The 226,974-nt window shown below is 72.6% G+C and carries 207 protein-coding genes, 2 tRNA genes, 1 pseudogene and 1 riboswitch (2 of these 211 running past the window's edge); of the genes and pseudogenes, 100 read left to right on the top strand and 110 right to left on the bottom strand.

Annotated features, from left to right (window positions below):
- Positions 1–1,131 carry the final stretch of a S41 family peptidase gene (locus EV284_RS27305; protein WP_130338735.1) on the top strand. The gene continues 2,142 nt to the left of window position 1, outside the view, so the window shows 1,131 of its 3,273 coding nt (coding positions 2,143–3,273); its start codon lies off the left edge, out of view; the stop codon is at positions 1,129–1,131.
- A 133-nt stretch (positions 1,132–1,264) separates the two neighbouring features.
- Complete coding sequence (gene helR / locus EV284_RS27310; RefSeq protein WP_130339314.1) at positions 1,265–3,436, top strand: RNA polymerase recycling motor ATPase HelR; 2,172 nt, start codon at positions 1,265–1,267, stop codon at positions 3,434–3,436.
- 68 nt (positions 3,437–3,504) lie between these two features.
- Here the strand turns inward: helR and EV284_RS27315 are convergent, their stop codons facing one another.
- The 4 genes from EV284_RS27315 to EV284_RS27330 form a co-directional block, all read right to left on the bottom strand.
- On the bottom strand, positions 3,505–3,711 hold the full coding sequence (locus EV284_RS27315) for a hypothetical protein (RefSeq protein ID WP_130338737.1): 207 nt from the start codon (positions 3,709–3,711) through the stop codon (positions 3,505–3,507).
- Positions 3,712–3,797: 86 nt separating this feature from the next.
- On the bottom strand, positions 3,798–4,682 hold the full coding sequence (locus tag EV284_RS27320) for an SDR family oxidoreductase (RefSeq protein WP_130338739.1): 885 nt from the start codon (positions 4,680–4,682) through the stop codon (positions 3,798–3,800).
- The gene (locus tag EV284_RS27325) at positions 4,679–5,566 is read right to left on the bottom strand and encodes an alpha/beta hydrolase (protein ID WP_130338741.1); all 888 of its coding nucleotides are present in this window, start codon (positions 5,564–5,566) and stop codon (positions 4,679–4,681) included. Before EV284_RS27325 ends, EV284_RS27320 begins: the two co-directional genes overlap by 4 nt.
- Positions 5,563–7,077 (bottom strand): NAD(P)/FAD-dependent oxidoreductase, encoded by a 1,515-nt coding sequence (locus EV284_RS27330; protein WP_130338743.1) that lies wholly within the window; start codon positions 7,075–7,077, stop codon positions 5,563–5,565. The genes EV284_RS27325 and EV284_RS27330 overlap by 4 nt, the downstream gene beginning before the upstream one ends.
- Before the next feature lie 184 nt (positions 7,078–7,261).
- Here EV284_RS27330 and EV284_RS27335 point away from each other — a divergent pair, with 184 nt between their 5' ends.
- On the top strand, positions 7,262–7,882 hold the full coding sequence (locus EV284_RS27335) for a MerR family transcriptional regulator (RefSeq protein ID WP_130339316.1): 621 nt from the start codon (positions 7,262–7,264) through the stop codon (positions 7,880–7,882).
- On the opposite strand, the gene EV284_RS27340 is transcribed toward EV284_RS27335, so the two are convergent.
- Complete coding sequence (locus EV284_RS27340; protein WP_165425662.1) at positions 7,879–8,682, bottom strand: exodeoxyribonuclease III; 804 nt, start codon at positions 8,680–8,682, stop codon at positions 7,879–7,881. The two genes, EV284_RS27335 and EV284_RS27340, sit on opposite strands and share 4 nt — an antisense overlap.
- 68 nt (positions 8,683–8,750) lie before the next feature.
- Here EV284_RS27340 and EV284_RS27345 point away from each other — a divergent pair, with 68 nt between their 5' ends.
- On the top strand, positions 8,751–9,248 hold the full coding sequence (locus EV284_RS27345) for a GNAT family N-acetyltransferase (RefSeq protein WP_130338747.1): 498 nt from the start codon (positions 8,751–8,753) through the stop codon (positions 9,246–9,248).
- 17 nt (positions 9,249–9,265) lie between these two features.
- The gene (locus EV284_RS27350) at positions 9,266–9,760 is read left to right on the top strand and encodes a tetratricopeptide repeat protein (protein WP_130338749.1); all 495 of its coding nucleotides are present in this window, start codon (positions 9,266–9,268) and stop codon (positions 9,758–9,760) included.
- Positions 9,761–9,859: 99 nt separating this feature from the next.
- Here the strand turns inward: EV284_RS27350 and EV284_RS27355 are convergent.
- The 7 genes from EV284_RS27355 to galU all read right to left on the bottom strand — a co-directional run bounded on the left by EV284_RS27355 (position 9,860) and on the right by galU (position 15,406).
- Positions 9,860–9,933: transfer RNA gene (locus EV284_RS27355), tRNA-Ala, on the bottom strand.
- A gap of 70 nt (positions 9,934–10,003) precedes the next feature.
- A complete protein-coding gene (gene glpR / locus EV284_RS27360; RefSeq protein WP_130338751.1) occupies positions 10,004–11,209 on the bottom strand; it encodes a gephyrin-like molybdotransferase receptor GlpR in 1,206 nt (401 codons plus the stop codon).
- Between the two features lie 183 nt (positions 11,210–11,392).
- Positions 11,393–12,025: a GNAT family protein gene (locus tag EV284_RS27365; RefSeq protein ID WP_130338753.1), complete on the bottom strand. Its 633-nt coding sequence runs from the start codon at positions 12,023–12,025 to the stop codon at positions 11,393–11,395.
- Between the two features lie 17 nt (positions 12,026–12,042).
- Positions 12,043–12,570 (bottom strand): MogA/MoaB family molybdenum cofactor biosynthesis protein, encoded by a 528-nt coding sequence (locus EV284_RS27370; protein ID WP_130338755.1) that lies wholly within the window; start codon positions 12,568–12,570, stop codon positions 12,043–12,045.
- Entirely contained in the window at positions 12,567–13,046 is a 480-nt protein-coding gene (moaC, locus tag EV284_RS27375) for a cyclic pyranopterin monophosphate synthase MoaC (RefSeq protein WP_030814523.1), read from the bottom strand. The genes EV284_RS27370 and moaC overlap by 4 nt, the downstream gene beginning before the upstream one ends.
- A 135-nt stretch (positions 13,047–13,181) precedes the next feature.
- Positions 13,182–14,498: a gephyrin-like molybdotransferase Glp gene (gene glp, locus EV284_RS27380; RefSeq protein WP_130338757.1), complete on the bottom strand. Its 1,317-nt coding sequence runs from the start codon at positions 14,496–14,498 to the stop codon at positions 13,182–13,184.
- Positions 14,495–15,406, bottom strand: coding sequence for a UTP--glucose-1-phosphate uridylyltransferase GalU (gene galU, locus EV284_RS27385; protein ID WP_130338759.1), 912 nt, complete (start codon positions 15,404–15,406; stop codon positions 14,495–14,497). Before galU ends, glp begins: the two co-directional genes overlap by 4 nt.
- Before the next feature lie 94 nt (positions 15,407–15,500).
- Here galU and EV284_RS27390 point away from each other — a divergent pair, with 94 nt between their 5' ends.
- Entirely contained in the window at positions 15,501–16,121 is a 621-nt protein-coding gene (locus EV284_RS27390; protein ID WP_130338761.1) for a 5-formyltetrahydrofolate cyclo-ligase, read from the top strand.
- A 72-nt stretch (positions 16,122–16,193) separates the two neighbouring features.
- Here EV284_RS27390 and EV284_RS27395 read toward each other — a convergent pair whose 3' ends face one another.
- Positions 16,194–19,007 (bottom strand): penicillin acylase family protein, encoded by a 2,814-nt coding sequence (locus EV284_RS27395; RefSeq protein ID WP_130338763.1) that lies wholly within the window; start codon positions 19,005–19,007, stop codon positions 16,194–16,196.
- A gap of 233 nt (positions 19,008–19,240) precedes the next feature.
- Here EV284_RS27395 and EV284_RS27400 point away from each other — a divergent pair, with 233 nt between their 5' ends.
- From EV284_RS27400 to mscL, 6 genes are all read left to right on the top strand, one after another.
- Positions 19,241–20,782 carry a potassium/proton antiporter gene (locus tag EV284_RS27400; protein WP_130338765.1) on the top strand — a complete coding sequence of 514 codons (1,542 nt, stop codon included), beginning with the start codon at positions 19,241–19,243 and terminating at the stop codon, positions 20,780–20,782.
- 222 nt (positions 20,783–21,004) lie between these two features.
- The gene (locus EV284_RS27405; protein ID WP_130338767.1) at positions 21,005–22,291 is read left to right on the top strand and encodes an MFS transporter; all 1,287 of its coding nucleotides are present in this window, start codon (positions 21,005–21,007) and stop codon (positions 22,289–22,291) included.
- A 67-nt stretch (positions 22,292–22,358) separates the two neighbouring features.
- Entirely contained in the window at positions 22,359–22,673 is a 315-nt protein-coding gene (locus EV284_RS27410) for an FmdB family zinc ribbon protein (RefSeq protein WP_130338770.1), read from the top strand.
- A gap of 109 nt (positions 22,674–22,782) precedes the next feature.
- Entirely contained in the window at positions 22,783–23,616 is an 834-nt protein-coding gene (locus EV284_RS27415; RefSeq protein ID WP_130338772.1) for an S-methyl-5'-thioadenosine phosphorylase, read from the top strand.
- A gap of 143 nt (positions 23,617–23,759) precedes the next feature.
- Positions 23,760–24,353, top strand: coding sequence for an RcpC/CpaB family pilus assembly protein (locus tag EV284_RS27420; protein WP_130338774.1), 594 nt, complete (start codon positions 23,760–23,762; stop codon positions 24,351–24,353).
- A gap of 141 nt (positions 24,354–24,494) precedes the next feature.
- Complete coding sequence (gene mscL, locus EV284_RS27425) at positions 24,495–25,016, top strand: large conductance mechanosensitive channel protein MscL (protein ID WP_130338776.1); 522 nt, start codon at positions 24,495–24,497, stop codon at positions 25,014–25,016.
- Between the two features lie 22 nt (positions 25,017–25,038).
- Here mscL and EV284_RS32850 read toward each other — a convergent pair whose 3' ends face one another.
- Positions 25,039–25,215 carry a hypothetical protein gene (locus EV284_RS32850; protein ID WP_086695572.1) on the bottom strand — a complete coding sequence of 59 codons (177 nt, stop codon included), beginning with the start codon at positions 25,213–25,215 and terminating at the stop codon, positions 25,039–25,041.
- A 73-nt stretch (positions 25,216–25,288) separates the two neighbouring features.
- Between EV284_RS32850 and EV284_RS27430 the strand changes: the two genes are divergently transcribed.
- On the top strand, positions 25,289–25,909 hold the full coding sequence (locus EV284_RS27430) for a flavin reductase family protein (RefSeq protein ID WP_130338778.1): 621 nt from the start codon (positions 25,289–25,291) through the stop codon (positions 25,907–25,909).
- A gap of 209 nt (positions 25,910–26,118) precedes the next feature.
- Positions 26,119–26,865, top strand: a complete 747-nt coding sequence (locus EV284_RS27435) for a DUF6227 family protein (protein WP_130338780.1) — start codon at positions 26,119–26,121, stop codon at positions 26,863–26,865.
- 76 nt (positions 26,866–26,941) lie between these two features.
- On the opposite strand, the gene EV284_RS27440 is transcribed toward EV284_RS27435, so the two are convergent.
- The 4 genes from EV284_RS27440 to EV284_RS27455 all read right to left on the bottom strand — a co-directional run bounded on the left by EV284_RS27440 (position 26,942) and on the right by EV284_RS27455 (position 32,510).
- The gene (locus tag EV284_RS27440; RefSeq protein WP_130338782.1) at positions 26,942–29,026 is read right to left on the bottom strand and encodes a fructose-specific PTS transporter subunit EIIC; all 2,085 of its coding nucleotides are present in this window, start codon (positions 29,024–29,026) and stop codon (positions 26,942–26,944) included.
- A 130-nt stretch (positions 29,027–29,156) separates the two neighbouring features.
- Entirely contained in the window at positions 29,157–30,104 is a 948-nt protein-coding gene (pfkB, locus tag EV284_RS27445; protein WP_130338784.1) for a 1-phosphofructokinase, read from the bottom strand.
- The gene (locus EV284_RS27450) at positions 30,101–30,862 is read right to left on the bottom strand and encodes a DeoR/GlpR family DNA-binding transcription regulator (protein WP_130338786.1); all 762 of its coding nucleotides are present in this window, start codon (positions 30,860–30,862) and stop codon (positions 30,101–30,103) included. The genes pfkB and EV284_RS27450 overlap by 4 nt, the downstream gene beginning before the upstream one ends.
- 157 nt (positions 30,863–31,019) lie before the next feature.
- On the bottom strand, positions 31,020–32,510 hold the full coding sequence (locus tag EV284_RS27455) for an MFS transporter (RefSeq protein ID WP_130338788.1): 1,491 nt from the start codon (positions 32,508–32,510) through the stop codon (positions 31,020–31,022).
- A 63-nt stretch (positions 32,511–32,573) separates the two neighbouring features.
- Between EV284_RS27455 and EV284_RS27460 the strand changes: the two genes are divergently transcribed.
- Entirely contained in the window at positions 32,574–33,542 is a 969-nt protein-coding gene (locus tag EV284_RS27460) for a YafY family protein (RefSeq protein WP_130338790.1), read from the top strand.
- On the opposite strand, the gene EV284_RS27465 is transcribed toward EV284_RS27460, so the two are convergent.
- Both EV284_RS27465 and EV284_RS27470 read right to left on the bottom strand, forming a co-directional pair.
- On the bottom strand, positions 33,533–34,171 hold the full coding sequence (locus EV284_RS27465) for a TetR family transcriptional regulator (RefSeq protein WP_130339318.1): 639 nt from the start codon (positions 34,169–34,171) through the stop codon (positions 33,533–33,535). The two genes, EV284_RS27460 and EV284_RS27465, sit on opposite strands and share 10 nt — an antisense overlap.
- A gap of 495 nt (positions 34,172–34,666) precedes the next feature.
- Positions 34,667–35,695 carry a sigma-70 family RNA polymerase sigma factor gene (locus tag EV284_RS27470; RefSeq protein ID WP_130338792.1) on the bottom strand — a complete coding sequence of 343 codons (1,029 nt, stop codon included), beginning with the start codon at positions 35,693–35,695 and terminating at the stop codon, positions 34,667–34,669.
- A gap of 191 nt (positions 35,696–35,886) precedes the next feature.
- Between EV284_RS27470 and EV284_RS27475 the strand changes: the two genes are divergently transcribed.
- Entirely contained in the window at positions 35,887–36,414 is a 528-nt protein-coding gene (locus tag EV284_RS27475) for a GNAT family N-acetyltransferase (protein WP_130338794.1), read from the top strand.
- A 15-nt stretch (positions 36,415–36,429) separates the two neighbouring features.
- On the opposite strand, the gene EV284_RS27480 is transcribed toward EV284_RS27475, so the two are convergent.
- Positions 36,430–37,218: a class III extradiol ring-cleavage dioxygenase gene (locus EV284_RS27480; protein WP_130338796.1), complete on the bottom strand. Its 789-nt coding sequence runs from the start codon at positions 37,216–37,218 to the stop codon at positions 36,430–36,432.
- Between the two features lie 114 nt (positions 37,219–37,332).
- On the opposite strand from EV284_RS27480, the gene EV284_RS27485 reads away from it, so the two are divergent.
- Positions 37,333–37,854: a MarR family transcriptional regulator gene (locus EV284_RS27485; protein ID WP_130338798.1), complete on the top strand. Its 522-nt coding sequence runs from the start codon at positions 37,333–37,335 to the stop codon at positions 37,852–37,854.
- 18 nt (positions 37,855–37,872) lie between these two features.
- Here EV284_RS27485 and EV284_RS27490 read toward each other — a convergent pair whose 3' ends face one another.
- Positions 37,873–39,411, bottom strand: a complete 1,539-nt coding sequence (locus tag EV284_RS27490) for an MFS transporter (protein ID WP_130338800.1) — start codon at positions 39,409–39,411, stop codon at positions 37,873–37,875.
- Between the two features lie 196 nt (positions 39,412–39,607).
- Positions 39,608–40,252, bottom strand: coding sequence for a TetR/AcrR family transcriptional regulator (locus EV284_RS27495; RefSeq protein WP_130339320.1), 645 nt, complete (start codon positions 40,250–40,252; stop codon positions 39,608–39,610).
- 346 nt (positions 40,253–40,598) lie between these two features.
- Between EV284_RS27495 and EV284_RS27500 the strand changes: the two genes are divergently transcribed.
- Positions 40,599–41,945: a M6 family metalloprotease domain-containing protein gene (locus EV284_RS27500; protein WP_130338802.1), complete on the top strand. Its 1,347-nt coding sequence runs from the start codon at positions 40,599–40,601 to the stop codon at positions 41,943–41,945.
- A gap of 97 nt (positions 41,946–42,042) precedes the next feature.
- A tRNA-Arg gene (locus tag EV284_RS27505) sits at positions 42,043–42,115 on the top strand.
- 65 nt (positions 42,116–42,180) lie between these two features.
- Here the strand turns inward: EV284_RS27505 and EV284_RS27510 are convergent.
- Positions 42,181–42,543, bottom strand: a complete 363-nt coding sequence (locus EV284_RS27510; RefSeq protein WP_130338804.1) for an amphi-Trp domain-containing protein — start codon at positions 42,541–42,543, stop codon at positions 42,181–42,183.
- A gap of 219 nt (positions 42,544–42,762) precedes the next feature.
- Here EV284_RS27510 and EV284_RS27515 point away from each other — a divergent pair, with 219 nt between their 5' ends.
- Together EV284_RS27515 and EV284_RS27520 are read left to right on the top strand one after the other, a co-directional pair.
- Positions 42,763–43,089, top strand: a complete 327-nt coding sequence (locus EV284_RS27515) for a carboxymuconolactone decarboxylase family protein (RefSeq protein WP_130338806.1) — start codon at positions 42,763–42,765, stop codon at positions 43,087–43,089.
- Between the two features lie 266 nt (positions 43,090–43,355).
- Positions 43,356–43,772, top strand: coding sequence for a hypothetical protein (locus tag EV284_RS27520; RefSeq protein WP_130338808.1), 417 nt, complete (start codon positions 43,356–43,358; stop codon positions 43,770–43,772).
- A 20-nt stretch (positions 43,773–43,792) separates the two neighbouring features.
- Here the strand turns inward: EV284_RS27520 and EV284_RS27525 are convergent, their stop codons facing one another.
- The 3 genes from EV284_RS27525 to EV284_RS27535 all read right to left on the bottom strand — a co-directional run bounded on the left by EV284_RS27525 (position 43,793) and on the right by EV284_RS27535 (position 46,439).
- A complete protein-coding gene (locus tag EV284_RS27525) occupies positions 43,793–44,749 on the bottom strand; it encodes a bile acid:sodium symporter family protein (RefSeq protein ID WP_242625842.1) in 957 nt (318 codons plus the stop codon).
- Positions 44,750–44,879: 130 nt separating this feature from the next.
- Positions 44,880–45,236, bottom strand: a complete 357-nt coding sequence (locus tag EV284_RS27530; protein ID WP_130338810.1) for a TraR/DksA C4-type zinc finger protein — start codon at positions 45,234–45,236, stop codon at positions 44,880–44,882.
- A 9-nt stretch (positions 45,237–45,245) separates the two neighbouring features.
- Positions 45,246–46,439 (bottom strand): MFS transporter, encoded by a 1,194-nt coding sequence (locus EV284_RS27535; protein ID WP_130338812.1) that lies wholly within the window; start codon positions 46,437–46,439, stop codon positions 45,246–45,248.
- A 69-nt stretch (positions 46,440–46,508) separates the two neighbouring features.
- Here EV284_RS27535 and EV284_RS27540 point away from each other — a divergent pair, with 69 nt between their 5' ends.
- Both EV284_RS27540 and EV284_RS27545 read left to right on the top strand, forming a co-directional pair.
- Positions 46,509–47,483 carry a helix-turn-helix domain-containing protein gene (locus EV284_RS27540; RefSeq protein WP_130338814.1) on the top strand — a complete coding sequence of 325 codons (975 nt, stop codon included), beginning with the start codon at positions 46,509–46,511 and terminating at the stop codon, positions 47,481–47,483.
- Positions 47,484–47,493: 10 nt separating this feature from the next.
- Positions 47,494–48,000 (top strand): glutathione peroxidase, encoded by a 507-nt coding sequence (locus tag EV284_RS27545; RefSeq protein ID WP_130338816.1) that lies wholly within the window; start codon positions 47,494–47,496, stop codon positions 47,998–48,000.
- 122 nt (positions 48,001–48,122) lie between these two features.
- Here EV284_RS27545 and EV284_RS27550 read toward each other — a convergent pair whose 3' ends face one another.
- The 3 genes from EV284_RS27550 to EV284_RS27560 form a co-directional block, all read right to left on the bottom strand.
- Positions 48,123–48,314 (bottom strand): DUF397 domain-containing protein, encoded by a 192-nt coding sequence (locus EV284_RS27550; RefSeq protein WP_030804896.1) that lies wholly within the window; start codon positions 48,312–48,314, stop codon positions 48,123–48,125.
- A gap of 210 nt (positions 48,315–48,524) precedes the next feature.
- Positions 48,525–49,382 (bottom strand): helix-turn-helix transcriptional regulator, encoded by an 858-nt coding sequence (locus tag EV284_RS27555; RefSeq protein WP_130338818.1) that lies wholly within the window; start codon positions 49,380–49,382, stop codon positions 48,525–48,527.
- Positions 49,383–49,636: 254 nt separating this feature from the next.
- Positions 49,637–50,392, bottom strand: coding sequence for a GPP34 family phosphoprotein (locus tag EV284_RS27560; RefSeq protein ID WP_130338820.1), 756 nt, complete (start codon positions 50,390–50,392; stop codon positions 49,637–49,639).
- Between the two features lie 196 nt (positions 50,393–50,588).
- Between EV284_RS27560 and EV284_RS27565 the strand changes: the two genes are divergently transcribed.
- From EV284_RS27565 to EV284_RS27575, 3 genes are all read left to right on the top strand, one after another.
- Positions 50,589–53,219 (top strand): D-alanyl-D-alanine carboxypeptidase, encoded by a 2,631-nt coding sequence (locus EV284_RS27565; protein ID WP_130338822.1) that lies wholly within the window; start codon positions 50,589–50,591, stop codon positions 53,217–53,219.
- Positions 53,220–53,396: 177 nt separating this feature from the next.
- The gene (locus EV284_RS27570) at positions 53,397–55,379 is read left to right on the top strand and encodes an MFS transporter (RefSeq protein WP_242625843.1); all 1,983 of its coding nucleotides are present in this window, start codon (positions 53,397–53,399) and stop codon (positions 55,377–55,379) included.
- Between the two features lie 157 nt (positions 55,380–55,536).
- Positions 55,537–57,105, top strand: coding sequence for a sodium:solute symporter family protein (locus tag EV284_RS27575; RefSeq protein ID WP_130338824.1), 1,569 nt, complete (start codon positions 55,537–55,539; stop codon positions 57,103–57,105).
- Positions 57,106–57,155: 50 nt separating this feature from the next.
- Here the strand turns inward: EV284_RS27575 and EV284_RS27580 are convergent, their stop codons facing one another.
- Both EV284_RS27580 and EV284_RS27585 read right to left on the bottom strand, forming a co-directional pair.
- Entirely contained in the window at positions 57,156–58,271 is a 1,116-nt protein-coding gene (locus tag EV284_RS27580; RefSeq protein ID WP_130338826.1) for an ADP-ribosylglycohydrolase family protein, read from the bottom strand.
- 37 nt (positions 58,272–58,308) lie between these two features.
- On the bottom strand, positions 58,309–58,776 hold the full coding sequence (locus tag EV284_RS27585) for an ATP-binding protein (RefSeq protein ID WP_242625844.1): 468 nt from the start codon (positions 58,774–58,776) through the stop codon (positions 58,309–58,311).
- A 114-nt stretch (positions 58,777–58,890) separates the two neighbouring features.
- On the opposite strand from EV284_RS27585, the gene EV284_RS27590 reads away from it, so the two are divergent.
- The 5 genes from EV284_RS27590 (at position 58,891) to EV284_RS27610 (ending at position 62,264) form a co-directional block, all read left to right on the top strand.
- The gene (locus EV284_RS27590) at positions 58,891–59,703 is read left to right on the top strand and encodes a helix-turn-helix transcriptional regulator (RefSeq protein WP_130338828.1); all 813 of its coding nucleotides are present in this window, start codon (positions 58,891–58,893) and stop codon (positions 59,701–59,703) included.
- Positions 59,691–59,888 (top strand): DUF397 domain-containing protein, encoded by a 198-nt coding sequence (locus EV284_RS27595; protein WP_130338830.1) that lies wholly within the window; start codon positions 59,691–59,693, stop codon positions 59,886–59,888. Before EV284_RS27590 ends, EV284_RS27595 begins: the two co-directional genes overlap by 13 nt.
- 47 nt (positions 59,889–59,935) lie before the next feature.
- Positions 59,936–60,457: a DUF2165 domain-containing protein gene (locus EV284_RS27600; protein WP_130339324.1), complete on the top strand. Its 522-nt coding sequence runs from the start codon at positions 59,936–59,938 to the stop codon at positions 60,455–60,457.
- Between the two features lie 167 nt (positions 60,458–60,624).
- Positions 60,625–61,230, top strand: coding sequence for an RNA polymerase sigma factor (locus EV284_RS27605; protein ID WP_130339326.1), 606 nt, complete (start codon positions 60,625–60,627; stop codon positions 61,228–61,230).
- Positions 61,227–62,264: a CU044_5270 family protein gene (locus EV284_RS27610; RefSeq protein WP_130338832.1), complete on the top strand. Its 1,038-nt coding sequence runs from the start codon at positions 61,227–61,229 to the stop codon at positions 62,262–62,264. Before EV284_RS27605 ends, EV284_RS27610 begins: the two co-directional genes overlap by 4 nt.
- A gap of 60 nt (positions 62,265–62,324) precedes the next feature.
- Here the strand turns inward: EV284_RS27610 and EV284_RS27615 are convergent, their stop codons facing one another.
- Complete coding sequence (locus tag EV284_RS27615; RefSeq protein WP_130338834.1) at positions 62,325–62,891, bottom strand: hypothetical protein; 567 nt, start codon at positions 62,889–62,891, stop codon at positions 62,325–62,327.
- Between the two features lie 60 nt (positions 62,892–62,951).
- On the bottom strand, positions 62,952–65,537 hold the full coding sequence (locus EV284_RS27620; RefSeq protein ID WP_130338837.1) for a bifunctional FO biosynthesis protein CofGH: 2,586 nt from the start codon (positions 65,535–65,537) through the stop codon (positions 62,952–62,954).
- Positions 65,538–65,709: 172 nt separating this feature from the next.
- On the opposite strand from EV284_RS27620, the gene EV284_RS27625 reads away from it, so the two are divergent.
- From EV284_RS27625 to EV284_RS27650, 6 genes are all read left to right on the top strand, one after another.
- Entirely contained in the window at positions 65,710–66,213 is a 504-nt protein-coding gene (locus EV284_RS27625) for a toxin-antitoxin system HicB family antitoxin (protein WP_130338839.1), read from the top strand.
- A gap of 88 nt (positions 66,214–66,301) precedes the next feature.
- Positions 66,302–67,144 carry a DUF4097 family beta strand repeat-containing protein gene (locus tag EV284_RS27630; RefSeq protein WP_130338841.1) on the top strand — a complete coding sequence of 281 codons (843 nt, stop codon included), beginning with the start codon at positions 66,302–66,304 and terminating at the stop codon, positions 67,142–67,144.
- Between the two features lie 44 nt (positions 67,145–67,188).
- On the top strand, positions 67,189–68,208 hold the full coding sequence (locus tag EV284_RS27635) for an ATP-binding cassette domain-containing protein (protein ID WP_130338843.1): 1,020 nt from the start codon (positions 67,189–67,191) through the stop codon (positions 68,206–68,208).
- Positions 68,205–68,987 carry an ABC transporter permease gene (locus EV284_RS27640; protein WP_130338845.1) on the top strand — a complete coding sequence of 261 codons (783 nt, stop codon included), beginning with the start codon at positions 68,205–68,207 and terminating at the stop codon, positions 68,985–68,987. The genes EV284_RS27635 and EV284_RS27640 overlap by 4 nt, the downstream gene beginning before the upstream one ends.
- Before the next feature lie 129 nt (positions 68,988–69,116).
- Positions 69,117–72,056: a BTAD domain-containing putative transcriptional regulator gene (locus EV284_RS27645; RefSeq protein WP_130338847.1), complete on the top strand. Its 2,940-nt coding sequence runs from the start codon at positions 69,117–69,119 to the stop codon at positions 72,054–72,056.
- Positions 72,057–72,279: 223 nt separating this feature from the next.
- Positions 72,280–72,471: a hypothetical protein gene (locus tag EV284_RS27650; protein WP_130338849.1), complete on the top strand. Its 192-nt coding sequence runs from the start codon at positions 72,280–72,282 to the stop codon at positions 72,469–72,471.
- Positions 72,472–72,594: 123 nt separating this feature from the next.
- Here the strand turns inward: EV284_RS27650 and EV284_RS27655 are convergent, their stop codons facing one another.
- Complete coding sequence (locus EV284_RS27655; protein WP_130338851.1) at positions 72,595–74,949, bottom strand: PQQ-binding-like beta-propeller repeat protein; 2,355 nt, start codon at positions 74,947–74,949, stop codon at positions 72,595–72,597.
- A gap of 193 nt (positions 74,950–75,142) precedes the next feature.
- Positions 75,143–75,871, bottom strand: a complete 729-nt coding sequence (locus EV284_RS27665; RefSeq protein ID WP_130338855.1) for a VOC family protein — start codon at positions 75,869–75,871, stop codon at positions 75,143–75,145.
- Positions 75,872–75,994: 123 nt separating this feature from the next.
- Between EV284_RS27665 and EV284_RS27670 the strand changes: the two genes are divergently transcribed.
- On the top strand, positions 75,995–76,642 hold the full coding sequence (locus EV284_RS27670; RefSeq protein ID WP_207229152.1) for a TetR family transcriptional regulator: 648 nt from the start codon (positions 75,995–75,997) through the stop codon (positions 76,640–76,642).
- A 102-nt stretch (positions 76,643–76,744) separates the two neighbouring features.
- Positions 76,745–77,413 (top strand): pyridoxal 5'-phosphate synthase, encoded by a 669-nt coding sequence (locus EV284_RS27675; RefSeq protein ID WP_130338857.1) that lies wholly within the window; start codon positions 76,745–76,747, stop codon positions 77,411–77,413.
- 6 nt (positions 77,414–77,419) lie between these two features.
- Here the strand turns inward: EV284_RS27675 and EV284_RS27680 are convergent, their stop codons facing one another.
- Positions 77,420–78,286: a GNAT family N-acetyltransferase gene (locus EV284_RS27680; protein ID WP_130338859.1), complete on the bottom strand. Its 867-nt coding sequence runs from the start codon at positions 78,284–78,286 to the stop codon at positions 77,420–77,422.
- A gap of 166 nt (positions 78,287–78,452) precedes the next feature.
- On the opposite strand from EV284_RS27680, the gene EV284_RS27685 reads away from it, so the two are divergent.
- Positions 78,453–79,631 carry an NAD(P)/FAD-dependent oxidoreductase gene (locus EV284_RS27685; protein WP_130338861.1) on the top strand — a complete coding sequence of 393 codons (1,179 nt, stop codon included), beginning with the start codon at positions 78,453–78,455 and terminating at the stop codon, positions 79,629–79,631.
- A gap of 9 nt (positions 79,632–79,640) precedes the next feature.
- On the opposite strand, the gene EV284_RS27690 is transcribed toward EV284_RS27685, so the two are convergent.
- Positions 79,641–80,936 carry an MFS transporter gene (locus EV284_RS27690; RefSeq protein ID WP_130338863.1) on the bottom strand — a complete coding sequence of 432 codons (1,296 nt, stop codon included), beginning with the start codon at positions 80,934–80,936 and terminating at the stop codon, positions 79,641–79,643.
- A gap of 71 nt (positions 80,937–81,007) precedes the next feature.
- Here EV284_RS27690 and EV284_RS27695 point away from each other — a divergent pair, with 71 nt between their 5' ends.
- Entirely contained in the window at positions 81,008–82,027 is a 1,020-nt protein-coding gene (locus tag EV284_RS27695; protein ID WP_130338865.1) for a helix-turn-helix domain-containing protein, read from the top strand.
- A gap of 256 nt (positions 82,028–82,283) precedes the next feature.
- Here the strand turns inward: EV284_RS27695 and EV284_RS27700 are convergent, their stop codons facing one another.
- Complete coding sequence (locus EV284_RS27700; RefSeq protein WP_130339330.1) at positions 82,284–82,778, bottom strand: ATP-binding protein; 495 nt, start codon at positions 82,776–82,778, stop codon at positions 82,284–82,286.
- Between the two features lie 500 nt (positions 82,779–83,278).
- Positions 83,279–83,659, bottom strand: a complete 381-nt coding sequence (locus EV284_RS27710) for an STAS domain-containing protein (RefSeq protein ID WP_130338867.1) — start codon at positions 83,657–83,659, stop codon at positions 83,279–83,281.
- 338 nt (positions 83,660–83,997) lie between these two features.
- Between EV284_RS27710 and EV284_RS27715 the strand changes: the two genes are divergently transcribed.
- Complete coding sequence (locus tag EV284_RS27715) at positions 83,998–84,570, top strand: sigma factor (protein WP_130338869.1); 573 nt, start codon at positions 83,998–84,000, stop codon at positions 84,568–84,570.
- Positions 84,567–85,757, top strand: coding sequence for a maleylpyruvate isomerase N-terminal domain-containing protein (locus tag EV284_RS27720; protein ID WP_130338871.1), 1,191 nt, complete (start codon positions 84,567–84,569; stop codon positions 85,755–85,757). Before EV284_RS27715 ends, EV284_RS27720 begins: the two co-directional genes overlap by 4 nt.
- A gap of 98 nt (positions 85,758–85,855) precedes the next feature.
- Here EV284_RS27720 and purU read toward each other — a convergent pair whose 3' ends face one another.
- Together purU and EV284_RS27730 are read right to left on the bottom strand one after the other, a co-directional pair.
- Positions 85,856–86,749, bottom strand: a complete 894-nt coding sequence (gene purU / locus EV284_RS27725; RefSeq protein WP_130338873.1) for a formyltetrahydrofolate deformylase — start codon at positions 86,747–86,749, stop codon at positions 85,856–85,858.
- A gap of 70 nt (positions 86,750–86,819) precedes the next feature.
- Positions 86,820–87,320 (bottom strand): hypothetical protein, encoded by a 501-nt coding sequence (locus tag EV284_RS27730; RefSeq protein ID WP_130338875.1) that lies wholly within the window; start codon positions 87,318–87,320, stop codon positions 86,820–86,822.
- Between the two features lie 117 nt (positions 87,321–87,437).
- Between EV284_RS27730 and EV284_RS27740 the strand changes: the two genes are divergently transcribed.
- Positions 87,438–88,757 (top strand): ABC transporter substrate-binding protein, encoded by a 1,320-nt coding sequence (locus EV284_RS27740; RefSeq protein ID WP_165425664.1) that lies wholly within the window; start codon positions 87,438–87,440, stop codon positions 88,755–88,757.
- A gap of 15 nt (positions 88,758–88,772) precedes the next feature.
- Here the strand turns inward: EV284_RS27740 and EV284_RS27745 are convergent, their stop codons facing one another.
- Both EV284_RS27745 and EV284_RS27750 read right to left on the bottom strand, forming a co-directional pair.
- Positions 88,773–90,260, bottom strand: a complete 1,488-nt coding sequence (locus EV284_RS27745; protein WP_130338879.1) for a hypothetical protein — start codon at positions 90,258–90,260, stop codon at positions 88,773–88,775.
- A gap of 127 nt (positions 90,261–90,387) precedes the next feature.
- Positions 90,388–91,773, bottom strand: a complete 1,386-nt coding sequence (locus EV284_RS27750; RefSeq protein WP_130338881.1) for a transcriptional regulator — start codon at positions 91,771–91,773, stop codon at positions 90,388–90,390.
- A 282-nt stretch (positions 91,774–92,055) separates the two neighbouring features.
- On the opposite strand from EV284_RS27750, the gene EV284_RS27755 reads away from it, so the two are divergent.
- From EV284_RS27755 to EV284_RS27765, 3 genes are all read left to right on the top strand, one after another.
- A complete protein-coding gene (locus EV284_RS27755) occupies positions 92,056–92,709 on the top strand; it encodes a bifunctional DNA primase/polymerase (RefSeq protein ID WP_130338883.1) in 654 nt (217 codons plus the stop codon).
- Positions 92,710–92,798: 89 nt separating this feature from the next.
- On the top strand, positions 92,799–93,575 hold the full coding sequence (locus EV284_RS27760) for an ABC transporter ATP-binding protein (protein ID WP_130338885.1): 777 nt from the start codon (positions 92,799–92,801) through the stop codon (positions 93,573–93,575).
- Positions 93,572–95,170, top strand: coding sequence for a transporter (locus EV284_RS27765; protein ID WP_130338887.1), 1,599 nt, complete (start codon positions 93,572–93,574; stop codon positions 95,168–95,170). Before EV284_RS27760 ends, EV284_RS27765 begins: the two co-directional genes overlap by 4 nt.
- Positions 95,171–95,243: 73 nt before the next feature.
- Here EV284_RS27765 and EV284_RS27770 read toward each other — a convergent pair whose 3' ends face one another.
- Positions 95,244–96,104, bottom strand: a complete 861-nt coding sequence (locus tag EV284_RS27770; protein WP_130338889.1) for an alpha/beta hydrolase — start codon at positions 96,102–96,104, stop codon at positions 95,244–95,246.
- Positions 96,105–96,428: 324 nt separating this feature from the next.
- Entirely contained in the window at positions 96,429–97,121 is a 693-nt protein-coding gene (locus EV284_RS27775) for a metal-dependent transcriptional regulator (RefSeq protein WP_086689846.1), read from the bottom strand.
- Between the two features lie 214 nt (positions 97,122–97,335).
- Here EV284_RS27775 and EV284_RS27780 point away from each other — a divergent pair, with 214 nt between their 5' ends.
- Entirely contained in the window at positions 97,336–98,091 is a 756-nt protein-coding gene (locus tag EV284_RS27780) for an SIS domain-containing protein (RefSeq protein ID WP_130338891.1), read from the top strand.
- 28 nt (positions 98,092–98,119) lie between these two features.
- On the opposite strand, the gene EV284_RS27785 is transcribed toward EV284_RS27780, so the two are convergent.
- Together EV284_RS27785 and pdxH are read right to left on the bottom strand one after the other, a co-directional pair.
- Positions 98,120–99,484, bottom strand: coding sequence for a PAS domain-containing protein (locus EV284_RS27785; RefSeq protein WP_130338893.1), 1,365 nt, complete (start codon positions 99,482–99,484; stop codon positions 98,120–98,122).
- A gap of 387 nt (positions 99,485–99,871) precedes the next feature.
- Positions 99,872–100,582 (bottom strand): pyridoxamine 5'-phosphate oxidase, encoded by a 711-nt coding sequence (pdxH, locus tag EV284_RS27790; protein WP_207229153.1) that lies wholly within the window; start codon positions 100,580–100,582, stop codon positions 99,872–99,874.
- 151 nt (positions 100,583–100,733) lie between these two features.
- Between pdxH and EV284_RS27795 the strand changes: the two genes are divergently transcribed.
- A complete protein-coding gene (locus tag EV284_RS27795) occupies positions 100,734–101,834 on the top strand; it encodes a citrate synthase 2 (RefSeq protein WP_130338897.1) in 1,101 nt (366 codons plus the stop codon).
- 77 nt (positions 101,835–101,911) lie between these two features.
- On the opposite strand, the gene EV284_RS27800 is transcribed toward EV284_RS27795, so the two are convergent.
- The 12 genes from EV284_RS27800 to EV284_RS27860 all read right to left on the bottom strand — a co-directional run bounded on the left by EV284_RS27800 (position 101,912) and on the right by EV284_RS27860 (position 119,207).
- Positions 101,912–102,940 (bottom strand): 2-oxoglutarate and iron-dependent oxygenase domain-containing protein, encoded by a 1,029-nt coding sequence (locus tag EV284_RS27800; RefSeq protein WP_130338899.1) that lies wholly within the window; start codon positions 102,938–102,940, stop codon positions 101,912–101,914.
- A 224-nt stretch (positions 102,941–103,164) separates the two neighbouring features.
- A complete protein-coding gene (locus tag EV284_RS27805) occupies positions 103,165–103,779 on the bottom strand; it encodes a TetR/AcrR family transcriptional regulator (protein ID WP_130338901.1) in 615 nt (204 codons plus the stop codon).
- The gene (locus EV284_RS27810; protein WP_130338903.1) at positions 103,767–104,501 is read right to left on the bottom strand and encodes an enoyl-CoA hydratase family protein; all 735 of its coding nucleotides are present in this window, start codon (positions 104,499–104,501) and stop codon (positions 103,767–103,769) included. The genes EV284_RS27805 and EV284_RS27810 overlap by 13 nt, the downstream gene beginning before the upstream one ends.
- A complete protein-coding gene (locus tag EV284_RS27815; protein WP_130338905.1) occupies positions 104,498–106,060 on the bottom strand; it encodes a 4-coumarate--CoA ligase family protein in 1,563 nt (520 codons plus the stop codon). The genes EV284_RS27810 and EV284_RS27815 overlap by 4 nt, the downstream gene beginning before the upstream one ends.
- 184 nt (positions 106,061–106,244) lie before the next feature.
- Positions 106,245–107,405, bottom strand: coding sequence for an acyl-CoA dehydrogenase family protein (locus EV284_RS27825; protein ID WP_130338907.1), 1,161 nt, complete (start codon positions 107,403–107,405; stop codon positions 106,245–106,247).
- 81 nt (positions 107,406–107,486) lie between these two features.
- Complete coding sequence (locus tag EV284_RS27830) at positions 107,487–109,334, bottom strand: biotin carboxylase N-terminal domain-containing protein (protein ID WP_130338909.1); 1,848 nt, start codon at positions 109,332–109,334, stop codon at positions 107,487–107,489.
- 5 nt (positions 109,335–109,339) lie between these two features.
- Positions 109,340–110,938: a carboxyl transferase domain-containing protein gene (locus EV284_RS27835; protein ID WP_130338911.1), complete on the bottom strand. Its 1,599-nt coding sequence runs from the start codon at positions 110,936–110,938 to the stop codon at positions 109,340–109,342.
- 121 nt (positions 110,939–111,059) lie between these two features.
- Complete coding sequence (locus tag EV284_RS27840; RefSeq protein WP_130338913.1) at positions 111,060–112,742, bottom strand: acyclic terpene utilization AtuA family protein; 1,683 nt, start codon at positions 112,740–112,742, stop codon at positions 111,060–111,062.
- Positions 112,739–113,611, bottom strand: coding sequence for a TIGR03084 family metal-binding protein (locus EV284_RS27845; RefSeq protein WP_130338915.1), 873 nt, complete (start codon positions 113,609–113,611; stop codon positions 112,739–112,741). Before EV284_RS27845 ends, EV284_RS27840 begins: the two co-directional genes overlap by 4 nt.
- A gap of 349 nt (positions 113,612–113,960) precedes the next feature.
- Positions 113,961–114,884, bottom strand: coding sequence for an EamA family transporter (locus EV284_RS27850; protein WP_130338917.1), 924 nt, complete (start codon positions 114,882–114,884; stop codon positions 113,961–113,963).
- Between the two features lie 158 nt (positions 114,885–115,042).
- The gene (locus EV284_RS27855; protein WP_130338919.1) at positions 115,043–116,164 is read right to left on the bottom strand and encodes a peptidoglycan bridge formation glycyltransferase FemA/FemB family protein; all 1,122 of its coding nucleotides are present in this window, start codon (positions 116,162–116,164) and stop codon (positions 115,043–115,045) included.
- Between the two features lie 151 nt (positions 116,165–116,315).
- The gene (locus tag EV284_RS27860) at positions 116,316–119,207 is read right to left on the bottom strand and encodes an FAD-binding and (Fe-S)-binding domain-containing protein (protein ID WP_242625863.1); all 2,892 of its coding nucleotides are present in this window, start codon (positions 119,205–119,207) and stop codon (positions 116,316–116,318) included.
- 203 nt (positions 119,208–119,410) lie between these two features.
- On the opposite strand from EV284_RS27860, the gene serC reads away from it, so the two are divergent.
- Positions 119,411–120,529 carry a phosphoserine transaminase gene (gene serC, locus EV284_RS27865; protein WP_130338923.1) on the top strand — a complete coding sequence of 373 codons (1,119 nt, stop codon included), beginning with the start codon at positions 119,411–119,413 and terminating at the stop codon, positions 120,527–120,529.
- A gap of 79 nt (positions 120,530–120,608) precedes the next feature.
- Here serC and EV284_RS27870 read toward each other — a convergent pair whose 3' ends face one another.
- A complete protein-coding gene (locus EV284_RS27870; RefSeq protein WP_130338925.1) occupies positions 120,609–121,577 on the bottom strand; it encodes a WD40 repeat domain-containing protein in 969 nt (322 codons plus the stop codon).
- A 99-nt stretch (positions 121,578–121,676) separates the two neighbouring features.
- Here EV284_RS27870 and EV284_RS27875 point away from each other — a divergent pair, with 99 nt between their 5' ends.
- The 3 genes from EV284_RS27875 (at position 121,677) to EV284_RS27885 (ending at position 124,066) form a co-directional block, all read left to right on the top strand.
- Positions 121,677–122,351: a GDSL-type esterase/lipase family protein gene (locus tag EV284_RS27875; RefSeq protein WP_130338927.1), complete on the top strand. Its 675-nt coding sequence runs from the start codon at positions 121,677–121,679 to the stop codon at positions 122,349–122,351.
- Positions 122,352–122,447: 96 nt separating this feature from the next.
- Positions 122,448–123,026: a Uma2 family endonuclease gene (locus EV284_RS27880; RefSeq protein WP_130338929.1), complete on the top strand. Its 579-nt coding sequence runs from the start codon at positions 122,448–122,450 to the stop codon at positions 123,024–123,026.
- A 47-nt stretch (positions 123,027–123,073) separates the two neighbouring features.
- On the top strand, positions 123,074–124,066 hold the full coding sequence (locus tag EV284_RS27885; protein ID WP_130338931.1) for an aldo/keto reductase: 993 nt from the start codon (positions 123,074–123,076) through the stop codon (positions 124,064–124,066).
- 157 nt (positions 124,067–124,223) lie between these two features.
- Here EV284_RS27885 and thpR read toward each other — a convergent pair whose 3' ends face one another.
- Positions 124,224–124,796 carry an RNA 2',3'-cyclic phosphodiesterase gene (gene thpR / locus EV284_RS27890; RefSeq protein ID WP_130338933.1) on the bottom strand — a complete coding sequence of 191 codons (573 nt, stop codon included), beginning with the start codon at positions 124,794–124,796 and terminating at the stop codon, positions 124,224–124,226.
- A 35-nt stretch (positions 124,797–124,831) separates the two neighbouring features.
- Here thpR and EV284_RS27895 point away from each other — a divergent pair, with 35 nt between their 5' ends.
- Positions 124,832–125,611, top strand: coding sequence for an inositol monophosphatase family protein (locus tag EV284_RS27895; protein ID WP_130338935.1), 780 nt, complete (start codon positions 124,832–124,834; stop codon positions 125,609–125,611).
- A gap of 8 nt (positions 125,612–125,619) precedes the next feature.
- On the opposite strand, the gene EV284_RS27900 is transcribed toward EV284_RS27895, so the two are convergent.
- Both EV284_RS27900 and EV284_RS27905 read right to left on the bottom strand, forming a co-directional pair.
- A complete protein-coding gene (locus tag EV284_RS27900) occupies positions 125,620–126,960 on the bottom strand; it encodes an MFS transporter (RefSeq protein WP_347402209.1) in 1,341 nt (446 codons plus the stop codon).
- 28 nt (positions 126,961–126,988) lie between these two features.
- Positions 126,989–127,426, bottom strand: coding sequence for a MarR family transcriptional regulator (locus tag EV284_RS27905; protein ID WP_030804715.1), 438 nt, complete (start codon positions 127,424–127,426; stop codon positions 126,989–126,991).
- Positions 127,427–127,546: 120 nt separating this feature from the next.
- On the opposite strand from EV284_RS27905, the gene EV284_RS27910 reads away from it, so the two are divergent.
- The gene (locus EV284_RS27910) at positions 127,547–127,762 is read left to right on the top strand and encodes a ribbon-helix-helix protein, CopG family (RefSeq protein WP_242625845.1); all 216 of its coding nucleotides are present in this window, start codon (positions 127,547–127,549) and stop codon (positions 127,760–127,762) included.
- 39 nt (positions 127,763–127,801) lie between these two features.
- On the opposite strand, the gene EV284_RS27915 is transcribed toward EV284_RS27910, so the two are convergent.
- Positions 127,802–129,253, bottom strand: a complete 1,452-nt coding sequence (locus EV284_RS27915; protein ID WP_130338939.1) for an NCS2 family permease — start codon at positions 129,251–129,253, stop codon at positions 127,802–127,804.
- Between the two features lie 192 nt (positions 129,254–129,445).
- On the opposite strand from EV284_RS27915, the gene EV284_RS27920 reads away from it, so the two are divergent.
- The 3 genes from EV284_RS27920 to EV284_RS27930 all read left to right on the top strand — a co-directional run bounded on the left by EV284_RS27920 (position 129,446) and on the right by EV284_RS27930 (position 134,751).
- Positions 129,446–129,715 (top strand): DUF2530 domain-containing protein, encoded by a 270-nt coding sequence (locus EV284_RS27920; protein WP_130338941.1) that lies wholly within the window; start codon positions 129,446–129,448, stop codon positions 129,713–129,715.
- A gap of 192 nt (positions 129,716–129,907) precedes the next feature.
- A complete protein-coding gene (locus EV284_RS27925) occupies positions 129,908–132,223 on the top strand; it encodes a GH92 family glycosyl hydrolase (RefSeq protein WP_130338943.1) in 2,316 nt (771 codons plus the stop codon).
- Positions 132,224–132,348: 125 nt separating this feature from the next.
- The gene (locus EV284_RS27930; RefSeq protein WP_130338945.1) at positions 132,349–134,751 is read left to right on the top strand and encodes an HAD-IC family P-type ATPase; all 2,403 of its coding nucleotides are present in this window, start codon (positions 132,349–132,351) and stop codon (positions 134,749–134,751) included.
- A 3-nt stretch (positions 134,752–134,754) separates the two neighbouring features.
- On the opposite strand, the gene EV284_RS27935 is transcribed toward EV284_RS27930, so the two are convergent.
- The 4 genes from EV284_RS27935 to EV284_RS27950 form a co-directional block, all read right to left on the bottom strand.
- Positions 134,755–135,585 carry a hypothetical protein gene (locus tag EV284_RS27935; RefSeq protein ID WP_130338947.1) on the bottom strand — a complete coding sequence of 277 codons (831 nt, stop codon included), beginning with the start codon at positions 135,583–135,585 and terminating at the stop codon, positions 134,755–134,757.
- A gap of 206 nt (positions 135,586–135,791) precedes the next feature.
- Positions 135,792–136,679, bottom strand: a complete 888-nt coding sequence (locus tag EV284_RS27940; RefSeq protein ID WP_130338949.1) for a calcium-binding protein — start codon at positions 136,677–136,679, stop codon at positions 135,792–135,794.
- A 153-nt stretch (positions 136,680–136,832) separates the two neighbouring features.
- Complete coding sequence (locus EV284_RS27945; protein WP_130338951.1) at positions 136,833–139,964, bottom strand: molecular chaperone Hsp90; 3,132 nt, start codon at positions 139,962–139,964, stop codon at positions 136,833–136,835.
- Between the two features lie 83 nt (positions 139,965–140,047).
- Positions 140,048–140,974 (bottom strand): DUF3027 domain-containing protein, encoded by a 927-nt coding sequence (locus tag EV284_RS27950; RefSeq protein ID WP_130338953.1) that lies wholly within the window; start codon positions 140,972–140,974, stop codon positions 140,048–140,050.
- 281 nt (positions 140,975–141,255) lie between these two features.
- Between EV284_RS27950 and EV284_RS27955 the strand changes: the two genes are divergently transcribed.
- The 4 genes from EV284_RS27955 (at position 141,256) to EV284_RS27970 (ending at position 144,779) form a co-directional block, all read left to right on the top strand.
- On the top strand, positions 141,256–142,656 hold the full coding sequence (locus EV284_RS27955) for an MFS transporter (RefSeq protein ID WP_130338955.1): 1,401 nt from the start codon (positions 141,256–141,258) through the stop codon (positions 142,654–142,656).
- A 62-nt stretch (positions 142,657–142,718) separates the two neighbouring features.
- Positions 142,719–143,204 (top strand): DUF2771 domain-containing protein, encoded by a 486-nt coding sequence (locus tag EV284_RS27960; protein WP_130338957.1) that lies wholly within the window; start codon positions 142,719–142,721, stop codon positions 143,202–143,204.
- A gap of 17 nt (positions 143,205–143,221) precedes the next feature.
- A complete protein-coding gene (locus tag EV284_RS27965; RefSeq protein ID WP_130338959.1) occupies positions 143,222–143,941 on the top strand; it encodes a futalosine hydrolase in 720 nt (239 codons plus the stop codon).
- Positions 143,931–144,779 (top strand): 1,4-dihydroxy-6-naphthoate synthase, encoded by an 849-nt coding sequence (locus EV284_RS27970; protein WP_130338961.1) that lies wholly within the window; start codon positions 143,931–143,933, stop codon positions 144,777–144,779. Before EV284_RS27965 ends, EV284_RS27970 begins: the two co-directional genes overlap by 11 nt.
- A gap of 9 nt (positions 144,780–144,788) precedes the next feature.
- Here the strand turns inward: EV284_RS27970 and EV284_RS33615 are convergent, their stop codons facing one another.
- Positions 144,789–145,172 carry a cold-shock protein gene (locus EV284_RS33615; protein ID WP_130338963.1) on the bottom strand — a complete coding sequence of 128 codons (384 nt, stop codon included), beginning with the start codon at positions 145,170–145,172 and terminating at the stop codon, positions 144,789–144,791.
- Positions 145,173–145,334: 162 nt separating this feature from the next.
- Between EV284_RS33615 and EV284_RS27980 the strand changes: the two genes are divergently transcribed.
- On the top strand, positions 145,335–145,586 hold the full coding sequence (locus tag EV284_RS27980; protein ID WP_130338965.1) for a hypothetical protein: 252 nt from the start codon (positions 145,335–145,337) through the stop codon (positions 145,584–145,586).
- 110 nt (positions 145,587–145,696) lie between these two features.
- Here the strand turns inward: EV284_RS27980 and EV284_RS27985 are convergent, their stop codons facing one another.
- Positions 145,697–146,347: a haloacid dehalogenase-like hydrolase gene (locus tag EV284_RS27985; protein ID WP_130338967.1), complete on the bottom strand. Its 651-nt coding sequence runs from the start codon at positions 146,345–146,347 to the stop codon at positions 145,697–145,699.
- A 40-nt stretch (positions 146,348–146,387) separates the two neighbouring features.
- On the bottom strand, positions 146,388–147,371 hold the full coding sequence (locus tag EV284_RS27990) for a hypothetical protein (protein ID WP_130338969.1): 984 nt from the start codon (positions 147,369–147,371) through the stop codon (positions 146,388–146,390).
- A 137-nt stretch (positions 147,372–147,508) separates the two neighbouring features.
- Here EV284_RS27990 and EV284_RS27995 point away from each other — a divergent pair, with 137 nt between their 5' ends.
- Together EV284_RS27995 and EV284_RS28000 are read left to right on the top strand one after the other, a co-directional pair.
- Complete coding sequence (locus tag EV284_RS27995) at positions 147,509–149,968, top strand: helicase C-terminal domain-containing protein (protein WP_130338971.1); 2,460 nt, start codon at positions 147,509–147,511, stop codon at positions 149,966–149,968.
- Between the two features lie 83 nt (positions 149,969–150,051).
- On the top strand, positions 150,052–151,707 hold the full coding sequence (locus tag EV284_RS28000; protein WP_130338973.1) for a DNA repair helicase XPB: 1,656 nt from the start codon (positions 150,052–150,054) through the stop codon (positions 151,705–151,707).
- Positions 151,708–151,714: 7 nt separating this feature from the next.
- Here the strand turns inward: EV284_RS28000 and EV284_RS28005 are convergent, their stop codons facing one another.
- Both EV284_RS28005 and EV284_RS28010 read right to left on the bottom strand, forming a co-directional pair.
- Positions 151,715–151,921 (bottom strand): hypothetical protein, encoded by a 207-nt coding sequence (locus EV284_RS28005; RefSeq protein WP_130338975.1) that lies wholly within the window; start codon positions 151,919–151,921, stop codon positions 151,715–151,717.
- 130 nt (positions 151,922–152,051) lie between these two features.
- On the bottom strand, positions 152,052–153,320 hold the full coding sequence (locus EV284_RS28010; protein WP_130338977.1) for a hypothetical protein: 1,269 nt from the start codon (positions 153,318–153,320) through the stop codon (positions 152,052–152,054).
- A 250-nt stretch (positions 153,321–153,570) separates the two neighbouring features.
- Here EV284_RS28010 and EV284_RS28015 point away from each other — a divergent pair, with 250 nt between their 5' ends.
- Positions 153,571–155,706 carry a UvrD-helicase domain-containing protein gene (locus tag EV284_RS28015; protein WP_130338979.1) on the top strand — a complete coding sequence of 712 codons (2,136 nt, stop codon included), beginning with the start codon at positions 153,571–153,573 and terminating at the stop codon, positions 155,704–155,706.
- 21 nt (positions 155,707–155,727) lie between these two features.
- On the opposite strand, the gene EV284_RS28020 is transcribed toward EV284_RS28015, so the two are convergent.
- Positions 155,728–156,375: a DUF5701 family protein gene (locus EV284_RS28020; RefSeq protein ID WP_130338981.1), complete on the bottom strand. Its 648-nt coding sequence runs from the start codon at positions 156,373–156,375 to the stop codon at positions 155,728–155,730.
- Positions 156,376–156,452: 77 nt separating this feature from the next.
- Entirely contained in the window at positions 156,453–157,145 is a 693-nt protein-coding gene (locus tag EV284_RS28025) for a copper homeostasis protein CutC (RefSeq protein WP_130338984.1), read from the bottom strand.
- 82 nt (positions 157,146–157,227) lie between these two features.
- On the opposite strand from EV284_RS28025, the gene EV284_RS28030 reads away from it, so the two are divergent.
- Together EV284_RS28030 and EV284_RS28035 are read left to right on the top strand one after the other, a co-directional pair.
- The gene (locus tag EV284_RS28030; RefSeq protein WP_130338986.1) at positions 157,228–157,881 is read left to right on the top strand and encodes an HD domain-containing protein; all 654 of its coding nucleotides are present in this window, start codon (positions 157,228–157,230) and stop codon (positions 157,879–157,881) included.
- A gap of 28 nt (positions 157,882–157,909) precedes the next feature.
- Positions 157,910–159,013 (top strand): GNAT family N-acetyltransferase, encoded by a 1,104-nt coding sequence (locus EV284_RS28035; RefSeq protein ID WP_242625846.1) that lies wholly within the window; start codon positions 157,910–157,912, stop codon positions 159,011–159,013.
- A gap of 58 nt (positions 159,014–159,071) precedes the next feature.
- Here the strand turns inward: EV284_RS28035 and EV284_RS28040 are convergent, their stop codons facing one another.
- Together EV284_RS28040 and EV284_RS28045 are read right to left on the bottom strand one after the other, a co-directional pair.
- Entirely contained in the window at positions 159,072–159,332 is a 261-nt protein-coding gene (locus EV284_RS28040; protein ID WP_130338988.1) for a DUF4031 domain-containing protein, read from the bottom strand.
- Positions 159,333–159,345: 13 nt separating this feature from the next.
- Positions 159,346–159,741, bottom strand: coding sequence for a hypothetical protein (locus tag EV284_RS28045; RefSeq protein WP_130338990.1), 396 nt, complete (start codon positions 159,739–159,741; stop codon positions 159,346–159,348).
- Positions 159,742–159,796: 55 nt separating this feature from the next.
- Here EV284_RS28045 and EV284_RS28050 point away from each other — a divergent pair, with 55 nt between their 5' ends.
- From EV284_RS28050 to EV284_RS28065, 4 genes are all read left to right on the top strand, one after another.
- Positions 159,797–160,702, top strand: a complete 906-nt coding sequence (locus EV284_RS28050; RefSeq protein ID WP_130338992.1) for a MurR/RpiR family transcriptional regulator — start codon at positions 159,797–159,799, stop codon at positions 160,700–160,702.
- A 62-nt stretch (positions 160,703–160,764) separates the two neighbouring features.
- On the top strand, positions 160,765–161,691 hold the full coding sequence (gene murQ / locus EV284_RS28055; RefSeq protein WP_130338994.1) for an N-acetylmuramic acid 6-phosphate etherase: 927 nt from the start codon (positions 160,765–160,767) through the stop codon (positions 161,689–161,691).
- Positions 161,692–161,754: 63 nt separating this feature from the next.
- Positions 161,755–163,191: a PTS transporter subunit EIIC gene (locus EV284_RS28060; RefSeq protein WP_130338996.1), complete on the top strand. Its 1,437-nt coding sequence runs from the start codon at positions 161,755–161,757 to the stop codon at positions 163,189–163,191.
- Positions 163,192–163,221: 30 nt separating this feature from the next.
- Positions 163,222–163,443, top strand: a complete 222-nt coding sequence (locus tag EV284_RS28065; protein WP_130338998.1) for a hypothetical protein — start codon at positions 163,222–163,224, stop codon at positions 163,441–163,443.
- Here EV284_RS28065 and EV284_RS28070 read toward each other — a convergent pair.
- Complete coding sequence (locus tag EV284_RS28070) at positions 163,440–163,826, bottom strand: VOC family protein (RefSeq protein WP_130339000.1); 387 nt, start codon at positions 163,824–163,826, stop codon at positions 163,440–163,442. The two genes, EV284_RS28065 and EV284_RS28070, sit on opposite strands and share 4 nt — an antisense overlap.
- 89 nt (positions 163,827–163,915) lie before the next feature.
- Here EV284_RS28070 and EV284_RS28075 point away from each other — a divergent pair, with 89 nt between their 5' ends.
- Both EV284_RS28075 and EV284_RS28080 read left to right on the top strand, forming a co-directional pair.
- Complete coding sequence (locus EV284_RS28075; protein WP_130339002.1) at positions 163,916–164,485, top strand: hypothetical protein; 570 nt, start codon at positions 163,916–163,918, stop codon at positions 164,483–164,485.
- Between the two features lie 14 nt (positions 164,486–164,499).
- Positions 164,500–164,943, top strand: coding sequence for a VOC family protein (locus EV284_RS28080; RefSeq protein ID WP_242625847.1), 444 nt, complete (start codon positions 164,500–164,502; stop codon positions 164,941–164,943).
- A gap of 53 nt (positions 164,944–164,996) precedes the next feature.
- On the opposite strand, the gene EV284_RS28085 is transcribed toward EV284_RS28080, so the two are convergent.
- The 3 genes from EV284_RS28085 to EV284_RS28095 form a co-directional block, all read right to left on the bottom strand.
- Positions 164,997–166,124 (bottom strand): NADH:flavin oxidoreductase, encoded by a 1,128-nt coding sequence (locus EV284_RS28085; RefSeq protein ID WP_130339004.1) that lies wholly within the window; start codon positions 166,122–166,124, stop codon positions 164,997–164,999.
- Between the two features lie 146 nt (positions 166,125–166,270).
- Positions 166,271–166,504: a hypothetical protein gene (locus EV284_RS28090; protein WP_130339006.1), complete on the bottom strand. Its 234-nt coding sequence runs from the start codon at positions 166,502–166,504 to the stop codon at positions 166,271–166,273.
- A complete protein-coding gene (locus EV284_RS28095; RefSeq protein ID WP_130339008.1) occupies positions 166,497–166,694 on the bottom strand; it encodes a hypothetical protein in 198 nt (65 codons plus the stop codon). The genes EV284_RS28090 and EV284_RS28095 overlap by 8 nt, the downstream gene beginning before the upstream one ends.
- Positions 166,695–166,804: 110 nt before the next feature.
- Here EV284_RS28095 and EV284_RS28100 point away from each other — a divergent pair, with 110 nt between their 5' ends.
- From EV284_RS28100 to EV284_RS28115, 4 genes are all read left to right on the top strand, one after another.
- Complete coding sequence (locus tag EV284_RS28100) at positions 166,805–167,644, top strand: helix-turn-helix transcriptional regulator (RefSeq protein ID WP_130339009.1); 840 nt, start codon at positions 166,805–166,807, stop codon at positions 167,642–167,644.
- Complete coding sequence (locus EV284_RS28105) at positions 167,628–167,834, top strand: DUF397 domain-containing protein (RefSeq protein ID WP_130339011.1); 207 nt, start codon at positions 167,628–167,630, stop codon at positions 167,832–167,834. Before EV284_RS28100 ends, EV284_RS28105 begins: the two co-directional genes overlap by 17 nt.
- Before the next feature lie 281 nt (positions 167,835–168,115).
- A complete protein-coding gene (locus EV284_RS28110; RefSeq protein WP_130339338.1) occupies positions 168,116–168,922 on the top strand; it encodes a hypothetical protein in 807 nt (268 codons plus the stop codon).
- 57 nt (positions 168,923–168,979) lie between these two features.
- Positions 168,980–169,708 carry a hypothetical protein gene (locus EV284_RS28115; RefSeq protein ID WP_130339013.1) on the top strand — a complete coding sequence of 243 codons (729 nt, stop codon included), beginning with the start codon at positions 168,980–168,982 and terminating at the stop codon, positions 169,706–169,708.
- Positions 169,709–169,721: 13 nt separating this feature from the next.
- Here the strand turns inward: EV284_RS28115 and EV284_RS28120 are convergent, their stop codons facing one another.
- The 7 genes from EV284_RS28120 to thrC form a co-directional block, all read right to left on the bottom strand.
- On the bottom strand, positions 169,722–170,762 hold the full coding sequence (locus tag EV284_RS28120) for a LacI family DNA-binding transcriptional regulator (RefSeq protein ID WP_130339015.1): 1,041 nt from the start codon (positions 170,760–170,762) through the stop codon (positions 169,722–169,724).
- 27 nt (positions 170,763–170,789) lie between these two features.
- Positions 170,790–172,526, bottom strand: a complete 1,737-nt coding sequence (locus tag EV284_RS28125) for a discoidin domain-containing protein (protein WP_130339017.1) — start codon at positions 172,524–172,526, stop codon at positions 170,790–170,792.
- 87 nt (positions 172,527–172,613) lie between these two features.
- The gene (locus tag EV284_RS28130; RefSeq protein WP_130339019.1) at positions 172,614–173,681 is read right to left on the bottom strand and encodes a DUF1996 domain-containing protein; all 1,068 of its coding nucleotides are present in this window, start codon (positions 173,679–173,681) and stop codon (positions 172,614–172,616) included.
- A gap of 270 nt (positions 173,682–173,951) precedes the next feature.
- Positions 173,952–175,574, bottom strand: coding sequence for a chaperonin GroEL (groL, locus tag EV284_RS28135; RefSeq protein WP_130339021.1), 1,623 nt, complete (start codon positions 175,572–175,574; stop codon positions 173,952–173,954).
- 275 nt (positions 175,575–175,849) lie between these two features.
- The gene (locus tag EV284_RS28140) at positions 175,850–176,053 is read right to left on the bottom strand and encodes a cold-shock protein (RefSeq protein WP_009189266.1); all 204 of its coding nucleotides are present in this window, start codon (positions 176,051–176,053) and stop codon (positions 175,850–175,852) included.
- 419 nt (positions 176,054–176,472) lie between these two features.
- Positions 176,473–176,748, bottom strand: a complete 276-nt coding sequence (locus EV284_RS28145) for a MoaD/ThiS family protein (RefSeq protein ID WP_130339023.1) — start codon at positions 176,746–176,748, stop codon at positions 176,473–176,475.
- A complete protein-coding gene (gene thrC / locus EV284_RS28150; protein ID WP_130339025.1) occupies positions 176,745–178,019 on the bottom strand; it encodes a threonine synthase in 1,275 nt (424 codons plus the stop codon). The genes EV284_RS28145 and thrC overlap by 4 nt, the downstream gene beginning before the upstream one ends.
- Before the next feature lie 17 nt (positions 178,020–178,036).
- Positions 178,037–178,194: riboswitch (SAM riboswitch) on the bottom strand.
- A 136-nt stretch (positions 178,195–178,330) separates the two neighbouring features.
- Here thrC and EV284_RS28155 point away from each other — a divergent pair.
- Positions 178,331–179,275 (top strand): glucosyl-3-phosphoglycerate synthase, encoded by a 945-nt coding sequence (locus EV284_RS28155; RefSeq protein ID WP_130339027.1) that lies wholly within the window; start codon positions 178,331–178,333, stop codon positions 179,273–179,275.
- 73 nt (positions 179,276–179,348) lie between these two features.
- Positions 179,349–180,764, top strand: a complete 1,416-nt coding sequence (locus EV284_RS28160) for a trehalose-6-phosphate synthase (RefSeq protein ID WP_207229156.1) — start codon at positions 179,349–179,351, stop codon at positions 180,762–180,764.
- Here EV284_RS28160 and otsB read toward each other — a convergent pair whose 3' ends face one another.
- From otsB to EV284_RS28175, 3 genes are read right to left on the bottom strand one after another with little or no spacing between them, the layout of a single operon-like run.
- Positions 180,765–181,625 (bottom strand): trehalose-phosphatase, encoded by an 861-nt coding sequence (gene otsB / locus EV284_RS28165; protein WP_130339029.1) that lies wholly within the window; start codon positions 181,623–181,625, stop codon positions 180,765–180,767.
- A 49-nt stretch (positions 181,626–181,674) separates the two neighbouring features.
- Positions 181,675–181,899 carry a DUF3263 domain-containing protein gene (locus EV284_RS28170; RefSeq protein ID WP_130339031.1) on the bottom strand — a complete coding sequence of 75 codons (225 nt, stop codon included), beginning with the start codon at positions 181,897–181,899 and terminating at the stop codon, positions 181,675–181,677.
- A gap of 35 nt (positions 181,900–181,934) precedes the next feature.
- Entirely contained in the window at positions 181,935–183,185 is a 1,251-nt protein-coding gene (locus EV284_RS28175) for an extracellular solute-binding protein (RefSeq protein ID WP_130339033.1), read from the bottom strand.
- Positions 183,186–183,323: 138 nt separating this feature from the next.
- On the opposite strand from EV284_RS28175, the gene EV284_RS28180 reads away from it, so the two are divergent.
- The 3 genes from EV284_RS28180 to EV284_RS28190 all read left to right on the top strand — a co-directional run bounded on the left by EV284_RS28180 (position 183,324) and on the right by EV284_RS28190 (position 186,470).
- A complete protein-coding gene (locus tag EV284_RS28180; protein WP_130339035.1) occupies positions 183,324–184,268 on the top strand; it encodes an ROK family protein in 945 nt (314 codons plus the stop codon).
- On the top strand, positions 184,268–185,422 hold the full coding sequence (nagA, locus tag EV284_RS28185; protein WP_130339037.1) for an N-acetylglucosamine-6-phosphate deacetylase: 1,155 nt from the start codon (positions 184,268–184,270) through the stop codon (positions 185,420–185,422). The genes EV284_RS28180 and nagA overlap by 1 nt, the downstream gene beginning before the upstream one ends.
- A 118-nt stretch (positions 185,423–185,540) precedes the next feature.
- On the top strand, positions 185,541–186,470 hold the full coding sequence (locus EV284_RS28190; RefSeq protein WP_130339039.1) for a 1-phosphofructokinase family hexose kinase: 930 nt from the start codon (positions 185,541–185,543) through the stop codon (positions 186,468–186,470).
- A 13-nt stretch (positions 186,471–186,483) separates the two neighbouring features.
- Here EV284_RS28190 and EV284_RS28195 read toward each other — a convergent pair whose 3' ends face one another.
- Positions 186,484–187,404, bottom strand: a complete 921-nt coding sequence (locus EV284_RS28195) for a CBM35 domain-containing protein (protein ID WP_130339041.1) — start codon at positions 187,402–187,404, stop codon at positions 186,484–186,486.
- 153 nt (positions 187,405–187,557) lie between these two features.
- Positions 187,558–189,210, bottom strand: a complete 1,653-nt coding sequence (gene cdgB / locus EV284_RS28200) for a diguanylate cyclase CdgB (protein ID WP_130339043.1) — start codon at positions 189,208–189,210, stop codon at positions 187,558–187,560.
- Positions 189,211–189,515: 305 nt separating this feature from the next.
- Here cdgB and EV284_RS28205 point away from each other — a divergent pair, with 305 nt between their 5' ends.
- Complete coding sequence (locus EV284_RS28205; protein ID WP_242625848.1) at positions 189,516–190,088, top strand: flavin reductase family protein; 573 nt, start codon at positions 189,516–189,518, stop codon at positions 190,086–190,088.
- Between the two features lie 85 nt (positions 190,089–190,173).
- Positions 190,174–190,638, top strand: coding sequence for a GNAT family N-acetyltransferase (locus tag EV284_RS28210; protein WP_130339045.1), 465 nt, complete (start codon positions 190,174–190,176; stop codon positions 190,636–190,638).
- A 182-nt stretch (positions 190,639–190,820) separates the two neighbouring features.
- Here EV284_RS28210 and arfB read toward each other — a convergent pair whose 3' ends face one another.
- Positions 190,821–191,249: an alternative ribosome rescue aminoacyl-tRNA hydrolase ArfB gene (arfB, locus tag EV284_RS28220; RefSeq protein WP_130339047.1), complete on the bottom strand. Its 429-nt coding sequence runs from the start codon at positions 191,247–191,249 to the stop codon at positions 190,821–190,823.
- 184 nt (positions 191,250–191,433) lie between these two features.
- On the opposite strand from arfB, the gene EV284_RS28225 reads away from it, so the two are divergent.
- The 3 genes from EV284_RS28225 to EV284_RS28235 all read left to right on the top strand — a co-directional run bounded on the left by EV284_RS28225 (position 191,434) and on the right by EV284_RS28235 (position 193,594).
- On the top strand, positions 191,434–192,009 hold the full coding sequence (locus EV284_RS28225) for a TerD family protein (RefSeq protein ID WP_030804536.1): 576 nt from the start codon (positions 191,434–191,436) through the stop codon (positions 192,007–192,009).
- Positions 192,010–192,139: 130 nt separating this feature from the next.
- Complete coding sequence (locus EV284_RS28230; protein WP_130339050.1) at positions 192,140–193,069, top strand: bifunctional GNAT family N-acetyltransferase/NUDIX hydrolase; 930 nt, start codon at positions 192,140–192,142, stop codon at positions 193,067–193,069.
- A 24-nt stretch (positions 193,070–193,093) separates the two neighbouring features.
- Entirely contained in the window at positions 193,094–193,594 is a 501-nt protein-coding gene (locus tag EV284_RS28235; RefSeq protein ID WP_030804532.1) for a hypothetical protein, read from the top strand.
- A gap of 6 nt (positions 193,595–193,600) precedes the next feature.
- Here the strand turns inward: EV284_RS28235 and EV284_RS28240 are convergent, their stop codons facing one another.
- Positions 193,601–194,290: a pentapeptide repeat-containing protein gene (locus EV284_RS28240; RefSeq protein ID WP_207229157.1), complete on the bottom strand. Its 690-nt coding sequence runs from the start codon at positions 194,288–194,290 to the stop codon at positions 193,601–193,603.
- A gap of 132 nt (positions 194,291–194,422) precedes the next feature.
- Between EV284_RS28240 and EV284_RS28245 the strand changes: the two genes are divergently transcribed.
- The gene (locus tag EV284_RS28245; RefSeq protein WP_130339052.1) at positions 194,423–195,940 is read left to right on the top strand and encodes an MFS transporter; all 1,518 of its coding nucleotides are present in this window, start codon (positions 194,423–194,425) and stop codon (positions 195,938–195,940) included.
- Here EV284_RS28245 and EV284_RS28250 read toward each other — a convergent pair.
- Entirely contained in the window at positions 195,929–196,411 is a 483-nt protein-coding gene (locus EV284_RS28250; RefSeq protein ID WP_130339054.1) for a GNAT family N-acetyltransferase, read from the bottom strand. The two genes, EV284_RS28245 and EV284_RS28250, sit on opposite strands and share 12 nt — an antisense overlap.
- A 14-nt stretch (positions 196,412–196,425) precedes the next feature.
- Complete coding sequence (locus EV284_RS28255; protein ID WP_130339347.1) at positions 196,426–197,103, bottom strand: rhomboid-like protein; 678 nt, start codon at positions 197,101–197,103, stop codon at positions 196,426–196,428.
- Positions 197,104–197,232: 129 nt separating this feature from the next.
- Here EV284_RS28255 and EV284_RS28260 point away from each other — a divergent pair, with 129 nt between their 5' ends.
- Together EV284_RS28260 and EV284_RS28265 are read left to right on the top strand one after the other, a co-directional pair.
- On the top strand, positions 197,233–198,300 hold the full coding sequence (locus tag EV284_RS28260) for a right-handed parallel beta-helix repeat-containing protein (RefSeq protein WP_130339056.1): 1,068 nt from the start codon (positions 197,233–197,235) through the stop codon (positions 198,298–198,300).
- Positions 198,301–198,359: 59 nt separating this feature from the next.
- Positions 198,360–199,385, top strand: a complete 1,026-nt coding sequence (locus EV284_RS28265; RefSeq protein ID WP_130339058.1) for a methyltransferase — start codon at positions 198,360–198,362, stop codon at positions 199,383–199,385.
- A gap of 87 nt (positions 199,386–199,472) precedes the next feature.
- Here EV284_RS28265 and EV284_RS28270 read toward each other — a convergent pair whose 3' ends face one another.
- From EV284_RS28270 to EV284_RS28300, 7 genes are read right to left on the bottom strand one after another with little or no spacing between them, the layout of a single operon-like run.
- Positions 199,473–199,796, bottom strand: a complete 324-nt coding sequence (locus EV284_RS28270; protein WP_030804500.1) for a TcmI family type II polyketide cyclase — start codon at positions 199,794–199,796, stop codon at positions 199,473–199,475.
- Between the two features lie 29 nt (positions 199,797–199,825).
- On the bottom strand, positions 199,826–200,302 hold the full coding sequence (locus EV284_RS28275) for an SRPBCC family protein (protein WP_086695002.1): 477 nt from the start codon (positions 200,300–200,302) through the stop codon (positions 199,826–199,828).
- Between the two features lies 1 nt (position 200,303).
- Positions 200,304–200,561: a phosphopantetheine-binding protein gene (locus tag EV284_RS28280; protein ID WP_130339060.1), complete on the bottom strand. Its 258-nt coding sequence runs from the start codon at positions 200,559–200,561 to the stop codon at positions 200,304–200,306.
- A gap of 24 nt (positions 200,562–200,585) precedes the next feature.
- The gene (locus tag EV284_RS28285) at positions 200,586–201,824 is read right to left on the bottom strand and encodes a ketosynthase chain-length factor (protein ID WP_130339062.1); all 1,239 of its coding nucleotides are present in this window, start codon (positions 201,822–201,824) and stop codon (positions 200,586–200,588) included.
- A gap of 7 nt (positions 201,825–201,831) precedes the next feature.
- On the bottom strand, positions 201,832–203,091 hold the full coding sequence (locus EV284_RS28290) for a beta-ketoacyl-[acyl-carrier-protein] synthase family protein (RefSeq protein ID WP_130339064.1): 1,260 nt from the start codon (positions 203,089–203,091) through the stop codon (positions 201,832–201,834).
- Positions 203,088–203,549, bottom strand: a complete 462-nt coding sequence (locus EV284_RS28295; RefSeq protein WP_229918926.1) for a cupin domain-containing protein — start codon at positions 203,547–203,549, stop codon at positions 203,088–203,090. The genes EV284_RS28290 and EV284_RS28295 overlap by 4 nt, the downstream gene beginning before the upstream one ends.
- A gap of 58 nt (positions 203,550–203,607) precedes the next feature.
- Complete coding sequence (locus EV284_RS28300; RefSeq protein ID WP_130339066.1) at positions 203,608–204,693, bottom strand: SchA/CurD-like domain-containing protein; 1,086 nt, start codon at positions 204,691–204,693, stop codon at positions 203,608–203,610.
- A gap of 200 nt (positions 204,694–204,893) precedes the next feature.
- On the opposite strand from EV284_RS28300, the gene EV284_RS28305 reads away from it, so the two are divergent.
- Positions 204,894–206,534, top strand: a complete 1,641-nt coding sequence (locus EV284_RS28305) for an FAD-dependent monooxygenase (protein ID WP_130339068.1) — start codon at positions 204,894–204,896, stop codon at positions 206,532–206,534.
- Between the two features lie 92 nt (positions 206,535–206,626).
- Here the strand turns inward: EV284_RS28305 and EV284_RS28310 are convergent, their stop codons facing one another.
- Entirely contained in the window at positions 206,627–207,733 is a 1,107-nt protein-coding gene (locus EV284_RS28310; protein ID WP_130339070.1) for a PP2C family protein-serine/threonine phosphatase, read from the bottom strand.
- Positions 207,734–208,186: 453 nt separating this feature from the next.
- Between EV284_RS28310 and EV284_RS33715 the strand changes: the two are divergent.
- Positions 208,187–208,368, top strand: a pseudogene (locus tag EV284_RS33715) (Tn3 family transposase); the annotation flags it as partial.
- A 418-nt stretch (positions 208,369–208,786) separates the two neighbouring features.
- Here EV284_RS33715 and EV284_RS28315 read toward each other — a convergent pair.
- The gene (locus tag EV284_RS28315) at positions 208,787–209,389 is read right to left on the bottom strand and encodes a Tat pathway signal protein (protein ID WP_130339072.1); all 603 of its coding nucleotides are present in this window, start codon (positions 209,387–209,389) and stop codon (positions 208,787–208,789) included.
- Positions 209,390–209,553: 164 nt separating this feature from the next.
- Here EV284_RS28315 and EV284_RS28320 point away from each other — a divergent pair, with 164 nt between their 5' ends.
- Complete coding sequence (locus tag EV284_RS28320; RefSeq protein ID WP_130339074.1) at positions 209,554–210,759, top strand: hypothetical protein; 1,206 nt, start codon at positions 209,554–209,556, stop codon at positions 210,757–210,759.
- Between the two features lie 104 nt (positions 210,760–210,863).
- Here the strand turns inward: EV284_RS28320 and EV284_RS28325 are convergent, their stop codons facing one another.
- A complete protein-coding gene (locus tag EV284_RS28325; protein WP_207229158.1) occupies positions 210,864–211,712 on the bottom strand; it encodes an SDR family oxidoreductase in 849 nt (282 codons plus the stop codon).
- A 390-nt stretch (positions 211,713–212,102) separates the two neighbouring features.
- Between EV284_RS28325 and EV284_RS28330 the strand changes: the two genes are divergently transcribed.
- The 6 genes from EV284_RS28330 (at position 212,103) to EV284_RS28355 (ending at position 225,812) form a co-directional block, all read left to right on the top strand.
- Positions 212,103–212,654, top strand: coding sequence for an EF-hand domain-containing protein (locus EV284_RS28330; RefSeq protein WP_130339078.1), 552 nt, complete (start codon positions 212,103–212,105; stop codon positions 212,652–212,654).
- A 334-nt stretch (positions 212,655–212,988) separates the two neighbouring features.
- The gene (locus EV284_RS28335) at positions 212,989–213,813 is read left to right on the top strand and encodes a methyltransferase domain-containing protein (protein WP_130339080.1); all 825 of its coding nucleotides are present in this window, start codon (positions 212,989–212,991) and stop codon (positions 213,811–213,813) included.
- Positions 213,814–213,897: 84 nt separating this feature from the next.
- Positions 213,898–215,160: a cytochrome P450 gene (locus tag EV284_RS28340; protein ID WP_130339082.1), complete on the top strand. Its 1,263-nt coding sequence runs from the start codon at positions 213,898–213,900 to the stop codon at positions 215,158–215,160.
- 29 nt (positions 215,161–215,189) lie between these two features.
- On the top strand, positions 215,190–222,359 hold the full coding sequence (locus EV284_RS28345; protein ID WP_130339084.1) for a non-ribosomal peptide synthetase: 7,170 nt from the start codon (positions 215,190–215,192) through the stop codon (positions 222,357–222,359).
- A gap of 22 nt (positions 222,360–222,381) precedes the next feature.
- Positions 222,382–224,907 carry an FAD-dependent monooxygenase gene (locus tag EV284_RS28350; RefSeq protein WP_242625849.1) on the top strand — a complete coding sequence of 842 codons (2,526 nt, stop codon included), beginning with the start codon at positions 222,382–222,384 and terminating at the stop codon, positions 224,905–224,907.
- Between the two features lie 74 nt (positions 224,908–224,981).
- Entirely contained in the window at positions 224,982–225,812 is an 831-nt protein-coding gene (locus EV284_RS28355) for a methyltransferase (RefSeq protein ID WP_165425665.1), read from the top strand.
- 12 nt (positions 225,813–225,824) lie between these two features.
- Here EV284_RS28355 and EV284_RS28360 read toward each other — a convergent pair whose 3' ends face one another.
- Both EV284_RS28360 and EV284_RS28365 read right to left on the bottom strand, forming a co-directional pair.
- Entirely contained in the window at positions 225,825–226,103 is a 279-nt protein-coding gene (locus EV284_RS28360) for an acyl carrier protein (RefSeq protein WP_130339090.1), read from the bottom strand.
- Positions 226,104–226,132: 29 nt separating this feature from the next.
- Positions 226,133–226,974, bottom strand: partial view of a beta-ketoacyl-ACP synthase 3 gene (locus EV284_RS28365; RefSeq protein ID WP_278045872.1) — the 3' portion only. The gene runs 139 nt beyond the window's last position; only the last 842 of its 981 coding nucleotides appear in the window; the start codon falls outside the window, past its right edge; the stop codon is at positions 226,133–226,135.

The raw sequence follows: 226,974 nt of genomic DNA on the forward strand, positions 1-226,974 counted from the left end.
CAGTACCGCCCGCTGGTCGAACGGGTCGCCTCCCCCGACGAGTTCGCCGACCTGATGCGCGAGGTCCTCGGCGAACTGGGCACGTCGCACGCCTACGTCACCCCGGCCCGGCGCAACGAGGGCCCGCCGCACTACCAGCGCCGGCAGGGTCTGCTCGGCGCCAACTTCGTCTGCCGGGACGGTGCCTGGGTGGTCGCCCGCATTCTCGACGGCGACTCCTCCGACTCCCGGGCACGCTCCCCGCTGGCCGGTACCGGCATCCGCGCGGGCTCCGTGCTGACCCATGTCAACGGGCGCCCGGTGGACCCGGTGACCGGGCCGTATCCGCTGCTCGCGGGGTCCGGCGGCACCACCGTGGACCTCACCTTCACCCCGCCGCCGGGCGAACCGGGCCCCGCCCGCCGGGTGGCCGTGGTCCCGCTGCTCGACGACCGGTCGCTGCGCTACCAGGACTGGGTGGCCAAACGCCGCGAGGTGGTACGGGAGTTGAGCGGCGGCAAGTGCGGCTATCTGCACATCCCCGACATGGGCGGGTCCGGCTGGGCCCAGTTCAACCGGGATCTGCGGCTGGAGGTCTCCCGGCCCGCGCTGATCGTGGACGTGCGCGGCAACGCGGGCGGGAACATCAGCGAGCTGGTGATGGAGAAGCTGACCCGGACCATCCTCGGCTGGGACCTCACCCGTGACGCCCAGCCGGTGTCGTACGCCTCCAACGCCCCGCGCGGGCCGGTCGTGGCGCTGGCGGACGAGGCGACGTCCTCCGACGGTGACATGATCACCGCCGCGATCAAGCTGCTGGGGCTCGGCCCGGTGGTCGGGCAGCGCACCTGGGGCGGGGTCGTCGGCATGACCGGCCGGCACCGGCTGGGGGACGGCACGGTGATCACGGTGCCGATGAACGCGGCCTGGTTCGAGGAGTACGGCTGGTCCGTGGAGAACCGGGGCGTCGCCCCCGACCTGGAGGCGCTGCGCACCCCGCTGGACTGGGCGGAGGGCCGCTACGCACAGCTCGACGACGCGGTGCGGCTGGCGCTGGAGATGCTGGAGACGACCCCGGCCGCGGTGCCGCCCGACTACAGCGACGTACCGGACCGCTCGCGGCCGAAGCTGCCGCCGCGCGAAAAGGGGTGAGAGGGCAAAAAAGAGGGCGGGACCTCCCGCCATGAACAACGTATAGCGCAGGGGGGGCCTTGCGGCAAGGCCCCCCTCATGCCGCAGAATCGCTCGCCGAGCCCAGAACCTGCGGAAATGAGTGATCCACTACATGTGTGCGCTGCTGTCCGAGCGTGAGCCCGCGCCGGAGTCCCGCGCGTTCGACCTCCCCGACCGGCTCGCCGCCAAGGCCGACCCGGCACTGATCGCCGCCGACGAGCGGCACTTCGCGGACATCGCCGCGAGCCTGGACGAGACCGTCGCCGAGCTGTCCGCGAGCCTGGACGCCCTGCGCCGGGCGCCCGGCGGGGCCGGCCGGGAGGTGCTGGAGCGCGACCTGGAGATCCACCGGCTGACGGCCCGGCTGCGCGCCCTGCGCCGCTTCGGCCTCGACCTCTGCCTCGGCCACATCGTGCACGACGGCGACCCCGAGCCGGTCTACATCGGCCGGCTCGGCCTCACCGACAGCACCGGCCGCCGGCTGCTGATCGACTGGCGCTCCCCGGCCGCCGAACCGTTCTTCGCCGCGACGCACGCCCATCCGATGGGCCTGACGAGCCGCCGCCGCTACCGCTGGAAGCGCGGCCGGATCAGCGACTACTGGGACGAGGTGTTCACCGCCGACGGCCTGGAGCACCACGCGGCGCTGGACGACCAGTCCGCGTTCATCGCGACCCTCGGCACCAACCGCTCGGAGCGGATGCGGGACGTGCTCGCCACCATCCAGGCCGACCAGGACGCCATCATCCGCGCCTCCTCGCGCGGCGCCCTGGTGGTGGACGGCGGCCCCGGCACCGGCAAGACCGTCGTCGCCCTGCACCGCTCCGCCTACCTGCTCCACTCCGACCCGCGCCTCGGACACCGCCGGGGCGGCGTGCTGTTCGTCGGCCCGCACCAGCCCTACCTCAACTACGTCGCCGACGTGCTGCCGAGCCTGGGCGAGGAGGGGGTCCAGACCTGCACCGTGCGGGACCTGGTCGCAGAGGGCGCGACGGCGGGCGTCGAGGCGGACCCGGAGGTGGCCCGGCTGAAGTCCTCGGCGGACCTGGTGAAGGGCATCGAGAAGGCGGTGCGCTTCTACGAGACGCCGCCGACCGAGCCCCTGACGGTCTCCACCCCCTGGGCCGAGCTGCGCCTGACCGCGGCCGACTGGGCCGAGGCGTTCGAGGCGGCGGAGACGGGCGTCCCGCACAACGAGGCCCGCGACCTGATCTGGGAGGCGCTCGTCACGATCCTTTACGACCAGCTCGACAAGGAGGTCCCGCCTGCGCTCTTCCGCCGGGCGCTGGCCTCCGACGGCGAGCTGACCGGCACCCTGCGCCGCTCCTGGCCCCTGCTGGAGGCGGCCGACCTGGTCGGCGACCTGTGGACGGTCCCGGCGTACCTGCGGATGTGCGCCCCCTGGCTCTCCCCCGACGAGGTGCGCCTGCTGCGCCGCGCCGACCCGCAGGCGTGGACGGTGTCCGACCTGCCCCTGCTGGACGCGGCCCGGCAGCGGCTCGGGGACCCTGAGACCTCGCGGAAGAAGCGCCGCCAGGCCGCCGCGGTCGCCGTGGAGCGGGAGCGGATGGCCGCCGTCATCGACAGCGTGATCGCGGCCGACCCGGACGGCGAGGGCGCGGTGACGATGCTGCACGGGCAGGACCTCAAGGACAGCCTGGTGGACGAGGGCGCGCTGCCCGCCATCGAGGCGGACGCGCTGGCCGGGCCGTTCGCGCACATCGTGGTGGACGAGGCCCAGGAACTGACCGACGCCGAGTGGCAGATGCTGCTCCTGCGCTGCCCGTCCCGGAGCTTCACCATCGTGGGCGACCGCGCCCAGGCCCGGCACGGCTTCAGCGAGTCGTGGGAGGAGCGGCTCACCCGGGCCGGCCTCGGCCGGGTGAAGGTGGCCTCGCTGAGCATCAACTACCGCACCCCGGAAGAGGTGATGACGGAGGCGGAGCCGGTGATCCGCGCCGCCCTCCCGGACGCCAACGTGCCGGTCTCGGTCCGGGCGAGCGGCATCCCGGTCACCTACGGCCCGGTGTCCGACCTGGACGCGGTGCTGCGCGACTGGCTGGCGGAGAACGCGGAGGGCACCGCCTGCGTCATCGGTGATCCCGCGTTCGAGGAGCGCCCCCGCGTCCGCTCGCTCACCCCGGAGCTGGCGAAGGGGCTGGAGTTCGACCTGGTCGTACTGGTGGAGCCGGACGCCTTCGGCGAGGGCGTCGAGGGTGCGGTGGACCGGTATGTGGCGATGACCCGCGCCACCCAGCGGCTCGTCGTGCTCAGCGGTACCTAGTCACGCGCCGGGCGGGGCACCCGGACGTGCCGGGCGCCCCGCCGTGGCTTTCGCCGGATCTGCCGCGTTTAGGCGGTGTGGTCCGGGTCGAAGCGGTCCTCCACGTCCCGCATGCCGCTCTCGGCGCGGTCACGCTGGGGCTGGTGGGCACGCTCCTGGTGGTCGCGGCCCTGCGGGCCGCGCTGGCCGGCCTTCTCGCGGGCCTGGCCGGCCTTCTCCTTGGCCTGGTCCTGCATCTTGCGGGACTTCTCCTGGAACTGGTCCTTCATACCCATGTGGGTTCACATCCCTGGTGAGAACGGTTGCGGCCCCGGTGGGGCCTCGACCAGATTCACACGGGCGAACACCCTCCGCATGTCGATCAGTTACGCTGCGTAGCGCGGGCCGCCTCGTCGGCCGCGCCGCCCGCGCCCACGAGCCCCGACCGCATCCCGGTCAGCCGGTCCGCGTACCTGCGCATCTCGCGCTGGCCGACGGTGCCGATGAGGGCCGGGAGGTAGCCGCGCATGCCCTGCATCCCGCGCAGCCACCACTGTCCGTACACGTGGGGCGACCGGCGCTCGATGCCGTCCACCAGCCGGTCGACGGCCGGGCCGAGCGGGTAGGTCTTGTTCGACGGCCAGGGCAGCCGCTGCCGCAACTCCCGCATCACGTCGTCCTGGTCGGCGCCGCGCACCATGTCGGTGTCGGTCCAGGACAGGTAGGCGACGCCCACCCGCACGCCCAGGTAGCCGACTTCGCCGCGCAGGCTGTGCGCGTACGCCTCCACGCCCGACTTGGAGGCGCAGTACGCCGTCATCATCGGCGCCGGGGTAATCGCGGCGAGGGAGGCGATCTGGAGCAGGTAGCCGCGGCTCTCGGTGAGCACCGGCAGGAAGGCGCGGGCGGTGACGGCCGAGCCGATGAGGTTGACCTCGATCACCCGCCGCCAGGCCACCGGGTCGGAGTCGGCGAACGGACCACCGTTCGCCACACCGGCGTTGGCCACCACGATGTCGACCTTGCCGAACCGCTCCTTCACCTCGGCGGCGACCCGGCCCATCGCCTCGTGGTCGGTGACATCGGCGTACCAGTACGCGCTCTCGCCGTACAGCCGCTCGGAGACGGCCTTCAGCTCGTCCTCCTCCAGGCCGACGAGCGCCACCTTGGCGCCCCGCGCGGAGAGTTTGCGGGCCAGCAGCTCGCCGACGCCGCGTGCCGCACCGGTGACGACGGCCACCTGTCCCTCGAGACCGACCTTGCTCATGCGCCCTCCTCCAAGCTGACGGGGATGCTCCCCGTGACGTACGTGGTGACGAGTTCCCGTATCCGCCCGGTCACCGCTTCCGGCGCCTCCACCGGGGTCATGTGCCCGATGCCGAACAGCTCAGTGAACCCGGCGCAGTTGGGCAGTTCCGCCACGAGCATGCGGGCGTGCGACGACGGGGTGAGCCGGTCGGCGGTGCCGTGCAGCACGACGGTGGGCACGGTCAACTGCCGTACGCCGTGGTCGAGATCGAGCCGGTCCAGCACCCCGCCCCAGGCGTGCCGGGCGTTGCGCGGACAGGCGTGCACGATCCGGGCACAGGTGTCGACCAGGTGCGGGGCCGAACCGGGGCCCATGGTCGCGTACTTGAGGATCTTCTTCGCCAGTGGCGTGACCGGGCCGAGCGGCAGGGACGAGCCGAGGATGCGCCCGGTGAGCCAGGTGCGGACGCGTCCGGCGGGCAGCGGCACCACGCGCGCCTCGGCGGTGAGCCGTCCGCTGCCGGTGCTGCACAGCAGCGCGGCGGCCGCGTGCTCCCGGAAGCGGGGGCGGCCCGAGGCGGACATGATCGTCATGCCGCCCATGGAGTGGCCGACGATCAGGGCGCGCTCACCGGGCGCCAGGGTGGCCGCGAGCACCGCTTCGAGGTCGTCGGCGAGCGCGTCGGTGGAACAGACGGGGCTGTACGGGCTCAGGCCGTGCCCGCGCTGGTCGTAGGCGATGACCCGGTGGTCGCGGGCCAGCTCCTCGATCTGCGCGGCCCAGAAGGCGGTGGAGCAGGTCCAGCCGTGGGAGAGGACGACCGGGGGCGCGTCCTCGGGGCCGTGCACCTCCACGTGCAGGCGGGCGCCGTTGGTGGAGGCGACTTCCAGGGTGCGGCTCATGCGGTGGCCTCGCTCGGGACGGCGGTCGGCTTCGTCTGCGCGGGCTTGCGCAGCACCTCGTACTCGGTGAGGTCCACCCGGCGGGTGGCCTGGCGGAACTCGCTGGTGGTGCCGGGCCAGACCGTGGTGTTGCGGCCGGCCGCGTCCAGGTACCAGCTCGTGCAGCCGCCGGTGTTCCAGACGGTGCGCTTCATCCGCTCCTGCACCCGCCGGTTCCAGCGGTCGACGGCGGCCGGGCGGGCGTCCAGCGCGGTGCGCCCGCCGAGGGTGTCGAGCTGGCGCAGGTAGTCCGCCAGGTAGTTGAGCTGGGACTCGATCATCAGGATCATCGAGGAGTTGCCCAGGCCGGTGTTGGGCCCGATCACGCTCAGCCAGTTCGGGAACCCGGCCGCCGAACCGCCGCGCAGCGCCTCCATCCCGCCCTTCCACGCCTCGGCGAGCGTGACGCCCCCGACACCGACCACGCGCTCGGCGATGGGCATGTCGGTGACGTGGAAGCCGGTGCCGAAGATGATCGCGTCGACCTCGGTCTCGGTGCCGTCGGCGGCGACCACGGTCGAGCCCCGGACCTCGGTGACCCCGCTGGCGACCACGTCCACGTTGGGCTGGGCGAGCGCCGGGTAGTACGCGCTGGACAGCAGGATGCGCTTGCAGCCGATGCGGTAGTCGGGGGTGAGCTTGGCACGCAGGGCCGGGTCCTTGATGGCGCGGGCCATGTTGCGCTTGGCGAGCTGCTCGACCAGGCCGAGTTCGTCGGGGTGCTTGGTGAACGCCTGCACCTGGAGTTCGCGGATGCCCCAGAGCAGCCCGCGCCGCAGCCGGGCGGTGAAGGGCAGCGCCCGGTGCAGCCTGCGCTCGGCGGTGCCGATGGCCCGGTCCATGCGGGGCATCACCCAGGGCGGGGTGCGCTGGAAGACGGTGAGCTGTGCGACCTCGGGCTGGATCGAGGGGACGATCTGGATCGCGGAGGCGCCGGTGCCGACCATGGCGACGCGCTTGCCGCGCAGGTCGAAGTCGTGGTCCCAGCGGGCGGAGTGGAACACCCGGCCGGGGAAGGAGTCCAACCCGGGGATCTCGGGGATCTTCGGGTCGGACAGCGGGCCGGTGGCGGAGACCACCACGTCGGCGGTGAGCGAGCCGCTCGCGGTCTCGATGTGCCAGCGCAGCTCGTCCTCGTCCCAGGTCATCAGCTTGACCTCGGAGTCGAAGCGCACGTGCGGGCGGAGCCCGAAGTCGTCGGCGACGCGCTCCAGATAGGCCCGGATGTGCTCCTGCCCGGAGAAGGTGCGCGGCCAGTCGGCGTTGGGGGCGAAGGAGAAGGAGTAGAGGTGCGACGGCACGTCGCAGGCACAGCCCGGATAGCTGTTGTCCCGCCAGGTCCCGCCGACGCTGCCGGCCCGCTCCAGGACGACGAAGTCGGTGATCCCCTCCCGGCGCAGCCGCACGGCGGCCCCCAGCCCGCCGAACCCGGACCCGATCACCGCCACCCGTACATGCTCGTGCTCGGCCATCCCGACGCCTCCACGCATCCTCGGACTTTGCCAGTGAACACTGGCGCAATGGGACTGTAGAACAGCTCCGTACTGAGCGGTAGGGGGCGCGGAAAGGAAAGTTACCGCCGGTACGCCATAGGCTGCGGGCGTGGCAGAAGACGGCGGACACAGCGACGGGCAGGCCGGCGGGCGCGAGTACCGCATGGAGGAGCTGGCGCGCCTCGCCGGGATCACCGTGCGCACCCTGCGGTTCTACCGCGAGCGCAGACTGATCCCGCCGCCCCGCCGCGAGGGCCGTATCGCCTGGTACGACGACCACCACCTGGCCCGGCTGCGCACCATCGCGGCGCTGCTGGAGCGCGGGCACACGCTGAACGGCATAGCCGAGCTGGCCGAGGCGCTGGACAACGGCCGGGACGTGGCCGACCTGCTGGGGGTCGCCCCGCCCACCGAGGAGGAGCCGGTCCGGCTGACCCCGGAGGAGCTGGCGGCCCGCTTCGAGGGCGAGGTCACCCCGGAGAACCTGGCGGCCGCGATGACCCTCGGCTATGTCGGCACCGACGGCGACGAGATCGTGCACATCAGCCGGCGCCTGCTGGACGTCTCGTCGGCGCTGGTCCGGGAGGGCATCCCGCTGGCCGAGGTCCTCACGGCAGCCGCCCGGGTCCGCGAGCACGCCGACGCCCTCGCGGCCCTCTTCGCCGACGTGATCGGCCGCCACGCCCCGGAGGACTCCCTCCAGCGCCTGCGCCCGCTGGCCCGCAGCGTGGTGGAGGCGGAACTGTCGCTGGCCATGGACCGGCGGCTGAGCAAGCTCGACTAACGCTCGTACACCACCGTGACCGGCGCGTGGTCGGACCAGCGCTCGGCGTGGGTGGCGGCGCGCTCGACCCAGCCCTTGACCGCCTTCGCGGCGAGGCCGGGGGTGGCCATGTGGTAGTCGATGCGCCAGCCGGAGTCGTTGTCGAAGGCGCGGCCCCGGTAGGACCACCAGCTGTAGGGGCCCTCGACTTCGGGGTGCAGGGCGCGCACGACGTCCACGTACCCGCCGTCCCCGGGGGCGAGCACCCGGCTCAGCCACTCCCGCTCCTCGGGCAGGAAGCCGGAGTTCTTGACATTGCCGCGCCAGTTCCTGAGGTCGGCCTGCTGGTGGGCGATGTTCCAGTCGCCGCAGACCAGGACCTCGCGGCCGTCGGCGGCGGCCCGCTCGCGCAGTTCCTTGAGGTGGGCGGAGAACTCGCCCATGAAGCGGACCTTCTCCTCCTGCCGCTCGGTGCCGACCTCGCCCGAGGGCAGGTACAGCGAGGCGACGGTCACACCGGGCAGGTCGGCCTCGACATAGCGGCCCGAGCCGTCGAACTCCGCCGAGCCGAAGCCGACCCGGACGCGGTCGGGCTCACGGCGCGTGTACAGGGAGACGCCGGCGCGGCCCTTGGCGGCGGCGGGCGCGTGCACCACGTGCCAGCCGTCGGGCCGGCGCACGTGCTCCGGGAGCTGGTGCGGCTCGGCACGCACCTCCTGCAGGCAGACCACGTCCGCGGCGGTCCGCTCCAGCCACTCCACGAAGCCCTTCTTGGCGGCGGCCCGCAGTCCGTTCACATTCACCGAGGTCACAGTCAGCACCAGGGCACGATACCGGCACACTGGTGGAGACCGACGCCCACACTCCGCATAGAAGTACGATACTCAGCATGAATATACGCCGCGTCCGCTTCGACCACCCCGACGCCGTGAAGCTCAATGACGAGGTCCAGGCCGAGTACCACGTGCGCTACGGCGACGGCGGCGACGCCACCTCGCTCGACCCGGCCGACTTCGCCCCGCCCAGAGGCGTGTACCTGATCGCGTACGACGCGGAGGACCGCCCGGTCGCCACCGGCGGGTGGCGCAGCCAGGACCTGAACGGGGAGGGCAACCAGGACGGCGACGCGGAACTCAAGCGCATGTTCGTCATCGAGCAGATGCGCGGCCACGGCCTGGCCCGCCGCATCCTCGCCGAACTGGAGGCGGACGCCCGCGCGGCCGGCCGCACCCGCATGGTCCTGGAGACCGGCACCGAACAGCCCGAGGCCATCGCCCTCTACACCTCCAGCGGCTACACCCCGTGCGCCAAGTTCGGCTACTACCGCCATCACGACAACAGCCTTTGCTACGCGAAGCCGCTCGGAGGGCCCGCCGACACCGAGTGACGCGTCACGATGGGGCCATGGAGATCACACCGGAGTGGGAACAGCGGTGCGCGGCCCTGTGGGACGCCTTCGACGAGACGGAGGCGGATGAATTCCGCCGCCGTATGGCCGCGTTGACCGGAGAGCTGCCCGCCGGCGACCCCGTGGCCGCCTACGAACTCGCCTCCGCCCACGACGCGACCGACCTCGGAGAGGACGCCGTCCCCCTCTACCGCCGGGCCCTGGACACCGGCCTCCCCGAGGACCGCCGCCGCCAGGCCGTCATCCAGCTGGCCAGCACCCTGCGCGCCCTCGGCCAACCGGAGGCGGCCGCCGACCTGTTGCTCGGGGAGCGGGCCCACACCTCGGACCCCCTGGACGACGCCGTCACCGCGTTCCTCGCCCTGACCCTCATCGACCTGGGCCGCGAACGCGAGGCCGCCGCCCTCGCCCTGGGCGCCCTCGCACCCCATCTGCCGGCCTACCGGATCTCCGTGGCGCGGTACGCGGACGCGGTGACCGAACCCGCCTGACGGGCGGAAAGACCCCGGAAACGACGAGACCCCGTCCGATCAGAAGATCGGACGGGGTCTCGTGAACTCTTCCCGAGAAGACTCGGTCGGAGCGTTACGTGGACCTGAGGGGATTTGAACCCCTGGCCCCCTCGATGCGAACGAGGTGCGCTACCGGACTGCGCCACAGGCCCTTGCAACGAGTGAAACTCTAGCATCCCGATCGGCGTGCTCGGAAATCCGCTCCGGGACTGGTCAGAGGGGTCACTCGTTGGCGGCGCGCGGCCGGTCGCCGTCCTCGTACTGGTCGAAGAGCGGGGTGCGGCCCCGCTCGCGGGAGCGGCGGGCGGAGGCGCTGCGCCGGGCGTCGCCCCGCGCGTCCTCCGGGCGCTCCTCGGCCGGTGCCGGATCGGCCACCGGGGCCTCGGGGCGCTGGTCCGGGGTGACGGCGCTGGAGCGGGCCGAGCTCCAGGTGCCGGGAGCACCCAGGTCCACGTCGGCGGTGGCACGCGGGGCGACCGGCGCGGTCACGTACGTGGGCAGCGGCACCGGCACCGGGTCCCAGCTCTCGCCGTGTCCGGGGCGGCGCTGCCGCTCGCGCTGCTGGTCGACCCATTCGGCGTGGTCGGTCTGCTCCACCAGGGCGCGCCGGTCGGCGGCGAGGGCGGCGGACAGAGCGGGGTCGGTGTGCGGCCCCGTTCCCTCCTCCGGCTCGTCGGCGACGACGGCCGCCTCGGCGGCCGCGCGGCGGCGCGGCTGGCCGGCGCGTTCACGCAGCCGGGCGGCCGCGTCCTCGGCGCTCCTGCGGTCCATCTGGAAGGCGAACCGGCGCCGTTCCTGCCGTCGCAGATAGCCGATGTACGCGCTGAGCAGCACAGCCGGCACCGCGGGCACCCACAGGAGGGCCAGGCCCCCCACCGCGGCGGCGATGGCGCCGACGGTGAAGGCGAGGAACAGCAGCACGGTGGTGCGCCGTCTGCGGGCGAGCACCTTCGTGCGCTGGGCGCGCGCCGCGGCCGCCTGCGCCGAGGGCGTGCGCCGGGCGGGGACGTGTTCGGGTTCGGGCGCCTGGGCGTGGCGGGACGGATACGCCTGCGCGGAGGGCGACTTGGGGGCCGCGGGGGCCACCTGGTCGCGCGGGGCTTCCGCCCGCACCTGCCGCTCGGGCTCGGTGTCCGCCCGGACCTGACGGCGCGTCGGAGGCACGGCGAAGTCCCGGACGTCCACCGGGTCGGTGGCGACGTCCGGGTCACCGGCGTCCGGCTCCCCCTCCTGGGTGGAGCGCGCCCGCAGGTCCTTGGCGTACCGGCGCTCCATTCCCGCCCTTCCGGACAGCAGCCGGATGGCGGTGCTGAAGCGTTCCGTCGGACGGGCCTCGTTCAGCTCGTCCTGCCTACGGAGCCACATCGGCACCAAGTAGGCGGCCCAGGCCCCGACAATGACTGCGTAGATGAGGCCGCTGCTGCTCACGACTCACACGGTAGAGGGGTTTGCTCGGGGCCATCCGCCAATTGAGCCGGTGTGTCGCACGATCTGGCTGATATTTCCAGCTTTTTTTGCGACCGATGCGATCAGCGGACCGTCGAAGGGGGGAATTGAATGCCCGGAGACGGTAACGAGATGGTCGCCCCGGGCATTAATTCGAACAGATATTCAATTTCCGGTGCTGTTCGCATTCCCCGGCTGTCCGGGCCGCGCCGCGCGCGTGCGCCGCCAGCGGTCGACCAGGCCGCCGGGGACCTCCTCGGCGGTGAGCGCGTAGACCATGTGGTCCCGCCAGGCGCCGTCGATGTGCAGATAGCGCGGCCGCAGACCCTCCTCGCGGAAGCCGAGCTTCTCCACCACGCGCCGGCTGGGCCTGTTCTCTGGGCGGATGCAGACCTCCAGGCGGTGCAGCCCGACCGCGCGGAAGCAGTGGTCGGACACGAGCGCGACGGCCGTGGGCATCACCCCGCGCCCGGCGACCGACTGGTCCACCCAGTAGCCGATGTGCCCGGAGCACATGGAACCCCAGGTGATCCCGGCGACCGTGAGCTGGCCCACCAGGCGCCCCTGGTACTCGATGACGAACGGCAGCATCCGGCCCGCCGTCGCCTCGGAGCGCAGATGCCGGATCATCTGGCGGTAGGTGGGCCGGTGCGCGATCGGCCCGGCCTGGGTGGGCGGCGGGATGGTCGCCTCCCAGGGGCGCAGCCAGTCCCGGTTGCGCCGGTTGACCTCGCGCCAGGCGCGCTGGTCGCGCACCCTTATCGGCCGCAGGACGACATCGCCGTCCACCAGCACCACGGGCCAGGATCTGCCGGTCAGCTCGCACCCCCGGCGCCCGCGTGGCCCGGTGCGTCGGGCCGGGGGTGGTCACCGCCGCGGATCTGGTCGACGGCGTGCCGCAGCAGCGGCTCCAGCACGGCGAGTCCGTCGCGCACCCCGCCGCTCGAACCGGGCAGGTTCACGATCAGCGTGCCGCCCGCGACCCCGGCCAGGCCCCGCGAGAGCGCGGCGGTGGGCACCTTCTCGCGCCCGTACGCCCGGATCGCCTCGGCGATGCCCGGTACCTCGTGGTCGAGGACCGCGCGGGTGGCCTCGGGGGTGCGGTCGGTGGGCGAGATGCCGGTGCCGCCGGTCGTGACGACCGCGTCGTATCCGGCGGCCACGGCCGCGCGCAGGGCGGCCTCGACCGGGTCGCCGTCCGGGACCACCTGCGGGCCGTCCACGGTGAAGCCGAGGCGGGTGAGGCCCTCGGCGACGGCGGGGCCGCCCTTGTCGGCGTAGACCCCGGCGGAGGCGCGGTTGGAGGCGGTGACGACCAGCGCGCGGTACGCGGTGCCGGTCACGCCCGGCTCCAGTGACCGGACTTGCCGCCCGTCTTCTCCTCCACCCGCACGTCGGTGATGACGGCGCCCTTGTCGACCGCCTTCACCATGTCGACCACGGTGAGCGCGGCGACCGAGACGGCGGTGAGGGCCTCCATCTCCACGCCGGTGCGGTCGGTGGTCTTCACGGTGGCCAGGATCTCCACGCCCTCGTCCGTGACGGCGAGGTCCAGCGTCACACCGGAGACCGACAGCGGGTGGCAGAGCGGGATCAGGTCCGGGGTGCGCTTGGCGCCCATGATGCCCGCGATCCGGGCGGTGGCCAGGGCATCGCCCTTGGGCACCCCCTCACCGCGCAGCAGCTCGACCACGCGCGGGGACACGAGCACCCGGCCACTGGCACGGGCGGTGCGCGCGGTCACTTCCTTCCCGGATACGTCGACCATGCGGGCCGCGCCCGCCTCGTCGATGTGCGTCAGTCGGTCGTGCGTACTCATGGTGTGCGGTGCTTCCCGTTCGCGGCCCGCCGGCGCGGGCGATGCGCGGGCCTCCTGTGCGCGCCACGGTACCGCCAAGTCGCCTCGGACACCGGCCCGGGACCCTCTCACCGCCCCGGGCGGGGCGGTGGGAGGTCAGCCGAGCAGGACGACCTCGACCTCGGTGCCGTCCTCGGCCTCCGTCACGTCCTCGGGGAGCACGATCAGCGCGTTGGCGTGGGCCAGCGCGGCGATCAGATGGGAGCCGCTGCCCCCCACGGGGGTGACCTCGCCGTCCGCGTGGTTGCCGCGCAGGAACTGGCGGCGGCCCTCGGGCGAGCGCAGCGGCCCGTCCACCGCGAGGGTGGCCCGGACGCGCGGCCGGTGGACGTCCGGAAGACCCATCAGGGCGCGGATGGCGGGGCGTACGAACAGCTCGAAGGAGACGTACGACGACACCGGGTTGCCGGGCAGGGCCAGCAGCGGGGTGTGGTCGGGGCCCACCGCGCCGAAGCCCTGGGGCTTGCCGGGCTGCATGGCGAGCTTGCGGAAGTCGACTCCGCCGCCCTCCTCCTCGCCGACCTCGGTGAGCGCCTCCTTGACCACGTCGTACGCGCCGACGCTGACCCCGCCGGTGGTGACCAGCAGGTCGGCGCGGACCAGCTGGTCCTCGATGGTGGAGCGCAGCACGTCCGCGTCGTCCGCGACCGCGCCGACCCGGTAGGCGATGGCGCCCGCGTCCCGGGCGGCGGCGGTGAGGGCGAAGCTGTTGGAGTCGAAGATCTGGCCGTGCTCCAACGGCTCGCCCGGCTGGACGAGTTCACTGCCGGTGGACATCACGACGACACGCGGGCGCGGCCGCACCCGGACCGTGCCCCGGCCGATCGCGGCGAGCAGCGCGATCTGGGACGGCCCGAGGACCGTGCCCGCGGCGAGTGCCCGGTCACCGGCGCGTACGTCGCTGCCGCTGGGCCGGACATGGGCCCCCGTCCCGGCGGGCCGGAAGACCCGGACCTGGCCCTCGGCGCCCTCGGGCGCCTGGGCGCGGGCGCGCATCCCGCTCGCCGGGCCGCCGCCGAGCCCGGCGTCCGTCCACTCGACGGGGACGACGGCCTCGGCGCCGGGCGGCAGCGGGGCGCCGGTCATGATGCGCGCGGCCTGGCCGGGGCCGACCTGGACCGGGGCGGCGTCGCCGGCGGCGACGTCGCCGACCACGTCCAGGACCGCCGGGTACTCCTCGCTCGCACCGGTCACGTCCGTGACCCGTACCGCGTAACCGTCCATGGAGCTGTTGTCGAAGGGCGGCAGGGACACCGGCACCATGACGTCGTCGACCAGCGCACAGCCCTGCGCGTCGGGGAGCTGGAGCTCGATGGGGTCGAGCGGGCGGACGGTGCTGAGAATGTCCTCCAGGTGCTCGTCCACCGACCACACGTGGTCCGGTCCGACGGGACGGTTCGCGGCGGTGCTCAACGTTCCTGCATCTCCTCGGCGACGAAACTGCGCAGCCAGGTCCTGAAGTCCGGGCCCAGGTCCTCACGTTCGCACGCGAGACGGACAATGGCACGCAGGTAGTCGGCGCGGTCGCCGGTGTCATAGCGGCGGCCCTTGAAGACGACGCCGTGCACCGGACCGCCGACCTTCTCGTCCTCCGCGAGCTGCTGGAGGGCGTCGGTGAGCTGGATCTCGCCGCCCCGGCCGGGCTCGGTCTTGCGCAGTATGCCGAAGATGTGCGGGTCGAGGACGTAGCGGCCGATGATGGCGTAGTTGGACGGGGCGTCCGCCGGGTCGGGCTTCTCGACCAGGCCGGTGATCTTGACTACGTCGCCCTCGCCGGTGGCCTCCACGGCGGCACAGCCGTAGAGGTGGATCTGCTCGGGGGCGACCTCCATCAGCGCGATCACGCTGCCCCCGTGCTGCTCCTGGACATCGATCATGCGCTGGAGGAGCGGGTCGCGGGGGTCGATCAGGTCGTCGCCGAGGAGGACCGCGAAGGGCTCGTGCCCGACGTGCGGGGCGGCGCAGAGCACGGCGTGGCCGAGACCCCTCGGGTCGCCCTGGCGGACGTAGTGCATGGTGGCCAGGTCGCTGGACTCCTGGACCCTGGCGAGGCGGTCGGCGTCGCCCTTCTTGTCGAGCGCGGACTCCAGCTCGTAGTTGCGGTCGAAGTGGTCTTCCAGGGGGCGCTTGTTGCGTCCGGTGACCATCAGCACGTCCTCAAGGCCGGCCGACACCGCTTCCTCGACGACGTACTGGATCGCCGGCTTGTCCACGACCGGCAGCATCTCCTTGGGGGTGGCCTTCGTGGCGGGCAGGAAACGGGTGCCGAGCCCGGCTGCCGGAATGACAGCCTTGCTGATCCTGGGGTGCGACTGAGTCATGCGCGCCACTCTAACCGGTGTCCTTTGCGGTGAATCCCCTGCTCCGCTTAGGTGAAGGTGATAGGGGGAGAACGACAGAAAGCCGAGCCGATCCGTGAAATACGACCACCCTTCCGCCGCCCCCGACAAGCGGGAGCTCCGTCGCGAACTCCTGGCCGCCAGAAGGGAATTGGGGCAGGAGGAACGGTCGGAATCGGGAACCGCCCTCGCCGCGCACGCCCTCCTGCTCCCCGAGCTCGCCGAGGCGCGCACGGTCGCCGCGTACGTCTCCGTGGGCACCGAGCCCGGTACCGCCGAGCTGCTGGAGGCGCTGCGCCGAAGAGGCACCCACGTGCTCCTGCCCGTACTGCTCCCCGACGACGATCTCGACTGGGGCCCGTACACCGGACCCGGCTCGCTGGCGGTGGTGCGGTACGGCGGGCGGATGGAGCTGGCCGAGCCCACCGGGCCGCGCCTCGGGCCCGACGCGGTGACGGAGGCGGACGTGGTGCTGCTGCCGGGCCTCGCGGTGGACGGGCGCGGGATGCGGCTGGGGCGGGGCGGGGGGTCGTACGACCGGGTGCTCGCGCGCCTGGAGCGCGCGGGCGCGCGCCCGGCGCTCGTGGTGCTGCTGTACGGCACGGAGGTGGTGGCCCGGGTGCCCGCCGAGGCGCACGACCGCCCGGTGCACGCCGTGGTGACCCCGGGCGGGGTACGCCGGTTCGCGCGCCCCTGAGCGCCCCCGGTACGCGAGAAGGCCCGCCACGCGCGCGTGGAGGGCCTTCTGGCGGTTGCCGCGGTCAGCGGCTCACGGCCGCAGGTTCAGCGTGTCCTTCGTGCTGCCGTCGACCGACTCGGCCGAGAAGGACCAGGGCAGCAGATCGCCGTCGGCCCACTTGTCGGTCTGGTCGGTGTAGTGGGCGTTGAAGGCGTGCCCGGAGGCGCCGCTGAGGTTGATCCAGCGGGACTTGTCGAGGTCGGCCAGGTTGACGACCATGCGCATCGACGGCACCCACACCACCCCGTAGCCCCCGGCGGCGTTCCAGCCGGTGGCGTTGACGGTGGCCTCGCCCCCGCTGAGCTTCCAGGGGCCCCGGTTGAGCGCGTACTGGAGCAGCTCCGGGCCCTGGAGTCCGAGGGTCTGGTTCTTCAGGAACAGCCGGTGCAGCCGGCCCCAGCTCCAGGTGTCGATGTCCTTGCCGAGCTTGGCGGTCAGCTCCCAGCGGGCGTCGATCATGGCGCGGGTGAACAGCTCGTCGCGGTTCTGCGCGGCCGGGCGGTTGCCCGACTTGGGCGCCTGCCACCACGGGCTGTCCGGCTTGTCCATGAGCGTGCGCACGACCTCGAACCAGCGGTCGCCGCCGTCCGGCTGCGCCTGGTCGGCGTCCCGCTGACCGCACTCGCGGACCTTGGTCCGGTCGTCCAGCGGGCCGGTGCTGCCCGCGCGCTCCACCCACAGGCACTGGTTCTTGGCGCGCAGCTCCTTGGGGAGCTTGTCGCCGAAGCCGAGCTTGAGGATGTTGCGCCACACGGCGTTGAAGTAGGCGGCCGCGGCCGAGTCGGCGTCCTGGGTGTAGTCCCAGCCCTCCAGCAGCTTCTGCGCCTTGCGGACCTCGGGGTCGTCCAGGTCCAGCTTCAGCAGCTTGGGCACCAGCAGCTTGGCGATCTCGCTGCTGTTGTCGAGCTGCATCTGGCGCATGTCGTCGGTGGAGACCTTGCCGCCGTCCCTGATCTTGGACTCGATCAGGTCGGCGATGCGCTGGCTGCGGGTGCCGTAACCCCAGTCGGTGGTGAGGGTGTACGGGTACTTGTCCTTGTCCACCACGGCCTGGTTGGCGGTGACGATGTAGCCGCGCTTCGGGTTGTACTCGTACGGCAGCTCGTCCTGGCCGAGGAAGCCGGTCCAGCGGTACTTGGAGTCCCAGCCCGGCGCCGGCACCGAGCCGTCGTCGCCCGTGGCGCGGGTGGGGATCTTGCCGGGCAGGGTGTAGCCGATGTTCTCGGAGTCGGCGTAGATCAGGTTCTGGGACGGCACGTCGAAGAGCGCGGCGGCCTTGCGGAAGCCGGTCCAGTCGGACGCCTTGTCCATGGCGAACACGGCGTCCATCGAGGTGCCGGGGTCGAGCGCGGTCCAGCGCAGCGCGATGCCGTAGCCGTCGCCGCGGTCGGGGGCGGCGGTGTCGACGCCGGCCTTGCGGCCGACCTCCACCAGCTCGTCGTCGCGGTCGGAGAGGAGCGGCATGCCGTCGGCGGTCTGGCGTACGACGATCTTCTTGGACGCGCCCCCGGCGACCTTGATGGTCTCCTCGCGGGTGCGGAAGGGGCGGACCTTGCCGTCGGAGAGGTAGCCGTCGCCGGAGATCTTCTCCAGGTAGAGGTCGCTGACGTCGACTCCGGAGTTGGTCATGCCCCAGGCGATGCTGCCGTTGTGGCCGATGACCACGCCGGGCATGCCCGCGAAGGTGTAGCCCGCCACGTCGTACTGGCACTTGCTGGAGACGTTCCGGCAGTGCAGGCCCATCTGGTACCAGACCGAGGGCAGCGACGCGGAGAGGTGCGGGTCGTTGGCGAGCAGCGGCTTGCCGGTGATGGTGTGCGCGCCGGAGACGACCCAGGAGTTGGAGCCGATGCCCTGGCCGTTGACGCCGACGGCGGTGGGGAGGTCGTCGAGGACCTTGGTGAGGCCGGTGAGCTGGCCGGTGAGGCCGGTACCCGTGCCGGTGCCGGTGCCGGTGCCACCGGCGGTGCCGGTCGTGCCCTGGGTGCCGGTGCCGGTGCCGCCGGTCGTGCCCGTCGCGCCCTGGGTGCCCGTGCTGGTCCCCGACGGGGCGCCGGCCTGTTGGAAGGTCTTGCCCAGCGCGCTGTACTGGCCCTCGCGCACGATCGGCTTGTTCCGGTCGTAGGGGTAGTCCGGGTACAGCTCGCGGATCTGCTGCGGGGTCAGGCGGCTGGTCATCAGAGCGCGGTCGGTCTCGTCGCGCATGTTGCCGCGCAGGTCCCAGGCCATCGCCTTCAGCCACGCGACGGAGTCGACCGGGGTCCACTCGGCGGGCGTGTAGTCGTTGGTGAACCCCAGGGCCGCGTACTCCAGGGAGATGTCCTGGCCGTCCTTGCCCTTGAGGTAGGCGTTGACCCCCTTGGCGTACGCCTGGAGGTACTTCTTCGCGGAGGCCGACAGCTTGGTGTCGTACTCCTGCTTCGCCACCCGGTCCCAGCCCAGGGTGCGCAGGAACGCGTCGTTCTTGACCTGGCTCCTGCCGAACATCTCCGACAGGCGGCCGGAGGTGAGATGGCGGCGCACGTCCATCTCGTAGAACCGGTCCTGCGCCTGCACGTAGCCCTGGGCCATGAACAGGTCGGCGTCGGAGGAGGCGTAGATCTGCGGGATGCCGTAGCCGTCGCGCTTGACGTCGACGGGGCCGGAGAGGCCCTCGAGCGTGACCGATCCCTTGGTCTGCGGGAAGGAGGCACGCACCGTGCTGATGGACCAGAACGCCCCGAAGGCTATGCCTCCGATGAGGGCCAGGACCAGCAGAATCACGACAAGTCGGGCTTTGCGCCCCTTCTTCCTGCCGGACGTGCCGGGCTTGTCACCCGATGTGGCGGTGGTGTTGGGGGGCATCGCTGTCCTTGCTGTCCTCACGCGAGCGGCAGGCGGGGCTGTGACTTTGAATGAGCGCTGGAGCAACCATAGGCGCAGGCCCCGGAACCACTTGACGCGGAGTCGGGAAGGAGCGCGCACGGGCGTTCGATCTTGCCAAGCCGAGCGTCAAGGAAGCGTCAAGAGTTAGGTAAGGTAACGAAGTAGTCGGGTGCGGTCCGCCGCCCCTCGGTGTCTTGTGTACGCGAGCCCACGTGCGCCCCCGCGCGGGCCAAAGAAGGGATGCGCCGCTGACTGTCCACCACCTCAACCAGCTCCTGTTCGCCTGCTCGCTGGTCCTCCTGGTCGCGGTCGCGGCCGTGCGGATCTCCTCGCGCAGCGGGCTCCCCAGCCTGCTCGTCTACCTCGGGATCGGCGTCCTCATGGGCTCCGACGGCGTGGGGAACATCCACTTCGACAACGCAGAACTGACCCAGGTCATCGGGTACGCGGCCCTGGTCGTGATCCTGGCCGAGGGCGGTCTCGGCACGAAGTGGAAGGAAGTGCGGCCGGCCCTGCCGTCCGCCTCCGTGCTGGCGACGGTGGGCGTCGCGGTGAGCGTCGGCGCGACGGCCGCGGGCGCGCACTATCTGGTCGGTCTGGAATGGCGGCAGGCGTTCATCATCGGCGCGGTGGTGTCCTCGACGGACGCGGCGGCCGTCTTCTCCGTCCTGCGCAAGATCCCGCTGCCCTCGCGGGTGACGGGCACGCTGGAGGCGGAGTCCGGCTTCAACGACGCCCCGGTGGTCATCCTGGTCGTCGCCTTCTGCCAGGCCGGTCCGGTGGAGCACTGGTACGTCCTGCTGGCCGAGATCGTGCTGGAGCTGGCCATCGGCGCCGCCCTGGGTCTCGCGGTGGGCTTCCTCGGCTCCTGGGGGCTCAAGCACGTCGCCCTGCCGGCCTCCGGTCTCTACCCGATCGCCGTGATGGCCATCGCCGTCACCGCGTACGCGGCCGGCGCGCTGGCCCACGGCAGTGGCTTCCTCGCCGTCTATCTGGCCTCCATGGTGCTGGGCAACGCCAAGCTGCCGCACTGGCCGGCCACGCGCGGCTTCGCGGAAGGACTCGGCTGGATCGCGCAGATCGGCATGTTCGTCCTGCTCGGCCTGCTGGTGACCCCGCACGAGCTGGGCGACGACGTGGTGCCCGCGCTGATCATCGGACTGGTGCTGACCATGGCGGCCCGGCCGCTGAGCGTGGTGCTGAGCCTGACCCCCTTCCGGGTGCCGTGGCAGGAGCAGGCGCTGATGTCCTGGGCGGGGCTGCGTGGCGCGGTGCCCATCATCCTGGCGACCATCCCCATGGTGAGCGGGGTCGAGGGCAGCCGCCGGCTGTTCAACATCGTCTTCGTGCTGGTCGTCGTCTACACCCTGGTCCAGGGGCCGACCCTGCCCTGGCTGGCCCGCAAGCTGCGGCTCGGCGAGGAGGGCGAGGCGTCCGACCTCGGCATCGAGTCGGCGCCGCTGGAGCGGCTGCGCGGCCATCTGCTCTCGCTCACCATCCCGGACGACTCCCGGATGAACGGCGTGGAGGTGGGCGAGCTGCGGCTGCCGCCGGGCGCCGCCGTCACGCTGGTCGTCCGGGACGGCAAGTCCTTCGTGCCCTCCCCCACGACCGTCCTGCGGCGCGGGGACGAACTGCTGGTGGTCGCCACCGACCCGGTCCGCGACCAGGCCGAACGCCGGCTGCGCGCGGTCGCCCAGGGCGGCAAGCTGGCCGACTGGCTGGGCACCGGCGGCACGGAGCACCGGCACTGAGGGTGCTGGTTCTCACAGGTTCGGGCGGCGGGGGGCGCCTGTACGATCAGGGCATCTGATCGAACCAACTCTGTCCGATTCGTCTGACGCAGAGCTGGCGCGACCGTATGGCGGCCGGACCTCAGCAGTTCCACCGGTATCTACCGCAGTTCCGCGCGCAAGAGGACGGCTCTCGGTGCCCCCCGCACGGGCGCGCTACCAGGCGGAAGAGAGGCACGGGCCGTGGCATCCACGGTCACCACCGAGCGGCCGGCGCGTCCGGGCTACGGGCAACTGCTGCGCACCAAGGGCGCGTGGACCTTCCTGGTCCCCGGCTTCGCGGCACGTCAGCCGTTCGCCATGCTCACCATCTCCATCGTGCTGCTGGTGCGGCACACCACCGGCTCGTACGGCGTGGCCGGTGCCGCCGCGGCCGTCACCGGGGTCTCCATGGCCCTCTTCGCTCCGTACAGCGGCCGCCTGGCGGACCGGTACGGCCAGCGGGCCGTACTGATGCCCGGTGTCGTCCTGCACACGGCCGCGGGGCTCACCCTGACCGCCCTCGCGCTGGCGCACGCCCCCCTGTGGGCACTGTTCGCGGCGGCGGTGCCGACCGGTGCCTCGGTGCCGCAGGTCGGCCCGATGGTCCGGGCCCGCTGGGGCACGCGGCTGAAGGGCTCGCCGCTGATGAGCACGGCGGCGGCCTTCGAGTCGGTCACCGACGAGCTGACCTTCGTCGTCGGCCCCCTGCTGGCGACCGCGCTGTGCACGGCCCTCACCCCTTCGGCGGGACTGGTCACGGAGGCCGCGCTGACCCTGGTCGGCGGCCTGCTGTTCGCCGCCCAGCGGGGTACGCAGCCGCCGGTGCCGCCGCGCGGTGAGGAGACGGCGGACGCCGGGCACGCGCGCGTGTCCGCCCTCCGGGTGCCCGGCGTACGGGTGCTGATCGTGACGTTCCTCGGCATCGGCGCGGTCTTCGGCGGGATGCAGGTCTCGCTGGCCGCGTTCACCGAGTCCATCGGCAGGCCCGGTCTGAACGGCGTCCTCTACGGCGTCTTCGCCGCCGGGAACATGCTCTCCGGGGTGGTCTGCGGCGCGGTCGCCTGGAAGTCGTCGCCCCGGCGCCGGCTCATGGCCGGGTACGCGGCGCTCGCGCTGGCCACCTCCGCGCTGTGGACGGTGCACTCGGTGCCGCTGCTGGCCGGGCTGGGCCTGCTGGTCGGCATGTGCATCGCCCCCTCGCTGATCACGGGGTACACCCTGGTGGAGGACCTGGTGCCGGTGGGCGCCCGGACGGAGGCGTTCACCTGGCTGACGGGCGCGGTGGCGCTGGGCCAGGCGGCCGCCGTGACGGTGGCGGGACAATGGGAGGACCGGCTGTGGGACGGCGCCGGGTTCCTGGTCCCGATGGCCGGGACCGTACCGGCGCTGGCGACGATCGTCGCCCTGCGTTCCCTGCTGGTGGCGCGGGCCCGGAACCGTACCGTGGCGCGTGGCGTCGGTCACCGCGAGCCGGTCACGGTGGACTGATCCACGGGAATGCGTCACTATGGAGCATCGTTAGCACTCATTGAGTGAGAGTGCCAGGAGGAAGACAGTGCCGACCTACCAGTACCAGTGCAAGGACTGCGGAGAAGGCCTCGAAGCGGTGCAGAAGTTCACCGACGACGCCCTGACCGAGTGCCCGAGCTGCGGTGGCCCCTTGAAGAAGGTGTTCTCCGCCGTCGGCATTGTCTTCAAGGGCTCCGGCTTCTACCGCAACGATTCGCGCGGTGCGTCGTCGACCAGCAGCCCGGCCGCGAAGTCGTCTTCGTCGTCCTCGGACGCGAAGTCCTCGTCCTCGTCGTCGTCCGCCTCGTCGTCTTCGTCGTCGTCTTCTTCGACGTCGTCCTCGGCCGGCTCCGCCGCCTGAGAACCCCGCCTTTCGAAGACCCTGCCGTCATCCGACGGCGGGGTCTTCGGCACGGGTGCGCGCGGGTGGTCCTGGTGGCCCGTTTCGGGGGCCCGTTAGGGTGCTGGGCATGGCGAACGCAGAGATCGGCGTAATCGGCGGGTCGGGCTTCTACTCGTTCCTGGACGACGTGACCGAGGTACAGGTGGACACCCCTTACGGGGCGCCCTCCGACTCCGTCTTCGTGGGCGAGGTCGCGGGCCGCCGGGTGGCCTTCCTGCCCCGGCACGGACGCGGGCACCACCTTCCGCCGCACCGCATCAACTACCGGGCCAACCTGTGGGCGCTGCGTTCGCTGGGCGTCCGGCAGGTCCTCGGGCCGTGCGCGGTGGGCGGACTGCGGCCGGAGTACGGGCCGGGCACGCTGCTGGTGCCGGACCAGATGGTCGACCGCACCAAGACGCGCCAGCAGACCTTTTTCGACGGCCTCCCCCTGCCGGACGGCACGGTGCCCAACGTGGTGCACGTGTCGCTGGCCGACCCCTACTGCCCGACCGGGCGGAGTGTGGCGCTGAAGGCGGCCCGTGGGCGGGACTGGACCCCGGTCGACGGCGGCACGCTGGTCGTGGTGGAGGGGCCGCGCTTCTCCACCCGCGCCGAGTCGCTGTGGCATCAGGCGCAGGGGTGGTCGGTGGTCGGGATGACCGGGCATCCGGAGGCGGCTCTCGCCCGTGAGCTGGAGCTCTGCTACACCTCGCTGACCCTGGTCACCGATCTCGACGCGGGCGCGGAGACCGGTGACGGGGTGTCCCACGACGAGGTGCTGCGGGTGTTCTCGGCGAACGTGGACCGGCTGCGGGGGGTGCTGTTCGACGCGGTGGCGGGGTTGCCGGCCACCGGCGAGCGGGACTGTCTGTGCGTGGGGGCGCTCGGGGGGATGGAGCCGGGCATCTCGTTGCCGTAGGGCTCCCGGGGTGGGGCTCCCTCCTCGTTCGGGTGACGGAGTTCTCCACAACCGGTGGGTGGTCCACGGGCTCCGGCGGGATTTCGCGGGGCGGGTCATCGTGGGGATCGCAGAGCGTTCCCTCGTCACAGGTGGTGATCCAGATGTCCGTGAACCCGAACACCGTCCCCGCTCCCGCCCTCCCGGTGCCACGCCCGCTCGGGACCGATGCCCCGGCGACCCGTGAGGTCCCCTTCTTCCCACCCCTGCGGGTGCGGGGCGGGGGCCCAGGGGCGGGGCGGCTGGCGCGGCACCGGGGCCGGGCGGTCGCCGCGGGGCTGGCGGTGACGGCGGCCGCGCTGGTCGCGGCCGGCCCTCGCTCCCCGGGCGGCGGCACTCCCTCCGCCGAGCGGCCCCGAGGACATCCGGCCGCCGATCCGGTGCGGGGGCACGCCCCGGGCGAGCTGGTGCGGGCGCCGGTCCGCATCGCCGACGCGGCCGCGGTGCGGCTGCTGCGTCCCGGTGACCGGGTGGACGTGGTCGCGGCGGAGGAGCGCTCGGCGTCGGCGGGGGGCGGGCCGGCGCGGGTGCTGGCGCGCGGGGCCCGGGTGGTCCGGCTGCCGGAGCCGCTGGAGCGCGTGCCGGGTGAGGGAAGCGTCACTGAGGGGGCGCTGGTCGTCCTGGCGGTTCCCCGGGCCACGGCGGCTCGGCTGGTGGGGGCGAACCCCATGGCCAGGCTGGCGGTGACGCTGTGGTGAGCCTTGTCGGTCGCATCTGTGGAAGCGCGCGGTCAAGTCGCTCGATCGAGCGACGGGATTGGACAGGGTGGCCGCACCGTGACGTAGGTTGCGGAGCGCTCTGTTCCCCAGCCTGTGTACACGACGAGGAGACTCACCGCGGTGAACGCGAAGAAGGAAGCGGCGAGCATTCTGGACGGCTTCAAAGCCTTCCTGATGCGTGGCAACGTCATCGACCTGGCGGTCGCCGTGGTCATCGGTGCCGCCTTCACCAGCATCGTGAACTCGGTGGTGAAGGGGGTCATCAACCCGCTGGTCGGGGCAATCGGCACGAAGAACCTGGATCACTACACCTACTGCCTGAAGGACCCCTGCAAGCCGGGGGCGGACGGCAGCGCCGAGGGCGGCGTGCAGATCCTCTGGGGCTCGGTGGCCGGTGCCGCGCTGAACTTCGTGATCACCGCCGCGGTGGTGTACTTCCTGATGGTGCTGCCGATGTCGAAGTACCTGGCCCGGCAGGAGGCCCGCAAGCAGGCCCGCACGGGCAAGACGGAGCCGGAGCCGATCCCCGTGACCGAGCTGGAGGTCCTCCAGGACATCCGCGACCTGCTGGTCGCCCAGCGCACCGGCACCGTGGACGGCGTGGTCAGGCAGCAGCGCCCGGCCGGGCCGGACGGGCGTTAGCCCTCCGTACCGTTCAGAGCGTTCAGAGGTGGTGGGGCGGCTTCTCGTCGAGGAAGCGCCTGAGGTCGGCGGCGCTGTCGCCGGCCGGACGCTCGCCCCACCCCCGGTCGGTGTCGTCCGAGGACTGCTGGTTCAGCGGGTCGTCGAAGACGAGCGCGGCCTTCGGGTCGCGCGGCTCGGGTGCGGGGGCGTCACTCATGCCTCCAGAGTACGGTCCGCCACCCGGAACACTTCGGCGCCCGCCGAACGGACCCGTTCCTAGGCTCGCACCCATGAGCAGTCACACGGCGATCGAGCCGAGCATCCTCTACTTCGGCACCCCCGTGGTGCTGCTGTCCACGGAGAACGAGGACGGCACCTTCAACCTCGCCCCCATGTCCTCGGCGTGGGCGCTGGGCCGCACGGTCGTCCTCGGCCTGGGCCGCGACGGCCAGACCGCCCGCAACCTCCTCGCCCGCCCCGACCTGGTCATCAATCTCCCCGCCCCGCACCAGTGGCCGGCGGTGGAGCGCCTGGCCCCCCTCACCGGCCGCGACCCGGTCCCGCCGACGAAGGCGGCCGGCTGCCGCTTCGAACCGGCCAAGTTCGCCGCGGCGGGCCTCGGCGAGGAGCCCTCCCACACCGTCCGCCCGCCCCGCGCGGCCGAGTGCCCCCTCCACCTGGAGGCCCGCGCCGAACGCGTCCGCCCCGACCTCTCCGGCGACTGCGTCATCGTCGAGTCGACGGTCCTGAAAGTCCACGCGGCCCCCGAGCTGCTGATCCCCGGCACCCAGCACATAGACCCCGCGGCCTGGAGCCCGCTGATCTACAACTTCCGCCACTACTTCGGCCTGGGCCCGGAACTGGGCAGTTCCTACCGCACGGAGACGCCGCGCGCGGCCGGTGTCGGCTGAGGGGGGCGTGCCGGGGGGAGGTAGGGGAGGAAGAGGCGCAAGGGGACGGAAATGCCTTGGCGCGCACGGGATTTCGGTCGCCGATCGGGAACTCTTCGGCCGTGCCCGGCGTTTACTCCAGTACGTTTCTCGGTTCCCGGACACGATGTCCGACCGAGGGGCTACGGTATGCACCCACCAGGTGACATGCAGCGACGCCGGGAGACACCTTGAGCGTTCCGTACGAGACGGCGGAGTACGAGTCCGCCCAGTCGCCCGAGTCTCCGGAGGAGCACCTCGCGCGACTCCTCGGCCGTGCCCTGAACTCGTTCGAGCTGCCCGACGAGGTGCTGAGAGAGCTGGACTGCGCGCTGGCGCACGACAGTTCGCTGCACTCAGCGCACCACAGCGCGGGCCTGCACCGCGAGACGTACCGGCACACCTGGCTGCTCGCGGACGGCTCGGCGGTCACCCTCTGGGAGCTGGCGCACAACACCGCGCCGGGCGCGGAGGCCCAGCACGAGGTGTACCTCGACGAGGAGGAGCTGCACACCGCCACGGCACGCCTGGCCCTGCCGTACGACACCTCGGACTTCGAGCTGCCGGTGCTGACCGAGCTGGGTGCCGTGCCCGAGCCCCGGCACGCGTACGTGGCGGACAACTCCCCCGACCACGCCCGCAGGCTGCTGCGCCGGGCGGAGAACCCGGACCGTCCCGGCGACGAGCTGGCGGCGCTGCTGGCCACGGCGGAGGCGCACGAGATCACCCAGGCGTTCGGCCGTCCCGGCCGGACCGCGCGGGCCGGGGTGAGCTTCGCGCTGTACGAGCACGCGTTCCTGCTGCGGGACGGCCGGGAGGTCTCCCTATGGGAGGTCGAGCACACCGCGACCCCCGACGGCCGTCACATGTGCGAGGTGTACACCACGCCGGAGGCGGCACGCGAGGCCATGGAGCACCGCGCGGCCCGGCACGGCTGACGCCCCGCCCACGCACCGCGTCCCCCCGGCGGGTTCGCCGAGGGGACGCGACCGTGGGGACGGGACCGGGGGGTGCTCAGGCGGCGACCGGCTGCTCGCTCCCCTTCTCCCCCGCCGCCGCCCCTTCCGCCGAACCGGCGGCCGGGGTGCCCTGGGCCGGCTTGCGCATGCCCTTGAGGACGACCACCAGGGCGGTGCTGACGCAGACGCCCGCGGCGATGGCGAGGAGGTAGAGGAACGGGTTGCCGATCAGCGGGACCACGAAGACGCCGCCGTGCGGAGCCCGCAGCGTGGCCCCGAACATCATCGACAGCGCGCCGGTGACCGCGCCGCCCGCCATCGCGGACGGGATGACCCGCAGCGGGTCGGCCGCGGCGAAGGGGATGGCGCCCTCGGTGATGAAGGAGGCGCCCAGCACCCAGGCGGCCTTGCCGTTCTCTCGCTCGGCCGGGGTGAAGAGCCTGCCGCGCACGGTGGTGGCCAGGGCCATCGCCAGCGGCGGGACCATACCGGCGGCCATCACCGCGGCCATGATCTTCATCGCCGAGTCACTGGGGGCGGCGACGGCGATCCCGGCGGTGGCGAAGGTGTAGGCCACCTTGTTGACCGGGCCGCCCAGGTCGAAGCACATCATCAGGCCGAGGAGGGCGCCGAGCAGGACGGCGTTGGTGCCGGTGAGGCCGCTGAGCCAGTCGGTCATGCCCTTCTGGGCGGCGGCGATGGGCTTGCCGATCACCACGAACATCAGGAAGCCGACGACCGCCGAGGAGATCAGCGGGATCACCACCACCGGCATGATGCCGCGCATGGCCGCCGGGATGTTCACCCGCTGGATCGCCAGCACCACACCACCGGCGATCAGACCGGCCGCGAGGCCGCCGAGGAAGCCCGCGTTGATGCTGAGCGAGATCGCGCCGCCGACGAAGCCGGGGACGAGGCCGGGCCGGTCGGCCATGCCGTAGGCGATGTACCCGGCGAGCACCGGGATCAGGAAGTTGAACGCCATGCCGCCGATCTGGAACAGCAGCGCGCCCCAGCTGTCGGACTGGGTCCACACGAAGTGGTCCATGACGGAGGGCGCCTTGTTCACCGTCCAGCCACCGATGGCGAAGCCCAGGGCGATGAGCAGACCGCCCGCCGCGACGAAGGGGACCATGTAACTGACACCGGACATCAGCCACTTGCGCAGCTTGGTGCCGTAGCCCTCGGTGGAGTCGCCCGCGCGGTCCACGGGGGTGGCGGCCGCACCGGCGGGGGCGGTCCTCTCGCCGCGCTCCGCCTTGGCGCGGACCTCGGCGATGAGTTCGGCGGGGCGGTTGATGCCCGCCTTCACGCCGACGTCCACCGTGGGCTTGCCCGCGAAGCGGTCCTTCTCGCGCACCGGCACGTCGTGGGCGAGGACCACGCCGTCCGCCGCCGCGATCACCGCCGGGTCTAGCCGGGTGAACCCCGCCGAGCCCTGCGTCTCGACGGCCACCTCGACGCCCGCCTCCCGGCCGGCGTTCTCCAGCGACTCGGCGGCCATGTACGTGTGGGCGATGCCGGTGGGGCAGGAGGTGACGGCGACGATGCGGAACGGGCGCTCGCCCGAAGGCTCCGGTGTCTCCGGGGCAGTACTGCCCGCCGCGGCGCCGGCGGAGGCCGCCGCCGGCGCCGTGGCGGTGTCCTTGTCGGCCCCCGCGCCGGAGGCGGCCGCACCCTCGGCAGCGTCGGCCGGAGTCACGTCCCCCCGTACCAGCGACGCCGCGGTCTCCGCGTCGGAGACCGCCCGCAGCGCGTCCGTGAACTCGGCGTTCATGAGCTGCCGGGCCAGCGAGGAGAGGATCGTGAGGTGGGCGTCGTCCGCCCCGGCCGGGGCCGCGATCAGGAAGATCAGGTCGGCCGGACCGTCCGCCGCGCCGAAGTCGATCCCGGCCGGGCTGCGCCCGAAGGCGAGCGTCGGCTCGGTGACGTGCTCGCTGCGGCAGTGCGGGATGCCGATGCCGCCGTCGAGACCGGTCGGCATCTGGGCCTCGCGGGCGGCCACGTCGGCGAGGAAACCCTCCAGGTCGGTCACCCGCCCCTTGGCCACCATGCGCTCGGCGAGGGCACGCGCCGCCGCTTCCTTGCTCTCGGCGGACAGGTCGAGGTCGACCAGGTCCGCGGTGATCATCTCGCTCATCGCGGGCTCCTTTGCTCGCGTATCGCCCTGCTGTGTGGGGTGGGCGCACCGTGGATGGGGACGTGGGGGTGGGGACAAGTGGGCGGTCGGTACGGGCCGTTCACGACACCGGCTCTCATGACGCCGGCTCTCATGACACCGGCTCCGTCAGCACCAGGTCGAGCGGCACGTCCGAGGTGACCGTGACCGAGGCGGGGTCCAGATCGGCGGGCGTCGGCATCACGCTGCCCGGCAACCTCACCGCCGCAGCCCCGTGGGCCACGGCGGAGGCGAGGGCCTCAGGCCCGCTCCCCCCGGCGATCAGGAACCCGGCGAGCGAGGAGTCCCCCGCGCCGACATTGCTGCGGACGGCGGCCACGCGGGCGGTGCCGAACCAGGCGCCCTCGCCGTTCACCAGCAGCTGCCCGTCGGCGCCCAGGCTGGCCAGCACCGCGCGGGCGCCCATCGCCCGCAGTTCCTCGGCCGCCTTGACCGCGTCGCCCACGGTGGACAGCCGGCGGCCGACGGCGGCGGACAGCTCCTCGGCGTTGGGCTTGACCACGTCGGGCCGGGCCCGCAGCGCCTGGAGCAGGGCCGGTCCCGAGGTGTCCAGGGCGATACGGACGCCGCCGGAGTGGGCGCGGGCGACGACATCGGCGTACCAGGACGGGGCGAGGCCCAGCGGGAGGCTGCCGCAGCAGGCGATCCAGTCGGCGTCGGCCGAGTGTGTGCGCACGGCGCCGAGGAGCGACTCCTCCTCGGCCGGGGTCAGCTCCGGACCCGGCGCGTTGATCTTCGTCAGGACGCCGTCCGCCTCCGCGAGCGCGATGTTGGACCGGGTGGCCCCGGCGACCGGCACGGGTGCGACGTCGATGCCCTGGGCGTCGAGCAGCTCGGCGATGAGAGCGCCCGGGGCACCGCCCAGGGGCAGGACGGCGAGGGTGCGCCGGCCGGCTGCGGCGACCGCGCGGGAGACGTTGACGCCCTTGCCGCCAGGGTCCATGCGCTCGCCGGAGGCGCGGATGACCTCGCCGCGCTCCAGGACGGGGACCTCGTAGGTGCGGTCCAGGGACGGGTTGGGGGTGACGGTGAGGATCATGCGCGTACCACTTCCGTGCCGCCGCGCTCGATGACGGCCGCGTCTTCGGGGCTGAGCCCGCTGTCGGTGATCAGCAGGTCCACGTCGCCCAGGTCGCCGAAGCGGGCGAAGTGCTCCTGGCCGTACTTGGCGGAGTCCGCGAGCAGGACGACCCGGCGGGCGGCGGCCACGGCCGCGCGCTTGACGGCGGCCTCGGCGAGGTCGGGGGTGGTCAGACCGTGCTCGGCGGAGAAGCCGTTGGCGGCGACGAAGGCGACGTCGGCCCGGATCTCGCCGTACGCCCGCAGGGCCCAGGCGTCGACGGCGGCGCGGGTGCGGTTGCGGACCCGGCCGCCGACCAGGTGGAGCTGGAGCCCGGGGTGGTCGGCGAGGCGGGCGGCGATCGGCAGGCTGTGGGTGACGGCGGTGAGCGTCGCCTCCAGCGGGATCGCGGCGGCCAGCCGGGCCACGGTGGTGCCCGCGTCGAGGATCACCGTGCCGTCGACGGGGAGCTCGGCGAGGGCCGCCTTGGCGATGCGGTCCTTCTCGTCGGCGGCGGTGGACTCACGCTCGCTGAGGTCGGGCTCGAAGTCGAGGCGGCCGGCCGGGATGGCACCGCCGTGCACCCGGCGGACCAGGCCCGCCCGGTCGAGGGCCTTCAGGTCACGGCGGATGGTCTCCGCCGTCACCTGGAACACCTCGGCCAGCGACAGCACGTCCACCCGGCCGCCGTCACGGGCGAGCCGGAGGATCTCCTGCTGACGCTCCGGTGCGTACATGTCCGCCTGCCTCCGAGCCTCGGCCACCGTCCCGACTCATGCCCGAACGTGTGGTTTCACTGCGAGGCTACGCCCGAGTTTCCGGAAAGTAAACGGGTTCGGGCTCCATTCGGACATGAACGGAACTCCGGCAGGCGGACCCGGACACGCTCAGCGCTCAGGCCTCCACCAGCTCCCGCTCCTCGGCGGGCTCGCTCACACCCTCCACCTGCTGCGCGGGCCGCTTCGGCAGCGCCGACATCAGCAGGAAGATCACGCCCATGACCCCGGCCACCCACCACAGCGCGTGCTGGAAGGCGCCCACGAAGGCCGGACCGACCTGCGCCGGGGTGAGCCGGTCGGCGATCCGCCCGAAGAAGACGACGGACACCAGGCCGAGCCCGAGCGCGTTGCCCATCTGCTGCACGGTGTTGATCAGGCCGGAGGCCGATCCGGCGTGCTCGCGCGGCACCTCGGAGAGCACCGCGTCGGTCAGCGGGGCCACGATCAGGCCCATGCCGGCGCCCATCACCACCAGCGGGAGCGCCATCTGCCAGGAGGCGATGGCGAGGCCGTACCGGTCGGACTCCCAGATGTAGAGGAGCACGCCGAGTCCCATCGTCAGGGCGCCGGCCTGGAGCACCTTGCGCCCGAAGCGCGGCACGAGGAACTGCACGGACAGCGCGGCCGCCGTCGACACCGCGAGCGAGAAGGGCACCCCGGTGAGCCCGGCGCGCAGCACGCCCCAGCCGAGTCCGATCTGCATGTACAGCGTCCAGACCAGGAAGAAGACGCCGAGCGCGACCCCGAACACGGTCTGTACGGCGATCCCGGCGGCGAAGCTGCGCACCCGGAACAGGGACAGCTCGACCAGCGGGGAGCCGTCGCGGGCCGCCTTGCGCCGCTCGTAGGCGACCAGTGCGGCGAAGACCGGGAGCGAGCCCGCCATCAGCAGGTGGCCCCAGAGCGGCCAGCCCAGCTCGCGGCCCCGGGTGAGGGGGTAGAGCAGCATCAGCAGGCCCAGGGTGACCAGGGCGACGCCGACGAGGTCCAGCTTGAGGGCGCGGGGTGCGCGGGACTCGGTGATGAAGCGGCGGCCGAGCAGCACGGCGGCGATGCCGACGGGCAGGTTGATCAGGAAGATGGGCCGCCACTCGAGGCCGAACAGGTTCCACTCGGTCAGCAGGGCGCCGAGCAGCGGGCCGGAGACCGCGCCGAGGCCGACGACGGCGCCGAACAGCCCGAAGACCTTGCCGCGTTCGTGGGCGGGGAAGGTGGCGTGCACGATGGAGAGGACCTGCGGGACCATCATCGCGGCCATGCCGCCCTGCAGGATGCGGGCCGTGACCAGCATCGCCGGGTCGACCGCGAAGCCGCACAGCGCCGAGGCGAGCGTGAAGCCGCCGACCCCGAGCAGGAACAGCCGCCTGCGGCCGTGGATGTCACCGAGGCGCCCGCCGGTGATCAGACCGGCCGCGAACGCCAGGGCGTACCCCGCGGTGATCCACTGGATCTGGCTGAACGAGGCGCCCTCGTCCCGCTGGATGGAGGGGATGGCTATGTTCACGATCGTCACGTCGACGAGGTCCATGAAGGCCGCGGTCATCACGATGGCGAGCGCGATCCAGCGGCGCCGGTCCGCGCCGGAGGTCTGTTCCGTTGAGGTCATGTACGCCACGCTAGTGACCCAGTAGGACAGGACGTGTCCTAGATGTGCGGCATGCTCACCCACATGACGACGGACACCCCGGCCCGGCTGCTGACGCTCCTGTCCCTCCTCCAGACCCCGCGCGAATGGCCCGGCGGCGAGCTGGCCGGCCGGCTCGGGGTCTCCCGCCGTACGGTCCGGCGCGACATCGACCGGCTGCGCGAGCTGGGCTATCCGGTACAGGCCACGAAGGGCGCGGAGGGCGGGTACCGGCTGGTCGCGGGCAAGGCGATGCCGCCGCTGGTGCTGGACGACGAGGAGGCCGTCGCCATCGCCGTCGGTCTGCGGGCGGGGGCCGGGCACGCGGTGGAGGGGGTGGACGAGGCGTCGGTGCGGGCGCTGGCCAAGCTGGAGCAGGTGCTCCCGGCCCGGCTGCGCCGCCAGGTGGCCACCCTTCAGGCCGCGACCACCCCGCTGACCAGCGGAGACGGCCCGACCATCGCACCGGAGACGCTGACCGTGATGGCGTCCACGATCGCCGGCCGCGAACGGCTCCGCTTCGCCTACCGCGCCGGGGACGGCAGCGAGTCGCGCCGGCTGACCGAGCCGTACCGGCTGGTGTCCACCGGGCGGCGCTGGTACCTCGTCGCCTTCGACCTCGACCGCGAGGACTGGCGCACCTTCCGGGTGGACCGGGTCGGCGACCCGTTCGCCACCGGCGCCCGCTTCACCCCGCGTGAACTGCCCTCCGGCGACGCGGCGGAATACCTGCGCCGCTCGATCCAGCGGCGCAACGAGACCTATGAGTTCACCGTCCGCTTCGCGGCCCCCGCCGACCGGATCGCGGCCCGCGTCCCCCACTGGTTCGGGGCCCCCGAACCGGACGGCCCGGACCACTGCCTCCTGCACGGAACCACCGGCGACCCGGTGGAGTGGCTGGCGGTCCGGCTGGCGATGACGGGGCACGAGTTCACGGTGCGGAGTCCGGACGTACTGGCCGAGACGGTGAGGGAGTTGGGGGCGCGGCTGCTCCGCGCCGTCCCTCAGCCCTGAGGCGCTTCCCAGGCGAAGTCGCCCAGGGCCACCAGGTTGCCCAGGGCCAGGGCGGCCGGGCCCGCCGGGCCGGTGGGCGGGGCCTCAGTGAGGGCCCAGGTCTCCACGGCGACCCGCACGGCCGCGCCCGCCACGGCCGCGGCGAAGCGGAGGTGGGGGGTGGCGGCCTCGGCAACGTTGTCGGCGTCGTCCTCGGCGGGCTTCAGCCGCGCGGCCAGCGCCTCCGCGAGTTCCGTCTCCGACGCCTGGCAGACCTCCGCCCAGACCTTGCCCAGGGCCGGGCTGGTGTGGGCCATCCGGATCAGGGTGCGGGCCCACTCCCAGGCCGACGCGGAGACGCCGACACCGGGGGCGAGGGTGCGGTCGACGGCGTGCCGGAGGGCCTCGGGGAGGGTGAGGTGGGCCGGGGCCGCGCGGACGGACTCGGTCCAGAGCTGGGCGCCGGCCGCGTACAGCGGGGCCACCGCCTCTTCCTTGGAGGCGAAGTAGCGGTAGAACGTGCGCGGTGCGATGCCCGCCGCGTGCGCGATGTCCTCGGCGCGGGTGGCCCGCAGGCCCTGGCGGACGAAGAGGGTCGCGGCGGCGCGGGCGATCTCCGTACGGGTCTCGGCCTTGCGGCGCTCGGTCAGGGAGACCGCCGGAGAGGCCGGGTACGAACGCCTTCGGGCGGTGGTGCCGGTGTTGCCGGTGTTACGGGTGGTACGGGGGGTGCTCACCTCGGCAGGCTATGCCCCTGTGGCAGAATCTGCCATTCGGCGGGTCACCCCGTGGTTCAGGTGCGGGGTGGCCCGCTTTTCCGTGCCCGCGGCCCGGTGCGCGGCCGGAGACCGCGCGGGCGCGAAAAAGCCGGGCTCCGGCGCCGGGGGGGGTGGCGCCGGAGCCCGGCCGGGAAGTCCCGACGCCGGGGGGGATGACGTCGGAACTGGTCCGTGGGCCCGCCCCGGAGGGCGGGCCTTACGTGGCGGTGGGGACGCCGCGCGGTACTCGGTGGGAGTGCGGTCCCTGGAGCCTGGACTCCGGTGTCCGCATGGGTTGTTCCCGCGCCCGGAGGCGTTGAAGCGACGGGACCGCGCCATGTTGGCACCGCATTCCGCCACCGCGCCGCGCACCCACCCCCCGGGGTCCTACGCCGCCGCGTCGAACCCCGTGTCGTGGGCGAGCTTCTTCAGCTCCAGCAGGGCGTGCTTCTCTATCTGCCGGATGCGCTCGCGGGTCAGTCCGTGCTCCTTGCCGACCTCGGTGAGGGTGCGCTCACGGCCGTCCTCGATGCCGTACCGCATCTTGATGATGGAGGCGGTGCGCTCGTCCAGGCGGCCGATCAGGTCGTCCAGCTCCTCGCGGCGCAGCAGGCTGAGCACCGACTGCTCGGGCGAGACCGCGGAGGTGTCCTCCAGCAGGTCGCCGAACTGGGTCTCACCCTCGTCGTCAACCGCCATGTTCAGCGAGACCGGGTCACGGGACCAGTCGAGCACGTCGATGACGCGCTCCGGCGTGGACCCCAGCTCGGCGGCGATCTCCGCGGGCTCCGGGTCGCGGCCGTGCTCCCGGTTGAACTCGCGCTGCACCCGGCGGATGCGGCCGAGCTCCTCCACCAGGTGGACGGGGAGCCGGATGGTGCGGGACTGGTCGGCGATCGAGCGGGTGATGGCCTGGCGGATCCACCAGGTCGCGTACGTGGAGAACTTGAAGCCCTTGCGGTAGTCGAACTTCTCGACCGCGCGCACCAGGCCCGCGTTCCCCTCCTGGATCAGGTCGAGCAGGGGCAGGCCGCTGCGCGGGTAGCGCCGGGCCACGGCCACGACCAGGCGGAGGTTGGAGCGGATGAAGACGTCCTTGGCCCGCTCGCCCGCCTCGAACAGCTCCTCGAGCTCCTCGCGGGACGCCTCGGCGCCGGTCTCCTCCTGGCCGTCGAGGACCTGGCGCGCGAACACGCCCGCCTCGATCGTCTGGGACAGCTCGACTTCCTTGGCGGCGTCGAGCAGGGGCGTACGCGCGATCTCGTCGAGGTACATGCCGACCAGGTCGCGGTCGGCGATCTCGCCGCCGCGCACGCGGACGCTGCTTGCCGAGTTGGCCGTCTGTCCCCCAGAGCCCGGAGCCTGGGAGGTGCCCCCATTGGCGGACTTACGACGGGCGACGGCGCGGGTTGCCATGCGTGCTCCCTTGCGGTGGTGGCTGGCAGGTGGTCCTGGCGAACGCTCGGCACTCCGGACCCTCCCTCGGGACTCTCCTCGGGTGCCCTGCATCCGTGGGAAACAACGACTGGAATCCGGACAGAATTCCCCACCCACCCCCCGATTTTTCTGATCATGCAGTACCCTGTCGGGCCACGGAGGGGGTACGCATGGTGCCGAGCGGGACGGAAGTGCAGGTCAGACCCGGAACCGAGGCCGATCTCGACGCTCTGACCGCGCTGTACAACCACTATGTGACTGAGACGGCCATCACTTTCGACCTGGCCCCGTTCACCCCCGTGGAACGCCGCCCGTGGCTGCTCTCCCACCCGGAAGACGGCCCGCACCGCCTCCTGGTTGCCACGGAAGCGGGTTCCCGTCACCTCGTCGGCTACGCCACCTCGGGCCCCCACCGCCCCAAGGCCGCGTACGCCCCCTCGGTGGAGACCTCGGTCTATGTGGCCCCGGACGCGGTCGGCCGGGGTGTGGGCACCCTGCTCTACGGCGCCCTCTTCGCCGCGCTGGAGGGGGAGGACGTGCACCGCGCCTTCGCCGGCATCACCCAGCCCAACGAGGCGTCGACCCGGCTGCACGAGCGCTTCGGCTTCCGGCACCTGGGCACGTTCGGCGAGGTCGGCCGCAAGTTCGGCCGCCACTGGGACGTGGCCTGGTACCAGAAGGACCTCGACGCCGGCTGAGCCACCGGCGTGGTTTCAGCCGAACTGCACGGACCGCTTGGCCAGCCCCATCCAGAACCCGTCGATCACCGACCGGTGCGCGTCCGCGCCGGCCGCGCCGAGCGTGACGAACAGTGGCGCGAAATGTTCGGTCCGCGGGTGGGCGAGCTTCCCGGCCGGGGCCTTGGTCTCGAAGTCCAGCAGCGCGTCCCAGTCACCGGCGTCCAGCGCGGCCCGCCCCCAGTCGTCGAACTCGGCGGACCAGCCCGGCACGCCGCCGGAGTGCCGGAGGGCGGCCAGGTTGTGGGTGAAGAAGCCGGAGCCGACGATCAGGACACCCTCGTCACGCAGGGGCGCGAGCTTCCGGCCTAGGTCCAGCAGCCGGGCCGGGTCGAGGGTGGGCAGGGAGATCTGGAGGACCGGGATGTCGGCGTCGGGGAACATCTCGACGAGCGGGACGTAGGCGCCGTGGTCCAGGCCCCGGTCCGGGATGTCCTGCACGGGGGTGCCGGGGGCGCGCAGCAGCTTGCGTACGGATTCGGCCAGTTCGGGGGCGCCGGGGGCGTCGTACCGTACGCGGTAGTAGTGCTCGGGGAAGCCCCAGAAGTCGTAGACCAGCGGGGCGGTGCGGGTGGCGCCGAGGGCGAGGGGGGCCTCCTCCCAGTGGGCGGAGACCATCAGGATCGCCTTGGGGCGGGGCAGGCCGTCCGCCCAGGCGGCGAGCTGGCCGGGCCAGACGGGGTCGTCGGCGAGCGGCGGGGCGCCATGACTGAGGTAGAGGGCGGGCATGCGGTCGGGAGCGGACGGCTCGGCGGTGTGGTGCATGACGGCTCCTCCCACGGCGGGGCACTCAGCTTTGCTTTAACTCTCAAGCATTACTCGGCCAGACTACGCCCGACTAGTTCAAGTTTCAAGAAGGCGGCTCGTACAGTGGGAGACATGAACTCGGCATCCACCCCGGCAACGGCGCCGGCACCCGGTCACCGCTGGCTCAGCGACGAGGAGCAGCGCGTCTGGCGGGCGTATCTGCACGCGACCACGCTGCTGGAGGACCACCTCGACCGGCAGCTCCAGCGCGACGCGGGCATGCCGCACGTCTACTACGGCCTGCTGGTCGGCCTCGCCGAGGCCCCGCGCCGCAGACTGCGGATGACCGAGCTGGCCCGGAAGTCGAAGATCACCCGCTCACGGCTCTCGCACGCGATCGCCCGGCTGGAGAAGAGCGGCTGGGTGCGCCGCGAGGACTGCCCCTCGGACAAGCGCGGCCAGTTCGCGGTGCTCACCGAGGAGGGCGCCGAGGTGCTGCGCCGTACCGCGCCCGGCCATGTCACCGCCGTACGGCAGGCGCTGTTCGACCGGCTGAGCCCCGCGCAGCAGAAGGCCCTCGGCGAGATCATGGAGATCGTCGCCGAGGGCCTTCAGCCGAGCGAGGCGGGCGCGGACCTGCCCTGGCTCCGCTGACTCCCGCCGGGGCCGGTGCTAGTGCGCGACCACCGGCACCGGGATCTCGTCCTCGGCACCGTCACCGGAGGCCATCTTGACGGCGCCCGGCTTGCCCGCGTTGACCATGGTGAACGCGATCAGCGAGGCGACCGCCAGGATGCCGACGGCGAACCAGATGGCCGTGCTGTACCCGTGCACCATGCCCTCCAGCTTGACCAGCTGCTGCTGCGGCACCGCGCGCGCGGACGCGATGTGGTCCTTGACGTACGAGGTGGTCGCGGACGCGGCGATGGTGTTCAGCAGGGCGGTGCCGATCGCGCCGCCGACCTGCTGCGAGGTGTTGACCATGGCGGAGGCGACGCCCGCGTCCCGGGGCTCGACGCCCTGGGTCGCCAGCGACATCGCCGGCATGAACGCCGTACCCATGCCGAGGCCGAGCAGCACCATGGCAGGCAGCAGCAGGGCCGGGTAGGAGGAACCGATCTCGAGCTGGGTCAGCAGCAGCATGCCGAGCGCGGCGAGCGCGAAGCCGGGGCCCATCAGCAGCCGGGCCGGGACCCGGATCATCAGACGGGCGCCGATCTGGGTGGAGCCGGTGATCATGCCCGCGACCATCGGCAGGAACGCGAAGCCGGTCTTGACCGGGGAGTAGCCCTTCACGACCTGGAGGTAGTAGGTCAGGAAGAGGAACAGGCCGAACATGCCGATGATGGCGAGACCGAGGGAGAGGTAGATGCCGCCCCGGCTGCGGTCGGCGACCACGCGCAGCGGCAGCAGCGGCGCCTTGACCCGCTGCTCGACCAGGACGAACGCCAGCAGCAGCACCACGGAGGCGACGAACATCGAGATGGTGACCGCGTCGCTCCAGCCGTCGGACTCGGCGCGGGTGAAGCCGTAGACCAGGGAGACCAGGCCGAGCGTGGAGAGGACCACGCCGGGGATGTCGAGCGGGGAGCGGTTGCGGCCGCCCTCGGGCTCCCGGATCACGAACCAGGCACCGGCCGCGGCGACGATGGCGAACGGCACGTTGACGAAGAAGGTCCAGCGCCAGTCGAGGTACTCGGTGAGGAAGCCGCCGAGGATCAGGCCGACGGCACCGCCACCGCCCGCGATGGCGCCGTAGATGCCGAACGCCTTGGCGCGCTCCTTGGCGTCGGTGAACATCACGGCCAGCAGGGAGAGCGCGGCCGGGGCGAGCAGGGCGCCGAAGACACCCTGGAGGGCGCGGGCGCCGAACATCATCACACCGGTGGTGGCGGCGCCGCCGAGCGCGGAGGCCGCGGCGAAGCCGGCGAGACCGAGCAGGAAGGCGCGCTTGCGGCCCCACAGGTCGGCGATGCGGCCGCCGAAGAGCAGCAGACCGCCGAAGGCGAGGGCGTAGGCGGTGACGACCCACTGCCGGTTGCCGTCGGATATGCCCAGGTCCTGCTGGGCGGAGGGCAGCGCGATGTTCACGATGGTGGCGTCGAGGACGACCATCAGCTGGGCCAGCGCGATGAAGACGAGCGCCTTCCAGCGGTTGGCGTCGCCGCCGGGCGCGGCGGCCGCGGGCGGCCTGGTGACTGTTTCGGACATGGGGGTACCCCGTTCGGGACTTCGGTCGGACGTGTCGGACATGCGGGGCACGGTCGTACGGCGTCTCGTACGCGCACAGGGCGTGCGGGGCCCCACCGGCTCGCCCTCGTTGGCGGCCGGGTGGCTTTCGGGTGATTCCGGGGCGCGGGCCCGGCGGAGTCGAGGTCTGTCGGTCGGGTAGGTCAGGTCGGTCGGGTCAGGACTGGCGGAGATCCTCCATGGTCACGGCCGTACCGGGCAGGACGGAGCGGGCCGGGGCCCGCAGCCCGTCGAGGAAGAGTTGCAGATGACGGTGGACGAACCGGTCGGCGTCGAAGCACGCGGTGCCGGCCGGGGGCCGGCTGAGCTGGGCGGCGGCGACCATCAGGTCACCGACGCCGACGTCGCCACGGAGCTGTCCGGCCGCCTTGGCGCGGTCCATGACCTCGGCGATCAGCGCCTCCACCCGTTCCCGCGCCGCCTCCAGGTCGGGGTGGTTGCGGTCGAAGGTGCTGGAGACCATCGGGCACAGCGCGCTGATCCGCTCCTCGGCGGCGGCGTGCGCGAAGCGCTCCAGCGCGGCGAAGGCGTCGCCGGTCTCGGCCAGGGCGCACTTGGCGGCCTCGGCCGTGCGGTCCATGACGGAGCACAGGACCTCCCGGACCAGGGCGTCCCGGTCGGGAAAGTTGCGGTACAGAGTGGCGTTGCCGACGCCCGCGCGGCGGGCGATCTCGTCCAGCGGCACCTGGGGGCCGTGCTCGACGAACATCTCCCGCGCGGCGGTGATGATCCGCTCCCGGTTGCGGAGCGCGTCGGCACGGGGCCGGGGCGACGCCCTGCGGGCGGAGGGTGCGGTGCGCACGGCGGACACGGCGGGCTCCCCATCTGTACGGGTCGGGACGAATGGACGGTGACCGTCCGCTGATCCGGGGAGAAGCTCCCCGCTTCGCGCGGACACAGGTCTAAACGGGGAAGCCCTCCCCGGTTATTTCCCCGTTCCGATGTGACCTGGGTCACATCCCACTCGGGCCGTCGCCGATCCCCGTTCACCCGGGCCGTTCACCCCTGACCGTAGGCGATTCACCCCCACTCCTGCCGAAATCCCACGATCGGTCTCTTCCAGCGCGCGACCCGGGCCGCGGCGACCCAGGGTGAGCCCAAGGGCGCAGCCGGATCACGGGGGCTGCCGTGGAGCGGGAGGTCCGTGCATGCAGCCGCAGTCGCCCCGCCGCCCCATACGCCCGCGCCGGATACGCCCGCGCCGCGCTGCCGCCCTCGCCTCGGTGACCGTGCTGACCTTCGCGGTCAGCACGTCGGCGGGGTCCGGGCAGCTCGCGGCGCGCACCACCGCCGGGCCGAACGGGCTGATACGCACCGCCGCCCTGGCCCCCTGCATGATCCAGGGAGCGTCCGAGGTCCAGATGACCGAGGGCTTTCCCACCTCCACCGGCTACTCCCGCTCCACCGGCACGGTGCACGCCCTGACCCTGATGGTCGACTTCCCGGACACCCCCGGCGAGGGCAAGGCGATGGACCGCTTCCACGAGTTCTTCCCCAAGACCCAGGAGTGGTTCGCCAAGGCGTCGTACGGCCGGCTCGACTACCGCGCCGAGACCCCGATCACCTCCTGGCTGCGGATGCCGAAGCCGTTCAAGGACTACGGCATAGAGCGCGGCGCCCCCTTCGACCCCGGCTACCGGCAGCTGGTGCGGGACATCGTCTCCGCCGCCGACCCGGACGTGGACTTCCGCTCGTACGACCTGCTGAACGTGCTGGTCACTCCGAACGCCGGACCCTCCGCCCTGGACACCGTCCTCTCCGTCACCTTCGCCGGCAACGGCGAGGCCCCGGTGGCCGACGGCACCCCGGTCTCCAACGCCTCCTTCGTCTACTCCCGCCAGGACGACGGCTCGGGCGCCTACGCGGACACGGGGTACCGGGTGCTGCCGCACGAGAACGGCCACACCTTCGGGCTGCCGGACCTGTACACGCAGGAGGGGGGCAGCTCGGTCGGGCACTGGGACATCATGAGCGAGGACTGGGGGGCCAACAACGACCTGCTCGGCTGGCACAAGTGGAAGCTGGGCTGGCTCCCCGCCTCCCAGGTGAGCTGCGCGACGGCCGCGGGGAGCGCGGACTACACCCTCTCCCCGCTCTCGGACAGGTCCGGGGCGAAGCTGGTCATGGTCCCGCTGGACAACCGCACCGCCTACGCGCTGGAACTCCGCACGCAGGGCGGCAACGACGAGGCCGTCTGCAAGCCCGGCATCCTGGTCTACAAGGTCGACGCCTCCGTCGACACCGGCCGCGGCCCCATCACCGTCTACGACGCCCACCGCGACACGGGCGGCTGCACCCACAGCCCCAACGTCCACGCCGAGCTCTCCGACGCCCCCTTCTCGCCCGGAGAGACCTTCAAGGACCCGGCCTCGGGGATCACCGTCCACGTCGCCGGCGCGGACCTGGAGGGGAAGTACCGGGTCCGGGTGACTCGCACCCACGCGGCGAAGGGCACGACGGCCGCGGCGGGGCCGGTCCGGCCAAGTCACCGCTGAGCCCGGTCTTTTGACCACCGCGACCCCGCTCACCCACCGCCCCACCCCTGATCCGCTACCCTGTCAGGGGCAGCCACGGCTGTGGCCGTCGTACCCCGCCTTCGTAGCTCAGGGGATAGAGCACCGCTCTCCTAAAGCGGGTGTCGCAGGTTCGAATCCTGCCGGGGGCACAGGGAAACACCTGTCCGAAGGCCCTTTCGCTCGGTGAGCGGGAGGGCCTTCGCGCTTGCCGGCGTCACTTCTTCGCGGCGGCCCGCTTCGCGCTCTTGCCCCTGCCGGCGCCCGTGCCACCGCGCGGGGGCCGCGCGGGCGCGCTCTTCCGTGGGGCGGCCTCCTCCGCGACCGCGGCCGTCGGCGCCGCCGCCCGCCTGCGCCCGGTCGGCCACTTGAACTCGATCTCCAGCTCGATCTCGCCGTTGCCGATCTCGATCTCCAGCTCGCCGTGCAGGTCGTCGGGGACCCGCAGGCTCACCGTTCCGGAGCCGAGGTCCAGCTCCGCCTCCCCGCCCTCCCGCAGCGCGGTGGCGAGTGCGGTGAGCTGGTCGGCCGCCTCGAGGCGGGACAGCGGGCGCTTCTGCTCGAACCTGAGGTCCTTCATGGTGACTCCCATCGCGGGCGGGGACCGGCCGGCCGCTGCCGGTACCGGCCCCCCGGCCGGTCGGGCTACTTCCAATCTCGTCTCACCGGGTTGACCACGCACGTCGGGGCGCCATGCACGGGGCCCGGATGCGTTCTACCGTTGACGAGGGGCCCCTGTTTCCGTGCTTTTTCGTCTCCGGCCCTCTCGGGCCCGGAACTCACCAGAAGGGCATGCGACATGTCCACCGCATCCGACACCCCGGTCCTGGACACCCTCGCCGCCATGACCGTCGACTCGATCGAGCGCTGCGGCCTGCCTTCGAACGCGCTCGTCCTCACGCGCATCGCGGCACTCGCCGCCTCCGACGCCCCGCCGATCTCCTACGCGGCCCACATCGACCCCGCCCTCGACAGCGGCGTGACCGTCGAACAGCTGCAGGACGTGCTGGTCGCCATCGCGCCCATCGTGGGCACGGCCCGCGTCATGGCGGCAGCGGCCAACATCTCCACGGCACTCGGCATCGCCATCGCCGTCGCCGACGCCGAGATCGTGGCCCGGGGCTGAGCGCAGCCCCCTCCGCGGCCGAACGGGCCGGGCTCCGCGACTCCTCCGTGCGGGCCCGGTCCGTTCGCCTGACGGCCACAACACCTGGACCGCGAACACACCGACCGCGAACTCCCCGACCACGAACTCCCGGACCGCGGTGCCCGGTTCACCGGCCCGCACAGGAAGCGGCCAGGCCGTCGGGCACCCCACTTTTATGTCATTCTTATTTTTGCTGTAGCGTGCGCGCGTTCGAATCTTCGTTCAACTTCCTAGAAAGAACGCCGATGAGCGCTCCGACGCCCCCCGCTGCCCCCAAGGACCCGTACTTTCCGCAGGAGCAGCCCGCACCGGGGGCGGCGCCCGCGCCCGCGCCTGCCGCGCCCGCCAAGAAGGGCAGGCTGAAGAAGTTCCTGGGCATAGCGGCCATGCTCGTCGCCGCCGTGGCGGTGAAGTTCGGGATCTCCTACGTGTTCAACTCCCCCGTGCACGCCGAGGCCGGCGACTGCGTCCGGGTCACCGGGTCCGAGAACAACCCCGAGGTCGACACCAAGGACTGCGGGGACAAGGACGCCAACTACAAGGTGGTCAAGGTCGTCAAGGACACCTTCGACGTCAACGCCTGCACCGTCGGCGAGGCCGCGCTCGCCCAGGAGTGGGACGCGGAGAAGTTCGTGCTCTGCCTGGACCCCGTGAAGAAGTAGTACGCGCGCTGGACGGCGGGTCAGCCGTCCAGCCTGGTACGCCGGTTCATCCACGCCGCCACCACCGCGCCCGACACGTTGTGCCAGACCGAGAAGACCGCGGCCGGCAGGGCTGTCAGCGGGGTGAAGTACGTCGCCGCCAGCGAGGCCGCCAGGCCCGAGTTCTGCATGCCGACCTCGAAGGCCATGGCACGGCGGGCGGCGGGGTCGAGGCGGGCGAGGCGGGCGGCGCCGTACCCCAGGGCGAGGCCGAAGGCGTTGTGGAGGACCACCGCGAGGAAGACGACGGCCGCCGCGGCCTTCAGGGCGGAGGCGCTGGCCGCCACGACGATCAGGACGATCACCGCCACCGTCCCGGCCGACAGCCAGGGCAGCGCGGGGAGGCAGCGGCGGATCACCGGCGCGGCCAGGCGGCGGACCAGGAGGCCGGCCACCACCGGGACCAGGACCGTCTTCAGGATGTCGACGACCATCGGGCCCGCCTCGATGTCCAGCATGTGCCCCGCGAGCAGCAGCACCAGGTACGGCGTGACCAGCGGGGCGAGCAGCGTGGAGACCGTCGCCACCGACATCGACAGGGCCACGTCACCCTTGGCCAGGAACGTCACCACGTTGGACGCCGTTCCGCTCGGCGTGCAGCCGACCAGGATCACGCCCACGGCCAGCGCGGGCGGCAGGTCCAGCAGCTCCGCGATCGCCCAGCCGAGGCCCGGCATGATCACGTAGTGCGCCACCAGTCCGAGCGCGACGGCCCAGGGACGCCTCCTTACGCCCTGGAAGTCCTTTGACGTCATGGTCAGGCCCATGCAGAACATCACGACGCCGAGCAGGTAGGGCACCGCCTCCTTGCCCCCGGCGAACGCCGACGGCATCAGCATCCCGAGGGCGCCCGCGGCCAGCACCAGCAGGGGGAAGACGGTCACGGCCCGTTTCGCCGTACGGTCGGCCTCCTCCGTACCCGCACCGTCAGTCGTCACCTCGGCCGGAACAACCCGGCCCTCTGGGTTCCGCACTCGTCGCTCCCGCGTCCGCCGTCCCGTCCTCGCGGACCACAACCCGCCCGCCCGGTGATCGTGCCAGACGCGACCCCGTCCGTGTAGGGCACACCTACCGCGGCGCCACCGCCGCGCACCCCACGCACCGCGTGCTCGCCGGCCGGATCTCCAGCCGTTCCGGCGGGATCTCCACCCCGCAGCGCTCGCAGATGCCGTACCGGCCCTCGCGCAGGCGGTCCAGGGCCTCGTCCAGGTGTTCCAGGTGCAGCCGGGCCTGGTCGAGCAGGGAGGAGACGTGGGCGCGTTCGAAGGCGGTGCTGGAGCCGTCCGGGTCGTGTTCGTCGTCGACGGCGACCAGGGCGTTCGCGTCGACGATGGACTGGAAATCCCTGGTCAGGGCGTCGATCTGGGTCAGGGTGGCAGCACGCTCCACCGCGAGGCGTTCCTCGACGGCGGGGTTTTGCGGCATATGCGTCACCTATGCCTCAGCGTCCGCCTGGACGGCCGTATTCCGGGCCGGGGCGCGGCCCGCCAGCGCCAGTACCGAGGTCACCGCCACCGACGCCCCCGCCATCACCGTCATCCCCGCCGCCGGAGACGTGGCCTGCGCCAGCGACCCCGCCAGCGCCGCGCTCACCCCCTGCAGGGTCAGCATCCCCGCCGAGTGCAGCCCCAGGGCGTGCCCCGAGAGGGGGTCCGGGGTCAGGGACATCAGCCGCTCCTGCTGGATCAGACTCGCCCCGAACCCCACGGAGGCGACCGTCACGCACACGATCGCCACGGGCAGCGGAGGGTGGGCCGCGAACGCCAGGTACGGCACGGCCAGCAGGAGGAGCAGCGGTGTCGCCAGGTGCGCCCGGACCGCCGGAGGCAGCAGGCGGCCCACCGTCACGTCCCCCGCCAGCATCCCCACCGCCCCGCAGGCGAACAGCGTGCCCGCCGACTCGGGGGCGTAGGAGACGTACAGCGACTCGCAGCCGACGACCAGGCCGTTGGGGACCCAGAGGCCGAGGTAGGTGAGGCGGCGGGGGCGGGAGGACCAGAGGACGGCGTTGGTGTGCCAGGTCGCGGCGACGGACGGCCGGCCGGTGGTGCGCGGCGGGCGGCCGGTGAGGCCGAGGCGGAGGGTGAGGGCGGCGGTCAGGTACAGGGCGGCGGCGAGCAGGAGGCACACGCGCGGGGAGATCGCGGTGAGGAGCAGGCCGCCGGTGGCGAAACCGACCGTCTGCGTCAGGCCGTTGAGGATGTTGAAGAGGGAACGCCCCGGCAGGTAGCCGTCCTTGGTGAGGATCTCGTTCAGCAGCCCCCAGCGGACGCCCCCGCCCAGCGCGGCCACCAGGCCCAGCAGGAGGACCACGGCGAGGAGTACGCCGGGCGGCAGTCCAGGCACCGCCTGGAAGGCCGTCCCCGCCGCGAAGACCGCCGCGATGGCGGACAGCGCCGTACGCGGGGGCAGCCGGTCGGAGCCGGAGAGCAGGAAGGTCGCGCCGACGACCTGCGCCAGGGCCGGGCCGAACATGCTGAGCGCCGAGAGCAGCGGGGAGCCGGTGGCCCGGTAGACGAGGGTGCCGAGTGCGAGTCCGCCCATCGTCTGGGCGGCGGTCTGGGCGGAGGCGGCGAGGAAGAGCGGGGTGAACTCCGGTGTACGGAACAGGGATCGGTAGCTGGGCATGCGGGGAGTCTCGGCCGTGCGCGTGGTGCTCGTTATTGTTTCGCCGGTCGGCGAAAGGTGGGGCGGGGCATGGGGTGGTGGCTGCTCGACGCGGACACGCTGGCGCGCAGCCGGTTCGTGATCTCCCCGCTCGCCGAGACCTTCGCGAGCCTCAAGCTGCTGCACGCGGGCACGCCCGCGCATCCCGGTGAACGGGAGTGGCTGCGTGCCCATCTCCTCGCCTATCAGGCCCGGTTGGCGGCGGACCCCGTCACCGCGCACCTGATCCGCGCCGGGCTCGGCCGTAGCTGGATCGCCGACTTCCTCACCCCCGCCCCGCGCGAGGGCGAGACCTTCGCCGAGGAGGTCGGCCGGGTACGGGCCGCCCGCCCCGCCGACGCCCGCGCCCACCTGCTGCTCTCCCTCGCCGGCCCGCTGCCCGCCGTACTGGAGCGGGACGACCTGCCCGAGCGGGCGGCCACGCTGCTGGAGTGGGTGTGGGAGGAGGCGGTACGGCCGGACTGGGAGCGGCGGCGAAGGGTGCTGGAGGCGGACGTGCTGGCGCGGACCGCACGGATGGGGCGGGGCGGCTGGGCCGGGGTGCTGGACTCGCTGCGGCCGGGGACGCGGTGGCTGGGCGAGAGCCGGTTCCAGGTCAACCTGCAGACCTACCCGCCCCGCGAGATCTCCGGCGCCGAACTCGTCCTCGTCCCGGTGACCCCGGCGCGGCAGGGCTGGGTCGCGTGGGAGGAGCGGGAGCGGTACGCGGTGGTCTACCCGTGCGCCGGCGCCCTCGCCGGACAGGCCGGGCGCCCGGCGCCCGGGCGCCTGGGCGCGCTGCTCGGGCCGGCCCGCGCGAGCGTGCTCACCCTGCTGGAGTCCCCCCTGAGCACCACCCAGCTCACCGCGCTGACCGGCCAGACGCTCGGCTCGGTCGGCCGCCATCTGAAGGTGCTGCGCGAGTCCGGCCTGATCACCCGCCGCCGCGCGGGCCGCTCGGTGCTGTACTCGCGCACGGCGGCCGGGGAGGTACTGGTGGAAGCCGGGCGCGCCGGCCCTGGCTAGGCTGCCCACCATGACGACCAGTGAACACACCCCCTCCCCCCTCGACGTCGAGATCGGCGCCCTCAAGGGCGGTTCCGCCAAGCTGGCCCGGTACGCCGGGCAGACCGTGCTCGTGGTGAACGTGGCCTCCAAGTGCGGGCTCACCCCGCAGTACACCGGCCTTGAGAGGCTCCAGGAGCGGTTCGGCAGCCAGGGCTTCACCGTGCTCGGCGTGCCGTGCAACCAGTTCATGGGCCAGGAGCCCGGCTCCGCCGACGAGATCGCGGAGTTCTGCTTGGCGACGTACGGCGTGACCTTCCCGCTCACCGAGAAGGTCGACGTGAACGGCGAGGGCCGCCACCCCCTCTACGACCGCCTCACCGGCTTCGCCGACGCCGGGGGCCACACCGGCGACATCCGCTGGAACTTCGAGAAGTTCCTGATCGGCCGCGACGGCCGGGTCGTCGCCCGCTTCGCCCCGCAGACCGAGCCGGAGTCGGCGGAGGTCGTCACCGCGATCGAGGCACAGCTCGGCTGACGGGCACGACGAAGCCCCCTCGGCAAGGACGGCGGGCCGGCCGAGAGGGCTTCGGGATGGTGCGTGTGCTGTGGGTGAAGCATCGGTCAGGTGCTTCCACGCGTGGGGACCGGGTCGGTCCGTTACGCCTTGACCGAGGCCACGAAGGCGTTCCACGCCGTGGCCGGGAAGGCCAGGACGGGCCCCGCGATGTCCTTGGAGTCGCGTACGGCGAGTTCGGCGGCGGTCGGCGACTTGACCTCGACGCAGGCGCCGTTGCCCGCGGAATAGGAGGACTTCATCCACGTCTCCGTCGCGCCCTGAATCAGTGCCATGTCCACTCCTGTTGCGAGTTGCGGTGGTGCGGTTCGCGCCAACCCATGCGAGCGATTGGCGTGATCGACGCTACCGGTCAACCCCTCTACCCGCAGGGACCGTTCACTCGAGCGGGTGGCATATTCCAAGTGAGCCCTCATGCGGGTGGGGCGACGGTGTACGATCCCTCGCCCCACGTAGCACAGCCCTGCCGGAGCCCTGCCGGAGCCCTACTGGGCGAACCTCTTGGCCGCGTCCTGGATGAACTGCTGGGACCGCTCCACCGGGAGCGCCTGGGCCCGCAGGTGCTCGTACATCACGGCGTACTTCTGCACGTCCGGCGCCTTCTCCAGGTACAGGTCGCTGGTGACGCCCTCCAGGTAGACCACGCTGGAGTCGGCCGCGTCGGCGAACTCCAGGATGGCGTACTGGCCGTTGAGCCCCGGATGCGCGCCGACCTCGAAGGGGAGCACCTGCACGGTGACGTGCGGAAGGCTGGACAGCTCGATCAGGTGCTCCAGCTGCTCGCGCATGATGAGCTTGCTGCCGACCACGCGGTGCAGCGCGGCCTCGTCCAGCACCACCCACAGACGCAGCGGGTTGCCGTCGTCGGTGACCCGCTCCTGCCTGCGCATGCGGACCTTGACGCGCTTCTCGATCTCGGCCGTGGAGGTCTCCGGCAGCGCGCCGCGCACCAGCGCCTCGGCGTACGCGCGGGTCTGCAACAGGCCGGTGACCAGCTGGGGTTCGTACACCCGGAGCGACTGCGCGTCGGTCTCCAGGCCGATGTACACGCTGTACGGGATGTCGCCGAAGGTGTGCCACCAGCCCTGCTGGCGGGAGTCGCGGGCCATCTCCATCAGCGAGTCGACCACCCTCTGGTCCTCTACCTCGTAGACCCCGCACAGGTCCCGGACATCGCGCTGACTGATGCTGCGGCGGCCGTTCTCCAGCCTGCTGATCTTCGACTGCGACACCAGCAGGCGGTCGGCGACCTCTTCGGCCGTCATGCCCTTGAGCTCACGGAGCTTGCGCAGCTCCTGGCCCAGCCGGCGCCGCCTGACGGTGGGATTCACATTGGACGCCACGGGATGCGCACCTCCGGCTGGCTGCCTGTATCTGACACTTTGTGTATCTGCTGTTGAGCAGACTGCCACCAAGGCGGTTTCCACCGCTGGGAAACGTCGGATATGCGGCGCCTGCCCGACAGTTCGGGGTGCGCGCCGCCCGGCGGACTGGTATGGGGTGAAGCGGCGGAGCGGGGCGGGGGGACTCCGTCGGTCCACCCGCCCCGCTCTTCAACTCGCCTACAGCCGACGGGGGTTGCCCTCGGCCGAGCCGGTCAGTGTGCCGCCACGCGGGCCATCGTGCCGTGATGCGGCTGCATCGGGACCCCGCGCGCGGGTTCCCCGGTCGCCCTGGCTCCCGGTCCGGCGGGACGGCCGGCCGGAGCCTGGCCGCGCCTCGGCTGGGCGCCCGCGCCGTTCTGCACGTCCATCACGGCGTGCGCGACCAGGCCGCCCATCGGGTCGTGCCGGATCAGGTCCCTGAGCCGGGAGCGGGACGAGCGTCCCTCGTTCCCCGGGTACAGGTGCTTGCCCAGGCCGACCGCGTGGGCCAGCGCGGCGAGCGCGGCGGTCCGTGGGTCCGGTGGTACGCCGGTGCGGATCGCGGAGTCGAGCCTCCCGCGGATCTCCCGGCTGATGGTGGTGTCCGTCGCCTGGTACCGCGTGGTCGGCAGCACGCCGCACATCTGGCCCGGTACGGCGGCCACCATGCCGCACCTCTCCAGGTGCGACAGATAGGTCTGGCGCAGGCCCAGCCGGGGCCCGCCTATCCAATGGACGGCCCGTACCGGAGCGCCGCGCCTTCGCAGCAGCTCCAACGCGCAGTCCAGAGTCGGATCTCCTGTCGGCCGTGGCACCACCACGGCGATACGATCCCCGTCTGGGGCTATCCGTCCGGCCAGCGCCAGCTCCACTAGCTGCGCACCGGCCAGACCGAGGTCGAGCGACTGCGGCTGCGCAGTGGTACCCGTGGCCGGGTCCAGTGCGAGCATCAGAAGCTCTTCCGGAAGTGTTCTGCGGCTCCTGCCCATCCATGCCTCCCCGCGTGGATGAATGACAGGGTGACGCCTCTCACATTCATCTGTCGAGAGCGCGTGCCCGGTTCATGGGGGAACCGGCAGGTATGTCGTTCTCGTCTGCCACTACGGGCGAACCCCCACACAGGACACTGGTACATGGTTCGGACAGGGCGCGCGAGAGCGCGTGCGGCGCATCAAGGAGGCATCGGTGGCGGGCGAGTCCCCCGACAGGTCGAAGCAGCACGAAGACTCCGTCGGTTCAGCGGGTTCCGTGGAGGACGAGGAACTCCGCGAGGCGGTCTCGGCGTGGGTACGGCCTCCCTCCGGGGGTTCGGCCAAGGGCAAGTCGGTTGCTTCCGGGGCGGGTTCGGCCGGCACGGGGAAGGCTTCCGGCCCGTCGGGGAAGGGTGCGGCGGAGGAAGGTTCCGGCACCTCCGGGAGCGTTGCCGCCGTACCTGACGACACGTTCAAGGACTCCCGCGAGGCCGGCTCCGCCGAGGGGCCGGAGAAGGGCGACGTCGAGGAGGACGCCGCCGGCGCTGCCGACGACTCCGGCAAGGGCACCGGCACTTCGGCTGCCGTGGACTCCGGGACGGATGCCTCCGCACCCGCCGCCAAGGGTGACCCGGACTCCGCCGCCGAGGACGCGGGCAAGGCCCCCGCCGGAGCCTCCGCCGTCCCGGCTGCCGAGGACGGCACGGAGGACGCCCCGGCCGCCGAGGCCGACGACGCTCCCGAGAGCGGCTCCGAGGCCACCCCCAAGGACGCGGACAAGGCCCCCGCCGCCCTGGACCCCAAGGACACCCCCGGCTCCGCCGAGGACGGCACGGAGGACGCCCCGGCCGCCGAGGCCGACGACGCTCCCGAGAGCGGCTCCGAGGCCACCCCCAAGAGCGCGGACAAGGCCCCCGCCGCCCAGGACGCCAAGGACACCCCCTCCGCCGAGGACGACGAGAGCACCTCCGGCTCCGCCTCCAAGGGCGCGGGCAAGGCGGTCGCTGCGGGCGCCGCCGTCGCCGCCGCGAAGGACGACGCCGAGTCGGCCGACGAGGACGACGCCGAGGACGCCGGGACGGCCGCCTCCGGCTCCGCCGGCGCCTCGGCCGACGACTCCGGTGCGGGCACCGGCACCCCGGCCGCCGAGAGCACCACCGGGGCGGGTGAGGGCGACGAGGGCAAGCCGGAGGACACCACCGGCGCCGCCAAGGACGACAAGGGCAAGGGCGATGCCAAGCCCGGCGCCGAGCCCAAGGGGACTCCCCTTCCCGCCCCCCGGGGCGACGCGGGGCCCGCTGCCAAGGCGCCCGGCAAGCCCGTGGACACCCCCACCACCGCGCTCAAGTCCCCCGCGGCCCGCAAGCCGCAGGTGGATCAGCCGACGACCATGCTCAAGGTCGGGGGGAAGGCGAAGCCCGCTCCCGCGGAGCAGGAGGCCGAGCGGACCAGCAAGTTCGTCGCGCTGAAGCCCGACCTCAAGGGCCCGTCGGCACGCGTCGAGGAGACGCGGGCCGTGCCGCAGGTGGGGCCGGAGCGGACGACGCAGCAGCCGTTGCCGCCGAAGCCGCCGCTGGACCTGCTGGCGGAGCTGACGAACACCCCGCCCCCGCCGGAGACCCCGGTGCGCACGCTGGTGCGGCGGGTGAAGGTGTGGACGCCGCTGGTGATCCTGCTGGTGGTGATCCTGGGTGTGGTCCAGGCGATGCGCGCCCTGCCGCAGCCCACGCTCGCGCTGACCGCGAAGGACAGCTACACCTTCGAGGGCGGCAAGCCGGACATCCCGTGGCCGGCCGACGGCCAGGCCGCGCTGGACGTGCAGGGCATCGGCTCGTTCGGCTCCTCCGGTTCCGGCAAGCCCGTGCCGATCGCCAGCGTGGCGAAGGTGATGACCGCGTACCTGATCCTGCGCGACCACCCGCTCAAGAGCGGTGCCGAGGGCCCGAAGATCCCGATCGACAAGGCGGCGCAGGACCAGTCGAAGGCGGGACAGGAGTCCACCGTCGACGTCACGCGGGGTGACAAGATCACCCAGCGGGAGGCGCTGGAGGGTGTGCTGATCGCGTCCGCGAACAACGTGGCGCGCCTCCTCGCCCGCTGGGACGCCGGCTCGGAGAAGGCGTTCGTGGCGAAGATGAACGCCGCCGCCAAGGGTCTCGGCATGAGCGGGACGACGTACACCGACCCCTCGGGGCTCACGAACTCCACCGTCAGCACGGCCGCGGACCAGGTGAAGCTGGCCAAGGCGGCGATGCGGCAGCCCGCGTTCCGCGAGGTCGCGGCGATGATGTCGTACACCGACTACAAGGGCACGTACCACTCCAACTGGAACCAGCTCGTCGGGCACAACAACGTCGTCGGCATCAAGACGGGCACCACCACCTCCGCCCTCGGCAACCTGGTCTTCGCCGCGAAGCAGGACGTCGGCGGCGAGACCCGGATGGTCATCGGCGCCGTGCTGCGGCAGCCGCCGGGCGGCCGGGAGAACACCATCCTCAGCGCCGCGCTGGACCACAGCGACGCGCTGATCCGGGCCGCGCAGGGCGCGCTGAGGTCGGAGACGGTGCTGAAGAAGGGCACGGTCGTCGGCTACGTGGACGACGGCCTGGGCGGCCGGACCCCGGTCGAGGTCACCGAGGACGTGAAGGCGGCCGGCTGGGCGGGCCTGAAGGTGCGGCTGTCCTTCACCTCGGGCACGATCCCGCACACCGCGAAGGCCGGTACCGAGGTCGGCTCGCTGACCGTGGGCGACGGCTCGTCGGCCGGCGCGGTGAAGGTGCCGGTGGCGCTCCGCGCGGACCTGGCCGAACCGGGCCTCGGAGCCAAACTGACCCGCATCGGCTGACCCCCGCGCGGGCTCCCGCGAAAGCCGCCGTACCCCCACCCCGCCGTCCGCGCTCCCGCCTCGGGAGCCGGGCGGCGGGGTGCGTGCTAGCGTCACGAAACGGGGCAGGTCACCGAGGACCGCGCCAGGCCGCGCAGGGGGCCGAGAACGGAAGACGGGACACGGGGAGTGCCTGACGTGGCGACAACCGAGCCGAAGCGCGCCGAGAACGCCGAGCCGGACGCGGCGTCCGGCCCCCGGATACCCGGCCCGCCCGCGGCGGGCACCGCGAGCACCTTGGGCGCCCTGCGCGCCCGCGCGCGCGAGCACCCCGTGCTGTCGGTGACCCTGCTCGCGGGCGTCCTGCACATCGTCTGGTTCTTCACGTTCGCCAACAGCGGCGGCGACCTCGCGGCGCAGGACGCGTGGGCGGAGTTCGTCGGCCGGCACCCCGACTCGGCGTACAACCTCGCCTGGTACGGCGGCATGCACCCGGTGTCGTACAGCGTGGTCTCGCCGTATCTGATGTCCGTGCTCGGGGTGCGGACCACGATGATGATCGCCGGTACCGGCTCGGCGGCCCTGCTGACCATGATCCTGGTGCGCAGCCGGGCGGTGCGCAATCCGCTGTGGGCCGCCCTGGCCGGGGTGTTCGCGCTGCTGGGGAACGCCGTCTCGGGCCGGGTGACCTTCGGGCTCGGCACGCTCTTCGCGCTGGGGGCGGTGGCGGCGGTGTTCTGCTGGCCGTACGAGGGCCGGTACGAGCGCTGGGCCAAGCCGATGGCCGCGGCGCCGCTGGCGGCCCTGGCGGGCATCCTGGCGCTGCTCGGCGGGGCGGTGTCCGGCTGGGTGATGTACGGGCTGTCGGCGCTGTTCGCGGCGGGCGCGGTGGCGGTGGTGTGCTGCTGGCCGTACCGGGGGCGGTACAAGCGCTGGGCGAAGGCGCTGGCGGCGGCTCCGCTGGCCGCGCTGGCCACGATGGCGTCGCCGGTGGCGGGGCTGTTCGTGGGACTGGTCGCGGTGGCGCTGTTCCTGCAGAAGCGGCGGCCGGGCGCGTTCGCGCTGGGGCTGGCGCCGGCGGTGGTGGTGGCCGCGTCGGCGTGGCTGTTCCCGTTCTCCGGGACGCAGCCGATGACGTTCGGCTCGGTGGTCATGCCGCTGCTGTACGGGCTGCTCTGCCTGTTCCTGGTGCCCAAGGAGTGGGTCACCGTCAGGCTGACGGCGGGTGTGTACAGCCTGAGCGTGGTCCTGGTGTGGCTGATCAGTTCACAGATCGGCTCGAACATCTCGCGGCTGCCGATGCTGTTCGCGGGGGTGGCCCTGGTGGCCGCGCTGCCGTTCACCGCCCCCAGGTCGCGCCGCTGGTACGTGACGGTGCTGGCGTTCGCCGGATTCGTCGGCTGGATCGGGTTCAAGTCGGTGGACGACGCCATCCACACGACCCCGGCCGCGTCCTGGGCACGTGAGCTGGCGCCGCTGGTGCACCAGCTGCAGCGGGTGGACGCGGAGAAGGGCCGGGTGGAGGTGATCCCGGCGCGCTCGCACCGGGAGGCGTCCGCGCTGGCGCCGTACGTGAACCTGGCGCGCGGCTGGAACCGCCAGGCCGACATGGAGCGCAACCCGCTCTTCTACGACGACACCCTCAACTCGGCGAACTACCACGAGTGGCTCCAGCGGTGGGCCGTGCGGTACGTGGTGCTGCCGAGGGTGGACGACCCGGACGGGGACGGGGGCCTGCGCGAGCGGGAGCTGGTGCTGCGCGGGATGCCGTACCTGGACCGGATCTGGAGCGACTCCAACTGGCAGCTCTACCGGGTGACGGACCCGGCGCCGATGGCCGAGCCGAACGCGGTGGTGCGGCGGGCGGAGCAGGGCGAGATGACACTGGACGTGCGCGAGCCGGGGCGGATTCTGGTCCGGGTGCCGTACTCGCCGTGGCTGAGCGTGGTGGACGAGCACGGCAAGAGCCTGGCCCCGCCGCAGGAGACCGAGGAGTCCAAGCGGCGGCCGGAGGGGTCCCCGAAGTCCTTCGTGAACGTCAACGGGTGCCTGAGGGAGACCCCGGTGGACGCGTCCGGCGACCGGTGGACGGTGCTGCTGGCGCCGAGGGCGGGGACGTACCACCTGGCGGCCCCATACCAGCTGCCGCGCGGGACGCACTGCCCGGACGAGTTGGGGTAACCCTGCCCGGCCGTTCACATTCCTGAACGAGAGTCAGGGAACCGAACGATTTTACCTCCCTTTGACTCGACGGTTCCTTGCCGCGCGTCCATGTTCAAACCCAGAGTTCACATGCCTGACTGGCTGACGCCGGCGGCCGGACCCTGGGAGGGGAGACATGAACGGTCTCGACTGGGCGGTGCTGATCGGCTACTTCGGCGTGATGGTGGCGATCGGGTTCTGGTCGCACCGGCGGGTGGACGACGTGGGGGACTTCTTCACCGCCGGGGGCCGGATGCCGTGGTGGCTGTCCGGGATCTCGCACCACATGTCGGGCTACAGCGCGGTGATGTTCACCGGGTACGCGGGGATCGCCTACACCTACGGGGTCACCTCGTACGTGACCTGGTCGTTCCCGATCGCGCTCGGCATCGCCGTCGGCTCCCGGCTGTTCGCGCCGCGCATCAACCGGCTGCGGTCGCGCCTGGGGGTGTCCTCGCCGCTGGAGTACCTCAAGAACCGGTACGACCTCACCACCCAGCAGGCGCTGGCCTGGTCCGGGATGCTGCTGAAGATCGTGGACGTGGGTGCCAAGTGGGCGGCGATCGCCACCCTGCTGTCGGTGTTCACCGGGGCCTCGCTGAACCAGGGCATCCTCATCACCGGCGCGGTGACCGCCGTGTACTGCACGATCGGCGGGCTGTGGGCGGACGCGCTGACCGAACTCGGCCAGTTCGTCATCCAGTTGCTGGCCGGGGTGGCGATGTTCGTCGCCGTGGTGCTGAAGCTGGGCGACCGGGGCATCGGGCTGTCCGGCGCCTTCGACGAGCCCGCGCTGCGCGGGCACGGGGAACCGCTGGCGGGGCCGTACGGGACGGTGTTCCTACTGGCGTTCCTGTTCATCAAGCTCTTCGAGTACAACGGCGGGATGCTCAACCAGGCCCAGCGGTACATGGCGACGCGCACGCCCCGCGAGGCCGCCCGCTCCGCCCGGCTCTCGGCGCTGCTGTGGCTGGTGTGGCCCGTGGTGCTGTTCTTCCCCATGTGGATGGCCCCGCTGCTGGTCCACGCCCGGAAGCCGGACGGCTCGGACGCGTACGCCCTGATGACCGAACAGCTCCTCCCCCACGGGCTGCTGGGCCTGGTGGTCGTCGGCTTCTTCTCGCACACCATGGCCATGTGCTCCTCCGACGCGAACGCCATCGCGGCGGTGTTCACGCGGGACGTGGCGCCGGTGCTGTCGCGGCGGGCGCGGGGGTGGGGCGAGCGGTCGGGCCTGCTGGCGGCACGGGTGACGACGGTGGTCTTCCTCGGCCTGTCGATGGCGGTGGCGACCCAGGTCGACTCCCCCGCCTTCAAGGACATCATCACGGTGGTCATCAAGTGGGTGGCGGGCCTGATGGGCCCGATCGCCATCCCGATGATGCTAAGCCTGCTCCGCCCGTTCCGCCGCTCGGGCCCCACGGCCGCGCTGACGGCCTGGGCGGCGGGTCTGCTGTCCTTCTGGCTGGTCAACTACCCGGTGGACTGGCAGGTGTCCGGCGGGGTTCCGCTCCAGTACCAGGTCTCGGTCCCGCTCGCGGTGTCCCTGGTCCTCTACGTCTGCGTCGGCTGGATCAAGCCGGAGGACACCCCGGAGCGCCTGGCGGTCATCGACCGGGTGAACTCGGACGGCGCAGGCGCGGCGACCGTCCCGGCGCCGGGGCCCGCCGGGGACGACGTGGTGGGGGCACCCCGGAAGGACTGAGGGCACTCGGCCACGCCGTGACGAGTGGGGTGGTCAGGCGCGCGGGGTGGTCAGGCGCGCGGGTAGCGGGCCAGCCAGCCCGGGGCCGAGCCGGCGGGGGTGTGGAGGGCGGGGCCCTGGGTCATCTCCAGGGCGAAGTCGTCGGCCAGTTCGAGGATGGTGGGGCGGCCCTCCAGCTCGGGGAGCCAGGCCGGGGGGAGGGCCGTCTCGCCGTGCAGGGCGCCCAGGAGGCCGCCGGTCAGGGTGCCCGCGGCGGCCGAGGGGCCCGGCTGGTTGACCGCCAGGCAGAGGCCGTGGCGGACGTCCTCGCCGACCAGGGCGCAGTAGACCGCGGCGGAGAGCAGGCCGTCCGCCGTGCCCTCGCCCGCCAGTTCCGCCACGCGCGCCGGGCTGGGGAGGCCCTGGCGTACCGCGCCGAGGGCGCGTTGGAGGGCGGTCGTGACGGGCTCGTGGCCGGGGCGGGCGGTCAGGAGGGCGAGCGTGCTCTGCACGGCGCCGTCCAGGCTCTCACCGCGCGCGAGAGCGTGCACGATGACCGCGTACGCCCCCGCCGAGAGGACCGCCACCGGGTGGCCGTGGGTCTGTGCGGCGCACTCCAGCGCCAGTTGGACGACCAACTGCGGCTCCCAGCCGACCAGCAGGCCGAAGGGCGCCGAGCGGGCGACGGCCTCCGGGCCCGCCTCGCCGGGGTTCTTGGGACGCTCCAGCGTGCCCATCACGTCATTGCCGAGGCCCAGCAGCAGGGCGCGGGTGGGGCCGCGGCGGGCGTACAGCCACTCCTCGCGGGCGAGCCAGCCGTCCTCCGCGCGGCGCTCGTCCGGGCCCCAGTCCCGCTGGGTGGCCGCCCAGCGCAGGTACGCCCGGTGCAGGTCGGTCGGCGGGTGCCAGGCGCCGGTGTCGCGGCGGACCTGGGCGCGGATCAGGCCGTCCACGGTGAAGAGGGTGAGCTGGGTGTGGTGCGAGACGGTGCCGCGTCTGCCCTGGCCGAGCGCGAGGTCGGTCAGCCCCTCGGGGCCGTGGGCGGTACGGATCGCGTCCAGGTCCAGCGAGTCGACCGGTGCGCCGAGGGCGTCGCCGATCGCGGCGCCCAGCAGGGTGCCCCGTACGCGGCCCCGGAAGTCCTGCTGTTCCGCACGGCCCCAGACGGCGCCGCTCGTCGCACCCACCCAGACCTCCTCGCGCCACCGTCCGCCCGCACGCCGGTCAGCACTGTAATGGACCCGGAACGGTCCGATCGGCGCCCCGGTCGGTCTCCGCCGAACCCATACCGGCCAGGAACGGACGCTTCAGCTCCGCCCACACGGTCTTTGCCCCGGCGGGCGCGTCGACCACGCCCCACTGGTGCGCGTACGCGGCGACGATCCCCAACCCCCGTCCGCCCTCGCCCAGTTCGCCCGCCTCACCCGGCAGTCTCGGGCTCCGCTCACCCCGCGCGTCGGTCACCTCGACACGGAGCGTGCCGTCGTCCCTCCGCAGCAGCTCCAGCCGGAAGTCCCGCCCCGGCACCCGCCCGTGCAGCACCGCGTTGGCCGCCAGCTCGGCCACGACCTGCGTCGCCCCCTCGAACGGCAGCCCCCACTCGTCCAGTTGCCGCTCCGTGAGAAGCCGCGCGAGCCGGGCGCCTCTCCGCGTCGCGGACAACTGGATACGCAGCCGTGATTTCTCATTCATGTCACCCAGAGTGGCCGTCGCTCCCTACGCTGAACAGTGACGACCATGGTACGCAGGGTGACTGTACGGGTGGGCGACGCAGCGGTACGGCTGGTACGAGGAAGAGGGGCGCCGATGGAGGACGAGGAGGCCGAGGCCGTACTCAGGGCGGTGGGCCGGCAGATCAAGGCGTGGCGGGAAGCGGCGGGTATGCGCCAGGTGGAGCTGGGCGCAGCCATCGGGTACGGCGAGGAGATGGTGTCCTCCGTGGAACGGGGCCGCCGCGTCCCCAAGCCGGACTTCCTCGACCGCACGGACGAGGTCGTGGGCGCCGGCGGCAAGGTGTCCGCGATGAAGGCGGACGTGGAGCGGGCTCGGTACCCGAAGAAGGTCCGGGACCTCGCCAACTTGGAGCGGGATACGACGGAGCTGGGTGCTTACGCCGCCCTCCATGTGCATGGGCTGCTCCAAACACCGGAATACGCCTACGCGTTGTATGCCATGAGGCGGCCCTCCTACACGGAGGAGGAGATCGAGCGACTCGTGGCAGCGCGGATGGCGCGCAAGTCCCTGTTCGACCGCGTCCCGTTCACTCAGATCACCTTCGTGCAGGAAGAGGCGACGCTTCTACGGCCGATCGGCGGCAAACTGGTTCTTCGGAAGCAACTTGAACACCTCGTCGAAATGGCCAAGTTGCGGCACGTGGAGATCCAGGTGATGCCCACCGCGTGCGAGGAGCACGCGGGAATGATGGGCTCGATCCAGGTGCTGAAACTCCGGGACGGCAAGACGCTTGCGCACACCGAGGGGCAGTTGTACAGCCACGTGATCAGCGACCCGCGGGAAGCTCAGGTCATGGAGATGCGCTATGGAATGATCCGGGCGCAAGCGCTCACGCCCCCAGCGTCACTGGCCCTCATCAAGGAAGTAATGAAATGCGAGACATGAACGGCCTGGAGTGGTTCAAGAGCAGCTACAGCGGCAACGACGGCCCAGAGTGCGTCGAAGTCGCCCTCACGCCCGACCACATCCACATCCACATCCGGGACTCCAAGACCACCGGCGGCGACCAGCTGACCGTCTCCGCCGACACCTGGACCTCCTTCCTCAGCCACGCGGGGCACCTCGTCTGAAAGGCGTTCCCCCTCGGGCGGGGTCGGGAAGTATTCGGGTCATGACCATGACCGATTCTGCGGCCCCCGCCGACTCCGCCCGTGCCGCCCGCTCGGGGCTGAGCCTCGCCGCCACCGTCCTCACCGGCGTGCTCGCGCTGTACATCGCCCTCGTCGCCGTTGGCAACATCACCGACTTCGGAACGAACCAGCAGTACGTGCGGCACGTGCTGGCGATGGACACCACGTTCAAGGACGACCACCTGATGTGGCGGGCGATCAGCAGCACCGCCCTCCAGGACACCGCCTACGTGGCGATCATCGCCTGGGAGACCGCGGCGGCAGCCGTACTCGTGTGGGGCACCTGGCTGTGGGCCCGGCGGGACCACGCCCGCGCGCGCCGCTTCTCCACGTACGGCCTGCTGATGCTGATCCTGCTCTTCGGCGCCGGGTTCATCGCCATCGGCGGCGAGTGGTTCGCCATGTGGCAGTCCAAGACCTGGAACGGCGTGGACGCGGCGACCCGCGTCTTTCTGCTCAGCGGAGTCGCCCTGATCGTCAACCACCTGCCGGAGCGCGACGAGCGGTAGGCGCGGCCCGGTTCCGGCAAGTCCGTCCGGCCCCCGAGGCATCCACCACCTCGGGGGCCGTCCCCAGCGGGATGATCCGAGCAGGGCGGCGCGGCCGAGTGGCACGGATCACGGGAACGCCGCTCGGGGCACGGAGAGAACAGGGTGTGACGGACTCAGACAATGACGTGCGGCGCCGGGTGCGCGAGGGCGACCGCGAGGCGTTCGCCGGGCTATACAAGGAGTTCGCCCGTGCGGTGTACAACCACGGGCTGCGGCTGACCGGCGACTGGTCGACCGCCGAGGACATCATGTCCCAGACGTTCCTGACCGCGTGGGACAGTCGTGGCCGGCTGCGGGAGGACGGCGGCACCCTGCTGCCGTGGCTCCTGGGCATCGCCACCCACAAGGCGGACAACGCCCGGCGCAGCGCGCGAAGACGGCATCTGTTCCTCGCCCGTCAGCCCCGGCCCGGCCACGTGGAGGACTTCGCACCGGAGGCGGCCGGACGCATCGACGACGTGCGACGGCTGCGTGCCGTCCAGGCGTCCGTGACCCGGCTGCGGCGCCACGAGCGAGAAGTGCTCTCCCTGTGCGTGTGGTCCGGCCTGGACTACCGGCAGACGGCGGAGGCTCTGGGCGTCTCGGTCGGCACCGTACGGTCCCGTCTGTCCCGCGCACGCAAGAAGCTCGCCCGGCTCGCCGAGGAGAGCATGGAACCACCCGGCGCCCGCGGAGAGATGACAAGTGCGGCCGCGATCGCGACCGTGCCCGCGCGGAAGGAACTCACATGAGCGGCAAGCGGACCCCTGCTTCTCCGGAACCGGCGGACGACCGTGACGAGATCGCCCGCCTGCTGCCGGCCCCGGCCGACCGGGACCTCACGCGCGAGCAGTTCCTCCACCACAAGGACGTCTTGATGCGACACATCGACCGCGAACGGGCCACCGCCCGTCCGGCCCGCCGGCTGCTGCGGCCCGCGCTCATGGCCCCGGTGACCGCACTGGCCCTGGCCGGCCTCGTCACCGCGGGAATCACTCTGAACGACGAGGGCCACAAGCCGGCCCCCGGCGCATCGTCCGGTACGGCCGGGGACATGCAGCCCGCCTCCGCCCTCCTCCACCGGATCTCCGACGCCGCCGGGAAGCGTGCCGCGCCCACCGTGCGGGACGACCAGTTCTCCTATGTGAGGGAGAAGGTCCGCGAGGCCGACCTGTCCGGCGGAAAGGCCGTCGTCGGCCCGCTGCACGACTACGAGCTGTGGCTCGCCCAGGACCCCCGACCCGTCAGGACGCAGGGCCTGATCCGGACCGACGGGGAGACCGCGCGCCTCAACGCCGAACTGGGCGACACGAACGGCACACCGGCCGGCTTCAGCCGGCCCACCTACGTGTGGCTCAGCTCGCTGCCGACGGACACGGACGGCCTGCTGGATTACCTGTACGCCAAAACACCGCGGATCAAGGGCCGGGAACGCGACCAGGCGGTCTTCGAGCAGATCGGGGACCTGCTCGCCCGTGTGATGCCCTCGCGTACGGCCGCCGCGCTCTACCGGGCGGCGGCGAAGATCCCCGGAGTCACCGAGGCCCCGCATGCCAAGGACGCCATCGGCCGCCAAGGGCTGGGCATCGCCCGCACGGACAAGGACTACGGCGTCATCACCGAGTGGGTCTTCAGCAGGAAGGACTACACCTACCTCGGCCATCGCACCCGCTTGACCAGGGACACGTCCTACGCGAAGAACGGAACGCTCCTGGACAGCTCGGCTCTCCTCCGCAGCGCCATCGTCGACGAAGCCGGCAAGGTCCCGGACAGCCCGAAGGGCTGACGAACCGGCCGGGTCGCCGGACGCGGCCGCTCCGGACCGACGGTCGTCCGAGCGTCCCCGCTAGTCGACGACCGACACCCTCGTCCCGTAGTCCCCGAAGGACCACAACGCGGCTCCGTCCTCCTTGTGGAGGCGGATGCCGCCGGTCTGGGTGCCGTTGGCGGCCGGGGGCGGGGAGGAGCCGTCGAGGGCGTTGGAGAAGCCTATGTTCACGCCCGAGACGGCCGTGAAGTACACGATGTGCTCCACCTTCACGCCGTCCGAACCGACCGTCGCAGCCGTGCGCGCGGTGATCGAATACCGGCCCGGCTGCGGGTCCAGCGTGCCCGGCCACACCGTGAACGTCCGGGAAGGCGCCCCCGTCGCGTCCACCAGCCACACCCGGTGCGCCTGGACCGAGTAGACGATCCTGCGCCCGACCCCCGACGCCTCCGGCACGGCCGGCGGGCCCGAGGGGGTCGGGGCGGCGGACGGGGTCGGGGAGGCCGAGGCCGTGGGGCGGGCGTGGGCCGCCGGGGCCGCGGGGCGCCGGCCGTGGTCGGCCTGGACGGCGAGGGCGACGACGGCGGCGGTCGCCGCCACCGTCAGTCCGGAGACCCAGGCCCACGAGGGCAGTCGGGCAGCCACGGGTACGCATCTCCTCCGCTGTGGGGCCCCCTTCTCAGATCCGGGGTCGGATCATCGTACTCAGTCCACGAGGGGCAGCAGATCCGGCAGGTGCCCGTCCGAGGCGCGGGCCGCCGAGACCCGCTCCTCGGACACCTCGCCGTACAGCGTGGTGCGCGGCTTCGCCGGCCGCCCGGCCGCCTCCGCGACCGCCTCCAGGTCCCGTACGGACTTGTACGAGCCGTAGGACGAGCCCGCCATCCGGGAGATCGTCTCCTCCATCAGCGTGCCGCCCAGGTCGTTCGCGCCGGAGCGCAGCATCTCGGCCGCGCCCTCGGTGCCGAGCTTGACCCAGCTCGTCTGGATGTTGGGGATCAGACCGTGGAGGAGGAGCCTCGCCATCGCCGTCACCGCGCGGTTGTCCCGCATGGTCGGGCCGGGGCGCGCGATGCCCGCCAGGTAGACCGGCGCGTTGGTGTGGATGAAGGGGAGGGTCACGAACTCGGTGAAGCCGCCCGTCCGTTCCTGGATTCCGGCCAGCGTGCGCAGGTGGCCCAGCCAGTGCCGGGGCTGGTCGACATGGCCGTACATCATCGTGGACGAGGAGCGGATGCCCAGCTCGTGCGCGGTGGTGATGACCTCGGTCCAGGTGGCCGTGGGCAGCTTGCCCTTGGTCAGCACCCAGCGCACCTCGTCGTCCAGGATCTCCGCCGCCGTGCCGGGGATGGAGTCGAGGCCCGCCTCCTTGGCCGCGGTCAGCCACTCCCGGATGGACATCCCGGTACGGGTCGCCCCGTTGACGACCTCCATCGGCGAGAAGGCGTGCACGTGCATGCCGGGGACGCGTTCCTTGACCGCCTTCGCGATGTCGAAGTACGCGGTGCCGGGCAGGTCCGGGTGGATGCCGCCCTGCATGCAGACCTCCACCGCGCCCACCTCCCACGCCTGCTGGGCCCGGTCCGCGACCTGGTCCAGCGAGAGGGTGTAGGCGTCGGCGTCGGTGCGCCGCTGGGCGAAGGCGCAGAACCGGCAGCCGGTGTAGCAGACGTTGGTGAAGTTGATGTTCCTGGTGACGATGTACGTGACGTCGTCCCCGACCACCGACCTGCGCACGTCGTCCGCGATCCGGCACACCGCGTCCAGCGCCGCGCCGTCCGCGTGCAGCAGCGCGAGCGCCTCCGCGTCGGTCAGCTTCGTCGGGTCGTCGGCGGCCGTGCGCAGGGCCTCGCGGACATCGGTGTCGATGCGCTCGGGCACCATGCCGGGGGCGGCGGCCTCGCGCAGCTCGGCCCAGTCGCCGTACACCTCGTCGAAGTCGTCGCGCCGGTCGGACGTGCGGCCCTCGGTGTCGATGGAGGCGTGCAGGTCGGTGCGGCCGGTGGCGGTGAACACCTCCTCCGGCTCCTGCCAGGGCAGGCCCTCGGGGAGTACGCCGGGCCGGGCGAGGCCGGTCTCCGGGTCGGCCAGGGCCGCCACGTGCGGGCGCAGCCGGGGGTCCAGCCAGGGCTCGCCCCGGCGGACGAACTCGGGGTACACACACAGCCGTTCCCGCAGCTCGAAGCCGGCCGCGCGGGACCGCTCGGTCAGCTCCTCGATCTGCGGCCAGGGGCGCTCGGGGTTGACGTGGTCGATGGTGAGCGGCGAGACCCCGCCCCAGTCGTCGATGCCCGCGCCGATCAGCCGCTCGTACTCGCTGTCCACGAGGTTGGGCGGGGCCTGGAGGCAGGCGGCGGGGCCCATGATGTGCCGGGCGACGGCGACGGTGGCGATCAGCTCGTCCAGCTCGGCGTCCGGCATCCCGCGCATCGCGGTGTCCGGCTTGGCGCGGAAGTTCTGGATGATCAGCTCCTGGACGCCGTGGTAGGCGCGGGAGACCTTGCGCAGCGCGAACAGCGACTCCGCGCGCTCCTCGTAGGTCTCCCCGATGCCGATCAGCAGCCCGGAGGTGAAGGGCACGGAGGAGCGGCCGGCGTCCTCCAGCACCCGCAGCCGTACGGCGGGTTCCTTGTCCGGGGAGCCGTGGTGCGGGCCGCCGGGCTCGGACCACAGGCGCTCGGCGGTGGTCTCCAGCATCATGCCCATGCTCGGCGCGACCGGCTTGAGCCGCTGGAAGTCGGTCCAGCTCATGACGCCGGGGTTGAGGTGGGGCAGCAGGCCGGTCTCCTCCAGGATGCGGATGGAGATGGCGCGTACGTAGGCGATCGTGTCGTCGTAGCCGTGCGCGTCGAGCCACTCGCGCGCCTCGGGCCAGCGGTCCTCGGGCTTGTCGCCGAGGGTGATCAGGGCTTCCTTGCAGCCGAGCGCGGCACCCTTGCGGGCGATGTCCAGCACCTCGTCCGGCGACATGAACATCCCGTGGCCCTCGCGGCGCAGCTTGCCGGGGACGGTGACGAACGTGCAGTAGTGGCACTTGTCGCGGCACAGCCGGGTCAGCGGAATGAAGACACTTTTCGAGTACGTGATGACTCCGGGCCGCCCCGCCGCGTCGAGCCCCGCGTCCCGTACCCGTGCGGCGGAGGCGGTGAGGTCCGTCAGGGCCTCGCCGCGGGCCTGGAGCAGCACCGCCGCCTCGAAGACGTCGAGGGCGACACCGTCGCGGGCACGTTTGAGGGCGCGACGCATGGAGTTCTCGGTGGGGCCGGTTCCGGGGGTCGCGGAAGTCGTCATTCCCTGAGCATACGTTCGGCGTGATCCACAGCTACGGGTGCTTTTCGGGCGGGCCCGGCGGCATCCCCGCGGCATCCGTGCGGCACCACGCGTGGCGCCAGGTGACGCCACTCGGTGCCATGTGGTGCCAATAGGGGTTGCCATGGCGCCACAATGGTGCCAAGCTAACGCCATGGACCTCACCCCGTATGTCGACACCCTCCGCCGGGAACTCGCGGTGGCCGCCGAGGCCGGCGGCGAGGAGGCGCGCGAGCTGGCCGAGCGGCTCACCGCTCCGCTGGAGTCGGCGACCCGCCTGACCATGCTCCACGTGCTCTCCGCCGCGATGGACGAGATCACCCGCGAGCTGGCCCCGGGCTCGGTCGACGTACGGCTGCGCGGTCTGGACCCCGAGTTCGTCGTCACCACGCCCCCGGCCGAGTCCGCTCCCGTGGATGCGGCCCCGGTCGCGCCCCAGCCGGTCCCCGAGACCGACGAGGGCGGCACCGCCCGCGTCAACCTCCGGCTCCCGGCGCATCTCAAGGCGCGCGCCGAGGAGGCGGCGGGCCGCGAGGGCCTGTCGGTCAACGCCTGGCTGGTGCGCGCCGTCTCGGCGGCGGTCGACGGCACCGGCCGGCCGCGCCCGTCGGAGAAGACCCGCACGACCGGCCAGAGCTTCACGGGCTGGGTGCGCTAGCCGCACCGCGCCACCGCTCCACTTCTCACCCACCTTCACGTCCCTGACCTGCGGGGACGACCTGACGAGCCAAGAGGACGGGACAGCCATGCCTTCTTTCGACACCCCTCAGCCCATCGCCGTCACCGCGCACGTCGGCGCCGGTTCGCTCCGGTTCGCGGCCGGCGACCGCCCGGACACCGTGGTGGAGGTCGCACCCCGCGACCCCGGGCGGGACAAGGACGTACGGGCCGCCGAACAGACCGAGGTCGGCTTCGCCGCGGGCGCCCTGACCGTCCGGACCCGCGAGCGGCTGCTCATCGGCCCCTCCGGCCTGGTCGACGTCACGGTCCACCTGCCCGAGGGCTCCTCCGCCGAGGTGACCGGCTCCTGGACCCAGGTGCTCGGCGAGGGCCGGCTGGGCGAGGTCCGGGTGAAGACCTCCACCGGCGACGTACGCCTCGACGCCACCGGCGCGCTGAAGCTGACCGTGGCCCACGGATCGGTCACCGTGGACCGGGTCGACGGCGCCGCCGAGATCACCAGCAGCAGCGGCACCATCCGTGTCGGCACCATCGACGGCCCCGCCGTCCTGAAGAACACCAACGGCGCCACGGTCCTCGGGGCCGTCACCGGGGACCTCCGCGTGAGCGGGGCCAACGGCGGCATCGACATCGGCCGCACCGAGGCGTCCGTCACCGGCACCACCAGCAACGGCCCCCTGCGCGTCGGCGAAGTGGCGCGCGGCGAGGTCCGGTTGGAGACCGCGCACGGCTCCATCGAGGTCGGCGTCCGCGAGGGCACCGCCGCCTGGCTCGACGTCAGCTCCGCCCACGGCCAGGTGCGCAACGCGCTCGCCTCCGCCGGGGCGCCGGAGCACGCCGAGGACACCGCCAAGATCCACGCCCGCACCAACTGGGGCAACATCGACATCCTGCGCGCCCGCGCCTGAGCACCGCCTCCCCCTCTTCCCACTCCAGCCCTCAGGAGGGCCCCATGCCTTCTTCTGTCATGCCCACGCCCAGAAAGCCCGCCGCCGAGACCCCCGCCGTCTCCGTCACCGGCCTGCGCAAGTCGTACGGCGACAAGACCGTGCTGGACGGCATCGACCTGCGCATCCCCACCGGGACCGTGTTCGCCCTGCTCGGGCCGAACGGCGCCGGGAAGACCACCACCGTCCAGATCCTCTCCACCCTCGTCGCCCCCGACGGCGGCGAGGCCCGGGTCGCCGGCCACGACATCACCACCGCACCGGACGGCGTGCGGTCCGCGATCGGCGTCACCGGCCAGTTCGCCGCGCTGGACGATCTGCTCACCGCCGAGGAGAACCTCCTCCTCATGGCCGACCTGCTCCGCCTCGGCAAGCGCGAAGGGCGGGCCCGGACGCGTGAGCTGCTGGAGCGGTTCGACATCGCGGACGTGGCCGGCAAGCGGGCCGCGACCTTCTCCGGCGGCATGCGGCGCCGGCTCGACCTCGCCATGACCCTGGTCGGCGATCCCCAGGTGATCTTCCTGGACGAGCCGACGACCGGGCTCGACCCGCGCAGCCGCCGCACCATGTGGGACACCGTCCGCACGCTGGTCGCGGGCGGCACCACGGTCTTCCTCACCACCCAGTACCTGGAGGAGGCCGACCAGCTGGCCGACCGGATCGCCGTCCTGGACGGCGGCCGGATCGTCGCCGAGGGCACCGCCGACGAGCTGAAAGCCCGTATCCCCGGCGCCCACGTCCGGCTGCGCTTCACCGGACCCGACGAGTACGAGCGCGCGGCGGCGGCCTTCCCCGGCGCCGCGCGGGACGACGAGAACCTCGCCCTCCGGGTGGCCGGCGACGGCGGCCTGGACGCCCTGCGCGCCCTGCTCGACCGGCTCGACGCGGCCGGGGTCCAGGCGGCCGGGTTCTCCGTGCACACCCCCGACCTGGACGACGTGTTCCTCGCGCTCACCGGCGAGGGCGCCACCGGCACCCCGCTCCACGTCACCGCCGACGAGACCTTCGAGGAGACCCAGCGATGAGCACTCTCACCTACGCCGTGCAGGACTCGATGACGATGCTGCGGCGCAACGTCAAGCACGCCGTCCGCTATCCGGCCGTCTCGCTCGGCAGCTCGATGCTGCCGATCCTGATGCTGCTGCTGTTCGTGTACGCCTTCGGGGGCGCGATCGGCGGCGGCATGGGCGGCGGCCGGGACGCCTACCTGGAGTACCTGGTCCCCGGCGTCGTCGTGATGGGGGTGGCGGCCGGGGCGATGTCGACCTCGATCGCGGTCTGCTCGGACATGACCGAGGGCATCATCAACCGCTTCCGCACCATGAACATCACCCGGTCGTCCTTCATGACCGGGCATGTCATCGGCAGCGTCCTCCAGACGATGGTCAGCCTGGTCCTGGTGATCGGGGTGGCGCTCGCCCTCGGGTTCCGGCCGGACGCGACCCCGCTGGAGTGGCTGGCCGCGGCCGGGTTCCTCGCGGCCGTCGCGTTCGCGGTGACCTGGCTGTCGGTGGCGCTCGGGCTGATCTCCAAGACGGTGGAGTCCGCCAGCAACAAGCCGCTGCTGGTGCAGTTCCTGCCCTTCCTCGGCTCCGCGTTCGTGCCGGCCGGGTCGATGTCGCCGGGGCTGCGCTGGTTCGCCGAGCACCAGCCCTTCACCCCGATGATCGAGACCCTGCGCGGTCTGCTCACCGGTTCGGCGATCGGGAACGACGGCTGGATCTCGCTCGCCTGGTGTGCCGGGATCGCCCTGGTCGGCTACCTCTGGTCCCGCTCGCTGTTCAACAGCACGACCAAGCGCTGAGCCCGCAAAGTGTAAAAACTCCGTGGAGTCCCCCGCGCCGCCTTGTGATCGGCGTCTCGCACGGCTGACGCAAGTGGCGTGAAGAAGGCAAACTGGCCTAGTCGTTGGGACTGCCTAGGGGGCGAACGCATGGACGGTGGGGCGCGGATGCCGGAGCAGCGGGTCTCCGGTTCCGCCGTGCTGCGGTTCGGGGTACTCGGGCCGGTGCGGGCCTGGCGCGGGGAAGCGCCGGTCCCCACCGGCTCTCCGCAGCAACGCGCCCTGCTCGCCGCCCTGTTGCTGCGGGAGGGTCGTACCGCCACGGCGGCCGAACTGATCGACGCGCTCTGGGGGACCGAACCGCCCCCCAGGGCGCTCGCCGCTGTCCGGACCTACGCGTCCCGGCTGCGCAAGGTGCTCGAACCCGGGGTCCTGGTCAGCGAGTCCAGCGGCTACGCCATCCGCACGCTCGCCCCGCTGGACCTCGTCGTCACCCAGGAACTGGCCGCACAGGCCGAGAAGGCGCGCGGCGCCGGGGAGTTGGGCGAGGCACGCCAGACGCTGAACCGGGCGCTGGCGCTGTGGGACGGCGAGGCCCTGGCGGGCGTGCCCGGCCCGTACGCGGAGGCCCAGCGGGTGCGGCTGGAGGAGTGGCGCCTGCAACTCCTGGAATCCCGCCTGGACATGGACCTGGAGCAGGGCGGTCACGCCGAGGCCGTCTCGGAGCTGACCGCGCTGACCGCCGAGCACCCGCTGCGCGAGCGCTTCCGGGAGCTGCTGATGCTGGCCCTGTACCGCAGCGGCCGGCAGGCGGAGGCGCTGGCGGTGTACGCGGACACCCGGCGGCTGCTCGCCGAGGAGCTGGGCGTGGACCCGCGTCCGGGGCTCAGCGACCTCCAGCAGCGCATCCTGCGGGCCGACCCGGCGCTCGCGGAGCCCTCGTCCGCCGCCGAGGAACCCCCCGTGGTCCTCGTCCGCCCCGCCCAACTGCCCGCCTCAGTGCCGGACTTCACCGGCCGGTCGGCGTTCGTGACCGAGCTGAGCGACGTGCTGGCGTCGGCCTCGGAGGCGGAGGGCCGGGTGATGGCGGTCTCCGCGCTGGCCGGGATCGGCGGTGTCGGCAAGACCACCCTCGCGGTGCACGTCGCCCACCGGGCCAGGGCCGCCTTCCCCGACGGCCAGCTCTACGTCGACCTCCAGGGCGCGGGCCCCCGCCCGGCGGAGCCGCAGACCGTGCTCGGCTCGTTCCTGCGGGCGCTCGGCACCGCGGACTCGGCGGTGCCGGAGTCGCTGGAGGAGCGGGCCGCGCTGTACCGGTCGGTGCTGGACGGACGCCGGGTGCTGGTGCTGCTGGACAACGCCAAGGACGCGGCGCAGGTCAGACCGCTGCTGCCCGGCACCGAGGGGTGCGCGGCGCTGGTGACCTCGCGGGTGCGGATGGTCGGGCTCGCCGGGGCGCATCTGGTGGACCTGGACGTGATGTCGCCCGAGGAGGCGCTGTCGCTGTTCACCAAGATCGTGGGCGAGGAGCGGGTGGCGGCCGAGAAGAAGGCCGCGCTGGACGTGGTCGCCGCGTGCGGTTTCCTGCCGCTGGCCATCAGGATCGCCGCCTCCCGGCTCGCCGCCCGCCGTACCTGGACCACCTCGGTGCTCGCGGCCAAGCTGGCCGACGAGCGGCGCCGGCTGGACGAGCTGCAGGCGGGCGACCTCGCGGTCAAGGCCACCTTCGAGCTGGGCTACGGCCAGCTCGAACCCGCCCAGGCGCGGGCGTTCCGGCTGCTGGGCCTCGCCTACGGCCCCGACCTGTCGCTGGCCGCCGCCGCCGCGCTGCTGGACCTCGGCCCGGAGGACACCGAGGACCTGCTGGAGTCGCTGGTCGACACCTCCCTGCTGGAGTCGGCCGCACCGGGCCGCTACCGCTTCCACGACCTCGTACGGCTCTACGCGCGCGCGTGCGCCGAGCGGGACGAGCGCGAGCCCGGCGAGCGGGCCGCCGCCCTCTCCCGGCTGCTGGACTTCTACCTGGCCACCGCCGCGCGGGTGTACGCCATCGAGCGCCCCGGCGACCGGACCGTGGAGCATCTGCACCCCTACGACCACGAGGGGCTGTCCTTCGCCGGGCACCAGGACGCCCTGGACTGGCTGTACGCGGAGGCCGACTGCCTGCTGGCCTGTGTACGCCAGTCGGTGGCGCAGGGCAGCCTGCGGCGGGCGGTGGACCTGCTGATCGTCGCCAAGGACCTCGCCGAATCGGGCGCCAACGCCCACCAGTTCGGGGCGGCGGCCACCACCGTCCGGGACGCCGCCGCCGAGGCCGGGGACGCGCTGGTGGAGGGCCGGGCACGCACCACGCTGGCCCAAGTGCATCTCAACGCCGGGCGGTTCGACGAGGCGGAGGCGGAGGCCGAGCGCGCCGTGGAGCTGGCCGGTGCGGCCGGTGACCCGTGGATCGACTGCAACGCGCCCAGCGAGCGCGGGATCGTGGCCGCGTACCGGAGCCGGCACGCCGAGGCCGAGACCTACCTCCAGCGCACCCTGGCCGCCTATCGCGCCGACGGCAACCTGCCGGGCGAGGCGAGCGCGCTGTGCAACCTGTCGCGGGTCCACCTGTCGATGGGCCGGGTGGACAGCGCGGTGGAGCTGGCCGAGTCCGGCGTCGCCGTCTACCGGCACCTGGGCCTCACCGTCCGTCTGGCGAACGGGAGTTACGCGCTCGGGCTGGCGCTGGCCGAGTCGGGGCGCGCGGAGGAGGCGGAGGCGCGGCTCAACGAGGCGCTGACCATCTTCCGGGACAGCAGGCAGCGGCTCTGGGAGGGCATGACCCTGTTCCGGCTGGCCGAGATCCGGCTCGGTGAACGCCCGGCGGCAGCGGCGGCGTTGGCCGAGCAGTCCCTCTCCGTCCTGCTCCACGTGGGCGGCGACTGGCGCCGGGCGGGTGTCCTCACCGTGCTCGGCAGGTCCCTGGACGCGCTGGGCGAGACGGACCGGGCCCGCGCCTGCTGGACGGACGCGCTGAGCGTCTACGACCGGCTGGGCTCGGCGGAGGCGGCCGCCCTGCGGGACCTGCTGTCGCCTGCGACCACCGGCTGACGGCGTCCGCGCGGAAATGCGCGGGACCCGGCGTTCATCGTTCGTTTATCGTGCCCGTGCAGTCTTCTCACAGCCGATTCGTCGTCACGGGGGCGGGCGGATCGGTAGTGCCGTCGGCCGCCCACGCGGGGGCCGGCTGTGACCGGGTCCGTCCGGAAGCCCTCGGGGGAGCGGCCGGGCGGCCCGGCCACAACAGCACACCTCAGAGCAACGGAGTACGTCGATGAGCGACGCCAAGAAGTCCGACGAAGTCACCACGCAGGAGAGCCACATCACCGGTGAGGGCGCCACCGCGGCGGCCGCCCCTGAGGTCGCTCCGCAGGAGAGCCACATCACCGGCGAGAAGACGGCCAAGGGCGACCTGGACGACGTCACCACGCTGGAGAGCCACATCACCGTGGGCGACCCGCGCTAGGCGCACCACAGGCACGGGGGGCGTGCGCCGCGGCGGAGCGGAGGGGGAGCCGCCGCGGCTCACGCGGGAACACGGAACGGCCGGGTCGGGGGACCCGGCCGTTTCCGCGTTCCCGGGCGCCCCTCAGGCCGTGCGGGCCGTCCCGGTGCCCTTCTCCGCGTCCAGCGCGTACACGCACCGGTCCTTGCTGCACGCGTACACCACGCCGTCCTTGACGACCGGTGAGCCGGTGATCTCGCCGCCGGTGGCGAGCTTCCAGCGCAGCCGGCCGTCGTCGGCCTTGAGGGTGTACAGCAGGTGGTCGGTGGAGCCGAAGTGGATGCGGCCCTCGGCGACCGAGGGGGCGCCCACCACGTCGCCGCCCGCCTGGAAGCGCCACTTGGGCGTACCGGTGACCGCGTCCAGCGTGTACAGGCCCTTGCCGCTGCCCACGTGCACATGGCCGGCCGCGACCAGCACCGGTTCCACCGAGGAACGGGCCTCGGTGGCGATGCGCCAGCGGTCGCGGCCGTCGGCGGCGTCCAGGGCGTAGACGGTGCCGAGGTAGTCGGCGAGGTAGACCCCGCCGCCGGTCACCGCCGGACCCGGCACGAAGGCGGGCGGGGACAGGAACACCGCCGGGGCCTCGAAGTGCCAGCGCACCCGGCCGGTCGACACCTCGATGGCGAGGACCCGGCTGCCCGCGCTGACGTACACATGGCCGTCCGCCGCCGGGGTCACCCGTACGGGGACACCGCCGCAGGAGGCCGCGTCGCCGATCGGGTACGACCAGCGCTCGTCGCCCGTACGGGCCTCCAGGGCGCGCAGCCGGGCGTCCTGCCAGACGTAGACCGTGCCGTCGTGCACGGCGGGCCCGGCCTCGGGCGACTCGAAGTCGGTCTGGCAGCCGGAGATCTCCCACAGCTTGCGCCCGGCCGCCGCCTCCCACGCCTGCACCCCGCCGCCGCGCGTACCGGTGACGACCGTGCCGTGGTCGGCGTGCAGGGAGTACACCCAGGCGTCCGTGGAAAGCCGCCACAGGTCGGTGCCCTCGCGGGCGTCCAGGGCGAACAGGGTGGGTCCGTCGGAGGCGTGGATACGGCCGTCCGCGACCGCCATCGACCAGGCCACGTCGCGCGTCTTGAAGCGGCGCCGCCCGGTGGCCACGTCCAGGGCGTGCACCTCGAAGGAGGTGACGTAGACCAGGTCCCCGTCGACCGCCGGGGTGCCCCACACGTCGTTGGACATCCGGAACCGCCACGGCCGCCAGCCCGCCGAGGTCTCCGGCAACTGCGGCGGCACCGGGGGTACGGCGGGGTCGGCGCCGTTGACACCGGGGCGCGGCCGGGACCAGCTCGCCACCAGGCCGGCCTCCGGCGGCGGCGCCTTCACGGCGGCCGCGCGGGCGTCGGCGACGCGCGGTCCGGGCCCGATGGGCACCTCGAGACCGGCCAGCCGCACCGGCCCGGTGCCGGGCCCGCCGGACGGCACAGGGGCCGGGGAGGGCGCCGGGACGACCGGGTCGTAGGACGGCGGCGGGGGCACGGCCGGGCGGCCGGGGCCGCGCGGGCCGGGCGGCAGCGGGGCGGGCTTGGCGGGCGGACGGCCGCCCCGGCGGGACTCGATGAGGGCGACGGCCTTCTCCGGCAGCCAGGCGGAGGCGGTACCGGAGTCGTCCGAGCCGGAGCCGAACAGATGCGGGGCGAGCTGGGCCTGGAGGTCGGCCGGGGAGGGTCTGCCGGGCGCCTCCATCTGCATGCACGCCTCGATCAGCGGGCGCAGCTCGTCGGGCAGCCCGGTGACGTCCGGTCCCTCCCGGAGCAGCATGAACACCGTCTCGACCGGGTTGGCGCCATGGAAGGGCGGGTGCCCGGTGGCGGCGAAGACCAGCGTGGAGCCGAGCGAGAACACGTCGCTGGCGCCGGTGACGCTGCGGGAGTCCTTGGCCTGCTCGGGCGACATGTAGGCGGGGGTGCCGACCGCGACGTTCGTCATCGTCAGCCGGGTGTTGGACACCCCGGAGGCGATGCCGAAGTCGATGACGCGGGGGCCGTCCTCGACGACCAGCACGTTGGACGGCTTGAGGTCGCGGTGGACCAGGCCCGCGCCGTGGATGGACTGGAGCGCCTCGGCCACGCCCGCCGCGAGCCAGCGCACCGCCTGGGCCGGGAGCGGCCCGCAGTCGTTCACTATCTCCTCGAGCGAGGGCGCGGGGACGTAGGCGGTGGCCAGCCAGGGCACCGCCGCGCGCGGGTCGGCGTCGACGACGGCGGCCGTGTAGAAGCCGGAGACCGCGCGGGCCGCCTCCACCTCGCGGGTGAAGCGGACCCGGAAGAGCTGGTCCTCGGCCAGCTCCGTGCGCACCGTCTTGATGGCCACCCGCCGCCCCGACGCCGAGCGCGCCAGATAGACCAGCCCCATGCCGCCGGCGCCCAGCCGGCCCAGCACCTCGAACGGCCCGATCCGCCGCGGATCGTGCTGCGTAAGCTGATCCACCACTTGCCTGCCACCTCCCCGTACGAGCCGCGTCTTCCGCCTTTGGACGCGACCGAAGTGCAGCGTCTCACCACCGCACCGCCCTGGCGGCACGCACCCCGATTCTTCCTGGCCTGGTGGCCGGTTGCGAACCCGGTGGCGAATCGGGGTGTCTCGTGCCCTATCCCGTCATTTCACCGCCCCCGCTTGCGTCCCGTCACCGGGTCAGCAGCGCGAAGGACGCCCCCTGATTGTCCGTGACGACCGCCACCCGTCCGTACGACGCCTCGAAGGGCGGCACCTGGACGCGGCCGCCGAGCCGCCGCACGGCGGCGAGGGCGGCGTCGAGGTCGCCGACGCGGAAGTGCACGAGGAAGTGCGCGGGCATCTCGGCCGGGAAGACGTCGGTGATCAGGGCGCGGCCGAAGTCGGGTTCGGCGCCGGAGCCGAAGAGGGCCTCGTGGAAGAGGTCGCCGTAGAAGGTGTTCGCTGCGGCGGGGTCCGGGGTGTACAGCTCGGTCCACACGAAGGCGCCCGGCTCGCGGCGCCGCTCGAAGCCCCGGTGTCCGTCGGACTGCCACAGCCCGAACACCGCCCCCTCGGGGTCGGTGACCAGGGCGGCGGCGCCGAGGTCGGCCACGGCGAAGGGGCCGGAGATCAGGCGGCCCCCGGCGTCGGTGATCCTCCGGGTCAGGGCGCGGGCGTCCGGGGTGGCGAAGTACACCGTCCAGACGGTGGGCATCCGGCCGTCGGTCTTGGGCGCGAGCGAGGCGACCGGTTCGCCGTCCAGCCGGGCCCAGACGGAGGCGCCGGGGGCGTCCTCGTCGTCGAAGGTCCACCCGAACAGCTCGCCGTAGAACCGCTTGCCCGCCTCGACGTCGGGGAGCTGGGCGTCCGCCCAGCAGGGGGTGCCCTCTCCGTACATCGATGCGCTGTTTTCGGCCATATCGTCAAAGTAACCGGGACCCGCGCACCCCGCAGGACCAGGGAAAGCTTGCCTCGGCCGGGGTCGCACCCCATTTGCAGTCGGCCGAATCGCGCTCCTGCCCCCCGTCGGTAAGCTGACGGCATGACAGGACAAGTGCGTACCGTCGACGGCCGGGTGGCCGGCCGGCGTGGGCAGGCGACCCGGCAGAAGCTGCTCGACTGCCTCAGCGAGATGCTCAGCTCCTCCCCGTACCGAGATGTCAAGGTCATCGATGTCGCGCGGAAGGCGGGCACCTCGCCCGCGACCTTCTACCAGTACTTCCCGGACGTCGAGGGTGCCGTCCTGGAGATCGCCGACTCGATGGCCGCCGAGAGCGCCGAACTGACCGAGCTGCTCGCGGGCCGGACCTGGACCGGCAAGGCCGGGTGGCAGACCGCGCAGGACCTGGTGGACGGCTTCCTGGACTTCTACCGGCGGCACGACGCGATCCTGCGCGTGGTCGACCTGGCGGCGGCCGAGGGCGACAAGCGGTTCAACAAGCTGCGGATGAAGATCCTCAACTCGGTGAACGGTTCCCTCACCGAGGCGATCACCGAGCTGAAGTCCAAGGGCCGGGTGGACAAGGACGTGAACCCGGCGGCGATCGCCGGTTCCCTCGTCACCATGCTGGCCTCGGTCGCGGCCCACCAGAAGGGCTTCACCGCCTGGGGCGTCAAGCAGGCCGAGATCAAGCCGAACCTGGCACTGCTGATCTATCTGGGAGTCACCGGCAAGAAGCCCACGAAGTAGCGACCGGCACCCGCACCGGCCCCAAGTCCTGTCTGGCAGGCGGTGGTCCACCTCGGCGTGGACCACCGCCTGTCGCCGTGTCCGGGGACGGATACTCGGCGCATGGCACACGACGAACTCGACGGACTGCTGCGCTCCCTGAAGGTCTGGTCCCCGGACACCACCGAGCTGCGGCCCTTCGACCCGGACACCGCTCCCCCGACCCCGCTGCCCCTGTTCACCGCCTGGCTGGCGGACGCGGCGCGGGCGGGCCAGCCCGAGCCGCACGCCATGTCCCTGGCGACGGTGGACGAGGAGGGCCGTCCGGACGTACGCGTCCTGCTGCTGCACGGCGCCGACGCCGACGGCTGGACCTTCGGCACCCACTCCACCAGCCGCAAGGGCCGCGACCTGATCGCCCACCCGTACGCCGCCCTGGCCTTCTACTGGCCGGCGCTGGGCCGCCAGGTCCGCGTCCGCGGCCCGGTCACCGCCGCCCCCGCCGAGGCCGCCCAGGCCGACCTCCAGGCCCGCTCCACCGGCGCCCTCGCCGCCGCCCTCACCGGCCGGCAGAGCGAGGACCTGGCCTCCCTGGACGACCTGCGCCAGGCCTCCGAGGCCGCCTGGTCCCACGCCCGCGAGCACCCCACCGCCCCGGCCCCCACCTGGACCCTCTACCGCCTCCACCCCCGCTCGGTCGAGTTCTTCCAGGGCGACCCCGACCGCCGCCACGTCCGTCTGGAGTACCGGCGCACCGAGTTCGGCTGGGAGCGGCGCCTGCTGTGGCCGTGAGGACCGTCAGCCGGCCGGAGCCGCGAACGTCCAGGTGGCGAAGTCCGCGACGGGGCGGTAGCCGAGCCGCTGGTAGAGCCGGTTGGAGACCGGGTTGGCCAGGTCGGTGAAGAGCAGCACCTCGGCCCCCGTCGCCGCCGCCCGCGCGCTCACCTCGGCGGTGACCGCGCCCGCGTAGCCGTGGCCGCGCAGGGCGGCCGGGGTGTAGACGGGGGCCACCCGGATCTGCCCGCCGCTCTCCGGCAGCTGCCCGGCGAGGGAGACGGGGGTGCCGTCCGGGGTCTCCCAGAGGGTGGCCCCGCCGTGCGCCACGCGGGAGTCGGCCCACTGGGCGGGGTCCTGGACGACCTGCCCACCGGTGTCCGCCGCGAACTCCGTGTACCAGCGCGCCAGCAGCTCCCGGTCGGCCGCTTCCGCCACTCGGGCACGGCCCGGCGGGACGCGGTCGGGCTGGACCGGCTCGGCCAGTCTGTAGAGCCGTTGCCGCTCGGTCTGTCCAGCGGTCGCCCCGGTGCACCGCTGCCAGGCGGTGGCGAAGGCGGTCGCGGTCTCCCGCTCCGCCCAGACGCCGGGGACCTGGTGGCCCGCCTTCGCGAGCCGGTCGGCCAGCGCGGCCGCGTCCGGCGCGTCGACCGGGGTCAGCTGGACCGGGCGCGGCGGGGTGTGCAGCAGGGTCGCCCGGACAGGGCCGCCCGCACCGCGGAGCACGCCGAAGAGGGACGGTTCCGCGCCGTAGGTGAACGGCCGCGTACGCAGCGCCTCGGCGACCGTGAGTGTGACCGTGTGCAGAGCCGGCCTGGAGCGCAGGAAGTCACCCGCGGTGTGCAGGAATTCGTCGAGGTTGTCGGTCAACTGCCAGTCAGAGGACTCCATGTGCTCATCCTCGGCCCCCGACTCCTCCACACGCGTGGGGATTTCGTTCGCGGCGTGGGTGTTCCGGTGTGTTCTGTCCGCATGCCGTACACAGCCGTGATCAATCCGCAACCGATTCCGGTCTTGACCGAGACCCATCAATCGGGTGGGTGAATACGCTCGCGCTATGGCCGACTCGCGTCCCTCGTTCACGGACCTCTCCGCGACCCCCGCCGACCGTCCCGTCTATGTCGTCGGGGCGGGTCCGGGCGGGCTGGCGGTCGCGTACGCCCTGCGGGCGCGCGGGGTGCGGGCGGTGGTGCTGGAGAAGAGCGACCGGGTGGGGGCGTCCTGGCGGCGGCACTACGACCGGCTCCGGCTGCACACCACCCGGCGGCTGTCGGCACTGCCGGGCCTCGCGATACCGCGCAGGTTCGGACGGTGGGTGGCGCGGGACGACGTGGTCCGGTACCTGGAGAAGTACGCGGAGCACCATGAGCTGGAGATCGTCACCGGTGTCGAGGTGTTCCGGGTGGAGAAGGCCGCGGACGGCGCGGGCTGGCTGCTGCACGCCTCCGGCGGCCGTGAGCTGACCGGTGCCGCCGTGGTGGTCGCCACCGGCCACAACCACACCCCGCGCCTGCCGGAGTGGCCCGGCGCGGAGGGGTACGAGGGCGAGCTGCTGCACGCCTCGTCCTACCGCAACCCCAAGCCCTACGAGGGCCGGGACGTGCTCGTGGTCGGGATCGGCAACACCGGGGCGGAGATCGCCGTCGACCTGGCGGCGGGCGGGGCCTCGCGGGTGCGGCTGGCGGTACGGACGGCGCCGCACATCGTGCGCCGTTCCACGGCCGGCTGGGCGGCCCAGTACACCGGGATCGTGGTGCGGCGGCTGCCGGTGCGGCTGGTGGACCGGCTCGCCCGGCCCATGGCCCGCCTCAGCACCCCGGACCTCTCCGAGCACGGCCTGCCGCGTCCGGAGACCGGGCTGTACAGCAGGGTCCGGCAGGGCGCGATCCCCGTGCAGGACGTCGGCCTGATCGACGCCGTGCGCACCGGCGAGGTGGAGGTCGTCGCCGCCGTCGAGGGGTTCGAGGACGGCAAGGTGGCCCTCGCCGACGGCACCCGGATCGCGCCGGACGCGGTGATCGCGGCGACCGGGTACAGCAGGGGTCTGGACTCCCTCGTGGGTCACCTGGGCGTGCTGGACGAGCGCGGCCGACCCACCGTCCACGGCGCCCGCACCCCGAAGGACGCCCCCGGCCTGTACTTCACCGGGTTCACCAACCCCATCAGCGGCATGTTCCGCGAGCTGGCGATCGACGCGGAGAAGATCGCCAAGTCGGTGGCCCGGCGCCTGCGTTAGGCACCCCGTTCAGGCGACCGCCACGACCGGGGGCCGGCGCCGGATCACCAGCGACATCAGCGCCGCCGCCGCGCACAGCGACCCGGACGCGTACCAGACCATGTCGTAGCTGCCGAAGACGTCGCGGGCGAAGCCGCCGAGCCAGGCGATGACGGCCGCGCCGACCTGGTGCGAGGCCAGCACCCAGCCGAACACGATCGCGCTGTCCTCCCCGAACCGCTCCCGGCACAGCGCCAGGGTGGGCGGGACGGTGGCGACCCAGTCCAGGCCGTAGAAGACGATGAAGAAGAGCATCGGCGCGTGCACGGCGGGCCCGAGCAGCATCGGCAGGAACAGCAGCGAGACGCCGCGCAGCGCGTAGTAGACGGCGAGCAGCCGCCGGGAGTCGAAGCGGTCGGTGAACCAGCCGGAGGCTATGGTGCCGAGCACGTCGAACACCCCGATCACCGCCAGCAGCGAGGCCGCCGCCGGCACCGGCATGCCGTGGTCGTGGGCGGCGGGCACGAAGTGGGTCTGGATCAGCCCGTTGGTGGACGCCCCGCAGATGGCGAAGCTGCCCGCGAGCAGCCAGAACTGCCCCGTCCGCACGGCGGAGGCCAGCACGGTGAGCGCGCGCCGCGCGGCCCCGGTCACCGGCGGCGGCTTGGGCACGAACTCCGTGGCGCCGTACGGCTTCAGACCCACGTCGGCCGGGTGGTCGCGCAGCAGCAGCCAGACGAACGGCACGACGGCGAGGGCGGCCAGCGCGACCGTGACGGCGGCCGGGCGCCAGTGGTGGTGCTCGACGATCCAGGACAGCAGCGGCAGGAAGATGAGCTGGCCGGAGGCGGACGCGGCGGTCAGGATGCCGGTGACCAGCCCGCGCCGGGACGTGAACCAGCGCCCGGTGACGGTCGCGGCGAACGCCAGCGCCATCGACCCCGAGCCCAGTCCGACGAACAGGCCCCAGCAGAGCATGAGTTGCCAGGGGGCCGTCATCCACACGGTCAGGCCGGCGCCGAGCGCGATCACGGTCAGCGCGAGGGCGACGACCCGGCGGATGCCGAACCGGTCCATCAGCGCGGCGGCGAACGGCGCGGTGAGCCCGTAGAGCGCGAGGTTGATGGAGACGGCCGCGCCGATGGTGCCGCGCGACCAGCCGAACTCCGCGTGCAGCGGGTCGATCAGCAGGCCGGGCAGCGACCGGAAGGCGGCCGCCCCGATGATCGTGACGAAGGTGACGGCGGCGACGAACCAGGCGCGGTGCACACGCCTGCGGCGCGGCGCGTCCTGGACGGGGGCGGGAGCGGGACGGGTCTGGGTCACACGCACCAGAGTCCCGGCACCGGCTGGACGCAGCGAGTGGCCCGAAGGACAGTGTTCGCTAGGATCGGGCCATGACCGCTGAGATGCCGCCGGCGGACGGCGACTTCCGTCCGCACCGCGTCGCCGTCCTGGCCCTGGACGGGCTGATCCCCTTCGAACTCGGCATCCCCCACCGCGTCTTCGGCCGCCTTGCCGACGCCCGGGGCAGGCCGCTGTACGAGGTGGTGACCTGCTCGGTCCGGCCACCCGGCCCGGTCGAGACCGCCGCCGACTTCGCGGTGGACGTGGCCCACGGCCCCGAGGCACTGGCGGCGGCGGACACGGTGATCGTCCCGGCGTCCTTCGAGCTCGGTCCGGTCTTCGAGGAAGGACGGCTCACCCCCGAACTCGCCTCCGCCCTGGCCCGCGTCCGCCCCGGCACCCGTTTCGCCTCGATCTGCGTCGGGGTGTACGTCCTCGCCGCCGCCGGCCTGCTGGACGGACGCCCGGCGACCACCCACTGGGCCCACGCCGACCACTTCCAGGAGCTGTTCCCCGAGGTCCGGGTGGACGCCGACGTGCTGTTCATCGACGACGGCGACGTGCTCACCTCGGCGGGGGTCGCGGCCGGGATCGACCTGTGCCTGCACCTGGTGCGCCGCGACCACGGCACGGCGGTCGCCAACGACGTGGCCCGCCGCATGGTCGTACCCCCGCACCGCGACGGCGGCCAGGCGCAGTACATACACCGCCCGCTGCCCGAACCGCAGGTGGCCACCACCACGGCCGCCCGCGCCTGGGCGCTCGGCCGGCTGCACGAACCGCTCCAGCTGCGGGACCTCGCCGAGCGGGAGGCGATGTCGGTACGCACCTTCACCCGGCGCTTCCGCGAGGAGGTCGGGGTGAGTCCGGGGCAGTGGCTCACCGCGCAACGGGTCGAGCTGGCGCGGCAGTTGCTGGAGTCGACGGACCTCTCGGTCGACCAGGTCGCACGGGACGCGGGGTTCGGCACGGCACAGTCGATGCGCCAGCATCTCCAGCAGGCGCTGGGTGTGACGCCGACGGCCTACCGGCGCACCTTCCGCTCGGGGGCGGCCGCCGGGGCGGGATGAGCGCGGGTGGCGGACCGGCCGGCGGCGCGTCCCCCCTTGCCCCCGTCACCACCGGCCGGCGCGACCCACACTCGACGAGGACTCACCCCCGCATGCCCTCGCCGTCCCCTCGCGGCGAATCGCCGTCCCCAAGCCTCCGCAACGCGCGTACCACCCGTCAACACCGGTACGACGATTCATGCCCTATGCCCACTTCACGCCGGGCGCGCACGGAAGCACACCCGGCGCACGCCCCCCGCGGGACGGGCGAACTCGGCTAGAACGCTTCGGAGAGAAGGTCCTCGTAGGCCGCCGGCTGGACCCCGTACGCCGGGGCCGCGCCCTCACGGGGCTGGGAGCAGCGGTCCAGTTCGCACCAGATGCTCTTGCCCGCGCCCTCGGGGCTCCAGCCCCAGCGGTCGGCGAGGCAGTCGACGAGGGCCAGGCCCCGGCCGCCGGTGGCCTCGCGCCCGGCACAGCGCGGTACGGGCGCGCGCGAGCTGGCGTCGGCCACCTCCAGCCGCACCGTCACCGAGGCCGCGGACTCCGCACCGGCGGGCGCCACGGACGGGGGGCCGCCGGGCAGCGACAGCCGCAGCAGCGCCGGCCGGCCGGTGTGCACCACCGCGTTGGTCACCAGCTCGGAGACGAGCAGGATCAGCGTCTCGGCCAGCGGCTCGTCCGCCGCTATGCCCAGCCCGGCGAGCCGCGACCGCGCCCACTTCCTCGCCCGCCCCACCTCTTCGGGGTCGGGCCGGATCTCCAGCGTCACTTGAAGCACCTGCACCGCTCACACCATCCGAACCGGCGGACACATGACCGCACGACGACCCGCCGCCGCGGCGCGAACCGCGACGAAACGCACGACGAGGGCCACGATCGTAGCCATTTTCTGCATGGCCAGAACAACGGCCAGAGCAAGCGTTACGGAACGTGATTCCCTTACGAGACAGCATGGTTGACGTACAGTCACCCCAACAAGCGCTTCGGGCATATTCCCGCGCGAAGGAGTACTCGTGCGGCATACTGTGCGACGCACTCGCCGGGGAGTCGAACAGGCGGCACGCGGGGCCCTGCCGCTGGCACTCGCGGTCGCGGTCACTCGCATTCGACCCAAGGTACCCGAGGGGGCGTCCGACTCCGGGCCGTGACGAGTCACAGTCGGAGTACGGGAATCATCTCCACGCTGCGTGACCCGTTCTCGCCACGATCCGCGACATCCATGGCCATGAATCGTGGCACCGAAGGCGCTCACCTCGGCCGTGCCGGCGCTCAGGCCGACAGCGATCCCGCCTCGTCGGCGGTGGCGGACTCGACGTCCGGGCGCACGTCGAAGAGGCGGCGCACCCCGAGCGCGCCGAGGACGCGGTTCACGTGCGAGCCGTCCTCCGCGCCCCGGTCGGGCAGGATCAGCCGCAGCCTGCCCTGGCAGGAGCGGATCAGCCGGCGGGCCGCGATGAGCACGCCGACCCCGCTGGAGTCGCAGAAGAAGACCTCGGAGAGATCGAGGACCAGGCTGTGGTTCCCCTCGGCGACCACGTCGTGCACCCGCTGCCGCAGCACGGGCGAGGTCACCAGGTCCAGTTCGCCGGCCACCTGGAGCACGGCCCACTCGCCCCGTTCGGTGCCGGTCACTTCGAAAGCCACGGCCACACCTCTCCGCTCGGCGGATCTTGCGGAACCACCCGGAAATGGAAGCAGTTCCTTCGGTTCTTTCCGCGCGGCTGCCCAGCGGCCGTTTCCCTGAAACACGGAACCGCAAACCGCGGAGGGATCGACTAAGGGCTTGTTTCGGTCACTGTCGATCGGGTTCGATCGTACTTCGATCGGAGATGGGCTTGAGATAAGTGAAGGCGGTGTGAAGAGACCCCTACCACCTGCGGCGCTGCCGGGGGCGCGCATTGACACAAAGGGGCGTGCACCGTCGGACATGCCGACTACATTCGAGGGGACGCCGGGCACACCCTGGACACGGCGAGGGGAGGAACCGCATGCCGGCCAAGGACGTACCGCCCCGCTGGGACCGGACGATGCAGCAGCGGCTCGCGCGCGGTGAGGCCGCCGCGCTGGGCGAACTCTACGACCGGTTCGCCTCCCTGGTGCAGGGCCTCGCGCACCGCGTGCTGGGCGACGACACGGCCGCCGCCGCCGTCACCCGCGAGGTCTTCGCCCATGTCTGGGAGCACCCCGACACCTACGACCACCGGCAGGGACCGCTGCGCACCTGGATCGCCGCCACGACCCAGCGGCTGGCCGTCCAGAAGCTGCGCGAGACCGAGACGGCCGCGCTCGGCGGCGACTCCCCGGCGGAACTGGCCGCCCTGGAGAGCCGGGTGCGGCACGCCTCCGTCGCCGCCCGCGCCGACTACATCGTCCACTCCATGCCGCACCCGCTGCGGGCCGCGCTGGAGCTGGCCTACTTCCAGCGGCGCGACTACCGCCAGGCCGCCACCGACCTCGGCGTCACCGAGGACGAGGCGCGCCGCCGGCTCCGCCTCGGCCTGCAACTGCTCTCCACCGCCCACGACACCGTGGCGCCGCCGGGACTCGGGGGTGCCCGATGACCGACCCGCACCGCTTCACGGCGCCGGACGGACCCGCGGAGGGCGCGGCCGAGCGCGTGCCCCCGCCCCGCTCCCCCGCCGGACCCGAACGGCTCGACCTCCCGCACGAGGTGCTGCGTTCCCTGCTCGGCGCCTGGGCGCTGGCCGCCTGCTCGACGGCGGAGACGGAGGCGGTGGAGGAGCACCTCGGCGAGTGCGGGGCGTGCGCCGACGAGGCGCGCCGCCTGCGCGAGGCGGTCGGCCTGCTGCACCGCCCGGAGAGCCTGGAGGTCGACCCCACCCTGCGCGGCCGGGTCCTGGAGAACTGCCTGCGCCGCCGCCCGCCGCGCATCCCGGTCCCCGACTGGGCGGCCTCCTACGACGCGGAGACCGCCCGCCTCGACGCGCTGCTGCGGGACTTCGGCGACGCCGAGTGGCACACGCCGGTGCGGCTGCGCTGGTTCGAGTCGGGCGTGCCGGCGACCCGCCGGACGACGGTCGCCGGGGTGATCGCGCACCTGCTGTCGGTCGACGGGATGGTGGCGACCGCGCTCGGGCTGGAGGACCCGCTGACCGACGCCGTCGCCCGGGCGGAGCCGGACGTACGGGGCGCGGCCGGGCCGGCGGGGCGGACCGAGGCGTTCTGGCGTGCCTCGCACTTCCCGCAGACCCGCGCGGTGCGCGCCCGCTGGCGCGACCAGAGCCACCAGCTGCTGCGCACCGTGTCCTTCACCGGCGGCGCGGGCGGATTCCCGGTGAGCTACGGCGACTTCACGCTGCCCCTGCGGGACGCGATGGTGGACCGCGCCTTCGAGTGCTGGGTGCACGCGGACGACATCGCCAAGGCGGTGGACTACCCGTACGACCCGCCCGCTCCGCGGCACTTGAGCCGCATGATCGAACTGGCGGCCCGCATGCTCCCGTTGGCGGTGGCCGCCCACCGGGGCACCTCCCCGCCCGCCGTCCCCGGCCGCAGCCTCCGTCTGGAGATCGAGGGCGCCGCAGGCGGCCAGTGGCTGATCCCCCTGGACTCCTCATCCGACCCCACCCCCGAACACGAGGTGGCCCACGTGGCCTTGGACGGGGTCGAGTTCTGCCGCCTGGCGGCGGGCCACCTGACCCCGGAGGAGACGACGGCGGGCCAGAGGGGCGACAGGGAGGCGATCAGAGACGTACTCACGGCGACAGCGTCCCTGAGCCGCATGTAGGGCACCTCTGAGACGCCGGTGAACCCATGCCCGCCTCAGGGACGCGGGCACCTGCGCGACACGCCACGACGCACCCGCACCCGCACCCGCCACATCGCCTAAGCGAAGACGACGGTCCGGCGCCCGTTGAGAAGAATGCGCCGCTCGGCATGCCACTTGACCGCCCGGGCCAGCGCCTGGCACTCCACGTCCCGCCCGATGGCCACCAGCTGGTCGGGCCGCAGCTCGTGCCCCACCCGCTCGACCTCCTGCTCGATGATCGGCCCCTCGTCGAGATCCGCGGTGACGTAGTGCGCGGTGGCCCCGATCAGCTTGACCCCCCGCTCATGAGCCTGGTGGTACGGCTTCGCACCCTTGAAGCTGGGCAGGAACGAGTGGTGGATGTTGATGATCCGCCCGCTGAGCGCCTTGCAGAGGTCGTCCGAGAGCACCTGCATGTACCGCGCGAGAACCACCAGCTCGACCCCCTCCTCCCGGACCAGCTCCAGCAGCCGCGCCTCCGCCTGCGCCTTGGTGTCCCGCGTCACCGGGATGTGGTGGAAGGGGATGTTGTACGACCCCACCAGTTCCGCGAAGTCCGTGTGGTTGGACACCACGGCCGCGATCTCCACCGGCAGCGCCCCGGTGCCGGCCCGGAACAGCAGGTCGTTCAGGCAGTGCCCGAACTTGCTGACCATCAGCACGATCCGCATCTTCTGGTCGCCCCGGCTGATCTGCCAGTCCATGTGGAAGGAGTCACCGATCGCGGCGAAGCTCGCCCGCAGCTTCTCCAGCGTGACGTGGGCCTCCGCCGAGAAGTGGACGCGCATGAAGAACAGGCCCGTGTCGTGGTCGCCGAACTGCTGGCTGTCCTCGATGTTGCAGCCGGTCATGAAGAGGTAGCTCGACACGGCGTGCACGATGCCCTTTTTGTCCGGGCAGGAGAGGGTGAGGACGTACTGGTCCGCCAGGGTGTCGGCCGTGGCGGCGGCTCGGCTGGGCTGCTCGTTCATGCACTACACGATCTCACGCCGGGCAGCCCGGCCGGGGCCCGTGTCCGTCAGCCGGACGCCGGACGGGCGCTCAGAGGGCGGTGGTCAGGACGCGCAGCGCCTCCAGGCTGCGCGGGACCGCCGACGGGTCGTCGCCGTCGCCGGCGGCGAGCCGCAGATGGGCGTCCCGGGCGGCCCGTACCGCCTCCGGCCACTGCGGGTGCTCCAGATAGGCGGCGACCGGGGCGTCCGGGCCGACCTGGTGCATGATCCGCAGCACCCGCAGCACGGCGGTGTCCACCAGCGCGGCCTCCTGCGAGTCCCGGAAGATGGTGCCGACGTATTTCTCGGCCGACCAGTTGTCCAGCCAGGTGTCCTCCACCAGCCGGTAGACCGCGTCGGTGACGTCCCCGTACCCCTCCACGCCCGCGAGCCAGACGTCGCGCTGGAAGGCCGGGTCGGAGAGCATGTGCAGCGCGGAGCGCACGTTGCTGCGCCAGCGCCACCACGGCATGTCGTTAAGCGGCATGCCGCCCATGGTGGAGGAGCGACGGCCGCGACGGGAAGAGTTCTCCGAACCTTGCACGGTCATCGATCGTACGTTCCGCACGACATCGGCCACATCCGCCCCCGGTGTTCACCCTCGTGTCACCCAACGTCGACCGGGCGTCACTCCCCGGTTGACGATGTGCGGGAATCGTGGCGGCCCATGACCGGCAGGCGACACACCCCTGACAGCTCACCCTCCTCACCCCGGCCTCGGCGGGCCGCCCGGTACACGGGCGCGCTGGCCCTGTGCGCCGTGCTGACCGTCGGCTGCGGGACCGTACCCGGCACGGGCGGCGGCGCCGGGGACGGCACCGTCAGAGTGATGACCTGGGCGCCGCAGAACACCGCCGCCACCAACAAGCCGGGCATGCCCGCGATGGCCCGCGCGTACGCGAAGTGGCTCAACAAGCAGGGCGGGGTCGGCGGCCGCACGCTCACCGTGCTGACCTGCAACGAGCACAACGACAGCGTGGGCGCCGCCAAGTGCGCCCGCCGCGCGGCGGCCGAGAACGTGGTCGCGGTCGTCGGCTCCTACAGCCAGTTCGGGGACTCCTTCCTCGCCCCGCTGGAGAGCGCGGGCATCCCCTACATCGGCGGCTACGGCGTCACCAGCGACGAGTTCACCGGCCCGTACTCCTACCCGGTCAACGGCGGCCAGCCCGCGCTGCTGGCGGGCCTCGGACAGGCGCTCGCGGCCACGTGCGGCCCCGTCGCGCTGGTACGGCCGGACAGCATCGCCGGGGACCAGCTGCCCGCGCTGCTCGACTCGGGCCTGAAGGCGGGCGGCCACCGGGCGGCCAGCGACGAGCTCGCCGCCGAGGACGCCACCGAGTACGGCGACCAGGCCGAGCGGGCGCTGCGCGGCGCCACCGCCGACCCGGCGCGCAAGGGATGCGTGGTGCCCGCGCTCGGCGACCGCACCGACACCTTCATGGACTCCTTCCGCCGCGTCCGCGCCGACCACGCACCGGTGCGCACGGCGACCGTGCTGGGCAGCGTCGACCAGACGGAGATCAACGCGACCGGCGGCGCCTCGGGGCCGTACGAGGGGGCGTACATCACGGGCTGGTACCCGGTGGCGTCCGATCCGCGCTGGAACCCGATGAAGCAGGTGATCAGCGAGGAGGCGTTCGGCGACAACAGCATCGACCCGGCCGACGCCGGGGTGCAGACCACCTGGATCGCCTACACCGTGCTGGGGGCCGCGCTGGAGCGGATCGGCGACGGCGACGTGACCCCGGACACCGTGCGCCACACCCTGGACGGCGGCCTGAAGGTGTCCACCGGCGGGCTGACCCCGACCCTGCACTGGCCGGACGAGACCCGGCTCTCGGCGGTCGGCTTCCCGCGCCTGGTCAACGCCGACGTCACCCTCCAGGTGGTGCGGGAGGGCAGGCTGACCGCCGTCCGGCCGGGCGGCACGGGGGCCGCCGCGGGCGGCGACATGACGCGGACGCTGGAGAGCGCGGACGTGGGCTGACCCGCCGCCCGGACCTCAGAGCTGGGTCGGCTGGCGGGTGCTGAGCCCGTACTTGGTGGCGATGGCGTTCCAGAGCTGGGCCGCCTTCGTCTTCTGGGCGCTGGCGGTTCCGCTCTGGGCGTTGCCGGCCCGGGTCTGGTCGGTCGTGCGGGCGTGGCCCTTGGCGCAGACCTTCTTGCTCTTGGCCTGCCGCGCCCAGGCCGCGTAGTGGTTGTCGGCGGCGGCCGACGCCTGCCAGGCGGCGGTCAGTGCCGCGTTCAGCTCGGCGTTGTTCGGCAGCTTGTCCACCGACAGCTTGCCGAGCCGGGTGACCAGGTCGGCGCGCTGCTTGGCGGCTCCGCGCAGGTCGGCGGCGGCCTGGTCGAGGTCCTGGCACTGCCGGATGCGCTCGACCGACTGGATCACGGTGGAACGGCTGCTGCCGCTGTCGGCGAGCAGCTTGTCCAGCTCGGCCGCCTGCGGCTGGGCCGGATCGGCGGCCGACGCGGACGGCGAGGGCTTCTCGCTGGCCGGGGTGGAGGAGGCGACCGGCCGGTTGTCGTCGCCGTCGTCACCGCCCCCGCTGAGCAGGGCGCCCGCGCCGATGCCGAGGACGACGATGCCGACGCCGACGGCCGCGATCAACGGCAGCCGCGAACCCGTGCGGCCGCCGCCGCGCCGTCCGCCGTCGTCGTCGTGGTCCATCGGCGGCCGGTAGGCGGGCTGGGCCGAGACCACGGGCGCCGGCGGCCGCGGGTCCGGGGCCGGGACGCGCGGCATCTGCTGGGTCGAGCCCTGGGCGGCGTCGCCGCCGTAGGGGGTGCCCCGGAAGAGGTTGTCGAACTCGGCGGGCGGCTGCCGGTCGGCGCCGGCCTGGTAGGGCGGGATGTACTGGGTGGCCGCCTCGTGCGCCGACTGCTGCGGATAGCCCTGACGGCCGTCGTTCCCGGTGGCCTCCGGCGGCAGCGCGCCCGACGCCACCGGGGGTATGTACTGCGTCGCGGCCTGGTCGGCGCCGCCGGAGGGGACCGGCGGGAGGTACTGGGTCGCGCCCTCGGGCCCCTGGCCCGGGCCGACCGGCGGCATGAACTGGGTGGCCGCCTCGTCCATCGGCGGCAGCGGCGCGGAGTGCTGCGGATAGCCGTCGTCGCCGTACCCCTGGTGCTGCTGGGGGTAGGGCTGCGCGCCGCCGTAGCCCTGCGCGTCGTACGTGGGGCCCTCGGGCGGCATCGGACCGGGGCCGGACGGCTGCTGGGGCTGCCACTCCTGCGCGGCGGCCGGGGGCCAGCCCTGGCCCTGCTCGTGCTGCTGATGCTGCTGATGCTGCTGGTGGTGCTGCTGGTGCTGGGGCTGCTGCTGGTCCTGGCCGGGGCCCCAGGAGCCGCCCCAGGGCTGGCCGCCCGGGGGTGTCGCGGGTGTCCCCGTCATGCCCGGCAGCAGGGGCTCCCCTCCGTCGGAGGGCAGCACGATGCCTTCGTGCGCGGGTCGCGCCGAGGGCTCATCGCCCTGTCCACTCTGCGTCACCGGGACTCCTACGATTGAAGGACGTTCGGAATCGTCGGCTCACGCTACCGGGTCCGCGGAGCCCGGTGCCACGCAGCTCAGCGCCCGAGTGCCCTTTCCCACAAGGGCACTCGGGCGCACCGACTGTTCAGGCGGCCTGCCGGACGTCGAGTCGTGCCCCGAACTCCCGTACCACCGCCTCGTCCCGGAAGGGCTGCAGCCGCTGCTGGAGGTCCTCCAGGTACTCGGTGCCGCGCTCGGAGCGGAGCGTCTCCAGCAGCTCCACCGCCTTCATGCCGGTGCCGCACGCCTGCTCGATCTCGCGCTGCTGCACCTGGGCCGTGGCGAGGAGCACATAGCCGATGGCCCGGCGCCGGGCCCGCGAGACGGGGTGCCGCTCCAGCGCCTGCCGGGCGTATCTCGCGGCGGCCTCGGCCTGCCCGAGGTCACGGTGGCAGTGCGCCAACTCGTCGGCGAGATAAGCCTCGTCGAAGTGGGCGATCCACACCGGGTCGTCGCCGTCGGAGGCGTCCGCCCGCTCCAGCGCCGCGATGGCCCGCCCCGCTGACGCCTGTGCGGCGCGCACATCGCCCAGTACGGCGTGCCCGCGCGCCTCGGCCGCGTGGAACATCGACTCGGCGCGCGGTGTGACCCGGCCCCGGGCGCCCTCCTGCGCGGCGCGCGCCAGCTGGGCGATCTCGCGCGGGTTTCCGAGTTCGGCGGCGAGGTGGCTCATGGAGGCGGCCAGTACATAGCCGCCGTACCCCCGGTCCCCGGCCGCCTGCGCCAGGCGCAGCGACTGGATGTAGTACCGCTGGGCCAGGCCCGGTTGGCCGGTGTCGACCGCCATGTACCCGGCCAGCTCGGTCAACCGGGCCACGGCGGCGAAGAGGTCGCGGCCGACCGCCTCCCGGTAGGAGCCCGCGAGCAGGCCGGAGACCACGCTGTTGAGGTAGTGCACGACGACCGGGCGCACATGCCCGCTGCCGTACTGGTGGTCGAGGTCGACCAGCGCCTGGGTCATCGAGCGCACGGCCGCCACGTCGGCCTGGCCCACGCGCGGGCCCGCCTGCCGGGCCACCTGGGCGTCCGGCGCCGAGATCAGCCAGTCCCGGCTGGGCTCGACCAGCGCGGAGGCGGCGACCGAGGAGCCGGTCAGGAAGTCCCGCCGCCCCACGTCGCTGCGCCACAGCTCGCAGACCTGCTCGATGGCCCCGAGGACCGTCGGCGAGAACTGCAGGCCCACGCCGGAGGCGAGGTTCTTGCCGTTGGCCATGCCGATCTCGTCGATCGTGACCGTACGGCCGAGCTTGCGGCCGAGCGCCTCCGCGATGATCGCCGGGGCGCGTCCGCGCGGCTGCTGCCCGCGCAGCCAGCGGGCCACGGAGGTCTTGTCGTAGCGCAGGTCGAGTCCGTGCTCGGCGCCGCACATGTTGACGCGCCGGGCCAGCCCCGCGTTCGAGCACCCCGCTTCCTGGATGAGTGCCTGCAGCCGTTCGTTCGGCTGCCTCGCCACTAGCGGCCTCGCGGCCATGCGCTACCCCCTGCGAACCCCTGGAGCGTGAAGATCACTGGTCGTTCCGGTCTGCACATCACTTCCCAGTCGACATAGCGTCAATGCGCGACATGTGCGGTTTGCCGGGGTAAAGCCGTCTCCCCCGCGCGCCCCGTGCCCCTCCTGGCTACCCGCGCCGCCCGTCCGCCTCTCCCGCGCGCCCCCGCCCGTGCTCCCATGCGCCCCGGCGACCGGGCCGGTGTGCCGCCCCGGCGCACGGCCCGGCCGTAACCCCGGGTGGACGCGGCAGTTGAGTGGGACGTGGACGAGACGACCGCGGGCCCCGAGGCGGCCCGGATTCCGCGCCCGCGCGGGGGCACGCTGCTGGAGACCGCCGTCGCGTACGCCGAGGAGCGGCACTGGGAGGTGCTGGCGGGCAGTTGGCTGGTGGACGCGGGCGGCGTGCGGTACTGCTCCTGCGGCGACACCGCCTGTCCCGCGCCCGGCGCGCATCCCACGCGCCCCGACTGGGCGACGCGCGCGACCGGCAGCCCGGCTGTCGTCCGGGAGATGTGGCGGGAGCAGCCCTCGGCGTCGATCCTGCTGCCGACCGGCCGCACCTTCGACGCGCTGTCCGTGCCGGAGAGCGCCGGTTTCCTGGCGCTGGCCCGGATGCGGCGCATGGATCTGAACCTCGGCCCGGTGACCCTCACCCCGGACCGGCGCATGCAGTTCCTCGTGCTGCCGGGCGGCGCGGCGAAGGCGCCGGAGCTGGTGCGGCAGATCGGCTGGGCGGCGGCCGCGCGCGATCTGGCCGCGCTGGGCGAGGGGCGGTACCTGGCGGCGCCGCCGACCCGGATCGGTTCGCGGGGCGCGGTGCAGTGGGCGTGCCGTCCGACGCCGGCCAACCGGTGGCTGCCGGACGCGGAGGAGCTGGTCCCGGCGCTGGCGTACGCCTGCAACCAGGATTGCTGAGCGATACCCGGACTGGCGGGCGATACCCGGACTTCGCGGTTCCGCCGCACGGGTGCCCCGGCGAGGGGCGTCACCGTAGGGTTTCCGTCATGACGGAGGCAGCGGTACGGGTACGGGGACTCTGGAAGCAGTTCGGGCAGCATGTCGCGGTGGGCGGCATCGACCTCGACCTGCCGGCCGGGAAGTTCATCGGGCTGGTCGGCCCGAACGGAGCGGGCAAGACCACCACCCTGTCGATGGTCACCGGTCTGCTCCGGCCCGATCAGGGGTCCGTCGAGATCGTCGGGCACGACGTGTGGCGGGACCCGGTGGCGGTGAAGTCCCGGATCGGGGTGCTGCCGGAGGGACTGCGGCTGTTCGAGCGGTTGTCGGGGCGCGAACTCCTGGCCTACAGCGGGCGGTTGAGGGGGCTGCCGGGTGTCGAGGTGGACAAGCGCGCCACCCAGTTGCTGGACGTGCTGGACCTCGCCGGGTCGCAGCACAAGCTCGTCGTCGACTACTCCACCGGCATGCGCAAGAAGATCGGGCTCGCCGCGGCCCTGCTGCACAACCCCGAAGTGCTGTTCCTGGACGAACCGTTCGAGGGTGTCGACCCGGTCTCCGCGCAGACCATCCGGGGCGTGCTGGAGCGGTACACGGCGTCGGGGGCGACCGTGGTGTTCTCCTCGCACGTGATGGAGCTGGTGGAGTCGCTGTGCGACTGGGTCGCGGTGCTGGCCGCCGGGCGCATCCGGGCGACCGGGACGCTGGCGGAGGTGCGCGGGGAGCACCCGACCCTGCAGAGCGCGTTCCTGGAGCTGGTGGGCGCGAGCGGGCGGGACGCCGGGTCCGATCTGGACTGGCTCGGCGGCGGGGCGGTCCGATGACGAGCGCGACGCCCGCCTCCGCGACCTCGGTACTGGTCCGGCTGAAGCTGTCCCTGCTGCGCAACGGGCTGCGCCAGTCCACGGGCCGGCGCGCCGCGTTCGTCGCCTCGGCGGTGCTCACCCTGGTCTTCGCGCTACTGCAACTGCTGGGCTTCGTCGCCCTGCGCTTCCAGTCCCACCCGGAGTCCGTCGCCGTGCCCGGGGTGGCGGTGCTGGCGCTGGGCTGGGCGGTGATGCCGCTGTTCTTCCCCGGGGGCGACGAGACCCTCGACCCGACCCGGCTGGTCATGCTCCCGCTGCGGCCCCGGACGCTGGTCCGGGGGCTGCTCGCGGCCTCGCTGGTCGGCATCGGCCCGGTGTTCACCCTGCTGGTGCTGGCGGGCTGCGGGCTGGCGCTGGCACACGGCGCGGGCTGGGCCTTCGCGGTCGTGGGGGTCGCCCTGGCGCTGCTGACCTGCGTGGCGCTGGCGCGGGCGGTCGCCGCGGCCAACGTTCGCCTGCTGACCAGCCGCAAGGGCCGCGACCTTGCCGTGCTGAGCGGGCTGGTCATCGCCATCGGCGCCCAGCTCGTCAACTTCGGTGCCCAGCGACTCGGTTCGGGGGGACTCGGCCAACTCCGGCCGGTGGCCGACGTGCTGGCCTGGGTTCCGCCCGCCTCCGCGCTGGGCGCGGTCCGCTCGGCGAGCGAGGGGGCGTACGGGGTGGCGCTGGCCCGACTCGCCCTGTGCGCGCTGCTTCTGGTGGTGCTGATCGGGGCGTGGGCGCGGAGTCTGACCCGGCTGATGACCTCGCCGGACGGTTCCACGCTCCAGGCGGCCGACGACGGTGGCCGGGACCGCGCCTCGGCGGGGCTCGCCCGGCTGCTGCCGGCCGGGCGCACGGGGGCGGTGATGGAGCGGACGCTGCGCTACATCTGGCGCGATCCGAAGACCAAGGCGGCGTGGGTGACCTCGCTGGCGATCGGGCTGATCGTGCCGGTGTTCAACGCCGTCCAGGGCACCGGGTCGCTGTACTTCGCGTGCTTCGCCTCCGGGATGCTCGGCATCCAGATGTACAACCAGTTCGGGCAGGACACCTCCGCGTTCTGGATGGTGGCGATGACCGTCTCCTCCCCGCGCGACGCCTACGCCGAGCTGCGCGGGCGGGCGCTGGCCCTGCTGCTGATCACGCTGCCGTACGCCACCCTCGTCACCGTGGTCACCACCGCGCTGCTGGGCGACTGGTCCCGCCTCCCCGAGGTGCTGGGCCTCTCCCTGGCCCTGCTCGGCGCCATGCTCGCCACCGGCGCCTGGACCTCGGCCCGCTTCCCCTACTCGATACCGCAGGAGGGCCACAAGAACGTCGCCCCCGGCCAGGCGGGCCTCGCCTGGATCTCCATCTTCGGCGGCATGGTCGCCTCGGCCCTGCTCTGCTCCCCGGTGATCGCGGCGACGATCTGGCTGAACATCACCGACGGAGGCGCCCGGTGGTCCTGGCTCCTCCTCCCCGTGGGCGCCGCCTACGGAGCCACCCTGGCCCTGACCGGCCTCCGCCTGGCCGCACCGCGCACGGCCGCCCGGCTCCCGGAGATCCTGGTCGCGGTCAGCAAGGGCTAGTCGGCGCCGCTCCGGCGGAGGGGAGCTCCTGAAGGCGGGCGAGCTCCTCCGCCGGCCGGATCAGGGCTGCCCGTCAGGGTGTCCCCACGTCGCTCAGGAACTGCTCCAGCACCCCCTGCCAGGCCGCCGGCTGGTCGTAGTGGGGGACGTGCCCCGCGTCGGGGATCTCGGCGTAGTGGCCGTCCGGGAGGACGCGGACCATCTCCTGGGCCTCGGCCCGGCCGAGTTCGCCGTCGAGGCCGCGGACCACGAGGGTGGGGCAGCGGACCTGGGTGAGTTCGTCCCAGTGGGCGTCGTGGACCCAGCTCTCGCGGGTGCGGAGCATGCGGTCGGGGTCGAAGAGGGGGCGCCAGCCGTCGGCGGACTCGTGCATGACCTCGGCGTAGAAGGCGCCGCGCGCGGGGTCGGGACGTTCGAGGCGGGGGTCGTCCTCGGCGAACCAGCGCCTGACGTCGGCGAGGGTGGCGAACGGCAGCGGCCAGGAGCGGAACCAGTCGGCCCACTCGGTCTGCGAGGCGGCGCCCAGCGCGGAGGCCCGCATGTCGCAGATGACCAGGCCGCGCACCAGCTCCGGACGGCGGGCGGCCAACTGCCAGGCGGTGAGCGCGCCCATCGCGTGGCCGACGAGCACCGCGGGGGCGAGGGCGAGCTGCTCCAGCGCGGCCTCGGCGTCCTCGACGTAGGCCTCCCGGGTGCAGGCTTCCACGGGCGGCTGGGCGCTCTGCCCGTGCCCGCGCTGGTCGAGCGCGACCGCGCGGTACCGCCCGGCGAGCCCGCGCGCGGTGGACGCCCAGTGCGCGGCGCGCCCCATGAGCCCGTGGAGGAGGAGGACGCCCCGCGCGCCGGGCCCGGTCCCCTCCTTGGGCGGGTCCGCGAACTCCCACGCGGCCAGCCGCACCCCGCCCGCCCCTGTGACCTCGATACGTCGTGCCATAGACCTGGCACCCCCCAGCTCCGCCTGCTTCGTACCGTTGTACCGCCGCTGTCGCTGCCGTGTGTCGTCGTGTGTCGCCTGGTTGCCGCCGTCGCAGATTATCGAAAGCTCATTCGACACGGGCGTTCGCTCCGCCAACACCCCTCGTTCGAGTGACACCGGAAGAGGAATGATCGCCACCGCCGAGGGGATCTTCTCTGGCGTGGGGGGCGGACCGCTCGGGGAAAAACGGTCCGGAGGGACTGACCCTGGGAGCTCGGGGCTCCGGGTCGGTACCGGGGAGGTGAGGTCCCGGCGCCGCGGCGGCGCCGGGACCTCTCGCGTTCAGCGCTTGGCGACGAAGACGTGGGAGGCGACGTCGGAGGCCAGCTCCGCCGCCTCGCCACCGCTGCCCACCAGCACGCCACCCGCCGACTCGGTCACGCTCACCACCGAGCCGGGCTGCACACCCGCCCGCCGCAGCGTGTACATGAGCTGGGCGTCGGTCTGGATCGGCTCCCCGATCCGCCGCACCACGACCGTCTTGCCGTCCGAGCCAGGGTCCAGCTCCGCGAGCGAGACCATGCCCTCGTCCAGGAACGGGTCGGCGCCGTCCTTCTCGCCCAGTTCCTCCAGGCCCGGGATCGGGTTGCCGTAGGGCGACTCGGTGGGGTGGCGCAGCAGCTCCAGCACGCGGCGCTCCACCGCCTCGCTCATCACGTGCTCCCAGCGGCACGCCTCCGCGTGCACCTGCTCCCACTCCAGCCCGATCACGTCCACGAGCAGGCACTCGGCGAGCCGGTGCTTGCGCATCACGCGGGTGGCCAGTCTGCGGCCCTCGTCGGTCAGCTCGAGATGACGGTCGCTGGCCACGGACACCAGTCCGTCCCGCTCCATGCGGGCCACCGTCTGACTGACGGTCGGCCCGCTCTGGTCGAGCCGTTCCGCGATGCGGGCGCGCATGGGGACGACGCCTTCCTCTTCCAGTTCGAGGATGGTGCGGAGATACATCTCCGTGGTGTCGATCAGTCCGGACATACGTGCCCCTCGATTACTTTGCCGAAAAGCTCACCGCTCCCGGCGCGTGCGCTGGCCCAGAATCAATTCTGCCGGATGGCACCGCCAATCGTGCCGCGCCGGGGAAACAGCGGTATCCGGCCGCGCTTCGGCCGGGAAGCGCGGGCCATATTGACACCGCGCTGGTCCGGACCGCACGGTGATCCGCGACATCGAGGCGCGAAGGGGCATCCGCATGAGCGACGGCACGCCGGCCGACCGGTTCCTGGACGCGGCCATCGGCCTGCTGCGGCGGGTGCGCGAGGAGGAGGCGGAGGCCGTCGCCGCCGCCGGGACCCTGCTCGCGGACACGGTCGAGTCGGGCGGACGGCTCTTCGCCTTCGGCGCCGGACACTCCTCGCTCCCCGCGCAGGACGTCGTCTATCGCGCGGGCGGACTCGCCCTGATGAACCTGCTCGCCGTGCCGGGCGTGGTCGGCGTCGACGTCAGCCCGGCCGTCCTCGGCTCCGCCCTGGAGCGGGTCGACGGCCTCGCCACCGCCGTGCTGGACAGCTCGCCGCTGCGCGAGGGTGACGCCCTGGTGATCATCTCCCTGTCCGGCCGCAACGCCCTGCCGGTGGAGATGGCCCAGCACGCGCGCGCCCTGGGCATCAAGGTCATCGGTGTCACCTCGGTGGCCTACGCCACCGGGACCTCCTCCCGGCACCGCTCGGGCACGTTCCTGAAGGACCACTGCGACGTCGTGCTGGACTCCAAGATCGCGGTGGGGGACGCCGAGCTGAGCCTCGACACCGTTGCGGCGCCCTTCGCTCCCGCCTCCACGGTGGTCACCTCGGCCCTGATGCAGTCCGTGGTCGCGACGGCGGCGGCCACTCTGGCCGACCGGGGCGTGGAGCCCCCGCTGCTGCGCTCGGGGAACGTGGACGGCGGGCACGACTGGAACGCCCGGATCATGGAGAAGTACGGCGACCGGATCTACTACCACCACTAGGGGGTGTCCCTCTGCCGCCGTCGGCGGTTCACACCTGTCCGGTGCCCCGTGCCGTGTCCGCCAGGTCCAGCGCCGCCGCGATGCGCGCGGCCACCTCCTCCGCGTACGTGGTGTCCGTGCGGTCGAAGCCGTCGCGGGACGTGCCGCGCAGGAAGGTCAGCACGCCCAGCGTCCGCCCCCGGCTGCGCAGCGGGGTGCACAGCGCGTGGGCGGTGGCGGCCGGCCAGTGCCGGGTGCGGGCCCACTCCCGCGACCGCTCGGGCGGTACCCCGTTCACATCGGCGCGCACGGTGCCGCCGCGCTCGGTGCACCGGGGTGCCGGGTGGTCCGGGGCGTAGCGCACGGGCAGCCCGGTGTGGACGTCGGCGCCCGGTGTCCCGGCGGGCGTGGCGGCGAGCCGCTCCAGCCGTACGGTCTCCCCGCGCGATTCGGTGAGCCGGTCCAGCAGGGCGTGGTCGGCGAAGCCGGCGAGGGCGAACTCCAGGTGGACGACGGCCGCCTCGGCGGGGTCCTCGCACTCGGCGGCGGCCCGGGCCGCGCGGTGCAACTGGTTGACGCGGAACCGCAGCAGGGACGCCTCGCGCTCCCCCAGCCGGGCCTCGGTGACGTCCTGGAAGAGCCAGCCGACCCCGAGCGGCACCGGCTCCTGCCCCAGCGGCGAGGCCAGCCGGACGAACCCGCTGCGCCAGCAGCGCCGCCGCTCCCCCTCGGCCGTGCGGACGGTCACCCACAGCTCGATCGGGCCGGGCGGGGCGCCCTCGGCCAGCACATGGGTGAGCGCGTTCTCCAGCTCCTCCACCCCCTGGGCGAGGAGTTCGCCGAGCGGCCGCCCGAGCGCGGCGGAGCGGCCGACGCCCAGGGCGCGGGCCGCGTGCGCGTTGACGACGGCCGGGCGCAGGTCGGCGTCGATGAGGAGGACCCCCCAGGACGCGTCCTCGAAGAGGGCCTCGCTCAGCGCGATGGACCGCTCCAGGTCGATCTGGGTGTGCACCTCGCTGAACGCGCAGTACAGGCCCGCCGGGCGGCCGTCCGGGCCGCGTACGGCCGCCGACTGGGTGCGTACCAGGACGCGGCGGCCGTCCTTGGTGACGAGGGCGAACTCGTGGACCTGGCGGCCGGGGGCGCGCATCGCCGACCGCAGCCGCTCGCGCACCTCCGCGTCGTCGGCGCTGCGCACCGCCCAGCCGGCGAAACCCGGCCGGCCGACCGCCTCGGCGGCGCTCCAGCCGAGGATGCGCTCGGCCTCGCGGTTCCAGTGGGTGACCGTGCCGTCCGCGTCGAAGGCGCACAGGGCGGCGTCCATGCCGTCCAGCAGGGCGTTGAGCAGGTCGGCGCCGCCCGGTTCCTCCGGTCCCAGCTCGTCGGTGGTCCCACTGCGCCGGGAAGCACTCACCCTGGTCCCCCTTGCACGATCCGTCCGGCTGACGGCGTCGATGGTCATTCAACTCGACCGTGACCCAGCCCACACGCCGTTCCGCCAGATTGCGGCGGTGAAAATCACTTGAACCTCCGGTGCCCGCTTTTTTAGGCTGGCGGCACACGGAAGGGAGGTGGTTCGGCAGATGTATGGAAACCGGACGCGTGAGGTGGCTGCGGGCTAGCGGCCCGTCACCCCACCGAGTGCGGTGCCGGACCAGTACGTGATCTCAGCGTGCGGCCGGCCCAATCCCAGGCAGTCACCCGACCCGCGAGTTCGCCGGCACGTCCGGCCGGCTCCCCCGCCGCACGGCGGAGGAACCAGAACTCGCGGGTCGTTCCGTGTTTGCGGGCCCTCGCGCTCTCAAGGGCTCAGCCGTTCGGTCGTCCAGGAGCCGTCCGGCAGGGCGGTGTACCGAAGCCGGTCGTGCAACCGGTTCTCCCGCCCCTGCCAGAACTCCACCGTCTCCGGCGCGACCCGGAACCCGCCCCAGTTCTCCGGCACCGGCACCTCCTCGCCCTCCGGGTACCGGGCGGCGAGGTCGGCGTAGGCGGCGTCGAGTTCCGCACGGGAGCCGATCACCGTGGACTGGGCGCTGGCCCACGCGCCGAGCCGCGAGCCGTGCGGGCGGCTGCGGAAGTAGGCGGCGGTCTCCTCGCGGCTGGTGCGCCGGGCCACCCCGCAGACGATCACCTGGCGGGCGATGGGGTGCCAGGGGAAGAGCAGCGAGACGTACGGGTCGCCGGCCAGGTCGCGGGCCTTGCGGGAGCCGTAGTTGGTGTAGAAGACGAAGCCGTCGCCGTCGTAGCCCTTCATCAGCACCGTGCGGGAGCTGGGACGGCCGGTGGGGTCGACGGTGGAGACGACCATCGCGTTGGGCTCGTAGAGAGTGCCGAGGACGGAGGCGCGGACGGCGTCGTCGAACCAGTGGGCGAACTGGTCCATCGGGCGCGCGGCCAGTTGCTCCACGTCGAGACCGTGTGCCCGGTACTGCTCGCGCATGAACGCGGGGTCCACGGCCGGGTCGGGTTTCGGGGTGAGATCGCGGTCGGTCACGCGGTCATCCTGCCGCATCGCACGAACGTGGCACTGAGTGCCGCAGGGTCTCCCCAAGTGTGGCACTCAGGGCTATCGTGCTGTTCCCGCCCCTCGTTCCGGGTGACCCCCGCGCGTATGGGGCAGTACCGGTGATGACCGCCACCGACCCACACCGAGGAGCCGCCTTATGTCCGCGTTCGTACCCGGACTAGAGGGAGTCGTCGCTTTCGAGACCGAGATCGCCGAGCCGGACAAGGAGGGCGGGTCGCTCCGCTACCGGGGCGTCGACATCGAGGACCTCGTCGGGCACGTCTCCTTCGGGAACGTGTGGGGGCTGCTGGTGGACGGCGCCTTCGCGCCGGGCCTGCCCGCGGCCGAACCGTTCCCGATCCCCGTGCACTCCGGCGACATCCGGGTGGACGTGCAGTCCGCGCTCGCCATGCTGGCGCCGGTGTGGGGCCTGAAGCCGCTGCTGGACATCGACGCCGGGCAGGCCCGCGACGACCTCGCCCGCGCCGCCGTCATGGCGCTCTCCTACGTCGCCCAGTCCGCGCGCGGCCAGGGGCTGCCGATGGTGCCGCAGCGGGAGATCGACAAGGCCCGCACGGTCGTCGAGCGGTTCATGATCCGCTGGCGCGGCGAGCCCGACCCGAAGCATGTCGCGGCCGTCGACGCGTACTGGACCTCCGCCGCCGAGCACGGCATGAACGCGTCCACCTTCACCGCACGGGTCATCGCCTCCACCGGGGCCGATGTCGCCGCCGCGCTGTCCGGGGCGGTGGGCGCGATGTCGGGGCCGCTGCACGGGGGCGCCCCCTCCCGCGTGCTGGGGATGATCGAGGAGATCGAGCGCACGGGTGACGCCGTCGGGTACGTGAAGAAGGCGCTGGACCGGGGTGAGCGGCTCATGGGGTTCGGGCACCGGGTGTACCGGGCCGAGGACCCTCGGGCTCGGGTGCTGCGGCGGACGGCGCGGGAGTTGGGGGCGCCGCGGTTCGAGATCGCCGAGGCGTTGGAGAAGGCCGCGCTGGAGGAATTGCACAATCGGCGGCCGGACCGGGTGCTGGCCACCAACGTGGAGTTCTGGGCGGCTATTATGCTCGACTTCGCCGAAGTTCCCTCGCACATGTTCACTTCCATGTTCACGTGTGCGCGTACTGCCGGATGGTCGGCGCATATTCTCGAGCAGAAGCGGACGGGGCGGCTGGTGCGGCCTTCTGCGGAGTACGTGGGGCCTGGGACTCGGAAGCCTTCTGATATCTCCGGGTTCGAGAACATCGCCCACTGAGTGGGGTGGTTGGGGCGCGGAGGGCGGGCGGCTCGCCGTTCTGGCTGGTCGCGCGGTTCCCCGCGCCCCTTGCGTACTCATGCGGGCGTCAGTAGATCCGCATGGTGTCTTTCCGCCACCAGGGGGTGCGCTCGGAGCTTGCCCTTCAGCTCGTTGTAGCCGTATTCCGCGAAAAGCGGGTTCGACGGGTCCGTCGATATGCCCCGGGCCTTTTCCGCGTGCGGGAAAGGCAGCGGGGCTATTTTCGCGTCCAGGCTCGGGTTGTAGAAGAAGGGGACCGAGTAGCGTTCCGTGGCCGCGGGCGGGCTCACCACGCGGTGGTTGGTGGCTACCAGGTAGCCGTTGGTGGCCACTTCCAGGAGTTCGCCGAGGTTGACGACGAAGGCGCCGTCCAGGGGCGGGACCTCGTGGAAGTTGCCGTCGGCCCGCTGGACCTGGAGGCCGCCGACCCTGTCCTGGAGGAGCAGGGTGAGGAAGCCGTAGTCCTTGTGGGCGCCGACGCCCTGGTCGGTGCCGTCGCCCGCGCTGCCGGGGTAGCGGACCAGCTTGAGGTGCGGGTGGGCGTGGGCGCCGAAGACCGGGTCGTAGAAGCCGGCCGGCGCGCCGATGGCGGTGAGCAGTTCGCGCAGCAGGCGCTGGGCGACCGCGCTGAGCTTCCCGATCCAGGCCAGCGCGGCCGTGCGCAGCTCGGGCAGGGCGGCGGGCCACTGGTTGGGGCCCTGGAGCCACCAGTACGGCGGCTCGCCGGGGCCGGGCACGCGGGCCGGGCGCTCGGCGCCGATGTCGAGCTGGTCGCGCCAGTCGCGGGCGCCCCCGGTGCGCTCGTCGCCGGTACGGGTGTAGCCCCGGAAGTGCGGGGAGTTGACGTTGTCCAGAGCGAGCCGGTCGGCCTCGGGCAGGGCGAAGAAGGCCCGCATGGCCGAGGTCAGGGCGTCGGTCTCGGCCTGCGTCACGCCGTGCCCGGTCAGCTGGAAGAAGCCCACGTCATGGGCGGCGCTGTGCAGCCGGGCGTGGAAGAGGGCCCGCTCCTCGGGGCCGCGGTCGGCGGCCGAGAGGTCGATGATCGGGAGCTGGGCGTACGACGGGTCCGTCGCATGAGTCGTCATGGTGCGTCCGCGAGGTGTACGGGGCACGGGCAGCCGCGAGGGGTGTGGCGGCCCCCTGGTGCCGGACGAAGTGAAGAACTAGACGAGAGAGAGGGGGCTGGATCAGGCGGAGCGCCGACAGCCCATGCTCGTGACGCGCACGTAGTCCACGTGGCGGCGTCGGACGAGCATCGGAAGCATGGGCCCAGAGTACTGCGGGCCTTCGATTTCGCGTGTGACGCGGGTCACCGACCCTCGCCGAGGACCCCGTCCAGCAGCGCCGCCCACTGGGCCACGACCCGCTCGCGGCGGGCGGTGTCGTCGGTGAGCAGGGTGGCGAGGCCGAGGCCGCGTGCCATGTCGAGCAGCCCCTGCACGCTCTCGCGGACACCGGGCCGGGACTCGTCGGCGCCCAGGAGTTCCACGGCGATCCGGTGGCTCTCCCGGCCGACGCGGGCCTCCAGCTCGGTCACCCGGCCGCGCAGCTGCTCCTCGTTCGCGGCGGCCACCCAGAGCTGGAGCGCGGCCCGGAAGAGCGGGCCGGTGTACAGGCCCACCAGGGCGGAGACGACGGCCCCGCGGTCGCCGGGTCCGTCCGGGAACAGGTCCCGCAGGGCGGTGGAGCGCCGTTCCGCTACGTACTCGACGGCCGCCGTGAAGAGGTCCTCGCGGGTGGGGAAGTGGTGCTGGGCCGCGCCCCGCGAGACGCCCGCGCGCTCGGCGACGACCGAGACCGTGGAGCCCGCCCAGCCGTGTTCGGCGAGGCAGGCCACGGCGGCCTCCAGCAGCCGCAGCCGGGTGGCCCGGCTGCGGTCCTGCTTGGGTACGCGGTCGCGTTCCGCCGTACTCACACCACCCATGCCGCATCCCGTCTTTCCAGGAAGGCCGTCATCCCCTCCCGCGCCTCGGGGGCGGAGAACAGCCGGGCCGAGAGCGCGGTGAACCGGTCCGCGTCCCGGTCGAACGTCTGAAGCACCCTAGCCGTGAGCAGCTCCTTCGTCGCGGCCAGGGCCTCGGGCGAGGAGCGGCGCAGGCCGTCCAGGACCGGGGTGAGGGCCTCGTCCACGTCGTCGCCGGTGAGCGTGAGCAGGCCGAGCCGTACCGCCTCGGCGGGGCCGAAGCGCTCGCCGGTGAGGTAGTAGCGGGCCAGCTCGCGCGGATCGGCGCGCGGCAGCAGCGGCAGGGAGATCACGGCCGGGGCGACCCCGATGCGGACCTCGGTGAAGGCGAAGGTGGACCCGGCCGAGGAGGCCGCGATGTCACAGGCGCCGACCAGTCCGAGCCCGCCCGCGCGGACGTGCCCGGTGATCCGGGCGATCACCGGTCTGGGCAGCTCCACGAGCTGCCGCAACAGGCCCACCAGGGCGTTCGGGTGGGGCGGTTCGCGCAGGTCGGCCCCGGCGCAGAAGGTGTTGCCGGTGTGGGTGAGCACGACGGCCCGGACACCGGGGTCCTTTCCGCACTCGGCCAACGTCTCGGCGAGTTCCGCCACCAGCGGCGCGGAGAGGGCGTTGCGGGTGTCCGGGGAGTCCAGGCTGAGCGTCTCCACGGCCCGGTCGCGGGTGCGTCCGACGAGGGTCATGGGCGCAGCTCCCGGCGCAGGATCTTGCCGGAGGCGGCACGGGGCACCACGTCGGTGAAGGTGACCCCGCGCACCCGCTTGTACGGCGCGACGCGCTCGCCCACGTACAGCATCACGTCGTTGGCGCTGAGGTCCGGCGTGGTGGGCCGGCGGACGACGAAGGCGTGCGGGGCCTCGTTGCCGTCCTCGTTGACGACGCCGATCACGGCCGCGTCCGCGATGCCGGGGTGGGTGAGCAGCAGGGCCTCCAGTTCGGCGGGGGCCACCTGGAACCCCTTGTACTTGATGAGTTCCTTCACCCGGTCCACCACGAACAGCCATCCCTCGTCGTCCACCTGGCCGACGTCGCCGGTGTGCAGCCAGCCGTCGGCGTCGATCATCGCGGCGGTGGCGTCGGGGCGGCCCAGATAGCCCTTCATGATCTGCGGGCCCCGGATCAGGATCTCGCCGCGCTCGCCGGGGCCGAGGTCCTTGCCGGGGTCGTCCAGGGAGACGATCCGCATCTCGGTGCCGGCGATGAGCCTGCCGACCGTGCCGGGCGGCGCGTCGCGCAGATGGGCGAGCGGGACGACGTGGGTGCCGGGCGACAGCTCCGTCATGCCGTACGCCTGGCCCAGCGGCGGCAGCCCGAGCCGGTCGGCGCAGGCCGCGGCGAGGGCGGCGTCCAGCGGGGCGGCGGCACTGAGGACGTACCGCAGCGAGGAGAGGTCGTACCGGGTGATCGAGGGGTGCTTGGCGAGGGCGAGCACGATCGGCGGGGCGACGTACAGGCCGGTGATGCGGTGGGTCTCGATCGCCGCGAGGAAGGTGTCCAGCTCGAAGCGGGGCAGCACGACCACGGTGGCGCCGTTGCGCAGGGGCGCGTTCATCAGGGCGGTCAGGCCGTAGATGTGGAAGAACGGCAGCACCGCGAGGATGCGCTCACCGGGCTCCACCGTGACGGCGGGCTCCAGTTGGGCGAGGTTGGTGGCGATCTGCCGGTGGGTGAGCATCACGCCCTTGGGCGTGCCGGTGGTCCCGGAGGAGTACGGCAGTACGGCGACGTCCTCGGCGGGGTCGACCGCCACGTCCGGCTCGGGGGCGGTGGTGGCGAGCAGTTCGGTCAGCGAGCGGTGGCCGGGCGCCTGGTCGCAGACGAATATCTCCCGTACTCCGCCCGCGAGTTCGGCGGCTCTGCGGGCGGTCGGCAGCAGCGGGGAGACGGTGATCAGCCAGCGTGCCGAGCTGTCCGCGAGCTGCTTGGCCAGCTCCTGAGGGGTGTGCAGCGGATGCGCGGTGGTGACGGTGGCGCCGGCGCGGGTGGCCGCGTAGAAGGCGAGCGGGAACGCGATGGTGTTGGGGCTGTGCAGGGCGAGCACGTCACCCTTGCGCACCCCGGCCTCCGCGAGCGCGGCACTCAGTCTCCGGTGCAGGACGTCGAGTTGGGCGTAGGTGAGGGTGGTGCCGTCCACGCCGTCGATCAGCGCGGGCCGGTCTCCGTGGGCGGCGGCTCGGCCCAGGACGGCGTCGTGGATGGCCTCTTCGACCGGTGGGATCTCGGCGTACGGGCTGTGGAACATGGTTCCTCCGAACGTCGGGCGCTAGGGGGTGTCTTGTCGATCAGGCCGGATCAGGGAGCGGCGTCTGGTGCCGTGCGTCGCAAGGCGGAGGAGGGAGCCGATGCGGAGCATCGGGGACCGACGACAACGCGGCGAGGTGCGGTGCCAGGCGTCGCGAGCCCGGCGTGATCGGCAAGACACCCCCCTAGTACGACTTGGGCAGGCCGAGGGTCTGGTGGGAGATGTAGTTGAGGATCATCTCCCGGCTCACCGGGGCGATCCGGGCCACCCGCGCGCCGATGATCAGCGAGGCGAGCCCGAACTCGCGGGTCAGGCCGTTGCCGCCGAGGGTGTGCACCGCCTGGTCGACGGCCCGTACACACGCCTCCCCCGCCGCGTACTTGGCCATGTTGGCCGCCTCGCCCGCGCCGATGTCGTCCCCGGCGTCGTAGAGGAGGGCCGCCTTCTGCATCATCAGCCTGGCCAGTTCCAGGTCGATGTGGGCCTGGGCGAGGGGATGCGCGATCGCCTGGTGGGCGCCGATCGGGGTCTTCCAGACGGTGCGCTCACGGGCGTACTCCAGCGCCTTGGCGACGGCGTACCGGCCCATCCCGATGGCGAACGCGGCCGTCATCACGCGCTCCGGGTTCAACCCGGCGAAGAGCTGGAGCAGCCCGGCGTCCTCATCGCCCACCAGGGCGTCGGCGGGCAGCCGTACGTCGTCCAGGACCAGTTCCCACTGCTTCTCGGCGGCGCTCAGCTCCATGTCGATCGGGTTGCGGGAGAACCCCTCGACGTCGCGCGGGACGATGAACAGGCACGGCTTGAGCCTGCCGGTGCGGGCGTCCTCGGTGCGGCCGACGATCAGGACGGCGTCGGCGTGGTCCACCCCGGAGATGAAGACCTTCCGGCCGGTGAGCAGCCAGTCGTCGCCGTCCCGGCGGGCGGTGGTGGTGATGCGGTGGGAGTTGGAGCCGGCGTCGGGCTCGGTGATGCCGAAGGCCATCAGTTTCGTGCCGTCGGCGAGTCCGGGGAGCCAGGTGCGCTTCTGGTCCTCGGTGCCGAACCGGGAGATCACGGTGCCGCAGATGGCCGGGGAGACGACCAGCATCAGGAGGGGGGCTCCCGAGGCGCCCAGCTCCTCCAGGACGATGGAGAGTTCGGCTATGCCGCCGCCTCCGCCGCCGTACTCCTCCGGAAGATTGACGCCCAGGTAGCCCAACTTGGCTGCCTCTTGCCAGAGTTCGGTGGGGTAGCGGCCCTCGGCTATGACGCGGGTGAGGTACTCGCGGCCGTAGCGCTTGCCGAGGGCGGAGACTGCTTTGCGGAGGGCCTGGTGTTCTTCGGACTCGATGAGGGTGGTCACCTTTTACTCCTTCGCGTGCGGGCTGTTCGTGGCTGGTCGCGCTCGCGCGGCGACAGCCGCGGATCGATGCGCCCCCCTGGGTCAGCTGGTCTCGACCACGGCCAGGAGGGCGCCCATCTCCACCTGGCGGCCCACGGCTGCCGGGAGTGACGTCAGGGTGCCGTCCGTGGGGGCGGTGATGCGGTGTTCCATCTTCATCGCCTCCAGCCAGATCAGCGGCTGGCCCGCCGTGACCTCGGCGCCCTCGGTCAGGCCCTCCGCGATGCGGACGACCGTGCCGGGCATGGGGGCCAGGAGGGAGCCGGGGGCGTGTGCGGTGGTGGGGTCGGGGAAGCGGGGGAGGGCGGTGAGGGCGGTGCCGTTCACGTGGACCTGGTCGCCGTAGCGGGCGATCTCGAACTTCCTCTGCACGCCGTCCACTTCGAGGACGACCAGGTGCGGGGCGGCCCGCACCACGCGGACGCCGTCCGCCGCCAGGCCGCTGCGGGTGTGGCGGTAGGCGACCTCGTACTCCTCCCCCGCCCTCTCGTACCGCTTCACCTGCGGGCCCGAGGGGACGTTGCGCCAGCCGCCGAAGCGGGAGCGGCCGTGGGCGTCGGCGAGGGCCGCGGCGAGGGGGGCGTACGGGTCGGGGGCGGGCTCGGTGAGGGCGGTGAGGTGGCGGTCGTAGAAGCCGGTGTCCATGTGGGCTTCGGTGAACTCGGGGTGCCTGAGCGAGCGGACCAGCAGGTCGCGGTTGGTGACCGGGCCGTGCAGCGCGGTGCGCTCCAGGGCGCCGGCGAGCCTGCGGACCGCCTCGGCGCGGGTGGGGGCGTGCGCGATGACCTTCGCGAGCATCGGGTCGTAGTGCACGCCGATGGTGTCGCCGTCCGCGCAGCCAGTGTCCAGCCGTACGCCGTCCGGCACGGTGAAGCGGTGCAGGGTGCCGGTCTGCGGGGCCCAGCCGCGCGCCGGGTCCTCGGCGTACAGCCGGGCCTCGACGGCGTGTCCGCGCGGGGCCGGCTGCGCGGCGGGGAGGGCGTGTCCCTCGGCGACGCGGATCTGCTCGGCGACCAGGTCGAGGCCGAACACCGCCTCGGTGACGGGGTGTTCGACCTGGAGGCGGGTGTTCATCTCCAGGAAGTGGGCGCGGCCGTCGGCCACCAGGAACTCCACGGTGCCCGCGCCCTCGTAGGACACGGCACGCGTCGCCCGCTCGGCGAGCGCGTACAACTGCTCGGTGAGCGCGGGCGGCAGACCCGGTGCCGGGGCCTCCTCGATCACCTTCTGGTGCCTGCGCTGGAGCGAGCAGTCGCGGGTGCCGAGCGTCCACACGGTGCCGTGGGTGTCGGCGAGGACCTGCACCTCGACGTGGCGGCCGTTCTCCAGGTAGGGCTCCACGAACACCTCGCCGTCCCCGAACGCGCTCGCCGCCTCCGCGCGGGCGTCCTCCAGCGCACCGGGCAGCGCGGCGAGGTCGCGTACGACCCGCATGCCGCGTCCGCCGCCGCCCGCGGCCGCCTTCACCAGGACGGGCAGGTCGGCCGGGGTGACGTCGTGGGCGTCGAGCGGGGCGAGGCCCATCAGTTCCTTGGCGCGGGTCTTGGACGCCATCGCCTCGATCGCCTCGGGCGGGGGCCCGATCCAGACGAGCCCGGCGTCCCGTACGGCACGGGCGAAGCCGGCGTTCTCGGAGAGGAATCCGTAGCCGGGGTGCACGGCGTCCGCGCCGGCCGCGAGAGCGGCCTTCACGATGAGGTCGCCGCGCAGATACGTATCGGCCGGCGCGGCGCCCGGCAGCCGTACCGCCGTGTCGGCCACACGTGTGTGCAGCGCACCCTCATCCGCGTCGGAGTGTATGGCGACGGTGCGTATTCCCAGGTCGGCGCAGGTGCGGAAGATACGGCAGGCGATCTCGCCCCGGTTGGCGACGAGCAGGGTGGAAATCATGGGCCTCACATCCGGAAGACGCCGAAGCCGCCACGGGCGCCCTCGTAGGGAGCGGTGTGTATGGCGGACAGGCACATACCGAGGACGGTTCGGGTGTCGCGAGGGTCGATGACGCCGTCGTCGTAGAGCCGCCCGGACAGGAACATGGGGAGCGACTCCGACTCGATCTGCCCCTCGACCATCGCGCGCAGGGCGGCGTCCCCCTCCTCGTCGTACGGCTGCCCCTTGGCCAGGGCCGACTGGCGGGCCACGATCGACAGCACCCCCGCGAGCTGCTGCGGGCCCATGACGGCCGACTTGGCGCTGGGCCAGGCGAAGAGGAAGCGGGGGTCGTAGGCGCGGCCGCACATGCCGTAGTGGCCGGCGCCGTAGGACGCGCCCATGAGGACGGAGAGGTGCGGCACCGTGGAGTTGCTGACCGCGTTGATCATCATCGAGCCGTGCTTCACGATGCCGCCCTGCTCGTACTCCTTGCCGACCATGTAGCCGGTGGTGTTGTGCAGGAACAGCAGCGGGATGTCGCGCTGGTTGGCGAGCTGGATGAACTGCGCCGCCTTCTGCGACTCCTCGCTGAACAGCACCCCGCGCGCGTTGGCCAGGATGCCGACGGGATAGCCGTGCAGCCCGGCCCAGCCGGTGACCAGGCTCGTGCCGTACAGCGGCTTGAACTCGTCGAAGTCGGAGGCGTCGACCAGGCGGGCGATGACCTCGCGCGGGTCGAAGGGGGTGCGCAGGTCGCCGGGGACGATGCCGAGCAGCTCCCCGGGGTCGTACTTGGGCGGCTCGGCGAAGCCCGGGTCGGGGTACGCCTTGCGGTGGTTGAGCCGCGCGACCACCCTGCGCGCCTGCCGGATCGCGTCCCGCTCGTCCACCGCGAAGTGGTCGGCGAGGCCGGAGGTCCTGGCGTGCATCTCGGCTCCGCCCAGCGACTCGTCGTCGCTCTCCTCACCGGTCGCCATCTTCACCAGCGGCGGCCCTCCGAGGAACACCTTCGCCCGGTCCTTGACCATGATCACGTGATCGGACATCCCGGGGATGTACGCGCCGCCCGCCGTGGAGTTGCCGAACACCACGGCCACGGTCGGGATGCCCTCGGCCGACAGCCGGGTCAGGTCCCGGAAGATCGCCCCGCCCGGGATGAAGATCTCCTTCTGCGAGGGGAGATCGGCGCCGCCGGACTCCACCAGGCTGATGACGGGGAGGCGGTTGGCCCGCGCGATCTCGTTCGCCCGCAGGGCCTTCTTCAGGCTCCACGGGTTGCTCGCGCCGCCGCGCACGGTGGCGTCGTTGGCGGTGATCAGGCACTCGGTTCCCTCGACCACCCCGATGCCGGTGACCAGGGAGGCGCCGACGGTGTACTCGCTGCCCCAGGCGGCGAGGGGGGACAGCTCCAGGAACGGCGTGTCGGGGTCGAGCAGCAGCTCGATCCGCTCACGGGCGAGCAGCTTGCCGCGCTTGCGGTGCCGGGCCACATATTTCTCGCCCCCACCCGCGAGCGCCTTGGCGTGCTCCGCCTCCAGGTCGGCGAGCTTGGCGAGCATGGTGTCGCGGTTGGCCCGGTGGTCGGGGGCGGTGGGGTCGAGGGTGGTGCGGAGGAGGGTCACGGGGTGCCTCCTTGGTGGCGGGGGTCTCCGGGATGGCGGTCTCCGGGGTGGCGGTCTCCGGGATGGCGGGGGCCTTGGGAGCGGAGGGTCGGGGAGCCGGCGGGGCGCACGGTCCGGGGCGTCACAGGAGGTCCTCCGGGATGTCCAGATGGCGGGAGCGGAGCCACTCGGCCAGGGCCTTGGCCTGGGGGTCGAAGCGGTGTCGGGAGGCCACGCCGGCGCCGAGGATGCCGGTGACGACGAAGTTCAGGGCGCACAGGCGGGGCAGGACATGCCGGGTGACCGGGAGGTCACGGGCCTCGGGGACCAGCTCCCGGAAGCGCTCGACGGTCAGCTCGTGGGCGAGCCAGCGCCAGGCGTCGGCGGAGCGGGCCCAGACGCCGACGTTGGCGTCCCCGCCCTTGTCCCCGCTACGGGCTCCGGCCACCCGGCCCAGGGGGGCGCGGCGGGTGCTGCCCACGTGGAGGGGCTCGGGCAGAGCGGGCTCGGGCAATGCGCTGAGTGGGAGCGTCTCCTGCGGCGCGCCCACATCGATACGGCGCCCATCGTGGAGGACGGCCACATGGCTCACGGCACCATGGGGCACGGTCACATGGTCGAACACCCCATAGGGCGAGCCCTTTCCCGGTGGCGCCAGCACATGGAAGCCGGGGTAACTGGCGAGCGCCAGCTCGATCGCGGCCCCGCTCAGCTCCCGCCCGACCACCTCGGGATCGGCGTCCCGTACGACGAGCCGGAGCAGCGCACTCGCCGTCTCCTCCGTGTCGGCGTCGGCCCGGTCGGTGCGGGCCAGCTCCCAGCGCACCTCTTCCGGAGCCGCCTTGGCGAGCGCGACGTCCATCTGGGCGCGCACCAGCTCCGCCTTGGCCTCGATGTCGAGACCGGTGAGGACGAAGGCGACCTCGTTGCGGAAGCCGCCGAGCCGGTTGAGGCCGACCTTGAGCGTGGGCGGGGGCGCCTCACCGCGCACCCCCTCGATCCGCACCCGGTCCGGTCCGTCCTGGCGGAGCCGTACCGTGTCCAGCCGGGCGGTGACATCGGGCCCCGCGTACCGGGCTCCCCCCGTCTCGTACAGCAACTGGGCCGTGACCGTACCGGTGTCGACGAACCCGCCGGTACCGGGATGCTTGGTCATGACGCTGCTGCCGTCGGCATGGATCTCTGCCAGCGGAAAGCCGGGACGGCGCACGTCACCGTCCTGGAAGAAGGCGTAGTTGCCGCCCGTGACCTGCGTCCCGCACTCCAGCAGATGCCCGGCGACGACGGCCCCGGCGAGCTGGTCGTGGTCCCCCGGTCCCCACCCGAAGTGCGCGGCGGCGGGCCCGGTGACGAGCGCGGCGTCGGTCACCCGCCCGGTGATCACCACGTCGGCCCCGGCCCGCAGGCACTCCGCGACACCGAAGCCGCCGAGGTAGGCGTGGGCGGCGAGGGTGCCGGGGTACGCGGCGGTGAGGTCGTCGCCCTCCACGTGCGCGACCCGTACGGGTATCCCGAGCCGCTCGGCCAACTCCCCCATCTTGGCGGCGAGTCCGGCGGGATTGAGCCCGCCCGCGTTGGTGACGATCCGCACCCCGCGCTCGTGGGCGAGCCCGAGGCAGTCCTCGAGCTGGCGCGCGAAGGTGCGGGCGTACCCGGCGCCGGGGTCCTTCAGCCGGTCGCGGCCCAGGATGAGCATGGTCAGCTCGGCGAGATAGTCCCCGGTGAGCACGTCGACCTCGCCGCCGGTGAGCATCTCGCGCAGGGCGCTGGAGCGGTCGCCGTAGAAGCCGGAGAAGTTGCCGATGCGGAGGGGGGTCGGCGTCACCGGGCAGGCTCCTCGGGCGGGGCCTCGTCGGCCACGGCTTCGTGGGGCACGGCTTCGTGGGGCGGGGCCTCCTCGGGCGAGGCCGCTTTGGGGTCGCGCCCGGTGCCCGGTGGGCCGGCGAAGGCCTGGGCGATGTCCAGCCAGCGGTCGGCGTCCGGGCCGACTGCGGTCAGGGCGAGGTCGGCGCGGTGGGCGCGCTGGGTGACGAGCAGGCAGAGATCGACCGCGGAGCCGGTGACCCGTTGCGCGGCGTCCTCGGGACCGTAGGTCCACAGCTCGCCCGAAGGGGCGCCGACCTCGACGCGGAACTCGTCCTGTGGCGCGGGCAGTCCGCGTACCGCGAAGGCGAAGTCCCGGGCCCGCACACCGATACGGACCACATGCCGGAGCCGGTCGGTGGGTGCGCGCACCACACCCAGTGCGTCGGCCACATCCTGGCCGTGGGCCCAGGTCTCCATCAGCCGGCCGGTGGCCATGGCCGCGGCCGACATGGGCGGCCCGAACCAGGGGAACCTGGTGTGCCGCGCGGCCGCCTCCCGCAAAGCGTGGTCCAGCTCCCGCCGGCCGTTCCGCCAGCGCGTGAGCAGTTCGGCGGGGCCCAGCCGGACGCCTTCCTCGGCGCCGTCGTCCACGAAGGAGTCGGGCGACGTGAGTGCCTGTTCGGCGAACTTCTGGAAGGCCGCCTGGTCTCTCATGGCGAGCAGGGCGGCTCGGTCGGTCCAGTGCAGATGGGCGATCTGGTGGGCGATGCTCCAGCGCGGGGCGGGCGTCGCGCGTGCCCACTCACTCTCGGTCAACTCGGCCACGAGCAGGTCGAGTTCCCGGCTTTCCTCACGCAGGTCGTCGAAGACGGGCGTCGGATCGGACATGGGCAGGAGCATGGCAGCGGGGACAGAAACAATCAAGCGTGCTTGCATTAATTCGTGGGAGTGAGGTCCCGGAGGACAGATGCGTCCGGGGCGTCTCCTCCGGCCGGGTCCGCCGGGTGCGCGCCCTCCCGGACCCCTCGGAGCTGCGACGACGGGTGCGGGACGGGCTGGGGTCGGGCTGGGGTCGGGCTGGGGGCCGGGCCATCGGTGCGCGTCGGTGCGGGGCGCCGGCGATCAGCCGCGGAGGCGGGCACGTCGAGCGACAGGGGTGTACTCCGCTTCGGACACGTGTCGGCACCAGCCCCACACCACCGGGCGCCCCCGGCGCCCCGCCCGCCGAACGGAGTGCTTACGCCTCCGGCGCCGGCGGCGCCACTCGCCGCGTCTGGGTACGCACCGCGCCGATGCTCGCCGCGATGACCAGCGCGATGGCGGCGGCCTGGGTCAGGGAGAGGGTCTGGTGCAGGACGAGGAAGCCCGCGGTGGCCGCCACGGCCGGCTCCAGACTCATCAGGATGGCGAAGGTCGGGGCGGGCAGGCGGCGGAGGGCGAGCAGTTCGAGGGTGTAGGGGAGGACCGAGGAAAGCAGGGCCACTGCCGAACCGAGGGCGATGGTGGTGGGGTTCAGCAGCCGGGTGCCCGCGTCGACGACACCCAGCGGGAGGAACACCAGCGCGGCCACCCCCATCGCGAGGGCCAGTCCGTCGGCCTGGGGGAAGCGGCGCCCCGTACGGGCGCTGAAGATGATGTACGCCGCCCACATGACGCCCGCCGACAGGGCGAAGCCGACGCCCAGCGGGTCGAGTCCGCTGAAGCCCCCGCCGCCCAGCAGGAAGACACCCGCCAGGGCGAGGGCCGCCCACACGGCGTTGATCGCGCGACGGGAGGCGAAGACGGACAGGGCGAGCGGTCCGAGGACTTCCAGGGTGACCGCGAGACCGAGCGGGATACGGGCGACCGCCTGGTAGAACAGGCCGTTCATCCCGGCCATGGTGAGACCGAAGACGATCACCGTGCCCCAGTCGGTACGGGAGTGCCCCCGCAGCCGGGGCCGGCACACCACGAGCAGCACGATGGCCGCAGCCACCAGCCGCAGCGTCACCACGCCGAGCGCGCCCGCGCGGGGCATCAGCGTCACCGCGAGCGCCCCGCCGAACTGGACCGATATCCCGCCCGCCAGCACCAGCCCGACCGGCCCCAGCGAGCCGAACCGGCCAGGGGAGTCAGGGGTGGTGGGGGTCTTGGCCGGGGCGGAGGTACGGACGGTGGTCACGGGCTGTCCTGGGGAGCGGCGGGAGTGGGCTTCATGCGTACACCTCGGTGTACTTCCCGGTCCACGGTAGTGGACCTCCGTCAGGTGTGTGAACCCTTATGCCACTGTACGCAGGCGGTGTCTTGGATGCTGAGATCAAGGACCGGTGGGCCGGTGCCTCAGCGGCGGGCCATGTACAGGTCGAACGCCTTGTGCAGCACCTTGTTCAGCGGGAAGTCCCACTCCCCCACGTACTCCGCCGCCTCGCCGCCCGCGCCGACCTTGAAGCGGAGCAGGCCGAGCAGGTGGTTGGACTCCTCCAGGGTGTCGGTGATGCCCCGGAAGTCGTAGACGTGCGCGCCCAGCTCGTGGGCGTCGGACATCATCCGCCACTGCATGGCGTTGTTGGGCTGGACCTCCCGCTTGCGGGCGGTGGAGGCGCCGTACGAGTACCAGACGTGGCCGCCCACGATCAGCATCGTCGCCGCCGCCAGCACCTCCCCGTCGTGGTGGGCGAGGTACAGCCGCATGCGGTCGGGGTCCTCGTTGGCGAGCGCGGTCCACATCCGCTGGAAGTAGGCGAGCGGACGCGGGATGAAACGGTCGCGCTCGGCCGTCTCCCGGTACAGCTCGTAGAACACCGGCAGGTCGTCCGCGCCGCCGCGCACCACCTTGACGCCCGCCTTCTCGGCCTTCTTGATGTTGCGCCGCCACTGCTGGTTGAGCCCGCCGTGGATCTCCTCCAGCGACCGCCCGGCGAACGGCACCTGGCACACGTACCGGGGCTGCCCCGCCGCGAAGCCCTCCTCCGCGTCCGGTTCGCTCTGCCGCCACCCCAGACCGCGCAGCCGGTCGGCGAGGACCTGGGCGCGCGGGTCTTGCCAGGTCGGCTCGGCGTCCCGGAGCCGGTGTGCGGCCGGGTCGGCGATGGCGGCCTTGACCGCTTCCGGGCTCCAGCGCCGGGCCACCACCGGCGGGCCCATCTTCACCGAGAACGCCCCCCGCGCCTTGAGGTGCGCCAGCATCGGCTCCAGCCAGCGCTCCAGGCCGTCCGCGTGCCAGTCGATCACCGGCCCCTCGGGCAGATACGCCAGATACCGCTTCACCTTCGGCAACGGCCGCAGGAGCACCAGCCCCGCTCCCACGATCCGCCCCTCCTCGTCGAACCACCCCAGGCTCTCCGCCCGCCAGTCGGGCTTCACCTCCCCCCACGACGGCACCTGCATATGGCTGACCGAGGACCGCGAACCCACGAAGGCCAGGTGCTCGGCCCGGCTGACAGGGCGCAGGGTGAGGGTCATACGGAGGACTCCTTCGCGCAGACGGGTCCGGTCACCCTACGATCCCCACCGCCCGTCCCCGGGGCCGAACCACCGCCGACATCCCTTATCAGCCACCCCTGCACGCAGCCCCCGCCCGCAGGGCGCACCGCGAGCCACCCCCGCCCCTCGCTCACTCCCGCCCCTCCCTCTCCAGCCCCTCCGCCAGTACCTCCGCCAGATGCCGGGCCCGTATCCCCGCCAGTTGCCCGATCTGGGTCCGGCAGGAGTAGCCGTCCGCCAGGACCGCCGCGTTCTCGGGGGCGGAACGGAGGGCGGGGAGGAGCTGGTCCTCCGCGCAGGTGCGGGAGATGTCGAAGTGGCCCTTCTCGAAGCCGAAGTTGCCGGCCAGGCCGCAGCAGCCGCCGGTCAGGGGGCCGGTGAGGGCGGCGGAGGTACGGAGGTCGCGGTCGGCGGTGTCGCCGAGGACGGCGTGCTGGTGGCAGTGGGTCTGGCCGGTGACGGGGCGGTCGAGGGCGGGCGGGGTCCAGTGGGGGGCGTGTCGGCGGAGGGTTTCCGCGAAGGTGTGGACGGCGGCGGCCAGCCGGGGTGCGCGGGGGTCGCCGGGCAGGAGTTCGGGGAGGTCGGAGCGGAGGGCCGCCGCACAGCTCGGTTCCAGGACGACGACCGGGGCCCCGGCCTCGAGCACCGGTTCCATCAGGTCCAGCGTGCGGCGCAGCACCGCGCGGGCCCGGTCCAGGCGGCCGGTGGAAATGTAGGTGAGCCCGCAGCAGACTTGCGCGCGGCGCGCCCCGAGCAGCGCGGCCGGCGTACGCGAGGTGCCGTCCCCCACCGGGCGGCCACCGGGCACCAGGGTCGGCGGCAGCGCCACCCGCAGCCCGGCCGACTCCAGCACCCGGACGGCGGCCCGCCCGACGGACGGCGACAGATGCTCGGTGAAGGTGTCAGGCCACAGCACCACCAGCCGCCCCGAGCCGCCGCTCTCCGGTGCCGGTGGCCGCGCCCGCCACCACCGGCTGAACGTCGCCGGCGCCAGCCGGGGGATGTCCCGCTCGGGCGCGATCCCGCCCACCCGTTTCCCCAGCCGGGCCAACAGCCCCACCGCGGCGAGCCGGTTGACCAGCGGCGCCGCCCGCGCACGCGCCACCCACCGCAGCCACACCGGCAGCGAGCCCAGGCTGTAGTGGGCGGCCGGGCGCAGCCGGCCGGCGTAGTGGTGATGCAGGAACTCCGCCTTGTAGGTGGCCATGTCGACGCCGACCGGGCAGTCCGAGCGGCAGCCCTTGCAGGACAGGCAGAGGTCGAGGGCGTCCCGGACCTCGGCGGACCGCCAGCCGTCGGTGATGACCTCGCCGGCCAGCATCTCGTGCAGCATCCGCGCCCGCCCCCGCGTCGAGTGCTCCTCCTCCCCGGTCGCCCGGAAGGACGGGCACATCACCGCGGACCCACCGGCCGACTCCGTACGGCACTTGGCGACCCCGACGCACCGGCGGACGGCCGCGCGGAAGTCTCCGTCGTCGTGCGGGTAGCCGAAGGCGACGTCCACCGGGCGGCGGGGCAGCACCGCGAAGCGGAGATTGTCGTCCAGCCGGGCCTGGCGGACCAGCATGCCGGGGTTGAGCAGGTCGTCCGGGTCCCACACCGCCTTGGCCCGCTCGAACAGCCCCACCATCTCCGCGCCGTACATGCGCGGCAGCAGTTCCGCGCGGGCCTGCCCGTCGCCGTGCTCGCCGGACAGGGAGCCGCCGTGGGAGACCACCAGGTCGGCCTGTTCCTCGGAGAAGCGCCGGAACCGGTCCACCCCGGCCGCGGTGAGCAGGTCGAAGTCGATCCGGACGTGGACACAGCCCTCCCCGAAGTGGCCGTAGGGAGCGCCGCGCAGGCCGTGGGCGGTGAGCAGGGCGCGGAAGTCGCGCAGATAGGCGCCGAGCCGGGCGGGCGGCACCGCGCAGTCCTCCCAGCCGGGCCACGCCTCCGTGCCGTCCGGCATCCGGGTCGCCGTGCCGCTCGCGTCCTCGCGCAGCCGCCACAGACCGCGCTGGGCGACGGGGTCGGTCACCACCAGCGCGTCCACCGCGTCGGCCGCGCCCACGACCGCCTCCGCTCGGGCCCGCGCCTCGGCCTCCGAGGCGCCGCCCGTCTCCACGAACAGCCACGCACCGCCCTCGGGGAGCCCGACCGGCGCCCGGACGAGGTCGGCCGCCATGCCCTCCACGGTCAGCGGGCCGTGCGGCAGCAGCCCGGAGACCGCGTCGGCGGCCGCGCTCTCGTCGGCGTACCCCAGCACCGCCAGGGCGTGGACGGCCGGCGCCTCCACCAGGTCGAGCACCGCTTCCGTGAGGACGCCGAGGGTGCCCTCGGAGCCGCAGAAGGAGCGGGCCACGTCGGCGCCGTGCTCGGGGAGCAGGGCGTCCAGCGCGTACCCGGAGATACGGCGGGGCAGCTCCGGGAAGCCGGTGCGCAGCCGGGCGAGCTCCCCCTCCACCAGCGCCGGCAGGCCCTCCGGTGCGCCCGACCAGTTCCGGCCCAGGCGCAGCCGTGCGCCGCGCGCGGTGAGCACGGACAGCTCGCGCACGCTGTCGGCGGTGGTGCCCCAGGCCACGGAGTGGGCGCCGCAGGAGTTGTTGCCGATCATGCCGCCGAGCGTGCAGCGGCCGTGCGTGGAGGGGTCGGGGCCGAAACGGAGGCCGTGCGGGGCGGCCGCCGCCTGGAGCCGGTCCAGCACCAGGCCCGGCTGGACCCGCGCCGTACGCCCGTCCGGGTCGAGCTCCAGCAGGCCGTTCATGTGCCGGGTGAAGTCCAGTACCACCCCCGTGCCCGTCGCCTGCCCGGCGATGGACGTGCCCCCGCCCCGCGCGACCACCGGTGTGCCGCGCGCCCGGCACACCTCCAGCACGGCCGCCACGTCCTCGGCGTCCCGAGGGGCCACCACACCCAGTGGCACCCGCCGGTAGTTGGACGCGTCCATCGTCGTCAACGCCCGCGCCGTCGCGTCGAAGCGGACCTCGCCCCGCACGGCCCGCCGCAGCTCCGAAGCCAGGCCGCGGTCGCCCTCGATCCCCATGTCCGTTCCCCCGTCCGTCCGACCCCGTCGATCGGTCATGGCTCCAGCATGCATCCGATCACGCAACGTCATCAGAAGTTGTCCACAGGCACCCCTGACTCCTCGGATCGTCGTACGACCGCACAAGTCCACGATCCGGAGAGGTCGTCTCATCCGACGGACACGGCTTCGTCCGGTTTCGCACACCCGATACGCTCCGACACGTGGCCGACATCGAGATCCCCGCTGACATCAAGCCCGCCGACGGACGTTTCGGCGCGGGCCCCTCCAAGGTGCGGACGGAGGCGCTCGCCGCGCTCGCGGCGACCGGCAGTTCCCTGCTGGGCACCTCCCACCGGCAGGCTCCGGTCAAGAACCTGGTGGGCCAGGTCCGCGAAGGCATCAGCTCCCTGTTCTCCCTTCCGGACGGTTACGAGGTCGTCCTCGGCAACGGCGGCTCCACCGCGTTCTGGGACATCGCCACCCACGGGCTGATCGAGTCCAGGTCCCAGCACCTCAACTTCGGTGAGTTCTCCTCCAAGTTCGCCAAGGCGGCCAAGCTCGCCCCCTGGCTGGCCGAGCCGACCGTCATCGCCTCCGACCCCGGCACCCACCCCGAGCCGAGCGCCGAGGCGGGCGTGGACGTGTACGCGTTCACGCACAACGAGACCTCCACCGGTGTCGCCATGCCGATCAAGCGTGTGGCCGGGGCCGACGAGGGTTCGCTGGTCCTGGTGGACGCCACCTCCGGCGCGGGCGGCCTCCCGGTCGACGTCTCCGAGACGGACGTCTACTACTTCGCCCCGCAGAAGTCCTTCGCCTCCGACGGCGGCCTGTGGATCGGCGTGTTCTCCCCGGCGGCCATCGAGCGCGCCGAGCGGATCCACGCCTCCGGCCGGCACGTCCCGGAGTTCTTCAGCCTGCCCACGGCGATCGACAACTCCCGCAAGAACCAGACGTACAACACCCCGGCGCTCGCCACGCTCTTCCTGCTCAACGAGCAGCTCGAGTGGCTGAACGGCCAGGGCGGCCTCGACTTCGCCACCGGCCGTACGAAGGACTCCTCGACCCGGCTGTACACCTGGGCGGAGGAGTCGAAGTACGCGACGCCGTTCGTCACCGACCCGGCCAAGCGGTCGCAGGTCATCGGCACGATCGACTTCTCCGACGAGATCGACGCGGCCGCGGTCGCCAAGGCGCTGCGCGCCAACGGCATCGTGGACACCGAGCCGTACCGCAAGCTCGGCCGCAACCAGCTCCGCGTCGCCATGTTCCCGGCGATCGACCCGGCCGACGTCGAGGCGCTCACCAAGTGCGTCGACTATGTCATCGAGCGGATCTGAAACCTGTAGAAGCACGTGAGGGGGGGCGCCCGGTGGTGAACTGGGCGCCCTTTCCCGTACCCCGCGCGCGTCCCCGTGCTCAGCCCTTGCGCCGCATCCGCCGCATGCCGAACACGGCGGCGGCCCCGAGGGCGAGGAGGACGGCACCGGCCTTGAGCCCGCCTCCGCCACTCTTCTCCCCCGAGGCGGAACCGCCGTCGGCGGAGGGCGACTTGGAGGCCACGGCGCCGCCCTCGGGTGCGTCCTGCGCCCGCACCTGGCTCTGGGCGCCCTCGCTGCCATACATCAGCTTGCTGCCGTCCGCGGAGTAGCTGACGGACTCGCCCTGGCCCTGGAGGGGCACGTCCAGGCGGTCCAGCTTCTTGATCCGGCCGCCGTTCCAGTCGTAGGAGATACCGCCGAAGTAGCCGCGCACGGCGAGCTGCCGGCCGTTCGGCGAGAAGGCGGCGTCGGTGGCCCACAGGTCGACGGGGGCGACCGGGCGGAAGATGTTCGCGCCGGAGGACGACAGTTGGGCGGGGCCCTCGTACAGGTGGCCGCCGTCCTCGTTCTTGTCGATGATGTAGACGCGGCCGGTCTTGGGGTGGACGGCCAGCGACTCGGCGTCCCGGGGGCCGTCGGAGTACTTCACGACGTACTGCGTGGCCGTGACCGTCTGGTCCTTCAGGGTCTTCGGCTCGGGCAGGCGGTAGATCCAGACATAGGGCCAGCGGCCGTGGAAGTTGTCCCCGATGTCGCCGACGTAGATCTGGTCGTCCGGCCCGATGGAGATGGCCTCCACGTCGCGCGGGGCGCCGATGCCGCGCAGGGTGAGCGTGGCGACGGTCTTGCCGGTGCGGCTGTCCACGGCGTAGAGGTAGGGGCCGTCGTCGCTGTCGTTGTGCGTCCAGTAGACGCCGGGGTGCAGGTGGGAGGCGGCCAGGCCGCTGGACTCGGTGATCCTGGGGTCCTCGATGGTGAACCCCCGGTCCCCGTCCGCGGCGTGGGCGGGCAGGGCGCAGGCACCCGCGAGCAGGGCCCCGGCAAGCAGGGCGAACGGTCGGCGCATGGTCCAAGACTGCCATCCGGCGCGGGTGTTCAGTGGGGGTGGCGGGCTTCACACCGGCCCCGGATGCGGGTCCGTACCGCGATCCGCCATCATGAGCGGATGCTCAGGTTCATGCCCGTAGGTGACTCCATGACGATCGGGAGCGCGGGCGAACACACGTGGCGTTACCGGCTGTGGCAGCACCTGCGGGACACGTACGACGGCCCGTTCCAGATCGTCGGTCCCCGCGAGACGCTGTACGACCAGGCCACCGGGGAGCCCGGCTCCCACGAGTACGCCGACCCCGACTTCCCGCGCGCCCATCTCGCCGGGTGGGGCGAGGGCTGGCAGCACATGGCTCCCCTGATCGGGGAGGCGGTGCGAGCGCACCGGGCCGACGTGCTGCTGGTCTCCCTCGGGCTGATCGACCTGGGTTTCTACACCAACGCGGAGCAGACGGTCGACAACGTGCGGGCGTTCGTCGCGGCGGCCCGTGCGGCGCGTCCGCGCGTACGGATGGTGCTGCTGCCGGTCATCCCGAACATACGCGCCCAGGAGGACGGCCCCTTCGCCGAACAGGTCGACCTCTTCAACACCCTCCTCGCCAAGGCGGCCGCCGACCTGGACGAACCCCGGTCCCCGCTGCTGCTGGCCTCGGCGCCGCAGGGCTGGGACATCCACCGGGACACGTATGACGGCACGCATCCCAACGCGAGCGGCGAGCACCGGATCGCGGGGGCTTTCGCCGGGGCGATGCACGAGGCGTGGGGGCTGGGGGAGCCGTACGCGGCTTGATCGGACAGACCGATTTCCGGCGTCGCCCGGTGACGGTGCGTATCGTTTAACCGCGCGGCTGCACATCTGCGTGGGCAGCCGGGGAGGAGCGCCACGATGACCGTCCTCGACGACAGGACCGCGATGGCCGAGAGCGACACCGCACGCTTGGACGGGTGGTTCGAGCGGATGCCCATCCCCGAAGGATTCCGGGCCGAGGTCGTCGGGGGCTGCTTCTTCATGGTGCCGCAGCGGAACACGCATTGGCAGATCATCCGCCGGGTCCTGCGGGCCCTGGAGGACAGATTCGGACCGGACGTCATGGTCCTCTCCGACGTCCGCATCGATTTCCCCGGCCACGAGAACGGCTTCTGCCCGGACATCGCCCTGCTCAAGGACTCGGCGGAACCGGACGAGACGGGCCACTGGCGCCACCAGGACGTCCGGTTCATCACCGAAGTCATCTCCCAGGGCACGGCCGCCAACGACTACGGCCCCAAGAAGACCGCGTACGCCGTTGCCGAGGTCCCCGTCTACCTCGTCGCGGACCCCTACCAAGGCCGCTGCCACGTCTACACGGACCCCAAGGACGGCGAGTACCTCCGTGCCCTTGAGGTGAGGTTCGGCGGCGACATCGACCTCACCGGCACGACGGTCGACCTCGTCCTCCGTACCGCCGATTTCCCCCGCGACTGACCCCACCGCTTGCCTGGAGTGCGCTCCAAGACGTTGGCTAGGTGGGCATGAGGTACACGCAGCTTGGACGCACGGGTCTGAAGGTCAGCCGGCTGGTGCTGGGGACCATGAACTTCGGGCCGCAGACCGACGAGGCGGACAGCCACGCGATCATGGACGCGGCGCTGGACGCGGGCATCAACTACTTCGACACCGCGAACGTGTACGGCTGGGGCGAGAACAAGGGCCGTACCGAGGAGATCATCGGAAGCTGGTTCGCGAAGGGCGGCGAGCGGCGGGAGAAAACCGTCCTGGCCACCAAGGTCTACGGGAACATGGGCGCAGAAGGCGACGCCTGGCCCAACTACGACAAGCTCTCCGCGCTGAACATCCGCCGCGCGGTGGACGCCAGCCTGAAGCGCCTGCAGACCGACTACATCGACATCTACCAGTTCCACCACATCGACCGGAACACCCCGTTCGACGAGATCTGGCAGGCGGTCGACGTCCTGGTCACCCAGGGCAAGATCATCTACGCCGGGTCCTCCAACTTCCCCGGCTACAAGATCGCGCAGGCCAACGAGACGGCCCTGCGCCGGGGCAACACCCTCGGTCTGGTCAGCGAGCAGTGCCTGTACAACCTCGCCGAGCGCCGGGCCGAGATGGAGGTCATCCCGGCCGCCCAGGACTACGGGCTCGGCGTCATCCCCTGGTCGCCGCTGCACGGCGGTCTGCTGGGCGGGGTCATCCGCAAGGAGGCCGAGCGCGGGCGCCGCGCCTCCGGCCGCGCCGCCGACGCCCTCGCGGACACGGCGACGCGCAACCGGATCGAGGCGTACGAGGAACTGCTCGCCAAGCACGGCCTGGAGCCCGGCGAGGTCGCGCTCGCCTGGCTGCTGACCCGGCCCGGCGTCACCGGCCCGATCGTCGGCCCGCGCACCCGGGAGCAGCTCGACTCGGCGCTGCGCGCGGTGGAGCTGGAGCTGAGCGAGGAGCTGCTGACCGGCCTGGACGAGATCTTCCCCGGCCCGGGTCCCGCCCCGGAGGCGTTCGCCTGGTAGTGGCAAGCGAAAGGCCGCTCCGTACGGGGTTCCCCGCGGAGCGGCCTTGGGCGGCTGCCGTCAGTGGACGGCCGCCGCCACGGCGACGACCACCAGCATCAGTACGAGCGCACCGGCCATGATCCGGTTCCGGGTTTTCGGTTCCACGACGACGAGCCTAACGGGCCGCGCCCAGTGCCCAGCGGGCGACCGGGGCGTACCGGGGCTGCTCGCCGGGCACGCCGGAGACGGGCAGGTGGCTGCGGACGAGGACCAGTTCGCCCACCGTCCAGGCGGTACCGGCGAATTCGGTGAGGTTGTCGACATAGGGCCGCAGCTCGGTGTCGCCCTTGCCGCGGGCCAGTGTGAGATGCGCCCGGTAGTGGCGGTGTTCCTCGCCGCCCACCCCGGCCCGGCGTCCGGCGGCCTGGGCCCGTCCGGCGAGTCCGCCGAGGGCGGCGAGGTCTCCGGAGGCTCCGGCCCACAGTGCCCTGCCCCGGCCGAAGCTGCCGCCCCCGGCGACGGCCAGCGGGAACGGTGCGCTCCGCACGGCCGCGCGCTCCAGCCGGCGTTCCAGTTCCGGCACCGTCTCCTGCGGGACCTCGCCGTAGAAGGCGAGCGTGAAGTGCCAGCCGTCCGGCTGGGTCCACCGCAGCGCGTCGGCCCCGGCGAGCCGCCGCAGCGCCCGTACCTCCCGGCCCAGCTCCGCCACGGCGCCCGGAGGCGGCAGGACGGCGGCGAAGAGTCTCATCCCCACACGATCCCAGACCGGTACGCTGCGGCACCGTGACCGACGACGTCGACGTGGCGACAGCGGCCGTGCTGGCCGGCGCCGAAGTGGTGCGCGAGGGCTACGGCAAGGAACTGGCCCGGATCGACAAGGGCGCCGGGGACTTCGCCACGGCGGCCGACGTGGCGGCCGAGCGCGCCATCCTGGACGTCATCCGCGCGGCCCGGCCCCATGACGCGGTGCTCGGCGAGGAGGGCGGCCGGCAGGGCGCCGCCGGCACCGGGCGCCTCTGGCTCGTGGACCCCCTGTGCGGCACCCTCAACTACGCCGTCGGCACCCTCCTCGTCGCCGTCAACGTGGCCCTGTGCGACGGCGCCGCAGCCGTGGCGGACCCCTTCACCGGCGAGGTCTTCCGCACCGACGGCGAGATCGCCTGGCTGCACCGGGACGGCACCGACACCCCCCTGCGCCCCACGGCGGCGACCACCCTGGTGGACGTCAACCTGGACCCGCCCTTCCCGAGCGCCCCCGCCTTCCGCGCCACGGCCCTCCTGGCGCACCCGGGTTTCACCGCCCGCTTCCGCCCCCGCGTCGGCTCCACGACCCTGGCCCTGGCCTGGGTGGCGGCGGGCCGCCGAGCCGCCTATGTCACCGACGGCACCGGCCTCTCGGCAAGCGTCCACTTCGCCGCCGGAATCGCCCTGTGCCGGGCCGCGGGCTGCGTGGTCACCGGCATCGACGGCGCACCCCCCGGCCCGGACACCCGGGGCCTGGTCGCGGCGGCGGACGCGGAAACCCACAGCCTGTTGATGAAGCTGATCCGCGACGAGCCCTGACCGCAGCCTCAGGCCGCCGGCGTCAGTTCCTCGGTCCCCCTCGGCACGAACCGCAGGTGCGGTCCCCGGTGCCAGGTGAGCCGGAGCCGGAGGTCGCCGGCGCGGGCCAGGAAGAGGCCGATGACCGCGGCCGCCACGGCGGAGACCGCGCCGCCCGCGACGAAGCCGAAGCGGGCGCCGTACGTGTCGGTGACCCAGCCGACGAGCGGGGCGCCGAGCGGGGTGCCGCCCATGAAGACCATCATGAAGAGGGACATCACGCGGCCCCGCATGGCCGGGTCGGTGGACATCTGGACGGCGGTGTTGGCGGTGACGTTGACCGTGAGGCCGAAGGCGCCGATGGGGACCATCAGGAGGGCGAACAGCCAGTAGGAGGGCGCCAGCGCGGCGACGATCTCCACCGTGCCGAAGGCCAGCGCCGCCGCGACCAGCACCCGGAACCGGGCCGTACCGCGCCGCGCGGCGAGGAGGGCGCCGATCAGGGAGCCGACGGCCATCAGGGTGTTGAACAGGCTGTACGCGCCGGCGCCGGCGTGGAACACGTCGTCGGCGAAGGCGGTGAGCCAGACGGGGAAGTTGAAGCCGAAGGTGCCGATGAACCCGACGAGCACGATGGGCCAGATCAGCTCCGGCCGCCCGGCGACATGCCGCAGCCCCTCCCGGAGCTGGCCCTTGCCGCGCGGGGCGCGGTCGACGGAGTGCAGCTCACGCGTGCGCATCAGCAGGAGCCCGGTGATGGGCGCGACGAAGGACAGGCCGTTGGCGAGGAACGCCCACCCGGTGCCCACCCCGGTGATCATCAGGCCGGCGACGGCCGGACCGACCAGCCGGGCTGACTGGAAGTTGGCCGAGTTCAGGCTGACCGCGTTCTGGAGCTGGCCGGGGCCGACCATCTCCGAGACGAAGGACTGCCGGGCCGGGTTGTCCACGACCGTGGCGAGGCCGACCGCGAAGGCGGCGACGTACACGTGCCAGACCTGGACGTGTCCGGAGAGGGTGAGGGCGGCCAGCGCGAGGCCGGTGAGGGCCATCGCGGACTGGGTGAACAGCAGCGCGGGCCGCTTGGGCAGCCGGTCGACGAGAACCCCGCCGTACAGGCCGAAGAGCAGCATCGGCAGGAACTGGAGCGCGGTGGTGATGCCGACGGCCGCCGAGGAGCCGGTGAGGCTCAGCACCAGCCAGTCCTGGGCGATGCGCTGCATCCAGGTGCCGGTGTTGGAGACGACCTGACCGGCGAAGAACAGCCGGTAGTTCCGGACCCTCAGCGAGCTGAACATCGAGGTTCTGCCGCCGGCCGGGGTGGTGGTTGCCGGTGCGGGGACGGAAGCTGCTCCGGGTCCCGTACTCAAAAGGTCGCCTCCTGAAGCGATGCCGTGGCTACAGTTGCGCGAGCTTCTCCAGGACGGGGGCGGCGGCACGCAGGGTGGCCCACTCGTCCTCGTCGAGGCCCTCGACCAGGCCGGCCAGGAACGCGTTGCGTTTGCGGCGGCTCTCGACGAGCATCGCCTCGGCCTGCTCGGTCCGGGTGACGACCTTCTGGCGCCGGTCCTCGGGATGCGGCTCGAGCCGGACCAGGCCCTTGGCCTCCAGAAGCGCGACGATGCGGGTCATCGAGGGCGGCTGGACGTGCTCCTTGCGCGCCAGCTCGCCCGGAGTGGCCTGTCCGCAGTTGGACAGCGTGCCCAGCACCGACATCTCGGTGGGGCTCAGCGACTCGTCGACCCGCTGGTGCTTGAGTCGACGGGACAGCCGCATCACGGCGGAGCGGAGGGAGTTCACGGCGGCCACGTCGTCGCCGTGGGTGAGGTCCGACATGTCTTTAGCCTAACTCATTACTCTCACTAAGGAACGCCACCCCGCACGCCACGGCTCGTGATGTCCGCCACTGTGTCCCCCCATCACCCGTACGAGTGAGCCGGTTCCGAAAAGTGACCCATGGGGTGGCGGGATGTGGCGACCCTCGTACGCATGGGGACCAGTGTGCTCAGCCTGCGGATGGACGGGGAGCTGCTAGAGAGGCTCCGGGAACGCGCGGCGAGGAGAGGAATGAGCGTGCAGGACTATGTGATCCGCACGCTCGTCAGGGACGACTTCGACGAGCGGTTCCAGACCGCCGTCGACGAGACCGAGAAGTTCTACGGGGTCACATGAGACTCATGTGACCCCGCGGGAAACTCAGCCGTACCCAGGTCAGGTCAGACCGAGGGCCGGCATCAGGTAGTAGAAGCCGAAGACGGCCGCGACCACGTACATCGCCACCGGGATCTCCCGGCCGCGCCCGGCGGCCAGCCGGAGCACCACGAAGGTGATGAAGCCCATGCCGATGCCGTTGGTGATCGAGTAGGTGAACGGCATCATCACCATGGTCACGAAGGCCGGGATGGCGATGGTGAAGTCGTCCCAGTCGATCTCCCGGATCGAGCCCGCCAGGATCAGGAAGCCGACCGCGAGCAGCGCGGGCGTGGCGGCCTGGGACGGCACCATGGTGGCGACCGGGGTGAGGAACAGCGCGACACCGAAGAGGCCGCCGGTGACGACGTTGGCGAGACCCGTACGGGCACCCTCGCCGACGCCCGCGGTGGACTCCACGAAGCAGGTGGTGGCCGAGGAGGAGCTGGCGCCGCCCGCCGCGACGGCGAGGCCGTCGATCAGCAGGACCTTGTTGATGCCCGGCATCTGGCCCTGGGCGTCGGTCAGCTTGGCCTCGTCGCTGACGCCCATGATCGTGCCCATGGCGTCGAAGAAGCAGGACAGCAGGACGGTGAAGACGAAGAGGACGCCGGTCAGCACGCCCACCTTGCCGAAGCCGCCGAACAGACTGACCTTGCCGATCAGCCCGAAGTCCGGGGTGGCGACCGGGTTGCCCGGCCACTTCGGGGTGGTCAGGCCCCAGGACGGCACCTTGGCGACCAGGTTGACGATCACCGCGAGGACGGTCATCGCCACGATGGAGATCAGGATCGCGCCCGGCACCTTGCGGACGATCAGCGCGAGGGTGAGCAGCACGCCCAGCACGAAGACCAGCACCGGCCAGCCGGTGAGGTGACCGCCCGTGCCGAGCTGGAGCGGGACGGTGGTCTGGGCGATGTCCGGGATACGGGTGACGAAGCCGGAGTCGACCAGGCCGATCAGCATGATGAACAGGCCGATACCGATGGCGATGGCCTTGCGCAGCCCGTAGGGCACCGCGTTCATCACGCGCTCACGCAGACCGGTGGCGACCAGCAGCATCACCACGAAGCCGGCGAGCACCACCATGCCCATCGCGTCCGGCCAGGACATGCGCGGCGCGAGCTGGAGCGCGACGACCGTGTTGACGCCGAGCCCGGCCGCCAGCGCGATCGGGACGTTGCCGATCACACCCATGAGGAGGGTGGTGAAGGCGGCGGTGAGCGCCGTGGCCGTGACGAGCTGGCCGTTGTCCAGGTGGTGCCCGTACATGTCCTTGGCGCTGCCGAGGATGATCGGGTTCAGGACGATGATGTACGCCATCGCGAAGAACGTGGCGAAACCGCCCCTGATCTCCCGCGCGACGGAGCTGCCGCGCTCGGAGATCCTGAAGTAGCGGTCGACGGCGCCGTAGGCGGGCTTGTCGCCCGGCTGTTCGGGGGTAGGAGCCTGGGCCGTGGCCGAGGTGGGCATGCGAGTCCTCTTCACCATCCAGGGTTCCCCCGAGCCCTTTTGGAGTTTCGTACGAACAGAAACAGTCAAAGACAAACCGCTTCAGTATGAACGTATGAAGCCTAGATCGCTATCTCCGCGCGTAGATATTCACCGATTGTCCGTAGGACGGCGGGCTGCCGGGCGTGGCGCGGCGCCTCGTAAGCTGTGCCCATGACGAAGTGGACCCCCAAGCACGAAGCGCCGGAGCCCCTGGAGGGGCCCGTGGTCGCCACCATCACCGGCGGCACGATCGTGTGGTTCGTCCTCTTCCTGGTCCAGCTCCCCTTCTACGGCTGGTTCGAGGACCACGGCCACCTGTGGTGGGTGTGGACCTGCCTGGCCGGGGCCGGTCTCGGCCTGATCGGCATCTGGTACGTGCGCGGGCGGGACGCCGCGATCAGGCGGGCGGCCGCCGAGCGGGAGACCGTCCCCGCGGAGTGACCTCCGGGGCGAGCGGTCTCCGGGTCGGGTGAACTCCGGTTCGTGCGGGACCTCTGGACGGAATGCGGATTCCGTGTTGTCATGCCCACTGCTGTCCGATGACAACGTTGTTCCCGCGCTCTGACAACGTTGCCTTGGACCGCCCTGGACCACCCCTGAGCACGTCCGGCCCACCACCTCAGAGGTTTCTGCATGACATGGACACGGCAAATCGGTCGCTTCATGGCCGGGACACTGGCGGCGACCGCGCTGCTGGCCACCCCCGCCCACGCGCAGGCCGACCCGGCCGCCCGGCTCACCGACCTCGTCAACCCGTTCATCGGCACCCAGAACGAGGGCAACACCTACCCCGGCGCGGCGGTGCCGTTCGGCATGGTGCAGCTCTCCCCCGACACCGGGCACAACACCGGCTACGACTACGCCCAGGACCACATCCGGGGCTTCTCGCTCGTCCACCTCTCCGGCGTCGGCTGCGGCCTCGGCGGTGACCTCCCGGTGCTGCCCACCACGGGCGACGTCACCACCACCGACTACGCCAGGTACGCCGCGGGGTTCAGCCACGACGACGAGTCCGCGAGCCCCGGCTACTACCGGGTCGGCCTGGACTCCGGCATCGAGGCCGAGCTGACCGCGACCGCCCGCACCGGTGTGCAGCGCTACACCTTCCCGGCCACCGACAAGGCCAACGTCCTGCTCGACGCGGGCCAGTCGCTGCACACCAAGGTCGCCACCGAGGTCGAGATCCTGGACGACCACACCGTGCGCACCAAGCTCACCGGCCGCGGCTTCTGCCAGGACACGGTGCCCTACACGCTCTACACGGTCACCCGCTTCGACCGCCCCTTCACCGCCCACGGCACCTGGACCGGGTCCACGGTCACCGACGGCGCGAAGACCGGGGCGGACGGCGCGTACCTGCGGTTCGACACCCGGAAGGACCGCACGGTCGAGGCCACCACCGCGCTGTCCTACGTGGACGCGCGGGGCGCGCTCGGCAATCTGCGCGCCGAGGGCGGCCGCTCCTTCGACGCGGTGCGGGGCGCCGCCCAGCGGGCCTGGGAGGACCGGCTGGACGACGTCCGGGCGCACGGCGGGAGCGACACGCTGCGCCGGACCTTCTACTCCTCGCTGTACCGCTCGTTCCTCGCGCCGAACATCGGCAGCGACACCGACGGCCGCTACACCGGCTGGGACCAGAAGATCCACCGCGCCCAGGGCTTCACCTACTACCAGAACTGGTCGCTGTGGGACACCTACCGCACCCAGTCCCAGCTCCTCTCGCTGCTCGCGCCGCGTGAGGCGCGGGACATGGCGATCTCGGTGATCCGGATCGACGAGGAGAGCGGCTGGCTGCCCAAGTGGGGCTACGGCACGGTCGAGACCAACATCATGACCGGCGACCCGGTCACGCCGTTCCTGACCAACGCCTATCAGCAGGGCCTGCTGCACGGCTGGGAGGAGCGGGCCTACAGGGCGCTGAGGAAGAACGCGGACGGCGTGCCGCCCGCCGACTCGCCGGCCGTGGGCCGGGAGGCCAACCGGGAGTACCTCGCCCACGGCTTCGCGCCCTACGTGAAGGACCGCCCGCACGCCAAGCCCGGTGACTCGGACTACGACCACGGGGCGTCGGCCACGCTGGAGTACGCGCTGTCGGACGCGATGCTGTCCCGGATGGCCCGCGACCTCGGGCACCGCGCGGACGCCGACCGGTACGCGGCGCGGGCGCGGGACTACCGGAACATCTTCGACCCCTCGACGGGCTTCTTCCGCGCCCGTGACGCCTCCGGCGCCTTCACCGGACCCGCCGACCCCGCCAAGAGCGAGGGCTTCCACGAGGGCACGTCCTGGCAGTACCAGTGGCTCGTCCCGCAGGACCTGCCCGGCATGGTCGACCTGGTCGGCGGCAAGCAGGCGGCCAACGACCGGCTCGACTCCTTCTTCGCCTACGGCCAGTTGACGAAGGACCCGGCGAAGACGGCCCGCGAGGTGTGGGTGAACGGGCCGTACGACTACTACAACGCGGACAAGTACAACCCGCAGAACGAGCCCGACCTGATCGCGCCCTACACCTACCTGTCCACCGGGCAGCCGTGGAAGACGACGGACGTGGTGCACGCGGCGTTGACCCTGTTCACGGACGGGCCGACCGGAATGACCGGCAACGACGACCTGGGCACGATGTCCGCCTGGAACGTGCTGTCGTCCATCGGCGTCTTCCCGGTCCAGCCCGGCTACGACACGTGGGGCCTGTCCACCCCCGTCTTCGACCGCGTCGACCTGACGCTGGACCGCCGGTACTACCCGCACGGCGCGCTCACCATCACCGCGCCGGGCACCTCGGCGGACACCCGGTACGTGCAGTCGGCGCGGCTGGACGGCGCCGCGTACGGGCGGACGTACCTGACCACCGGGGCGCTGCGGACACACCGCTCGCTGTCCTTCACGGTCGGGTCGACGCCCTCTTCCTGGGGCACCGGGGCCGACGCGGGACCGCCGGCACTGGGCTGATCCGGGCCCGCTCCCTCGCTTGGTCAGGGGCGCCCCCGAGACCTCCTCGGGGGCGCCCCCGGCGTTCCCCGGAGATCGGGCCGCCCGGCAGGTGAAGCGCGGATTCCGCACGTAACGTCGGATGCATGACGAATGTCGACGCGGGTGTCGGACTGGACCCCGTGCACCCGGTCGCGCCGCCCACCACGGGGCCGGCGGGCCTGACCCGCGCACAGGTCGCGGAGCGGGTGGCACGGGGGGAGGTCAACGACGTCCCGGTGCGCAGCAGCCGCTCGCTGGGCGAGATCGTGCGGGCGAACGTGTTCACCCGGTTCAACGCGATCATCGGTGTGCTGTGGGTGGTGACGCTGTTCGTCGCGCCGATCCAGGACAGCCTGTTCGGGTTCGTGATCCTCGCCAACACCGGGATCGGGATCGTGCAGGAGTGGCGGGCGAAGAAGACGCTGGACTCGCTCGCGGTGATCGGGGAGTCCCGGCCCGCCGTGCGCCGGGACGGCAGGGCGGTACGGGTGCCGACCAGCGGGATCGTGCTGGGCGACCTGGTGGAGATCGGGCCCGGCGACAAGATCGTGGTGGACGGGGTGTGTGCCGAGGCCGACGGTCTGGAGGTGGACGAGTCCCTGCTGACCGGCGAGGCCGACCCGGTGGTCAAGCACCCCGGCGAGCAGGTGATGTCGGGCAGCTTCGTGGTCGCGGGCGGCGGGGCCTTCCAGGCGACCAAGGTGGGCCGTGAGGCGTACGCGGCCCGACTGGCCGAGGAGGCGTCCCGGTTCACGCTGGTCCACTCCGAGCTGCGCTCCGGGATCTCCACGATCCTGAAGTACGTGACCTGGATGATGGTCCCGGCCGCGCTCGGCCTGGTCGTCACACAGCTCGTGGTGGAGAGCAACGACTTCAAGGGCTCGGTGGCCCGGACCATCGGCGGGATCATCCCGATGGTCCCGGAGGGGCTGGTGCTGCTGACCTCGGTGGCCTTCGCCATCGGGGTGATCCGGCTGGGGCGCAGGCAGTGCCTGGTACAGGAGTTGCCCGCGATCGAGGGCCTGGCCCGCGTGGACACCGTCTGCCTGGACAAGACCGGCACGCTCACCGAGGGCGGCATGGACGTGACCGGCCTGAAACCGCTGAACGGGGCCGACGAGGGCCGGGTGCGGGAGGTGCTGGCCGCCCTCGGGGCGTCCGATCCGCGTCCCAACGCCTCGCTCCAGGCCATCATCGACGCCTATCCGGACGGCCACGGGGACGGACGGCGTCCGGTGAGCACGCTGCCGTTCTCCTCGGCCCGCAAGTACAGCGGGGCCGCGTTCGAGGAAGAGGGCGGGAAGGTCGTCGGGTGGCTGCTGGGCGCCCCCGATGTGCTGCTGGCCCCCGACGACCCCGCGCTGGCGGAGACCGGCCGGCTCAACGAACAGGGGCTGCGGGTGCTGCTGCTGGCCCGCGCCGCCCGTGACCTGGACGGCCCCGACCCGGCGCGCGGGGCCCGGCCCGTGGCCCTGGTGGTGCTGGAGCAGCGGCTGCGCCCGGACGCGGCTAAGACCCTGCGGTACTTCGCCGACCAGGATGTCCAGGCCAAGGTGATCTCCGGGGACAACGCGGTGTCGGTCGGCGCGGTCGCGCGCAAGCTGGGGCTGTCCGGCAAGGCGGTGGACGCGCGGCGGCTGCCGGCCGACCCGGCCGACCTGGCCAAGGCGGTGGACCGGGCCACGGTGTTCGGGCGGGTCACCCCGCAGCAGAAGCGGGAGATGGTCGGCGCGCTCCAGTCCGAGGGCCGCACGGTGGCGATGACCGGCGACGGGGTGAACGACGTGCTGGCCCTGAAGGACGCCGACATCGGCGTCGCGATGGGCTCGGGCTCGGAGGCCACGCGCGCGGTGGCGCAGATCGTGCTGCTGAACAACAGCTTCGCCACGCTGCCCTCGGTGGTCGCGGAGGGCCGCCGGGTGATCGGCAACATCACGCGGGTGGCGACGCTGTTCCTGGTGAAGACCGTGTACTCGGTGCTGCTGGCGCTGCTGGTGGTGTGCTGGCAGGTGGAGTACCCGTTCCTGCCCCGGCACCTGACGCTGCTGTCCACGCTCACCATCGGCGTCCCGGCGTTCTTCCTGGCGCTGGCCCCGAACAACGAGCGGGCGCGGCCGCACTTCGTGCGCCGGGTGATGCGGTACTCGATACCGGGCGGGCTGCTGGCCGGGGTGGCGACCTTCGTGACGTATCTGCTGGCCCGGCACCACTACTCGGGCGCGGGCGCGCTGTCCGCCGAGACCAGCGCGGCCACCCTGACCCTGTTCCTGATATCGATGTGGGTGCTCGCCATCATCGCCCGCCCCTACACCTGGTGGCGGCTGGCCCTGGTGGCCGCGATGGGCGTCGCCTTCCTCTTCGTCCTGACCGTCCCCTGGCTCCAGGACTTCTTCGCCCTGCGCCTGGTCGGCGACGTCATGCCGTGGACGGCGGTCGGAGTGGCGGTGGTGGCGGCGGCCGCCCTGGAACTCGTGTGGAGATGGGTCGGCCGCCGCTTCCCGGTGTGAGGGTTACTGCACGTCGACGGCGTCGGCCGTGGCAGTGACCGCGGCGGTGTCCGACGAGCCCGCGTAGACGTAGCGGTAGGAGCCGTCGACCGAGGCGGTGACGGTGGTCTTGAGCTTGCCGCTGGCGTCCGTCTTGACGGTCTTCAGCGTGGTGTAGGTGCTGGAGCCCTTCTTGGCGAACTGGAGCTGCACCGACTGGGCCGAGTAGCCGTAGTACTTGTTGTAGTCCCAGCTCGCCCGGGTCAGGGTGCCGGTGACCGTGAGGGTCTTGCCCTTGATGACCGGCTCGGGGGCGGCGTCGGTGGTCAGCTTGGAGTAGCGCAGCAGGCTGGTGGTGGCCAGGCCGCCCTGGTCCTTGAAGCCGACCTTGCTGTAGTCGGGGTCGGACTCGTCCTGCCCGTTGAGGGCGGTCGCCTCCGCGGCCACCGACCACTTCCCGGCGTCGGCGTAGGTCAGGTCGCCGTCGGCCGGGTAGATGTCCACGGTGCCGGTGCAGGTGAGCGTCGTGGCCGTGGCGTACTTGCAGGTGGCGTCGTCGTCACCCTCGACCGTGGCGGTCGGGTCGTCCAGGGAGCCCCGGTAGAGGTAGGCATCGGTGTAGAAGTCGGCCGCGGTCGCGTCGACGTCCGCGCCGTGGGTCAGCGTGTACGAGTAGGTCGTGCTGACCTCGTTGCTGGTGCCGACCTTGATCGACGAGGCGATCTTCAGGTTCGAGAAGCCGACGTTCATCGTGTACGGCGTGCCGTCGACGGGCGCGGCCTGGGCGGCCGGGACGGCGAAGGCGGAGAGAGCCAGGGCGCCGGTGACGGCGGCCACGGTGGCACGTATGCGCATGTGCGGTTCCCTCTGAGGGAGAAGTGATCGGTGAGTCGGTCGACTCGGGTGATCAGATCCGCGAGGGGGCCGGCGAGTTGTACGGCATGCGCTTTCCGGAGACGGTCTTTGCCGGTGGATTGCCTGGTCATGACACTCATGACGTCGACAGCACTCGGCCCCGGAGACTGGCGGTCTCCGGGGCCGGGCGTCGAAGAGCGGTCGGACTAGTTCACGGCGACGTAGTCACCCGCGGAGGTGGCCGCGGACGTGGTGCCGTTCTTCGGGAAGTAGAAGCGCCAGGTGCCGGACGCGTTGGCCGTCGCCGTCGTCTTGAGGGCGCCCGTGGAGGAGGTCTTCACGGTCTTGACGGTGGTGTAGGTGCTGCTGCCGGCCTTCGCGAACTGGAGCTGCACGGACTGGCTGCCGTAGCCGTAGTACTTCAGGTAGGACCAGCTCGCGCGGCTCAGGTTGGCCGTGGCGGTGATGGTCTTGCCCTTCTTCACCGGCTCCGGCGCGGCGTTCATCGAGGTGATCTGCGCGGCGCGCTTGATCCAGACGTTCTTGTAGCTGTCGTCCTGCATGAGGTCACCGTCGTTGCCGATGGCGGCGGCGTACACGTTCCACTTGCCCGCCAGCATGCTGTCCCACAAGTCCGTCTTCGGGTCGACCTTCACGGTGATCTTGCAGGTGGCCGAGGTGGCGCTCCAGTAGTCGCAATCGGCTTCCTGCTCCGGGATGACGGCGCCGTCGACGTCGTTCTCGAAGTCCGTGCCGTGCCACAGCATGGCGTCGGCGTCGTAGATGCCCTCCGGGTCGGTCGCCGTCACGTAGATGTTGACGGTCTTGACCGCGGAGGTGCCGGCGACGATGTCCTCGTTGCCGTTGACGGTGACCTTGTCGATGGTGACGTCGCCGTCGACGTAACGCACGCCCGACCTGACGCCCGCCTTCGCGCCCGCCTTGGCGGCCGCGTCCGCCTTCACGCCGTTCACGAACGACGACACCTTGGCGGCGGCCGGCGCCTCGTCGGCCTGGGCGGCCGGAACGGCGAACGCGCCGAGGGCCACGGCACCGGCGGCGGTCGCGATGGCCAGGCTGGTACGGATACGCATGAGGTTCCCCCCGTCGAGGAGCGCACGGTCGCGGCTCTGTGCCGCCGGGCGCTCTTGTCATGTCTGCTGAGTACGGAGACTCAGCAGACATGACAAGCGGGAGTGAGAAAAGGTTGCACGAGAGGTAAAAGTTTCGCGCACGAACTGTCGGGGTCAGTCGAACCAGCGGTCGCGCGCCAGTTCCTCGGTGCGGGAGGGGTCCTCCAGCAGCGCCGCCACCTCGAATCGGCGCGGCCACTGGGCGGCCGCCCAGGCGAGTCCGGCGGCGACGCCTTCCAGCGTGGCCGCGTGGAGCACGCCGTCGTCGGTGAGCCGCCAGTCGATCCCGACGCCGTCCACGACGAGTTCCTCGTGCTCGACATAGCTGTCCGGAGTACGCGGGCCGAGCAGCGTCCGCACCGGCTCGGGCACCTCGTGCTCGGCGCCCTCGGAGTCCACCGCGCCGGTGACGGACTCGCTCAGCCGCCGCACCTGGAACAGCTCGGCCAGCGCGGCCGCCAGCGACGGCCGGACCGGCAGCAACGGCATTCCGGAGGTGAACGGCAGCAGGTCGGGCGAGTCCACGACCACCGCGTCCCGCGCGTCCACCACGACCGCCTGCCCGTCGCGCACGGCCCGCACCTCGTCCGGCAGCGTCACCTGCTCGGGCTCCAGGTCGGCCAACGCGCTGTACAGCCCGTGCAGTTGGACCGGGGTGACGGGACGGTCGGGGTCGGCGAGCCGATCGAGGAGCTCGGCGGCGCCGCCGGGCTCGTCCAGCAGCGCGGCCACCGAGGTGCGTACCCCGAGGGCGCGCAGCACCTGCTCGTCGTGGAAGCCGGTGGCGTCCGCCTCGTCGTACAGGCCGCGCAGCAGCGGGTCGCCGCCGGCGGCCAGCAGCCCCGCGGGACGGCGGCCGTCGAGCACCGGGTGCCCGCGGAGCCACCAGGCGGTGTAGGGGCGTACGACCTCGTGGGTGCCGTCCGGGAGGAGGACGCGGACCGGCTGGACGAGGGCGTCGCGCAGCGGGGGCTGGGCCAGCAGGGCGAGCGCCTCGGGCCAGCGGTCGTCGTCCACCAGGTCCAGGTCGCGCACGGCGACGAGTTCGGTGGCGACGGGGGGCACCGGGCTGTCGGGGAAGCGGTCGAGGATGTCCTCGGACCACACGTCGACGGCGTCCAGCAGGCCGGCGTCGTCGGGTTCGGCGAAGTCGCTGTCGCGGGGCTCCAGTTCGTCCGGGTCGAGGACCACGTCGGTGGCGCGGACGAGGGCGAAGTCGGCCAGCACCCCGCAGGCGGCCAGCGGCTGCCCGCCCCACTTCTCGGCCAGCTCGGCGTCCACGGCGGCGAGTTCGCCCTCGCGGATCACGCGGGCGAACGGGCTGCCGGGCAGGACCAGTTCACCGGCCGGGGCGAGTTCGCCGTCCTCGTCGGGCAGCGCGAGCGCGCCGAGCCAGGGCTCGTCACCGGGCTCCAGGCCCGCGTCGCGGACCAGCGCCAGGACGGTGTCGGCGAGTTCCTCGGCGTCCGGGGCGTCCTCCTCCCACATCACCCCGCCGTCGTCGTCCAGTGAGGCGGCGACGGCGGCGCGGACCTGCGGGGTGGTGAGCACCGCGCGCGGGGTGGCGGGCAGCGCGCCCAGCTTCTCCAGCAGCGGGTGGGCGGCGTCCGCGTGGGCCATCTTCAGGCCGAGCCGGCCCAGCACCTCGGCGTCCGGCGCGGAGGCGTCCGGGGTGGGCAGCAGCACCTGGCGGGGGCCGATCGTGGTCCGGCCGGTCCCGGCGAGCGGCACCGGGAGCCCGGACAGCCGCTCGGGGTCGACCCCGGTGAGGCTGTCGTAGAGCCGCCACCACCACTCGGGCTCCTTCTCCAGACCGGCCAGCCGGTCCACGGCGTCGGCCAGCGGCAGCCGGTCCACGCCGAGCGCGCGCAGCTCCGGGCGGCGCTCCAGGCCGGCCGGCAGCAGGGTCGGCAGCACCTCGGCGAGGACGCGCACGGTGTCCGCGCCCGCCCCCTCCACGATCTCGGCGTCCCTGGGGCGCAGCGCCTCGGGCAGCTCGTCGTCACCCTGCGGGGGCAGCGCCGGCGGCAGGAACGCGGTGCGCGGCAGCCGGTCCAGCACCGCCTGGCGGAGCGCGCCGTCCAGCTCGCCCTTGCCGAGCGGGCCGGGCACGAGGTCGATGGCGCCCTCGGTCACCGGGCGCCAGCCGGCGAGGAGTTCGGTGTAGGCGTCGGCCGCGCGCTCCACCAGGAAGTCGGTGAGCGGGCCGGGCGCGGCGTGCCGGCGGGTGGTGTCCAGCGGGAAGGACGCGATGAGCACGCCGGGGAAGCCGAGGGGTTCGTCGCTGGGGGTGGGGGCGTGCAGCACGGGCGCGGTGCGGGGGCGTACCGGGCGGCCCTCGCCGTCCTCGGGCACGGCCCAGGTGACCGACCAGTGCGGGCGCAGCCGTTCCTCGACCGGGCGGTCCGCGAGGAGGGCGGCGTCGAGCGGGCCGTGGGCGGCGACGGTGCGCCAGCGGGTGGCGCCGTCGCGGGAGTCGTCCACGACGGTGACGGCGTCCTCGGTACGGCGGCGCAGGGTGCGCGGCTCGCGCCCCTCCACCTCGATGACGACCTCTTCGAGGCCGGGCAGGGCGAGCAGCAGGGAGTCGTCCACGGCGTCGAGCAGCCGCTCGGCCAGGGAGGCGGCGGCCGCGTCGCGCAGCGGCAGGATGACGGCGGTGTCGTACGGGTCGGGCGCGGTGCCCTCGGCGGCGAACGGCAGCCTGAGCAGCGGGACGTGGCCGTCGCGGCGGCGCACCTCGTCGCCGAGGCCGGGGCTGTGCCGGGAGGTCTCGGCGGTCAGCTCGCGGGCCTCGGCCAGCGACCAGCGGACCCCGCCGTGCCGGCCGACCAGCGCGGGCTCGTCGGTCACGGAGAGCACGGCGGCGAAGCCGACGCCGAACCGGCCGACGGTGGCGTGCTCGTCGTACCGCTCCCGCTTGGCGGAGGCGCGCAGGGTGGACAGCGACTCGACTCCGGCGGCGTCCAGGGGGGCGCCGGTGTTGGCGGCGATCAGCACGCCGTCCTGGAGGGTGAGCCGGAGCCGTCCGGGCGTATGCGCGCGAGCGGCGGCGTCGGCGGCGTTCTGGGCCAGCTCCACCACGAGCCGGTCGCGGTAGCCGCCGAGGACGAGATCCTCCTCGGCGTTGGCGTCCTCACGGAACCGGGCGGGGCTGGTGGCCCAGGCGTCGAGGACACCGCGGCGGAGACGGGCGGTGCCGAAGGGGTCGGCGCCCTCGGCCGCCGGCCGCACGTACTTGCTCACGTTCACTCTCCATCATCGACGTGAGTCTCGAAGGTACAGCGACCTGACGGTCCGTCCTTCGCGCGTACGCGCGGCGGGGGGCGCTACGAGTGGCCCAGTTCCGCCGTTTCGTCGTCGCCCTCGGCCGGGACCGAGCCGGAGTCGGCGGCCGGGCGCAGCGGGAACGGGTCGAGCCGGGTCTCGTCCACCACGGGCAGCGGCGGGCGGGGCGGGGTCGGCATGACGGCGGCCTCGGAGTGGGCGCCGCAGCCGTAGGAGAGGGAGACCACGCGGCCGTCGGCCGGGGAGAACTCGTTGCCGCAGATGCCGAACGCCTGGCCCAGCGAGCCGCCGAGCGGGACGAGGAAACCGCAGGTCGCGCAGGTGGCCGGGGCGGCCTGGGCCATGGCGGTCTTCGAACCGAACGCCTCCTCCCAGCGGTCGGCGGCGACGTGCAGGCCGTAGCGGGACAGCACGCGGGCTCGGCGCATGCCCAGTTCCTCGGCGACCGAGGTGATCGAGCCGCGCGCGGGCGGCCCGGACTGGACGGCGGGGCTGCCGGGGGTGACCTCGGCGTCCTCACGCTCGGCCACCTCGCTCAGGCCCTGGGCCAGCGCGGAGTTCGGCGGCGGCTCCTCCTCGCCGGAGAAGCCGGGCTCCAGGCGCAGGTCCTCCTCGTCGGTGGGCAGGAGGTCGCCGGGGCCGAGGTCGCCGGGGCGCAGCCGCTCGCTCCACGGCACCCATTCGGGGGCGAGGAGGGCGTCGCGGCCGGGCAGCAGCACGACCTCGTCCAGGGTGACGATCTTGGCGCGGGAGGCCCGGGCGACGGTGGCGGCCCAGCGCCAGCCCCGGTAGCCCGGTTCCTTGCACTCGAAGAAGTGGGTGACCACACGGTCACCCTCCGAGACCACGCCGATGTGTTCACCGACGACACCAGGAGCGGCCGCCTCCTCCGCTGCGGTGCGGGCGAGGTCGATCGCCTCGGCGCACAGGCGGTCAGGGGTGCGGCTTCGCGTGGTCGCTGCGCTCACAGGTATCGCTTCTCTCCTACGCCGTCTACGAGTGCGGATGCACTCCGGCGGTGAAGCGGACGGAGCGGACCTGTGGGCCGCATCGACGTCCGCGTCCGATCACGCGCGGGCGCACCTCTGCCATCCATTCTGCGTTATGGCTGAGATAGGCACGCTACCCCGTCGCCCGTGGTGGGGGACAGTCCGCGGCCACCCGGCGGGTTCCGGACAGGTGGATCTTCACGGCTCCGGGTCGACTCGCATGGCCGCAAACCGCCTATCGGACGGCCACTCGGGGCACTATGAAGCACGTGGCAGCCACGGACAGGGGGCGCGGTGGCGGCGGTTCGGGCCGCGTCGGCGGTGTCGTCCGCTCCGTCGGCCGTGCCCTGCACCTGCCGGTGACCGGCACGGCGCGCGGCATCCGGAAGGTCACACACGCGCACGGTGCGGGCGAGTCGGGGCTCGGCAAGCTGATCGAGCTGCACGCGGTGAACGGCGCCGGGGACGTCCTGATCACGGTGGCCCTGGCCTCCACGGTCTTCTTCTCGGTGCCGACCGACGAGGCCCGCGGGCGGGTCGCGCTCTATCTCGCCATCACGATGGCGCCCTTCACCGTCCTCGCCCCCGTCATCGGCCCGCTGCTGGACCGGCTCCCGCACGGGCGGCGGGCCGCGATGGCCGGCGCGATGCTGGCGCGCGCGCTGCTCGCGCTGGTGCTGGCGGGGGCGGTGGCGAGCGGCGGGCTGGAGCTGTATCCGGCCGCGCTCGGCGTGCTGGTGGCGTCCAAGGCCTACGGGGTGGTGCGCAGCGCGGTGGTGCCCCGGCTGCTGCCGCCCGCGTTCTCCCTGGTCAAGGCCAACTCACGGGTCACGCTGGCGGGGCTGCTGGCCACCGGGGTGGCGGCGCCGATCGGGGCGGGGCTCCAGATGGCCGGGGACCCCTGGCCGCTGTACGGGGCCTTTGTGATCTTCGTGGCGGGTACGTTCCTGTCCTTCTCGCTGCCGCGCACGGTGGACTCGGCCAAGGGCGAGGACGTGGCGCTGCTCGCGGCGGACGAAGAGCATCTGCACGGGCCGCGGCGCCGCCACCCGGGCAAGCGGCCGGGGCTGCGTACGGTCGGTCCCGCCGTGACCCACGCGCTGGGCGCCAACGCGGCGCTGCGCTGCCTCTCCGGGTTCCTGATCTTCTTCCTGGCGTTCCTGCTGCGCGAGCACCCGCTGGCCGGGGAGAGCGCGGCCGTCTCGCTGGGCATCGTCGGCGTGGCGGCGGGCGCGGGCAACGCGCTGGGTACGGCGGTGGGGGCGTGGCTGCGCTCCAAGGCGCCCGAGGTCATCATCGTGACGGTGGTCGCCGTCGCCCTCGGCGCCGCCGTCGTGGCCGCGGTGTTCTTCGGCGCCGTCCTGGTGGCCTGCCTCGCCGCCGTCGCCGGCTTCGCCCAGGCTCTCGGCAAGCTCTCCCTGGACGCCCTCATCCAGCGCGACGTCCCCGAAGCCGTCCGCACCTCCGCCTTCGCCCGCTCCGAGACCATCCTCCAGATGGCCTGGGTCTTCGGCGGCGCGGTGGGCATCGTCATGCCCCTCAACGGCACCCTCGGCCTGGCGGTGGCCGCCGCGCTGGTGGCCCTGGGCTGGCTGACCACCCTGCGGGGGCTGCTCGCCGCCGCCCGGCACGGAGGGCGGACGCGGCCGCGGGTGGCCTGACGGAGCGGACGTGTCGTACCCCACGTGGACGCCCCGCGCGGGGGGCCCGATAGCCTTCGGCCATGACCTCGCTGCAATCCGCCCCGCGACGCCGCCGGGCGCTCGCCGCCGCCGGTGCCGTTTCCGCCGGACTGCTCGCACTTTCCGCCTGCGACAAGCCGACGCCCGTCGCCACCGTCACCGTCGGGGACAACTCGGTGAGTTCCGAGGCGCTCTGCTACAACGGCGACAAGACGCTGACCGCCAAGTCCCTCGCGGCGTGCGCGAAGAAGGCCGGCGACGAGAAGACGATCACGGTCGACCCGGACGGCGACACCGTGCGCGTCGGCGTCGACCCGAAGATCGCGGACGCGGGCTGGGTGCTGCTGGTCAACGGCCGCCAGTTCACCGACGTCAGCAAGAAGACCTACTCCACCATCCCGGGCAGCGCGTTCTTCAACGCGCAGTACGGCACCCAGGGCACCACCAACACGCTGTCCATCCAGATGGGCACCGGTTCGTCGGCCAAGGGTCTGTGGAGCTACAAGCTCAAGAAGGCGACCTCCTGACGGAGGCTCCCGGTCCCGTGAACGCCCGTACGCGCGTCCTCGTCGCCACCGCCGTCCCGGCCGAGCGGGACGCGGTGGCACGGGCGTTTCCGGGCCCGGCCGACGAGGTACGGCTGCCCGGCGCGACGCTGCTGCGCACGGACGGCGGCCACGACCTGCTGGCCGCCGGGGTGGGCCCCGCCCTCGCCGCGGCCTCCACCGCCACCGCGCTGACCGCCGCCGCCCTCACCGGCACCCCCTACGGTCTGGTCGTCTCGGCCGGGATCGGGGGCGGTTTCCAGCCGGAGGCCCCCGTCGGCTCGCTGGTCGTCGCCGACGCGATCACCGCGGCGGACCTCGGCGCCGAGACCCCGGACGGCTTCCTGCCGGTCACCGACCTCGGCTTCGGCACCGTCACCCATCTGCCGCCGAATTCACTCGTACGAGGAGTCGTGGAAGCCACCGGCGCCCGCTCCGGCACCGTGCTGACCGTCTCCACCGTGACCGGTACCGCCACCCGCGCCGCCGCCCTGCGGACGCGTCACCCCGGCGCGCTGGCCGAGGGCATGGAGGGGTTCGGGGTCGCCGAGGCGGCCGCCGCGCACGGCGTGCCGGTGCTGGAGATCCGCGCGGTCTCCAACCCGGTCGGCCCCCGCGACCGCGCCGCCTGGCGCGTCGGCGAGGCGCTCGCCGCCCTCGCCGGGGCCTTCGGGAAGCTCACGCCCGTACTGGAGAGTTGGAACACGCATGACGACTGAGCCCCTGCAGATCGCGTACTCGCCCTGCCCCAACGACACCTTCGTCTTCGACGCCGTCGCCCACGGCCGCGTCCCCGGCGCCCCCGCGCTGGACGTGACCTTCGCCGACATCGACATCACCAACGGCATGGCCGAGCGCGGCGAGTTCGACGTGCTGAAGGTGTCCTACGCCGTGCTGCCCTACGTCCTGGACGAGTACGCCCTGCTGCCCTGCGGCGGCGCGCTGGGCCGGGGCTGCGGGCCGCTGGTGCTGACGCGGGAGGCGGATGCCGACCTCAGGGGGCGCACGGTGGCCGTGCCGAGCGAGCGCTCGACGGCGTACCTGCTGTTCCGCCTCTGGGCCGCGGACACGCTGCCGGACGGGGTCGGGGAGATCGTGGTGATGCCGTTCCACGAGATCATGCCGGCCGTGCGGGACGGCAAGGTGGACGCCGGGCTCGTCATCCACGAGGCCCGCTTCACCTACCAGCAGTACGGGCTGCACAAGCTCGCGGACATGGGCGAGCACTGGGAGCGGACCACGGGGCTGCCGATCCCGCTCGGCGCGATCATCGCGAAGCGGTCGCTGGGCGCCGAAGCGCTCCAGCGGCTCGCGGACGCCTTCCGCGCCTCGGTCCGGGCCGCGTGGGACGACCCGGAGGCGTCGCGCGCCTACGTCATGGCCCACGCCCAGGAGATGGACCCGGCCGTCGCCGACCAGCACATCGGGCTGTACGTCAACGAGTTCACCGCCGACCTCGGCGAGGACGGGTACGCGGCGGTCCGGGGCCTGCTGACGCGCGCGGCGGCCGAGGGCCTCGTACCGGCCCTCGGCCCCGAGGCGCTGGCGTTCCCCTGAGGGGACCGGTCAGACGTCGAGCTGGTCCGCCACGGCGCGGAGGAGGCCGGCGATCTTCTTCCCCGAGGTGCGCTCGGGGTAGCGGCCCTTCTCCAGCATCGGGGTGATGTTCTCCAGCAGGGTGGTGAGGTCCTGCACGATCGAGGCCAGCTCGTCGGGCTTCTTGCGCTGGGCGGCGGCCACGGACGGGGTCGGGTCGAGCACGGTCACGGAGAGCGCCTGGTCACCGCGCTGGCCGGCCACGACGCCGAACTCCACGCGCTGTCCCGGCTTGAGCTCCTCGACTCCGGCGGGCAGGACCGAGGAATGGACGAAGACGTCGCCGCCGTCGTCGCGGGAGAGGAAGCCGAAGCCCTTCTCGCTGTTGAACCACTTGACCTTGCCGGTGGGCACGTCTGTCCTCGTCCTCGTACTCGTCGGGAAAAGCTCGGAAAGGGCTCGGTGTAGCACTGTGGCGGGTCGACCACGACCCGCCGACACCAAGGCTAATGGTCTTCGGGCGGGTGACAAGGTGCTCCCCGGTTGTTCTCTCGCGCTGGGAACTACCCTGGTCCGGTGCGTGACAAAACCCAAACGAATTCCGCCGGGCCCGGTGACGGACTGATCCGCGCCGGTGTCGTCGTCTTCTTCCTCGGTGCCGTGGCCACTCTCGTCACGGTGACCCCGCTGTTCCTCGGCAGCCATCCGTTCCCGACCTACATGTTCGGCCTGAGCATGCTGATGGCGGTCGGGTTCCTGATCGCGGGGGCGGGAGTGCTCCGCTCGGTGGCGGCGGGTCGGCGCCAGGCGCGGGGCGCCGGCCGCTGAGGTTGGGCGTGGTCAGGGGTGCGTCGGTTGTCTTTCGGCGTGCGGTGCGTCGTGGCTGGTCGCGCAGTTCCCCGCGCCCCAGGAGGTCGGCACGGCCGGCGTAGTCCCGATCAGTGGCCCTGGACCGACGTCACGTGGGTGGTCAGCCAGGCGGGGAAGGCCGTCAGGTCTGTGAGGACCACGTCTGCGCCCGCCTCGCGGAGTTCCTCCTCGCCGCACGGGCCCGTGGCCACCGCCACCGACAGCGCCTCGGCGGCGCGGGCTCCCCGGATGTCGCCGGTGTGGTCGCCCACGTAGACGTGCGCGCCGTGTTCGCGCAGGGCCCGGGCCTTGTCCTCGGCCCACAGGTCGCCGACCACGACGTCGGGTTCGATGCCGAGGTGGGCGAGGTGCAGCTTGGCGTTGGGCTCGTACTTGGCGGTGACGACCAGGGCGCGGCCGCCCGCGGCGTGGACCGCGGCGACGGCCTCGCGGGCGCCGGTCAGGGCGAGGGTGGGGGCGATGGCGTACTCGGGGTACATCGCCCGGTACAGGTCGGCCACGGCGGGGACGTCGGCGGCCGGGAACCAGTTCACCAGTTCCTCCGCGAGCGGCGGGCCCAGCCGCGTCACCGCGAGGTCGGCGTCCACGTACACCCCGGTCCGCTCCGACAGCGCGCGATAGCAGGCCCGGATGCCGGGCCGGGAGTCGATGAGCGTCATGTCGAGGTCGAAACCGACGGTGGGCGCATACGCAGAGGACACGGCAGGCATGGCCGCCATTGTGCCCGGCCGGGGTCGCGGGGCGACGGGCCGGGTCCCGCTACCGCCTGCGCTGCGACCGCCAGAGCAGGAAGAGCGCGGAACTCACCGCCGCCCCCCGCACCACCCACGGCCAGGTCGCGGCGAGCGCGTCGCTCATGTGCCCCTCGGCCACCGGCGTCCCCCAGTGCCCGGTGTCGCGCCCCCACAGGTAGGCCACCCCGGCCGCGAGGGCGAGCGCGGGCAGCACCAGCACCGCCCACCTGGTCTCGGCCGGGGTGAGCCGGCGGGAGCCGTAGGCGATGAGCCAGCCGAGGAGCAGCGCGTACCAGTTGCCCAGCACCGCCCCGGCCAGCAGCGCTGCGGCGCCCAGCAGCAGGAGCGGGTTGGTCCAGCCGGACGAGGGGAGCGGGACGAACCGCCGGAACCGGGAGCGCGGGACCACTTCGACGGGCTCCGCCACGACCTCCGCCGGCTTCGCCTCCCCCTCCCGCTCGGGCTCCTTCGGGGGACGCCGCAGCATCTCCGGGATCTCCACCCCGCCGACGAACCCCGGCACCGAGTCCGCGGCCGCCGCGCCGAACGGACCGTCCGCCACCCGCCACCAGTCGGGCCGGGTCAGCGACTCGCCGAGCTCGTCGGCGGACGCCAGATGCGGCGGGGCGGCCCCTCCTGCCGGTACGGCGGGCCCCGGCCCGGCCGGGCGTGGCCGGGGCACGGCGGCCCGGAGCCCCTTGAACCCCCTGGACCTGCGCTCGGGCTTCCCGGGCTCCGGCTGCACGGGCACGGCGGTGGGCGGCGGCTGTGGCACCGGACCCTTCCCGCCCGCCGACCGCACCACGTCGTCCGGGCTGCCGAGCTGGTCCAGGATGCGGCGCACGGCGGCCGGGCTGTCCACCGTGGCGCGGGCCCGGTGCCGGTCGATCTCGTTGCGCAGCTCGGACACCAGCCGCATGCGCGTGGACGACGGCAACTGCCGCTGCTGCGCCACGTCCCCGACACGGCTCAGATACTCGTAGACGACCTGGTCGCTCTCGATCCCCAACGGAAACCCCTCCGGGGCGACGGCGGTGGAACCCCGTGGAGGAAGGTAGCGCAGACCGCCACCAATCGGCCCACGCGGGCGGAGCGGCCCTCCGGGACCCTCCGCCACCGCTTGCCCCAGCCGCTAACGTGGGTCAGATGAGCCCCGAGGCATCCTCAGCCCCCCGGTCCCTCGCGGAGGCACTCCGCGCGCGGGACGACGCCTCGCTGGCCGCGCTGCTGCGCGACCGACCCGACCTCGTCACACCCGTGCCCACCGATCTCACCCAGCTCGCCACCCGCGCGGGCACCCGCGCCTCGGTGCTGCGCGCGCTGGAGCACCTGGACCGGTTCGCCCTGCAGACCGCGCAGGCGCTGGCCGTCGCCCCGGACCCGGCGACCTACGACACGCTGCACGGGCTGCTGGCCGGTGACGACGGCGACCCGGCCGTCACCGAGGCCCTCCCCGCCACCGTCGCCGCGCTGCGCAGGCAGGCCCTCGTCTGGGGCGACGACGACCGGCTGCACCTGGTCCGCACCGCCCGTGAACTCCTCGCGCCCTCCGCGCAGCACCCCTCCCCCACCGGTCTCGGCCCGACCGTGCGGGAGGCGACGTCGGGCATGTCGCCGGGGCGGGTGCAGCAGATCGTCAACACGGCGGGGCTGCCCTCCACGCACGACCCGGTCTCCGCCGTCGCCGCGCTCACCGCCCTGTTCGCCGACCGGAAGCGGATGGCCGCGCTGCTCGCCGGGGCCCCGGAGGCCGCCCGCGAGGTGCTGACCCGGCTGATGTGGGGACCGCCGTACGGCCAGGTCACCGCCGACCCCGCCAGCCATCTGCGCTGGCTGCTCGACCGGGGCCTGCTGCTGCCGACCGCGCCCGGCACCGTCGTGCTGCCCCGCGAGGTCGCGCTGCATCTGCGCGGCGGCCGGGCGCACCGGATGCCCGAGCCGGTGCCGCCCGCCGTGGAGCCGTCCGTGGCCCACGACCCGCGGATCGTGGACGCGACGGCCGCCGGGCAGGCGTACACCGCGCTCGCCACGATCGAGGAGCTGCTGAAGCACTGGGACCAGGGGGGTCCGGCCGTGCTCCGGGCGGGCGGGCTCAGCGTGCGCGACCTGAAGCGGACCGCCGTCGCCCTCGACGCGTCCGAACCGCTCGCCGCGTTCTGGATCGAGCTGGCCTACGCCGCCGGCCTGCTCGCCTCGGACGGCGCGGCCGACGAGCGGTACGCCCCCACCCCCGCCTACGACACCTGGATGGAACGCCCCGTCGCCGAGCGCTGGGGCCGCCTCGCCGCCGCCTGGCTCGCCGCGACCCGCACCGCCGGGCTGATCGGCGGCCGGGACATCAAGGACCGCGCCCTGTCCGCACTCGGTCCGGGCCTGGACCGCTCGGCCGCCCCCGAGGTACGGCACCGGGTGCTGACCCTGCTGGCCGACCTCCCCGCCGGGGTGGCGCCGGCGCCGGAGGCGGTGCTGACCCGGCTGGCCTGGGAACGCCCCGTGCGCGCCGCCCAGCGCGACGGCACCGAGGACCTCCGTGTCCGGCTGGCCCGCTGGACGCTGAGCGAGGCCGAACTCCTCGGCGTCACCGGCCGGGGCGCCCTCTCCAGCCACGCCCGGGCCCTGCTGGGGGCGGCCCCCGAGCCGGACGACACCCCCCTCTCCTCGGTGGAACAGCACACGGCCATCGCCATCGGTCTCCTCGCCCCCCTCCTCCCCGAACCCCTCGACCACGTCCTGCTCCAGGCCGACCTGACCGCGGTGGCCCCCGGCCCGCTGCTGCGCCCCCTCGCCGAGATGCTCGGGGTGCTCGCGGACGTGGAGTCCAAGGGCGGCGCGACCGTGTACCGGTTCACCCCCGCCTCCGTACGCCGGGCCCTGGACGCCGGGCAGACCGCCGCGGACCTGCACGCCTTCCTCGCCCAGCACTCCCGCACCCCGGTACCGCAGCCGCTCACGTATCTCATCGACGACGTGGCCCGCAGGCACGGGCACCTCCGGGTCGGCGCCGCCTCGGCGTACGTCCGCTGCGACGACGACTCGGTGCTGAACGAGATCATCGCCGACAAGCGGGCCGCCGCCCTGCGGCTGCGCCGTCTCGCCCCGACCGTGCTGGCCGCGCCCTGCGACCCGGCGACCCTGCTGGAGGGCCTGCGCTCGCTGGGCTACGCGCCCGCCGCCGAGTCCGCCCAGGGCGATGTGCTGATCGCCCGCGCCGACGCCCACCGCACTCCGCCGCGCACCGCGCCCGAGCCGGTGCCGGAGGGTCCGCCCGCCCCGGACAACGTGCTGCTGACGGCGGCCGTCCGCGCCATCCGGGCCGGTGACCTGGCCGCCACCGCCCCGCTGAAGGCGTCCGGACCGCAGCCGGCCGGCGGCGAACTCCCCCGCACCAGCCCCGCCGACACCCTGGCCACCATGCAGGCGGCCGTCATGACCGGCGAGGCCGTGTGGATCGGCTACGTCAACGCCGACGGCGCCGCCAGCCAGCGCGTCGTCGCCCCCATCCGGGTCGAGGGCGGTTTCGTCACCGCCTACGACCACACCGCCGACGAGGTCCGCACCTACCCCCTGCACCGGATCACCGGGGTGGCCGAGCTGGCGGAGGACTGACCGCGAGGAGCCGCCCTCCGGGCCCCCGTATCCGGCGCGCATCAGGCACACTGGAGGTTTGGCCGCGCGGAAGGATGGCACACGTGAACGGTCCGCTGATCGTCCAGTCCGACAAGACCCTGCTCCTGGAAGTCGACCACGAGCGGGCCGACGAATGCCGTCGGGCCATCGCGCCCTTCGCGGAGCTGGAACGGGCCCCGGAGCACATCCACACCTACCGGCTCACCCCGCTCGGCCTCTGGAACGCGCGGGCCGCCGGGCACGACGCGGAGCAGGTCGTCGACGCGCTGGTGCAGTACAGCCGGTATCCGGTGCCGCACGCCCTGCTGGTCGACATCGCGGAGACCATGGACCGGTACGGCCGGCTCACCCTGAGCAAGCACCCGGCGCACGGGCTGGTCCTCACCACCACCGACCGGCCGGTACTGGAGGAGATCCTGCGCTCCAAGCGGGTCACCCCGCTGGTCGGCAACCGGATCGACCCCGACACCGTGGCCGTCCACCCCTCCGAGCGGGGTCAGATCAAGCAGACCCTGCTCAAGCTCGGCTGGCCCGCCGAGGACCTCGCCGGATACGTGGACGGCGAGGCGCACGCGATCGACCTGCGCGAGGACGGCTGGGCGTTGCGTCCCTACCAGAAGCAGGCCGTGGAGAACTTCTGGCACGGCGGCAGCGGTGTCGTGGTGCTGCCCTGCGGTGCGGGCAAGACGCTGGTCGGCGCCGGGGCGATGGCGCAGGCCGGTTCGACCACGCTGATCCTGGTCACCAACACCGTCTCCGCCCGGCAGTGGAAGCACGAGCTGGTGAAGCGGACCTCGCTGACCGAGGACGAGATCGGCGAGTACAGCGGCACCAAGAAGGAGATCCGGCCGGTCACCATCGCCACCTATCAGGTGCTGACCACCCGCCGGAAGGGTGTCTACCCGCACCTCGAGCTCTTCGACTCCCGTGACTGGGGTCTGATCCTCTACGACGAGGTCCATCTGCTGCCCGCTCCCGTCTTCAAGTTCACCGCCGATCTCCAGGCCCGCCGCCGCCTCGGTCTGACCGCGACCCTGGTGCGCGAGGACGGCCGCGAGTCCGATGTGTTCTCCCTGATCGGGCCCAAGCGGTTCGACGCGCCGTGGAAGGAGATCGAGGCACAGGGCTACATCGCGCCCGCCGACTGCGTCGAGGTCCGCGTGAACCTCACCGACTCCGAGCGGCTCGCCTACGCCACCGCCGAGACCGAGGACAAGTACCGCTTCTGCGCCACCACCGCGACCAAGCGGAAGGTCACGGAGGCGATCGTGCGCCGGTTCGCCGGGCAGCAGATTCTCGTGATCGGCCAGTACATCGACCAGCTGGACGAGCTGGGCGAGCATCTGAACGCGCCCGTGATCAAGGGCGAGACCTCCAACGCCCAGCGGGAGAAGCTCTTCGACGCCTTCCGCGAGGGGGAGATCAGCGTGCTGGTCGTCTCCAAGGTCGCCAACTTCTCCATCGACCTGCCCGAGGCGACCGTCGCCATCCAGGTGTCCGGCACCTTCGGATCGCGGCAGGAGGAGGCCCAGCGGCTCGGCCGGGTGCTGCGGCCCAAGGCGGACGGCCACCGGGCGCACTTCTACTCGGTCGTCGCCCGCGACACGATCGACCAGGACTTCGCGGCCCACCGCCAGCGCTTCCTCGCGGAACAGGGCTACGCCTACCGGATCGTCGACGCCGACGAGATCCTCGCGGAGGGCACGAAGGAGAACTAGGACCCGGCTACGGGTCCCCGAGGGCGTCCCCGTATCTGCGGTGGACGCCCGCCTCCTCGCCGTACTCGCCGAGTATGACCACGCCGAAGGCGGCCTGCGCGTAGACCTTGATCGCGCGCAGGGCCTCGCCGAGGAGGTGGCGGTGGTCGCCGCCGGCCACCGCGGTGGCTCCGGACGGACGGGGTGGGGCGGGGTGAAGGGTTGCTGCGCTCATGTCTCCATGGTGAGACTTCCGGCATAAGTCCGGAATACACCCACGGGTCGGTTCTCCAAGCGATCCCTCTGCACCCGTGGGTGGAGCCACCCCTCACGCACCGCCGCACACACCCCCTAGGGGTAGGGGCTCAGGAGCCGTCCGCGTGCACCGCGTAGACGTACCGCTTCCCCGCGTACTCGCTCAGGTTCCAGATCACCGACTCGGCGAACGACCAGCCCGAGGCGCCGCTGGTGTGGTAGCTGAGGTCCTCGGAGCCGATGGCCAGGTTGCACACCGTGCTCGCGGTCGAGGCGCCCGAGGTGAAGGTGCGCAGCGCGCCCGCGCCGGAGGGGCCGTTGCTGACCGAGAGGTAGTGCTTGCTGTTGCGGGAGACGACGCCCTGGATCTTCTTCTGGGCGACCGTGACCGCCTCGCTCGGCGTGCCCGAGGACAGCGCGCGGTTGGTGTAGTCGAGGTTCCAGCGCACGACCTTCGGCGTGGTGGTCGGCGCGCCCGTGCCGGTCCAGGAGGTGCCCGAGTAGTCGACCGCGCCGTCCTCGGAGTACTCGCTCACCACCAGGCTGTCCGGGGTGCTGGCGCGGTCGAGGCCGATCGCCGAGTAGCGCAGGTACTTGCCGGTGTTGTCGTACGCGCCGCTCTGCGGGAGCACGTACGCGTAGCCGTAGCCGTAGTAGGTGCCGTCGACCAGGCCGCAGGAGTCGGTCTGGGTGGTGTCGACCTGGAAGAGGGTGGTGAGGTCGAAGACCCTGAGGCCCTTGTAGGTGTCGACGACGTACAGCAGGTCGCCGTACCAGAGGATGCCGCCGGCGTGCTTGCGTATGGGGTTGAAGGAGAACTCGCCGGTGGCCGTCTTCACCGGCTCGACCAGCAGGACGTGGCGGTAGGTGGGCGCGGAGGCGGAGTTGTAGTTGACGAAGGTGAGCCGCAGGCCCTTGTCGAGGGGATATTCGTCGGTGCCGTCGCCGTCCGGGTCGGTCTCGAAGTACCAGGAGACCAGGACGGCCTTGTTGCTGCCGCTGTCAGGGTAGACACCGTTGCCGTAGGCGTCGGCGCTGGTGGTGACGCCCTGCGGAATCCAGTAGTCGACGGCCTGGTCGCCGCTGTCCCAGGTGAAGCCGGCCTGGAACGCCTGGGACGTGCCCGGCGCGCTGGTGAGGCGGGGGGCGTTGCGGTTGGTGTCGGCGAGGACGGCGGTCGCGTCCACCTTGGTGAGCTTGGCCGCCAGGCCCGCGTTCAGGTCGGCGAACTGCCCGTAGGAGTTGCCCGTACGGGTGGTGAGGGCGAACTGCGCCGGGTCGATGGTGGCGGCGTGCGCGACGGAGGGCGCGAGGGCGGCCCCGGCCGCTCCGACGAACGGTGCGGCGGCGATTCCCCGGAGGATACTTCTGCGCGTCATGGACATGGCGGCGAACGTATGTCCTACATGATCAGCCGCACAAGCACGTGCGTTCGGCTTCGGAGTGGGTTCGGGCGGGATTCGGACGCGCCCGGATATTCATTGGCCCCACCCCGGCCGCCCCGCCTACAATCTCCGCTCTTGCCCGCCTCCCCCTCGGAGTGCCGCCGCCCGGCCGGTAACCGGACGGCACCCTTCAGGCCGTATCCGGCCTCGTGACCACGCAGCAGGTACAACCGGAGGCACTCCCTTGTCCGCGACCGCGCCCGAACCGCTCGACGACCCCCGCGCCCCCCTGACCCGCGAACGCACCCACCTGGCCGACTCACGGGCCGCCCTGCGCGCCATGCGGGAGGACGTGGAGGCGCTGGACATCAAGGACGTCGCCGCGAACTGGGTCAACGCACAGGTGCTGACCCGCCAGATCGACGAACGGATCAAGGCGCTGGCCGACCTCAGCGACACCCCGCTGTTCTTCGGCCGGCTCGACTACCTGCACGCGCCGGGGGCGGAGCGGGCCGAGGGGGCCGAGGAATCAGAGAGGCGCGAAGCGCCTTCCTCGCAAGGGCGGCGGTGGGAGACGGGTGGGCGCTTCTACATCGGCCGCCGGCATGTGCACGACGCGGACGGCGACCCGATGGTCATCGACTGGCGCGCCCCGGTGTCGCAGCCGTTCTACCGGGCGTCCAGGAAGGACCCGATGGACGTCGGGCTGCGCCGCCGCTTCGGCTACACCGGCGGCGAGCTGACCGCCTACGAGGACGAGCACCTGTCGGACCCCTCGGAGACGGCGGCCACCAGCAAGCTCCTCCAGCAGGAGATCGAGCGGCCGCGCGTCGGCCCGATGCGGGACATCGTCGCCACCATCCAGCCGGAGCAGGACGAGATCGTCCGCAGCGGGCTCGGCGGCACGGTGTGTGTCCAGGGAGGCCCCGGTACGGGCAAGACGGCGGTCGGTCTGCACCGGGTCGCCTATCTGCTCTACGCGCACCGGGAACGGCTCGCCCGCACCGGCACCCTGGTCATCGGGCCGAACCGGTCCTTCCTCCACTACATCGAGCAAGTACTGCCCGCCCTGGGCGAGTTGAGTGTGCAGCAGGCCACCGTGGACGATCTCGTGGCCCATGTCGAGGTGCGCGGCACGGACGAGGCGCGGGCCGCCGTGACCAAGGGCGACGCCCGGATGGCCGAGGTGCTGCGCCGGGCGCTGTACGCGCAGGTGACGATGCCGACCGAGCCGGTCATGGTGGTGCGCGGCTCGCGCCGCTGGCGCGTCCCGGCGTACGAACTGGAGGAGATCGTCCGCGAGTTGCTGGGCCGCGAGATCCGGTACGGCGCCGCGCGCGAGGCGTTGCCGCAGCGGATCGCGCACGCGGTGCTGGTCCAGATGGAGCGGGCCGGGGAGGCGCCGGACGACCGGGTGCAGGACGCGGTCGCGCGCAACAGCGCGGTCAAGGCCGCCGTGAAGGCCGTCTGGCCGCCGGCCGACCCGGCCAAGCTGGTGCTGCGGCTGCTGTCCGACGGGGAGTTCCTCGCCGCGCACGCGGCCGGAATCCTGGACGAGGACGAGCAGAAGGCCGTGCTCTGGGCCAAGCCGGTGCGGAGCGTGAAGTCGGCCAAGTGGTCTTCCGCGGACGCCGTGCTGATCGACGAGGCGGCCGACCTGATCCAGCGCACGCACTCGCTGGGCCATGTGGTGCTGGACGAGGCGCAGGACCTCTCGCCCATGCAGTACCGCGCGGTCGGCCGCCGCTGCACCACCGGCAGCGCGACCGTCCTCGGTGACCTCGCGCAGGGCACCACCCCGTGGGCGACCCGGAGCTGGGACGAGGCGCTGGCCCATCTCGGCAAGAGCGAGGGCGTGATCGAGGAGCTGACGGCGGGTTTCCGCGTCCCCACGGACGTGATCACGTACGCCTCCCGGCTGCTCCCCCACATCGCGCCCGGCCTCACCCCGGTCGCCTCCGTCCGCGAGAACCCCGGTTTCTTCGAGGTGCGCGCGGTGGACGGGGTCGCCGAAGTGGTCTCCGCCTGCGAGGAGTTGCTGCGCAACGAGGGCTCGACCGGCCTGATCGCCGCCGACGCCCGCGTGCCCGCCCTCGCCGAGGCCCTGACGGCGGCCGGGATCGGGTTCCTCGCGCCCGGCGAGGAGACCACCGAGGAGACCCGGCTGACCCTGGTCCCGGCCTCGCTCGCCAAAGGCCTGGAGTACGACTACGTGGTTCTGGACGAGCCGCGCGCCGTGGTGGACGGCGAGCCCGACGAACGCACGGGCCTGCGGCGGCTGTACGTGGCGCTGACCCGAGCGGTGTCGGGACTGATCGTCACGCACACCGGGCCACTGCCCGAGCAGCTCACGGGCGGAACGTCCGGACAGGGGAGCTGAGTCGGCCGGCCGGACCTTCCCCTAAGGCTCCAGCCCCCTCCGCCCCTCGCCCGACGCGATGCCCAGCCACGTATGCCGGTTGCCCGCCCAGCACCAGCCGACCTTGGGGGCGTCGCGCCGCTCTCGTCCGTCCCGGCCGGTGCCGTTGCTGATCCAGAGTGCCGGGGTGCGGGCGTCCAGCGTGCCCTTGGGTTTGCGCAGCCGGGAGCCGATGGTCATGAAGCAGTGGTTGCGCTCCAGTACGTCCGGCCGCTGGAGCACCCAGTGGATGCCCTCGGTGAGCAGCAGCGGCGTCCGGGACGCGGCGGCGAGCGCCGGAAGTGCCTCGTCCGGGCTCCAGTTGGCCATGTCGTCGCCCCGGTCGACCCCGCTGACCAGGTACAGCGGGGTGTCCGGCAGGCCGATGGCGTCGAGCGGCGCGAAGAGGTCGACGTCGGTCATGTCGGTGACGACGAACCCGGCCTTGTCCCGGCGCCGGAGCAGCGGCGCGAGTACGGAGGCGGGGGCGAGGTCGGGACGGACGGCGAGGAGGAAGTCGCCGTCCCCGGCACCCTCCGCCGCGTCCCGTACCTCGGCGGCCGACAGCCCCGCGATCTCGTGCACCCCCAGCTCGATCAGCCGCTCGGCCTGCGTACGCAAGGGGGTGAAGGTCTGCGTGGTCTCGGACACGATGCTCCCAACGACAGCGGTGTGCACGGGCGCAGGCCCAACGAACCGCCTGCCCGGAACATTCCCGGCCGGACCGGCTACTCCCCGTCGAGCGTCTCCCGCCACACCCCGACGGCGTCGGCGCACACCGGCCCGGCCCACCCCTGCGGCCGGGCCGCCCCGCCGATGTGGAAGGCGTCGATACCGGCGGACCGCAGCTCCGGCACGTGCTCCAGCCGGAGCCCCCCGCCGACCATGATGCGCGGCTCGTACCCCGGCGTGCCGGTGTGCGCGGCCTCGGCCGTCAGCGTGTCCAGACCCTCGTCCACACCCGCCGCCGCGCCCGCCGTGAGGAAGGTGTCCAGGCCCGGCAGCCCGCTGAGCCGCTTGCGCAGCGCGTCGCGGTCGGCGGCGCGGTCGATCGCCCGGTGGAAGGTCCAGGGGCAGCCGTCCAGCGCGTCGACGACCCGTTCGACCGCGGCGAGGTCCACGTCCCCGTCCGGGTCGAGGAAGCCGAGGACGAACTGGTCGGCGCCCGCCGCCCGCAGACCGGCGGCCGTACCGGTCAGCCGGTCGAGGTCGCCCGCCGCGAACCCGTCCGACAGCCGCAGCATCACGCGCAGGTCGATGCGCACGGCGGCGCGGATCGCGGCCACCACGGCGGGGTCGGGGCTGAGCCCGTCCGCCGCCATGTCGGTGACCAGCTCCAGCCGGTCCGCGCCTCCCGCCTGGGCGGCGACCGCGTCCTCGACCCCGAGGGCGATCACCTCCAGGACCGCACGCTTGCTCATGGCACCCCAATTCCGACGGCGGCTACAGGTCTAGTCCAATTCCAGGGTACGCCCCGCCCCCGATCACCGGAACAATGGACACATGGCCGACGCAAGAACCGCAGCAGACCTCCAGCTCCGCTTCGCCCGCGCCCTCGACGCCGCCCGCGCGCCGGGCGGGGGCCCGGACCCCGCGCCGTACGCCGCGAACCTGATCGCCCGCTGGCAGGAGCCGCAGCGGCGGTATCACACGCTCGCCCATCTCACGGCGGTCCTCGACCGGGTCGACGCGCTGGCGGAGTACGCCGACGACCCCGACCTCGTACGGCTGGCGGCCTGGTTCCACGACGCGGTGTACCTGCCGGACCGGTCGGAGAACGAGGAGCGCTCCGCGCGGCTGGCCGAGCGGGCGCTGACCGAGGCCGGGTTGCCGGAGCCGAAGGTCGCGGAGGTGGCCCGGCTGGTGCGCCTCACCGTCGGCCACGACCCGGCGGCGGACGACCGTAACGGCCAGGTGCTGTGCGACGCCGACCTGGCGATCCTCGCCTCGACGCCGTCCGCGTACGCCGCCTACACGGCCGAGATCCGGGAGGAGTACCACTTCGTGCCCAACGACGCCTTCCACGAGGGGCGTTCGGCGGTCCTGCGCCAACTCCTCGAGCTGCCGGTGCTGTTCCACACCCCCTACGGGTCGGAGCACTGGGAGGCGACGGCCCGCTGGAACCTGGCGGGAGAGCTGGAAATGCTGTCGCCCTGACTCGGGGCTCGCCCCTAGGGTGCCGTCCATGCGAGCGATGAGCGGGGACCAGGTGACCGAGGCCGTGCGCGGCTGTGTGACGACGCTGCGCGCGGCCGTCGACCGCGACTGGACGGCCGTCCGCGCCGGCGGTGTGGAGTGGGACTGCCACGTCACCGCCCTGCACGTCGCCGAGTGCCTCCTCGCCTACGCCGGCAACCTCGTCGGCCACGCGCGGGACGCCTACGTACCCTTCGAGATGCGTCTGGAGGACGGCACCGGCAACGACGGCCTGCTGCACGTCCTGGAGACCACCGGCGCGCTGCTGGCCGCCGCGGTGAACACCGCCCCGCCCGGCGACCGGGCCTTCCACCCGTACCCCTTCCGCAGCGCCGACCGCGAGGGCTTCGCGGCGATGGGCGTGGCCGAAGTGCTGCTGCACACCCACGACATGGCCCAGGGCCTCGGGCTGGAGTACACGCCCGCCGAGAGCCTCGCCGAAGCTGTGCTGACCTCCATCTTCCCGCACGTCCAGCCGGGCCCGGAAGCCTGGCCGACCCTGCTGTGGGCCACCGGCCGGGGCGAGCTGGCGGGCCGCCCGGCGGTGGACAACTGGCGCTGGCGCAACAACCTCGTCATCCCCGCCGACCGCCTCACCCTCACCGGCCTGCGCCCGGCCGCCGCCCGCGACCTGCGCCTCGGCGGCGACGGCGGCTTCACCTGGCTCGGCGGCGCCCCCTACGAGGGCACCCGCGAGGCCGCCGGCTTCCTGGTCAAGGCCTACGAAGCGGGCGTCCACCGCCCCGAGTTCGGCGTCTTCACCCTGATCCGCACCGAGGACGGCATGGCCGTCGGCGGCATCGGCTTCCACGGCACCCCCGACTCCGAGGGCCGCGTCGAGATCGGCTACGACCTCGTTCCCGAGGCCCGCGGCCGGGGCTACGCGACGGAAGCGGTCCGCGCCCTGACGGAATGGGCCCTCGCCCGCGACGACGTCCACCAGATCGTGGCCACCGTCCACCCCGACAACCCCGCCTCCGAACGCGTCCTCGCCCGCGCGGGCTTCCACCGGGCGAACGCGGAACAGGAGGAGGCGGCCCGCACGGAACACGGCATGGAGAGCGGCCTGCGGCTCTTCGTGTACGAGCGCTGACCGCGCCCCCACCGATGCGCGGGCGAGCCGGTACGCCCGCAGGCCGGCACGCCAGGCCTTAGGACCCCTTGCGTCGTCGCAGCCCCGCCGCGTGCAGCAGGCGCACCACGTCCCGGCTGCGGACCTCCACCGCGCCGGCGGCGACCGCGTCGGCGTAGCGGTGGGAGGGGATGTCGTAGTGGTCGCGTTCGAAGGCGCGCGGGGGGACGCCGAGGGTCGCGGCGAAGAGGTGCAGCTCGTCGTAGGAGACGTCGCTGATCAGGTGGGACCACAGGCGGCCGTGGCCGGGCCAGGCCGGTGGGTCGATGTAGACGGTCACGCGGGGCCGGCCGTCACTGGGGGGTGTTCCCGTCCATCGCCTTGGCGAGGGAACCGACGGGGGCGACGTCCACGCCGGACTCGTGGCAGACCCAGTGCGGGTCGGGGCCCAGCTCCGGTTCCACGTCCAGCGCGTGCGGGTCGCCCGTGGCGCACACCGGGCACAGCGGCCAGCGGCCCTTCCGTTCCAGCAGCGCGTCCTGCACGTCCTGCGCGACCAGGCCGGAGACGAAGGCGGCGCCCTCGGGCCACTGCTCCACCCACCAGCGGCGCTGCGCGAGCGACTCCTCCACCAGCGAGACCACGTCCGCCTCGGCCACGTCACCGGCCACGAGGTCGGCGAGCACCAGCGCACGGGCCGCGTGCAAGGCCTGTTCGAGCGAGCTGACGGGATCTGCGGCGTCGTCCATGCACCCATTGTGCGCACTCTTGCCCCGCCTGCCGAACCGGAAATATCTTTCAGGGGTGACCCAGGACGTGAAGGAAACTTTCGGGAGTCCCGGCGGCTCGCTCGCCGCCAAGGTGCGCACCCTCACGCCGTCCATGACGCGGTCCATGCAGCGCGTGGCCGAGGCGGTCGCGGGAGACCCGGCGGGCTGCGCCGCCCTCACCGTCACCGGGCTCGCGGAGCTGACCGGCACCAGCGAGGCCACGGTCGTGCGCACCGCCCGCATCCTCGGTTACCCCGGCTACCGCGACCTGCGGCTCGCCCTCGCCGGACTCGCGGCCCGGCAGGAGTCCGGCAGCGCGCCCGCGATCACCACGGACATCGCGGTGGACGACCCGCTCACCGACGTGATCGCCAAGCTGGCCTACGAGGAGCAGCAGACCCTCGCCGACACCGCCGCCGGACTGGACACCGCCCAGCTCGGCGCGGCCGTCACCGCGCTGGCCGCCGCCCGCCGTACGGACGTGTACGGCATAGGGGCGTCCGGCCTGGTCGCGCAGGACCTCACCCAGAAGCTGCTGCGGATCGGGCTGGTCGCGCACGCGCCGGGCGACCCGCACCTCGCGGTGACCAACGCGGTGCAGCTCCGGGCGGGGGACGTCGCCGTCGCCATCACCCACTCGGGCTCGACCGGTGACGTCATAGAACCGCTGCGCGCCGCCTTCGAGCGCGGCGCGGCCACCATCGCCATCACCGGCCGCCCCGACTCGCCCGTCACCCAGTACGCCGACCACGTGCTGACCACCGCCACGTCCCGCGAGAGCGAGCTGCGACCCGCCGCGATGTCCTCCCGCACCGGTCAACTGCTCGTCGTGGACTGCCTGTTCGTGGGCGTGGCCCAGCGGACGTACGAGCGGGCGGCCCCCGCCCTGGCCGCGTCCTACGAGGCGCTGGCCCACCGGCACCGGAGCGCGACGCGTTAGCTTTCTCCCAGGTTCTCCGCCAGCTTTCTTCGTTCGGACCCGACCGGAAAGAGCCGCATCAGATGACCGACTCCCTTCACCTCCAGAGCGAGCTGGCCACCCTGACCACCGAGGCGTTCCGGCCGGAGCTGGCCGGGATCGACCAGCTGCCCACGCTGGACATCGCCCGGCTGATGAACGGCGAGGACACCGGCGTCCCCGCGGCCGTCGCCGCCCGCCTGCCCGAGATCGCCGCCGCCGTCGACGCCGTCGCCGCCCGCATGGAGCGCGGCGGGCGCCTCGTCTACGCCGGTGCCGGTACGGCCGGACGGCTCGGCGTGCTGGACGCCTCCGAGTGCCCGCCCACCTTCAACACCGCCCCCGGCCAGGTCGTCGGCCTCATCGCGGGCGGCCCGGGCGCGCTGGTGACCTCCGTGGAGGGCGCGGAGGACTCCCCCGGCCTGGCCCGCGCCGACCTGGACGCGCTGAAGCTGACCCCGGACGACTCGGTGGTCGGCGTCTCCGCCTCCGGGCGCACCCCGTACGCGATCGGCGCGGTCGAGCACGCCCGCGCGGCCGGCGCCCTCACCGTGGGCCTCTCCTGCAACGCCAACAGCGCCCTCGCGGCCGCCGCCGAGCACGGCATCGAGGTGGTCGTCGGCCCCGAACTCCTCACCGGCTCGACCCGTCTGAAGGCGGGCACCGCCCAGAAGCTGGTCCTGAACATGCTGTCGACGATCACGATGATCCGCCTCGGCAAGACGTACGGAAACCTGATGGTGGACGTCCGCGCCTCCAACGCCAAGCTGCGCGCCCGCTCGCGGCGGATCGTGGCACAGGCGACAGGCGCCCCGGACGCGGACGTCGAGCGCGCCCTCACCGAGGCGGACGGCGAGGTGAAGACCGCGATCCTGATCATCCTGGCCGGGGTGGACGGGGCCACGGCGACGCGCCTGCTGGAGGAGTCCGACGGGCGGCTGCGGACGGCGCTGGGGAAGGCGGGGGCGTAGGCGTACCGCCTTCCGGAGGAGTCCCGCGCGCCGGACCGGCCAAGGTGGCGCAGGCTCGGCAGCGTGCGCAACGACACCGACACCGCGTCCGCCGTCCTCGCCCTGACGGGCGGCCTGGCCAACGTTCGTCACGTCACCCACTGCCTCACCCGGCTCCGGCTCACCGTCGCCGACCCGGCCGCCGTGGACGAGGGGGCGCTGCGCGCGCTGCCGGGCGTGCTCGGGGTGATCGGGGCCGGGACGCCGTCGCTCCAGGTGGTGCTGGGGCCGGGCGTGGTGGACACGGTCACGGCGGAGGTGGAGCGGCAGCTCGCCGCGGGGGCGCGCGCCGGGGGCGTACGGCAGGAGGCGAGCGCCGTCGACGCGGGCAAGGGGTCCGACCGCGCCCCGCGGAAAGGGCCCCTCGCCGTCTCCCTCCGCCGCGTCGCCAACGTCTTCGTCCCCCTCATCCCCGCTCTCATCGGCTGCGGCATCCTCGCCGGTGTGGGCGGCCTGCTCACGAACGCCGGCTGGCTGCCCGGACTCACCCCGGCCCTGGCCGCCATCGCCTCCGGGTTCATGGCCCTGATCGCGGTGTTCGTCGGCTACCTGACCGCGAAGGAGTTCGGCGGCACCCCGGTCCTGGGCGGTGCCGTGGCCGCCGTGATCGTCTATCCGGGCGTGGCGAAGGTGACCGCCTTCGGTGTGCACCTCTCCCCCGGCCAGGGCGGGGTCCTCGGCGCACTCGCCGCCGCCCTGCTCGCGACCCGGATCGAGAAGTGGTGCCGGGGACGCCTGCCCGGCGCGCTGGACGTCCTGCTCACCCCCACCGTCACCGTCCTGGTCGCGGGCCTCGCCACCCTGTACGGCCTCATGTACGCGGCCGGAGCCGTGGCCACCGCGATCGGCACCGGCGCGAACTGGCTGCTCACCACCACCGGCCCGTTCGCGGGCCTGATCCTCGGCGGGCTGTTCCTCCCCCTGGTGATGCTCGGCCTGCACCAGGCCCTGATCCCCATCCACACCACCCTGATCGAGCAGCAGGGCTACACGGTCCTCCTCCCCCTGCTGGCCATGGCCGGCGCGGGCCAGGTCGGCGGCGCGCTCGCGGTGTACGTACGGCTGCGCCACGACACCACCCTGCGCGCCACGATCCGCTCGGCACTCCCGGCGGGCCTGCTGGGCGTAGGGGAACCCCTGATCTACGGCGTCTCGCTCCCCCTCGGCCGCCCCTTCGTCACCGCCTGCGTGGGCGGGGCGGCGGGCGGCGGGTTCGTCGGGTTCTTCGCCATGCTCGGCGAGAAGGTCGGCGCCACCGCCATCGGCCCCTCCGGCTGGGCCCTCTTCCCCCTCCTCACCGGCGATAAGGGCCCGGCACCGGCCATCGCCATCTACGCGGGCGGCCTCCTGACGGCGTACGCGGTGGGCTTCGCGGCGACCCTCGCCTTCGGCTTCCCGAGAGGTACGGCGAGGGGTACGACCCCGCCGGTCACCGACCGGACACCCGCCGGCTCCGCGTGACGCCCGCCCCTCCCCGTCGTTGCCCCTGACATGAAGAAGCTGCTGCTAGCCACCCTCGCCGTCGCCGCGTCCTCCGCCGCCCTGGCCGCCCCCGCCCACGCCGCCCCCGCCGACGACCGCTGGACGGCCGAGGACACCACCGCCTGCGCGGCGGACCTCACCGTGGTCCCGGTGGTCAAGGCGGTCTCCCCGCTCCCGATGGCCGAACAGGCCCCCGCCTGTGGCAAGGGAAGCCTGCTGCACCACGGTTAGGAGTACTGCGCGAGCTGGATCAGATTGCCGCAGGTGTCGTCCAGCACCGCGACGGTCACCGGCCCCGCCGCCACCGGCTCCTGGGTGAAGCGCACCCCGAGCCCGCGCAGCCGCTCGTACTCGGCGCGCACGTCGTCCACGGCGAAGGAGGTGGCCGGGATGCCGTCGCCGCGCAGGGCCGTGGTGTACGGCCTGGCCGCGGGGTGGGCGTCCGGCTCCAGCAGCAGCTCGGTGCCGTCGGGCTGCTCGGGCGAGACCACGGTCAGCCACCGGTACTCGCCGAGCGGCACGTCGGCCTTCCGCACGAAGCCCAGCACCTCGGTGTAGAAGCGCAGCGCCTTCTCCTGGTCGTCGACGAAGACGCTGGCCAGGTTGATCCTCACGGGTGCCCTCCAGAAGGGGTCGCGGAAACGTACTGCGGCCCGATCCTCGCGCATCCGGAGTCCCGGCGCGCGGGTGAGAAGCTGGAGGCATGAATCACGCCCAGCTCACCGCGCTAGGCCGCGCTCTCCGGCTCGTCGGGGAGCACGGGGACGCGCTGTCCGCCGACACCCCGGACTCCCGGCTGCACGAGGTCAAGGCCGATCTGCGCCGCGCGCTGGACCTGCTGGACGAGAGCGTCTCGGCCGGCGCCCCCACCACCCGCTGCGCGGAGCACCCGCAGGGCCCCGTGGACAAGAGCGCGGCGGACCTGTGCCTGCTGTGCGAGACCCGCAGAAGGGCCGCCCGCCGCGCGGAGTACGGCGGCCAGGGCCGCGGCCCGGAGGCCCCCGCGACCGCCCCCTCCCGGTACGGCGTCCGCGCCGACCGCCCCGAGCCCCAGCAGCGCTGGCTCCCCGAGGCGTGGAACGGCCGCGAGTGGCAGCTCTGCGGCACCCCCCGGAGGGACCGCCGCGAGGCGGAGGCGTACCTCGCCGCCGCCCGCCGGGGTTCGCGCCCGGCGATGGCCTACCGTCTGGTCCACGAGTTCACCGACTACGAGGTGCTCCGCGTCTGGGGCACCCCCACCCAGGTGGACGTCGAACCGATGGGCAACCTCTAGCCGGAGGCAGCGGCATGGACATGGACCAGCAGCTCAGCATGGTGACCCTGGGCGTCGAGGATCTCGCGACGAGCCGCCGCTTCTACAGCGAGGGCCTCGGCTGGACCCCGCTGCTCGACCTGGACGAGGTGGTCTTCTACCAGGTCGGCAAGGGCGTGGCGCTGGCCCTGTTCCCGCTGGCCGACCTGGCCGCCGACACCGGCGCCCCGGCCACCCCCGGCACCCCCTTCACCCTCGCCCGCAACCTCGGCTCCCCCGCGGAGGTCGACGAGGCCGTGGCCCGCGCCCGCGAGGCCGGGGCGAACGTCCTCAAGGAGCCCCAGCGGGCGGCCTTCGGCGGCTACCACGCCTACTTCACCGACCCGGACGGCCACCGCTGGGAGATCTGCCACAACCCCGGCTGGTCGGTGGCGGAGGACGGCACGGTACGGCTGGCCGCCGTGGACCCGGAGAAGTGAACGCAAAGGCGCCGGGCGGGAGTCGACCCACCCGGCGCCTTGGCGGGAATGCCTCAGCTGAGGGAACCCAGCGAAGCGGCGTCGTACGCCTTCAGCTCGTCGTACCGGCCGGACAGCACCTTCGCGGCCCACTCCGGGTCCTGGAGCAGCGCGCGGCCGATGGCGACCATGTCGTACTCGTCGCGCTCGAAGCCGTCCAGGAGGTCGTCGATGTTCTTGACCGGGGAGCCCTCGCCCTGGAACGCACCCGTGAAGTCGCCGTCCAGGCCGACCGAGCCGACGGTGATGACCGGCTTGCCGGTGATCTTCTTGGTCCAGCCGGCCAGGTTGAGGTCGGAGCCCTCGAACTCGGGCTCCCAGTAGCGGCGGGTGGAGGCGTGGAAGACGTCCGCACCGGCGGCGGAGATCGGGGCGAGGATCGCCTCCAGCTCCTCCGGGGTCTCGGCGAGACGCGCCGTGTAGTCCTGCTGCTTCCACTGCGAGTAGCGGAAGATGACCGGGAACTCGGCGGACACGCGCTCGCGCACGGCCGCGACGACCTCCGCTGCGAACTGCGCGCGGGCGACCGGGTCGCCGCCATAGCCGTCGGTACGGCGGTTCATGCCCTCCCACAGGAACTGGTCCAGCAGGTAGCCGTGGGCGCCGTGGATCTCGACCCCGTCGAAGCCGATGCGCTCGGCATCGGCGGCGGCCTGCGCGAAGGCGCCGATCACGTCGTCGATGTCGGACTGCGTCATGGCCTGGCCCTTGGGCTCGGCACCCGCCTTGTGCACGCCGGACGGGCCCATGGCGGGAGCGTCCGCGAACGGCGGCTCGCCCTGACGGCGGACCATGCCGATGTGCCAGAGCTGCGGGACGATCGTGCCGCCCGCCGCGTGCACCTCGCGCGCGACCTTCTCCCAGCCCGCGAGCTGCTCCTCGCCATGGAAGCGCGGCACGCTGTCGCTCTGGCCGGCCGAGTCGTGCCCGACGTACGTACCCTCGGTGACGATCAGGCCGACGCCGTTCGCGGCACGGCGGGAGTAGTACGACACCACGTCCTCACCGGGGATGCCGCCCGGGGAGAACATCCGGGTCATCGGCGCCATCGCGATCCGGTTCGGCACGGTGAGGCCGTTCAGCGTGATCGGGCGGGACAGGAGCTGGGCCGCGCGGCTGGCGGCGGACGTCGTGACGGTCACGTGAGGGGCTCCTCGGAAGAACGGTGTCGGGTAGACCGGCTGGTATGTGTGCACGCAATGGTGCACCTAGTGAAACAACTGGTCCACCCGGCTCCGCATTCCGCCCCGGCGGACCGGGTCCGTGTGACCCCCACCACGCCCACCTCTCAGCCCAGCTCGACCCGCCGCCGGGCGTCCCGGTTCAGCAGCCGGACGCGCTCGCGGAGCACGTCGGCGGGGGCGGCTTCGCCGAGGTGTTCCGGCGGTACGTCCCACTCCCGGCCGCCCCCGAGGGGCCGCAACTGAACCCGGCCGCCGACCTGCCCCATGACCTCACCGAGCCGCCCGTCCCGGACGTCGAGGGCGTACGACCCGGGGGCCGGCCCCTCCTCGTCACCCACCCGCCCGCTCCACGAGCACGGCGGCCAGACGGGCGGCGACGTCCAGGTTGCAGCTCCCGAGGTCCACGAGGGTGTTACGGCCGCCGTAGACCTCCGTCACGGGGTCGACACGAAGCGACGGCAGCACGATGCCCGCGTCCCGCAGGGCGGCACGCAGCCGCTCGACCGCCTGGTCAGCCGTATCCGTCATGTTCCGCCTCCACGCTGAGTGTTCCTGTTCCGCACACAGAGTGGTCGTCCCGCTTCTAGCCTGGCCAGGGAGGCGGCACCAACAACCTCGCCTGTGGGACAGGAGCAACGATGCCCGGACCGAAGGACCTCGACCCGTCGTCGTCACCACGAGCGATGATCGGCGCGGAGTTGCGCCATGCGCGGGAGCGGAAGGGATTGAGCCAGGAGCAGTTGGGCCAGGTCCTCTTCGTGAGCGGCTCGTTCATCGGCCAACTGGAGGCCGGGACGCGGCGGATGCAGCCGGAGTACGCGCGCATGCTGGACGAGGCGCTGGACACGGGGGACTTCTTCGCGCGGAACTGCGTCGCTGCGGCCAAGTCGAAGCACCCGGAGCACTTCGCCGAAGCTGCGGAAGCAGAAGCGCAGGCCACTGCGGTCAGGCAATTCACGCCTCTGCTGATCCCCGGCCTGCTCCAGACCCCCGCGTACGCACGAGCAGTATTCCGCGCCTATCGACCGACCGAGCCGGAACGGAAACTCGACGAGCTGGTGTCGACCCGCATGGAGCGGGCGGCTCTCCTAGCCGATCCAACGGACCTGTTGTTGTGGGTCGTGATTGACGAGGCGGCCCTGCGCCGGGTGACGGGCGGCAGAGCAGTGATGGCGGAGGCGCTCCGCCACGTAGCCGACGTGGCTCGACAGCATCGCGCCATCGTGCAGATCCTTCCGTTCGAGGCCGGAGCACACACGGCGATGGAGGGCTCCATCAAACTGATGGACTTCGAGGGCGCGCCACCACTCCTCTACTTCGAGGGAGTCGGCACCGGGCGCCTCGAAGACGACCCCACCACCGTCAGGCACCATCGGCGCACCTTCGAGCTGCTTGCGGCCTGCGCCCTCTCACCAGCCAAGTCCCTTGTCCTGCTTGATGCCATGGCACAGGATTACGCCCATGAGGAACAGCCCTGAGCCAGCCCCGGCCCCGGTCATCTGGCGCAAGTCGACGTACAGCGGCGGCAGCGCGGGCGACTGCCTGGAAGTGAACGACACCCACCCCACCCACATCCCCGTACGCGACTCCAAGGCGCCGCACGGCCCGACGCTCGCGTTCCGGCGACAGGCGTGGGCCGCGTTCGTGGAGAACCTCAAGGCCGGCTGAGGCGGGGGCCGCCCCGAGGCTCAAGCCGCGAGCTCCGAGCCCTCTTAACAAGGATTGGTTGGTGGGTCTCAACCCACCCTCCCACCCGGCGATTTGACCGGCAGCCACCGACTTGCCACGAACAGTGACGAGGCTCTAGCGTGCCCGCATAACGAACAGCCCCCGCCAGGCGCTACCAACACCTGCGGGGGCTTGACCTACAAGATCGATCGGACCTCGATCCCGTGGCTGAAGCCAAGCTTAGCCCTGCCCCCCAGCAGGCGCACGTACTCCCGCCCCCGATGGCCAACCCCGGCTACGGCAAGCGCTCCGCGCCAGACCAACTCCGGCGCGGCAAGGACGACTTCGCGCATCTTCCGCCCCGCGAGGCGGCCATCGCGGCGTACATCGACCGCCTGCCGGAGGGCGCCGACATCTCGGTGAAGACGCTGGCCAAGACACTCCCGTACGGCCAGTGCGCGCTGCGTACGGCCCTCAACCGCCTCCAGAACGCCGGTCACTTGAGGCGAGGCAGGGAACGTCTGGACTCGGAGGGGACCGGCCCCCGCTGGATCACCCGATCGTGGTTCTCCCGTACCGCCCGCGACGACGGATGGTGGGCCTCCTTCGCCCGGGGCGACACCCCGGAGCCCTCGCCGAAGCCCACCCGCACCAGGGCCCACATCCTCCTGGCCGCCCTGGGCCGCAAGACCCCGGCCCTGTCCCTCTCAGCAGCCGACTGCACCAACCTCGCACCGCTGCTGACGGAGTGGTTCGCCCGAGGTGCCACGGAGGACGCCATCCTCCGAGCCCTGACGGACGGCCTCCCGAACCCGATCCACCACCCGGCGGCCCTCATCCGCCGCCGCCTCACGGACAAACTCCCCCCGGAACCGGTCCACACCCCACCGCGCCGCATCCTGCAATGCGCGAAGTGCGACGTCCTGGGCCGCCCCGAGGCCCTCCCAGGAGGCATGTGCCGAGCCTGCCGAGGCGAACAGTCCCCCTGGCAAGGCCCAGCACCCCTGCCGGCCCCAGCCGTACGCGCCCGCGCGGGGGAGATCCGAGCCGCCATGTCCGCCCGCAAGCACACCCCGGTCCCCGGGTAAGCTCGCGATCTTCGGCCGGGACGCCCCGGCCGGAGTCCTCTTGAGGCTGTGCCGACGATGACGAACCTCGATGACACCCCCGCCCGGGTCCGGCTCGACCGAGCCCTGGACGACCTGGCCGTCACCTTCCACGGCATGGCCGCCCGCCCCGACGAGACCCAGTGCGTCTGCCACTGGGGCAGCCCGGACGAGCTGGCGCTGCTGAAGGTCCCGGACCGGGAACTCGACCCGGACCTGCTGCGCCGTACGTGGAGCGCGCCTGACTGGAACGACCACGGCGCGGTACTGCGCCGCGTCTTGCCGCAGTTCGGGCGGGCGCTGGTCGGTGGAGCGGAGCCCGCGTACGCCACGGGCGAGATCGGGCAGTCGTTCGCCCGGAGCGACTGGCTGCGGTGGCCCCCGCGTCAGCGCGAGTCGGTACGCGAGTTCCTGCACGCCTGGTGGTCCCACAGCCTCACCGACCCAGCCCCGCCGATCCCGGTCCACGCCCTTCTCACCCTCTGCACAGAGGCATCCGCCACCCTCACCCCCTGGCTCGCGGCCTGGGAAGCCCTCGACCACCCGACGGCCGACCAGTATCTGGCCGAAGCGGCGGCTCTTTGGGTACGTGACCTCCTGTACGACGACTTCCCCTGGCCCACCTGGCACGACGAGGACGCCCTGCGTGCCGAGCTGATCACCTGGCTCGCTCGCCACACCCCAGCCCGCATACCAGCCCACGACGCCGACCGCATACGCCTGGCGTCCCTCCCCACCCCGGCCCGCTGGGAGGACCCCCACTGGTGAGACAACCCACCGCTCACGCCGACTCCCGCACCACCAGCTCCGGATCGAAGATCAGCGACGTGGGTTCGCTCCGCACCCCCCGGACATGCTCGTCCAGGAGCCGAGCCATCGCCGCGGCCATCTCCTCCACCGGTTGCCGCACGGTGGTCAGGGCCGGGCGGCAGCCGAGCGCCGCGCTGGAGTCGTCGAAGCCGACCACCGCGACGTCGTCCGGGACGCGGCGGCCGTTTTCGCGCAGGACCTGGCAGGCGCCCTGGGCCATGAGGTCGTTGGCGGCGAACACGCCGTCCAGCTCGGGGTGTTCCGCCAGCAGCGCGGCCATCGCGGACGCGCCGGTGTCCAGCGTGAAGCCGCCCTCGGCAACCGGGACGCCGGGGTGTCCCCGGCGGGCCATCGTGTCGCGGAACCCGGCGAGCCGTTCGCGGCTGGCGGCGACGTCGAGGGGGCCGGTGACGGTGCCGATGCGGCGGCAGCCGCGCGCGAGGAGGTGTTCGGCCGCGAGCGCCGCCCCGTCGCGGTGGGCGAGGTCGACGTAGCTGAGGGGGACGGGGCGGGCGGGGCAGGCGAAGAGGACGGCGGGGAGGCCGGCCTCGGCGAGGAGGGCGGGCAGGGGGTCGTCGGCGTGGGTGGAGACGACGAGGGCGCCGTCGGCGCTGCCCTGCCGGAGGTCGGTCAGCACCTGGCGGCGGGTCTCCTCGGACTCGGCGAACATCAGGAGCGGGTGCATGGAGCGTGGGCGGAGGTATCCGACGACCCCGCTGACCACCCGCCCGAAGAAGGGGTCGGCGAACACCCGGGTCGCGACCGCGTTGTGCACCTCCTCGGGGGTGTCCCCCGCGCCCGACACGACCAGGGCGACCGTCTGGCTGCGCCGGGTCACCAGCGAGCGGGCGGCCCGGTTGGGCGCGTACCCCGTCCGCTCGATGGCCCGGCGCACCGTCTCCTGGATGCCGGGGTCGACGTTGCGGACGCCGTTGATGACGCGCGAGACCGTCGCGCGGGAGACCCCGGCCTCCTGCGCGACGTCCTCCAGCGTGGGGGCCTCTCTGCTCATTTTCGGCACCCTAGCCGCCCGGTCGGCTCAGCCGTAGACCCCGAACTCGTAGAGCGAGTAGCCCCAACCCGTGCCCCGGGCCGTTCCGTTGACCCGTACATAGCGCCCGGTCCCGGAGACGTCGAGGTCGTCGACGCCGCCGTTGCCGTCGGTGACGGTGCGGACGGTGGTCCAGTTCTGCCCGTCGTCCGAGGTCTGCACCGTGTAGGCGCGGGCGTAGGAGGTCTCCCACACCAGCTGCACGTGCCGGAAGGAGGTGCGGGTGCCGAGGTCGACGCGGAGCCACTGGGGGTCGCTCCAGTCGCTGGCCCAGCGGGTGGTGAGGTCGCCGTCCACGGCGCCCGCGGCCGTGCAGGGGCAGTCGCCGCCGCCGGTCTGGGCCGAGGAGGCGGTCGCGGGCTTGCCCCGGGCGAGGTTCGTACCCGAGGGGACGGGCGGCACCACACGGAAGGACCGGGTCTCGACGCCCACGTTGCCCTTGCCGTCCTTGGCCTTCACGTAGATCTTCCAGACGCCCGGCCGGTCCGGCGCCGTGACCCGCAGCCGGCCCCCGCCGAGGTTGGTCGCGGGCAGCGTGACGAGCTGCTTGCTCTGGTCGATGTAGTTGCTGTTGTCCTGCACCTCGTACGTGATCGGGTCGCCGTCGGGATCGGTGACCTTGACCGCGAGGGTGAGGTCACCGCCCGCCGGAACCCTGGCCGCGTCGCCCTCGACGCTCAGGTCGGAGATGACCGGCGGGGTGTTGTCCCGCGAGGTGTCCGCGCCGTACGCGCGCTTCACGGCGTAGTACGACAGCCGCTTCTCCCCGGCGGGCAGCAGGTTGAACCAGATGCCGCCGAAGTCGTACTCGGTGCCGTAGTGGAACATCGTGGCGCCGAGCGCGACGCCCCGGTGCCCGGTGACGCAGTTCCAGGCCCGTGTGTAGCCGTCGGCCTTGGCGCGGTCGGTGGGCTCGGCGGGGACGCCGTTCGCGTCGTCCGGCACCTCCCACTCCCCGGCCGGCCCGGTCTCGGTCACGATGTACGGCTTGGTGTAACCGCCCTGCTCCCAGGCCGCCTTGACGTCGCACACCGCGTTGTAGGCGTTGACGGCGTACAGGTCGAGGTCGGGCGCGTTCTTCTTGTAGTACGGCCAGGCGCCGGTCCACGCGTCGGTGGAGGTGACCGGGTGGTTGGGGTCGACGGCGTGGATCTTCTTGGTGATGTCGTTGACGAGCGTGGTGTAGGCGTCGCGCTGGCGCTCCAGCTCGGCGCCGCTGTAGCAGTTCTGGAGGCCGAGCACGGACTCGTTCCCGACGTTCCACATCAGCACGCCGGGGTTGTCCTTGTAGGTGGCGGCCCACTGGGGGAACTCGGTGAGCACCTGGTTCTTGTAGGCGGTGTCGGTCAGGTAGTTCACGCAGCCGCCGCTGCCGGGGCCGCCGCCCGGTTGCAGCCAGAACCCGGCGACCACCTTGATGCCCTGGGCCGCGGCGGCGTCGAAGAGCGGTTTGCTGGAGGCGTCGGTGCCCCAGGTGCGGACGGTGTTGACGCCCATCGACCTCAGGTCGGGCAGGTAGCGGGACGCGTCGGCGGTGGACGGCCCCCAGGTGAGGCCCTTGATCTGGTACGGGCTGCCGTCGACGGTCAGCTGCCAGTTGCCCTGCGAGCCGGTGACCCTGACGACGGAGCCGGCGGCGTGCGCGGGCGGGGCGGGCAGCGCGACGAGGGCTCCGGCGGCGAGCAGGCCCGCCGTGAGAGGTGCCGTGACACGGGATGCGGTCATGAGTGTCCGTCCGGTGTGCGGGTGGGGGGATGGAGCGGGGTCCCGCCGGCCGGGCCGTGTACCGGCCGGCGGGAAGGGTGCTCGGGATCAGGGGAGCCGGTAGTTCGCGTCGAGGGCGGCGCCGGCCTCGGGGTGCGTCTGGTCGTAGCCCCGGGCGTCGCACTGGAGGGCGCCGACGACGCAGTGGTCCACGAGCGCCTTCAGGGTCGGCGCGTCCCACGCGTTGAAGAAGTCGTAGTGGAACGAGTAGCCCGCTCCGCTCGACAGCTTGACCTGGCTCATGTCCCCGTTGACCGGGAAGGCCATCTTGAACTCGATCATCGGCAGGGCGACGGGGTGGTCGTCCGGGCAGATGTTGTTGTTCGTGCCGGGGTTGACCACCGGGTACGCCATGTGGCTCTGGTGGTTCGGGGTGTCCAGGTACTTGCCGTCCCAGCAACTGGGGGCCTGGAAGCGGATGTTGAGCTGGACGTCGGCCCGGTTCGGGCACTGGGCGGGGAAGTCGGTGTTGAAGTAGCTGTCACCGCACTCCCAGCCCTCGACGAAGCCGCGGTGGGCGCGGAACTCGGCCGCCGACTGCATCGGGCTGCCGACGACGAAGCGCAGCCCCTTCGGGAAGGGCCGCACGCTGGTGTAGTCGGTGACGCCCGCCTTGTAGTAGATGGTCTGCGGGCCGACCGGCAGCACCGGCGTACCGCCCTTGAGCAGGGTCGGCATCCAGTAGGCCGACTTGTCGCCGGGCGCCTTGCAGGTGGTGCCGCCCGTGTCGAGCGAGGCGGTGGTGCTGGCCGCGTTCGTGGTCGTGTTGCCCATGAACGTGTGGTCGTGCGACTTGCCCGGCTGGCCCGGGTAGACGATCGGGTCGTCGGGGCGGGTGTGGGTCACCGAGCAGTTCGCCTGGAACTCGTGGAAGTACCGGTGCGGTGGCTCGGCCTTGGAGGGGACGACCCCGGTCACCGGCGGGTTCGCCGGGATGTATCCGTCGCCGTCGGGGTCCTCCGGCGAGTACTGCGTGGAGACGGGCATCGCGTGAGCCGTGTGGACCGGCCCCGCCGCGGGGTCGGCGCTCATCGCCACGCCGGCCAGGCCGAGCGAGGTGAGGACCAGCGCGCTGGACACCAGTAATCCTGAGACGATCTTCGATCTCCGTGCCATGGAGACCTCCTGCCACGTCGATGGGGACGGTGGGGGTCGGGCGGCCGGGACCGGCGAGAGGGACGACGCCGTCCGCGACCGTCCGCGTGACGGTCCATCACATGTGCCGTGGAATCCAGGAGAGCGCTCTCCCGTCGTGGAGTGTTGTGGCGGTCCGGCGGGGGTGTCAAGGGAGGTGACGGAAACCGGTGCGCCCCCTGGAGACGCCGAAGGGCGGCACCTCCCGCGGGGGAGGTGCCGCCCTGGCGACGGACGGTTGATCCAGGAGGATCAGAAGTCCATGTCACCGCCCGGCATGCCGCCCGGAGCGGCCGCGCCGGCCTTCTCGGGCTTGTCGGCGATGACGGCCTCGGTGGTGAGGAAGAGCGCGGCGATGGAGGCCGCGTTCTGCAGCGCGGAGCGCGTGACCTTCGCCGGGTCGATGATGCCCTCGGCGATCATGTCGACGTACTCGCCGGTCGCGGCGTTCAGGCCGTTGCCGACGGGCAGGTTGCGGACCTTCTCCACGACGACGCCACCCTCGAGACCACCGTTGACGGCGATCTGCTTGAGCGGGGCCTCCAGCGCGAGCTTGACCGCGTTGGCACCGGTCGCCTCGTCGCCCGACAGCTCCAGCTTGTCGAAGACCTGGCCGGCCTGGAGCAGGGCCACGCCACCACCGGCGACGATGCCCTCCTCGACGGCGGCCTTGGCGTTGCGCACGGCGTCCTCGATGCGGTGCTTGCGCTCCTTGAGCTCCACCTCGGTGGCCGCACCGGCCTTGATGACCGCCACGCCGCCCGCGAGCTTCGCCAGGCGCTCCTGGAGCTTCTCGCGGTCGTAGTCCGAGTCGGAGTTCTCGATCTCGGCGCGGATCTGGTTCACGCGGCCCTGCACCTGCTCCGAGGAGCCGGCGCCGTCCACGATCGTGGTCTCGTCCTTGGTGACGACGACCTTGCGGGCGCGGCCCAGCAGGTCCAGGGAGGCGTTCTCCAGCTTGAGACCGACCTCCTCGGAGATGACCTCGCCACCGGTGAGGATGGCGATGTCGCCGAGCATGGCCTTGCGGCGGTCGCCGAAGCCCGGAGCCTTGACGGCGACGGACTTGAAGGTGCCGCGGATCTTGTTGACCACCAGGGTGGAGAGGGCCTCGCCCTCGACGTCCTCGGCGATGATCAGCAGCGGCTTGCCCGACTGCATGACCTTCTCCAGCAGCGGGAGCAGGTCCTTGACCGAGGAGATCTTGGAGTTGGCGATGAGGATGTACGGGTCCTCGAGCACCGCCTCCATGCGCTCCATGTCGGTCGCGAAGTAGGCGGAGATGTAGCCCTTGTCGAAGCGCATACCCTCGGTGAGCTCGAGCTCCAGACCGAAGGTGTTGCTCTCCTCGACGGTGATGACGCCTTCCTTGCCGACCTTGTCCATCGCCTCGGCGATGAGCTCGCCGATCTGGGTGTCGGCGGCGGAGATGGAGGCGGTGGAGGCGATCTGCTCCTTGGTCTCCACGTCCTTGGCCTGCTCCAGCAGGGCGGTGGAGACGGCCTCGACGGCCTTCTCGATACCGCGCTTGAGGGCCATCGGGTTGGCGCCGGCGGCCACGTTGCGCAGGCCTTCCTTGACCAGGGCCTGGGCCAGCACGGTCGCGGTGGTCGTACCGTCGCCGGCGACGTCGTCCGTCTTCTTGGCGACTTCCTTGACCAGCTCGGCGCCGATCTTCTCGTACGGGTCCTCGAGCTCGATCTCCTTGGCGATGGAGACACCATCGTTGGTGATCGTGGGGGCGCCCCACTTCTTCTCGAGGACGACGTTGCGGCCCTTGGGGCCGAGCGTCACCTTGACGGCGTCCGCGAGCTGGTTCATGCCGCGCTCGAGGCCGCGCCGCGCCTCCTCGTCGAACGCGATGATCTTGGCCATGTGAAGTGGTCCCTCCAGGACTGGGGGTGATTCCTTCGGACCGCGCCCGCGCCCGCGACGGACGGCTCGCCGGCCTCGTGGTTCCTTGCCCCACCCGGCCTGCGGGCCTCACCGACCCGGTCCTTCGTTGTCACTCTCACCTTCAGAGTGCTAACGCAATGATTAGCACTCCCCCAGGGCGAGTGCAAGCGCCTTCGGGGGATCAGGACGGGACTTAACAGGACGAAGGGCCCGCACCCTGTACGGGTACGGGCCCTGCGCTCAGCTGGAGACGTTCAGGCGGTGACGCGAACCATGTCGGCCTGCGGGCCCTTCTGACCCTGCGAGATCTCGAACTCGACCCGCTGACCCTCTTCCAGGCTGCGGTAGCCGTCCATCTGAATCGCGCTGTAGTGGACGAAGACGTCCGCACCACCGTCGACCGCGATGAAGCCGTACCCCTTCTCCGCGTTGAACCACTTGACGGTGCCCTGAGCCATGGCTAACTCCCCTATTACTGGCCCTTGCGCAGATCCACACCTCGTGAACCTGGGTCAGACCTCGCCCCCCAATCCTCCGGGGGCGTGCGCCGGAACGCGTCGACCGCGGCTGAATGTATCTGTCCAACTGCCGTCTGCAACAGGTCAATCGGACGAGAATTCTGGACGGACACAGTCCGGAATCTGCCGCAACTTCGGCTGAATTCGGGGCAAGTCGGGCCCCATAAATGCAACAAATGCCGCACATTACCCGCGCATTTTGGCTGCTTCTTGTCGGGCCGGCGGCATGAATCAAGGGCGCCCGGTCCGCGGGACCGGGAGCGCGTTCCCCAACTCTACCGCGCTCAATCACGCAGAATGGCCCCCTCCGTTTGTCTTGCGAAGGGGGCCACACAGAGGACCATTACCGACGGTAAATTTCAGCCGCCGGCGACCGCCGGAATGATGGAGACACCCGCGCCGTCGGGCGTGGCGGTCTGAAGTCCGCCCTCGAAACGCACGTCGTCGTCATTGACGTAGACATTCACGAACCGGCGCAGCCTGCCCTGGTCGTCCAGGACGCGGGCGGAAATGCCCTGGTGGCGCTTCTCCAGGTCCTCGATGACCTCCGCGAGCGTGCCGCCCTCGGCGGCGACCTCGGCCTGGCCGCCGGTGTAGGTACGCAGGATGGTCGGGATGCGAACGGTCACGCTCATGCGAGGCCAGCCTCTCGGAAGGAGTCCAGGTTCGGGCGGATGGTCGCGGACAGGCCGGTACCGGCGACCGCGTCCAGGGTCTTGAGGCCGTCGCCGGTGTTGAGGACGACGGTGGTGAGCGAGGGGTCCAGCGCGCCGGACTCGATCAGCTTGGCGGTGACGCCGACCGTCACCCCGCCCGCCGTCTCGGCGAAGATGCCCTCGGTGCGGGCCAGCAGCTTGATGGCGTCCACGATCTGCGGGTCCGTCACATCCTCCACCGCCCCGCCGGTGCGGCGCGCGATGTCCAGCACGTACGGCCCGTCGGCCGGGTTGCCGATGGCGAGGGACTTGGCGATGGTGTCCGGCTTCTGCGGCCGCACCACGTCGTGTCCCGCCTTGTAGGCGGCCGACACGGGCGAGCAGCCCTCCGCCTGGGCGCCGAAGATCTTGTACGGCCTGTCCTCGACCAGGCCGAGCGCGATCAGCTCCTTCAGCCCCTTGTCGATCTTGGTGAGCTGGGAGCCGGAGGCGATCGGCACCACGAGCTGGTCGGGCAGCCGCCAGCCGAGCTGCTCGCAGATCTCGTACGCCAGCGTCTTGGAACCCTCGGCGTAGTACGGGCGCAGGTTGACGTTGACGAAGCCCCAGCCCTCGCCGGCCGGGTCGCCGATCAGCTCGGAGCAGAAGCGGTTCACGTCGTCGTAGTTGCCCTCGATGCCGACCAGCTCACCGCCGTAGACCGCGGCCATGACGACCTTGCCCTGCTCCAGGTCGTGCGGGATGAACACGCAGGAGCGCAGGCCGGCGCGGGCGGCGGCGGCGCCGACGGCCCCGGCCAGGTTGCCGGTGGAGGAGCAGGAGAGGGTGGTGAAGCCGAAGGCGCGGGCGGCCTCCAGCGCCTGGGCGACGACGCGGTCCTTGAAGGAGTGCGTCGGGTTGCCGGAGTCGTCCTTCACGAACAGCCCGCCGGTGACGCCGAGTTCACTCGCCAGGCGGTCGGCCTTGACCAGCGGGGTCCAGCCGGGGTTGAGGTTCGGCTTGTCGGCCACGTCGGCGGGGACGGGCAGCAGCGGGGCGTAGCGCCAGATGTTCGCGGGGCCGGACTCGATGCGCGCCCGGAGCTTCTCGGTGTCGTACGCGGAGAAGTCGTAGGCGATCTCCAGCGGTCCGAAGCACTCCTCGCAGGCGAAGACGGGACCGAGCGGGACGCGGTGTCCGCACTCCCGACAGCTCAGGGCGGCGGCGGGTCCGAGATCGACGGTGGGGGTGGCGACAGTCTGCACAGCCATGGAGGCGAGGCCCTTTCTCCTCATCTTCCTCACGACGCATCTCGCCGTGAGACGGATTTGGCACCTTCCCTAGCCGGGAGCCTCGCGCGTGCCGCGGTGTGTCGCGCACGGGAGACCGGCTGGAGGGTTGCCGGGGCTTCATCGGGCCGTTTCCCTCTGCCCCTCTGGATGAGCGGTATTCGGTTGTGGACGCCGTCCGACCTCGACATGCGATGGTCATCGGCGTTGTTCAAGACTGTAACCGAAGGCCAGGAGAGTTGAAGGTGTCGTCCGAACCGCGAGATGGATCAGGCAGTGAGGAGCCGCAGACCATGATGGAAGAAACCGAGCGCTGGCTGGCCACCCGCTCCTGGTCCGTGGCCGACCGCCCGCTGCACCGCGTGCTGGCCGCCAAGCAGCGGTCCGGGCAGCGCGTCTCCGTGGTGCTGCCCGCGCTGAACGAGGAGGCGACGGTCGGCGAGATCGTCTCCGTGATCCGCCACGACCTGGTCTTCCAGGCGCCGCTGGTGGACGAGATAGTCGTGGTGGACTCCGGGTCCACCGACCGCACCGCCGAGGTGGCCGCTGCCGCGGGCGCGCGGGTGGTGCACCGGGACGAGATCCTGCCCCGGCTGCCCGCCGTGCCCGGCAAGGGCGACGTGCTGTGGCGCTCCCTGCTGGCGACCGACGGCGACATCATCGCCTTCGTGGACGCCGATCTGCGCGAGTTCTCCTCCGACTTCGTGCTCGGCATCGTCGGCCCGCTGCTCACCGATCCGGGGATCGACCTGGTCAAGGCGATGTACGACCGTCCGCTGGGCGGCGCCGCCGGGCAGGGCGGCCGGGTGACCGAGCTGATGGCGCGCCCGCTGCTGAACATGCACTGGCCGCAGCTCGCCGGGTTCGTGCAGCCGCTGGGCGGGGAGTACGCGGCCCGGCGCTCCCTGCTGGAGCGGCTGCCGTTCCCGGTGGGGTACGGGGTGGAGCTGGGCATGCTGGTGGACTCGCTGCACCTGGTCGGGCTGGACGCGCTGGCCCAGGTGGACGTGGGCGTGCGCAAGCACCGGCACCAGGACGGGCAGGCGCTCGGCCGGATGGCCGCCGCGATCTACCGCACCGCGCAGCTCCGGCTAGCGCGCGGGCACCTGGTGCGGCCGGTGCTGACCCAGTTCGAGCGGGGGGTGAGCGGGTTCGAGCCGCGTACGTACTCCGTGGACACCGAGGAGCGGCCGCCGATGGCGGAGATCGCGGAGTACGCGGCGCGGGAGGTGGCGTGAGCGGGCCGTATACGGTCCGGCTCGCCGGTCGCGCGTACGTTTGAGCATTTGTGGGCCGGGCTAGGTTGAGGCCATGGCTACGCAGGGTGCTGAGGTGCTGGTCGCGTCCAATCGCGGCCCGGTTTCGTACACGGTGGGTCCCGACGGGTCCCTGAGTTCCCGCCGGGGCGGCGGCGGTCTCGTCTCGGGGCTGTCGGCGATCGGTCCGGACACGGACGCGGTGTGGGTGTGTGCCGCGCTCGGGGACGGCGACCGGGAGGCGGTGCGGCGCGCGGGCGGCGGACTGCTGCCCGCCGAGGACACCGGCGGCCAGCGGGTGCGGATGCTGGACATCGACGCTGGGGTCTACGCCGACGCGTACAACGGGATCGCCAACTCCGCGCTGTGGTTCGTGCACCACATGATGTACCAGACGCCGCTGGAGCCGGTGTTCGACGCGGAGTTCCGCCGGCAGTGGGACGCCTACCGGTCCTACAACCAGGCGTTCGCCGAGGCGCTGGCCGAGGAGGCGGCGCCGGGGGCGGCGGTCCTGGTCCAGGACTACCACCTGGCGCTGGCCCCCCGGATGCTGCGCAAGCTCCGCCCCGACCTGCGCATCGGGCACTTCTCGCACACCCCCTGGGCGCCGCCGGACTACTTCCGCCTGCTCCCCGACGACATCGCGGCCGAGCTGCTCACCGGCATCCTGGGCGCGGACCGGGCGGCCTTCCTGACCCGGCGCTGGGCGGACGCGTTCACCGACTGCTGCCACGCGGTCCTGGGTCCGGGCATCCCCTCGGGTACGGAGATCGGGGTGCACGGGCTCGGCGCGGACGCGGAGTTCCTGCGGGAGCGGGCGCACCGGGCCGACGTGGACGAGCGGATGGCGGTGCTGCGCGAGCAGATCGGCGAGGGGCGCCGGTCGATCGTCCGGGTGGACCGCACCGAGCTGTCCAAGAACATCGTGCGGGGCCTGCTGGCGTACCGCCGCCTCCTGGAGGACCACCCCGAGTGGCGCGAACGCGTGGTCCACGTCGCCTTCGCCTACCCCTCCCGCCAGGACCTCGCCCTGTACCGCTCCTACATGGACGAGGTACGCCGGGTCGCGGAGCAGATCAACGCCGAGTACGGCACGCCCGGCTGGACCCCGGTCCTGCTCCACCTCGACGACGACTTCGCCCGCTCCCTGGCCGCGTACCGCCTTGCCGACGTGGCCCTGGTGAACCCCATCCGCGACGGCATGAACCTGGTCGCGAAGGAGGTCCCGGTCGTCTCCGACGAGGGCGTGGCCCTGGTGCTGTCCCGCGAGGCGGGCGCCTACGAGGAGCTCTCCGAGCACGCGATCACGGTCAACCCGTACGACGTCGTCGGCACGGCCGAGGCCCTCCACGAGGCCCTGACCCTCCCGGACGCCGCCCGCGCCGAACGCTCCAAGCACCTCGCCGACGCGGCGACGGCGCTGCCCCCGACCAAGTGGTTCCTGGACCAGCTGGACGCGCTGCGGGGCTGATCAGCCGGTGCGGTCCGCGAGGGCGGCGAGCAGGTTCACCACGCCCTCCGGGCCGTCCACCACCAGGTCGGCGCGTTCGGCCAGTTCCGTCACCTCGCTGCTGCCGCTGCACACCAGGAGGCACGGGACGCCCTCGGAGCGGAGTTTCTCCAGGGCCGCGAAGGCGGGGAGATCGCCGAGGTCGTCGCCGGCGTAGAGGACGGACTCGGCGCCGGTGGCGCGGAGGTGGTCGAGGAGGGCCACGCCCTTGTCCATGCCGGGCGGGCGGATTTCGAGGACGAGACGGCCGGGTTCGACGATGAGGCCGTGGCGGGTGGCGAGGTCGGTGAGGGGGGCCCGGAGGGTTTCGAAGGCGGCTTCGGGATCCTCTGCGCGGCGGGTGTGGACGGCGACCGCGCGGCCCTTCTCCTCGATCCAGGTGCCGGGCCAGGCGCCCGCCCGGTCCAGCACGCCGGGGAGTTCCGCGCGGACCGCGGCGATGCCGGGGTGCGGGGCGGGCGCGGTGACGTCTCCGGTCGCGGCGTCCCAGCGCTCGGCGCCGTAGTGGCCGAGGACGACGAGGTGCTCCAGGCCGGGGACCCCGGCGAAGCCGCCGTTGCGGACCGCCACCCCGGCCGGGCGGCCGGTGACCACGGCGACGGAGGCCACCTTCGGCGCGAGCGCGGCCAGCGCGGGCACCGCGCCGGGGTGGGCGCGGGCCTGGTCGGGGTCGGCGACGATGGGGGCCAGGGTGCCGTCGAAGTCGAGGCCGATCACGGCGGTGCGGGGTTGCCGGAGCAGCGCCCGCAGGCCGTCGCGGCCCGCCTGGGTCACCGGTACCGGCAGCGCGCTGTCCTCGGCGGTGTTGTCAGGGTTGCCCATAGGGCGACACTATCCGCGCCGGGCCGCCCTCACGCCTCCGAAAGGGGCTCTACCGCTGCGACCTTCGCGCCTCGCGGACCCGCCGCAGCCGGTTGACCGTCACCGGGTCGTGCCGGAGGGCACGCTCGTCGTCCAGCAGGGCGTTGAGGAGCTGGTAGTAGCGGACCGGGGCCAGCCCGAGCTGCTCGCGGATGGCGCGCTCCTTCGCGCCGGGGCCGGGAAAGCCCCGGCGCTCCAGCGCGAGGATCGCCTTCTCACGGCTGCCGAGTTCCATGCCGGCAACCGTAACCCCGACCGCTGACAGCGGGCTCAGCGCTGGGACTGGGCCGTGCTGTCGGCGGCCGTGGCGGCGGCCTGGAGCCGGGTGAGGACGCCCGCGGGGCTGCCGTCGGGGGAGACCGCCTGCCCGATGTCCTTCTTCACGGCGGCGCTGACCGCCGCCCAGGAGGTCTTGTTCACCGGGTACTGCTCGGCGGTCGGCAGCTGCTCCAGGAAGGCGCGCAGCGGCGCGTCGGACGGGGCGTCCGACTGGCTCATCGCCTCGGACGCGGAGGTGGTGACGGGCAGCAGACCGTACTTGCGGGAGAAGTCGAGCACGTTCTTCTGCTCGTACACGAAGTCCAGGAAGCCGCCGATCTGGCGCGCGTGGCCGTTCTGCCTGAAGGCCAGCATCCAGTCGGTGACACCCATCGCGGCCCGCGCCCGCCCGGTGCGGCCCGGCATCGGGACCATGCCGAACTTCACGCCCTTCGCCTCCACCTGCCGGATCAGCGTGGGGTGGCCGTTGAGCATGCCGACCTGACCGTCCGCGAACGCGGCGAACGCGGCGGCCCGGTTGAGCCGGCCGGGGGCGACGGGCCCGGTGAGCCCCTTGCCCACCAGGTCGTCCTTGAGCCAGGTGAACGTCTCCCCGTTCAGCGCGGAGTCGATCGTGTAGGTGCCGATGTCGTCGGTGTAGCCGCTGCCGCCGCTGAGCAGCCACTGCATGGTCTCGGCCTGCGCCTCCTCCGGGCCGAGCGGCAGCGCGAACGGGTACTTCACGCCCTTGGCCTTGAGCGCCTCGGCGTCGGAGGCCAGCTCGTCCCAGGTGGTGGGCGGGGTGATCCCGGCCTGCCGGAACAGCGACTTGTTGTAGAAGAGCACGCGCGTGGAGGCCGCGAACGGCATCGCGTACGGCGTGTGGTTCCAGTCCCCCGCGTCGGCGAGCTGCGGCACGAAGTCGGCCTGGGTGCCGATGGAGAGCGTGTCGGACATCGGGTACAGCTTCCCCGAGGCCGCGTAGTCGGCGTACGCGCCGATCTGGGCCATGTCGGGGGCGTTCCCGGAGTCGACCATCTCCTTCACCTTGGCGTCGACGTCGTTCCAGGAGTAGACGCTGACCTGGACCTTCACATCGGGGTGCTTCGCCTCGTACGCGTCGACCAGGGCGGACCAGTACTTCTTGGAGCTGTTGGCGGCCGAGTCGCCGTAGTCGGCGGCGACCAGCTTCAGGGTCACCTGGGAGGAGCCCGTGCTCCCACAGCCGCCGAGCAGCGCCGTCATGCCCAGTGCGGAGACCACCGCGATCGTTCCTGCCGTAAGCCGACGCACCCTCAGAACCCCTGTCCCCTTGGTCAGACCATTCGATTTCGAACGCATAAGGTCTACACCACGTGAGTGGACTAGACCTTTCTCGGGTCGGCGGGTCACACTGGGCCGGTGAGACATGTCATCGCCCTGGACGTGGGCGGTACCTCGATGAAGGCCGCGCTCGTCGGCGAGGACGGCGCGGTGCTGCACCGCGCCCGCCGCGCGACGGACCGTGAGGGCGGACCGGACGCGGTCGTCGACGGCCTCCTCGACTTCGCCGCCGACCTGCGCGCGCACGGCGCCGAGCACCTCGGCGCCCCCGCGCTCGCGGCCGGCGTCGCCGTCCCCGGCACCGTCGACGAGGCGAACGGCACCGCCCTGTACTCGGCCAACCTCGGCTGGCGCGACGTACCGCTGCGCGCGCTGCTCACCGAGCGGCTCGGCATGCCCGTCGCCCTCGGCCACGACGTGCGCACCGGCGGCCTCGCCGAAGGCCGGGCCGGGGCCGGCCGGGGCACCGGCCGCTTCCTCTTCGTCGCGCTGGGCACCGGCATCGCCGGGGCGATCGGCCTGGCCGGCGGTGTGGAGGCGGGCGCGAACGGCTTCGCCGGGGAGATCGGCCACATCGTGGTACGCCCCGGCGGCCGCCCCTGCCCGTGCGGCCAGACCGGCTGCCTGGAGCGGTACGCCTCCGCGGCCGCCGTCGGCACCGCCTGGGCGGCGGCGAGCGGCCGCGCGGACGCGGACGCCGCCGACTGCGCGCGGGCCGTCGCCGCCGGGGACCCGGACGCGGCCCGCGTCTGGACCGAGGCGGTCGACGCGCTCGCGGACGGCCTCGTCACCGCGCTCACCCTGCTCGACCCCGGCACACTGATCGTCGGCGGCGGGCTCGCCGAGGCCGGTGACGTGCTGTTCCGGCCGCTCGCCGCGGCCATCGAGCGCCGGATCACCTTCCAGGGCGCGCCCGTCCTCGTCCCGGCCGCGCTCGGTGACGGCGCCGGGTGCCTGGGCGCGGCGCTGCTCGCCCGGGACCTGCTCCGGCACATCCCCCAGACCACGGAGGTACGCACCTGATGGCCGACAACAGCGCACGCCCGCTGGTGCTCACCGGCGGCACCGTGGTGCTGCCCACGGGCGAGGTGCCGGGCGGGCGGGTCGCCGTCGACGGCCGCCGGATCGCGGAGCGCGCGCCCGAGGGCGCCGACGTGCTCGACGTGACCGGCCACTGGGTGGTGCCCGGCTTCGTGGACCTGCACAACCACGGCGGCGGCGGAGCCGCCTTCTCCGGCGGCGCCGAGGACGCGCTCACCGCCGTCCGCACCCACCGCGAACACGGCACGACCACGCTGGTCGCCTCCACCGTCACCGACGACCTGGACGTACTGGCCCGCCAGGCCGGGATGCTGGCCGAACTGGCCGAGCAGGGCGACATCGCGGGCATCCACTTCGAGGGGCCGTTCATCTCCCCGTGCCGCAAGGGCGCGCACTCCGAGGCACTGCTGCGCGACCCGGACCCGGCCGCGGTCCGCAAGCTGGTCGACGCCGCGCACGGCCACGCGAGGATGGTCACCCTCGCCACCGAACTGCCGGGCGGCCTGGACTCCGTCCGCCTGCTCGCCGAGCACGGCGTGATCGCGGCCGTCGGGCACACCGACGCGAGCTACGAGCAGACGGTCGCCGCCATCGACGCGGGCGCCACCGTCGCCACCCACCTCTTCAACGCGATGCCCCCCATCGGCCACCGCGACCCCGGCCCGATCACCGCGCTCCTGGAGGACGGCCGGATCACCGTCGAGCTGATCAACGACGGCACCCATCTCCACCCGGCGGCACTGCAGTTGGCGTTCCACCACGCGGGCGCCGACCGCGTCGCCTTCATCACCGACGCGATGGACGCGGCGGGCTCCGGCGACGGCCGCTATCTGCTCGGCCCGCTGGAGGTCGAGGTGCGCGACGGCGTGGCCCGGCTGGTGGAGGGCGGCTCCATCGCGGGCTCCACGCTGACCCTGGACCGCGCCTTCCGGCGGGCGGTCACCGTGGACCGCCTCCCGGTCGCGGACGTGGTCAGGGCGCTGTCGGCCAACCCGGCCCGGCTGCTCGGCATGGCGGACCGGGTCGGCTCGCTGGAGCCCGGCAGGGACGCCGACCTCGTGCTGCTGGACGGCGACTTCGCGCTCAAGGGCGTCATGCGCCGGGGCGAATGGGTGGTCACGCCCCAACTGCCCTGATCCGTACCCGGCTTCATCAGACGGCGTCCGTCCCTCAACTGGGCCGGACGCCGTCTCTTTGGCATGATCGGGGCCCCGGAAACCGAGGCGTACGGACCAGCGAGGGAGGTCGGACCGGGTGATCCTGACGGTCACGCTGAACACCGCTCTCGACATCACGTACCGCGTGGCGTCGCTGCGCCCGCACGCCGAGCACCGGGTGTCGGAGGTCGTGGAGCGGCCCGGCGGCAAGGGCGTCAACGTGGCCCGCGTGCTCGCCGCGCTCGGGTACGCGGTGACGGTCGCCGGTTTCACGGGCGGCCCGACCGGCCAGGTGCTGCGCGAGCGGCTCGCGGCCGCGCCGGGGGTCACCGACGCGCTGGTGCCGGTCACCGGACCGACCCGCCGCACGGTCGCCGTCGTGGACGAACTCACCGGGCGGACCACCCAGTTGAACGAGCCCGGTCCGCACATCGGCGCCGCCGAATGGGCCGCCTTCCTGCGCGCCTACGACACTCTCCTCGCCGACGCCCGGGCGGTCGCCCTCTGCGGCAGCCTGCCCCCGGGCGTGCCGGTGGGCGCGTACGCGGGGCTGATACGGGTGGCCCGGTCGGCCGGGGTTCCGGTGCTGCTGGACACAAGCGGGGAGCCGCTGCGGCGCGGGATCGCCGCCCGGCCCGACATCGTCAAGCCCAACGCGGCGGAACTGGCCGAGCTCACCGGCTCCCACGAGCCGGCCCGCGCCACCCGCGACGCCCGCCGCCGGGGGGCCCGGTCGGTGGTCGCCTCCCTGGGCCCGGACGGTCTGCTGGCCGCGACCCCCGAGGGCCACTGGCGCGCCGCCCCGCCCGCCCGCCTGCGCGGCAACCCGACCGGCGCGGGCGACGCGGCGGTGGCGGGCCTGCTGTCGGGCCTGGTCGACGGCCTCCCCTGGCCCGACCGCCTCACCCGCGCCACCGCCCTCTCGGCGGCGGCCGTACTGGCGCCCACGGCAGGTGAGTTCGACCCGGCGGACTACGCACGCCTGCTGACCGCGGCCACGGTGACAGATGAGGAGTCGGCGGCGTAAAAGCCCGTACGGGCTAGTTGCGCCAGCCCTTCTCCAGCCAGAACTGGTCCAGGTTGACGTCGCACTGGTTGCCGCTGCCGCACGAGATGCTGATCGTGTTCGAGCCCTTCTGGAGCTGGAGGTTGGCCCAGGTGTGGGTCCAGCCGCGCTCCCAGTCGCCCTCGGGGGCGTGGGCGAAGTTCGACATGTTCAGCGGGCGGTTCTGCGAGGTGCCGTTGATCGTCAGTGTGGTGTTGGCGTCCTTGCCCGGCACGCCGTAGTTGACGTTGAGCGTGTACTTGCCCGGCTTCGGCACGTCCACCGTCCAGGTCACCGACGCGCCGACCTGGTTCAGGCCGCCCACGTAGGAGCCGCCCGCCGACTTAGCGCCCTTGACGTCGGAGGCCGGGGCGGCGCCGCCCGCCAGCTGTACCGCGTCGTCGACCGCGTCGGCCTTCGGCAGCTCGCCGGCCTCGCCGGTGCTGGTCGCCTTGGGGCTCCCCGTGGCCTGCTGCGACTGGGTCGGGGAGGCGTCCGCCTGGTCGCCGCCCTTGTCGTCGTCGGAGTTGCCGTTGAGCATCGCGATGCTGATGCCGATGACGACCGCCGCGACCACCGCGATGGCGCCGATCAGCAGACCCTTGGTGTTCGGCCCGCGCCGCCCGCCGCCACCGCCGCCGTGCGACGACTGCCGGGAGGCGGGAGCACCGCCGGGCATCGTCTCCGGTGCCTGGTAGTGGGCCGCGGTCGTCTGCCCGTAGCCGCCCTGCTGCGGGGCGGGCTGCTGCGGCTGGCCGTACCGGCGCTCACCGACCGGGCGCACCCTGTTGACCGCGTTGGGATAGCCGTAACCACCGGACGGCGGCTGGGCCCCCCGGGCCTGGCCGTCGGCGTACAGGTAGCCGAACGGGTCGTCTTCCTCGGGCTTGCTCGCGCCGTTGTCGCCGGGCGTCATCCCTGGGTACTCCTCAACAAGTGCGGGCGGGCGGGGTACGGGGTTGGAATGGCGAGCCTACCCTCCCGCACACCCCGATTCGCTCGGACGGGGGACCCCCGAACGGACGCCCGGAGCGCGGAGCCCGGCACTGTCAGCGCACTGACCAGGGTTTCACCCGGCACGCCGATGCTGTTTGGGACGAGATCGTTTCTCAACGTACATCCGCTCGTCGGCGGACTTCAGCACTTCGTCGGCCGTCATCCCGCAGTGCGCCCAGCCGATGCCGAAGCTGGCGCCCACCCGGACGGCCCGGCCCTCGGCCCGGATCGGCTGGATGATCTCGTTGCGCAGGCGCACCGCGAGGTCGGCGGCGTCCGCCTGGCCGAGGCCGTCGGCGAGGATCACGAACTCGTCACCGCCGAGCCGGGCCACCGTGTCGCCGTCCCGCAGGCCCGCGCTGAGCCGGCGGGCCACCTCGATGAGGACCGCGTCGCCGGCGTTGTGCCCGAAGCGGTCGTTGATCGACTTGAAGCCGTCCAGGTCGCAGAAGAGGACCGCGAGCCCCTTGGTGCCGTCGTCGGGTCCCTGCTCGGGGGCGACGGCGTGCACATGGTGGTCGAAGGCGTCGTACGCCTCCGGGCCCGGCGGGAAGTCGAAGCCGTGGGCGTCGCCGGCGCCGGCCGGGTGGCCGTAGGCGGCGTCCAGGGAGTCCAGGGCGCCGAGGTGGGCGGGTCGGCGGCACAGCCGGGCGGCGAGCCGGGAGCGCAGCTCGGCGGAGTTGGGCAGCCCGGTCAGGGAGTCGTGGGAGGCGCGGTGGGCGAGCTGGAGCTCACGGCGCTTGCGCTCCTCTATGTCCTCGACGTGGGTGAGCAGGAAGCGCGGGCCGTCGGCCGCGTCCGCGACCACGGAGTTGCGCAGCGACACCCACACATAGCTGCCGTCGCGCCGGGCGAGCCGCAGCTCGGCCCGGCCGCCCTCGGCGGAGGTGCGCAGCAGGGTGCCGATGTCCTCGGGGTGGACGAGGTCGGAGAAGGAGTAGCGGCGCATCGCGGAGGCGGGCCGGCCGAGCAGGCGGCACAGGGCGTCGTTGGTGCGCAGGATGCGGCCGTGCTGGTCACCGCCCATCTCGGCGATGGCCATGCCCGAGGGGGCGTATTCGAACGCCTGGCGGAAGGATTCCTCACTGGCGCGCAGGGCCTGCTGGTCGCGTTCCAGGCGGACCAGGGCGCGCTGCATGTTGGCGCGGAGGTGGGCGTTGCTGATGGCGATGGCGGCCTGGAAGGCGTACATCTGCAGGGCCTCGCGGCCCCAGGCGCCGGGGCGCCGGCCGGTGAGCGGGCGGTCGACGGATATGACGCCGAGCAGTCCGCCGCGGGCGCCGCCCTGGGCGCCGGGGGCGTACATCGGGGCGAAGAGGCGGTCGCCGGGGTGCCACTCGTCGGGGACGCGGGGGGCGGGCCCGTCGGTGTACCACTGGGGCACGTCGTCGTCGTCGAGGACCCAGCCCTCGGTGTGGGGTATGAACACCAGGTCGCCCCAGAGTTCGCCCATGCCCAGGCGGCGGTCCCAGGACTCGCGGGAGCCGGTGCGGCCGGTGATGAGGGCCTCGGCGGCGGAGTTGCCGGAGACGGCGGCGACGACCAGGTCGCCGTCGGGGCGCACGAGGTTCACGCAGGCCATCTCGTAGCCGAGGGCGGTGACCGCGCCGTCCGCGACGATCTGCAGGGTGTCGGCCTGGCTGCGCGCGGTGTTCATCTCGGCCATGACCTGGTGAAGCTGACGCAGTGACGTCAGAGGGACGTACGGCTCCTGATCGGTCTCCATGCTCGCCCTCCCCCTGCTGTCCACAGGCTTTTCGCCACTGAATCACAGCGCGCTGCTCACTCGGTACACAGGGTCAACAATTCCGTACTCCTTGTGACTCAAGTCACAGAAGAACTTGAACAATTGAGTGCAGTTTCCGCACTTTCCCATTGCGTTCTCCGATCGCAAAGGCTGCGAAGTTGCGCATATGCCCCTGGCCGGTCCCGGCGGACCCTTCCGCCACAGGTCCGGTCCTTTGGTCCTAGGTCCGGGTTACACCGGAGGCCCGATGCGGTGGCCGCGGGCGGCCGATTAGCGTTTCCGGCGTGCTGAACCCTCCCTCCCCCACCGCCACGGCCGCTTCTGTGCATGCTGAGGGGGTGAGCGACGACGAGTTCCGGGCCGCGATGTCCCGGCTGGCCGCGGGCGTGGTCCTGGTGACCGCGCAGGAACCGCCGCTGGACCCCGACGACCCGTACGCGCCGGGCGGTGAGGACGCGGGCATGACGGCCACGGCCTTCATGTCGGTCTCGCTGGACCCGCCGCTGGTGCTGGTCAGCCTGCGCACCGGCTCCCGCATGGACGACCTGCTGGACGAGCAGCCGCTCTGGGCGGTGTCCGTCCTCGCCGAGCACCAGCGGCAGATCGCGGGGCGCTTCGCCATGAAGGGCCGGGTCAGCGACCGCCTCCTCTTCGCCGACCTCGCCTGCGACCGCGGCGAGGCCACGGGCGCCCCCCTGGTCCCCGACGCCCTGGCCACCCTGGAGTGCCGCACCGAACAGCGCGTCGAGGCCGGCGACCACACCCTCGTCATCGGCCGTGTCCTGACGGCCCGCGTCCCGAGCACGGAGGGCGGCCCCCTGCTGTACTACCGGGGCCGGTACCGGCACTTGGGCTGACGCCCGGAAAGCCGGAGCCCGTGAAGGAGCGTCGGAGCCCATAAAGGGGAGGCGCCCGGCGGATGCGCCGCCCTAGGGTGCGCGCATGTCACCCCGTCTCGCCGAGGTCACACCCGCGAACCTCGAAACTGCTCTGGCCATCCGTGTGCGTCCCGATCAGGAGCACGCCGTCGAACCGGTCGCGCACTCGCTGGCCGAGGCGTACGTGCGCCCCGCCGGGGTGGCCTGGCCCCGGCTGATTCTCGACGGGGACGTGGCGGTCGGGTTCCTGATGGCCTTTCTGGACATCGACTGGCGCGCGGACGGCGGGAGCCTGCGGCGCTCCGGGCTGTGGCGGCTGAACATCGACGCGGGCCGACAGGGCAGGGGGTACGGCCGGTTCGCCGTGGAGTCGGTCGCGGCGGAGCTGCGGCGGCGCGGGTGCGGGGAGCTGTACGTCACCTGGCACCCCGGCGCGGACGGGCCCGGCGAGTTCTACCGGCGGCTGGGGTTCCGTACGACGGACGAGACGAGCGGGGGCCAGACGGTCGGGGTGCTCGACCTGACCTAGGGCCTGTCTTCCGGATCAGGCCGGCTCGGGCCGACGGTTCCTACGGGCCGACCCGAGCGGGGTCTGGTGCGTGCAGCTGCAAGGCGGAGGAGGGAGTCGACGCGGAGCGTCGGCGAGTGACGACAACGCGGCAGATGTGCGTGCCAGGCGCCGCGACCCCGGCAAGATCCGAAAGACAGGCCCTAACCCCAGTCCCGGCCCGAGCGGCCGCGCTTGGTGTCGGCCCGCTGCTTCTTCTCGCGCAGCCGGCGTTCGTTGATGCCGCGTGGGATGCGGGTGGCGCGGCGGGGCTTGGGCGGGGGTGCGGTGGCCTCGGCGAGGAGGGCGGCGAGGCGTACGGCGGCGGTCTCGCGGTTGCGCCACTGGGAGCGGTGCTCGGAGGACCGTACGACGATCACACCGTCCACCAGGCGTGTGGCCAGGCGTTCGAGCGCGCGTTCCTTCCACACCGGGGGCAGGGCCTCGGTGCGGGCGAGGTCGAAGCGCAGCTCCACCTGGGAGTCGCTGGTGTTGACGTGCTGGCCACCGGGCCCGGAAGACCGCGAGAAACGCCAGTTCAGCTCGGCCTCGGGAAGCGAGACCGAGCCGCGGATGAGATAGGGCCCGGACATACGTCCCATGTTCCCGGCTCCGGGCACCCCGAGTCACCCCGATTTCCGGCGCGCCTGCCGGTGGCGGCGGAGCAGCTCGGTAAAAAAGGTAAAGCGGGGCGGAACCTGAGGCACCCCTCCCGCCGTTCTAACCGGTGACGTAGCTTCGTCGGCAAGATACTCAAAAGGGAAGGGACTCCCAATCATGGCTGTAAGCCTGTCCAAGGGTGGCAACGTCTCGCTCACCAAGGAGGCTCCGGGCCTGACCGCCGTCACCGTGGGCCTCGGCTGGGACGTCCGCACCACCACCGGCACGGACTTCGACCTGGACGCCTCCGCCATCGCGGTCAACGGCCAGGGCAAGGTCTACTCCGACCAGCACTTCGTCTTCTTCAACAACAAGCAGACGCCGGACAGCTCCATCGTCCACACCGGCGACAATCGCACGGGCGAGGGCGCGGGCGACGACGAGGCGATCAACGTGAACCTGGCCGCCCTCCCGGCCGACGTGGAGAAGATCGTCTTCCCGGTCTCCATCTACGACGCCGAGAACCGCGGCCAGAACTTCGGCCAGGTCCGCAACGCCTACATCCGCATCGTCAACCAGGCGGGCGGCGCGGAGATCGCCCGCTACGACCTCTCCGAGGACGCGGCCACCGAGACCGCCATGGTCTTCGGCGAGCTGTACCGCAACGGCGCGGAGTGGAAGTTCCGCGCGGTGGGCCAGGGCTACGCCTCCGGCCTGGTCGGCATCGCCCAGGACTTCGGCGTCAACGTCTGAGAACGGCCGCCGCCGGCTCCGGGGCCTTACCCGGGGCCGGGGCGCGCTCAGCCACCCGGGTCGGCACGGCCACCGGGGCCGGGTCACATGATCCCCCCTCGAAGCGAGCGCGCGCGTTAGCGTGCGGCGGGTGATCCTCGAACCCGTGCCCCCCGGGGGCGTTGCGCCCGTGCTCGGCGAACTGACGGCGCTGTACGCCTCTCAGCGGGCGTTCCACACGCTCAGCGGGGAGTTTCCCGACCCGGCGGACATCCGGCCGGAGCAGGTCGCGGAGGCGGTCGCGGGCGAACTGGCCCACCCCGGCGGGGAGGTGCTGCTCGCCCGGGTGGAGGGGCGGCTGGTCGCCGTCGTGAACACCCTGGCCCGTCACCCCGATCCGGCCGATCCCGACCCGTGGATCGGACTGCTGCTGGTCGATGCCGCTCAGCAGGGCAGGGGGTACGGACGCCGGGCCGCCGAACTGACCGAGGCCCGCTTCCGCGCGGCCGGCCGCCAGGCGGTCCGTCTCGCCGTGCTGGACGGCAACCAGGCGGGCCTCGCCTTCTGGACATCCCTCGGCTACGAACCCCTGGCCCACCGCCGCGACCGCGCCCTGAACCGCCCGTGCACGGTCCTGCGCAAGCCGCTGCGCACGCCCCGGCAGGCCGCGCGTACCGCCGTGGTCGACCCGGAGGGCGCCGTGTTCCTCTTCCGGTACGACAACTGCGAGGTAGGCGTCCACTGGGCCCTGCCCGGCGGCGGGCTCGAACCCGGCGAGACCCCCCGCGAGGCCGCCGCGCGGGAGCTGGCCGAGGAGACCGGCTGGACCGATCTCGTCCCGGGCCCCCTGCTGTGCACGTGGGAACACGACTTCACCCGCGCAGGCGTCCCCGTCCACCAGCACGAGCACATCTACGTGACCCCCGGCCCCCGCCGCGACCCCACCGCCTCCGCACGCGCCGCCCACTTCGCCGAGGGCATCCTGGGCGGCCGCTGGTGGACCCCCGTCGAACTGGGCGGTCCCGCCGAGCCCGTGTGGCCGCCGGGCCTGGGCCGGCTGCTGGCCGAGCGGGCACGCTGAGCCCCGGCCGTGGGACCATCTGACGTGCTCGACATCGGCTACGCGCTCTCCAACCGCTTCCCGGACCCCCCGCAGACGGACTACCGGCGGGCGGACGTCCGGGCGCTCAGGCACGATCTGTTCTGCGGGGACGTCTACCTCGCGGACACCAAGTCCGACCGGGAGCTGTCCACAGCCTGGGGATGGGTGCCGGTGCTGGACTTCGCCTGGGCGCTCTGCGACATCGCGGAGCAGTTGGACAAGGACCCGATGGGCTCGCGTGCCGCCCGCCCGCAGCGCGCGGAGCTGGACTTCACCGAGTCCACCGACCGCATGCTGTTCGAGCGCCGCTTCGGCTGGGTGGACATCGAGTCGGACTGGATGCCCGCCGAGGAACCCCCGCTGAGCTTCTCGCACGCCGAGTTCCGCCGCGAGGCCCGCGACTTCCTGCACGACGTCATCGCGGACCTGACCGACATGCACGAGGACCTCGCCGAGAACCCCGCGATCTGGACCCTCCAGGCCCGCTACCCCCGTATCTCGTAACCCCCGCTACCCCTCCACCCTGATCCCCAGCTCCGCCGCCAGCAGCGGCGCGAGGTCCAGCAACTGCCCGGTGCCGATCAGCGCGCCCGACAGCCGGTCCAGCCCTCGGGTGATCTCCAGCGGAGCGGCCCCCCGCAGGTCGACGTCCTTCAGCGTGGCGCGGGAGAGGTCGGCGGACTTCAGGGCGCAGTCGACGAACTCCACCCGCTCCAGCCGGGCCCCGCCGAAGTCGGGCTCCACCAGGACGCAGGACTCGAAGACCACGTCCTTCAGCCGCGCCTCCCGCAGGTTGAGGAAGTCGAGCTTGCCCCCGCGCACCACGACCCGCTCCAGCACCGCCCCGTGCAGCTGGGCGCCGCCGAGCCGGGGCGAGCGGAACTCCACGTCCCGGAAGGTGGCCTCGGCGAGCTGCGTGCCCACCCCCCGCACCCCGTCGAGCACCGAGTCCAGCACCCGGGCCCGCCCGAGCCCGGTCTCGTCGAGCACGCATCCGGTGAGCGCGCAGTCCATGAACCGGGCGCCCCCGCCCTGCTGTCCCGAGAGGTCGGCCTCCTGGAACTCCACCCCGTCGTAGTCCCCGTCCCGCTCCAGCTCCGCCTCCGCCCAGGGGACCAGGGGCGGCAGCCGCAGCTCCGGGCGCCGCGCGCCCCGTACCGCCGTGCCGCCGCCCATGCCCGTGGTTCGCCTTGTCGCCATGCGCCCATGCTGCACCCCCGCACTGACACCGCCTCGACCTCAAGCACCCGTGAGGGGAACCGTCACGGCGCCGAGCGGCGCGGGCTCTCCGACGCGGATGCGGCCCACCCCGATCCATGGTCTTCTGGCCAGATGAGCATCGGCCGAACGGGTGAGCGCGGTCCGGTCCCCGCCGGAACCGAGGCAGCCGATCCCCGCCGCTGGTGGGGCCTCGTCGTGATCGCGCTGGCCCAGCTGATGGTGGTGCTGGACGCGACGATCGTGAACATCGCCCTTCCCTCCGCACAGGCCGCCCTGCACATGTCCGACGGCAACCGGCAGTGGGTGATCACGGCCTACACACTCGCCTTCGGCGGGCTTCTGCTGCTGGGCGGGCGGATCGCGGACCTGGTGGGGCGCAAACGCACCTTCGTGATCGGGCTGATCGGCTTCGCGCTGGCCTCCGCGCTGGGCGGCGCGGCGGGCAGCTCCGGGATGCTGTTCGGCGCCCGCGCGCTCCAGGGCGTGTTCGCCGCCGTCCTCGCGCCGTCCGCGCTGTCCCTGCTGACCACCACGTTCACCGACCCCCGCGAACGCGGCAAGGCGTTCGGGATCTACGGCGCGCTGGCGGGCAGCGGCTCGGCGATCGGGTTCATCCTGGGCGGCCTGCTCACGGAGTACCTGAACTGGCGCTGGTGCCTTTACGTCAACGTGCCGATCGCCGTCATCGCCGTCCTCGGCGCCTTCGCCCTGCTGCGCGACCGGCCCGGCCACGGCGGCACCGCCCGGCTCGACGTACCCGGCGCGGTCCTCGGCTGCGGCGGGCTGGTCGCCGTCGTGTACGGGTTCAGCGAGGCCGAGCCGCGCGGCTGGACCGATCCGCTGGTGCTGGCGCTGTTCGCGGTGGGGATCGTGCTGCTGGCGGTGTTCGTGTGGTGGCAGAACCGGGCGCCGGACCCGCTGCTGCCGCTGCACATCGTGCGGGACCGGAACCGCGCGGGATGCTTCCTCACCATGCTGCTCGCGGTGATCGGCCTCTTCGGGCTGTTCCTGTTCATGACCTACTACCTCCAGGTCGTCCTCGGCTACTCCCCCGTCCGCGCGGGCCTCGGCTTCCTGCCGCTGACCGCCGCGATCATCGTCGGGTCGACCCAGATATCCGCCCGGCTGCTGGACCGGGTGGCTCCGCGCCTGCTGATGGTGCCGGGCATGCTGCTGGCCTGCGGAGGGCTGCTGCTGCTCACGCGGATGACGGTGCACTCGTCGTACACCTCGGAGATCCTGCCCGCGCTGCTGCTGCTCGGGCTCGGCATGGGCCTCACCTTCATGCCGGTGTTCGCCACCGCCACGGCCGGGGTCGCCCCACGCGACTCCGGGGTCACCTCGGCGACCGTCAACACCGCCCAGCAGGTCGGCGGCTCCATCGGTACGGCCCTGCTCAACACCGTCGCCACCACCAGCGCCGCCGCCTATGTCACCGCCCACCTGCGCGGCCCGGCCGACCGTGGCAGCGTGGTCCCGGCGGGTGTGGTGCACGGCTACACGGTGGCCATCTGGTGGGCGGCCGCGGTCACGCTGCTGGCCGCCGTGGTCGCGGGGCTGATGGTCACGGCGAAGCCGCCCCGGCACGGGGTGGCCGGAAAGGCGCAGGTGCGGGAGTCAGTCGGCTGAGCGGGCCAGGTCCGTCAGCGCCTCGTCGGTGAGGCGGTACACGGTCCACTCGTCCTGCGGGCGGGCGCCGAGCTTCTCGTAGAAGCCGATGGCGGGGCGGTTCCAGTCCAGCACCGACCACTCCAGGCGCTCGTAGCCGCGCTCGGCGCAGATCCGGGCCAGCTCGGTGAGCAGGGCGCGGCCGTGACCACCGCCGCGCGCGGTGGGGGTTACGTACAGGTCCTCCAGGTAGACGCCGTGCACACCGCGCCAGGTGGAGAAGTTCAGGAACCACAGCGCGAAGCCGGCGGGCTCACCGGTGGTGTCGTCCACCGCGAGGTGCGCGTACGCCGCCGGGCGCTCGCCGAACAGCGCCTCGTGCAGCTGCTCCTCGGTGGCCCGCGCCTCGTCGGGCTCCTTCTCGTACTCGGCCAGCTCGCGGATCATCGTGTGGATGACGGGTACGTCGTCGGGGCGCGCGGTACGGATCATGCCCGGCAGCGTAGTCAGCCGGACGGCGCGGCCGGGCTCCGGAACGGCTTCCACGTGCTTCCCCGGTCCCGCACCAGCGGATAGCAGGCCAGCCCGATCAGCGCGGCCAGGGCGTGCCCGAAGTCGGTGAAGGTCCGGCCGCCGGCCAGGGGAACGGTGTACACGGCGAGCAGCACGGCGAGGTACGCGTACTTCCAGGGCGCCGCGATCCGGTACGTCAGCACACCCATGACCCCCGCGAGGGCGTAACTGACCCCGATGTCGAGCGTGTTCACGGCGGAGGCGGGAGCATGCCCGTCGTTCACCGCCTTCAGCAGCGCCAGCTCGCTGATCAGCGTCGCCAGCACGTGCGCGGCCACACACACCACGACCCACCGGGCCGTCCCCACCCAGCGCTCCACCTGTGCGTGGAACACGCTGTACGCCACCGCGTACGGCAGCCAGTGCCCCCCGTCGATCCACATCGCGCTCGTGATCAGCACGCGCACCGGGTTCTGCGACAGCTCGTGGATATTGGTGGACCGCTGCCGCAGAAACTCCTTCTCGAACTCCGGCGACATGTGGTGCAGAGCCACCGTGGTGACGAAAAGCACGGCAAGCCACCCATAGGTCCCGGGCGCGGACCGCACGTAGGCCCCCGCCGCCCGGAACCCTCGTCGCACTCCGTCGACCCGGCTCACATCCGCCAGTATGGGCGGCCGGACGCGCCGGGCGCCTGGCGAGCGGCCGGTCGGCCGCCACAGGACACCCCCGCACACAGACACGCCCCCGGACGGACCATCGCGCGGGATACCGGATTAAACGGTCATACCGTACGCGGTATGAAGAGATGTCACCTCGCATACCTCGCCTGTGGCGCGGCGCTCGTGAGCGCGGGAGTGGGGGCGGTCCCGGCGGCCGCCGCTCACCAGACCCTCGTGGTCCGTCCCGGCGAGTCGATCCAGAAGGCCGTCGACACCGCGCGGGCCGGGGACACCGTGCTGGTGCTCGCCGGGACCTACCACGAGAGCGTGCAGATCGGCACGGACCGCGTCACGCTGCGCGGCGCCGGCGCCCGTACGGTCGTCAAGCCCGCCGCCGTCAAGACCGGCAAGGACGCCAACAGCTGTGCCCAGAACGGCAACGGCATCTGCGTCCTCGGCACCAAGACGAAGAACGTCGAGGGCGTCACCGTCGCCGACCTCACCGTCACCGGCTTCACCCGTGCCGGGGTCTTCGGCATGGCGACCGACCGCATGACGGTCCGCCATGTGCACGCCGTCGACAACGACACCTGGGGCATCGCCCAGGAGCGCTCCACGGGCGGCGTGTTCCGCGAGAACGTCGCCGAGCGCAACGGCGACGCCGGGCTCTTCCTCGCCAACACCATCAAGGAGGAGGCGGGCGCGTACGACGCCGGACGCACCCTCGTCGAGCACAACCGCCTCGACGACAACCGCATCGGCGTCACCGTCCGCCGCCTGCGCAACGTGAACGTCCAGGACAACGGCATCCGCGGCAACTGCGCCGGTGTCTTCGTCGTCGGCGACGAGAACACCCCGAAGGCCGGTCACCTGACCGTCGCCCGCAACCGGGTCGTCGAGAACAACAAGTCCTGCCCGAAGACCGAGCGCCTGCCCGCCCTCCAGGGCTCCGGCATCGTGCTGACCGGCGTCGAGCAGACCCGCGTGACCGGCAACCACGTGCGCGGCAACGCCGGCAATTCCCCGCTCTCCGGCGGCATCGTGCTCTTCAAGAGCATGGTCGGCACCCTCGGGGAGAACAACCGCGTCGACGGCAACACGCTGTCGGCCAACGCGCCCGCGGACCTGGTGAACACCGACACGGGCAAGGGCAACAGCTTCGCGCGCAACTCCTGCCGGGCCTCGAAGCCCGCGGGCCTGTGCTGACCGCCCGCCCGCTGCCCATCGATGACCGAAGAAGGCCGAAGAACGAGAAAGGGCGGCAGATGACGACCGCTGAGACAGCCCCACCGCCCCCCATGCGCCTGCGCGAGCTGGTGTTCGGGGCGGCCTGCGCCGCCGCCGTCCGGGCCGCCGCCCGGCTCGGCGTCGCCGACGCCCTAGGGGACGAGCCGAAGCCCGTGGAGGACCTGGCGGCCTCGGTGAAGACCGAGCCCAAGCCGCTGCGCCGGCTGCTGCGCGCCCTGTCCTGCTACGGCGTCTTCGCCGAGCACCCGGACGGCACCTTCGCGCACACCGACATGTCCCGCCTGCTGCGCGAGGACGACCCGGGCAGCCTCCGCGCGATCGCCCTGTGGTGCACCGAGCCGTGGACCTGGGACGCCTGGCCCCGGCTGGACGAGGCCGTGCGCACCGGGGACAACGTCGTGGAGTCCCTCTACGGCAAGGAGTTCTTCACCTACCTCAACGAGGACGCCCCCGAGTCCGCGGACGTCTTCAACCAGGCCATGACCCGCTCCAGCGAGCAGTCGGCCCGCGAGGTCGCCGCCCTGCTCGACCTGTCCGGCGCCGACTCGGTGGCGGACTGCGGCGGCGGCCAGGGCCATGTGGTGGCCTGCCTGCTGGACAAGTACCCGACGATGCGCGGCAGCCTGCTGGACCTGCCCCGCGTGGTCGAGAACGCCCTGCCCCGCCTGCGTACCGGCGACCTCGCCGACCGCGCCGAGATCGTGCCCGGCGACGTGCGCGCCTCGGTCCCGGTGAAGGCCGACGTCTACGTCATCAAGAACATCCTGGAGTGGGACGACGAGAGCACCGCCCGGCTGCTCGGCAACGTCGCCGCCGCGGGCGGCCCCGGCACCCGCGTCATCGTGATCGAGAACCTGGTGGACGACACCCCCTCGATGCGCTTCAGCACCGCGATGGACCTGATGCTCCTGCTGAACGTGGGCGGCGCCAAGCACACCACCGAGTCCATGGTCGGCCGGCTCACCTCGGCGGGCCTGGTCGTGGACGACATCCGTCCGGTCAACCCCTACCTGCACGCCTTCGAGTGCCACGTCGCCGGCTGACGCGGTCCCCGTAGGGCACAACCGGCCGCCGGGCCCGCGACGCTGCGGGCCCGGCGGCCGGTGGTCCTCATCAGGGGAGCCGGACGGCTAGTCGCGCTCCCACACGTAGAAGCGCTCCGCCATCGCGTCCTTCGGGGAACGCCAGGTCTCCGGGTCGTACGCGCTGACGTACGCCGACAGCCGTTCGCTGATCCCGCGGAACTCCGGGTGGCCGGCCACCTTGGCGATGGCCGGGGCCGGGTCGCTGTCCGACTCGACGAGGTGCATGTACACGTCGCCGAACTGGAACAGGCTGCGGCGGCGCACCCCGACGAGGTGCGGCAGCTCGCCCCGGTCCGACTCCGCGAAGATCTTGGCGATGTCCTGGGCCGAGCCCGGTGCCATCCGGGCCACGATCAGTCCCTGGTGCATGGCAGGTGTCCTCTTCTCCCGCTCGCCGGTCAGTCGGCCAGGGCCGGGGCGGGGCGGTCCCCGGCGGCCTGCTGGATCTTGTCCCGGATGAGCGCCATCTGGACCTTGGAGTTGCGGTTGATGTTGTCGGTCATCCACTCGTCGTCGACCGGTGCCTCGGGCTTCATGGCGAAGTCCTGCGTCCACACCATCCGGGTGCCGCCGGGCACCTCCTCGTAGGCCCAGTGGATGTCCATGTGGGCGAAGGGGCCCGTCTCCACGCGGCGGGCGCGGACGGTGCGGTTCTCGCGGTCCGGCTCGCGCTCGGAGACCCAGCTCCACACGGTGCCGTTGTCGTCCGGGTGCATGGTGAGCCGGAACGTCGTCTTGCGGCCCTCACGCTTGAGGACCTCGACGGACGCGTACTCGCTGAACAGCTGCGGCCAGTTCTCCAGGTCGTTGGTCATGTCCCAGACCAGGTCGAGCGGAGCGGCGATGGTGATCTCGTTCCGGGTGTGTCCGGCCATGTCAGGCTCCTGCCATCAGTGCGCTGTTGACGAGGTCGAGGAACGCCTGCGGCGTCTTGCAGCGCTCGGCGTCCGGGGGCATCGGGGTGCCGTGCCGGTTCTCCAGCTCGCCGACGATGCCCAGCAGGCCGAGCGAGTCGAGCCCCAGCGTCTCGAAGGGGGTCGCGGGCTGCTCCCGCAGCACTTCCGGGGCGACGGTGATGCCCGCCGCCTTCTTCATGAGGGCGGCCAGTTCTTCTTCGGTGATCTGCGCGTTCATGCCGTTCTCTCCTTTGCTGTTCGCCTACCGGTCGCCGTGCCGCAGCACCAGCGCCGCGTTCGACCCCATGAGGCCCCGGCTGAGGACCAGCGCCGTGCGCGGCTCGGCCACGCGGGCGCTCCCGGTCACGAGATCCAGGTCGTGGCAGACGTCCACCACGTTCGGCGTCGGCGGGATCACGCCGTGCTCCATCGCCAGCACCGCCGCCGACACGTCCAGCACCGGCGCCGCGCAGTAGCCGCGGCCGATACCGGTCTTCGGTGCCGTCACCGGCACCCGGCGCCCGTGCTCACCGAGCGCGTCCACCAGCGCCAGCGCCTCGGCACGGTCCGCCTCCGGCACCCCGAGGGCGTCGGCGAAGACCATGTCGACCTCCTCCGGGGCGCAGCCGGCTTCCGCCAGCGCGGTCCGGATGGCCTGCGCCAGCCCCTCGCGGGACTTCTCCCAGCGGGAGGCACCGGTGAAGGTCGCCGCGTGTCCCGCGATGTACGCCCGGACCTCGACCCCGCGCTCCCGCGCGGACCGCTCCGCCTCGACGACGAGCATCGCCCCGCCCTCGGCGGGCACGAACCCGCACGCCGCGTCGGTGAAGGGGCGGTAGGCGCGCGCCGGGTCGCTCTGACCGCTCAGCTCCCCGTACCCGAGCTGGCAGACCATCGAGTACGGCGCGAGCGGCGCCTCGGTGGAGCCGGCCACCATCATGTCGGTGCCCCGGCGGACCGCGCGGGCGGCGTGCGCGAGGGCGTCCAGACCGCCCGCCTCGTCGGAGGCGACCACCGAGCAGGGCCCCTTGAGGCCGCGCCGGATGGAGATCTGGCCGGTGCTGGCCGCGTAGAACCAGGCGATGGACTGGTACGGGCCGACGAACCGGCTGCCCTTGCCCCACAACTGCTGGAGCTCGCGCTGGCCGAACTCGCCGCCGCCGGAGCCGGAGGCGGTGACCACCCCGATGGAGTAGGGGTCCGCCGCGGTGTCCGCCTGGCCCAGGCGGGCGTCCTCCAGGGCCAGGTCCGCCGCCGCCATGGCGAAGTGCGTGAAGCGGTCGGTCTGCACCAGGAAGCGTTCCTCGACCACGGCCGGGTCGAACGCGCGGACCTCGCCCGCCACCTTCAGCGGCAGGTCCTGGCAGCCCTCGCGGGTCACCCGGTCCAGGACGCTGATGCCCTCCTGGGTGGACTTCCAGAAGGTCTCGGTGCTGATGCCGTTCGGCGCGACCACTCCGATACCGGTGACGGCCGCCCGCCGTTCCTCGGTTGCGCTCATCGTGTCCTCACTCCCTCGGCCGGGTCAGGATCACCGCGGACTGGAAACCGCCGAACCCGCTGCCCACGGAGAGCACGCCGTTCAGCTTCCGCTCCCGTGCCTCGCGCGGGACGTAGTCCAGGTCGCACTCGGGGTCGGGGGTCTCGTAGTTCGCGGTCGGCGGGACGGCCTGCTTGGCGAGCGCCAGCACACACGCCACCACCTCGATGGCCCCGATCGCCCCGAGGGAGTGCCCCACCATCGACTTGATGGAGCTCATCGGGGTGTCGTAGGCGTGCTGCCCGAGCGCCCGCTTCACCGCGGCCGTCTCGTGGCGGTCGTTCTGCCGGGTGCCGGAGCCGTGCGCGTTGACGTAGTCGATCGCGGTCGGGTCGATCCGGGCCTGGTCCATGGCGGTCTCGATCGCGCGGGCCATCTCCAGGCCCTCGGGGGTCAGACCGGTCATGTGGTACGCGTTGCCGAACGTGGCGTACCCGCTCAGCTCGCAGTACACGTGCGCACCGCGGGCCCGGGCGTGCTCCAGCTCCTCGAGCACCAGCACCGCGCCGCCCTCGCCCATGACGAACCCGTCACGGTTGTTGTCGAACGGGCGGGAGGCGTGCGCCGGGTCGTCGTTGTTCGGGGACGTCGCCTTGATCGCGTCGAAGCACGCCATCGTGATCGGGGATATCGGCGAGTCGGAGGCACCGGCCAGGCATATGTCCGCCCGGCCCTCCTGCACGGTGTGGAAGGCGTACCCGACGGCGTCCAGGCCGGAGGTGCAGCCCGTGGACACCGTCTGCACCGGGCCCCGGGCGCCGAACCGCTCGGCCACCGACGAGGCGACCGTGCTGGGCGAGAACGCCCGGTGCAGTTCGGGCCGGGCCTGGGTGTGGTCCACATCCCAGCGCTGGCCGCCATGGCTGACCAGCACATAGTCGTTCTCCAGCCGGGTGGTGCCGCCGACCGCGGTGCCGACCGACACCGCGATCCGCCAGGGGTCCTCGGCCGCGAGGTCGAGTCCCGAGTCGTGCACCGCCTCGTCGCCGGCCACCAGCGCGAACTGGATGTACCGGTCCGCCCGCTGCACCTGCTCGGCGTCGAGCCCGTAGGCCGCCGGGTCGAAGTCGCACTCGGCGGCGATCCTGGACCGCAGCCCCGAGGGGTCGAAGAAGGTGATGCCGCGCGTCGCGGTCCGGCCGTTGGACAGCAGGTCCCAGAACGCGGGCGTACCGATCCCGCCCGGAGCCACGATGCCTATGCCCGTGACCGCCACCCGCCGGGTCATGAGCGCACCTGGTCCCGGCCGGCGGCCACGGCACCACCGGCCTCGGTCACCACCGCGGCGGCCCCGATGACGTCCGTCTCCTCGGTGTCCACGTGACCGAGCTGCGGACGCGGGGCCAGCGGGCCCAGGTGGAAGACGAGACGGGCCTCCTCGTCACCCACGTTGCGGAAGCGGTGCCGCATGTGGGCGGGGATCATCAGGCCCTGCTCCGGCTTGAGGGGGTGCGCCTCGCCGTCGAGGTCCACCTCCAGCCGGCCGCAGATCACGTACACGAACTCCTCGGAGTACGGGTGGTAGTGCTCGCCGATGCGGTCGCCGGGCTGCACGATGGCCACGCCCATGAAGCCGCTGGTGGAGCCGACCGTCGCCGGGGTCAGCATGGCGCGCAGGTCGCCGCCGCGCCGGGTGTTGTGCTCGGTGTCCTTCAGGTCGATGATCTTGGGACGGTGTTGGATCACAGCTTCCTCCGTGAGATGTGCCGCGTCGGCGGTTGCGGGGTGAGAGGCGGCCACCGGATCAGGCGTCCGAGGCGCGGCGGTCGGTGACGAGGTCCATCCGGGCGACGTCACCGGCGAGCAGCGCGCGCAGCTCGGCGGCCTCGGCCGCGTCGGCGGGCAGCGCGTCCACGCTGTCGCCGCGCACGTCCACCAGCCGCACCACCACGTCGTCGCGCTGGAAGACCGTGCTGCGCAGCACCGCGCTCGCCGGGTCGTCGGCCGCGGCCTGGTCGTGCTGGGAGAGCAGCTCGGCCAGCCGCATGCCCTGGTCGGCGCGGGCCGGGTAGAACAGCGCGAGGCGCCTGCCCTCCGCCTGCTCGTCGGCGACCACGTGGTGCACCGCGGGGAGCGCCGCACGGGTGAAGAACATCCGGGCCGACTCCTGGTCGTCCAGGTCCCGGTCCTGCTCCAGGTAGGGGTTGATGGCCTCCTCGACCGCCCGCACCTCGGGCTGCCGGGCCACGTGCCGCAGCGCCGCGAGCAGGTCGCCGCGCACCTCGATGGCCCGCACCACCCGGTTGCCCTGCATGAACAGCGACGTCCGCAGAAGCTGCGTGGTGTCGTCCACGCGGGCCTTCGGCGAGGCGTAGTCCGCGAGGATCGCCGCGACCTTCTCCTCGGTGCCGGGCTTCACGGTGAAGGTGAGCGCGTGCCGGATGACTCCGTCACCGATGCGCGGGTGCGCCTGGAGGCGGCGGCCGGGGGCCGACTCGGCGGGGACCGCCGGGCCGCCCGTCTCGCGGACGATGTGGAAGCGCAGCGACCGGGTGTCACGCACGCAGGAGTGCAGCGGCTCCACCATGTGCACGTGCTCCTCGCTGTTCACCCAGGTGAGGAACGGCGGGGCGCTCTCCCACTCGCTGGTGATGAGCCACTGCGAGGGGTTCTCGATGGACTGGCAGAGCTGGTCGCTGACGTGACCGGGCACCTGGGTGACCTGCGAGCAGAGCTGCTCGTACGCCTCCAGGAACTGCTGCTGCGCGCCGTCGTACACGTCGACCAGGAGGACGACCCGCAGCGGGGAGCCGTCGAACACGGACTGGGATACACGCCTGGACACCTCGCGTGCCGGCGTTTCTGAGGGACGTTCAGACGTGGTGGTCATCCTGCACACATCTCCTTCGCGGGGCAGAACCGGCGCCGGCCTTGGATCGGGCCCGGCAGCGTTCCTTGATCCTGTGCCGGGCTCCACAAGCCCGCGACTCCTGTGAACCACGTGGGTGATTGGGCACGCGGAGCCGCCGCCACCGGGAAGGAAGAGTCCGAGGCGCCCCACGCGCCCACCCCCAGCCACTGGAGGCTTCGATGCATCAGAAAGCCGACCACCGGGTCCCCGTCCTCATCGTGGGCGGCTCACTGGTGGGCCTGTCCATGTCCGTGTTCCTGGGCCGTCTCGGTGTGCGGCACATGCTCGTCGAGCGGCACTCCGGGACCTCGATCCACCCGCGCGGACGCGGCAACAACGTCCGCACGATGGAGCTGTTCCGGGTCGCCGGAGTCGAGCCGGACATCAAGGCGGCCGCCTCGCTCCTCGCCGACAACCACGGCATCCTCCAGACGCCCACCCTTGTGGGTGACGCCGGGGAGTGGCTGTTCCGGAACATCGACCCGGGCGGCGGCCTGGCGAAGTTCAGCCCCACCGCCTGGTGCCTGTGCAGCCAGAACGACCTGGAGCCGGTCCTGCTGGACAGCGCGCGCGAACTCGGCGGCGACCTCAGGTACTTCCACCAGATGGAGTCCTTCGAGCAGGACGCCGACGGAGTGACGGCGACGGTCTTCGACCGCGGCACCGAGGAACGGTTCACCGTCCGGGCGGACTACCTCGTCGCCGCCGACGGCCCGCGCAGTCCCGTACGGCGTGCCCTCGGCATCGGGCAGAGCGGGCCCGGTGACCTGTTCGCCAACGTCAGCGTCACCTTCCGGTCCCGCGCGCTGGCGGACGTCGTCGGCGACCGGCGCTTCATCTGCTGCTACCTCACCCACCCGGACGCGGACGGCGCGCTGCTGCCCGTGGACAACAAGGAGAACTGGGTCTTCCACGCGCCCTGGCACCCCGAGCGCGGCGAGACCCTGGAGGACTTCACCGAGGAGCGGCTGCGCGACCACATCCGCCGGGCGGTCGGCGTGGACGAACTCGACGTGAAGATCACCGGTATGGCCTCCTGGCGTGCCGCCGAACGCGTCGCCGACCTCTACTCCTCCGGCCGCGTCTTCCTCGCCGGAGACTCCGCCCACGAGATGTCCCCGACCGGCGCCTTCGGCTCCAACACCGGTATCCAGGACGCCCACAACCTCGCCTGGAAGCTGTCCGCGGTGCTCTCCGGATGGGCCGGCCCCGGCCTGCTGGAGTCCTACGGTGCCGAGCGCCGCCCGGTCGCGGCCGCCACCAGCGCCCGCGCCTCGGCCCGCTCCGTCGAGCACAGCCACCCCGGCTTCGCCCCGGCCCCCGGTGTGGGCGGCGCCAAGCGCGGCGGCATCCTCAACGTGGTCCTCGGCTACCGCTACCCGGCCGGCGCGGTTCTCGGCGCCGACCCCTACGCCGAGGTCGTCCCGGACGCCCTCGCCCTCGACGGCCGCCCCGGCAGCCGCGCCCCCCACCTCTGGCTCCGCCGGGGCGGCCTGCGCCTGTCCACCCTCGACCTGTACGAGCGCTCGATGGTCCTCCTCACCGACGCCCCCGACGACGCGGGCTGGTACGCGGCGGCCCGCCGCGTCGCGGCGGAGGACGGCGTCGCCCTCGACGCCTACCGCGTCGGCCCCGGCCCGGACGCCGACCTCACCTACGAGACCGAGGGCTCCGACTGGGCGACGGCCCACGGCACCACCGCCGACGGCGCGGTCCTCGTCCGCCCCGACGGCTTCGTCGCCTGGCGCGCCACCAGCGCCGCGGCGGACCCGGACACGGTCCTCCGCGAGGCCCTGACGTCGCTGCTGACGCCGGCCTGAGCATCCTTGAAGGCCGCCCGCACCTGGTTGGTGGGGGCGGCCTTCGTCCGGTCCGGCGTCGGCGAGGCGGGCGTCGGTGGCCCGCCGTACCCTCACCCGGCCTGGCGCTGTACGGCGATCATGACGGCGTCGTCGTCCAGGTGTCCGCCGACGTAGTGCAGCAGGTCGCGCCGGAAGCGGCGGAGAAAGGCATCGGGATCGGCCTCGGTCCAGCCGGTGATGCGCTCGGCGAGCGGGTAGAAGGTGCCGGCGGGGTCGCGGGCCTCGGTGACGCCGTCCGTGTAGAGCAGCAGGAGGTCTCCCGGCAGGAACGAGAAGCTCTCGACGTGGTAGCTCGGATCGGTCAGTTCGCCCAGTCCCAGAGGGGGTGCGGGACGGGAGGCGGCCACCGTCCTCGGCCGGCCTTCGCGCAGGACGATGGGCGGAGGGTGCCCGCAGGAGATCATCTGCACCGGGCCGTCCCGGTCGGGGATGTCCAGGACGGCCGCGGTGATGAACGCTTCCCCGTAGCTGCCCGCCTCCCCCGGCTCCATCAGATCCCAGCACACGCTCCGGTCGAGGTAGGCCACCAACTGGTGCAGGCCGGCGTCACGGTGAGCCGCGACGCGGAACGCCCCGAGCAGCAGTGCCGCGTCGTTGACCGCGGTCATCCCCTTGCCCCGCACGTCGCCGACGATCAGGCGGGTACCGGAGGCGGTGCGCGCGACCGCGTAGAGGTCACCGCCGATGCGGGCCTCGGCCTCCGCGGCGAGATAGAGGGAGGCCAGGCGCAGCGGACCGAGCCGGCGCGGCAGGGGAGGCAGCACCACACGCTGGGCGGTCTCCGACACGTACCGCACCTGGGTCAACTCCTTCGCGCGACGCTCCCGCACCACGCAGAAGACGACCAGGCTCACCCCCACCAGCACCAGGGCGATCACCTGTGCCTGATGGTTGGTGGACAGCAGCACGCCAGGATCGCGCAGCACCCCGATGACCGTCTGCGCGATCACCGCCAGCGCGGCCACGAGTCCTACCGTCCAGGGTCCGCCGAACAAGGGGGTGATCGCCGGAGCGGCGACGAGCAGCGGCCCCAGGTGGATGTGGGGCGGCACCAGAACATCCGTCACGGACACGGCGACGATCCACGCGATGGGGATGACGACCAGGGCCCGGTTCCTCCGCACGGGCCGGTCATCTCCGTCGGGACCTTGCGACATGACTTATCTCTACACCGGCCGCACTTGATCCGCCCGACGGGCGCACGGCCGTCCGCGGGTGCCGTGTCCTCGGGGCGGGAGGGCCGTGGGTGGTAGCGGTGTCCCCTCGCCTGGAGACCACAAAGGCCCAGGTCACAACGCCGCTGACCTGGGCCTTGCCGGAGCCCCCTGTCGGATTCGAACCGACGACCTACGCATTACAAGACCGAGAGCGTTCATGTCGTCTCGTGCCCTGTGATGCTGGCCCGTGACGTTATGCCTGATCAGACGATGCGCACTGGGTGTCTCCGTGCTGCCCTATGCTGCCCCGTCCAAAGGCGTCTGTCCACCGGCTGTCCACCGGAGGACGGCCATCGCTCAGGACGTGGTGACCGCCTGCTGACGCGCTGGCGCCTCAGATGCCCGGTCGGTCATGCGGTCTCACACACTTGTCGAGACTGAACAACCACCACGTCGGAGGCGTGCAACATCGGCCTGAACCCTGGTGACCAACCCCGCCATCAACGCCCTGACCCACTCCCGGCTGGTCCACGGTCGACCAGTTCTGCCTCCGTGGCGACCCGATCGCCGCGGCGAACTCGAAGCTGATCGCCGCGCGAGGCCAGGTGCCGATCGCCCAGTACCGGGGCGACGGGCGGCGCGGACGCCGATGAACAGGACAGACGAGCCCGAGGCTCCCCGCCGGTCGAGCCGGCGGGGAGCCCTTCATTCAGGGGGCAGGTCATCCCAGGGTGATCAGCTCAGCCGCGGCCGTCGCACGCCTTGCAGTCGCCGCTGCCCCGGCAGCTATCGCACTTCCAAACACCTCGGTAGCCGGAGCCATCGCAGGTCGTGCACTTTCCATCGCCCTTGCAGCGCTGGCACTTGTTCCACATGGTGAGACCTTCTCCTCGCTACTGTCTTGTCGGTTGATGTCGTTGGCCGGCAGGTAGCGTCTGGTGAGCTGCGGCCGTCGTGCGTCGTTGCTGCTCGCGCAGGGGCACCAGAACCATCTGATCCGGCAACCGGTGCCATTGCAGGCGGCTCACCTTCACTCTTGCTTGCTGATTGGCCTCAGTACGTACGGGCCTTCTCCCAGCCGCGTGCGTTGTCCAGCGTGGTCTTGAAGTAGTTCCTGGGCGGGGTGCCGCCGCCGCCGGGCAAGTGGCTGCCGCTGAGAGCGGGGCTGTACTTACGGAAGATCGCGATTGCCTTCGTGAGGCAGTTGTTGGAGAGGATCTGGTAGCCGTTGTTCTTCATGTTGATGAAGGTGCGCTGCGCGGCCTTGAGGTCGCCGCCGGCCGTGTAGACGCACCGGAACGCGTCGTAGCGGGCGAGCTCGATCTTGCGCTTCCTGCTCTTCGTCTCACCGCGCATCTCCGACCAGGTTCCGCCCTGGATCCAACTGCCGTTGTCCTTGCCCGGTGCGGTGTGGGAGTCTCCCTCGGCGTTCTCGGTCGTGCCCCAGATCCAGTGATTGGTGTTCTTCGGGTCGCGGATCGCCCAGGCGACGTGCCCGTAGGTCCGGCCGGCGAACTTGGCGCCCTCCTTGTCCAGGAAGAGGCACGCCCGGCCGCCCGAGGCGGCGTCGGCGGGTGTGGACGCTGTGGCGAGGGCCCCGGTGGCGAGCACTGCCGCAGTCGCAGTCACCGCGAGGGCATTCTTGATCTTGCTCACTGTGGTGGTTCTCCTTTTCTCGTTGGCCCCGACGTGAGGGGCGGCGGCCGGGCGTCCCATGCCGCTGAAACCGAAGGTCCCGCAGCGAGACAGGGAGATCACCAGTGCAAGAGGTACGAGGATTTGCGGCGCAACTTGCACCTCCGTAGCCTGCTGCTTCTCGGTTGCACCGCAACGAGATGTCCCTCGGAGGGGAGCCGTTGATGGGGGATCAGGGGGAGTCGTTCGCGGAGTTGTCGCACCGCCTGGCGCAGGTCCTCGACGCATGGCAGACATGCGTGGGAGAGCCGACCGAGCGGGGGAAGCCGCCGCGCAAGGTCCTGGTTAAGGCTCTGGAGGCAGAGCGGGGGACGCCCGTTTGGCAGTCCCGCAAGAAGATCGACGAGGCACTGCTCTCGTACTGGCTGAAGGGCCGCGACCAACTGCTGCCTGGCGTCAAGCACAACCGGCTACCCAGCGAGGAGGACTGCGCGGCTGTTGCGCGGGCGCTGAAGGATTATGCGCCCGAGAACGCTGAAAAGCTCCCCAAGATCGGCTGGGAGATCGCCGACCTGGCGCGCCGTCTTCGAGTCGCAGGTGGACCGGGCTGGCGGAACCGAGTCCTGGCGAGCATCACCGGGCAGCCCGCCGAACCCGTCGAACCGGCCGAGGACATCGAGCGGACCCCGGCCGCACAGGCTGCCGGACGGGCCACGGCCACCGAATCGGCCGAACCCGTCGGAGCAGCCGGCGCGTCGGAGCCGACCGCAGTCCCAGCGCAGACGGCTGGGCGACGCTGGAAGAATGGGCAGGTCTGGGCGGCGGTCACAGTCGTAGGGGTGGCCGGGACAATCGCGTTGGGCGTGCGGCTGGAGGGCAGTGGAGAGTCCTCCTCTGCCGGTAGGAAGCCAATCGGGTCGGCCACGCCCGGCACTCGGGGTGCGGACGTGGCCGAGCCGGGTCCTGCTGTCTCAACCGAGTCCGGCGGCGTTGAGGTCAACCACCGATGTGGAAAGGCCCGGAGCGCAGGTGCCGTGTCCTGGACGCCGTGCACAATCCTCGCCAAGGACGGGACGATGTCCTTCCTGGTGAAGTTCACGAACACCTCGGGCAAGCCGGTCACAGTGAAGGCGAAACTCGCCTACGTCCAGGCCGCGGTGGAGCAGACCTGTCCAGACCCGTGGGGGACGTCGGTGAAGATCACCGTCCCCGCCAGAGCGACGAAGACCAGCCCGCTGAATGCGTGCACCGCTTCGTTGACGCCGGCTCAGGCATTCCAGGCCAAGGGCTGGGTGGTACCCAGTGCCGCAACGCAGTGGGGGTATCGCGAACACTCCCCGACGCTGCACGTGCAGGACGACGGCACCCCGGTGTGGGCCGACGAAGCGTGACGGCTCGCCCACAGTGCGCGCGCAGCCGAACACCCGCCCACATCGCGTTGCCCGTCGTGGCCCGCTGGGTACGTCTGTAGACGGCCCGGAGACGGGCGGACCGTTCAGTTCCTGAGGTTCTTCAAGGCCGATGTTCCGCCGAAGACCCGGTCCAGGGCCCGGTCCGGCAGCAGCCTGGACAGCACCCGGCTGCCCGTCGCGTCGCGGCCGACGGTGTACCGAGTCCTGGGCCGCTCGGCGACCAGCGCGCGGAAAACCACCTGAGCCACGTCGTCGACAGTCGTGCGGCTGCTACGGGCCGAGGTCTCGTTGGCCTCCATGAAGCCGAGGAACGAGTCGCGGTAGAGCTCCCGCACCGGCTCGGGGGCGCCGTCCAGAACTCGGTTGCCCGTGTCGGCCATCTTGGACCAGAGCGGGGTCAGGACGGCGCCCGGCTGGATCACCACGACGGGGACGCCCTGTGGAGCGAGTTCACGGCGCAGCGCGTCGCTGAGGGCCTCCTTGGCGAACTGGGAGGCGGCGTAGGCGCCGAGATAGGGGAGGGCCACGTTGCCGAGGCCCGAGGACACATTGATGATCCGGCCCGCACCGGCACGCAGCAGCGGCAGGAAGCCCTGGACCATCTGCACCTGGCCGATCACGTTGATGTCGAGCTGACGGCGCATCTGCTCCATGGGCACGCACTCCAGCGGAGCCGTGACCGCGATGCCGGCGTTGTTGACCAGCCCCCACAACCCAGCGCCGCCGAGCAGCCCGGTCACCTCGTCCACCGCCGCCCGGACCGACTTCTCGTCCGTCACGTCGACGATAACCGGCGTCATTCGCCCCGCCGCAGCCCCACGCAGCCGTTCCCCGTCCTCGGGGCGGCGGACCCCGGCAAGGACGTGAAAGCCGACCCGGGACATGTGGAGCGCGCAGGCTTCCCCCAGCCCGGATGAGGCTCCAGTGATCATTACGGCCCGGCCTGCGGGTGACGTCGGACCTGACGATTTCGACACGTGTTCACTCCGGTTGAGGGCGTGGAAGCGGAACCAAGTCGTGCTCCGCGGATCGGCCGGCGGGGTGCTCAGCTCCTCGCCGTAGAGGGCACGGGCGGCAGGTTCGGCGTCTCTCGGCTGCGCGGAGCCGACGGCGTCCGGCGACCGCACGGGTATACGGCTTCCGTTGCGGGAGTTCAGTATGTGCTCCGTCCGTGCCGGGCGTGCATCGGTTTGTACCGAACGCACTCCTACGGGTGGCCTGGCTGAGCCGAAGGAGTGAAAGGCCAGTATCAGCACTTTTGTGCGGGACGTACCTCACGCAAAGGTGCTTCTGTCCATCCCCCTCGTCCCCTAGGAGGACGCATGACCGCCGCAGTGCAGGACGTCATCACCACCAAGCTCGAGCGCACCTTCGACACCATGGACGCCAATAACGACGGCTACCTGGACTGGTCGGACTACCAGCAGCTCGCCAACCGCTACATCCAGGCGTACAGGCTCGACAAGAACGACCGCCGGGCCAGGGCGCTGCAGACCTTCTGCCAGATCTACTGGCTGGAGCTGCTGCGTCACGCGGGCGTGGACGGTGACCGGCTGACGAAGGACCAGTTCGTCACGGCCAACCGCCTCGCCGTCGTCGACACCAGCCGCCTCAACGTGACCGAGGGCGGCGGCCACGCGATCTTCGACGTCATCGACGTCGACGGCGACAACGAGATCAGCAAGGAGGAGTTCAAGCGCTTCCTGCACGACGTGTGGAAGAGCGAAGCCCCCGACGCGATGGACATGTTCACGAAGCTGGACACCGACGGCGACGGCGCGATCTCGCGCCACGAGTTCATCCGCGCCGTCCGTGAGCACTTCCTGTCGAATGACCCGGAGGCGCCGGGCAGCCTGTTCTTCGGGCGCGTCTGAGCGAATCCGGTCAGCCGGTCCGGACCGACGGCGTGATCCCGCTCCCCGCACCCGCTCCGCCGGGCACGTTCGTCGCCCCTACGGGAGCGGGTGCGGGGAGCACCCCCGTCGGGCGACGACGTTCCGCGGGGCTCCGCCCGTCGCTTCACTGTCGTCGTTCCGCCGGACAGGTGACACCCGTATCCCGGAAGGGTGAAACCGCAGCTCATTCGCCCTAATCCGGTCGGCACGCTTGGCACGATCGAACCGCTCGTCGCCCATTGGCAGCACAGGAGCCGGCGCACAGGCCGGCGTCCGCGGTACGTGACTCAACCCACCGTGAAAGGTCTCCCTCATGCTGACGCAGAACCGTCATACGTCCGGCGAAGTGGGGACCTTCTACGACCGTCACACCGACGTGTACGACCACGCTCTCGGCGGCAACATCCACGTCGGCTACTGGGCGGACGACTCCGATCACAGTTCCATGCGGGAGGCGACCGACCGGCTGACGGACCTCGTCACCGATCGCCTCGCCCCGGCCGAGGGCCAGCACCTGCTTGACGTGGGGTGTGGCCACGGCAGCACCGCGGCGCGGATCGTCGCCCGGCACGCCGTGGAGATCACCGGCATCAGCGTCAGCGACTACCAGGTGGACCTGGCAAACAGCCGTCCCCTGTCCCCGTCCCTTCCCGGACGGGCCACGTTCCGGCTGGCCGACGCCATGGAGAACCCCTTCGAGGACGGGACCTTCGACGGTGCCTACGCCATCGAGTCCCTGATGCACATGAAGGACAAGAAGGCGGCCGTCGGCCACATCGCGCGGGTCCTGCGCCCCGGCGGCCGGCTGGTCATCGCCGAGCACAGCCTCGCGGGCGAGCTCGCCGGGCCGGACGCGACCCGCATGGCCGACGCGTACAAGTACTTCAAGTTCTCGCTGACCACCGACATGTACGGGGAACTGCTGCGCGAGGCCGGTCTCGAAGTGGTGGACCACACCGACATCACCGAGAACGTCCAGCGCTGCTACGCCAGCATGATCAGCGGTTGGCGGGACGCCGCGGACAACTCCAGCGGCGAGACGTCGCGCGAATGGGCGACGGCGGCCGACCTGGGGCACTGGTTCTTCTTCGAGGTGCCGGAGCTCCGCTACGGGCTCCTGACCGCCGTCCGCCGCTGAGCACCCAGCACCGCGGCTCGCCGACGAGCGCCGAGAAGCGCCGCTCGTCGGCGAGCACCCCTACCGCCGCCGAGGTCGTCAGCCATGCCCTCCCCGCCCTCCCACGACCGCTGCCCCTACCGCCTGGACGGCAGCGCCGCGGACATCCACGGCGAAGCCGGGGCGCTGCGCGCGCTGGGGCCGGCCGCCAGGGTCGAACTACCCGGCGGCGTACCGGCGTGGTCGGTGACCGACCCCGGACTCGTCCGGCGACTCCTGGTCCACCCCCGCGTCTCCAAGGACGCCCACCAGCACTGGCCCGCCTTCGTCGACGGCGACCTCCCCGCCGACTGGCCCCTGCGGATCTGGGTCGACATCCGCACCGTCCAGACCGCGTACGGGCCCGACCACACCCGGCTGCGCCACCCCCTGGTGCCCGCCTTCGCCGCCCGCCGTGTACGGGCGCTCGCCCCGTGGATCGAGAAGACCACCGCCGCGCTCCTGGACGACCTCGCCCAGGAGGCGGCCCGCGCTCCCGACGGGGTCGTGGATCTGCGAAGGCTGTTCGCCACGCGGCTGCCGTGGCGGACGGTCACCACGCTGGTCGGGCTGCCCGAATCCATGCACGACGCTTTCCAGGCCGTCAACGACATGGTCTTCACCACCGACCTGAGCGCGGAGCAGGCGAGCGCCACCGAGGCGGAGGCCGCGCGCCTCCTCGCAGACCTGATCGCGCTCAAGTCCGAGTGGCCCGCCGACGACATCGCCACCGCACTGGTCGACGCGCACCGCGCGGGCCGGCTCGGCGAGCGGGAGGTGGGCGACAACATCTGGATGGTGCTCGGCGCCGGCTACGGAACCACGGCGAACCTGCTCGACCACGCCGTGGTCAACCTCCTCACCCACCCCGAACAACTCGACCTGGCCGTGTCGGGCCGGGTCGGCTGGAACCGGGTCGTGGAGGAGACTCTGCGCCACCAGGCCCCGGTGGCCAGCTTCATGATGCGCTTCCCCACGGAAGACCTCCACGACGAACCGACGGGGCTGACGTTCGAGCGGGGCGAAGCCCTCGTCATCAACTACGCCGCGGTCGGCCGCGATCCGGCAGTGCACGGCGCGGGAGCCGAACTCTTCGACATCTCCCGTCCCACCGTCCGCGAGCACCTGGCCTTCAGCCACGGCCCCACCTACTGCCTGGGAGCCGAACTCGCCCGGATGGAGGGTCGCATCGCGCTGTCCGCGCTGTTCTCCCGGTTCCCCCGCCTCGGCCTCGCCGTCGATCCCGACCACCTGACCGCTTTGCCCTCCCTCATCTTCAACGGCCACCGGGAGATTCCGGTGCGGCTCGAAGGAAACCCTCACAGTTGAGCACCCACCACGGATCACCGCGCCCGTTGATGTCGTACCAGCGAGACATCTGGTCCGTCGGATCCCGAACGCCGGAATCACCGCAGTTCAACTGTGTGCTCCACGATCGGCTGCACGGCGTCGTCGACCACCGCAGGCTCGTCGCCTGCGCGGAACGCGTGCTGCACCGGCACGAGACGTTCCGGCTGCGGTTCGCGGACAGGGCAGGCGTCCCCTTCCAGTGGGTGGCACCGGAGCCGGTCCGGGTCGCCGTGGTCGACCTCGTGGACGCGGCAGGACAGGACACCGCCCGCACCGAGTGGATGCGCGCGTCCATGAGCCGCGCCCTGCCGCTGGACGGCGGCCCCCTGGTCGAAGTCACGGTCCTCCGGGAGGGCTCGGGCGTCACGCACCTGCACGTCAAGGCGCATCACATCGTCGCCGACGGCTGGACCCTCGACCGGCTCGGCCAGGAGATCCTGCGGGAGTACGCCTCCGCTGCGGGGGTCTCCCGGCAGGAGACCCCCTCGTACCTGACGTTCCTCGAGGAGGACGCCGCCTACCTCGACGGGCCCGACAGCGAGCGCGACCGCGCCTTCCACCGGGAGTACCTCGCGGGCCTGACACCTGCGCTGTTCCCGCGTACGACGGGCGACGGCCCGCCTGAGCGGGAACGCCACTCGTTCGTGGTCGACGGGGCGGTCGTCGAACGCGTCCGCGCCGCGGGCCACTGGCCCTCCACCTACGTCGCCGCCATGCTCGGCGTCTGGCTGACGCGCCTGCACCGCAGCGGGGAAGCGGTGCTCGGCGTCCCCTTCCTCAACCGCCCGACGGCGCGGCACAGGGAAGTCCTCGGCCAGTTCGCCAACATCCTTCCGCTGCGGATCGCTGCACCCGGCGGGACGACCGTCCGGGAACTCCTCGCCGAGGTCCGGGACACGACCCGCCGGCTCCGACGCCACGAGCGGCTCCCGCTCGGCGAGGTCGTACGCGAGGTCTCTGCCGCGGCCGGGAGCCCGCGGCAGCTCTTCGACGTGACGCTCTCCTCGGTGAACTGGTCCCGGCCGGACACCCCGGGAGTCGAGCGGCACAGCACCCTGATGGCCCCCTCGCACGACCAGGCGGCACTGGGCGTCCTGATCTCCTCCGCCGACGGCACGTCCGACATCCGCGTCGACCTGGACTGCGCCCGCGACGTCTTCGATCAGGACCTCTCCGTCACCGCCGTCGCCGGCCACCTCGGCACGCTCCTGGAGCGCGGGGTGGACCTGCTGGACCGGCCGCTGCGCGACCTCCCCATGCTGACGCCGGCGGAGCACCGGGACCTCACCACCGGACGCGCGCACGGCCCCCGGGTGCCCTACGCGGACCGGGCCACCCTGCACGGCCTGTTCGAGACCCGGGCCGCCGCACAGCCGGAACGGACCGCCCTGGTCACGGCGTCCGGCGAGACGCTGACCTACGCCGAGCTCGACGAGCGGGCCAACCGCGTCGCGCGCGCCCTGCGGGCGGAGGGCGTCGGCCCGGACGACCGCGTCGCGGTGATGACGGAGCGGGGACCGCGGCTGCTGGTCGCGCTGCTCGGCATCCTGAAGGCCGGCGGTGCCTACGTGCCCGTGGACCCCGACCACCCGGCCGAGCGGGTGGACTTCCTGCTGCGCGACAGCCGCGCCAAGCTGGTGATCGTCGACGGCGGGGCCGCCGACCTTCCCCCGCACGTGCCGGCCCGGCGGATCGACGAGCTGCTGACCGGCAGCGGGGCCCCGGTCGAGCCGGTCGCCACCTCCCGCGACCTCGCCTACGTCATCTACACATCCGGCTCCACCGGACGGCCCAAGGGCGTCATGGTCGAGCACCACAGCGTGGTCAACCGCCTCGCGTGGATGCAGCGCCGCTACCCGCTCGGAGAGGGGGACGTGCTCCTGCAGAAGACGCCGGCCTCCTTCGACGTATCCGTGTGGGAGCTGTTCTGGTGGGCCGTCGAAGGAGCGACCGCGGCACTGCTGCCACCCGGCGGCCAGCGCGACCCGCGCGAGGTGCTCCGGGCGGTCCGCGAACACCGGGTCACCGTCGTGCACTTCGTCCCCTCGATGCTCGGCCCGTTCCTCGACCTGCTGGAAGCATCGGCGGCGGCCCGCCAGGACATCGCGTCACTGCGGTACGTCCACTGCAGCGGCGAGGCCCTGCCCCCGGCGCAGGTCGAACGGTTCAACCGCCTCGCCGACCGGTGCCGCCGCGAGAGCGGCGCCGCGAAGTCGGCGCGGCTCGTGAACCTGTACGGCCCGACCGAGGCGACGGTCGACGTCTCTTCCTACGACTGCCCGACCGATCCCGCCAGCGCCGTCGCCCGGGTCCCCATCGGCCGACCGATCGACAACACCAGGCTCTACGTGCTGGGCGCCGACGACCTGCCGCAACCCGTCGGCGTCCCCGGCGAGCTGTGCATCGGCGGAGCCGGCGTCGCACGGGGCTACCTCGACCGGCCGGAGCTGACCGCCGAGAAGTTCGGCGACGACCCGTTCGTACCCGGTGGCCGCCTCTACCGCAGCGGAGACCTGGCCCGGTGGCTAGCGGACGGCACCCTGGAGTACCTCGGACGGATCGACGACCAGGTCAAGATCCGGGGACAGCGCGTCGAGCCCGGCGAGGTGACGGCCGCCCTGCGCGCGGTCCCCGGAGTACGCGACGCCGTCGTGGTGGGCCGCGCCACCGCCGACGGGGGAACCGCCCTGGCCGCCTACTACGTCACCGGGACCGCGACCGGCGTCGACGCGACGCTGCTGCGCGAGCGGCTCGGACGGACACTGCCGGCGTTCATGGTCCCGGCGTCCTTCACCCGGATCGACGCGATCCCGCTGTCCCCCAACGGCAAAACCGACCGCCGAGCCCTGCCGGCGCCGGACGACGCCCGGACCGGCGCGGGCGGCCGTCCACGCAACAGGACCGAGGCCATGCTCGCCGAGGTATGGGCCCGCGTCCTGGGACAAGACACGGTGGGCGTGCACGACGACTACTTCGCCCTCGGCGGCGACTCGATCACCATGCTCAGGCTGCGCGCCGAGACGGAGGCCCATGGCCTGCGCGTCTCGCTCACCGACATCCTGCGCAACCCGACGGTGGCGGGCCTCGCCCCTTACGCCGAGGAGTGCGACGCGTCCCGCCCCGTGACCGGCCTGGCCCCGTTCGCCCTCGTGGCCGACGTGGACCGGGCCCGGCTCCGGGACGCCGAGGACGCCCACCCGCTGACCCGGCTCCAGCTCGGCCTGCTCTACCACAGCCGCAGGCACGAGTCCTCGGTGAAGTACCGCGACGTCTTCCGCTACACCCTGCGGATGCCGTGGGACGAGGAGGAGTTCCGCCTGGCCTTCGACCGGCTGACGGCCCGGCACGCGGCGCTGCGGTCGGCCTTCGACCTGAACGGCGCCGAACCGCTGCAGGTCGTCCACCCCCGGGTGCGCGGCGGCCTGGAGATCGCCGACCTGCGTCCGCTTCACGACGCGGCGGCCGAGGCCGAGGTGGACGCGCACGTCGAGGCACGCCGCCGTCATCCCTACGTCTTCGACCAGCCGCCGCTGTACCTGTTCCGCGTCCACGTACGGCCCGCCGCGATCGACCTGGTCCTCAGCTTCCACCACGCGCTCCTCGACGGCGGCAGCGTCGCCACCCTGCTCCAGGAGCTGCTCCAGGACTACGCGCACGGCCTCGGCCTGGACACCGGCCCCGTGGAAGAAGCCGCACCTCCCTCACCGGCGGCCCACGTGCGGCTGGAGCGGACCGCCCTGCGCTCGGCGGAGTCCCGGAGCTACTGGCGCGAGAAGCTGGCCGGCTGCGAGCCCCTGCCGGTCGAATCGTTCGCGCCCCACCTGCCCGGCACCGGACACCGTGCCGCCTCCCGGCGCGTTGACCTGCCCACCGCCCTCGTAGAGCGGACGCGGGCTCTCGCGGCCGAACAGGCCCTGCCCGTCAAGACCCTGCTCTTCACGGCGCACGCGCTGACACTGTCCGCGCTCGCCGGCAGCCGTGATGTCGTCACGGGCCTCATCACCCACGGCCGGCCGGAGACGGCCGGTGCGGAGCGCACCGCCGGACTGTTCCTGAACACCGTGCCCGTACGCCTGGACACCGCGCGGGACAACTGGCTGGAGGTCGCTCGCGCGAGCTTCCGCCAGGAGCAGGAGGACCACCCCCACCGCCACTACCCGCTGAGCGCCGTCCAGGAGGACCACGGCGGCCCCGTGCTGGACACCGCCTTCAACTACGTACACTTCCGCCAGCTCTCCCGCGTGCTCGACCTGCCCGGTATGCGACTCACCGAGTTCCGCACCTGGGAGGAGAACGACCTCCGCCTCCTGGTGAACTCGATCACCGAACCCGACGGCACCGGCACCTGGCTGCGGATCGACTGCGACGGCGAGACCTTCCCGGCCGAGCAGGGCGACCTCTACGCGGACTGCTACCTGGACGTCCTGCGCCGTCTGGTGGAGCACCCGCACGAAGCCCCGGACTTCGCCTTCCTCGCGCCCCGCCCTGTCCTCGCCCCATCGGCGGAGCACCCCACGGTGGTCACCCGGTTCGCGGAGCAGGCGGCCCGCACCCCGGACGCGACCGCCGTGGTGGCGGGCGGGGAGCGGTGGAGCTATGCCCGACTGGCCGAGGCCGCGGAGAACGTGGCCCGGCGGCTGCGCGCCCTCGGCGCGCCCGCCGACGCCCGGATCGGGATCGCCATGCACCGGTCCCCGCTCACCATGGCGGTGCTCCTGGGCGTCATGCGCGCCAGGTGCGCGGTCGTCCCCATGGACGTCGGCTATCCGCCCGCCCGGCTGGCCACCATGGTGGAACAGGCCCGGCCCTTCCGCGTCGTGGCCGAGGCCGCCCACGCCCACCTCGCCGGCGACCCGGCGCTGCTGCTGCCCGCCGAGTCGGTGGCCGCGCCGATGCCGGACGCGCCGTCACCGGGCCTGCCGGACGCACTGTCAGGGGGCGGGCCGGGCGCCGGAGGAACCGCGTACGTCCTCTTCACCTCGGGCTCCACCGGAACCCCCAAGGGCGTCGTCATGCCACACCGCACCCTGGCCGCCCTGGTGGCCTGGCAGACGCGGGCGCCCAGCGCGGTCCCCGGCGGCGTCACGCTCCAGTTCGCGCCCCTGAGCTTCGACATCTCCTTCCAGGAGATCTTCTCCACTCTGTGTTCCGGCGGCACGCTGTGCCTGGCCGACGACGGGCGCCGCCGCGACATGCCCGCGCTGCTGCGCCTGCTCGACCGGGAGCGCGTCGAGCAGGTCTTCCTCCCCCCGGTGGCCCTCCAGCAGCTCGCGGAGTCGGCGGGGGCGCTCGGCGTCACGCCGCCGGCCCTGCGGGCGGTGATCACCTGCGGCGAGCAACTGCGCGTCACCCCGGAGATCCGCGCCTTCTGCGCCCGGCTCCCGGGAATCGTCCTGGAGAACCACTACGGCCCCACCGAGACGCACGTGGTCACCGCCTTCACCATGACCGGGGACCCCGCGGCCTTCCCCGCGCTGCCGCCGATCGGCCGCGCCCTCGACGGAGCAGAGGTGCACGTCCTGGACAAGCGGATGCGCCCGGTACCGACCGGGGCACGCGGCGACGTGTACCTCGGCGGCAACTTCCTGGCCGACGGCTACGAGGGCAGGCCGGACCTGACCAAGGAACGATTCCTGCCGCACCCGTTCGCCGACGGGGACCACCGGCTCTACTACACCGGCGACGTCGGCATGGTGCTCCCGGGCGGCGACGTCGTGTTCCTCGGACGCGACGACGCGCAGGTGAAGGTACGCGGCTTCCGCGTGGAACCCGCCGAGGTCGAACTGGCCGTCACGGGCCTGGCACCCGGAATTCCCTGCCTGCGCGACGCCGCGGTCGTGGCCCGGGAGCGGGCGGGCGGTGAGACCTTCCTCGCCGCCTTCCTCCTCGGCGAGGGTACGGACGACGACCTGGCCCGCGTCCGCGAGGGGCTGCGCGCCGTCCTGCCCGCCCACATGGTTCCCTCGCACCTGCAGTGGGTCTCCCGTTGGCCACTGACGCCCAGCGGCAAGCGCGACGACGCCGCGCTGCGCCGCACCCCGCTGACCGCCCCCGGCCGCGCTCCGGACACCGGTCCGCGTGACGCGTACGAACGGACGCTCGCCGAGCTGATGGCGGACGTGCTGTGCCTGGACGCGGTGGGGACGCACGACAGCCTCTTCGACCTCGGCGGCACCTCGCTGACCGCGATGCGACTGGTGGTCCGGATCGAACAGCTCTACCGGGTGCATCTGCCCCTGGCCGACTTCGTCGCGACGCCCACCCCCGCCGGGCTCGCGGCACGGCTGCGCGACGGCGGCGCGAAGGCCGGGTTCGACCCCTTGGTGCCGCTCCGCCCGCAGGGCACCCGCCCGCCGCTGTTCATGGTCCACCCGATGGGCGGCACCGTGCTGTGCTACATGGCGTTCGCCCGGCACTTCCCGGCCGACCGGCCGCTGTACGCGTTCCAGGCGGCCGGCGCCGACCCCGGCACCGCCCCACTGCGCACGGTGGAGGACCTCGCCGAGAGCTACCTCGCCGCACTGCGGAAGGTCCGCCCGCACGGCCCGTACACCGTCGGCGGGTGGTCCTTCGGCGGGTTCGTCGCCTTCGAGATGGCCCGCCGCCTGCGGGCGGCGGGTGAGCGGGTGGAGCTGCTGGTGGTGGACACGACCGCCCTGGACCAGGGCCCGCGCTCCCCGCACGACGACGAGGCCATGCTGGAGTGGTTCTTCCACGAGCTGCTCTGGCCGCGCGACGGGGGTGCGGTGTCCGCTCCGGCCGTCCCCGGCGGGCCGGGTTCCACGGAGGAGAGGTTCGCGTCCATGGCCCGCGTCGCGGGCGAGCGGGGCATCCTGCCGGCCGACAGCTCCGGTACCGTCGTCCGCCGTCTGTTCGACGTCTACCGGGCGAACTGGCACGCGACGCTGGCCTACCGCCCCCCGCGCGAGGACCAGGACCTCACGCTGATCCGGGCCGTCGAACCGCTGCCCGCAGCCCTGTCCGCCATGCACGGCGCCGCCCGCACCCGGCACCAGGACCCCTGCAACGGCTGGAGCGCCGTGACCCGGGGACGAATCCGTACGGTCCAGGCCCCCGGGGACCACCTGACGATGATGGAAGAGCCGCACGTGGCCCGCCTGACGAGCATCCTCGCCGAACTGACCGACGACTCCGACCGAGTGCACGGGGTGGGTTGACGCCATGTCATCACGACGTCCAGTGAAAGCCCTCGTGGTAGGAGCCGGCATCGGCGGTCTGACGTGCGCGGTCGCGCTCCGACGCGTCGGCGTCGACGTCGAGGTGTACGAACGCGCCACCGAGCTGCGCGAAGCCGGCTCGGGCCTGTCGGTCATGAGCAACGCCGTCACCGCCCTCGCGGGCCTCGGCATCGACCTGGGCCTGGACAAGCGCGGCCGGGCCGTGGAGACGTTCAGGATCATGGACCCGCGCGGACGGCTCATCAGGGACCTGCCGTTCGGCGAAGCCTGCGAGCGCGCGGGCGCGCGGAGCTTCTGTCTCAGCCGCGCGGACCTCCAGGAGGCCCTGCTGACGGAGGCCGCCGACTGCCCGGTCCACCTGGGCGCGACCGCCACCGGCTTCGACACCACGGGACCTGGAGTCACCGTCCGCTTCGCGGACGGCCGTTCGGCGAGCGGGGACGTCCTGATCGGCGCCGACGGGTTCCACTCGGCCGTACGGCGCCACCTCGTCGGCCCCGAACAGCCACGGGACTGCGACCACCTCTTCCGGCTCGGCATCGTTCCTTTCCAACACCCGCGCCTCACCCCGGGGGCCGTACGCCACTACTGGGGGCGGGGACAGCGCTTCGGCCTGATCGACATCGGCCACGGCCGGTGCTACTGGTGGGCCGCCATGAGCACGACCCCCAGGACGCCCGCCCCCGACGGCGTCAAGAACGCCGTCCGACAGGCATACGCGGGATGGGCCGACGAGGTGCGGGCCGTGATCGAGGCCACCCCCGAGGCGGACATCCTCACCGTTCCCTCGCGCGACCGCCCCTTCCTGGAGCGGTGGGGCGACGGACCCCTCACCCTCCTCGGCGACGCCGCCCACCCCATGCTGACCACGCTCGCCCAGGGGGCGGGCACGGCCATGGAGGACGCCGTCGTCCTGGCCCGCGCGCTGGCCGATCCGGCGACCGGCGACGACCCGGTGCGGGCCCTGCGCGCGTACGAGGAACAGCGCCGCGACCGCGCGCGGGCTATGGTCGCCGGCTCCCGCGACATGAACAGGCTGACCCAGGGGGCCCGCCCGCACCGCCGACTGCTCCGCGACACCTACTTCCGGCTGGTGCCCCGCCGCGTCCTCGTCCGGCAGACCGCGCAGGCCCTCACCTACCCGGGCGAACAGACCGCCGGACCCGGTGACATCAGCCGCGACCTGAGCCCCCTGGAACGGCTCTACTGGATCGCCGACCTCACCTCGCCACTCAACGTCATCGCCCGCGCCCGGGTCCACGGCCGCCTGTCCCCGTCGCTGCACCGCCGCGCCCTGGACGTCCTCCAGCTCCGGCACCCCCTGCTGCGCGTCGCGATCACCGACGACGGCACCGGCGCACACCCCGCCTTCGTCCCCGTGGACGGACGGCAAATCCCGCTCCGGCACGTCCGCGTGACACCGGACGACCCCACCGCCGACACCCGGTGGCAGCACGAGGTCGACGACCACGAACTCGCGCAGGGCCTGGACGGGCGCACCGGACCGCTGCTGCGCGCGGTGGCGATCACGGCAGCGGCGGAGAACGGACCCGACGACGAAGAGGAGTTCCACGACCTGCTGCTGACGGTCTCGCACGTCATCGCCGACGGCAAGACCTGCCTGTCCCTGGTCCGCGAGTGGATCGAGATCGCCGCACAACTGGACCGCGGAACAACACCGCGGACCACTTCACGGCGACTCCTTCCCGCGACGGACGACCTGCTCCCACGCCGCCACCGGGGCGCTGCGGGCGCCGACGGGTTCCGTGCCCTGATGCGCCGGGAGGAACGAGCGTCCCTGACCCGGCCTGCCCAGCGGATCGTCCCCGACGAGCACGTCCCCTTCGGGCGGCGGCGCACCCGGATGACGCACCGGTCCCTCACCGCCGACGAGTTGGCGCGCCTGGTGCGGGCCGCCAGGCGGCACGGCACCACGGTCCACGGGGCCCTGGCCGCCGCGATGGTGTCGGCGGTCGCCCGGGACGCAGGCACCCAGGCCGCCGCGTACTTCTCGATCGGTTCACCGATCGACTTCCGCGCCGACCTGGAGCCTCCCGTCCACCCCGACGAGGTGGGCACCTACGTGGCCACCGTCCCCACCCGGGTCCGGTACGAGCCGGGCGGTCCGCTGTGGACCATGGCCCGGACCGTCAGCCAGGACCTGGTGCGGCGACGGAAGAGACAGGACCACCTGGCCACGATCAGCCTGCCGCGGGTGGCGGGTCCGGGGTCGCTGGCGGATGGGGACTCGTTCATGCGGTTCATGGACGAGGAGGGACCGATCAACCTGTGCCTGTCCAACGTCGGCCGCTACGACTTCCCCGAACAGGCCGGTCACTGGCGGATCGACGGCGCCCAGTTCCTCACGGGCGTCTCGGTGATGGGCGCCGTCGTGGCCACGGCGACCACCGTCCACGGACGGCTCGCGTGGAACTTCGGCTACGTCGAGGGCCTGGTCCCGGAGTCACGCGCGCGGCGCATCGCCGACGACGCCGTGCGCCTTGTGCTGTCCGCCCTCGCCGAGTGACCGGACAACCCGGCAACGCGCCGGAAGCGGCGAACGACGTAGCCCTCCCCACCCCGATGAAAGGTTCCGTTCCCGTGAACACTTTTCCCGACCGCACACCGACACGGCGCCGTGTCCTGCCCGCCGGCGAGAACGGTTCGCTGTGGGAGGCCCGACCCTCGTGCGGGATCGTGGAGTTCCGCGGCACCCGCCTGCGGCTCATGGTGGAGAACCCCTCGGAAGTCCTCTTCCCGACCGACTGCGGACTGAGCCTGCTCAGCGCCCTCGATGGCGACGGCACTCCCGTACTCGAGGGCGTCAACGCCCTCGACATCGGCGCCGGTTCCGGCCTCTACAGCGCCGCCCTGCTCGCGGCCGGCGCCGACCGGGTGACCGCCCTGGACATCAACCCCGCCTCCGCCGCCCAGACGTCGGCCAATGTGACGGCCAACGGGCTGGACGCATCACGTCTCACGTGCGTGACGTCACCGCTGGAGGAGTACAGGCCGCGCGAGCGCTTCGACCTGGTGATCACCAACCCGCCGCACCTCCCCTACGATCCGAGCTACGCCAGGACGGACGGACTGGAGACGGCCCTCGTCGCCCGGAGGGGTGGCCGCGCGGTGTACGACGCGGTCGTCGACCGCGTGGACGAACTCCTGGCGCCGGGCGGCTCCCTGCTCATGGCGCACTCGTCCCTCGCCGACGTCCCCCGGACCGTCGCGGAACTCACCGGGCGCGGCTACGAGGCCGAGACCCTGGAGGTCTTCGAGATGGACATCCCGCTGCTGGCGTACGCCGAGCACCGGGAGACCCTGCAACTCCGCCTGAAGGAACTGCGGGCGCAGGGCCGGGCGGAGTTCGACGGATCGCGCTTCACCGTGCACGCCCTGCTGTTCCGGCGCCCCGGGGCACAGCGCGCGTAGGGCCGACGCATCTCAGACCGACTCGTCCTGCCGATCCCGCTGATCCCGCCGGTCCTGCCGGTCCCGCCGGTCCCGTTCGTCCTGCATCAGCCGCGCGATCCCGGCGACGCTGTCCGCTTCCGCGAGTTCATCGAAGCCGATCTTCAACCCGGCCTCCTCCTCCAGCACGAAGGACAGCTCCACCACGAACAGGGAGTCCAGCCCGAGGGCCGGTGGGGTGGTCTCGGGGGTCACCAGCTCGGGTCGCACCTGGAACCTGCCGGTCAGGATGTCCACCAGGGTCTCGTACATGCCGTTCCTCCGGAAATGAGCGGGGCGGGTCAGCGCGGGCGGGCGAGGTTCGGCCACACGAGAGTGGTCGCACCCCAGGTGAGGCCGCCGCCGAAAGCGGTGAGCAGGACCCGGTGTCCGGGTTCGAGCCCTCCCATGCGGTCGGCGCGGTCGAGCAGGATCGGGATCGAGGCGGCCGAGGTGTTGCCGACCCGCTCGATGTCGGACAGCACGCGGTCCGCCGCGACGCCCAGCCGCTGCGCGAGCACCGCCAGGATCCGTGCGTTCGCCTGGTGCGCGACGATCCGGTCCGTCTCCTCCGGCTTCCACCCGGCGGCGTCCAGGCCCGCGCGCGAGGCGGAGGTCATGTGCTCCACGGCCCGCCAGAACACCTCCCTCCCCTCCAGGCGCATGTACGGGTCCGCCGGTGCACCCCCTGCCGCCGAGCGCTCCTCGGACCCCCCGCCCCGTACGGTGATCAGGTCGCGGCCACCGCCGTCACTGCCGAGGACGCAGGTGCCGAGGGCGCCGGGCTCCTCGTGCCGCCCCGAGCGCAGCACGACGGCACCGGCGCCGTCGCCGAAGAGCATGCTCGTGGGGTCGGTCGGGTCGACGCTCAGCGAGAGCGTGTCCGCACCGACGACCAGGACGCTGTCGGCCGTGCCCGCGGCGATCAGGCCCTGGGCGACCGCCAGTCCGTAGACGAAGCCGGCGCACACGGCCTGGACGTCCAGCGCGGTCACCCCGGTCATCCCCAGGCGCGAGGCGACGCTCGGTGCGGTACCGGGACACGGCCTGTCCGGCGTCGTGGTGGCGACGACCACGGCCGCGACATCACCGGCCGCCGCCCGGGAGAGCGCCTCGCGGCCGGCCGCTACGGCCAGGTCCCCGC

The sequence above is a fragment of the Streptomyces sp. BK022 genome (assembly GCF_004217355.1).
GTDB classification, from domain to species: Bacteria; Actinomycetota; Actinomycetes; order Streptomycetales; family Streptomycetaceae; genus Streptomyces; species Streptomyces griseoluteus.

Bases quoted from the DNA above. Each gene is read 5' to 3' on its own strand.
- EV284_RS27810 (WP_130338903.1), bottom strand. From the start codon at position 104,501: ATGACCCTCGTCGGACGCACCCGCGACCGGGCCGTGGAGACGCTCAGC.
- EV284_RS27720 (WP_130338871.1), top strand. From the start codon at position 84,567: ATGACCGACCCGCACCGCTTCACGGCGCCGGACGGACCCGCGGAGGGC.
- EV284_RS28345 (WP_130339084.1), top strand. From the start codon at position 215,190: ATGTCGTACCAGCGAGACATCTGGTCCGTCGGATCCCGAACGCCGGAA.
- EV284_RS28285 (WP_130339062.1), bottom strand. From the start codon at position 201,824: ATGAGCGCAACCGAGGAACGGCGGGCGGCCGTCACCGGTATCGGAGTG.
- EV284_RS27870 (WP_130338925.1), bottom strand. From the start codon at position 121,577: ATGCGCCGACCGTTCGCCCTGCTTGCCGGGGCCCTGCTCGCGGGTGCC.
- EV284_RS28105 (WP_130339011.1), top strand. From the start codon at position 167,628: ATGAGGAACAGCCCTGAGCCAGCCCCGGCCCCGGTCATCTGGCGCAAG.
- EV284_RS28300 (WP_130339066.1), bottom strand. From the start codon at position 204,693: ATGACCACCACGTCTGAACGTCCCTCAGAAACGCCGGCACGCGAGGTG.
- EV284_RS27670 (WP_207229152.1), top strand. From the start codon at position 75,995: ATGACAGGACAAGTGCGTACCGTCGACGGCCGGGTGGCCGGCCGGCGT.
- EV284_RS27415 (WP_130338772.1), top strand. From the start codon at position 22,783: ATGGCGAACGCAGAGATCGGCGTAATCGGCGGGTCGGGCTTCTACTCG.
- EV284_RS27520 (WP_130338808.1), top strand. From the start codon at position 43,356: ATGAGCGCTCCGACGCCCCCCGCTGCCCCCAAGGACCCGTACTTTCCG.
- EV284_RS28280 (WP_130339060.1), bottom strand. From the start codon at position 200,561: ATGAACGCGCAGATCACCGAAGAAGAACTGGCCGCCCTCATGAAGAAG.
- EV284_RS27450 (WP_130338786.1), bottom strand. From the start codon at position 30,862: ATGTACGCACCGGAGCGTCAGCAGGAGATCCTCCGGCTCGCCCGTGAC.
- otsB (WP_130339029.1), bottom strand. From the start codon at position 181,625: ATGGGCAACCCTGACAACACCGCCGAGGACAGCGCGCTGCCGGTACCG.
- EV284_RS27640 (WP_130338845.1), top strand. From the start codon at position 68,205: ATGAGCACTCTCACCTACGCCGTGCAGGACTCGATGACGATGCTGCGG.
- EV284_RS27470 (WP_130338792.1), bottom strand. From the start codon at position 35,695: ATGGCAACCCGCGCCGTCGCCCGTCGTAAGTCCGCCAATGGGGGCACC.
- EV284_RS27780 (WP_130338891.1), top strand. From the start codon at position 97,336: ATGAGCGACGGCACGCCGGCCGACCGGTTCCTGGACGCGGCCATCGGC.
- EV284_RS28080 (WP_242625847.1), top strand. From the start codon at position 164,500: ATGGACATGGACCAGCAGCTCAGCATGGTGACCCTGGGCGTCGAGGAT.
- EV284_RS27910 (WP_242625845.1), top strand. From the start codon at position 127,547: ATGGGGTGGCGGGATGTGGCGACCCTCGTACGCATGGGGACCAGTGTG.
- EV284_RS27460 (WP_130338790.1), top strand. From the start codon at position 32,574: ATGACGACGGACACCCCGGCCCGGCTGCTGACGCTCCTGTCCCTCCTC.
- EV284_RS27455 (WP_130338788.1), bottom strand. From the start codon at position 32,510: ATGACCTCAACGGAACAGACCTCCGGCGCGGACCGGCGCCGCTGGATC.
- EV284_RS28325 (WP_207229158.1), bottom strand. From the start codon at position 211,712: ATGATCACTGGAGCCTCATCCGGGCTGGGGGAAGCCTGCGCGCTCCAC.
- EV284_RS27345 (WP_130338747.1), top strand. From the start codon at position 8,751: ATGAATATACGCCGCGTCCGCTTCGACCACCCCGACGCCGTGAAGCTC.
- EV284_RS28130 (WP_130339019.1), bottom strand. From the start codon at position 173,681: ATGGCACGGAGATCGAAGATCGTCTCAGGATTACTGGTGTCCAGCGCG.
- EV284_RS32850 (WP_086695572.1), bottom strand. From the start codon at position 25,215: ATGAGTGACGCCCCCGCACCCGAGCCGCGCGACCCGAAGGCCGCGCTC.
- EV284_RS28340 (WP_130339082.1), top strand. From the start codon at position 213,898: ATGCCCTCCCCGCCCTCCCACGACCGCTGCCCCTACCGCCTGGACGGC.
- EV284_RS28005 (WP_130338975.1), bottom strand. From the start codon at position 151,921: ATGAGCGCAGCAACCCTTCACCCCGCCCCACCCCGTCCGTCCGGAGCC.
- EV284_RS27805 (WP_130338901.1), bottom strand. From the start codon at position 103,779: ATGGGTGGTGTGAGTACGGCGGAACGCGACCGCGTACCCAAGCAGGAC.
- EV284_RS28240 (WP_207229157.1), bottom strand. From the start codon at position 194,290: ATGGCGACAAGGCGAACCACGGGCATGGGCGGCGGCACGGCGGTACGG.
- EV284_RS27775 (WP_086689846.1), bottom strand. From the start codon at position 97,121: ATGTCCGGACTGATCGACACCACGGAGATGTATCTCCGCACCATCCTC.
- EV284_RS28030 (WP_130338986.1), top strand. From the start codon at position 157,228: ATGGCCGACGCAAGAACCGCAGCAGACCTCCAGCTCCGCTTCGCCCGC.
- EV284_RS28115 (WP_130339013.1), top strand. From the start codon at position 168,980: ATGACGAACCTCGATGACACCCCCGCCCGGGTCCGGCTCGACCGAGCC.
- EV284_RS28035 (WP_242625846.1), top strand. From the start codon at position 157,910: ATGCGAGCGATGAGCGGGGACCAGGTGACCGAGGCCGTGCGCGGCTGT.
- EV284_RS27420 (WP_130338774.1), top strand. From the start codon at position 23,760: ATGTCCGTGAACCCGAACACCGTCCCCGCTCCCGCCCTCCCGGTGCCA.
- EV284_RS27760 (WP_130338885.1), top strand. From the start codon at position 92,799: ATGACGGAGGCAGCGGTACGGGTACGGGGACTCTGGAAGCAGTTCGGG.
- EV284_RS28075 (WP_130339002.1), top strand. From the start codon at position 163,916: ATGAATCACGCCCAGCTCACCGCGCTAGGCCGCGCTCTCCGGCTCGTC.
- EV284_RS28360 (WP_130339090.1), bottom strand. From the start codon at position 226,103: ATGTACGAGACCCTGGTGGACATCCTGACCGGCAGGTTCCAGGTGCGA.
- EV284_RS27795 (WP_130338897.1), top strand. From the start codon at position 100,734: ATGTCCGCGTTCGTACCCGGACTAGAGGGAGTCGTCGCTTTCGAGACC.
- arfB (WP_130339047.1), bottom strand. From the start codon at position 191,249: ATGTCCGGGCCCTATCTCATCCGCGGCTCGGTCTCGCTTCCCGAGGCC.
- EV284_RS28225 (WP_030804536.1), top strand. From the start codon at position 191,434: ATGGCTGTAAGCCTGTCCAAGGGTGGCAACGTCTCGCTCACCAAGGAG.
- EV284_RS27350 (WP_130338749.1), top strand. From the start codon at position 9,266: ATGGAGATCACACCGGAGTGGGAACAGCGGTGCGCGGCCCTGTGGGAC.
- EV284_RS27740 (WP_165425664.1), top strand. From the start codon at position 87,438: ATGACCGGCAGGCGACACACCCCTGACAGCTCACCCTCCTCACCCCGG.
- EV284_RS27650 (WP_130338849.1), top strand. From the start codon at position 72,280: ATGAGCGACGCCAAGAAGTCCGACGAAGTCACCACGCAGGAGAGCCAC.
- EV284_RS27960 (WP_130338957.1), top strand. From the start codon at position 142,719: ATGACCTCGCTGCAATCCGCCCCGCGACGCCGCCGGGCGCTCGCCGCC.
- EV284_RS27560 (WP_130338820.1), bottom strand. From the start codon at position 50,392: ATGGGCAGGAGCCGCAGAACACTTCCGGAAGAGCTTCTGATGCTCGCA.
- EV284_RS27575 (WP_130338824.1), top strand. From the start codon at position 55,537: ATGAACGGTCTCGACTGGGCGGTGCTGATCGGCTACTTCGGCGTGATG.
- purU (WP_130338873.1), bottom strand. From the start codon at position 86,749: ATGAACGAGCAGCCCAGCCGAGCCGCCGCCACGGCCGACACCCTGGCG.
- EV284_RS27330 (WP_130338743.1), bottom strand. From the start codon at position 7,077: ATGGCCGAGCACGAGCATGTACGGGTGGCGGTGATCGGGTCCGGGTTC.
- EV284_RS28265 (WP_130339058.1), top strand. From the start codon at position 198,360: ATGACGACCGCTGAGACAGCCCCACCGCCCCCCATGCGCCTGCGCGAG.
- EV284_RS27880 (WP_130338929.1), top strand. From the start codon at position 122,448: ATGACCGTCCTCGACGACAGGACCGCGATGGCCGAGAGCGACACCGCA.
- EV284_RS27925 (WP_130338943.1), top strand. From the start codon at position 129,908: ATGACATGGACACGGCAAATCGGTCGCTTCATGGCCGGGACACTGGCG.
- EV284_RS27765 (WP_130338887.1), top strand. From the start codon at position 93,572: ATGACGAGCGCGACGCCCGCCTCCGCGACCTCGGTACTGGTCCGGCTG.
- pfkB (WP_130338784.1), bottom strand. From the start codon at position 30,104: ATGATCCTCACCGTCACCCCCAACCCGTCCCTGGACCGCACCTACGAG.
- EV284_RS28305 (WP_130339068.1), top strand. From the start codon at position 204,894: ATGCATCAGAAAGCCGACCACCGGGTCCCCGTCCTCATCGTGGGCGGC.
- EV284_RS27500 (WP_130338802.1), top strand. From the start codon at position 40,599: ATGCAGCCGCAGTCGCCCCGCCGCCCCATACGCCCGCGCCGGATACGC.
- EV284_RS27675 (WP_130338857.1), top strand. From the start codon at position 76,745: ATGGCACACGACGAACTCGACGGACTGCTGCGCTCCCTGAAGGTCTGG.
- helR (WP_130339314.1), top strand. From the start codon at position 1,265: ATGTGTGCGCTGCTGTCCGAGCGTGAGCCCGCGCCGGAGTCCCGCGCG.
- EV284_RS27935 (WP_130338947.1), bottom strand. From the start codon at position 135,585: ATGCGCATACGTGCCACCGTGGCCGCCGTCACCGGCGCCCTGGCTCTC.
- EV284_RS27625 (WP_130338839.1), top strand. From the start codon at position 65,710: ATGGACCTCACCCCGTATGTCGACACCCTCCGCCGGGAACTCGCGGTG.
- EV284_RS28310 (WP_130339070.1), bottom strand. From the start codon at position 207,733: ATGTCGCAAGGTCCCGACGGAGATGACCGGCCCGTGCGGAGGAACCGG.
- EV284_RS27635 (WP_130338843.1), top strand. From the start codon at position 67,189: ATGCCTTCTTCTGTCATGCCCACGCCCAGAAAGCCCGCCGCCGAGACC.
- cdgB (WP_130339043.1), bottom strand. From the start codon at position 189,210: ATGGAGACCGATCAGGAGCCGTACGTCCCTCTGACGTCACTGCGTCAG.
- EV284_RS28110 (WP_130339338.1), top strand. From the start codon at position 168,116: ATGGCCAACCCCGGCTACGGCAAGCGCTCCGCGCCAGACCAACTCCGG.
- EV284_RS28195 (WP_130339041.1), bottom strand. From the start codon at position 187,404: ATGACGCCCGGCGACAACGGCGCGAGCAAGCCCGAGGAAGACGACCCG.
- EV284_RS28210 (WP_130339045.1), top strand. From the start codon at position 190,174: ATGTCACCCCGTCTCGCCGAGGTCACACCCGCGAACCTCGAAACTGCT.
- EV284_RS27480 (WP_130338796.1), bottom strand. From the start codon at position 37,218: ATGCACCACACCGCCGAGCCGTCCGCTCCCGACCGCATGCCCGCCCTC.
- EV284_RS27800 (WP_130338899.1), bottom strand. From the start codon at position 102,940: ATGACGACTCATGCGACGGACCCGTCGTACGCCCAGCTCCCGATCATC.
- EV284_RS28330 (WP_130339078.1), top strand. From the start codon at position 212,103: ATGACCGCCGCAGTGCAGGACGTCATCACCACCAAGCTCGAGCGCACC.
- EV284_RS27920 (WP_130338941.1), top strand. From the start codon at position 129,446: ATGACGAAGTGGACCCCCAAGCACGAAGCGCCGGAGCCCCTGGAGGGG.
- EV284_RS27715 (WP_130338869.1), top strand. From the start codon at position 83,998: ATGCCGGCCAAGGACGTACCGCCCCGCTGGGACCGGACGATGCAGCAG.
- EV284_RS27860 (WP_242625863.1), bottom strand. From the start codon at position 119,207: ATGGGGATCGAGGGCGACCGCGGCCTGGCTTCGGAGCTGCGGCGGGCC.
- EV284_RS27610 (WP_130338832.1), top strand. From the start codon at position 61,227: ATGAGCGGCAAGCGGACCCCTGCTTCTCCGGAACCGGCGGACGACCGT.
- EV284_RS27815 (WP_130338905.1), bottom strand. From the start codon at position 106,060: ATGTTCCACAGCCCGTACGCCGAGATCCCACCGGTCGAAGAGGCCATC.
- EV284_RS27595 (WP_130338830.1), top strand. From the start codon at position 59,691: ATGCGAGACATGAACGGCCTGGAGTGGTTCAAGAGCAGCTACAGCGGC.
- EV284_RS28250 (WP_130339054.1), bottom strand. From the start codon at position 196,411: ATGATCCGTACCGCGCGCCCCGACGACGTACCCGTCATCCACACGATG.
- EV284_RS28335 (WP_130339080.1), top strand. From the start codon at position 212,989: ATGCTGACGCAGAACCGTCATACGTCCGGCGAAGTGGGGACCTTCTAC.
- EV284_RS27320 (WP_130338739.1), bottom strand. From the start codon at position 4,682: ATGAGCAAGGTCGGTCTCGAGGGACAGGTGGCCGTCGTCACCGGTGCG.
- EV284_RS27440 (WP_130338782.1), bottom strand. From the start codon at position 29,026: ATGAGCGAGATGATCACCGCGGACCTGGTCGACCTCGACCTGTCCGCC.
- EV284_RS27510 (WP_130338804.1), bottom strand. From the start codon at position 42,543: ATGAAGGACCTCAGGTTCGAGCAGAAGCGCCCGCTGTCCCGCCTCGAG.
- EV284_RS27930 (WP_130338945.1), top strand. From the start codon at position 132,349: ATGACGAATGTCGACGCGGGTGTCGGACTGGACCCCGTGCACCCGGTC.
- EV284_RS27630 (WP_130338841.1), top strand. From the start codon at position 66,302: ATGCCTTCTTTCGACACCCCTCAGCCCATCGCCGTCACCGCGCACGTC.
- EV284_RS27515 (WP_130338806.1), top strand. From the start codon at position 42,763: ATGTCCACCGCATCCGACACCCCGGTCCTGGACACCCTCGCCGCCATG.
- EV284_RS27730 (WP_130338875.1), bottom strand. From the start codon at position 87,320: ATGACCGTGCAAGGTTCGGAGAACTCTTCCCGTCGCGGCCGTCGCTCC.
- EV284_RS27545 (WP_130338816.1), top strand. From the start codon at position 47,494: ATGACGACCAGTGAACACACCCCCTCCCCCCTCGACGTCGAGATCGGC.
- EV284_RS28290 (WP_130339064.1), bottom strand. From the start codon at position 203,091: ATGACCCGGCGGGTGGCGGTCACGGGCATAGGCATCGTGGCTCCGGGC.
- EV284_RS27830 (WP_130338909.1), bottom strand. From the start codon at position 109,334: ATGATTTCCACCCTGCTCGTCGCCAACCGGGGCGAGATCGCCTGCCGT.
- pdxH (WP_207229153.1), bottom strand. From the start codon at position 100,582: ATGCGGCAGGATGACCGCGTGACCGACCGCGATCTCACCCCGAAACCC.
- EV284_RS27750 (WP_130338881.1), bottom strand. From the start codon at position 91,773: ATGGCCGCGAGGCCGCTAGTGGCGAGGCAGCCGAACGAACGGCTGCAG.
- EV284_RS27995 (WP_130338971.1), top strand. From the start codon at position 147,509: ATGAGCCCCGAGGCATCCTCAGCCCCCCGGTCCCTCGCGGAGGCACTC.
- EV284_RS28100 (WP_130339009.1), top strand. From the start codon at position 166,805: ATGCCCGGACCGAAGGACCTCGACCCGTCGTCGTCACCACGAGCGATG.
- EV284_RS27845 (WP_130338915.1), bottom strand. From the start codon at position 113,611: ATGTCCGATCCGACGCCCGTCTTCGACGACCTGCGTGAGGAAAGCCGG.
- EV284_RS27485 (WP_130338798.1), top strand. From the start codon at position 37,333: ATGAACTCGGCATCCACCCCGGCAACGGCGCCGGCACCCGGTCACCGC.
- EV284_RS28145 (WP_130339023.1), bottom strand. From the start codon at position 176,748: ATGAGCGTGACCGTTCGCATCCCGACCATCCTGCGTACCTACACCGGC.
- EV284_RS27645 (WP_130338847.1), top strand. From the start codon at position 69,117: ATGGACGGTGGGGCGCGGATGCCGGAGCAGCGGGTCTCCGGTTCCGCC.
- EV284_RS27315 (WP_130338737.1), bottom strand. From the start codon at position 3,711: ATGGGTATGAAGGACCAGTTCCAGGAGAAGTCCCGCAAGATGCAGGAC.
- EV284_RS27915 (WP_130338939.1), bottom strand. From the start codon at position 129,253: ATGCCCACCTCGGCCACGGCCCAGGCTCCTACCCCCGAACAGCCGGGC.
- EV284_RS27530 (WP_130338810.1), bottom strand. From the start codon at position 45,236: ATGCCGCAAAACCCCGCCGTCGAGGAACGCCTCGCGGTGGAGCGTGCT.
- EV284_RS27325 (WP_130338741.1), bottom strand. From the start codon at position 5,566: ATGAGCCGCACCCTGGAAGTCGCCTCCACCAACGGCGCCCGCCTGCAC.
- EV284_RS27905 (WP_030804715.1), bottom strand. From the start codon at position 127,426: ATGTCGGACCTCACCCACGGCGACGACGTGGCCGCCGTGAACTCCCTC.
- EV284_RS27665 (WP_130338855.1), bottom strand. From the start codon at position 75,871: ATGGCCGAAAACAGCGCATCGATGTACGGAGAGGGCACCCCCTGCTGG.
- thpR (WP_130338933.1), bottom strand. From the start codon at position 124,796: ATGAGACTCTTCGCCGCCGTCCTGCCGCCTCCGGGCGCCGTGGCGGAG.
- EV284_RS28275 (WP_086695002.1), bottom strand. From the start codon at position 200,302: ATGGCCGGACACACCCGGAACGAGATCACCATCGCCGCTCCGCTCGAC.
- EV284_RS28245 (WP_130339052.1), top strand. From the start codon at position 194,423: ATGAGCATCGGCCGAACGGGTGAGCGCGGTCCGGTCCCCGCCGGAACC.
- EV284_RS28270 (WP_030804500.1), bottom strand. From the start codon at position 199,796: ATGCACCAGGGACTGATCGTGGCCCGGATGGCACCGGGCTCGGCCCAG.
- EV284_RS27940 (WP_130338949.1), bottom strand. From the start codon at position 136,679: ATGCGTATCCGTACCAGCCTGGCCATCGCGACCGCCGCCGGTGCCGTG.
- EV284_RS28170 (WP_130339031.1), bottom strand. From the start codon at position 181,899: ATGGAACTCGGCAGCCGTGAGAAGGCGATCCTCGCGCTGGAGCGCCGG.
- EV284_RS27770 (WP_130338889.1), bottom strand. From the start codon at position 96,104: ATGGCACGACGTATCGAGGTCACAGGGGCGGGCGGGGTGCGGCTGGCC.
- EV284_RS28260 (WP_130339056.1), top strand. From the start codon at position 197,233: ATGAAGAGATGTCACCTCGCATACCTCGCCTGTGGCGCGGCGCTCGTG.
- EV284_RS28065 (WP_130338998.1), top strand. From the start codon at position 163,222: ATGAAGAAGCTGCTGCTAGCCACCCTCGCCGTCGCCGCGTCCTCCGCC.
- EV284_RS27620 (WP_130338837.1), bottom strand. From the start codon at position 65,537: ATGACGACTTCCGCGACCCCCGGAACCGGCCCCACCGAGAACTCCATG.
- galU (WP_130338759.1), bottom strand. From the start codon at position 15,406: ATGACTCAGTCGCACCCCAGGATCAGCAAGGCTGTCATTCCGGCAGCC.
- EV284_RS28155 (WP_130339027.1), top strand. From the start codon at position 178,331: ATGATGGAAGAAACCGAGCGCTGGCTGGCCACCCGCTCCTGGTCCGTG.
- EV284_RS27970 (WP_130338961.1), top strand. From the start codon at position 143,931: ATGACGACTGAGCCCCTGCAGATCGCGTACTCGCCCTGCCCCAACGAC.
- EV284_RS27590 (WP_130338828.1), top strand. From the start codon at position 58,891: ATGGAGGACGAGGAGGCCGAGGCCGTACTCAGGGCGGTGGGCCGGCAG.
- EV284_RS28125 (WP_130339017.1), bottom strand. From the start codon at position 172,526: ATGACCGCATCCCGTGTCACGGCACCTCTCACGGCGGGCCTGCTCGCC.
- murQ (WP_130338994.1), top strand. From the start codon at position 160,765: ATGACCGACTCCCTTCACCTCCAGAGCGAGCTGGCCACCCTGACCACC.
- EV284_RS28140 (WP_009189266.1), bottom strand. From the start codon at position 176,053: ATGGCTCAGGGCACCGTCAAGTGGTTCAACGCGGAGAAGGGGTACGGC.
- thrC (WP_130339025.1), bottom strand. From the start codon at position 178,019: ATGGCTGTGCAGACTGTCGCCACCCCCACCGTCGATCTCGGACCCGCC.
- EV284_RS27695 (WP_130338865.1), top strand. From the start codon at position 81,008: ATGACCGCTGAGATGCCGCCGGCGGACGGCGACTTCCGTCCGCACCGC.
- groL (WP_130339021.1), bottom strand. From the start codon at position 175,574: ATGGCCAAGATCATCGCGTTCGACGAGGAGGCGCGGCGCGGCCTCGAG.
- EV284_RS27885 (WP_130338931.1), top strand. From the start codon at position 123,074: ATGAGGTACACGCAGCTTGGACGCACGGGTCTGAAGGTCAGCCGGCTG.
- EV284_RS27985 (WP_130338967.1), bottom strand. From the start codon at position 146,347: ATGGCGGCCATGCCTGCCGTGTCCTCTGCGTATGCGCCCACCGTCGGT.
- EV284_RS27550 (WP_030804896.1), bottom strand. From the start codon at position 48,314: ATGGCACTGATTCAGGGCGCGACGGAGACGTGGATGAAGTCCTCCTAT.
- EV284_RS27395 (WP_130338763.1), bottom strand. From the start codon at position 19,007: ATGCCCCCCAACACCACCGCCACATCGGGTGACAAGCCCGGCACGTCC.
- EV284_RS27490 (WP_130338800.1), bottom strand. From the start codon at position 39,411: ATGTCCGAAACAGTCACCAGGCCGCCCGCGGCCGCCGCGCCCGGCGGC.
- EV284_RS27600 (WP_130339324.1), top strand. From the start codon at position 59,936: ATGACCGATTCTGCGGCCCCCGCCGACTCCGCCCGTGCCGCCCGCTCG.
- EV284_RS27585 (WP_242625844.1), bottom strand. From the start codon at position 58,776: ATGAATGAGAAATCACGGCTGCGTATCCAGTTGTCCGCGACGCGGAGA.
- EV284_RS27540 (WP_130338814.1), top strand. From the start codon at position 46,509: ATGGGGTGGTGGCTGCTCGACGCGGACACGCTGGCGCGCAGCCGGTTC.
- EV284_RS28160 (WP_207229156.1), top strand. From the start codon at position 179,349: ATGGCTACGCAGGGTGCTGAGGTGCTGGTCGCGTCCAATCGCGGCCCG.
- EV284_RS27685 (WP_130338861.1), top strand. From the start codon at position 78,453: ATGGCCGACTCGCGTCCCTCGTTCACGGACCTCTCCGCGACCCCCGCC.
- nagA (WP_130339037.1), top strand. From the start codon at position 184,268: ATGGCCGACAACAGCGCACGCCCGCTGGTGCTCACCGGCGGCACCGTG.
- EV284_RS27875 (WP_130338927.1), top strand. From the start codon at position 121,677: ATGCTCAGGTTCATGCCCGTAGGTGACTCCATGACGATCGGGAGCGCG.
- EV284_RS27335 (WP_130339316.1), top strand. From the start codon at position 7,262: ATGGAGGAGCTGGCGCGCCTCGCCGGGATCACCGTGCGCACCCTGCGG.
- EV284_RS28095 (WP_130339008.1), bottom strand. From the start codon at position 166,694: ATGACGGATACGGCTGACCAGGCGGTCGAGCGGCTGCGTGCCGCCCTG.
- EV284_RS27535 (WP_130338812.1), bottom strand. From the start codon at position 46,439: ATGCCCAGCTACCGATCCCTGTTCCGTACACCGGAGTTCACCCCGCTC.
- EV284_RS27855 (WP_130338919.1), bottom strand. From the start codon at position 116,164: ATGACCCTCACCCTGCGCCCTGTCAGCCGGGCCGAGCACCTGGCCTTC.
- EV284_RS27955 (WP_130338955.1), top strand. From the start codon at position 141,256: ATGAAGCACGTGGCAGCCACGGACAGGGGGCGCGGTGGCGGCGGTTCG.
- EV284_RS28120 (WP_130339015.1), bottom strand. From the start codon at position 170,762: ATGAGCAGAGAGGCCCCCACGCTGGAGGACGTCGCGCAGGAGGCCGGG.
- EV284_RS27680 (WP_130338859.1), bottom strand. From the start codon at position 78,286: ATGGAGTCCTCTGACTGGCAGTTGACCGACAACCTCGACGAATTCCTG.
- EV284_RS28045 (WP_130338990.1), bottom strand. From the start codon at position 159,741: ATGGACGACGCCGCAGATCCCGTCAGCTCGCTCGAACAGGCCTTGCAC.
- EV284_RS28025 (WP_130338984.1), bottom strand. From the start codon at position 157,145: ATGAGCAAGCGTGCGGTCCTGGAGGTGATCGCCCTCGGGGTCGAGGAC.
- EV284_RS28010 (WP_130338977.1), bottom strand. From the start codon at position 153,320: ATGACGCGCAGAAGTATCCTCCGGGGAATCGCCGCCGCACCGTTCGTC.
- EV284_RS27430 (WP_130338778.1), top strand. From the start codon at position 25,289: ATGAGCAGTCACACGGCGATCGAGCCGAGCATCCTCTACTTCGGCACC.
- moaC (WP_030814523.1), bottom strand. From the start codon at position 13,046: ATGAGTACGCACGACCGACTGACGCACATCGACGAGGCGGGCGCGGCC.
- EV284_RS27475 (WP_130338794.1), top strand. From the start codon at position 35,887: ATGGTGCCGAGCGGGACGGAAGTGCAGGTCAGACCCGGAACCGAGGCC.